General features: G+C 70.7%; 173 protein-coding genes, 1 tRNA gene and 5 pseudogenes. 73 read left to right on the top strand and 106 right to left on the bottom strand.

Annotation, left to right across the window (positions count from 1 at the left end):
* Positions 1-643: 643 nt before the first annotated feature.
* Positions 644-1,663 (bottom strand): GlxA family transcriptional regulator, encoded by a 1,020-nt coding sequence (locus ACGFU6_RS25725; RefSeq protein WP_393614214.1) that lies wholly within the window; start codon positions 1,661-1,663, stop codon positions 644-646.
* A gap of 74 nt (positions 1,664-1,737) precedes the next feature.
* Between ACGFU6_RS25725 and ACGFU6_RS25720 the strand changes: the two genes are divergently transcribed.
* Entirely contained in the window at positions 1,738-2,322 is a 585-nt protein-coding gene (locus ACGFU6_RS25720) for a cysteine hydrolase family protein (RefSeq protein ID WP_393614212.1), read from the top strand.
* 1 nt (position 2,323) lies between these two features.
* On the opposite strand, the gene proC is transcribed toward ACGFU6_RS25720, so the two are convergent.
* The 10 genes from proC to ACGFU6_RS25670 all read right to left on the bottom strand — a co-directional run bounded on the left by proC (position 2,324) and on the right by ACGFU6_RS25670 (position 11,643).
* Entirely contained in the window at positions 2,324-3,133 is an 810-nt protein-coding gene (gene proC, locus ACGFU6_RS25715) for a pyrroline-5-carboxylate reductase (protein WP_393614211.1), read from the bottom strand.
* A 144-nt stretch (positions 3,134-3,277) separates the two neighbouring features.
* The gene (locus tag ACGFU6_RS25710) at positions 3,278-4,063 is read right to left on the bottom strand and encodes an ABC transporter permease (protein WP_393614209.1); all 786 of its coding nucleotides are present in this window, start codon (positions 4,061-4,063) and stop codon (positions 3,278-3,280) included.
* Positions 4,060-4,827 (bottom strand): ABC transporter ATP-binding protein, encoded by a 768-nt coding sequence (locus tag ACGFU6_RS25705; protein ID WP_393614208.1) that lies wholly within the window; start codon positions 4,825-4,827, stop codon positions 4,060-4,062. The genes ACGFU6_RS25710 and ACGFU6_RS25705 overlap by 4 nt, the downstream gene beginning before the upstream one ends.
* Positions 4,828-4,900: 73 nt before the next feature.
* Positions 4,901-5,737, bottom strand: coding sequence for a class I SAM-dependent methyltransferase (locus tag ACGFU6_RS25700; protein ID WP_393614206.1), 837 nt, complete (start codon positions 5,735-5,737; stop codon positions 4,901-4,903).
* 90 nt (positions 5,738-5,827) lie between these two features.
* A complete protein-coding gene (locus tag ACGFU6_RS25695; protein ID WP_393614204.1) occupies positions 5,828-6,400 on the bottom strand; it encodes a hypothetical protein in 573 nt (190 codons plus the stop codon).
* A 69-nt stretch (positions 6,401-6,469) separates the two neighbouring features.
* The gene (locus tag ACGFU6_RS25690) at positions 6,470-6,931 is read right to left on the bottom strand and encodes an acetyltransferase (protein WP_393614202.1); all 462 of its coding nucleotides are present in this window, start codon (positions 6,929-6,931) and stop codon (positions 6,470-6,472) included.
* 163 nt (positions 6,932-7,094) lie between these two features.
* The gene (gene ilvD, locus ACGFU6_RS25685) at positions 7,095-8,945 is read right to left on the bottom strand and encodes a dihydroxy-acid dehydratase (RefSeq protein WP_393614201.1); all 1,851 of its coding nucleotides are present in this window, start codon (positions 8,943-8,945) and stop codon (positions 7,095-7,097) included.
* Positions 8,946-9,144: 199 nt separating this feature from the next.
* Positions 9,145-9,774, bottom strand: coding sequence for a TetR family transcriptional regulator (locus ACGFU6_RS25680; RefSeq protein ID WP_393614200.1), 630 nt, complete (start codon positions 9,772-9,774; stop codon positions 9,145-9,147).
* On the bottom strand, positions 9,771-10,598 hold the full coding sequence (locus ACGFU6_RS25675; protein WP_393614199.1) for a sugar phosphate isomerase/epimerase family protein: 828 nt from the start codon (positions 10,596-10,598) through the stop codon (positions 9,771-9,773). The genes ACGFU6_RS25680 and ACGFU6_RS25675 overlap by 4 nt, the downstream gene beginning before the upstream one ends.
* A 94-nt stretch (positions 10,599-10,692) precedes the next feature.
* Entirely contained in the window at positions 10,693-11,643 is a 951-nt protein-coding gene (locus tag ACGFU6_RS25670; RefSeq protein ID WP_393614197.1) for a Ppx/GppA family phosphatase, read from the bottom strand.
* A 40-nt stretch (positions 11,644-11,683) separates the two neighbouring features.
* Here ACGFU6_RS25670 and ACGFU6_RS25665 point away from each other — a divergent pair, with 40 nt between their 5' ends.
* The gene (locus ACGFU6_RS25665) at positions 11,684-12,523 is read left to right on the top strand and encodes a hypothetical protein (RefSeq protein WP_393614195.1); all 840 of its coding nucleotides are present in this window, start codon (positions 11,684-11,686) and stop codon (positions 12,521-12,523) included.
* A 95-nt stretch (positions 12,524-12,618) separates the two neighbouring features.
* On the opposite strand, the gene ACGFU6_RS25660 is transcribed toward ACGFU6_RS25665, so the two are convergent.
* Complete coding sequence (locus tag ACGFU6_RS25660; protein WP_393614193.1) at positions 12,619-14,481, bottom strand: hypothetical protein; 1,863 nt, start codon at positions 14,479-14,481, stop codon at positions 12,619-12,621.
* A 207-nt stretch (positions 14,482-14,688) separates the two neighbouring features.
* Here ACGFU6_RS25660 and radA point away from each other — a divergent pair, with 207 nt between their 5' ends.
* Both radA and disA read left to right on the top strand, forming a co-directional pair.
* Positions 14,689-16,101 (top strand): DNA repair protein RadA, encoded by a 1,413-nt coding sequence (radA, locus tag ACGFU6_RS25655; RefSeq protein WP_123525272.1) that lies wholly within the window; start codon positions 14,689-14,691, stop codon positions 16,099-16,101.
* 124 nt (positions 16,102-16,225) lie between these two features.
* Positions 16,226-17,350 (top strand): DNA integrity scanning diadenylate cyclase DisA, encoded by a 1,125-nt coding sequence (gene disA / locus ACGFU6_RS25650; protein ID WP_393614191.1) that lies wholly within the window; start codon positions 16,226-16,228, stop codon positions 17,348-17,350.
* Between the two features lie 96 nt (positions 17,351-17,446).
* Here disA and ACGFU6_RS25645 read toward each other — a convergent pair whose 3' ends face one another.
* Entirely contained in the window at positions 17,447-18,292 is an 846-nt protein-coding gene (locus tag ACGFU6_RS25645; protein WP_393614189.1) for a hypothetical protein, read from the bottom strand.
* A 285-nt stretch (positions 18,293-18,577) separates the two neighbouring features.
* On the opposite strand from ACGFU6_RS25645, the gene ACGFU6_RS25640 reads away from it, so the two are divergent.
* From ACGFU6_RS25640 to cseC, 5 genes are all read left to right on the top strand, one after another.
* Positions 18,578-19,480: an A/G-specific adenine glycosylase gene (locus ACGFU6_RS25640; RefSeq protein WP_393614187.1), complete on the top strand. Its 903-nt coding sequence runs from the start codon at positions 18,578-18,580 to the stop codon at positions 19,478-19,480.
* Between the two features lie 226 nt (positions 19,481-19,706).
* Positions 19,707-20,345, top strand: a complete 639-nt coding sequence (locus ACGFU6_RS25635) for a SigE family RNA polymerase sigma factor (protein WP_393614229.1) — start codon at positions 19,707-19,709, stop codon at positions 20,343-20,345.
* A complete protein-coding gene (locus ACGFU6_RS25630; protein ID WP_393614185.1) occupies positions 20,333-21,073 on the top strand; it encodes a hypothetical protein in 741 nt (246 codons plus the stop codon). The genes ACGFU6_RS25635 and ACGFU6_RS25630 overlap by 13 nt, the downstream gene beginning before the upstream one ends.
* A gap of 10 nt (positions 21,074-21,083) precedes the next feature.
* The gene (gene cseB / locus ACGFU6_RS25625; RefSeq protein WP_393614183.1) at positions 21,084-21,791 is read left to right on the top strand and encodes a two-component system response regulator CseB; all 708 of its coding nucleotides are present in this window, start codon (positions 21,084-21,086) and stop codon (positions 21,789-21,791) included.
* Positions 21,788-23,179 (top strand): two-component system sensor histidine kinase CseC, encoded by a 1,392-nt coding sequence (gene cseC / locus ACGFU6_RS25620; protein WP_393614181.1) that lies wholly within the window; start codon positions 21,788-21,790, stop codon positions 23,177-23,179. The genes cseB and cseC overlap by 4 nt, the downstream gene beginning before the upstream one ends.
* 134 nt (positions 23,180-23,313) lie before the next feature.
* Here cseC and ACGFU6_RS25615 read toward each other — a convergent pair whose 3' ends face one another.
* On the bottom strand, positions 23,314-24,885 hold the full coding sequence (locus ACGFU6_RS25615; protein WP_393614179.1) for an MDR family MFS transporter: 1,572 nt from the start codon (positions 24,883-24,885) through the stop codon (positions 23,314-23,316).
* A 122-nt stretch (positions 24,886-25,007) separates the two neighbouring features.
* On the opposite strand from ACGFU6_RS25615, the gene ACGFU6_RS25610 reads away from it, so the two are divergent.
* Positions 25,008-25,592 carry a TetR/AcrR family transcriptional regulator gene (locus ACGFU6_RS25610; RefSeq protein ID WP_393614177.1) on the top strand — a complete coding sequence of 195 codons (585 nt, stop codon included), beginning with the start codon at positions 25,008-25,010 and terminating at the stop codon, positions 25,590-25,592.
* A 20-nt stretch (positions 25,593-25,612) separates the two neighbouring features.
* On the opposite strand, the gene ACGFU6_RS25605 is transcribed toward ACGFU6_RS25610, so the two are convergent.
* Positions 25,613-26,353 (bottom strand): M23 family metallopeptidase, encoded by a 741-nt coding sequence (locus tag ACGFU6_RS25605; protein WP_393614175.1) that lies wholly within the window; start codon positions 26,351-26,353, stop codon positions 25,613-25,615.
* A 461-nt stretch (positions 26,354-26,814) separates the two neighbouring features.
* On the opposite strand from ACGFU6_RS25605, the gene ACGFU6_RS25600 reads away from it, so the two are divergent.
* Together ACGFU6_RS25600 and ACGFU6_RS25595 are read left to right on the top strand one after the other, a co-directional pair.
* Positions 26,815-27,225: a trypco2 family protein gene (locus ACGFU6_RS25600; protein WP_393614173.1), complete on the top strand. Its 411-nt coding sequence runs from the start codon at positions 26,815-26,817 to the stop codon at positions 27,223-27,225.
* A complete protein-coding gene (locus ACGFU6_RS25595) occupies positions 27,222-30,443 on the top strand; it encodes an NACHT domain-containing protein (RefSeq protein WP_393614171.1) in 3,222 nt (1,073 codons plus the stop codon). Before ACGFU6_RS25600 ends, ACGFU6_RS25595 begins: the two co-directional genes overlap by 4 nt.
* Before the next feature lie 84 nt (positions 30,444-30,527).
* Here the strand turns inward: ACGFU6_RS25595 and ACGFU6_RS25590 are convergent, their stop codons facing one another.
* Entirely contained in the window at positions 30,528-33,056 is a 2,529-nt protein-coding gene (locus tag ACGFU6_RS25590) for an ATP-dependent Clp protease ATP-binding subunit (RefSeq protein WP_393614169.1), read from the bottom strand.
* A 441-nt stretch (positions 33,057-33,497) separates the two neighbouring features.
* Here ACGFU6_RS25590 and ACGFU6_RS25585 point away from each other — a divergent pair, with 441 nt between their 5' ends.
* Positions 33,498-34,118, top strand: a complete 621-nt coding sequence (locus ACGFU6_RS25585; RefSeq protein ID WP_393614167.1) for an SCO3374 family protein — start codon at positions 33,498-33,500, stop codon at positions 34,116-34,118.
* Here ACGFU6_RS25585 and ACGFU6_RS25580 read toward each other — a convergent pair.
* The 10 genes from ACGFU6_RS25580 to ACGFU6_RS25535 form a co-directional block, all read right to left on the bottom strand.
* A complete protein-coding gene (locus tag ACGFU6_RS25580) occupies positions 34,097-34,432 on the bottom strand; it encodes an Lsr2 family protein (protein WP_024494064.1) in 336 nt (111 codons plus the stop codon). The two genes, ACGFU6_RS25585 and ACGFU6_RS25580, sit on opposite strands and share 22 nt — an antisense overlap.
* A 144-nt stretch (positions 34,433-34,576) precedes the next feature.
* The gene (locus tag ACGFU6_RS25575; RefSeq protein ID WP_393614165.1) at positions 34,577-35,134 is read right to left on the bottom strand and encodes an amino-acid N-acetyltransferase; all 558 of its coding nucleotides are present in this window, start codon (positions 35,132-35,134) and stop codon (positions 34,577-34,579) included.
* 9 nt (positions 35,135-35,143) lie between these two features.
* On the bottom strand, positions 35,144-35,602 hold the full coding sequence (locus ACGFU6_RS25570) for a BlaI/MecI/CopY family transcriptional regulator (protein WP_393614164.1): 459 nt from the start codon (positions 35,600-35,602) through the stop codon (positions 35,144-35,146).
* Positions 35,603-35,728: 126 nt separating this feature from the next.
* On the bottom strand, positions 35,729-35,908 hold the full coding sequence (locus ACGFU6_RS25565; protein WP_393614162.1) for a hypothetical protein: 180 nt from the start codon (positions 35,906-35,908) through the stop codon (positions 35,729-35,731).
* Positions 35,909-35,951: 43 nt separating this feature from the next.
* Positions 35,952-36,524, bottom strand: a complete 573-nt coding sequence (locus tag ACGFU6_RS25560; protein ID WP_393614227.1) for a hypothetical protein — start codon at positions 36,522-36,524, stop codon at positions 35,952-35,954.
* 138 nt (positions 36,525-36,662) lie between these two features.
* The gene (locus ACGFU6_RS25555; RefSeq protein ID WP_024493731.1) at positions 36,663-37,460 is read right to left on the bottom strand and encodes a type III pantothenate kinase; all 798 of its coding nucleotides are present in this window, start codon (positions 37,458-37,460) and stop codon (positions 36,663-36,665) included.
* On the bottom strand, positions 37,460-38,503 hold the full coding sequence (gene nadC, locus ACGFU6_RS25550) for a carboxylating nicotinate-nucleotide diphosphorylase (protein ID WP_393614160.1): 1,044 nt from the start codon (positions 38,501-38,503) through the stop codon (positions 37,460-37,462). The genes ACGFU6_RS25555 and nadC overlap by 1 nt, the downstream gene beginning before the upstream one ends.
* Before the next feature lie 2 nt (positions 38,504-38,505).
* On the bottom strand, positions 38,506-40,341 hold the full coding sequence (locus tag ACGFU6_RS25545) for an L-aspartate oxidase (protein ID WP_393614158.1): 1,836 nt from the start codon (positions 40,339-40,341) through the stop codon (positions 38,506-38,508).
* The gene (gene panC, locus ACGFU6_RS25540) at positions 40,338-41,363 is read right to left on the bottom strand and encodes a pantoate--beta-alanine ligase (RefSeq protein ID WP_393614156.1); all 1,026 of its coding nucleotides are present in this window, start codon (positions 41,361-41,363) and stop codon (positions 40,338-40,340) included. Before panC ends, ACGFU6_RS25545 begins: the two co-directional genes overlap by 4 nt.
* Entirely contained in the window at positions 41,360-42,322 is a 963-nt protein-coding gene (locus ACGFU6_RS25535) for a Rossmann-like and DUF2520 domain-containing protein (protein WP_393614154.1), read from the bottom strand. Before ACGFU6_RS25535 ends, panC begins: the two co-directional genes overlap by 4 nt.
* Before the next feature lie 193 nt (positions 42,323-42,515).
* On the opposite strand from ACGFU6_RS25535, the gene ACGFU6_RS25530 reads away from it, so the two are divergent.
* Both ACGFU6_RS25530 and ACGFU6_RS25525 read left to right on the top strand, forming a co-directional pair.
* On the top strand, positions 42,516-43,754 hold the full coding sequence (locus ACGFU6_RS25530; RefSeq protein WP_393614152.1) for a threonine aldolase family protein: 1,239 nt from the start codon (positions 42,516-42,518) through the stop codon (positions 43,752-43,754).
* A gap of 80 nt (positions 43,755-43,834) precedes the next feature.
* A complete protein-coding gene (locus ACGFU6_RS25525; RefSeq protein ID WP_393614150.1) occupies positions 43,835-44,947 on the top strand; it encodes a DUF5937 family protein in 1,113 nt (370 codons plus the stop codon).
* Positions 44,948-44,966: 19 nt separating this feature from the next.
* On the opposite strand, the gene ACGFU6_RS25520 is transcribed toward ACGFU6_RS25525, so the two are convergent.
* Together ACGFU6_RS25520 and ACGFU6_RS25515 are read right to left on the bottom strand one after the other, a co-directional pair.
* A complete protein-coding gene (locus ACGFU6_RS25520) occupies positions 44,967-45,644 on the bottom strand; it encodes a response regulator (protein ID WP_393614148.1) in 678 nt (225 codons plus the stop codon).
* A gap of 100 nt (positions 45,645-45,744) precedes the next feature.
* Complete coding sequence (locus ACGFU6_RS25515; RefSeq protein ID WP_393614146.1) at positions 45,745-46,950, bottom strand: sensor histidine kinase; 1,206 nt, start codon at positions 46,948-46,950, stop codon at positions 45,745-45,747.
* 96 nt (positions 46,951-47,046) lie between these two features.
* Between ACGFU6_RS25515 and ACGFU6_RS25510 the strand changes: the two genes are divergently transcribed.
* Both ACGFU6_RS25510 and ACGFU6_RS25505 read left to right on the top strand, forming a co-directional pair.
* Positions 47,047-48,066, top strand: a complete 1,020-nt coding sequence (locus ACGFU6_RS25510; RefSeq protein WP_393614144.1) for an SAM-dependent methyltransferase — start codon at positions 47,047-47,049, stop codon at positions 48,064-48,066.
* Positions 48,067-48,086: 20 nt separating this feature from the next.
* Positions 48,087-49,229, top strand: coding sequence for an NADH-quinone oxidoreductase subunit D (locus tag ACGFU6_RS25505; protein ID WP_393614142.1), 1,143 nt, complete (start codon positions 48,087-48,089; stop codon positions 49,227-49,229).
* 37 nt (positions 49,230-49,266) lie between these two features.
* Here the strand turns inward: ACGFU6_RS25505 and ACGFU6_RS25500 are convergent, their stop codons facing one another.
* The 4 genes from ACGFU6_RS25500 to ACGFU6_RS25485 form a co-directional block, all read right to left on the bottom strand.
* Positions 49,267-50,301: a hypothetical protein gene (locus tag ACGFU6_RS25500; protein WP_393614140.1), complete on the bottom strand. Its 1,035-nt coding sequence runs from the start codon at positions 50,299-50,301 to the stop codon at positions 49,267-49,269.
* A 101-nt stretch (positions 50,302-50,402) separates the two neighbouring features.
* Positions 50,403-51,380: an ABC transporter substrate-binding protein gene (locus ACGFU6_RS25495; protein WP_393614138.1), complete on the bottom strand. Its 978-nt coding sequence runs from the start codon at positions 51,378-51,380 to the stop codon at positions 50,403-50,405.
* Positions 51,381-51,449: 69 nt separating this feature from the next.
* Positions 51,450-52,124, bottom strand: a complete 675-nt coding sequence (locus ACGFU6_RS25490; protein ID WP_393614136.1) for an ABC transporter permease — start codon at positions 52,122-52,124, stop codon at positions 51,450-51,452.
* Between the two features lie 4 nt (positions 52,125-52,128).
* A complete protein-coding gene (locus ACGFU6_RS25485; protein ID WP_123527727.1) occupies positions 52,129-52,842 on the bottom strand; it encodes an ABC transporter permease in 714 nt (237 codons plus the stop codon).
* Positions 52,843-52,974: 132 nt separating this feature from the next.
* Here ACGFU6_RS25485 and ACGFU6_RS25480 point away from each other — a divergent pair.
* Positions 52,975-54,144: pseudogene (locus ACGFU6_RS25480) on the top strand (betaine/proline/choline family ABC transporter ATP-binding protein); the annotation flags it as partial.
* Positions 54,145-54,254: 110 nt separating this feature from the next.
* On the opposite strand, the gene ACGFU6_RS25475 reads toward ACGFU6_RS25480, so the two are convergent.
* Positions 54,255-55,376 (bottom strand): alpha/beta hydrolase, encoded by a 1,122-nt coding sequence (locus ACGFU6_RS25475; RefSeq protein ID WP_393614134.1) that lies wholly within the window; start codon positions 55,374-55,376, stop codon positions 54,255-54,257.
* A gap of 140 nt (positions 55,377-55,516) precedes the next feature.
* On the opposite strand from ACGFU6_RS25475, the gene ACGFU6_RS25470 reads away from it, so the two are divergent.
* The 6 genes from ACGFU6_RS25470 (at position 55,517) to ACGFU6_RS25445 (ending at position 60,464) form a co-directional block, all read left to right on the top strand.
* Entirely contained in the window at positions 55,517-57,358 is a 1,842-nt protein-coding gene (locus tag ACGFU6_RS25470) for a phosphatidylglycerol lysyltransferase domain-containing protein (RefSeq protein WP_393614132.1), read from the top strand.
* Positions 57,359-57,451: 93 nt separating this feature from the next.
* A complete protein-coding gene (gene folP, locus ACGFU6_RS25465; protein ID WP_393614226.1) occupies positions 57,452-58,249 on the top strand; it encodes a dihydropteroate synthase in 798 nt (265 codons plus the stop codon).
* Complete coding sequence (locus ACGFU6_RS25460) at positions 58,246-58,728, top strand: nuclear transport factor 2 family protein (RefSeq protein WP_393614130.1); 483 nt, start codon at positions 58,246-58,248, stop codon at positions 58,726-58,728. The genes folP and ACGFU6_RS25460 overlap by 4 nt, the downstream gene beginning before the upstream one ends.
* A 211-nt stretch (positions 58,729-58,939) precedes the next feature.
* The gene (gene folB / locus ACGFU6_RS25455) at positions 58,940-59,299 is read left to right on the top strand and encodes a dihydroneopterin aldolase (RefSeq protein WP_123525243.1); all 360 of its coding nucleotides are present in this window, start codon (positions 58,940-58,942) and stop codon (positions 59,297-59,299) included.
* On the top strand, positions 59,296-59,907 hold the full coding sequence (gene folK, locus ACGFU6_RS25450) for a 2-amino-4-hydroxy-6-hydroxymethyldihydropteridine diphosphokinase (protein WP_393614128.1): 612 nt from the start codon (positions 59,296-59,298) through the stop codon (positions 59,905-59,907). The genes folB and folK overlap by 4 nt, the downstream gene beginning before the upstream one ends.
* A 74-nt stretch (positions 59,908-59,981) precedes the next feature.
* Positions 59,982-60,464 carry a DUF3180 domain-containing protein gene (locus ACGFU6_RS25445; RefSeq protein WP_393614126.1) on the top strand — a complete coding sequence of 161 codons (483 nt, stop codon included), beginning with the start codon at positions 59,982-59,984 and terminating at the stop codon, positions 60,462-60,464.
* A 48-nt stretch (positions 60,465-60,512) separates the two neighbouring features.
* Here ACGFU6_RS25445 and folE read toward each other — a convergent pair whose 3' ends face one another.
* From folE to dacB, 6 genes are all read right to left on the bottom strand, one after another.
* Complete coding sequence (gene folE / locus ACGFU6_RS25440; protein ID WP_393614224.1) at positions 60,513-61,118, bottom strand: GTP cyclohydrolase I FolE; 606 nt, start codon at positions 61,116-61,118, stop codon at positions 60,513-60,515.
* Positions 61,119-61,266: 148 nt separating this feature from the next.
* The gene (gene ftsH / locus ACGFU6_RS25435; protein WP_393614124.1) at positions 61,267-63,294 is read right to left on the bottom strand and encodes an ATP-dependent zinc metalloprotease FtsH; all 2,028 of its coding nucleotides are present in this window, start codon (positions 63,292-63,294) and stop codon (positions 61,267-61,269) included.
* A 197-nt stretch (positions 63,295-63,491) separates the two neighbouring features.
* Positions 63,492-64,031 carry a hypoxanthine phosphoribosyltransferase gene (gene hpt, locus ACGFU6_RS25430; RefSeq protein ID WP_123462079.1) on the bottom strand — a complete coding sequence of 180 codons (540 nt, stop codon included), beginning with the start codon at positions 64,029-64,031 and terminating at the stop codon, positions 63,492-63,494.
* A gap of 98 nt (positions 64,032-64,129) precedes the next feature.
* On the bottom strand, positions 64,130-65,221 hold the full coding sequence (gene tilS / locus ACGFU6_RS25425; protein WP_393614122.1) for a tRNA lysidine(34) synthetase TilS: 1,092 nt from the start codon (positions 65,219-65,221) through the stop codon (positions 64,130-64,132).
* 201 nt (positions 65,222-65,422) lie between these two features.
* Complete coding sequence (locus tag ACGFU6_RS25420) at positions 65,423-66,556, bottom strand: zinc-dependent metalloprotease (protein WP_393614120.1); 1,134 nt, start codon at positions 66,554-66,556, stop codon at positions 65,423-65,425.
* Between the two features lie 54 nt (positions 66,557-66,610).
* Positions 66,611-68,098 carry a D-alanyl-D-alanine carboxypeptidase/D-alanyl-D-alanine-endopeptidase gene (dacB, locus tag ACGFU6_RS25415; RefSeq protein WP_393614118.1) on the bottom strand — a complete coding sequence of 496 codons (1,488 nt, stop codon included), beginning with the start codon at positions 68,096-68,098 and terminating at the stop codon, positions 66,611-66,613.
* Between the two features lie 86 nt (positions 68,099-68,184).
* Between dacB and ACGFU6_RS25410 the strand changes: the two genes are divergently transcribed.
* Together ACGFU6_RS25410 and ACGFU6_RS25405 are read left to right on the top strand one after the other, a co-directional pair.
* Positions 68,185-68,679, top strand: coding sequence for an inorganic diphosphatase (locus ACGFU6_RS25410; protein ID WP_123525235.1), 495 nt, complete (start codon positions 68,185-68,187; stop codon positions 68,677-68,679).
* A gap of 166 nt (positions 68,680-68,845) precedes the next feature.
* Positions 68,846-70,558, top strand: a complete 1,713-nt coding sequence (locus tag ACGFU6_RS25405; RefSeq protein ID WP_393614116.1) for a threonine/serine exporter ThrE family protein — start codon at positions 68,846-68,848, stop codon at positions 70,556-70,558.
* 51 nt (positions 70,559-70,609) lie between these two features.
* Here the strand turns inward: ACGFU6_RS25405 and ACGFU6_RS25400 are convergent, their stop codons facing one another.
* Entirely contained in the window at positions 70,610-71,320 is a 711-nt protein-coding gene (locus tag ACGFU6_RS25400) for a DedA family protein (RefSeq protein ID WP_393614114.1), read from the bottom strand.
* 149 nt (positions 71,321-71,469) lie between these two features.
* Here ACGFU6_RS25400 and ACGFU6_RS25395 point away from each other — a divergent pair, with 149 nt between their 5' ends.
* Positions 71,470-71,835, top strand: coding sequence for a YbjQ family protein (locus tag ACGFU6_RS25395; protein WP_393614112.1), 366 nt, complete (start codon positions 71,470-71,472; stop codon positions 71,833-71,835).
* A gap of 4 nt (positions 71,836-71,839) precedes the next feature.
* Here the strand turns inward: ACGFU6_RS25395 and ACGFU6_RS25390 are convergent, their stop codons facing one another.
* Positions 71,840-72,640 (bottom strand): MerR family transcriptional regulator, encoded by an 801-nt coding sequence (locus tag ACGFU6_RS25390; protein ID WP_393614110.1) that lies wholly within the window; start codon positions 72,638-72,640, stop codon positions 71,840-71,842.
* Between the two features lie 137 nt (positions 72,641-72,777).
* Between ACGFU6_RS25390 and ACGFU6_RS25385 the strand changes: the two genes are divergently transcribed.
* On the top strand, positions 72,778-74,052 hold the full coding sequence (locus ACGFU6_RS25385) for an ion channel protein (protein WP_393614109.1): 1,275 nt from the start codon (positions 72,778-72,780) through the stop codon (positions 74,050-74,052).
* A gap of 99 nt (positions 74,053-74,151) precedes the next feature.
* A complete protein-coding gene (locus tag ACGFU6_RS25380; protein WP_393614222.1) occupies positions 74,152-75,573 on the top strand; it encodes a glutamate decarboxylase in 1,422 nt (473 codons plus the stop codon).
* A gap of 5 nt (positions 75,574-75,578) precedes the next feature.
* Here ACGFU6_RS25380 and ACGFU6_RS25375 read toward each other — a convergent pair whose 3' ends face one another.
* From ACGFU6_RS25375 to ACGFU6_RS25355, 5 genes are all read right to left on the bottom strand, one after another.
* Positions 75,579-76,364 (bottom strand): ABC transporter permease, encoded by a 786-nt coding sequence (locus tag ACGFU6_RS25375; protein ID WP_393614107.1) that lies wholly within the window; start codon positions 76,362-76,364, stop codon positions 75,579-75,581.
* Complete coding sequence (locus ACGFU6_RS25370) at positions 76,361-77,308, bottom strand: ATP-binding cassette domain-containing protein (RefSeq protein ID WP_393614220.1); 948 nt, start codon at positions 77,306-77,308, stop codon at positions 76,361-76,363. The genes ACGFU6_RS25375 and ACGFU6_RS25370 overlap by 4 nt, the downstream gene beginning before the upstream one ends.
* A 78-nt stretch (positions 77,309-77,386) precedes the next feature.
* Complete coding sequence (locus ACGFU6_RS25365) at positions 77,387-78,028, bottom strand: PadR family transcriptional regulator (RefSeq protein ID WP_393614105.1); 642 nt, start codon at positions 78,026-78,028, stop codon at positions 77,387-77,389.
* A 48-nt stretch (positions 78,029-78,076) separates the two neighbouring features.
* A complete protein-coding gene (locus tag ACGFU6_RS25360) occupies positions 78,077-79,534 on the bottom strand; it encodes an aldehyde dehydrogenase family protein (RefSeq protein WP_393614103.1) in 1,458 nt (485 codons plus the stop codon).
* Between the two features lie 54 nt (positions 79,535-79,588).
* The gene (locus tag ACGFU6_RS25355; RefSeq protein WP_123525225.1) at positions 79,589-80,470 is read right to left on the bottom strand and encodes a helix-turn-helix transcriptional regulator; all 882 of its coding nucleotides are present in this window, start codon (positions 80,468-80,470) and stop codon (positions 79,589-79,591) included.
* Positions 80,471-80,803: 333 nt separating this feature from the next.
* On the opposite strand from ACGFU6_RS25355, the gene ACGFU6_RS25350 reads away from it, so the two are divergent.
* A complete protein-coding gene (locus ACGFU6_RS25350; RefSeq protein WP_393614101.1) occupies positions 80,804-81,295 on the top strand; it encodes an ATP-binding protein in 492 nt (163 codons plus the stop codon).
* A gap of 105 nt (positions 81,296-81,400) precedes the next feature.
* Here ACGFU6_RS25350 and ACGFU6_RS25345 read toward each other — a convergent pair whose 3' ends face one another.
* Positions 81,401-81,643, bottom strand: coding sequence for a DUF397 domain-containing protein (locus ACGFU6_RS25345; RefSeq protein WP_123525223.1), 243 nt, complete (start codon positions 81,641-81,643; stop codon positions 81,401-81,403).
* Positions 81,644-81,892: 249 nt separating this feature from the next.
* On the opposite strand from ACGFU6_RS25345, the gene ACGFU6_RS25340 reads away from it, so the two are divergent.
* Positions 81,893-82,390 carry a hypothetical protein gene (locus ACGFU6_RS25340; RefSeq protein WP_393614099.1) on the top strand — a complete coding sequence of 166 codons (498 nt, stop codon included), beginning with the start codon at positions 81,893-81,895 and terminating at the stop codon, positions 82,388-82,390.
* A 27-nt stretch (positions 82,391-82,417) separates the two neighbouring features.
* Here the strand turns inward: ACGFU6_RS25340 and ACGFU6_RS25335 are convergent, their stop codons facing one another.
* The 3 genes from ACGFU6_RS25335 to ACGFU6_RS25325 all read right to left on the bottom strand — a co-directional run bounded on the left by ACGFU6_RS25335 (position 82,418) and on the right by ACGFU6_RS25325 (position 86,967).
* Positions 82,418-84,577, bottom strand: a complete 2,160-nt coding sequence (locus tag ACGFU6_RS25335; RefSeq protein WP_393614094.1) for an FUSC family protein — start codon at positions 84,575-84,577, stop codon at positions 82,418-82,420.
* Positions 84,578-84,703: 126 nt separating this feature from the next.
* The gene (locus ACGFU6_RS25330) at positions 84,704-85,906 is read right to left on the bottom strand and encodes a DUF2786 domain-containing protein (RefSeq protein ID WP_393614092.1); all 1,203 of its coding nucleotides are present in this window, start codon (positions 85,904-85,906) and stop codon (positions 84,704-84,706) included.
* A 149-nt stretch (positions 85,907-86,055) separates the two neighbouring features.
* Entirely contained in the window at positions 86,056-86,967 is a 912-nt protein-coding gene (locus tag ACGFU6_RS25325; RefSeq protein ID WP_393614090.1) for an NADP-dependent oxidoreductase, read from the bottom strand.
* A 121-nt stretch (positions 86,968-87,088) separates the two neighbouring features.
* Here ACGFU6_RS25325 and ACGFU6_RS25320 point away from each other — a divergent pair, with 121 nt between their 5' ends.
* A complete protein-coding gene (locus ACGFU6_RS25320; protein ID WP_393614088.1) occupies positions 87,089-88,804 on the top strand; it encodes a bifunctional 3'-5' exonuclease/DNA polymerase in 1,716 nt (571 codons plus the stop codon).
* A gap of 85 nt (positions 88,805-88,889) precedes the next feature.
* On the opposite strand, the gene ACGFU6_RS25315 is transcribed toward ACGFU6_RS25320, so the two are convergent.
* Both ACGFU6_RS25315 and ACGFU6_RS25310 read right to left on the bottom strand, forming a co-directional pair.
* On the bottom strand, positions 88,890-89,729 hold the full coding sequence (locus tag ACGFU6_RS25315; RefSeq protein WP_393614086.1) for a carbohydrate-binding protein: 840 nt from the start codon (positions 89,727-89,729) through the stop codon (positions 88,890-88,892).
* Positions 89,730-89,803: 74 nt separating this feature from the next.
* Entirely contained in the window at positions 89,804-91,183 is a 1,380-nt protein-coding gene (locus ACGFU6_RS25310) for an alpha-lytic protease prodomain-containing protein (protein WP_393614084.1), read from the bottom strand.
* A 239-nt stretch (positions 91,184-91,422) separates the two neighbouring features.
* Here ACGFU6_RS25310 and ACGFU6_RS25305 point away from each other — a divergent pair, with 239 nt between their 5' ends.
* Positions 91,423-92,103: a phosphotransferase gene (locus ACGFU6_RS25305; RefSeq protein WP_393614082.1), complete on the top strand. Its 681-nt coding sequence runs from the start codon at positions 91,423-91,425 to the stop codon at positions 92,101-92,103.
* Between the two features lie 72 nt (positions 92,104-92,175).
* Here ACGFU6_RS25305 and ACGFU6_RS25300 read toward each other — a convergent pair whose 3' ends face one another.
* On the bottom strand, positions 92,176-94,689 hold the full coding sequence (locus ACGFU6_RS25300; RefSeq protein ID WP_393614080.1) for an ABC transporter permease: 2,514 nt from the start codon (positions 94,687-94,689) through the stop codon (positions 92,176-92,178).
* Positions 94,683-95,417: an ABC transporter ATP-binding protein gene (locus ACGFU6_RS25295; protein WP_393614078.1), complete on the bottom strand. Its 735-nt coding sequence runs from the start codon at positions 95,415-95,417 to the stop codon at positions 94,683-94,685. The genes ACGFU6_RS25300 and ACGFU6_RS25295 overlap by 7 nt, the downstream gene beginning before the upstream one ends.
* 131 nt (positions 95,418-95,548) lie before the next feature.
* On the opposite strand from ACGFU6_RS25295, the gene ACGFU6_RS25290 reads away from it, so the two are divergent.
* Both ACGFU6_RS25290 and ACGFU6_RS25285 read left to right on the top strand, forming a co-directional pair.
* Positions 95,549-96,853 carry a sensor histidine kinase gene (locus ACGFU6_RS25290; protein WP_393614076.1) on the top strand — a complete coding sequence of 435 codons (1,305 nt, stop codon included), beginning with the start codon at positions 95,549-95,551 and terminating at the stop codon, positions 96,851-96,853.
* Between the two features lie 3 nt (positions 96,854-96,856).
* Positions 96,857-97,498: a response regulator gene (locus ACGFU6_RS25285; protein ID WP_393614074.1), complete on the top strand. Its 642-nt coding sequence runs from the start codon at positions 96,857-96,859 to the stop codon at positions 97,496-97,498.
* 164 nt (positions 97,499-97,662) lie between these two features.
* Here ACGFU6_RS25285 and ACGFU6_RS25280 read toward each other — a convergent pair whose 3' ends face one another.
* Entirely contained in the window at positions 97,663-97,968 is a 306-nt protein-coding gene (locus ACGFU6_RS25280) for a carboxymuconolactone decarboxylase family protein (protein WP_393614072.1), read from the bottom strand.
* Between the two features lie 74 nt (positions 97,969-98,042).
* On the opposite strand from ACGFU6_RS25280, the gene ACGFU6_RS25275 reads away from it, so the two are divergent.
* Positions 98,043-98,579 (top strand): MarR family winged helix-turn-helix transcriptional regulator, encoded by a 537-nt coding sequence (locus tag ACGFU6_RS25275; RefSeq protein ID WP_393614070.1) that lies wholly within the window; start codon positions 98,043-98,045, stop codon positions 98,577-98,579.
* Positions 98,580-98,981: 402 nt separating this feature from the next.
* Here ACGFU6_RS25275 and ACGFU6_RS25270 read toward each other — a convergent pair whose 3' ends face one another.
* Positions 98,982-99,611: a TetR/AcrR family transcriptional regulator gene (locus ACGFU6_RS25270; RefSeq protein WP_393614068.1), complete on the bottom strand. Its 630-nt coding sequence runs from the start codon at positions 99,609-99,611 to the stop codon at positions 98,982-98,984.
* Positions 99,612-99,761: 150 nt separating this feature from the next.
* Here ACGFU6_RS25270 and ACGFU6_RS25265 point away from each other — a divergent pair, with 150 nt between their 5' ends.
* The gene (locus ACGFU6_RS25265; RefSeq protein WP_393614066.1) at positions 99,762-100,034 is read left to right on the top strand and encodes a hypothetical protein; all 273 of its coding nucleotides are present in this window, start codon (positions 99,762-99,764) and stop codon (positions 100,032-100,034) included.
* Positions 100,035-100,063: 29 nt separating this feature from the next.
* On the opposite strand, the gene eno is transcribed toward ACGFU6_RS25265, so the two are convergent.
* Entirely contained in the window at positions 100,064-101,398 is a 1,335-nt protein-coding gene (eno, locus tag ACGFU6_RS25260; RefSeq protein ID WP_393614064.1) for a phosphopyruvate hydratase, read from the bottom strand.
* 170 nt (positions 101,399-101,568) lie between these two features.
* Here eno and ACGFU6_RS25255 point away from each other — a divergent pair, with 170 nt between their 5' ends.
* Both ACGFU6_RS25255 and ACGFU6_RS25250 read left to right on the top strand, forming a co-directional pair.
* Positions 101,569-102,012 carry a MarR family winged helix-turn-helix transcriptional regulator gene (locus tag ACGFU6_RS25255; protein WP_393614062.1) on the top strand — a complete coding sequence of 148 codons (444 nt, stop codon included), beginning with the start codon at positions 101,569-101,571 and terminating at the stop codon, positions 102,010-102,012.
* A complete protein-coding gene (locus ACGFU6_RS25250; protein WP_393614060.1) occupies positions 102,009-102,518 on the top strand; it encodes an NUDIX hydrolase in 510 nt (169 codons plus the stop codon). Before ACGFU6_RS25255 ends, ACGFU6_RS25250 begins: the two co-directional genes overlap by 4 nt.
* A gap of 79 nt (positions 102,519-102,597) precedes the next feature.
* On the opposite strand, the gene ACGFU6_RS25245 is transcribed toward ACGFU6_RS25250, so the two are convergent.
* Both ACGFU6_RS25245 and ACGFU6_RS25240 read right to left on the bottom strand, forming a co-directional pair.
* Positions 102,598-102,978, bottom strand: a complete 381-nt coding sequence (locus ACGFU6_RS25245) for a hypothetical protein (RefSeq protein WP_393614058.1) — start codon at positions 102,976-102,978, stop codon at positions 102,598-102,600.
* 102 nt (positions 102,979-103,080) lie between these two features.
* The gene (locus ACGFU6_RS25240; RefSeq protein WP_393614056.1) at positions 103,081-104,028 is read right to left on the bottom strand and encodes a helix-turn-helix transcriptional regulator; all 948 of its coding nucleotides are present in this window, start codon (positions 104,026-104,028) and stop codon (positions 103,081-103,083) included.
* Positions 104,029-104,168: 140 nt separating this feature from the next.
* Here ACGFU6_RS25240 and ACGFU6_RS25235 point away from each other — a divergent pair, with 140 nt between their 5' ends.
* From ACGFU6_RS25235 to ACGFU6_RS25220, 4 genes are all read left to right on the top strand, one after another.
* A complete protein-coding gene (locus ACGFU6_RS25235; protein WP_393614054.1) occupies positions 104,169-104,768 on the top strand; it encodes a TIGR03086 family metal-binding protein in 600 nt (199 codons plus the stop codon).
* Positions 104,769-104,842: 74 nt separating this feature from the next.
* Positions 104,843-105,697 carry an NAD(P)H-binding protein gene (locus ACGFU6_RS25230; RefSeq protein WP_393614052.1) on the top strand — a complete coding sequence of 285 codons (855 nt, stop codon included), beginning with the start codon at positions 104,843-104,845 and terminating at the stop codon, positions 105,695-105,697.
* 107 nt (positions 105,698-105,804) lie between these two features.
* Positions 105,805-106,221: a hypothetical protein gene (locus ACGFU6_RS25225; protein ID WP_393614050.1), complete on the top strand. Its 417-nt coding sequence runs from the start codon at positions 105,805-105,807 to the stop codon at positions 106,219-106,221.
* Between the two features lie 326 nt (positions 106,222-106,547).
* A complete protein-coding gene (locus ACGFU6_RS25220) occupies positions 106,548-106,859 on the top strand; it encodes a hypothetical protein (protein ID WP_393614049.1) in 312 nt (103 codons plus the stop codon).
* Positions 106,860-107,184: 325 nt separating this feature from the next.
* Here ACGFU6_RS25220 and ACGFU6_RS25215 read toward each other — a convergent pair whose 3' ends face one another.
* Entirely contained in the window at positions 107,185-107,934 is a 750-nt protein-coding gene (locus tag ACGFU6_RS25215) for an SDR family oxidoreductase (RefSeq protein WP_393614048.1), read from the bottom strand.
* 144 nt (positions 107,935-108,078) lie between these two features.
* On the opposite strand from ACGFU6_RS25215, the gene ACGFU6_RS25210 reads away from it, so the two are divergent.
* Positions 108,079-108,732, top strand: coding sequence for a TetR/AcrR family transcriptional regulator (locus ACGFU6_RS25210; RefSeq protein ID WP_393614047.1), 654 nt, complete (start codon positions 108,079-108,081; stop codon positions 108,730-108,732).
* 454 nt (positions 108,733-109,186) lie between these two features.
* Here the strand turns inward: ACGFU6_RS25210 and ACGFU6_RS25205 are convergent, their stop codons facing one another.
* The 3 genes from ACGFU6_RS25205 to ACGFU6_RS25195 all read right to left on the bottom strand — a co-directional run bounded on the left by ACGFU6_RS25205 (position 109,187) and on the right by ACGFU6_RS25195 (position 111,356).
* On the bottom strand, positions 109,187-109,450 hold the full coding sequence (locus ACGFU6_RS25205; RefSeq protein WP_285567482.1) for a hypothetical protein: 264 nt from the start codon (positions 109,448-109,450) through the stop codon (positions 109,187-109,189).
* A 341-nt stretch (positions 109,451-109,791) separates the two neighbouring features.
* Positions 109,792-110,364 (bottom strand): class I SAM-dependent methyltransferase, encoded by a 573-nt coding sequence (locus ACGFU6_RS25200; RefSeq protein WP_393614044.1) that lies wholly within the window; start codon positions 110,362-110,364, stop codon positions 109,792-109,794.
* Positions 110,365-111,161: 797 nt separating this feature from the next.
* Positions 111,162-111,356 carry a hypothetical protein gene (locus ACGFU6_RS25195; RefSeq protein ID WP_356535398.1) on the bottom strand — a complete coding sequence of 65 codons (195 nt, stop codon included), beginning with the start codon at positions 111,354-111,356 and terminating at the stop codon, positions 111,162-111,164.
* Between ACGFU6_RS25195 and ACGFU6_RS25190 the strand changes: the two genes are divergently transcribed.
* The 5 genes and pseudogenes from ACGFU6_RS25190 to ACGFU6_RS25170 all read left to right on the top strand — a co-directional run bounded on the left by ACGFU6_RS25190 (position 111,349) and on the right by ACGFU6_RS25170 (position 117,199).
* Entirely contained in the window at positions 111,349-112,527 is a 1,179-nt protein-coding gene (locus ACGFU6_RS25190) for a molybdopterin-dependent oxidoreductase (RefSeq protein WP_393614042.1), read from the top strand. The two genes, ACGFU6_RS25195 and ACGFU6_RS25190, sit on opposite strands and share 8 nt — an antisense overlap.
* A complete protein-coding gene (locus tag ACGFU6_RS25185; RefSeq protein WP_393614040.1) occupies positions 112,524-113,084 on the top strand; it encodes a hypothetical protein in 561 nt (186 codons plus the stop codon). The genes ACGFU6_RS25190 and ACGFU6_RS25185 overlap by 4 nt, the downstream gene beginning before the upstream one ends.
* Positions 113,085-113,133: 49 nt before the next feature.
* Positions 113,134-114,960, top strand: a complete 1,827-nt coding sequence (locus tag ACGFU6_RS25180) for a glycoside hydrolase family 15 protein (protein ID WP_393614038.1) — start codon at positions 113,134-113,136, stop codon at positions 114,958-114,960.
* 299 nt (positions 114,961-115,259) lie between these two features.
* Positions 115,260-115,640, top strand: a pseudogene (locus ACGFU6_RS25175) (Na+/H+ antiporter NhaA); the annotation flags it as partial.
* 449 nt (positions 115,641-116,089) lie between these two features.
* Positions 116,090-117,199, top strand: a complete 1,110-nt coding sequence (locus ACGFU6_RS25170; protein WP_358379057.1) for a phage tail sheath C-terminal domain-containing protein — start codon at positions 116,090-116,092, stop codon at positions 117,197-117,199.
* A 1,155-nt stretch (positions 117,200-118,354) separates the two neighbouring features.
* Here ACGFU6_RS25170 and ACGFU6_RS25165 read toward each other — a convergent pair.
* The 3 genes from ACGFU6_RS25165 to ACGFU6_RS25155 are packed head-to-tail and all read right to left on the bottom strand — an operon-like array spanning position 118,355 to position 122,090.
* Positions 118,355-119,350 (bottom strand): ATP-binding protein, encoded by a 996-nt coding sequence (locus tag ACGFU6_RS25165; protein ID WP_358379054.1) that lies wholly within the window; start codon positions 119,348-119,350, stop codon positions 118,355-118,357.
* Positions 119,347-121,404, bottom strand: coding sequence for a Mu transposase C-terminal domain-containing protein (locus ACGFU6_RS25160; RefSeq protein WP_393614035.1), 2,058 nt, complete (start codon positions 121,402-121,404; stop codon positions 119,347-119,349). The genes ACGFU6_RS25165 and ACGFU6_RS25160 overlap by 4 nt, the downstream gene beginning before the upstream one ends.
* Positions 121,401-122,090 (bottom strand): TnsA-like heteromeric transposase endonuclease subunit, encoded by a 690-nt coding sequence (locus ACGFU6_RS25155; RefSeq protein ID WP_358379048.1) that lies wholly within the window; start codon positions 122,088-122,090, stop codon positions 121,401-121,403. Before ACGFU6_RS25155 ends, ACGFU6_RS25160 begins: the two co-directional genes overlap by 4 nt.
* Positions 122,091-122,265: 175 nt before the next feature.
* Here ACGFU6_RS25155 and ACGFU6_RS25150 point away from each other — a divergent pair.
* From ACGFU6_RS25150 to ACGFU6_RS25140, 3 genes and pseudogenes are all read left to right on the top strand, one after another.
* A pseudogene (locus ACGFU6_RS25150) lies at positions 122,266-123,201 on the top strand (Na+/H+ antiporter NhaA); the annotation flags it as partial.
* A complete protein-coding gene (locus tag ACGFU6_RS25145) occupies positions 123,198-123,710 on the top strand; it encodes an STAS domain-containing protein (RefSeq protein WP_393614033.1) in 513 nt (170 codons plus the stop codon). The pseudogene ACGFU6_RS25150 and the gene ACGFU6_RS25145, both read left to right, overlap by 4 nt.
* Positions 123,707-124,765 carry a PucR family transcriptional regulator gene (locus tag ACGFU6_RS25140; protein ID WP_393614031.1) on the top strand — a complete coding sequence of 353 codons (1,059 nt, stop codon included), beginning with the start codon at positions 123,707-123,709 and terminating at the stop codon, positions 124,763-124,765. Before ACGFU6_RS25145 ends, ACGFU6_RS25140 begins: the two co-directional genes overlap by 4 nt.
* A gap of 74 nt (positions 124,766-124,839) precedes the next feature.
* On the opposite strand, the gene ACGFU6_RS25135 is transcribed toward ACGFU6_RS25140, so the two are convergent.
* Positions 124,840-125,055: a hypothetical protein gene (locus ACGFU6_RS25135; RefSeq protein WP_362892312.1), complete on the bottom strand. Its 216-nt coding sequence runs from the start codon at positions 125,053-125,055 to the stop codon at positions 124,840-124,842.
* A gap of 269 nt (positions 125,056-125,324) precedes the next feature.
* Positions 125,325-125,588: a hypothetical protein gene (locus ACGFU6_RS25130; protein WP_393614029.1), complete on the bottom strand. Its 264-nt coding sequence runs from the start codon at positions 125,586-125,588 to the stop codon at positions 125,325-125,327.
* A gap of 443 nt (positions 125,589-126,031) precedes the next feature.
* Between ACGFU6_RS25130 and ACGFU6_RS25125 the strand changes: the two genes are divergently transcribed.
* Positions 126,032-126,364: a chaplin gene (locus ACGFU6_RS25125; protein WP_285567507.1), complete on the top strand. Its 333-nt coding sequence runs from the start codon at positions 126,032-126,034 to the stop codon at positions 126,362-126,364.
* Between the two features lie 385 nt (positions 126,365-126,749).
* Here the strand turns inward: ACGFU6_RS25125 and ACGFU6_RS25120 are convergent, their stop codons facing one another.
* Positions 126,750-128,402 (bottom strand): nickel/cobalt transporter, encoded by a 1,653-nt coding sequence (locus ACGFU6_RS25120; protein WP_393614027.1) that lies wholly within the window; start codon positions 128,400-128,402, stop codon positions 126,750-126,752.
* A 434-nt stretch (positions 128,403-128,836) separates the two neighbouring features.
* On the opposite strand from ACGFU6_RS25120, the gene ACGFU6_RS25115 reads away from it, so the two are divergent.
* The 3 genes from ACGFU6_RS25115 to ACGFU6_RS25105 are packed head-to-tail and all read left to right on the top strand — an operon-like array spanning position 128,837 to position 132,575.
* Complete coding sequence (locus ACGFU6_RS25115; protein WP_393614025.1) at positions 128,837-130,510, top strand: DUF4331 domain-containing protein; 1,674 nt, start codon at positions 128,837-128,839, stop codon at positions 130,508-130,510.
* The gene (locus tag ACGFU6_RS25110; RefSeq protein ID WP_362892302.1) at positions 130,507-131,202 is read left to right on the top strand and encodes a class F sortase; all 696 of its coding nucleotides are present in this window, start codon (positions 130,507-130,509) and stop codon (positions 131,200-131,202) included. Before ACGFU6_RS25115 ends, ACGFU6_RS25110 begins: the two co-directional genes overlap by 4 nt.
* Positions 131,203-131,243: 41 nt before the next feature.
* Positions 131,244-132,575 (top strand): tetratricopeptide repeat protein, encoded by a 1,332-nt coding sequence (locus ACGFU6_RS25105; RefSeq protein WP_393614023.1) that lies wholly within the window; start codon positions 131,244-131,246, stop codon positions 132,573-132,575.
* Between the two features lie 83 nt (positions 132,576-132,658).
* Here ACGFU6_RS25105 and ACGFU6_RS25100 read toward each other — a convergent pair whose 3' ends face one another.
* Positions 132,659-133,045: a hypothetical protein gene (locus ACGFU6_RS25100; protein ID WP_362892298.1), complete on the bottom strand. Its 387-nt coding sequence runs from the start codon at positions 133,043-133,045 to the stop codon at positions 132,659-132,661.
* A gap of 121 nt (positions 133,046-133,166) precedes the next feature.
* On the opposite strand from ACGFU6_RS25100, the gene ACGFU6_RS25095 reads away from it, so the two are divergent.
* Both ACGFU6_RS25095 and ACGFU6_RS25090 read left to right on the top strand, forming a co-directional pair.
* The gene (locus tag ACGFU6_RS25095; RefSeq protein ID WP_393614021.1) at positions 133,167-133,364 is read left to right on the top strand and encodes a hypothetical protein; all 198 of its coding nucleotides are present in this window, start codon (positions 133,167-133,169) and stop codon (positions 133,362-133,364) included.
* A 106-nt stretch (positions 133,365-133,470) separates the two neighbouring features.
* Positions 133,471-133,878: a DUF1214 domain-containing protein gene (locus ACGFU6_RS25090; protein WP_393614019.1), complete on the top strand. Its 408-nt coding sequence runs from the start codon at positions 133,471-133,473 to the stop codon at positions 133,876-133,878.
* Positions 133,879-133,894: 16 nt separating this feature from the next.
* On the opposite strand, the gene ACGFU6_RS25085 is transcribed toward ACGFU6_RS25090, so the two are convergent.
* Together ACGFU6_RS25085 and ACGFU6_RS25080 are read right to left on the bottom strand one after the other, a co-directional pair.
* Positions 133,895-134,260 (bottom strand): hypothetical protein, encoded by a 366-nt coding sequence (locus tag ACGFU6_RS25085; RefSeq protein ID WP_362892292.1) that lies wholly within the window; start codon positions 134,258-134,260, stop codon positions 133,895-133,897.
* A gap of 14 nt (positions 134,261-134,274) precedes the next feature.
* Positions 134,275-135,528, bottom strand: coding sequence for a helix-turn-helix transcriptional regulator (locus tag ACGFU6_RS25080; RefSeq protein ID WP_393614017.1), 1,254 nt, complete (start codon positions 135,526-135,528; stop codon positions 134,275-134,277).
* Positions 135,529-136,296: 768 nt separating this feature from the next.
* Between ACGFU6_RS25080 and ACGFU6_RS25075 the strand changes: the two genes are divergently transcribed.
* The 3 genes from ACGFU6_RS25075 to ACGFU6_RS25065 are packed head-to-tail and all read left to right on the top strand — an operon-like array spanning position 136,297 to position 139,224.
* Complete coding sequence (locus ACGFU6_RS25075; RefSeq protein WP_393614015.1) at positions 136,297-137,484, top strand: JmjC domain-containing protein; 1,188 nt, start codon at positions 136,297-136,299, stop codon at positions 137,482-137,484.
* 38 nt (positions 137,485-137,522) lie between these two features.
* The gene (locus ACGFU6_RS25070) at positions 137,523-138,389 is read left to right on the top strand and encodes an aldo/keto reductase (RefSeq protein WP_393614013.1); all 867 of its coding nucleotides are present in this window, start codon (positions 137,523-137,525) and stop codon (positions 138,387-138,389) included.
* A complete protein-coding gene (locus tag ACGFU6_RS25065; RefSeq protein ID WP_393614011.1) occupies positions 138,370-139,224 on the top strand; it encodes a hypothetical protein in 855 nt (284 codons plus the stop codon). Before ACGFU6_RS25070 ends, ACGFU6_RS25065 begins: the two co-directional genes overlap by 20 nt.
* Positions 139,225-139,293: 69 nt before the next feature.
* Here ACGFU6_RS25065 and ACGFU6_RS25060 read toward each other — a convergent pair whose 3' ends face one another.
* From ACGFU6_RS25060 to ACGFU6_RS25040, 5 genes are all read right to left on the bottom strand, one after another.
* Positions 139,294-141,027, bottom strand: a complete 1,734-nt coding sequence (locus ACGFU6_RS25060; RefSeq protein WP_393340201.1) for a relaxase/mobilization nuclease domain-containing protein — start codon at positions 141,025-141,027, stop codon at positions 139,294-139,296.
* A 5-nt stretch (positions 141,028-141,032) separates the two neighbouring features.
* A complete protein-coding gene (mobC, locus tag ACGFU6_RS25055) occupies positions 141,033-141,584 on the bottom strand; it encodes a plasmid mobilization relaxosome protein MobC (RefSeq protein ID WP_362892280.1) in 552 nt (183 codons plus the stop codon).
* Positions 141,585-141,907: 323 nt separating this feature from the next.
* Entirely contained in the window at positions 141,908-142,762 is an 855-nt protein-coding gene (locus tag ACGFU6_RS25050; RefSeq protein WP_393614010.1) for a DUF2637 domain-containing protein, read from the bottom strand.
* Positions 142,763-143,178: 416 nt separating this feature from the next.
* Positions 143,179-144,474, bottom strand: coding sequence for a DUF3631 domain-containing protein (locus tag ACGFU6_RS25045; RefSeq protein WP_393614008.1), 1,296 nt, complete (start codon positions 144,472-144,474; stop codon positions 143,179-143,181).
* A gap of 233 nt (positions 144,475-144,707) precedes the next feature.
* A complete protein-coding gene (locus tag ACGFU6_RS25040) occupies positions 144,708-144,938 on the bottom strand; it encodes a hypothetical protein (protein ID WP_393614006.1) in 231 nt (76 codons plus the stop codon).
* 94 nt (positions 144,939-145,032) lie between these two features.
* Here ACGFU6_RS25040 and ACGFU6_RS25035 point away from each other — a divergent pair, with 94 nt between their 5' ends.
* Positions 145,033-145,734, top strand: a complete 702-nt coding sequence (locus ACGFU6_RS25035; protein WP_393614004.1) for a helix-turn-helix domain-containing protein — start codon at positions 145,033-145,035, stop codon at positions 145,732-145,734.
* Positions 145,731-147,344, top strand: a complete 1,614-nt coding sequence (locus tag ACGFU6_RS25030; RefSeq protein WP_393614002.1) for a tyrosine-type recombinase/integrase — start codon at positions 145,731-145,733, stop codon at positions 147,342-147,344. The genes ACGFU6_RS25035 and ACGFU6_RS25030 overlap by 4 nt, the downstream gene beginning before the upstream one ends.
* Before the next feature lie 128 nt (positions 147,345-147,472).
* On the opposite strand, the gene ACGFU6_RS25025 is transcribed toward ACGFU6_RS25030, so the two are convergent.
* The 17 genes and pseudogenes from ACGFU6_RS25025 to ACGFU6_RS24945 form a co-directional block, all read right to left on the bottom strand.
* Positions 147,473-147,546 (bottom strand) — tRNA-Thr (locus tag ACGFU6_RS25025).
* Positions 147,547-147,665: 119 nt separating this feature from the next.
* Complete coding sequence (locus ACGFU6_RS25020; RefSeq protein WP_393614000.1) at positions 147,666-149,210, bottom strand: alpha/beta hydrolase; 1,545 nt, start codon at positions 149,208-149,210, stop codon at positions 147,666-147,668.
* Positions 149,211-149,318: 108 nt separating this feature from the next.
* Positions 149,319-150,524: a DNA polymerase III subunit delta' gene (locus tag ACGFU6_RS25015; protein ID WP_393613998.1), complete on the bottom strand. Its 1,206-nt coding sequence runs from the start codon at positions 150,522-150,524 to the stop codon at positions 149,319-149,321.
* A gap of 272 nt (positions 150,525-150,796) precedes the next feature.
* On the bottom strand, positions 150,797-154,081 hold the full coding sequence (tmk, locus tag ACGFU6_RS25010; RefSeq protein WP_393613996.1) for a dTMP kinase: 3,285 nt from the start codon (positions 154,079-154,081) through the stop codon (positions 150,797-150,799).
* A 426-nt stretch (positions 154,082-154,507) separates the two neighbouring features.
* Positions 154,508-157,387 carry a type I DNA topoisomerase gene (gene topA, locus ACGFU6_RS25005; RefSeq protein WP_393613995.1) on the bottom strand — a complete coding sequence of 960 codons (2,880 nt, stop codon included), beginning with the start codon at positions 157,385-157,387 and terminating at the stop codon, positions 154,508-154,510.
* Between the two features lie 336 nt (positions 157,388-157,723).
* On the bottom strand, positions 157,724-157,921 hold the full coding sequence (locus tag ACGFU6_RS25000; protein WP_393613993.1) for a hypothetical protein: 198 nt from the start codon (positions 157,919-157,921) through the stop codon (positions 157,724-157,726).
* A 147-nt stretch (positions 157,922-158,068) separates the two neighbouring features.
* Complete coding sequence (locus tag ACGFU6_RS24995) at positions 158,069-158,266, bottom strand: hypothetical protein (RefSeq protein WP_393614231.1); 198 nt, start codon at positions 158,264-158,266, stop codon at positions 158,069-158,071.
* A complete protein-coding gene (locus ACGFU6_RS24990; protein WP_393614230.1) occupies positions 158,211-158,948 on the bottom strand; it encodes a hypothetical protein in 738 nt (245 codons plus the stop codon). The genes ACGFU6_RS24995 and ACGFU6_RS24990 overlap by 56 nt, the downstream gene beginning before the upstream one ends.
* A 253-nt stretch (positions 158,949-159,201) precedes the next feature.
* Positions 159,202-159,720, bottom strand: a pseudogene (locus ACGFU6_RS24985) (ABC transporter permease); the annotation flags it as partial.
* A 188-nt stretch (positions 159,721-159,908) separates the two neighbouring features.
* A complete protein-coding gene (locus ACGFU6_RS24980) occupies positions 159,909-160,922 on the bottom strand; it encodes an ABC transporter ATP-binding protein (protein WP_393613991.1) in 1,014 nt (337 codons plus the stop codon).
* Positions 160,923-161,012: 90 nt separating this feature from the next.
* Positions 161,013-161,657, bottom strand: coding sequence for a winged helix-turn-helix domain-containing protein (locus tag ACGFU6_RS24975; protein WP_393613989.1), 645 nt, complete (start codon positions 161,655-161,657; stop codon positions 161,013-161,015).
* Positions 161,658-161,834: 177 nt separating this feature from the next.
* The gene (locus ACGFU6_RS24970; protein ID WP_393613987.1) at positions 161,835-162,020 is read right to left on the bottom strand and encodes a hypothetical protein; all 186 of its coding nucleotides are present in this window, start codon (positions 162,018-162,020) and stop codon (positions 161,835-161,837) included.
* The gene (locus ACGFU6_RS24965) at positions 162,017-163,552 is read right to left on the bottom strand and encodes a methyltransferase (RefSeq protein ID WP_393613985.1); all 1,536 of its coding nucleotides are present in this window, start codon (positions 163,550-163,552) and stop codon (positions 162,017-162,019) included. The genes ACGFU6_RS24970 and ACGFU6_RS24965 overlap by 4 nt, the downstream gene beginning before the upstream one ends.
* Before the next feature lie 76 nt (positions 163,553-163,628).
* Positions 163,629-164,306 carry a small secreted protein gene (locus ACGFU6_RS24960; protein ID WP_393613983.1) on the bottom strand — a complete coding sequence of 226 codons (678 nt, stop codon included), beginning with the start codon at positions 164,304-164,306 and terminating at the stop codon, positions 163,629-163,631.
* 428 nt (positions 164,307-164,734) lie between these two features.
* Complete coding sequence (locus tag ACGFU6_RS24955; RefSeq protein ID WP_393613981.1) at positions 164,735-167,170, bottom strand: sodium-translocating pyrophosphatase; 2,436 nt, start codon at positions 167,168-167,170, stop codon at positions 164,735-164,737.
* A gap of 281 nt (positions 167,171-167,451) precedes the next feature.
* Positions 167,452-167,925 (bottom strand): ATP-binding protein, encoded by a 474-nt coding sequence (locus ACGFU6_RS24950; RefSeq protein WP_393613979.1) that lies wholly within the window; start codon positions 167,923-167,925, stop codon positions 167,452-167,454.
* Positions 167,926-168,521: 596 nt separating this feature from the next.
* Entirely contained in the window at positions 168,522-168,875 is a 354-nt protein-coding gene (locus tag ACGFU6_RS24945) for an STAS domain-containing protein (protein ID WP_003967428.1), read from the bottom strand.
* Positions 168,876-168,953: 78 nt separating this feature from the next.
* Between ACGFU6_RS24945 and ACGFU6_RS24940 the strand changes: the two genes are divergently transcribed.
* Positions 168,954-171,503, top strand: coding sequence for a DEAD/DEAH box helicase (locus ACGFU6_RS24940; RefSeq protein ID WP_393613977.1), 2,550 nt, complete (start codon positions 168,954-168,956; stop codon positions 171,501-171,503).
* Between the two features lie 31 nt (positions 171,504-171,534).
* Here ACGFU6_RS24940 and ACGFU6_RS24935 read toward each other — a convergent pair.
* The 7 genes and pseudogenes from ACGFU6_RS24935 to ssd form a co-directional block, all read right to left on the bottom strand.
* Positions 171,535-171,825, bottom strand: a pseudogene (locus ACGFU6_RS24935) (Rv3654c family TadE-like protein); the annotation flags it as partial.
* 83 nt (positions 171,826-171,908) lie between these two features.
* Positions 171,909-172,238 (bottom strand): TadE family type IV pilus minor pilin, encoded by a 330-nt coding sequence (locus ACGFU6_RS24930; protein ID WP_393614219.1) that lies wholly within the window; start codon positions 172,236-172,238, stop codon positions 171,909-171,911.
* A 73-nt stretch (positions 172,239-172,311) separates the two neighbouring features.
* On the bottom strand, positions 172,312-172,512 hold the full coding sequence (locus ACGFU6_RS24925; RefSeq protein ID WP_393613975.1) for a DUF4244 domain-containing protein: 201 nt from the start codon (positions 172,510-172,512) through the stop codon (positions 172,312-172,314).
* 81 nt (positions 172,513-172,593) lie between these two features.
* On the bottom strand, positions 172,594-173,439 hold the full coding sequence (locus ACGFU6_RS24920; protein ID WP_393613973.1) for a type II secretion system F family protein: 846 nt from the start codon (positions 173,437-173,439) through the stop codon (positions 172,594-172,596).
* Positions 173,436-174,293 (bottom strand): type II secretion system F family protein, encoded by an 858-nt coding sequence (locus ACGFU6_RS24915; protein WP_393614218.1) that lies wholly within the window; start codon positions 174,291-174,293, stop codon positions 173,436-173,438. Before ACGFU6_RS24915 ends, ACGFU6_RS24920 begins: the two co-directional genes overlap by 4 nt.
* Before the next feature lie 20 nt (positions 174,294-174,313).
* Positions 174,314-175,462, bottom strand: a complete 1,149-nt coding sequence (locus ACGFU6_RS24910; RefSeq protein ID WP_393613971.1) for a TadA family conjugal transfer-associated ATPase — start codon at positions 175,460-175,462, stop codon at positions 174,314-174,316.
* The gene (gene ssd / locus ACGFU6_RS24905; protein WP_393614216.1) at positions 175,459-176,520 is read right to left on the bottom strand and encodes a septum site-determining protein Ssd; all 1,062 of its coding nucleotides are present in this window, start codon (positions 176,518-176,520) and stop codon (positions 175,459-175,461) included. Before ssd ends, ACGFU6_RS24910 begins: the two co-directional genes overlap by 4 nt.
* Positions 176,521-177,084: 564 nt before the next feature.
* Between ssd and ACGFU6_RS24900 the strand changes: the two genes are divergently transcribed.
* Entirely contained in the window at positions 177,085-177,924 is an 840-nt protein-coding gene (locus tag ACGFU6_RS24900; RefSeq protein ID WP_393613969.1) for an HAD family hydrolase, read from the top strand.
* Between the two features lie 598 nt (positions 177,925-178,522).
* Here the strand turns inward: ACGFU6_RS24900 and ACGFU6_RS24895 are convergent.
* Positions 178,523-179,347 (bottom strand): oxidoreductase, encoded by an 825-nt coding sequence (locus ACGFU6_RS24895; protein WP_393613967.1) that lies wholly within the window; start codon positions 179,345-179,347, stop codon positions 178,523-178,525.
* A gap of 102 nt (positions 179,348-179,449) precedes the next feature.
* Here ACGFU6_RS24895 and ACGFU6_RS24890 point away from each other — a divergent pair, with 102 nt between their 5' ends.
* Positions 179,450-180,445 (top strand): ATP-binding protein, encoded by a 996-nt coding sequence (locus ACGFU6_RS24890; RefSeq protein ID WP_393613965.1) that lies wholly within the window; start codon positions 179,450-179,452, stop codon positions 180,443-180,445.
* 102 nt (positions 180,446-180,547) lie between these two features.
* Here ACGFU6_RS24890 and ACGFU6_RS24885 read toward each other — a convergent pair whose 3' ends face one another.
* A complete protein-coding gene (locus ACGFU6_RS24885) occupies positions 180,548-181,894 on the bottom strand; it encodes a hypothetical protein (protein WP_393613963.1) in 1,347 nt (448 codons plus the stop codon).
* 284 nt (positions 181,895-182,178) lie between these two features.
* Between ACGFU6_RS24885 and ACGFU6_RS24880 the strand changes: the two genes are divergently transcribed.
* The 6 genes from ACGFU6_RS24880 (at position 182,179) to ACGFU6_RS24855 (ending at position 191,014) form a co-directional block, all read left to right on the top strand.
* Entirely contained in the window at positions 182,179-185,127 is a 2,949-nt protein-coding gene (locus tag ACGFU6_RS24880; protein WP_393613961.1) for a SulP family inorganic anion transporter, read from the top strand.
* 193 nt (positions 185,128-185,320) lie between these two features.
* On the top strand, positions 185,321-187,318 hold the full coding sequence (acs, locus tag ACGFU6_RS24875; RefSeq protein WP_393613959.1) for an acetate--CoA ligase: 1,998 nt from the start codon (positions 185,321-185,323) through the stop codon (positions 187,316-187,318).
* A 340-nt stretch (positions 187,319-187,658) separates the two neighbouring features.
* Positions 187,659-189,062, top strand: coding sequence for a Na+/H+ antiporter NhaA (gene nhaA / locus ACGFU6_RS24870; RefSeq protein ID WP_393613957.1), 1,404 nt, complete (start codon positions 187,659-187,661; stop codon positions 189,060-189,062).
* Between the two features lie 39 nt (positions 189,063-189,101).
* Positions 189,102-189,632, top strand: a complete 531-nt coding sequence (locus ACGFU6_RS24865; RefSeq protein WP_393613955.1) for a phage holin family protein — start codon at positions 189,102-189,104, stop codon at positions 189,630-189,632.
* Complete coding sequence (locus ACGFU6_RS24860; protein ID WP_393613953.1) at positions 189,629-190,705, top strand: alpha/beta fold hydrolase; 1,077 nt, start codon at positions 189,629-189,631, stop codon at positions 190,703-190,705. Before ACGFU6_RS24865 ends, ACGFU6_RS24860 begins: the two co-directional genes overlap by 4 nt.
* 105 nt (positions 190,706-190,810) lie before the next feature.
* A complete protein-coding gene (locus ACGFU6_RS24855) occupies positions 190,811-191,014 on the top strand; it encodes a hypothetical protein (RefSeq protein ID WP_123525182.1) in 204 nt (67 codons plus the stop codon).
* A 183-nt stretch (positions 191,015-191,197) separates the two neighbouring features.
* On the opposite strand, the gene ACGFU6_RS24850 is transcribed toward ACGFU6_RS24855, so the two are convergent.
* The 3 genes from ACGFU6_RS24850 to nth all read right to left on the bottom strand — a co-directional run bounded on the left by ACGFU6_RS24850 (position 191,198) and on the right by nth (position 194,258).
* Positions 191,198-192,403: a MarP family serine protease gene (locus ACGFU6_RS24850; RefSeq protein ID WP_393613951.1), complete on the bottom strand. Its 1,206-nt coding sequence runs from the start codon at positions 192,401-192,403 to the stop codon at positions 191,198-191,200.
* A gap of 93 nt (positions 192,404-192,496) precedes the next feature.
* Positions 192,497-193,237, bottom strand: coding sequence for an NUDIX hydrolase (locus tag ACGFU6_RS24845; protein ID WP_393613949.1), 741 nt, complete (start codon positions 193,235-193,237; stop codon positions 192,497-192,499).
* Positions 193,238-193,298: 61 nt separating this feature from the next.
* Complete coding sequence (gene nth / locus ACGFU6_RS24840) at positions 193,299-194,258, bottom strand: endonuclease III (RefSeq protein WP_393613947.1); 960 nt, start codon at positions 194,256-194,258, stop codon at positions 193,299-193,301.
* Positions 194,259-194,613: 355 nt separating this feature from the next.
* On the opposite strand from nth, the gene ACGFU6_RS24835 reads away from it, so the two are divergent.
* Complete coding sequence (locus ACGFU6_RS24835; RefSeq protein ID WP_024490688.1) at positions 194,614-195,288, top strand: Crp/Fnr family transcriptional regulator; 675 nt, start codon at positions 194,614-194,616, stop codon at positions 195,286-195,288.
* Positions 195,289-195,420: the final 132 nt, after the last annotated feature.

The raw sequence follows: 195,420 nt of genomic DNA, 5'->3' as shown, positions 1-195,420 counted from the left end.
ATCGGGACCACACCACGAGAGCGGAACAGTCGAGTCGGAATAAGACCGACTGTTCACTGTGTCCTCGCTATGTGCATTGCCTGGTAGAACCACAATGTGGTCTGCCAGGACTTTCAAAGGAACCTCGAACCTACCGAAGTAGGTCGGGGTATCAACGTATCTGGCGTTGACTTTTGGCACGCTGTTGAGTTCTCAAGGAACGGACGCTTCCTTTGTACTCACCGCAGAACATTTTCTGCGACTTTCCTCCGGGCGCTTCCCTTCGGTCTTGCGTTTCCGACTCTATCAGACTCTTTCGTGTCTGATTCCCGGTCGAAGCGGGCCTCGCATTTTCGCTTTCCAGTTCTTCGCTTTCGCGTTTCCCTTTCCGGCGAGTCCGACTCTATCAGATCCTTTCGGGCCCGATTCCCAGTCAGTGGGGCTTGTCTTCCCGGCTGTTGGGCCGTTCCGACGAGTGAGACATTAGCGGAATCCAGGGCCCCGACGCTAATCGGGGTCACGTTCCTTCGAACGTGGATTCCTCATTTCGCGAATGCGCACGCAGAGACGGGCGACAGGTGTCGCTCACTCGTTGTGGTTACTGCGGAATCGCTGTCCGGGGACCGACCGGGGTCGGCGCTCACGTCGGACAACTCGGAGCACATTACGGATGTGGTGCGGGCGTGTCAACCCCGGTCCTCGGTGGGCTGCGGTGGAAGGCCAGCCGGTAGTCGCGGGGGCTGGTGGCCAGGTGGGTCGCGAAGTGCTGGCGCATGGTGATCTCGCTGCCGAAGCCCGTGCGACGGGCCACCTCGGGCAGGGGCAGGTCGGTGCGTTCCAGCAGCTTCTGAGCTGCGGCGACGCGCTGGGTGATCAGCCAGCGCAGCGGTGTCGTGCCGGTGGTCGCCTGGAAGTGGCGCGCGAAGGAGCGCGAGGACATGCCGGCGCGGGCGGCGAGCTCCGCCACCGTGTGCGGTTCGGCCAGATGGGTCAGGGCGAAGGCGCGTACGGCGGCGAGGGTGTCGGCGTCGCGGTCCGTGTGCGGGGTCGGGTGCTCGATGAACTGTGCCTGGGTGCCGGTGCGGAACGGGGCCGTGACCATCGAACGCGCGATCGTCGCCGCGGTCTCGGCGCCGTGGACCGTACGGACCAGGTGGAGGCAGAGGTCGATGCCGGCCGCCGTGCCCGCCGAGGTCCAGAGATTGTCGTCGTGGACGAAGAGGGCGTCGGGAACGACGGTGACGCCTGGGTGGTGGGCGCGCAGGAGGTGGGTGAGGTTCCAGTGGGTGACCGCTCGTCGCCCGTCGAGGAGGCCGGCCTGGGCGAGGGTGAAGGCGCCTCCGCAGAGCGCGGCGATCGGCGTGGAGCGGCTGTGCGCGCGGCGCAGCGCTTCGAGGACCGGTTCCGGCGCCGGCGTCACGTGGTCGTCGAGACCCGGCACGACGATCAGGTCGGCGCGGGCCAGCCAGCTCAGTGTGCGGTCGGGGGTGAGGGAGAGTCCGCCGCGCAGCGGGATGGGCGCGGTGGCGGCCGCGGTGCGGCGCAGCTCGAAGGGCGGGACTCCGCGGTCCGTCCGGTCCACACCCCAGACCTCCGTGATGACGGAGACGTCGAACGCGCGGATGCCCGGGAAAGAGACGAGGGCGATCCGCGTGGTGGCGGCAGGGGCGGGATCAGGAGTCACGGTGGCAGTAAAGCATCGATCGATGGCTTTCCGGCCTCTGGGCCGCCGGGCGGGTGCGCGGCAGGATTTCCGTCATGGAGATCGCGGAGAACGCAGCGCTGGTAGTGGTGGACGTACAGCAGGGCTTCGAGGAGGCGGCGTACTGGGGGCCGAGGAACAATCCCTCGGCGGACGGGAACATCGCCGGGCTGATCGATGCCTGGCAGGCGAGCGGGCGTCCGGTCGCCTTCGTACGGCATGACTCGCCCAAGCCGGATTCGCCGTTGCGGACGGGATATCCGGGAAACGGCTTCAAGCCGTACGTGGCGGAGCGGCGCGGCAAGGGCGGTGGGCCCGAGCTGCTGGTGACGAAGAGCGTGAACTCGGCGTTCTACGGCACGCCGGATCTGGCGGACTGGCTGGGCGAGGGCGGGGTGCGGCAGCTGGTGGTGGCCGGTATCCAGACCAACATGTGCGCGGAGACGACGGCCCGGATGGCGGGGAACCTCGGGTACGAGGTGTTCTTCGCGCTGGATGCGACGTACACCTTCGACGGGGTGGGTCCGTGGGGGTGGACGCTCGGTGCCGAGGAGCTGGCGCGGGCCACCGCCGTGTCGCTGCACGGCGGTGGGTTCGCGAAGGTGGTGCGCAGTGCGGAGCTGATCGCCGCCGCCCAGTAGGTCAGCCGTTGCCGGAGGCGAGCTCACGGCTGCGGTCGCGGGCGGCTTCGAGGGCGGCGATGAGGGCGGCGCGTACGCCGTGGTTCTCCAGTTCGCGGATGGCGCTGATCGTGGTGCCGGCCGGGCTGGTGACGGCCTCGCGGAGCTTGACCGGGTGTTCGCCGCTGTCGCGGAGCATCACGGCGGCGCCGATGGCGGCCTGGACGATCAGGTCGTGGGCCTGGGCGCGGGGCAGGCCGAGCAGGATTCCGGCGTCGGTCATCGCCTCGACGAGGAAGTAGAAGTAGGCGGGGCCCGAGCCGGAGAGCGCGGTGGCCGCGTCCTGCTGGGACTCGGGGACGCGCAGGGTCTTGCCGACCCCGCCGAAGATCGCCTCGGTGGTGGCGAGGTGGGCGCCGGTGGCGTGGCTGCCCGCGGAGATGACGGACATGCCCTCGTCGACCAGGACGGGGGTGTTCGGCATGACGCGGACGACCGGGGTGGACTCGGTGAGGCGGTCCTCGATGAAGGCGGTCGTGATGCCGGCCGCCGCGCTGATGACCAGGCGGTCGGCGGTGACGTGGGCGGAGAGCTCGTCGAGGAGGCGGCCCATGTCCTGGGGCTTGGCCGCGAGGATCAGGATGTCGGCGCGGCCGGCGGCCTCGGCGTTGCTGACGGAGTCGACCCCGTAGCGGTTGCGGAGCTCCTCGGCGCGCTCCGGGCGGCGGGTGGTGACGAGCAGGTTCGCCGGGCGCCACCCGGCCCGGATCATGCCGCTGAGCAGGGCCTCGCCGATCTTGCCGGTGCCGAGGACTGCGACTGTCTGGGTCATGCGGTTTCACCCTCCGGGCGGTGCCGGCGGCCAGGGCGTGTCTTGAAGGCAGCGTCGTACGCCGGGCAGACGGGACTTTCACAACACGCCCTGGCGGTGCCGGCTGTTCTCGGTTCTCGTGCCCGCCATCCTCGCACCGGCCCGTCAGGTGGTGCGGCGGCGGAGGGTGGCCGCACCGAGGGCGAGTACGAGAAGGGCGCAGCCCGCCACGATCGAGACGTCGCGGATGAAGTCGCCGGTGACGTCCGCGTGGTGGAGGACCTCGTTCATGCCGTCCACGGCGTACGACATGGGCAGGACGTTCGAGATCGCTTCGAGGACGGGTGCCATCCGGTCGCGGGCGATGAACAGTCCGCAGAGCAGGAGCTGCGGGAAGATCACGGCCGGCATGAACTGGACGGCCTGGAACTCGGACGCGGCGAAGGCCGAGACGAACAGGCCGAGCGCCGTGCCGAGCAGGGCGTCGAGCACGGCGACCAGGAGCAGCAGCCACGGGGACCCGGTGACGTCCAGGCCGAGCACCCACACCGAGAGGCCGGTGGCCAGGAGCGACTGGACGACGGCGACGGCGCCGAAGGCGAGGGCGTAGCCGGCGATCAGGTCGCCCTTGCCGAGCGGCATGGCGAGGAGCCGTTCGAGGGTGCCCGAGGTGCGCTCGCGCAGGGTGGCGATCGACGTCACCAGGAACATCGTGATCAGCGGGAAGATGCCGAGCAGCGAGGCGCCGATGGAGTCGAAGGTCCGGGGACTGCCGTCGAAGACGTACCGCAGCAGCGTGATCATGACGACCGGGATCAGCAGGAGCAGTCCGATGGTGCGGGGGTCGTGTGCCAGTTGGCGCAGGACGCGGGCCGTGGTGGCCAGGGTGCGGGCGGCGCTGAGGACTGAGGTGCCGGTGGCCGGGGTGGTCCGGGGGGTCGTCGTGCTCATCGGGCGTTCTCCTGACGGGTGGCGGCCGCGTCGACCAGGTGGAGGAAGGCTTCTTCGACGGTCTCGGTGCCGGCGGCGGTGCGCAGTGCCTCGGGGGTGTCGTCGGCGAGGATCTCGCCCTCGCGCATCAGGAGCAGGCGGTGGCAGCGCTCGGCCTCGTCAATGACGTGGGAGGAGACGAGGAGGGTGGTGCCCCGGTCGGCGGCGAGGCTGTGGAAGAGGCTCCACAGATCGCGCCGGAGCACCGGGTCCAGGCCGACGGTGGGCTCGTCCAGGACAAGGAGCTCGGGGGTACCGAGCAGTGCCACGGCGAGGGAGACGCGGGTGCGCTGGCCGCCGGAGAGGGTGCCGGCGAGGGCGGTGGAGTGGCTGGTCAGGTCGACCTCGGTGATCGCCCGGGTGACGGCTTCGCGGCGGGCGTCGCGGTGCCGGCGGCCCGGCTGGAGGATCGCCGCGAAGTAGTCGAGGTTCTGCCGGACGGTGAGGTCCGTGTAGACGGAGGGCGCCTGGGTGACGTAGCCGATCCGCGGCCGGAGTGCGGGGTGGCCGGCCGGGCTGCCCAGGACGTCGAGGGTGCCGGTGACCTTGGCCTGGGTGCCGACGACGGCTCGCATCAGGGTGGATTTGCCGCAGCCGGAGGGGCCGAGGAGCCCGGTGATCCTGCCGGGCTCGACGGTGAAGCCGAGGCCTTTGAGGACGGTGCGGCTGCCTCGTACGACGGTGAGGCCGCGGGCCTCGATGGCGGCGCCCGGAGAATTCATCATGTGATGAATTCTGTCCCCGCGGCATGCCGCCGTCAAGGGAGCCGGGCGTCGCCGTGCGGTGAGGTGCGCCGGGTCAGCGGATGGCCACGCTCAGCTCGACGACATATGCCTCCTCCACGGTGCCGTCCGGGAAGACGCGCGCGAGGTGCTCGCGCTCCTCGTCGAGGAAGCGGCGGGTGGGCTCGTCGCCGAGGACCAGGAAGGCGGAGTGGCTGCCGAGGTTGGCGAGGTGGGTGGCGAGGGGGACGCGCCGGGTCCAGGGCAGCCGGCGGTGTACGAACGTGAGCTCGGGCGGCAGACCTCGGGTGCGGGCGTGCGTGCCGTGGACGCCGGTGTCCCCGGACGCGGGCCCGGTCGCGTCCCCGGCCGCGGCGGCGTCCCGCGATCCGGTCTCCGCAGCGGCGCCTGCGCCGAAGAAGCGGCGTACGCGCGCGTCCTGTCCGGCGAGCCACGGGACGTCGGGGTCGGCGACGTTCCACCACAGGGCCAGCGCGCCGCCCGGCCGCAGGACGCGCATGGCCTCGGGGGCGGAGCGCGCGGGGTCGGTCCAGTGCCAGGACTGGGCGTACGTGATCAGATCGGCCGAGGCCCCGGCGAAGGGGAGGCGGTTGCCGTCGCCCCGTACCAGCGGGACGTCCGGCAGGGTCCTGCGGAGCTCCGCCGCCATCCCGGGGCCCGGTTCGACGGCGACGACGGCGGCGCCCCGGTCGTGGAGGCGGCGGGTCGAGATGCCGGTGCCCGCCCCGACGTCGAGGGTGCGGGCGCCCCGCAGGGGCCGGCCTGCGAGTTCCTCGACGGCGGCCAGGAGGGCGTCCGGGTAGCCGGGGCGGGCCGCGCCGTACTGGGCGGCGGCCCGGTCGAACGACAGGGCGCGCGGGGTCACGGGGTCAGGGGTACTTGTAGTGGCCATGCGGCCATCGTGGCCTCGGCGGCCCTGGCGGGGCGAGGCGTTTGCGGTGTGGCGCCTGCCGCGGTGTGGCGCCTGCCGCGGCCTGGCGGGTTACTTGCGGCGGGCCTTCTTCGCCCTGGCCGTCTTGCGGGCCGCCGGATTGCCGGTCCGGGCCGACCGGCGCTTCGCGTACCGGACCTGCGCCGCCTCGTACTCCGCGCGCCGGAGCTTCTCGCCCGGGGCCTCGGAGAACGTACGGATGAAGTAGGCGAGCAGTCCGCCGATGAAGCCGATGGTCTTGAGGCCGCGCAGGTTGTCCTCGCGGGCGGGGTCGGCCGGACGGCTGCTGAAGCCCTCCCAGGTCTTGCGGAAGGCGATCGCGCTGCAGACGGCGAACATCAGGACGACCAGGATGCCGACGAAGCTGCCGACGTCGGCGATCTCCAGGCCCTGGTAGGCGAACCGGAGCACGAAGCAGGACGCGGCCGCCGCGGCGAGCGAGCCGACGGCTGCCCCGATGCGGCGGAGCCCGTAGTTGCCGTCGTGGGCGACCCAGGTCGTGCCGAAGAAGCGGATGGGCTCGGGCTGCGGACCGGGGGTCGTCGCGGTGGCACCGGCGGGCGCCGTCGCGGGCTCGGTGGTGCCGGGCGCGGTCTCGTCGGGGGTCTCGCTGTTCTCGCTCACGAGGTCGATTGTCCCAGGGCCGGGGCGGTGGCGCTGCGACCGCTCTCACGGACGCAGCGCCGTCGCACGTCAGCCGCAGTGACTCCACGGGCTCGTGTACGTGTACGTACCGGCAGCCGTCTCGATCAGGCCGCCCCACTTCACGCAGTGACTGCCCGCGGCCAGCCGGACCGGACCCGCGTAGGAGGAGTACCTTCCCTGGTCCTTGACCTGCTCCTTGCCGTCCCCGTCCACGTCGAGCCAGGCGCCGGTGGTCAGCGCCCGGCCGCTGGTGGCGGCGGAGTGGAAGGTGACCACGCAGTTGAACCTGGTGCTCGCGTTGTAGAGCAGGTAGACGCGGGCGAGTTCGGTCGACGAGTCCTTGAACACGTGCGAGTCGACCTGGGTGTACCCGGATCCGCAGACGCCGGCCGGAGTGGCGGCGGCCGGTGCGGGTGCGACCGGAGCCGCACCTGCCGGGGCCGCGCCGAGGGCCGCGAGGGCGGTGACGGCTGACGCGATGACTACTGAGCTGCGTACGGAAGTTCGCATACTCCCCCAATCATGGTCATACATGGCAAGGGGGCGAGCTTACTGCGATCGGGCAGTCACACGGAGTCGTTCTCGGGCCACGACGGGACGTCGCGGGGACGCAAACGCGTCCGGCCCCTCGCGGGAGGGGCCGGACGGTGGAGCGGGGGTGTGCGTACGGGCGTCAGCCGAGCTTGGAGACGTCGCGGACGGCGCCTCGGTCCGCGCTCGTCGCCATGGCCGCGTAGGCGCGCAGCGCCGCCGAGACCTTGCGGTCGCGGTCCTTCGGCGCGTACACGCCGTTCAGCGCCTCCCGGCGGGTGGCCAGCTCGGCCTCGGGGACCAGGAGCTCGATCGAACGGTTCGGGATGTCGATCCTGATCCGGTCACCGTCCTCGACCAGTGCGATCGTGCCACCGGACGCGGCCTCCGGGGAGGCGTGGCCGATGGACAGGCCCGACGTACCGCCGGAGAAGCGGCCGTCCGTGACCAGGGCGCAGGTCTTGCCGAGGCCACGGCCCTTGAGGAAGGAGGTGGGGTAGAGCATCTCCTGCATGCCGGGGCCGCCGCGCGGGCCCTCGTAGCGGATGACGACGACGTCGCCGTGCTCGATCTCCTTGCGGAGGATCTTGTCGACGGCCTCCTCCTGCGACTCGCAGACGACCGCCGGGCCCTCGAAGGTCCAGATCGACTCGTCGACGCCGGCCGTCTTGACGACGCAGCCGTCCACGGCGAGGTTGCCCTTGAGGACCGCGAGGCCGCCGTCCTTGGAGTACGCGTGCGCCACGTCCCGGATGCAGCCGCCGGCCGCGTCCAGGTCGAGGGTGTCCCAGCGCTCGGACTGCGAGAAGGCGGTCGCGGAACGGACGCAGCCGGGGGCGGCGTGCCACAGCTCGACGGACTCGGGCAACGGTGAGCCGCCGCGGATGTCCCAGTTCTTGAGCCACTCGGCCAGGGTGTCGGAGTGCACGGAGTGCACGTCCTCGTTCAGCAGTCCGCCTCGGTGGAGCTCACCGAGGATGGCGGGGATGCCGCCGGCCCGGTGGATGTCCTCCATGTAGTACGTGCCGCCGGGGGCGACGTTGGGCGCGACCTTGGACAGGCACGGGACCCGGCGCGAGACCTCGTTGATGTCGTCCAGGTCGTACGCCAGCTGCGCCTCCTCGGCGGCGGCCAGCAGGTGCAGGATCGTGTTGGTCGAGCCGCCCATGGCGATGTCCAGCGCCATCGCGTTGTCGAACGCGGCGCGGGTGCCGATGGCGCGGGGCAGGACCGTCTCGTCGTCCTGCTCGTAGTAGCGCTTGGTGATCTCGACGACCGTGCGGCCGGCCTCCTCGTACAGCGCCTTGCGGGCGGTGTGCGTGGCGAGGACGGAGCCGTTGCCGGGGAGGGAGAGGCCGAGGACCTCGGTCAGGCAGTTCATCGAGTTGGCGGTGAACATGCCCGAACAGCTGCCGCACGTGGGGCAGGCGTTCTCCTCGATGCGGAGCATGTCCTCGTCGGAGATGCTCTCGTCGACCGCGTCGCTGATCGCGTTGACCAGGTCGAGCTTGCGGACCGTGCCGTCCACGAGGGTGGCCTTGCCGGCCTCCATCGGGCCGCCGGAGACGAAGACCGTGGGGATGTTGAGGCGCATCGCGGCCATCAGCATGCCGGGGGTGATCTTGTCGCAGTTCGAGATGCAGATCAGCGCGTCCGCGCAGTGCGCCTCGACCATGTACTCGACGGAGTCGGCGATCAGGTCGCGGGACGGGAGGCTGTAGAGCATCCCGGCGTGGCCCATCGCGATGCCGTCGTCGACCGCGATGGTGTTGAACTCGCGGGGCACGGCGCCTGCGGCCAGGATCGCTTCGGAGACGATCCGGCCTACGGGGGCGAGGTGGGTGTGGCCGGGGACGAACTCCGTGAAGGAGTTGGCGACCGCGATGATCGGCTTGCCGATGTCCTCGCTCGCTACGCCCGAGGCCCGCATAAGGGCGCGGGCGCCCGCCATGTTGCGGCCGTGGGTGACAGTGCGGGACCTCAGCTGGGGCATCGTCTCTCGCTCCTTCGACAGAAAAGACTGATTCCGAGCGTACGCCTCCGGCGCCAGGATCTGGACGGGGTGTCCGGGATCCGGGATCGGGGGCGCCTGCGGCGGGCCTTGTCCCCTGCCCGCCCCTTCCCGTAACCGGGCGCGCCGCCCCGGACCCCGCTCCTCGATCGCCGGAGGGGCTGGATACACGCGGCCGGGGTCAGTCCGTTGTCAGGTAGCGCTGGAGGGTGGGGGCCACCATGGCGATGATCTTTTCCGGGTCCGCCGATGCCAGCGGCTCCGCCTGGATCACGTAGCGCAGTACCGCGATGCCGACCATGTGCGACGCGGCCAGCTCCGCGCGGAAGGTGGCGTCGGGGACGTCCAGCTGGTCCGCGATCCGGTCCAGGAGGCGTCGCAGCAGGAAGACGCGCAGGACCTTCGCCGCCGCCTCGTGGGTCATCGCGGAACGCATGACGGCCAGGAGCGGGGCTCGGGAGACCGGGTTCTCCCACACACCGATGAAATAGCGGGCCAGCCGCTCCCCCAGGCCCTCCGGGCTGCTGCCGAGGATGTCCGGGATCACCAGGGCCGGCTCGAAGGAGACCTCGATCGCGGCGGCGAAGACCTCGTCCTTCGTACCGAAGTAGTGGTGGACCAGCGCCGCGTCCACGCCGGCCGCCTTCGCGATGCCGCGCACCGACGTCTTGTCGTAGCCGCGCTCGGAGAACTCGGTGCGGGCCGCCGCCAGGATGCGGGTGCGGGTGTCGGGGCCGGTGCTCGCCTCGGTGCGGGAGGGGCGGCCGCGGCGTCTGGGGGGCGGGGGCGGGCCCCCGTCGCCCTCGGTCACGGTCGCGGTGTCCGGGCGGCGGGCGACGCGAGGTGCAGCCGGGTGAAGGCCAGCGCCTCGGCCAGGTCGGCCTCGCGTTCCGCGGTGGACATCGCCCGGCGGGTGTTGACCTCGACGACGACGTGGCCGCCGAAGCCGGTCCGGGCCAGCCGCTCCAGGAGCTCCGCGCAGGGCTGGTCGCCCCGGCCGGGCACCAGGTGCTCGTCCTTGCCGGAGCCCTTGCCGTCCGCGAGGTGGACGTGGGCCAGCCGGTCGCCCATCCGGTCCACCATGGCCATCCCGTCCGTGCGGGCGGTCGCGGTGTGCGAGAGGTCCACGGTGAAGTGCCGGTAGTCGTCGTTGGTGACGTCCCAGTCGGGGGCGTACGCGAGCATCTCCCGGTCCCGGTAGCGCCACGGGTACATGTTCTCGACGGCGAACCGCACGTCCGTCTCGTCCGCCATCCGCCAGATCCCGGTGACGAAGTCACGCGCGTACTGCCGCTGCCAGCGGAACGGCGGGTGGACGACCACGGTCGAGGCGCCGAGCTTCTCGGCGGCGGCGCGGGCCCGCTGGAGCTTGACCCAGGGGTCGGTGGACCAGACGCGCTGGGTGATCAGCAGACAGGGGGCGTGAACGGCCAGTATCGGCACCTGGTGGTAGTCCGAGAGCCGGCGCAGCGCCTCGACGTCCTGGCTGACGGGGTCGGTCCAGACCATGACCTCGACGCCGTCGTACCCCAGGCGCGCGGCGATCTCGAAGGCCGTCGCCGTCGACTCCGGATAGACGGACGCCGTCGACAGGGCGACCTTCGCATCCGGGATGCGCACTACTGGTTCAGCCACGCAGACAGCGTACGGGCCCCGGTGCGCGGCGACGGGGGAGCCCGGCTGAAAGTGAGAAGGGCCATGGCCCTCCGGCACCCGAACGCGGCGGCCCTCAGGTCAGGGCCGCCGCGTCCCGCGTCGGGAGGTGGTCCAGGCGGCGCAGGATGACGCCCTCGCGCAGCGCCCAGGGGCAGATCTCCAGCTCCTCGACGCCCAGGAGGTCCATCGCGCCCTCCGCGACCAGTGCCCCGGCCAGCAGCTGTGCGGACCGCCCGTCGGATACGCCGGGGAGCTGGCCGCGCTCCTCGACCGTCATCGCGGCCAGCTTCGGCACCCACTCCTCCAGCGCCTTGCGGCTGAGGGTGCGCTGCACGTACAGCCCCTCGGTGGAGCGGGCGGCGCCGGCGATCCTGGCGAGCTGCTTGAAGGTCTTGGAGGTGGCCACGACATGGTCGGGGCGCCCGAAGCGGGTGAACTCGCCGACGCTGCGGGCGATGCTCGCCCGTACGTGCCGGCGCAGCGCCCGCACCTCCACCGGGTCCGGCGGATCGCCCCGCAGCCAGCCGGCCGTGAGCCGTCCGGCGCCGAGCGGCAGCGACACCGCCGCGTCCGGCTCCTCGTCGATGCCGTACGCGATCTCCAGCGAGCCCCCGCCGATGTCCAGGACCAGCAGCTTGCCCGCCGACCAGCCGAACCAGCGGCGCGCGGCGAGGAAGGTGAGCCGGGCCTCCTCCGCCCCGCTGAGGACGGTGAGGTCGATGCCGGTCTCGTCCCGCACCCGGGCCAGCACGGTGTCGGCGTTGCCCGCCTCCCGTACCGCGGAGGTGGCGAAGGCCAGCACGTCCTCGCAGCCCTTGTCCTCGGCGGCCTGGGCCGCATCCGCGATCGTCGCCACCAGCCGGTCCACGCCGAGCGGGCCGATCGCGCCGTCCTCGTCCAGGAGCTCGGCCAGGCGCAGCTCCGCCTTGTGCGAGTGCGCGGGCAGCGGGCGGGCGCCGGGGTGTGCGTCCACCACCAGCAGATGAACCGTGTTCGACCCCACGTCGAGGACTCCGAGTCTCATACGCAGAACGCTACTGCGGCTGCCGACTTACTCTTGGCGCGTGCCAAAGACGAAAAAGGCGAAGCCGGACAAAGTCACGAAGAAGCAGAAAACGAAGCAGGAGATGCAGCAGCCGCAAGCAAAGGGACCCGAGGGGTCCGACGAGACGGGGATCGACTTCGCGCGGGCCTGGGTGGAGTTTCCGGACCCCGCCGACGACGAACAGGTCTTCCGCTGCGACCTGACCTGGCTGACGTCCAGGTGGAGCTGCATCTTCGGCAGTGGCTGCCAGGGCATCCAGGCCGGTCGCGCGGACGACGGGTGCTGCACGCTGGGCGCCCACTTCTCCGACGAGGACGACGAGAAGCGGGTGGCCGGTCATGTGGCCCGGCTGACCCCCGACCTGTGGCAGTTCCACGACGTGGGTACGGAGTCGGGCTGGGTGCAGACCGACGACGACGGGGAGCGCCAGACGCGGCGCTGGGAGGGTTCGTGCATCTTCCAGAACCGGCCCGGCTTCGCGGCCGGGGCCGGCTGCTCGCTGCACATCCTGGCGCTGCGGGAGGGCAAGGAGCCGCTGGAGACCAAGCCGGACGTGTGCTGGCAGCTGCCGGTGCGGCGGACGTACGACTGGATCGACCGGCCCGACGACACCCGGGTGCTCCAGGTGACGATCGGTGAGTACGACCGCAGGGGCTGGGGGCCCGGGGGCCATGAGCTGCACTGGTGGTGCACCTCGGCGACGTCGGCGCACGGTGCCGGGGAGCCGGTGTACGTGTCCTACCGGCCCGAGCTCACCGAGCTGATGGGCAAGGAGGCGTACGACCGGCTGGTCGTGCTGTGCGAGGAGCGGCTCTCCGCGCTGCTGCCGATGGCGCCGCACCCGGCCGACCCGGTGTAGCCCGCGCGGTTCGCGGGCCGGTCGTTGTCGGGCGCGGGCCGGCCGTTGTCGGGCGCGGGCCGCGGGCCGGCAGGGGCCGTTCCGTCCGTGGTGGTTCAGTTCGCCGGGGGCGGGACGCTCGGGCTCTCTCCCGGGCCGGTCGGGGCCGGCGGACTCGGGGACCCGCTCGGCTCGCCCGGGTCCGTCGGCGTCGTGGTGGGGTCCGTCGGGTCGGGCGTCGGTTCGGTCGGGTCCGGTGTCGGCTCCGTGGGATCCGGTGAGGACGGCGGCGGGTCCGAGGGCACGGGCGGGCGCGGGTGGAGCGAGCCGCTCGGCCGCGGCGGGTGCGAGGGGTGCGGCCGGACGCCCGAGGGGCGCTTCGCGCCGTTGCCGTGAATCGCGACGACCGACCCCGACGGGGTGAGGGCGACCCGTGCCGTCCAGGGCGAAGCCGGCTCGCGCCCGTGGTCGACGAGGACGCGGATCGTGACGCTGCCGCCCGCCGCGAGCTTCCCGGAGGAGCTGCTGAGGCGCAGCCAGGACGCGGCGGTGCGGGCCGACCAGGCGACGGGGCCGGCTTTCGACGCGGTCAGGGTGATCATCGTCGTGGAGCCGGAGGGGCGCGCCTCGACGGTGAGCCCGCCCGTGCGGTGCCGTCCCCTGTCCGGGCCCGCCTGGGTGTCCACGCTGATGACCTCCGCCGAGACGTCCGGGAGGCCCTCGTCGGTGAAACGGGGGCCGGACTCGGGGGTGGCGTTGCCCGCGTTCTCGTAGCGCCCGTACGGGTCGCCGCCGCGGCTGCCGTCCGTCTCGGTCGCGGTGACCGCGGAGCCGTCGTGCCCCTCGCCGGTGAGGGGTGCGCCCCGGTAGGCGGACCACAGGGCGATGACCGGGGCCGCGACGACCGTGGCGACCACCGTGGTCGTCATGACCCTCGACCGCAGCCGGTCCCGGCGCGCGGCGTGGTCCTTGGGGTCCATCGGGAAGCCCGCCCGGTCGAACCGCGGAGTGGCGGACCGATTCTTCTGGGTCTTCTGGGCATGGATCATGGCCACGTACGCGGACGGGCGCGGTGCCTCGACGACCGCCAGCGCGGCGGCCGGGGTGACGGCCGCCCCCGGCCACGGGCCCTCGGCATCGGCCCGCTCGGCGGCGCGACGGCAGCGGGGGCAGTCGTCCACGTGCCGCACGAGCTCGCGGCGCAGGGGGGCGGAGAGCAGCAGGCGCCGGTCTCCGGTGAGCCTGCCCGCCGCGGGGCAGCCGCCCGACTCGACGACGGCGAGCGCGGCCCTGGTCCGCTCGACCTCGCAGGCGGCCGCGGCCAGGAGCTCCCTGGCGGCGGCGGTCTCCAGGCCCAGGACCGCGGCGACCGCGACCGGGGTGAGCCGGTGCCGTACCGCGAGCTCCAGCGCCTCCCGCTGTTCGGGGGTGGTGCCCGCGGCCTCGGGCCAGGCGAGCTGGGCCAGCTCGCGGCGGTGCGCCTCGGCGGCGGCGGGGGTCTCCGGGGCGGGCGCGGAGTGCGGCGGCGCGGACCGGGGCGGCGCGGTGGCGGTCTTCGGTGTGTGGGCGGCCACCGGAGGCGGGGGCGTACGCCGTCCTGCGCGCACCGACTGCACCGGCTTCCCGCGCTGCCCGACCGCCAGTGTCCGGTCGTGCCGGCGGTGGGCCTGGCGGCCCTGCTTCTGTTCGGTGAGCCTGCGCAGGCACGTCCACCTGGCCAGCGCGTACAGCCAGGTCTTGCGTTCCTCCTCGTCCGAGGGACACCGTCCGCCCTGCCGTTCCGCCAGGGCGAGCACACCGCCGAGCGCGTCGGTGGCGGCGTCGTGGTCGCAGAGGACGGAGAGGCAGTAGGTGAACAGGCCGTCCAGATGCGGTTCGTAACGGGCAGGAGGCTTCTTCGGTGAAGAGTGGGGCGCACGGTGCTGCGTCCGGTGTGCGCCGGGGGGGCTCGCGGGTGTCTCCAGCCTGCTGCTCGTCACCTTGCGACCGTAGGCAGGACGGGGCGTGCCCCTGGCGCCCCTTGCGTAGATTTAACCCTTTCGGGTGAACGTATCGCGTAAAAGCGGCCGGGATCGGACGCGGCTGGACGGGACCGGGCCGGACCGGACGGGGCGTGCGGGGGCGTGCGCTCCCCTCGCCGCACCGCGCCGGACGGCACTGTCCGAGGTCACCTATACGGTGGCGCCATGGCCACCCGTACGAAATCCGCGAAGGACCGGCCGTCCTACCGCTGCACCGAGTGCGGCTGGACGACCGCCAAGTGGCTCGGCCGCTGCCCCGAGTGCCAGGCGTGGGGGACGGTCGAGGAGTTCGGCGGCGCCCCCGCGGTCCGCACCACGGCGGCCGGCCGCGTCTCCACCGCCGCGCTGCCGATCGGCCAGGTCGACAGCCGGCAGGCCACCGCCCGCTCGACCGGCGTCGGCGAGCTGGACCGGGTGCTGGGCGGCGGCCTCGTGCCCGGTGCCGTCGTGCTGCTGGCGGGCGAGCCGGGCGTGGGCAAGTCCACCCTGCTGCTGGACGTGGCGGCCAAGGCGGCGAGCGACGAGCACCGCACGCTCTACGTCACCGCGGAGGAGTCCGCGAGCCAGGTCCGGATGCGCGCCGACCGGATCCGGGCGATCAACGACCATCTGTACCTGGCCGCCGAGACCGACCTGTCCGCGGTCCTCGGTCATCTGGACGCGGTCAAGCCGTCCCTGCTCGTCCTGGACTCCGTGCAGACCGTGGCCTCTCCCGAGATCGAGGGCGCGCCCGGCGGCATGGCGCAGGTCCGCGAGGTCGCCGGGGCGCTGATCCGTGCCTCCAAGGAGCGCGGCATGGCGACCCTGCTAGTCGGCCACGTCACCAAGGACGGGGCGATCGCCGGGCCCCGGCTGCTGGAGCACCTCGTCGACGTGGTGCTGTCCTTCGAGGGCGACCGCCATGCCCGGCTCCGGCTCGTCCGCGGCGTGAAGAACCGCTACGGCGCGACCGACGAGGTCGGCTGCTTCGAGCTCCACGACGAGGGCATCACCGGCCTCGCCGATCCCTCCGGCCTCTTCCTCACCCGGCGTGACGAACCCGTGCCCGGCACCTGCCTGACCGTCACCCTCGAAGGCAAGCGCCCCCTGGTCGCGGAGGTGCAGGCGCTCACGGTCGACTCGCAGATCCCCTCGCCCCGGCGCACCACCTCGGGTCTTGAGACGTCAAGGGTGTCGATGATGCTGGCCGTACTGGAGCAGCGCGGCCGGATCAGCGCGCTCGGAAAGCGGGACATCTACAGCGCCACGGTCGGCGGCGTGAAGCTCACCGAGCCCGCCGCGGACCTGGCGATCGCACTGGCCCTGGCCAGCGCGGCGAGTGACACACCGCTGCCCAAGAATCTTGTGGCGATCGGTGAGGTGGGGCTCGCGGGCGAGGTCAGAAGGGTCACCGGGGTCCAGCGCAGACTGGCCGAGGCACACCGTCTGGGCTTCACACACGCGCTGGTGCCGACCGATCCGGGGAAGGTCCCGGCCGGTATGAAGGTCACGGAAGTCGCCAACATGGGCGACGCGCTGAGAGTCCTCCCGCGCCGGTCTCGTACACAGGCCCCGCAGGAGGACGGCGCACGCCGGTAGACTTTGCCCTGGTCTCGCCCGTCCGTACGAACGGTACGAGGGACGTGGGGTGTTTCGTTCGGATCGTGCCCGACCCGGACGAGAGGCCCCGAGGGCACCGCAAACCTGTGACCGGAGGAGTGCAGTGGCAGCCAGCGACCGGGCAGCATCGCCCGGAAAGTCCGGCCAAGGCACCGGTAACGAGGCGCTGATGCGCGCCTCGTTGAGTGCCGTCGCGCCCGGAATGGCCCTGCGGGACGGCCTGGAGCGCATTCTCCGCGGCAACACCGGCGGGCTGATCGTGCTCGGCATGGACAGGATCGTCGAGTCGATGTGCACCGGCGGCTTCGTGCTGGACGTGGAATTCACCGCGACCCGGCTGCGAGAGCTGGCCAAGCTCGACGGGGCGTTGATCCTCGACAAGGACATGACCAAGATCCTGCGTGCCGGCGTGCAGCTGGTCCCGGACGCGTCGATCCCCACCGAGGAGACCGGCACCCGCCACCGCACGGCGGACCGGGTCTCCAGGCAGTGCAATTTCCCGGTGGTCTCGGTCTCGCAGTCGATGCACCTCATCGCGCTGTACGTGCACGGGCAGCGCCGGGTCCTGGAGGAGTCCGCCGCGATCCTCTCGCGCGCCAACCAGGCCCTCGCCACCCTGGAGCGGTACAAGCTCCGGCTGGACGAGGTCGCCGGCACGCTCTCCGCCCTGGAGATCGAGGACCTGGTGACCGTCCGGGACGTGACGGCGGTCGCGCAGCGCCTCGAGATGGTGCGCCGGATCGCGACCGAGATCGCGGAGTACGTGGTCGAGCTCGGGACCGACGGGCGGCTCCTCTCGCTCCAGCTCGACGAGTTGATCGCGGGCGTGGAGCCGGAGCGCGAGCTGGTCGTGCGCGACTACGTGCCGGAGCCGACCGCCAAGCGGTCGCGCACCGTGGCGGAGGCGCTCACCGAGCTGGACGCGCTGTCCCACACCGAGCTGCTCGAACTGCCCGTCGTGGCGAGGGCGCTGGGTTACAGCGGCTCCCCCGAGACGCTGGATTCGGCGGTCTCGCCGCGCGGTTTCCGGCTGCTGGCGAAGGTGCCCCGGCTGCCCGGGGCGATCATCGACCGGCTGGTGGAGCACTTCGGCGGTCTGCAGAAGCTGCTCGCGGCGAGCGTGGACGATCTCCAGACGGTGGACGGGGTCGGCGAGGCGCGGGCGCGCAGTGTGCGCGAGGGCCTGTCGCGGCTGGCCGAGTCGTCGATCCTCGAACGGTACGTGTAGCGGTACGCGGACGGGGCGGGGGCGTACGCCCCCGCCCCGTCCACAAGCCCCCGGCCGAGTCCGTGGGCCCCACGTCAGTCCGTCGTCAGTGCTCCGTCAGTCCTTCGCGAGGACGAACGAGGCGCGCTGCACGGGCTCGCCCGGTGCCTTGGCCTCGACCAGGTACGTGCCGGGCCCGGCGTTCCCCGGGGGCGGCGTCGCACACTTCGGGGCGCTCTTTGCGCGGTTCCACTCCACGGTGTGCACGACGGTCGCGCCCGCCGGGACCTTCAGCAGTACGGCGGCCGCCTCGCGCGGGCAGTCCTTGGAGGACCACACCTCGTTGTCGTCGCCGCCCGCCTCGGTGATGGTGAGCACCGCGCTCTTCGGGCCGAGGTCGGCCTTGCAGGTGGTGGAGGAGGTGTTCTTGGCGATCAGCCGGAACTTCGGCTTCTCGCCGGGTGCGTAGCTCACGTCGCTCTTGAGGGTCAACTGCAGGGAGCCGGCGGTGCAGTCGGGGACGGAGGAGCCGGCCGGCAGCCGCTGCCCCGCACTCCCGCCGCTGCCGCCCGAACCGGAGCCCGAGCCACCGTCCGGACCGCTGCCGGAGTCGCCTTCGGAGCCTGAACCGGCGCTTCCCGAGCTGCCGTTGGCGCCGTTCGAGCCGCCGGAACCGGAGCCGGAGCCGCCGCTGCCGTCGCCTCCGCCGGAGGCGCCCGACTCGTCGCGTCCGCCCGGCTGTTCACTGATGGCGGGGCCGGAGCCCGAGGGCCCCGGCGTGATCGCGTCGGTGGGACCGGAGCCGGGGCCCCTGGAGTCGTCGTGGTTCCCCTTGCCGTCACGGGAGGTGACTGCCCATACGACCAGCAACGCGAGCAGCGCGATCAGCGTCGCCGCTACTGCCCTCCGTCGCCAGTAAATGGTGGAGGGAAGCGGCCCGATCGGATTACGCAAAGATCCCACGGCGCAAACTGTACGAGAGATCCGCCCCAACTCCCGCCCCACCCGCCGCCCTGATCCCCAAGTTTTGCGGATCATCATCCCGGGAGGGCCCGCCCGCAACCCCTGGCACCCTCCGTGCGGCCAGTTGCCGCAACCGGCGCCGGGGTGTGCGGCCAGTTGCCGGACCGGAGGTCAGGCGGCGCGGGGACAGACGGGTGGCACTATCACTCCAAGGGCTCTTATGAGGGGCGACACCCCCGTGCGCGGGTCCGTCGTCTGCCCTTCCGTGCCAGGATCGGACGTGCGATGACTGCCACCACAGCGACACAGACGCCCCCCGCATCCCTCCACACCCCCGTCATCGGGTGGTTCGACCAGCACGCCCGCGATCTGCCCTGGCGCCGCCCCGAAGCGGGCGCCTGGGGTGTGATGGTGAGCGAGTTCATGCTGCAGCAGACCCCCGTCAACCGGGTGCTCCCGGTCTACGAACAGTGGCTGGCCCGCTGGCCGCGCCCCGCCGACCTCGCGGCCGACCCTCCCGGCGAGGCGGTCCGCGCCTGGGGCCGGCTCGGTTACCCCCGGCGAGCGCTGCGGCTGCACGGGGCCGCCCAGGCAATAACGGAACGGCACGGCGGCGACGTACCGAGCGAGCACGCCCAGCTGCTCGCGCTGCCAGGCATCGGTGAGTACACGGCGGCGGCCGTGGCCTCGTTCGCCTACCGGCAGCGGCACGCCGTCCTCGACACCAACGTCCGCCGGGTCTTCGCACGGGCGGCGACCGGCATCCAGTACCCGCCGAACGCGACCACCGCCGCCGAGCGCAAGCTCGCCCGCGCGCTGCTGCCGGAGGAGGACGAGCGGGCGGCGCGGTGGGCCGCCGCGACGATGGAGCTCGGCGCCCTCGTCTGCACCGCGAAGAACGAGGACTGCACGCGCTGCCCGATCGCGGAGCAGTGCGCCTGGCGGCTGGCCGGGAAGCCCGCGCACCAGGGGCCGCCGCGCCGCGGCCAGACGTACGCCGGTACCGACCGGCAGGTGCGCGGACGGCTGCTCGCCGTGCTGCGCGAGGCGGTGACGCCGGTGCCGCAGTCGGCGCTGGACGCCGTGTGGGACGAGCCGGTGCAGCGTGCCCGCGCCCTGGACGGGCTGGTCGCCGACGGCCTCGTGGAACCGCTGGCCGGCGGCCAGTACCGGCTGCCGCTGACCTGACGGCCGGGCGGGGCCCGTCCCCGCCCGGCCCGGGTGAGCCACCGCACCCGGGCCCCCTTGCCCCACTCCTCCTGCGCTGTTACACAACCGATGGGCAGCCGTGCGTCGGCGTATGGCTGCTCCGCACAGCCTCGTGACAACCGCTCCGTAGCGTCACCGACGTCAGCCCGACGACCAGGCGGCTGGCAGCGGTTCACGGGGTTCCACGGGGATGGAGGCGGTTGTAATGGCGCAGGGCGAGGTGCTCGGCTTCGAGGAGTACGTGCGTACCCGGCAGGATGCGCTGCTGCGCAGCGCACGCCGGCTGGTCCCCGATCCCGTGGACGCACAGGACCTGCTGCAGACCGCCCTGGCCCGCACCTACCGCCGCTGGGACGGCATCGCCGACAAGTCCCTCGCCGACGCCTATCTGCGCCGCGTCATGATCAACACCCGGACCGAGTGGTGGCGGGCCCGCCGGCTGGACGAGGTCCCCACCGAGCAGCTCCCCGACGCCAGCATCGAGGACGGCACCGAGCAGCGTGCCGACCGCGCCCTGCTGATGGACGTCCTGGGCGTGCTGGCTCCCAAGCAGCGCAGCGTCGTCGTGCTGCGACACTGGGAGCAGATGAGCACGGAGGAGACGGCCGCGGCGCTGGGTATGTCGGCCGGTACGGTGAAGAGCACGCTGCACCGTGCGCTGGCGCGGCTGCGCCAGGAGCTGGAGAGCAGGGAAGAGGCGGCCAGGGAGGCCCGGATCCGCGAGGACCGGGAGCACCGGCCGGCCGTCCGTGCCGCGTCGGCCACCGCTCCGGTACGGGCCAGGAGCGCGGCGCAGGGGATCGGGCGTCATGACGAGCGGGGGCGGGAGCGGTGCGCGGCCTGACAGGCAGCGGTGGCGGCGGCGGCGCGAGCGGCGACGCGGTCACCGACGGGGGAAGCGGCAACAGAACCGGTGGCGGCGGACGGCACCTGACCCGGTGGGCGGCGAGCAGTACGGCTCTGGCCGGGCTCGCCGTCATCGGGCTGTTCGCCGTCAGCTGCTCGACGGGGGGCACCGGCACCCGCGACGAGGGACCTGCGGGCACCCAGCCGGTCGCGCAGATCACGCCGACCGCCGCGGCGCCGTCCAAGGCGCGGCCCACCCCCCGGGTCGATGCCGTGGCCCTGCTCAAGGCGGACACCAGGGTGAGCGAACGGGTCCGGACGGACCTGAAGCCCTGTACCGGTGACGAGTACCCGGTGGACACCTCGTACGGGAAGCTGACCGGCGGCCCCGGCGCCGACGTGGTCGTGAACGTGATGACCTGCGGCGATTCGGTGGGCGTCGGCACCTACGTGTACCGGCCGCGCGCCAACGGCACGTACGAGAACGTGTTCACCACCGAGCAGCCGGCGGTCTACGGGACCATCGACCGAGGTGACCTGGTGGTGACGACCCAGGTCTACGGGAAGAAGGACTCGGTCGCCTATCCCTCGGGCGAGGAAGTGATCACGTACCACTGGGCGAACACGCGGTTCAGCGAGGAGGACCGGGTGCACAACGACTTCAACCGAGCCGTAGGTGCCGGGGAAGGGGACTTCCCGGAGCCCACGGAACCGACGAAGAACTGAGAGCTTTCCGATGGCCGAGACACATGTCCTGTTCGTCGAGGACGACGACGTCATCCGCGAGGCCACCCAGCTGGCGCTGGAGCGGGACGGCTTCGTGGTCACCGCGATGCCCGACGGGCTCCGGGGCCTGGAGGCGTTCCGGGCCGACCGGCCCGACATCGCCCTGCTCGACGTGATGGTGCCGGGACTGGACGGGGTGAGCCTGTGCCGCCGCATCCGGGACGAGTCGACGGTTCCCGTGATCATGCTGTCGGCCCGTGCCGATTCGATCGATGTGGTGCTCGGCCTGGAGGCCGGCGCCGACGACTACGTCACCAAGCCCTTCGACGGCGCGGTGCTCGTCGCCCGGATCCGCGCGGTGCTGCGCCGTTTCGGCCACGCCTCGGGCGGCGGCCCCGGCGGCGCGGCCGGGGCGGACACCGGGCCGGAGGGCGGGGTGCTGGTCTTCGGTGACCTGGAGGTCGACACCGAGGGCATGGAGGTGCGCAGGGCCGGCGAGCAGGTGGGCCTGACGCCGACCGAGATGCGGCTGCTGCTGGAGTTCTCGTCCGCGCCCGGCACGGTGCTCTCCCGCGACAAGCTGCTGGAGCGGGTCTGGGACTACGGCTGGGGCGGGGACACCCGGGTCGTGGACGTCCATGTGCAGCGGCTGCGCACGAAGATCGGCCAGGACCGGATCGAGACGGTCCGCGGCTTCGGCTACAAGCTCAGGGCATGAGGCGGCCGTCCCTGCGGACGAGTGTCCGCTGGAAGATCAGCATCGCGATCGCCGCGGTCGGCGCGTTGATCGCGGTCGCACTGAGCCTGGTCGTGCACAACGCCGCCAGGGTCTCGATGCTGGAGAACGCCCGCGAGGTCCAGCTGGAGCGGCTGACCTACGCCCAGCTGCTCTACGAGGCGACGAAGACGAAGAAGGCCGACCCACGCTTCGGCGCGAAGATCAACGATCCGACGATGCCGAAGAGCCTGCGGCAGGAGACCCGGAAGAACCGGCGTGCCACACATGTGGAGGACGGCGGCGGGGTGCCGGACGTCTGGGCGGCCGTGCCGCTGCCCGGCGGCGACGTGCTCTCGCTGCACACCCGCTTCGCGGACCGCTCCACCACGATCATGGGCGACCTCGACCGGGCCCTGATCATCGGTTCGGTCTCGGTGGTCTTCGGCGGCTGCGCGCTGGGCGTCCTGATCGGCGGCCAGCTGTCGCGCCGGCTGCGCAAGGCGGCGGCCGCGGCCGGGAAGGTCGCGCAGGGCAATACGGAGGTCCGGGTCCGGGAGGCCGTCGGCGGCGTCGTCCAGGACGAGACCGATGAGCTGGCCGGTGCGGTGGACGCGCTGACGGACGCGCTGAACGAGCGGATCGAGGCCGAACGCCGGGTCACCGCGGACATCGCGCACGAGCTGCGCACCCCGGTGACGGGGCTGCTGACGGCGGCCGAGCTGCTGCCGCCGGGCCGCCCCACGGAGCTCGTACGGGACCGGGCGCAGGCGATGCGCACGCTGGTCGAGGACGTGCTGGAGGTGGCCCGGCTGGACAGCGCCTCGGAGCGGGCCGAGCTGCAGGAGGTCGCGCTGGGGGACTTCGTGAGCCGCCGGATCGCGCTGCTGGATCCGGACGTGCGGGTGCAGGTGGTCCACGAGTCGTGGGTCAGCACCGATCCGCGCCGCCTCGAACGCATCCTGGGCAATCTGCTGGGCAACGCCGCCAAGCACGGGTCCACCCCGGTGGAGGTCACGGTCGAGGGCCGGGTGGTCCGCGTCCGCGATCACGGTGCGGGGTTCCCGGAGGCGCTGCTGCGTGAGGGGCCGAGCCGGTTCCGTACCGGATCGACCGACCGGGCGGGTCACGGCCACGGGCTGGGGCTGACGATCGCGGCCGGTCAGGCGCGGGTGCTCGGCGCCCGGCTGACCTTCCGCAACGCCGCCCCCGAGGGCGCGGCCCCGGGTGTGGGCGGGGCGATCGCCGTGCTGTGGCTGCCCGAGCACGCGCCGACCGACACCGGCAGCTACCCGATGCTCCAGTTCGCCGAGCAGCGCGGCGCCAGGCCGAACGGCAGGACGGCCGCGGGCAGCGGCAAGGACGTCGGCCCCGGCTCCTCGGAGAGCTGAGCGGACCGAGCGGGCGGCACAGCGGGCGGTACGGGGACGGCCGCACGGACCCGGCCACGGGAAGGCCCCCGGGGCGCACGCGGAAATCGCGCGCCCCGGGGGCCTCTGCCGTACGGCTACGGCTACGGCTACGGCTACACCATGCTGTCGGCCGGCTCGGGGGCCGCGCCGCGCAGCGGGACCTCCTTGACGAACAGCGCCGCCACCAGGGCGACCAGTCCGACCGAGGCGCCGACCAGGAAGGCGATGTGCGTGCCGGACGACACCGCGAACTCGTACGCGTCACGCACCGGCACCGGAAGCTTCGCCAGACTCGCCGCGTCCAGCTGGGCGGAGTGCGCGGTGGCTCCGCCGCCACCGCGGGCGGCCATCTCGTCCTGGACCCGGCCGGTGAACAGGGCGCCCATGATGGCGACGCCGAAGGAGCTGCCGAGCGTACGGAACAGGGTGGTGGCGGACGAGGCGACACCCATGTCCTTCAGCTCGACGCTGTTCTGCGCGACGAGCATCGTGATCTGCATCAGGAAGCCCATGCCGGCGCCGAGCACCGCCATGTAGATGCCCGAGGTGAGGCGGGTGGTGCCGGTGTCCATCGTCGAGAGCAGGAAGAGTCCGGCCACCATCAGGATCGAGCCGACGATCGGGAAGATCTTGTACCGGCCGCTGCTGGTGGTGACGCGCCCGGCGATCAGCGAGACGACCATCATCGAGAGCAGCATCGGCAGGAGCAGCAGTCCGGAGTTGGTCGCGGACGCGCCCTGGACGGACTGCTGGAACAGCGGCAGGAACAGCACCGCGCCGAACATGACGAAGCCCGCCATGAAGCCGACCACGGACATCAGCGTGAAGTTCAGGTTGCGGAAGATGTGCAGCGGGATCATCGGCTCGGCGGCCTTCGTCTCGACGAAGACGAAACCGGCCAGCGAGGCGACGCCGATCGCGATGAGCTCCATGATCACGGCGGAGTTCCAGTCGTACTGGGAACCGCCCCACGTGGTCACCAGGACGATCGCGGTGATGCCGACCGTCAGCAGCACGGCTCCGAGGTAGTCGACCTTCGCCTTCCGCTTCTCCCGCTTGGGGAGGTGCAGCACGGCGGTGACCATGGCCAGGGCGACGATGCCCAGCGGCAGGTTGATGTAGAAGGCCCAGCGCCAGCCGAGGTGGTCGGTGATGGTGCCGCCGACCAGCGGTCCGCCGATCATCGCGATCGCCATGACGCCGGCCATCATGCCCTGGTACTTGCCACGCTCGCGGGGCGGCACCAGGTCACCGATGATCGCCATGACGCCGACCATCAGACCGCCGGCGCCGAGCCCCTGGATCGCGCGGAAGCCGATCAGCTGGCTCATGTCCTGGGACATGCCGCTGAGGACCGAGCCGACCAGGAAGATCACGATGGACGTCAGGAACATGCCCTTGCGCCCGTACATGTCACCGAGTTTGCCCCAGATGGGCGTGGAGGCCGCGGTGGCGAGGGTGTACGCGGTCACCACCCAGGACAGATGTTCCAGTCCGCCGAGGTCTCCGACGATCGTGGGCATCGCGGTGCCGACGATCAGGTTGTCGAGCATGGCCAGCAGCATGGCGATCATCAGGGCGCCGATCACCACCCGCACACTGCGCTGCTGCGGCTCACCCTTCGGCGCGCGTTTCGGCTTGCCGCCGGCCGCCTTCCCGTCCGTCGCCGTCTTCAGATCCGACATCTTCCCCAACTCCCCTGATCCCCTGCTCACCGGACCCTTACTTGCCGCCCGGCTAGTTGACTACACTGGGGGAAAGTACCCCCGCAACTAGCCGGGCGTCAAGTAAGTATGGGGAGAGCACCATGAGCAGCACGCCGCAGCCGCGCCGGGGCAACACCCGCCAGCGCATCCAGGACGTCGCTCTGGATCTCTTCGCCGAGCAGGGCTACGAGAAGACCTCCCTGCGGGAGATCTCCGAGAAGCTGGACGTCACCAAAGCCGCCCTCTACTACCACTTCAAAACCAAGGAGGACATCCTCGTCAGCATCTTCGAGGACCTCAACCGGCCCGTCGAGGACCTGATCGTCTGGGGCCGGGGGCAGCCGCACACCCTGGAGACGAAGAAGGAGATCCTGGCGCGCTACAGCGAGGCGCTGACCACCGCCGCCCCGCTCTTCCGCTTCATGCAGGAGAACCAGGCGACCGTGCGCGACCTGAGCATCGGCGTGACGATCAAGGACCGGATCCTGGCACTCGTCGGCCTGATCAAGGATCCCGAGGCGCCGATCATCGACCAGGTGCGGTGCTTCAGCGCGCTCTTCACGATGCACGCCGGCATGTTCGCCCTCAAAGACGTCGACGGCGACCCCGAGGACAAGCGCAAGGCCGTCCTGGAGGTCGCCGTCGATCTGGTGACTCAGGCGCACGACCCGGGTGCCGCGAGGTAGCGGACCGGGTCGCGGGCGGATCAGACCGTGACACCCACCTTGTGCAGGTAGTTGACCGGGTTGATCGCGGAACCGTAGTTCGGGGTGTTACGGATCTCGAAGTGCAGGTGCGGGCCGCTGGAGTTGCCGGTGTTGCCGGAGAGGGCGATCTTCTGCCCCTTCTTCACGTGCTGGCCGACGTGCACGTCGATCTTCGAGAGGTGCGCGTACTGCGAGTAGCGGCCGTCGCTGTGCTTGATCACGACGGCGTTGCCGTACGCGGGGCCGTCACCGGCGCCGTTTCCGCCGGTCTTCACCACGGTGCCCTTGTGCGCGGCCTCGACCTTGGTGCCGATCGGCACGGCGAAGTCCTGGCCGGAGTGCTTGTGGGCCCAGCGGCTGCCGTCGGTGCCGTAGCTCGCGCTCAGCTCGTAGTGGTGGACCGGGGTCTCCCAGCGCAGCTTCTTGGCGGCCTTCTTGGCCGCCTTCTTCTTGGCCTCGGCCTTCTTCTTGGCTGCCGCCGCCTTCTTCTTCGCCGCGTCGGCCTTCTTCTCGGCCGCGTGCTTGGCCGCCTTGCCCTGCGCGGTCGCCTGCTTGGCGACCGAGTCGGCGGTGGTGGTGCTCGTCAGGTTCGCGGTACCGGCGGTTCCGGTCGTGCCGGCCGCGAACGCAGCGCCCGCACCGAGAACCATCGACGTACCGAGACCGGCCGCCACCACGGCGCCGCGCACACGGGAAGCGGACGGGCGGTGGGAGTGCTTGAACGTAACGCGCTTCGACATAAGCGGAAAACCTCCGGGGAAGACTGGACCCGGCGTTCCTGCCGGGCTGGCCATCCCTTGGTAACCCGCCACCCCGCCGGTGCTCAAACCCCCCATCTACGAAGAAAAGCCGTAGGCGGAGCCCCGGGAATTCACTTCTGCGGGTCCCGGGCCGGGCTCCTCCCGGGCGGTCGAATCTCTTCGCCGGGAGACGTTTAACCCCAGTTCCAAACCGCCCTTATCGGACATGACCCCATTATGGGGGCACTTCATCCCGTAGCCCCCAAGGTCCCGCCGGACGCAGGGCCGAAGGTCCCTCCGGCGATCATGACGCCCGCTCCTAAGCCGGCTAGTAGGCCTCGAAAGGGCTGTGCGCCTTGTCACCGCCGGTGGGACCAAAGGCCGTCCGATTCGGGACCTTCGGCGGACAACCTGGCTACGCTGGCACGGCGAAAACCGATCGGCTCCCGGGGGGACGGCACATGACCGGCAACAGCGCAGGTACGGGCGGCGCGGGTACGGGCGGAAACAACGGCAACGGCGCCCGGGGCACGGGACGCCACGACGGCATCGAGCTCGCCGACGCCGTCGAGTCGGTCCGCAACCAGCTCATCGAGGCCGCCACCCGTGGCACGGGCCGCCCGCTGGCCTTCGAGGTCGGTGACATCCAGATGGAGTTCACCCTCGAACTCCGCAAGGAGGTCAAGGGCTCCGCCCGGGTGAAGGCCTGGGTGGTGGAGGCGGGGGCCGACGCGGGCCGCGCCACCGGCCACACCCACAAGGTCGCCTTCACCCTGAAACCACGCGATGTCACGACCGGCGAGGCCTGGCAGATCGGCAACGAGGCCGACGGCAGTACCGAACGGTTCGGCCAGGGGCGGTCCCGGCAGTGACAGTCCTGCTGCCCGCGGACCGCACCGTCGTGGTCCTGGGCGCCGGTTCCGTCCAGGGCAGCGGTGTCCTGCTCACCGACCGGCTGGTGCTGACGTGCGCCCACGTCGTCAAGGGCGGCGGTCGCTGCTCCGTCGCGCACCCGGGCCTCGCCGGACACACGGACTCGGCCGTCGTCTGGATCGACCACGGCCTCGACGCCGCCCTCGTCCGGACGACGGCCCCGCTGCTCCCGGCCGAACCGGTACGGCTCGGCGTCCTGCACAGCAGCCAGGCGCTCACCGGCTGCGAGATCACCGGCTTCCCCGACGCGCAGCGCCACGGCCCCGGCGAGCACCTGGAGGCCGACCAGTACACGGCCACCGTGCTGCCCATGGCGGGCCGGCCGCGCGACGTGCTCGTCCTGGAGCTCGACGGCCCGCCGCCCGCCGGGTCCGACCGCGAGCCGCCCGCGCTGCGCGGGCTCTCCGGCGGACCGGTCTTCGCCGGCAGCGTCCTGCTCGGCATCGCCCGGCAGATCCCGCCCCGGCGCGGGGGCCGCCGGGTGGAATGCGTACCGCTCGGTCCGCTCCTGGCCTCCGAGCCCTTCCGGCTGGTCTACCGCCAGAGCGGCGCCGAGCCCCACCACGAACAGGTCCACGGGCACTTCCCCAAGGACCTGCGCTACGAGGAGGAGTACGCGGCCGCGCTCGGCGCCGCGTACCGGCGCACCAAGATCTTCGGGCTGGACGAGCTCGGCCGGCACGACTCCGAATGGGACCTCGACACCGCCTACCTCAGCCTGGAGGCACAGCCGCGCGACCACTCGGGACCGCCCGACGAGCCCCGCCCAGTGCCCCAACGCGTCGACGCACTGCTCGCCGAGCGCCCACGGGTGCTGCTGCGGGGCGACGCGGGCGCCGGGAAGACCACCCTGGTCTGGTGGCTCGCGGCACACGCCGCCGCCGGCACCCTCGGGCCGAAGCTGACGGCGCTGAACGGACTGGTGCCCTTCGTCGTCCCGCTGCGCACCCTGCGGGCGCGGGGCGGCGCCTTCCCGTCCGTCGGGCAGCTGGCGGCCGCCGCCTCGACGGCAGTCGACGACCCGCCGGAGGGCTGGACCGGGCGCGTCCTGGAGGCCGGGCGCGGGCTGCTGCTCGTGGACGGCCTGGACGAGGTCACGCCGGACGACCGCGAGGCCGCGTACGACTGGCTGTCGCGGCTGCTGCGCCGCTACCCGGCGACCCGCTGCGTGGCGACCGTGCGCCCGCACGCGGTGGAGCCGGACTGGCTGGCTTCCGAGGGCTTCGAGGAGCTGCGGCTGCTGCCGATGCGGAACGAGGACATCGCGGCCTTCGTCGCGGCCTGGCACCGGGCGGCCCGGCTCGACGACCCGGACCACGCGGCCCTGGCCGAGCTGGAACGCGATCTGACCCGGCAGTTCGACACCAACTCCACCCTGAGCAACCTGGCCCGCACCCCGCTGCTGTGCGCCGTGATCTGCGCCCTGCACCGGCGGCGCCAGGGCCTCCTGCCGGAGACCCGCTGGAGCCTGTACGACGCCGCGCTCGCCATGCTGCTCGGCAACCGCGACAGGCGGCGCAGGATCGACGCCCCCGAGGGCATCACGATGAACGTGGACGAGCAGGCCCAGCTCCTCCAGCGCATCGCGATCTGGCTGGTGCGGGGCGGCCAGTCGGAGCTGGACCGCGACCAGGCGCTGCACCAGCTGGAGCAGGCGCTGCGGGGGATGGAGCAGGTCCGGCGCCAGGGCTCGGCGCAGGAGATCCTGACCCATCTGCTCAACCGCAGCGGCGTCCTCCAGGAGCGGGCCGACGGCGTCTACCAGTTCGCCCACCGGACCTTCCAGGACTTCCTCGCGGCGAAGGAGTTCGTCGAGGGCGGTCATCTGCACGAGCTGATCGGCCGGGCGGACTCCCAGCAGTGGCAGGACGTCATCCTGCTGTCCGCCGGGCACTGCGGCCGCCGCGAGCACCCTGTACTGATCAACGGCCTGCTGGACACAGGGGTGCGCGCGGAGGGCGGCGTCAGCCGGGCCGAGCTCCACGTCCTGGCCGCATTGTGCGCACAGCACGCGACCTGGCTCGACGACACGACGCGCGACCGGGTCTCCGATGCCGTGTCCGCACTGTTCCCGCCCGGCTCCTTCGCGGAGATCCACCTTCTCGCCCGGCTGGGTCCGGCCGGGCTGCACCATCTCCCCGATCCGTCGGAGCCCCGGCTCAAGGGCATCCACCGCATCGCGAACCTGATCGCAGAGGTCGGTGGTGCGGATGCCGTCCCGTACGCCCGCCGGTGGGCACTCGCCCACCCCGAGCTCGAAGCAGAGTTCCGGGAAGCCTGGGCAAGGTACCCGGCGGCCCTCTACGCGGAGCAGGTCCTCGCCACGATGGAACTCCGGCACCGGAGGCTGAACGTCGGCTCACTGGACCAGTTGGCGGCGCTGCGCCATCTCCCGGCCGTCACGGAACTGAGGATCACTGGGGAGCTCTCCTCGGCCGAGCTCGGGACCGGCCTGCGCGGCAGGCCGTGGAGCGAGCTCACCATCCAGGGGAACACCGCGCTGACGGAGCTGTCCTTCCTGGCCGACGCTGCCGGAACGCTGACCGAGCTGACGCTCGGGGACTGCCCACAAGTCCGGGACCTCGGCCCGCTCGGCGGGCTTCGGGAGCTGAAACGGCTCCGGCTGGACATGAGTCACCTGCCGCCCGCCGCTCTGTACGCCACGGCCGGGAACGGGCTGTCCCTGCTGTCCCTCGACTGCCTCTCGGCACACAGGCTGAGTGAGGTGCCCGCGCACCCGCAGGTGACCGCGCTGTCGATCAGTGCGTCGCCCCAGGTGACGATCGACTCGCTGCGCGGCTGGGGCCGGCTGAGCTTCCTTGAACTGCTGTCCCCCACTGAGATTCCCACCATGTGCGCCGCGCTCCAGGAGTCCGCTCAGGTGACGGACCTGGTGGTGCAGGCGCCCACCTCGAAGTTCCTGGACGTGGCCGTGGTCCCGTCGGTCACCACCCTCAGCCTCCATCCGCTCGGGCGGCTGAACGACCTGGGTGCGCTCCCCCAGGTCTTTCCCTCGCTGAGAGTGCTGGGGCTCACCCCTCCTCCCCTCGACGCGGCCATCGATCTGACCCCGCTGGAAGTACTGCCGGGCCTCAAGGTCGATGTCACCGGGTTCGCCGAGGTGTCCGGCGGCAAGGGGCTCGACGTACGCCGCTGAGCGCACGGCGAAGGGGCGGCCCCCGACCGGTCGAAACCGGTCGGGAGCCGCCCCTTCTCAACGCTCGGGCGCGCTAGGCGCCTGTCACGCTTCCTTCGTCATGTTCGGGCCGGCGCCGCCTGCCGCCTGCTCGATCGGGGGGACGTCGGGCAGAGCCGACTTCTCCTCGCCGCGGAAGGTGAACGCCTTCTCGTCACCCTCGCCCTCGGTGCCGACGACCACGATGTGACCGGGGCGCAGCTCACCGAAGAGGATCTTCTCGGAGAGGATGTCCTCGATCGAGCGCTGGATCGTCCGGCGCAGCGGCCGGGCGCCCATCACGGGGTCGTAGCCCTTCTTCGCCAGGAGCGACTTCGCGTCCGCGCTGAGCTCGATGCCCATGTCGCGGTCCTTGAGCCGCTCGTCCACCTTGGCGAGCATGAGGTCGACGATCTGGATGATGTCTTCCTCGGTGAGCTGGTGGAAGACGACCGTGTCATCGACACGGTTGAGGAACTCGGGCCGGAAGTGCTGCTTGAGCTCTTCGTTGACCTTGTTCTTCATCCGCTCGTAGTTCGTCTTCACGTCACCCTGGGCGGCGAAGCCCAGGTTGAAGCCCTTGGAGATGTCCCTGGTCCCGAGGTTGGTCGTCATGATGATGACCGTGTTCTTGAAGTCCACGACCCGGCCCTGGGAGTCGGTCAGGCGACCGTCCTCCAGGATCTGGAGCAGGGAATTGAAGATATCGGGGTGGGCCTTCTCGACCTCGTCGAAGAGGACGACGGAGAACGGCTTGCGGCGCACCTTCTCGGTGAGCTGGCCGCCCTCCTCGTATCCCACGTAGCCGGGGGGAGAACCGAAGAGGCGGGAAACCGTGTGCTTCTCGCTGAACTCCGACATGTCGAGGGCGATCAGCGCGTCCTCGTCACCGAAGAGGAATTCCGCGAGCGTCTTGGAGAGCTCGGTCTTACCGACACCGGACGGACCGGCGAAGATGAACGAGCCACCGGGGCGCTTCGGGTCCTTCAGGCCTGCTCGCGTACGGCGGATCGCCTGCGAGAGGGCCTTGATGGCGTCCTTCTGGCCGATGACGCGCTTGTGCAGTTCGTCCTCCATGCGCAGCAGACGGGAGGACTCCTCCTCCGTCAGCTTGAAGACCGGGATGCCGGTGGCGGTGGCGAGGACCTCGGCGATGAGCTCGCCGTCGACCTCGGCCACGACGTCCATGTCGCCAGCCTTCCACTCCTTCTCGCGCTTGGTCTTCGCGGAGAGCAGCTGCTTCTCCTTGTCGCGGAGAGAGGCTGCCTTCTCGAAGTCCTGGGAGTCGATGGCCGACTCCTTGTCCCGGCGGACGCCCGCGATCTTCTCGTCGAACTCGCGGAGGTCCGGCGGCGCGGTCATCCGGCGGATGCGCATCCGGGAGCCGGCCTCGTCGATCAGGTCGATCGCCTTGTCCGGCAGGAAGCGGTCCGAGATGTACCGGTCGGCCAGCGTCGCGGCCTGGACCAGCGCCTCGTCCGTGATGGACACGCGGTGGTGGGCCTCGTAGCGGTCGCGCAGACCCTTGAGGATCTCGATGGTGTGCGGCAGCGAGGGCTCCGCGACCTGGATGGGCTGGAAGCGGCGCTCGAGAGCGGCGTCCTTCTCCAGGTGCTTGCGGTACTCGTCGAGCGTGGTGGCACCGATGGTCTGGAGCTCGCCTCGAGCCAGCATGGGCTTGAGGATGCTCGCGGCGTCGATCGCGCCCTCGGCGGCGCCCGCACCCACCAGGGTGTGGAGCTCGTCGATGAACAGGATGATGTCGCCGCGGGTGCGGATCTCCTTGAGCACCTTCTTCAGGCGCTCCTCGAAGTCACCGCGGTAGCGGGAACCCGCGACCAGCGCACCGAGGTCCAGGGTGTAGAGGTGCTTGTCCTTGAGGGTCTCGGGCACCTCGCCCTTGACGATGGCCTGGGCCAGGCCCTCGACGACCGCCGTCTTGCCGACACCGGGCTCACCGATGAGGACGGGGTTGTTCTTCGTGCGGCGGGACAGCACCTGCATGACCCGCTCGATCTCCTTCTCGCGCCCGATGACCGGGTCGAGCTTGGATTCACGAGCGGCCTGGGTGAGGTTCCGGCCGAACTGGTCCAGCACCAGGGAGGTGGAGGGCGTGCCCTCCGCGGGGCCGCCCGCTGTGGCAGCCTCCTTGCCGCCCGAGTAGCCGGAGAGAAGCTGGATGACCTGCTGGCGGACCCGGTTCAGGTCGGCGCCCAGCTTCACGAGGACCTGGGCTGCGACGCCCTCGCCCTCGCGGATCAGGCCGAGCAGGATGTGCTCGGTGCCGATGTAGTTGTGGCCGAGCTGAAGGGCCTCGCGGAGCGACAGCTCCAGGACCTTCTTGGCTCGGGGAGTGAAGGGGATGTGGCCGGACGGGGCCTGCTGGCCCTGACCGATGATCTCCTCCACCTGCTGGCGGACCGCCTCGAGCGAAATCCCGAGGCTCTCCAGGGCCTTAGCGGCGACACCCTCACCCTCGTGGATCAGGCCCAGGAGGATGTGCTCGGTGCCGATGTAGTTGTGGTTGAGCATCCGGGCTTCTTCCTGAGCCAGGACGACAACCCGCCGCGCGCGGTCGGTGAACCTCTCGAACATCGTTAATCGCTCCTCAGAGCGGTCAGGCAGTAAGGGGTCGGTCCCCTCCCTGTCCTTCCGCAGCTTAGTCCCGCAAGCGGGGACCGCTCATTTCGACTGCCGACACCCGGCCCTGCTTCCCGGGGGATCTCATGCCCCGAACGCCGACAACTGCTCCAACCCGATGGTGCGAGACGATGTTCCCGCAGGCCAGGCAGATACCCCTTTCGCCAGTACGCCGATGGCGAACGTGAGACGTCCGGTGGCCGCGTGTCGCCCCTCCCCACTAGGCATGTCTTACCCGCAATTACAGACAGTCCATGCGGCGTACGTGGGTTCCCTCCGCTACGGGCGAACATCTTCGTACTCCTGAATGCGCCCGTACGCCCCCAACCCGGACACACTAAGCGTTCGACCGGGGACGCTGCGTAACTCCCGGGCCGGATCGGGAGTTCTTCCGGCATGGCCCTCACCGTCCCGCCTCCCCGAACTCCGCTGCCCGCAGGACGGGACGGCCGTGCCGGAGGTGAAGCGCGGGGCAGTTGGTCCCAGTGGTACGAGCAGAGGCTCGGCTGGGCCACCGCGGGCGTCGCCCCGGTGCGGCTGCTGACCGGGCTGCGGTTCGACGCGCTCGTCGTCCCCGCTGCCGCCGGTCACGCGGCACTGCGTCGGGTGGGCCGTACGGGGCCCGTGGCGCTCATGGGTGAGCGGATGAGTCTGCTGGTGGCCGCGGGGAGCGCCGACGAGCTGCCCGGACTGCTGGACTGGCTGGAGTGGGGACAGATCGCCCTCGCGCTGACCGCCCTCGGCACGGACGGCCGGATCACCGCACCGCCACCACCGGGCCGGCCGGGCCCGCCGGGGGCCGCCGTCTGGCTGCGACCCCCCTGGCCACCGCACGGGCAGGAGGCGGGACCGGCGCTCCCGGCCCTCTCCGGCTTCGGGAGCAGGGGTGGGGATGCTCCCGATCTCGTCCGGCTCGTGGACGCCGTGGCGACCGAATGCCACCGGGCCCGGCTGACGCGCGCCCGGAAGAGGCCGGCCTCCGACGATTCGGCTGCTCAGCCGTTGGCCTTCTCGTAAGCCTCACGGATGTCCGCGGGAACACGGCCGCGGTCATTCACATTGTGGCCGTTCTCGCGCGCCCACTTACGGATCTCGGCGGTGTCCTTGTTGCCACCGGGAACCGCTCGGCCCTTGCCACGCCCGGAAGCGGCACGGCCACCGGTGCGTCGGCCGCCCTTCGCGTAAGGCTCGAGCAGCGTGCGCAGCTTGTCCGCGTTGCTCGTGGTGAGGTCGATCTCGTACGTCTTGCCATCCAGCGCGAACGTGACGGTCTCGTCCGCCTCGCCGCCGTCGAGGTCGTCAACAAGAAGGACCTGAACCTTCTGTGCCACCGGATTTCCTTTCATCGAAAATGGAGTACGCGGAAAGGAAACCGCTTTTCCCCGGAAAACACAAACCCTCGGGAGAGGTTCAGGAGCGCAAGAAGACGGGAAACGTGCGCGATTCGGACATAGACCTCGGGCATCTTCCGACGGTCACAGGTGCAGAAGCATCCGGCTGTTACCCAAGGTGTTCGGCTTCACTCGTTCGAGACCCAGGAACTCCGCGACTCCCTCGTCATAGGAACGCAGCAGCTCGCTGTAGACATCTCCGTCGACCGGCGTCTCTCCGATCTCCACGAAGCCGTGCTTCGCGAAGAAGTCGACTTCGAAGGTGAGACAGAAAACCCGTCGCACGCCCAGCCAGCGGGCGGTCTGCAACAACTTGTCCAGCACTTGGTGCCCGACTCCGGCGCCCTTGATGCTGTGATCGACCGCGAGAGTACGCACTTCGGCAAGGTCTTCCCACATCACATGCAGTGCGCCGCAGCCGATGACCTGGGCGTCCTCGTCGCGTTCCGCGATCCAGAACTCCTGGATGTCCTCGTAAAGAGTGACCGTCGCTTTGTCGAGCAGGATGCCTTCACGCACGTAGCCGTCGAGGAGACCCCGGACGGCGGCCACATCGCTCGTCCTCGCACGCCGGACGGTGATGGGTACGTTTATAACCGACGGTTCGGTCCGGAAATCGGTTTGCGGAAGCTCTGAGGACATACCCAGACGCTATCGCCCGGGGTCCGGCTCCGCCCCATCGGCTTCTCGGTCCGCCCCGGCGTCTTCTTCGTCCGCTTCACCGCCCGGCTGTGCGGCGTCCTCGGGAAGGGCGGGCACAACCATCCGCATCGCGTCCCGGAGAGCCTCGCGCTGCTGGGCCGACATCATGCCGAAGAACGCCACCAGCGCGGCGGCCGGGTTGTCACTCGTCGACCAGGCTTCGTTCATCAGTGCGGCCGAGTACGCGGCGCGCGTGGAGACCGCCGTATATCGATATGCGCGGCCGTCCACTTCCCGGCGCACCCAGCCCTTCTGATGGAGATTGTCCATTACCGTCATGACGGTGGTGTAGGCGATGGACCGTTCCTGCGAGAGGTCCTCAAGGACTTCCCGCACGGTTACCGGACGGTTCCATTGCCAGACCCGGGTCATCACGGCGTCTTCCAGCTCTCCCAATTGACGGGGCACAGCGTCACCCTAGTGCCAAATGTCTGGAATGGGCGGTTATTCACACAAGAAAAGGGCGCACGGCTCTCTGGGGAGCCGTACGCCCTTCGTACGGTGCTGTGCGCAATGCGCGCGGACTTACCGGAGTCAGACCGTTTCGGTCCGCGGGGCCTGGTGGGCCGACTCGGCGCGGCTGATCGCCGCGTCCACGGCCGCGTCCTCCTTGGCCTTGTTGGGGCCGCCCTGGCTCTTGACGATCGTCACGACCAGACCGATGAAGAAGGCTGCCATCACCACGGGGGGCACGAGCGCGGATACGTAGTCCATGGCATCCAGACTAGCGAGCCGGGTACGGACTTCCGCGCGCCCCCTACCCCGCGGCGCGCTGCTGCGGCGGCGGCACCGGGCGGCGGCGCGGCGGGAAGACCTCCGAGGGCTTCGGCGCCGGGCGCTCGGACGGAGCCGGACGGGCCGGGGCCGCCGGGACCTTCGGCTTGTCCGGCTCGGCCGCGCGGCCGCCGGGCAGCGCGAGCAGCCGGCTGCGGGGCGCGGGGGCCGCGGCGGACACGGCGCGTCCGGAGAGCCGGGCCCGCACCGACCGTTCCGCGAGCACCTGGCAGCGCTCCAGGAGGGCCGCGGCGACCGGCCCGCCGCGCAGGGCGCGCAGCGCGGCCAGATCCTCGGGGCGGGGGTCGTACCCGGCGGCCAGGGCGTCCTGGAGGAGCTCCAGATAGCCGCTGAGGGAGCCGGGGAGGGCGTTTCGGTAGCGGGCGAGGTCGGCGAGGAGGAAGGCGCGCAGCCGTCCCGCCTCGCTCACCGTCTCGTCCACGGAGCCCGCTAGCCGCAGGCAGTCCTGGACATCCTCGTCGGGCAGGGGCGCGGGGTGGAGGGCGATGGCGAGGGCACGTCGGAGCACTCGCAGCTCGTCCGCGCTGAACGCCATACCGCCGCGTGATCCGTAGGGCGTGGGCATGACGCGACAATACGTGCTAAAGGGACAAAATCCGTTTAACTGGCCGTGGGGCGGCGCGGCGGCCCGGAGAGCCGCCGCGCGGGGAACCCGCCGGTCACAGCGGACTCCCTAGAGGCGCGACACGTTGCGCTCGTACACCAGGCGCAGGCCGATGAGGGTGAGCCAGGGCTCGTGCTCGTCGATGACCGAGGACTCGCCCAGCACCATCGGAGCAAGGCCGCCCGTCGCGATGACGGTGACGTCGTCGGGGTCGGCCGCCAGTTCCTTCTTCATCCGCCCGACGACCCCGTCGACCTGGCCGGCGAAGCCGTAGATGATGCCCGCCTGCATGGCCTCGACGGTGTTCTTGCCGATCACGCTGCGCGGCCTGGCCAGCTCGATCTTGCGGAGCTGGGCGCCCTTGACGCCGAGTGCCTCGACCGAGATCTCGATGCCGGGCGCGATGACGCCGCCGGTGTACTCGCCGCGGGCCGAGACCGCGTCGAAGGTGGTGGCCGTGCCGAAGTCGACGACGATCGCCGGACCGCCGTACAGGTCGACGGCGGCGACCGCGTTGATGATGCGGTCCGCGCCGACCTCCTTCGGGTTGTCCATCAGGATCGGCACGCCGGTCTTGATGCCCGGCTCGACGAGCACGGCGGGGACGTCGCCGTAGTAGCGGCGGGTCACCTCGCGCAGCTCGTGCAGGACGGCCGGGACGGTGGAGCAGATGGCGATGCCCTCGATCCCGTCGCCCAGCTCCATGCCCAGCAGCGGGTGCATGCCCATCAGGCCCTGCAGCAGGACCGCCAGTTCGTCCGCCGTGCGGCGGGCGTCCGTGGAGATCCGCCAGTGCTCGACGATCTCCTCGCCGTCGAACAGGCCGAGGACGGTGTGGGTGTTTCCGACGTCGATGGTGAGCAGCATCAGGCGCCGGCCCCGTCGGTGTCGCGGAAGTCCAGGCCGATGTCGAGGATCGGCGAGGAGTGGGTGAGGGCGCCGACGGCCAGGTAGTCCACCCCGGCCTCGGCGTAGGCGCGGGCGGAGTCCAGCGTCAGCCGGCCGGAGGACTCCAGGACCGCGCGGCCGCCCACCAGCGCGACGGCCTCGGCCGTCTGCGAGGGGGTGAAGTTGTCCAGCAGGATCAGATCGGCACCCGCGTCCAGCACCTCGATGACCTGCTGCATCGTGTCGACCTCGACCTCGATCGGCAGGTCCGGGAACTCGGCCCTGACCCGCTTGAAGGCCTCGGCCACCCCGCCCGCCGCGATGACGTGGTTGTCCTTGACGAGCGCGGCGTCGGACAGCGACATGCGGTGGTTGACCCCGCCGCCGCAGCGCACCGCGTACTTCTCCAGGGCGCGCAGGCCCGGCGTCGTCTTGCGGGTGTCGCGGACCTCGGCCTTCGTGCCTTCCAGGACGTCGGCCCAGGCGCGGGTGGCGGTGGCGATGCCGGAGAGCCGGCAGAGCAGGTTGAGCGCGCCGCGTTCGCCGGTGAGCAGGTCGCGGGTGCGGGTGGTGACGGTCAGCAGCTTCTGGCCGGGGACGACGCGGTCGCCGTCCAGGACGTGCCGCTCGACCTCGAACGCGGAGGTGCAGACGATCGACAGGACGGCCTCGGCCACGTGCAGACCGGCCACCACGCCCGCCTCGCGCGCGGTGAAGTCGCCGGTGGCCACGGCGTCCGCGGGGACGGTGGCCACGGTCGTGACGTCCACCCCGCCGTCGAGGTCCTCCGCGATGGCGACGTGCGCGACGTCCTCGACCTGGACCGGGTCCAGCCCGGCGTCCGCGAGGATCTGGGCGAGCGACGGGTCGAGGCCGCACTCCAGGCCGTCCGGGTCGTAACCGTCTTCCCCGCCGCAGCCGCAGCCGTCGCCGCAGCCGCCGGCGGCAGGTGCGGGCGCGCCGATCTGGATCAGCGGTACGTCCACGGGTGTGGGGCGCGGATTCTCTTCGGGCGTGCTCACGGTTACGGCTCCTCGGGAGTGGGGTGGGTGGGGCTTGCTGCTGCGCAGTCTGCTGCCCCGGACGCGCGTACGGGGCCGAACGCCTCGGTATCCGTCCGACGGAGGACCAGCGCCGCGGGAGGCAGCGGGCGCGACGGGGCGGCCGTCCCCGCACGCGGCGCCGGCTGCCGGCCGGGGGCGAGCCGGACGACGAGGTGGCGGCGCCAGTTCTCGTCGTCGCGCTCGGGCCGGTCCTCGCGCCAGTGGCAGCCCCGGGTCTCCTCGCGCTGCCGGGCGGCGGCGACCAGGACGCGGGAGACCAGGAGCAGGTTGGTGACCTCCCAGGCCTCGACGCCGGGCACCGCGAGCTTCGGCTCGGCCGCGCCGGCCTTCAGGACCGCGCTGCGGTGCAGGTCCTCCAGCTCGTCGGCGGCGGTGGCGAGGGTGCCGGCGGAACGCAGCACTCCGGCTCCGCGGGTCATGATGCGCTGGATCGTGCCCCGCGCCTCCGGGTCGAGCAGCGGCGAGGAGGCCGAGTGAGCGGCGACCGTCTCCGGGTCGAGCGGCTGCGAGACCACCGGGGGCGCGGCGACGGCCCCGTCGCCCGCGCGGAGGCCGTCCCCGACGATGTCCGCCGCGATGCGCTCGGCGAACACGAGGCCTTCGAGGAGCGAGTTGGAGGCCAGTCGGTTGGCGCCGTGCACCCCGGTGCAGGCGACCTCGCCGCAGGCGTACAGGCCGGGCACCGTCGTACGGCCGCTCAGGTCGGTGCGGATGCCGCCGGAGGCGTAGTGCGCGGCCGGGGCGACCGGGATCGGCTCCTGGACCGGGTCGATGCCGTTGGCCCGGCAGGCCGCCAGGATGGTGGGGAAGCGCTGCTCCCACATCTCGGCGCCGAAGTGCCGGGCGTCGAGGTACATGTGCTCGGTGCCGTGCAGCTGCATCTGGCGGGTGATCGCCTTGGCGACGATGTCGCGCGGGGCGAGCTCGGCCATCTCGTGCTGCCCGAGCATGAAGCGCGTGCCGGAGGCGTCGACGAGATGGGCGCCCTCGCCCCGTACCGCCTCCGACACCAGGGGCTGCTGGCCCTCGGCGCCGGTGCCGAGGAAGAGCACGGTGGGGTGGAACTGGACGAATTCGAGGTCCGAGACCTCCGCGCCGGCCCGCAGCGCGAGCGCCACGCCGTCGCCGGTGGAGACCGAGGGGTTGGTGGTGGCGGAGAAGACCTGGCCCATGCCGCCGGTGGCGAGGACCACCGCGGGAGCGTGGACCGCGCCGACGCCGTCGTGCTGGCCCTCGCCCATGACGTGCAGGGTGACGCCCGCCGTGCGGCCTTCGGCATCGGTGAGGAGGTCGAGCACGAGGGCGTTCTCGACGGTGTGCAGGGCGGCCTCGCGGACCGCATCGACCAGGGTGCGGGAGATCTCCGCACCGGTCGCGTCGCCGCCCGCGTGGGCGATGCGGCGGCGGTGGTGGCCGCCCTCGCGGGTCAGCGCGATGGCGCCCTCGGCCGTGGTGTCGAAGTGGGCGCCGGTGCCGATCAGCCGCCGTACCGCGCCGGGGCCCTCGGTCACCAGGGTGCGTACCGCTTCCTCGTCGCACAGGCCGGCGCCCGCGACCAGGGTGTCGTCCAGGTGCTGCTCGGGGGTGTCCCCCTCGCCGAGGGCCGCCGCGATGCCGCCCTGGGCCCAGCGGGTCGAGCCGTCGTCGAGCCGGGCCTTGGTGACGACGACGGTGGCGAGGCCGGCGGCGGCGCAGCGCAGGGCGGTGGTGAGCCCGGCCACGCCGGAGCCGACCACCACGACATCGGCGTCGATGGACCAGCCAGGGGCGGGGGCGGGCAGCCGTATGCCGGTCACGTGGTGGCTCCGAAGGTCAGCGGGATGTTGTCGATGAGGCGGGTGGTGCCCACCCGGGCGGCGACGGCGAGTACCGCGTCGCCCGCCGTGTGGTCGTCGGGGATCTCGGTGAAGTCGGCCGGGTCCACCAGCGCCACGTAGTCCAGCGCGAGCGGGGGCTGTCCGGCCGCCGCGTCGTCCAGGACCGCGCGGGCGGCGGCGCGCACCGCGGCGGGTCCGCCGTCCGGCCTGGCGCGGGCGACCGCCTGCGCGTCGGCGGCCAGCCGGGCCTCGCCGAGCCGGTTGAGCCCGGCGGCCCGGTCCCCGTTGGAGCCGCCGGCCAGCGCGCGGGCGTGCAGCGCCTGCTGGGCGGCGAGCCGGTCGCGGGCGGCGAACAGGGCCCGGGACAGGGCGAGGGCGGTGTGCCGCTCGTGCGCGTCGAGGAAGCGGTTGCGGCTGGAGAGCGCGAGGCCGTCGGCGTCGCGGGCCGTCTCGGCCCCCACGATCTCCACGGGGAAGTTCAGATCGCGCACCATGCGCCGGATCAGCGCCAGCTGCTGGGCGTCCTTCTGCCCGAAGAACGCGAGGTCCGGGCGGGTGAGGTGGAGCAGCTTGGCGACGACGGTGAGCATCCCGTCGAAGTGGCCGGGGCGCGAGGCCCCTTCGAGGCGCTCGCCCATCGGGCCGGCCGAGATCCGGACCTGCGGTTCCCCGCCCGGGTAGACCTCGTCGGCGGACGGGGCGAAGACGGCGTCGCCGCCGGCCGCGCCCGCGAGGGCGAGATCGGCGTCGAGGGTGCGGGGGTAGCGGTCGAGGTCGGCCGCCTCCCCGAACTGGAGCGGGTTGACGAAGACGGTGACGACGACCTGGCCGGCCGGGCCGACGACCGCGCGGGCGGCGCGGATCAGCGAGGCGTGGCCCTCGTGCAGGGCGCCCATCGTCATCACGACGGCACGCTCGGTCCGGGCCGCGCCCGGCGCTCCGGGGGCGTACGCCTCCAGTTCGGCGGCGGTGCCGAGGAGGGTGGCGGCGGGGTCGGTCATCGGGGCTCCTCCGGTCCGGTGCCGCTGGTGCGGCCCCCGTCGGTGCGGTCGCCGTCGGCCAGGACGCCGAGGAGGTCCTCGGCCAGTGCCGGCTTGAGCATGCCGTGGGCGAGGGCGCGGTCGGCGGTGGCGCGGGCCATCGCGACGTATCCGGCCACCGCCTGCGGGGCGTGGGCGCGCAGCTCACCGATGTGCGCGGCGACCGTGCCGGCGTCGCCCCGGGCGACCGGGCCGGTCAGGGCGGCGTCACCGGAGCGCAGGGCGTTGTCGAGCGCGGCGCCGAGCAGCGGGCCGAGCATCCGGTCGGGGGCGGCGACCCCGGCCGTGCGCAGCAGCTCCATCGACTGGGCGACGAGCGTGACCAGGTGGTTCGCGCCGAGGGCGAGAGCGGCGTGGTAGAGCGGGCGGGACTCCTCGGCGATCCACTCCGGCTCGCCGCCCATCTCGATGACCAGCGCCTCGGCCGCGAGCCTGAGCTGTTCGGGGGCGGTGACGCCGAAGGAGCAGCCGGCCAGCCGCTGGACGTCCACGGAGGTGCCGGTGAACGTCATCGCCGGGTGCAGGGCGAGCGGCAGGGCGCCGGCCCGCAGGGCGGGGTCCAGCACCTTGGTGCCGTAGCGCCCGGAGGTGTGCACGATCAGCTGTCCTGGCCGGACCGCGCCGGTCTCGGCCAGGCCCTCGACGAGGCCGGGCAGGGCGTCGTCGGGGACGGTCAGCAGGACGAGCTCGGCGCGCGCCAGGACCTCGGCGGGCGTTACGAGGGGGACGTCGGGGAGCAGGGCGGCGGCGCGGCGCACCGAGGCGTCGGAGACGCCCGAGACGGCGACCGGGCGGTGTCCCGCGAGCCGCAGGGCCGAGGCCAGTGCGGGGCCGACCCGGCCGGCTCCGACGACGCCGACGGTGAGGCGGGCGGGGCGGTCCCTCGCGTCGAGGGGCTCCTTGGGGGCTGTTGCATTCACTCGGCAGTGGCCTTCCGTTCCAGTCCGCGGGGGGTACCGGACGATTTCTCTGCATGCTACGCCAGCGTTTCGTCCGGCTCCCGGCTGTCCACAGGCTGTGGGAAACCCCGTACCCCGATGGTGCCGGCCGGGCCCCGGAGAGGCGCTCGGATATCCCGTGGAGGGGCGTCCGGTTCTGCGTGATGATCGTCCCATGGCAGATACGAACGAGCAGGCCCGCGACGACGCGGCGGACGAGGCGCCCGGACCCGGGCCGGACGGGGCACGGGACGCGGGCGACTACCCGCGCGGCCGCCGGACCGCCGCGTGGCAGCGGGCCGGGCGGACGCTGTGGCGGGCCCCGATGGACCGCTCGATCGGTGAGCAGCTGGCCGCGCTGACCGCCGGAGCCGACAGGCTCACCGACCTCGGGCAGCCCGTGGACATCTACGGCGGCGGCGTCGTCGCCGAGCTGGAGCAGCGGATCGCCGAGGTGCTCGGCAAGGAGGCGGTCGCGTTCTTCCCGACCGGGACGATGGCGCAGCAGGCCGCGCTGCGGTCCTGGGCCGGGCGCACCGGCAATCCGACGGTGGCGCTGCATCCGCTCGCCCACCCCGAGATGTACGAGCGGGGCGCGCTGTCGGTGGTGAGCGGGCTGCGTACCGTCCACCCGACGTCCGAGCCCCGGCTGCCCACGGCGGACGAGGTCCGTGACTTCGAGGAGCCGTTCGGCACCCTGATGCTGGAGCTGCCGCTGCGCGACGCGGGCTTCGTCCTGCCCACCTGGGAGGAGCTGGAGGCGGTGGTTGCGGCCGCCCGCGAGCGCGATGCGGTGGTCCACTTCGACGGGGCACGGCTGTGGGAGTGCGCGACGCACTTCGGGCGGGAGCTGCCGGAGATCGCGGCGCTCGCGGACAGCGTGTACGTGTCGTTCTACAAGACCCTCGGCGGGATATCGGGGGCCGCGCTCGCCGGTCCCGCCTCGCTGATCGAGGAGGCCCGCGCCTGGCGGCACCGGTACGGCGGCCAGCTCTTCCAGCAGTTCCCGGCGGTGCTCTCCGCCCTGAGCGGCCTGGAGCGGGAGCTGCCGAAGCTGCCGTCGTACGTGGCGCAGGCGCGGATGGTGGCCGGGGCACTGGCCGAGGAGTTCGCGCAGGCCGGCGCCGGCTGGTTCCGGGTGCATCCGGAGCCGCCGCACACCCACCAGTTCCAGGTGTGGCTGCCGTACGCGCCCGACGTCCTGACGCAGGCCTCCGTGCGGCTGGCCGAGGAGACGGGCACGGCGCTCTTCCGCATGTGGACGCCGGCCGTCGCCGGGCCGCCCGGGATCTCCTGCACCGAGGTCACGGTGACCGATACGGGGCTGAGCTGGACGGCGGCGGACGTGCAGGCGGCCCTGGGTGCCTTCCTGGAGCGGGTGGAGGAGCAGGAGCGGCTCGCCCGGCAGCGGTGAGGCGCACGGGTCCCGATTGACGCCGGCCGTCAATCGGGGCCCGGCCCGCCCCGCTCACCCCGCACCATGGAGGGGTGAGCGTGAGCATCGACATCACGGGGCTGGACCCCGGACGCATCGTCTTCGAGACCTCCCCCCTCGTCGAGCTGGGGGTGGCTCTGCACGCCCTCTCCGAGCCGGGGCACCACCCGGGGCTGCACGGCTGGGCGACCGCCACCACCACGGCCCTGGAACCCGATCTGGCCGACCGGCTGCACGAGGCCGACTTCCTGTGGCGGAACACCTTCTCGGACATCTTCATGCCGTTCGCCGGGGTCCGCGGCGGCAACGGCAGGACGGGGGCCGGCCTCGCGGAGGACCTGGACATCCTCGACCGCCTGGACGACGAGCGCTTCGTCTCGGCGGCCCTGGAGTTCACCTGCGCCAACCTGTACGGGACCGGCGCGGCCTCGCCCCTGCACGACGCCGGTATGCGGGCCAGGGCCCTGGACATGGCGGCGGCACGCGGCCCGCAGCAGCTGGAGTTCACCCAGCGGCTGCTGGCCGACCCCGCCTCCGTACGCCAATGGATCCGGCGCCTGTTCGAGGACTGCGACCAGGCGTTCTTCGCGGACACCTGGCAGCGGGTGCGGGTCCAGCTGGTGGCCGACGCCCGGCACAAGACCGATCTGCTGCGGCACAAAGGGCTGCACGAAGCGATGGCGGCCGTCTCCCCCGCGCTCTCGGTCGACGAGGACGGGCAGCGGATCAGCGTCGACAAGCTGACCGAGGGCTCGACCGTCGCCACCGACCCCGCCGTCGGCCCCGGACTCACGCTCATCCCGACCAGCTTCGGCTGGCCGCATCTGATGGTGCTGCACGCCCCCGGCTGGCGGCCGGTGCTCCACTACCCCGTGCACCGGCCCGAGCTGCCGTCCCCCGCGTCCGTCGAGCTGCTCCAGCTGAGGATGGAGGCGCTGGCCCACCCGATGCGGATGCGGCTGTGCCGCAACATCGCCCGCTCCCCTTACACGACGGGCGAGCTGGCCGACACGAACGGCATCACAGCCCCCGAGGTCTCCCGCCACCTCACGGTGCTCAAGAAGGCCGGCCTGCTCACGACCCGGCGCCGCGGCCGGTACGTCCTGCACCAGCTGGACCTGACCGTCGTGGCGCGGCTCGGCAGCGACTTCCTGGAGGGCATCCTGCGCTGAGCGGCAGGCACCCCACCGCTCAGCCCGTTCCGCCGCCGCCCGCTCGCACCAGTCCGGTCTCGTAGGCGAGAACGACGACCTGGACCCGGTCGCGCAGGCCCAGCTTGGTCAGGATGCGGCCGACGTGCGTCTTGACGGTGGCCTCGGAGAGCACCAGCCGGGCGGCGATCTCGCCGTTCGACAGGCCCTGCGCCACCAGCAGCATCACCTCGCGCTCCCGTTCGGTGAGCTTGGCGACGTCCTTGTGCCGCGGCTCCGCCTTCCCGCTCGGCAGCATCGGCGAGAAGCGGTCGAGCAGCCGGCGGGTGGTGGACGGGGCGACGACCGCGTCGCCGCTGTGCACGGAACGGATCGCGGCGAGCAGTTCGGCCGGCGGCACGTCCTTGAGCATGAAGCCGCTGGCCCCGGCCTTCAGCCCGGAGAACGCGTACTCGTCGAGGTCGAACGTGGTCAGGATGAGGACCTTGGGCGCGTCCGGCTGTGCGCAGATCCGGCGGGTGGCCTCGACGCCGTCCAGCCGGGGCATCCGCACGTCCATCAGTACGACGTCGACCGCGGTGGCCCGCAGGTTCTCGATCGCCTCGATGCCGTCGCCGGCCTCCGCGACGACCTCCATGTCCGGCTGCGCGGCCAGCACCATCCGGAAGCCGGTGCGCAGCAGCATCTGGTCGTCGACGAGCATCACGCGGATCGCCATGGGGTCCCTGTCTCCTGTTTCGTTCTGCGGTCGGTCGTCCGTGGGTTCCGTGGAGCGGGTCAGCCAGCCGGTCCGAGCGGCAGCAGCTCCGTGGAGCGGGTCAGCTGGCCGGTTTGAGCGGCAGCAGCGCGCTGATCCGGAATCCGCCGCCGGGGCGCGGTCCGGCGTCCAGCGTGCCGCCGACCATGCCGACCCGCTCGCGCATGCCGATCATCCCGTGTCCCGCGCCGTCGGCGCCGCCGTCCTCGTACAGTTCGTGCGCGGCCCCCCGGCCGTCGTCCTCCACCAGCAGGCCGAGCCCGTCGTCGAAGTAGACCAGCCGCACGCTGGCCCCGGCGTTCGGGCCGCCGTGCTTGCGGGTGTTGGTCAGCGCCTCCTGCACGATGCGGTACGCGGTCAGCTCGACGCCGCTGGGCAGCGGGCGCGGGGTGCCCTCGATCTTGAAGTCGACGGCCAGACCGGACTGGACGACCTGGTCGACCAGCTCCTCGATCTGCTCGACGTCGGGCTGCGGGACGTACTCACCGCTCTCCGGCACGTCGCCGGTGCGCAGCACACCGAGCAGCCGCCGCATCTCCGCCAGGGCCTGCCTGCCGGTGCTGGAGATCGTCTCCAGCGCCTGCCGGGCCTGGTCGGGTGCCGCGTCCATCACATAGGCGGCGCCGTCGGCCTGCACCACCATCACCGAGACGTTGTGCGCCACGACGTCGTGGAGCTCACGGGCGATACGGGCCCGCTCGGCGGCCACCGCGACCTTGGACTGCGCCTCGCGCTCCCGCTCAAGACGGGCGGCACGCTCCTCCAGCTGGTCGAAATAGGCCCGCCTGGTCCGCATCGAGTCGCCCAGCACCCAGGCCAGCACGAAGGGCACCGTCATCACGACGACTATGAAGAGCTTCTGCGCCCAGCTGCCCGGGTCCTGGTTGGGCCAGCGGAGCTGGGAGAGGCCCGCCGCGCACAGGCTGCAGGTCAGGGCGAGCCGGGAGGCCCAGCGCTCGCCGACGGTGGCCACGGTGAACGTGATCACCAGCATGGCGAAGTTCGCCGTGGTCGGTCTGACCCCGAAGACCAGCTGGACGACGCCCATCGCGATCGCGAGCAGCAGCATCTTCTCGGGCGCCCTGCGGCGCAGTGCGACGACGATGCTGAGACCGATGACGACCGGCACCACGGCGAAGCGCTCACCGCCTCCGCGCCCGGCACCGCCCACCACAATGGTCATGCCGGAGATCCCGAGGAGGAAGACAGCCCAGAAGCTGTCGACGCCCATCGGGTGTCTGCGGATGAAATCGTAGAGGCGCTGCACGTAACCCAGCGTAGGGACAGCCGACAGGTGTGTGGGTCAGCCAAAGGGCCGATCCGGGTCCGCAGACCGTACTCCCCAAGGTGGAGACTTGGATATGTGACGGATGACTGGCGCGGTTGGCAGGAGGCGGCCGAGGCCGCTTTGTACGGGAACGAGGGGTTCTACCGGAGCCCCGAGGGGCCGGCGGGTCATTTCCGTACCTCGGTGCACGCCTCCGCGCTGTTCGCGACGGCCGTGGCCCGGCTGTTGGTCAGGACGGCCGACGGGCTCGGGACCGGTTCGGTGGACCTGGTGGATCTGGGGGCGGGGCGCGGAGAGCTGTTGACGGGGGTGCTCGCGGCGCTGCCGGCGCAGGGCGGCGGCGCTCTCGCGGTACGGGCGTACGCCGTGGAGCTGGCCGCGCGCCCCGGCGGTCTGGACCCGCGCGTGGAGTGGTGCGCGGAGCCGCCGCAGGGCGTGCGCGGGCTGCTGTTCGCCAACGAGTGGCTGGACAACGTGCCGACGCCGGTCGCCGAGACGGATCAGGACGGCGTGCGCCGCTACGTCCAGGTGCGGACCTCGGACGGCGCGGAGCGGCTGGGCGAGCCGGTGAGCGGGGCCGACGCCCGGTGGCTGGAGCGCTGGTGGCCGCAGGCCGGGCCGGGCAGCCGGGCGGAGATCGGCCGCCCGCGCGACGAGGCGTGGGCGCGTGCGGTGGCCACGCTGTCCGCCGGGCTCGCGGTGGCGGTGGACTACACACACGTACGGGAGGCCCGGCCGCCCTTCGGCACGCTGACCGGCTTCCGGGCGGGGCGCGAGGTGCGGCCCGTGCCGGACGGCAGCTGCGACCTCACCTCGCACGTGGCGCTGGACGCCTGCGCGGCGGCGGGCGGCCCGGCCGCGGAGCTCCGCACCCAGCGCGAGGCGCTGCACGGGCTGGGCATCAGCGGGGAGCGCCCGCCGCTGTCCCTGGCGTCGAGCGATGCGGCCGGATACGTACGGGCGCTGGCCGGGGCGGGTGAGGCGGCGGAGCTGACCACGCGGGGCGGCCTGGGCGACTTCGGCTGGCTGACGCAACGGGTGGCCCCGGGGGCGCTGCCCCCGGGCCCCAGCTCCTCCATCGCCGCAGGGGCCTGAGGCAGGCAATACTGTCCCCCATGACGGAGACCACGGTCGGCATCGGCGGCGCGGCGGAAAGCACCGACATGGTGCTCAACATCGGCCCGCAGCACCCCTCGACACACGGCGTGCTCCGACTGCGGATCGTCCTGGACGGCGAACGCATCCAGCACGCCGAACCGGTCATCGGCTATATGCACCGGGGCGCGGAGAAGCTCTTCGAGGCCCGCGACTACCGGCAGACCGTGATGCTCGCCAACCGCCACGACTGGCTGTCGGCGTTCTCCAACGAGCTGGGTGTCGTGATGGCCGTCGAGCGGATGCTCGGCATGGAGGTCCCGGAGCGCGCGGTCTGGACCCGCACCCTGCTGGCCGAGCTGAACCGGGTCCTCAACCACCTGATGTTCCTCGGCTCCTACCCGCTGGAACTCGGCGGGATCACCCCGGTGTTCTACGCGTTCCGGGAGCGCGAGGAGTTGCAGGCCGTGATGGAGGAGGTCTCCGGCGGCCGGATGCACTACATGTTCAACCGGGTCGGCGGCCTCAAGGAGGACCTCCCGGCGGGCTGGCTCGGCCGGGCCCGGGACGCCGTCGCCTCCGTCCGGTCCCGGATGGACGTCTACGACAAGCTGGTGCTCGGCAACGAGATCTTCCGGGGCCGTACCCGCGGGGTGGGCGTGCTGTCGGCCGGGGCCGTGCACGCGTACGGGGTGTCCGGGCCGATCGCCCGCGCCTCGGGCGTCGACTTCGATCTGCGGCGCGACGAGCCCTACCTCGCCTACCGGGAGCTCCAGGACACCCTGAAGGTCGTCACGCGCGACGAGGGCGACTGCCTGGCCCGGTTCGAATGCCTGCTGGACCAGACGCACAACGCCCTGGACCTCGCGGACGCCTGCCTGGACCGGATGGCGGACCTGGCGCCCGGCCCGATCAACCAGCGGCTGCCCAAGGTGCTCAAGGCGCCCGAGGGCCACACCTACGCCTGGACCGAGAACCCGCTCGGCGTCAACGGCTACTACCTGGTGTCCAAGGGCGAGAAGACCCCGTACCGGCTGAAGCTCCGCTCGGCGTCGTTCAACAACATCCAGGCGCTCACCGAGCTGCTGCCGGGCACCCTGGTCGCGGACATGGTGGCGATCCTGGGCTCGCTGTTCTTCGTCGTCGGGGACATCGACAAGTAGCCCGGCCGCGACGGCGGGACAGCCCCGCTCCCAGCGCCTAGGAGATCGCGCTGCGCAGCTCCGCGACGTCCAGCTGCTCGGTCTCGTCGTGCGCGGTCAGGTCGATGACCTTGCCGACGGCCCGGTTCTCGGCCGCTCCGGTGCGGTGCGCGGCGAGGGCCTCCTCGCCCACCACGTCGGCGAGATCCTCGTTCTGCACGGACTCGATCGCGGCGTGCGCCTTCTGCGTACCGAAGAAGTCGAAGCTGCCCTGCGGCACCAGGTGGCGGCGGGCCGCGGCGTACGGGACGACCGCGCCGGCGGCCGGGACGGCGCGCTGGGCGGGCAGTGCCTGCCGGGCGGCCGGCCGGGGCGGCGCGGGCAGGGCGGCGGCGGGGCGGCGGTGCTGCCCGTCGCCCGTCGGGGCGCCGGAGTGCGCGGCCGCCGCTTGCCTGCCCTGCCGCTCCTGCGCCTCCCGGGCGCGCTCCGCGAGATCGCGCTTCCTGGCCTGCTCGGCGGTGCGCCGCGCCTCCTGGAGCGCGCCGTTGCGCGAGAGGTCCTCCAGCGCCTGGGCGGCGCGCAGGTATCCGGCCGGGGTAGGGGTGCTGCGCGCGGCGGGCAGTTCGCGGGGCGGCGCGGCCGCCTCCAGAGCGAGCTGCCGACGGCTCTCCAGCACGCTGGCGCGCTCGGTTTCGGCGTTGGCGTACCGCCGCAGCAGCGCCGCGTGCTCGCCACGGAGCCCGGCGAGCTCGACGCGCTTGCGGCGCAGCTTCGTCTCCAGCCGGGCGCGCAGTTCGCGCGACTCGTCCAGATCGGCCTCGACCTCGGCGATGCGTTCCTCGGCCCGCCACTCGTCGCCCGCGCGGGCGCGCGTCAGCTCCGCGACGCGACGCCCCGCCTCCCGGTCCCAGCTGCGCATCAGATACGCGCCGGTGAGGGCGGCGGCCGCCGCGGCGGCGACCAGCGCGCGCAGGACCAGGGGCTCGGCGAGCAGCCAGGCCCCCGCGGCACAGAGAACCGAGGCCCCGGCCACGACCGCAGGCGGAAGGATTCTGTGCAGAGGTGGCGAATGGCGATGGCGTCCACGTGGCATGGCCTGAAATTTACCGTGCGTACGGCCTGCTTGGGGGGCCGCCCGGCAATCTGTTCCCCGCCGGTTACCTGACGGCCCCCGAAACACCCTCTCGGGCCTTGCTACTTCTTGATCAGACCTTTGGACTGAAGGTATTCCTTCGCCGCGTCCTCGGGCTTGGCGCGCTCGGCGTCGACCTTGCGGTTCAGTTCCGCGAGGTCCTCGGTGGTGAGTGCGTCGGTGAGCTTGCCGAGTGCCGCCGCGATGTCTTCGCCGCCGGCGTCCTTGGCATTGACGACCGGCAGAACGTTGTCCGCGTTCTGCAGCTTCTTGTCGTCCTCCAGGAAAACCAGGCCGTAGCTGTCCAGCACCGCGTCCGTGGTGGTGGACAGGACCAGCTGGTCCTTGCCGTCCTTGACGGCCTGCTTGGACTGCGGGGTGCCCACTCCCTTGGGGTCGATGCCGGTCACGTCGATGCCGTACGTCTTCTTCAGTCCGGGTGCGCAGAACGCCCGCACCTCGCACTCGTCACCCGCCGCGATCTTCACCTCGACCTTGGAGGCGCCGAGATCCGAAAGGGTCTTCAGCTTGTTCTTCGCGGCGAATTCCTTGGTGACCGCGAAGGCGTTCTGGTCGACCGCCCTGCCGGGCGGCAGGACCTTCAGTCCGCGCGGAGTGGCGAGCTTCTCCAGGGCCTTGACGGTGGCCGCCGTGTCGCCCGACGCGAGCGGCTTCTCCTCGGCCGCCTTGGCCCCGTTCACCTTGGCGTTGAGGAATTCGGTGATCGTCGCCGCGTATTCCGGTACGACGTCGATCTCGCCCTTCTCCAGGGAGGGTTCGTACAGTTCGCGGTTCTTCACCGTGGTGACCGAGGTGCTGTATCCGGCGTCGGCCAGGATCTGCGCGTACAGCTCCGCGAGCACCTTGGACTCGGTGAAGGCGGCGGCCCCGACGACGAGGGAGCCCTTCTTCCCGGAGCCGCCGCCGTCGGCCGGTCCGCTCTTGTCCTTCTCCAGGCTGTCACCGCCGCAGGCGGCGAGCGAGCCCGCCAGCAGGGCGATGCCGATGGCCGCGCCGGCTATGCGCGAGGTCTTGCTCATGTTGTTCTCCGTCCACGGCAACAGGGCCATATGCGATATGCGATGAGGGTGACGAAAGAGGGGGGCGGCTCACGCCGTCCGGCGGCGGCGCAGCGGTGACAGCAGCCGGTCGAGGGCGACCAGCACCGTCTCCACCAGCAGGGCGAGCACGGCGACCAGCAGGGCCCCCGCGACCACCTGCGGGGTGTTGTACGTGTTGAAACCGGCGGTGATGATCCGCCCGAGACCGCCCTGGCCGACCATCGCGGCGATCGTCGCCGTGGCCACCACCTGGACCGCGGCCGAACGCAGCCCGGTCATGATCATCGGGTAGGCCAGCGGAAGCTCGACCCGGAGGAAGAGCTGGCCACCCGACATGCCCATGCCCCGCGCGGCCTCCGTCACCGAGCGGTCCACCCCGGTCATCCCGACGTAGGCGTTGGTCAGCAGCGGCGGCACGGCGAACAGCACCAGGGCGATGACCGTCGGCACGTATCCGCTGTTGCGCAGCGGCGAGACCATGAAGAGGGCCAGCACCGCGAAGACCGGGACCGCCCGCCCCACGTTGGAGATGTTGACGGCCAGCGCGCCGCCCTTGCCGATGTGCCCCAGGCAGAGCGCGACGGGCAGCGCTATGGCGCAGGCCAGCAGGAGCGCCACGCCGCTGACGTACAGATGCTCACCGAGCCGGTGGCTCACCCCGCTCTCCCCCGACCAGTTGGCGCCGGTGGTGAGCCAGGTCCAGGCCTCGCCGAGAACTCCCATGAGGTCAGACCGCCTTCGCCGTGACGGCCGTGTCCACGGCGTCGTGGTTTCCCGATATGCGCGTCCACGGGGTCAGCAGCCGCTGCACGCCGAGCAGCAGCAGGTCCGCGACGACCGCGAGCAGTACGCAGAGCACCGAGGCGGCCAGCACCTGGGCCTTGAAGAAGCTCGGCAGGGCGTCGTCGATGAGGTTGCCCAGGCCGCCCCGGCCGACGATCGAGCCGATGGTCGTCAGCGCGATCGTGGAGACCGTGGCAATCCGTATTCCGGCCATCAGCGCGGGCATCGCGAGCGGCAGCTCCACCTCCCAGAGCAGCCGGGCGGGGCCGTAGCCCATGCCGAGCGCGGCCTCCTTCGCCTCCTCGGGGACCGCTTCCAGACCCGCCAGGATGTTGCGCACGAGGATGGTCAGCGAATACAGCACCAGCCCGGTGACGACCAGCGCCGCGGAGAGCCCGAAAAGGGGCAGCAGCAGCGAGAACATCGCGAGCGAGGGCACGGTGTAGAGCACCGTGGTCAGCCCGAGCACCGGTCCGGCGAAGCGCCGGCTGCGGCGGGCGAGCAGTGCCAGCGGGAAAGCGACGGCGACCCCGATCGCCACCGAGACCGCGGTGATCCAGATGTGCTGGACCGTGGCATCGGTCAACTCCTGGCTGCGGGAACGGAGATACTCCCCGCAGATCCAGTCGTTCGTCACCAGGCAGTTCTGCGCGGCCATCTTGTCCCCCCACCTCCCGATCGCCCACTCGTACTGATGTCCGGCGAGCCTATCCTCGACCACTGACAATCACGGAAGCCGTTGTATTCCAGCAACACGTCCTTCACAAAACACGCGCCACAATGGGGAACCATGATCCGTTTCGAGCACGTCACCAAGCGGTATGCGGGCGGCACCACCGCCGTCGACGACCTTTCCTTCGAGGTCGCCGAGGGTGAACTCGTCACGCTCGTCGGACCGTCGGGGTGCGGCAAGACGACCACGATGAAGATGGTGAACCGGCTGATCGAACCGACCGAGGGCCGGATATTCCTCGACGGGGACGACATATCGGCCATCGACCCCGTCCAGCTTCGCCGGCGCATCGGCTACGTGATCCAGCAGGTCGGGCTGTTCCCGCACCGGACGGTCCTGGAAAACACCGCTACCGTGCCCCATCTCCTGGGCTGGAAACGCGGAAAGGGCCGCGAACGTGCGGCGGAACTCCTCGATCTGGTCGGACTCGATCCTTCCGTTTATGGTGACCGCTATCCGGAACAGCTGTCCGGCGGTCAGCGCCAACGCGTGGGTGTGGCAAGGGCGCTGGCGGCCGACCCGCCCGTACTGCTGATGGATGAGCCTTTCGGCGCGGTCGACCCGGTCGTCCGGGAACGGCTCCAGAACGAATTCCTCAAGCTTCAGGCGCAGGTCCGCAAAACGGTGCTCTTCGTCACGCACGACATCGAGGAGGCGGTCCGCCTCGGGGACCGTATCGCCGTCTACGGGCAGGGCTCGATCGAGCAGTTCGACTCACCGGCCACCGTGCTCGGCGCCCCCGCCACTGGCTATGTCGCGGACTTCGTCGGCGCCGACCGAGGGCTGAAGCGGCTCTCGGTCACCCCCATCGAGGAGAGCGACCTCGACCAGCCGCCGGTCGTCCACCTCGACGACCCGCTGGCCACGGCGACCGAGCGGCTGCGGGCCCAGGGCGCGCGCTGGGCCGTCGTGCTCGACGGTGACGACCATCTGCACGGCTGGATCCCGGCCGGTGACGCGCTCACCGCCACCAGGGGCACAGTCCGCGAGCACGCCCGCCGGATGGAGGCCTGGCTGCCCGTCGGCGCCCCGCTCAAGCAGGCGTTCGCCACCATGCTCCAGCACGACGCCGGCTGGATCGCGGTCATCGACAAGGACAGCGCGGGCCGGTTCCTCGGCGTGCTCACCCCGGCCCGCCTGCACGAGGCGCTGCGCCGGTCGATCGACGCGGACGACCGGGCGGTGCCGCGCGCCGAGGTGGCCGTGGAGAGCGTCGCGAGCGTGTCGGGCGGGACGGCCGGGGCGATCGGGGCGGGCCGGGCCACAGGGGCGGGCGGGGCGACGGAGGCAGGCGGGGCGGGCACCAAGACCGCCTGAGGTGATGTGCCCGCGCCGGTTCAGTTCTCGCTGAGCCGGCTGCTCAGCCACACCAGGGCGGCGGGAATCTCCCGGCGCCAGGTGTTGAAGTTGTGCCCGCCGCTGCCGAGCACGATCGAGGAGGCCTGCGCGGGCGACTTCACCTTGGCCAGGAACTTGCGCGTGTCCGCGTAGTTCGCCTCGCCGTGGCGGGAGGTCGTCACCAGGAACGACGAGTCGGGCATCGGCCGGTGGTCCAGGGTCCACAGCAGATCGGCGTGTTCGCGGGCCTGCTGGTCGCCGTGGAAGAGGTCGCCGGTCGTCGGGTCCTCGGCCGCCTTGTAGTACGCGGACAGCCCCGCGCTGGCCGTGAACCGGTCCGGGTGGTGCAGCCCGATCTTCAGGGCGCAGTAGCCGCCGGTCGAGTTGCCGATGATGCCCCAGTTCCGGGCCCGGTGGCCGACCCGGTAGGCGGCCGACACCGCGCGCGGCAGATCCTTCGCGAAGAACGTCTCGGTCTGCGGCCCGCCCTTTATGTCGACGCACTCGGTGTCCCGGGGCGGTGCCAGCGTGGGCCGCAGCATCACCAGGATCATCGGCTGCGACCGTCCGGCCTTCACCTGATCGAGTGCCGTACGCGGGTAGCGCAGCCCCTTGAGAAGGTTCTCCGACGTGCCCGGGTAGCCCGTGAGCACCACCACCGCGGGGAACTTCCGCCGGGCGTACGCCGCCTGGAAGTACTCCGGCGGCAGGTACACGTACGCCGAGCTCTCGATCCCGGAGTGCGGCCCCGCGATCACCACCTTGTCGATCCGGCCGCCCCTGGTGGCCAGCGAACCGCCCGGCCCGTCGGGCCGCTGCGTCCCCACCCGGACGATGTTCTTCGCGGCCAGGGTCCCGGCCGCGTGGTCGGTGACCACGCCGAGGTCCTGCTTCTGGCCGAACAGGTCCGCCCAGGAGCCGTAGAAGAGGAACGAGTTGTTGGCCATCAGGCCGACCGAGGCGAAGACCGCCACCTGGGTCGCCAGGAGCAGGCCGACCCTGCCGAACACCATGGGGACGCTGCGCCGGGCGAACCTCGGCCAGAGCCAGATCGTGACGGCGAACAGCACGACGGCCAGTGTGATCGCCAGGATCAGCACTGCCTTGCCGGTAAGACCCATGGCGGTTGGACTTTCTTGTCTGGAAATTTCCGGGATACGGGTGAACCCTCCGCCCGGAAGGCTCGTCCTAGAGGTCGCACAGCGTCCGCCGGGCTCCGGCCGACGTACTCCAAAAATCTCTCGCGGAACCACGGGAAGCGATGTCTGTCACGCTAGATGGGGATAAATCGGGATCGGTTCCGAATACTGCACGCAAGTTCGTGCGCGGACCGCGGCCCGAAACCGTACCGGTGCTCGTCGGCACCGCCTGCACCGTAGTCGGCCTGATCGACGTCGCCGCCGGGGTCTTCCCACGCTTCCGCCACAGCCGGATGCACACCCTCGCCGAGGTGCTCCCCGGCGCCCTCGGCCCCTTCGCCGCCGCGCTCTCACTGAGCGCCGGCGTCCTGCTGCTGCTCCTGGCCCACGGCCTCAAGCGGCACAAGCGACGGGCCTGGCGGGCCGCCGTCGTACTGCTGCCGGCCGGTGCGCTGTCCCAGTTCCTCTACCGGCACTCGGTGCTGGGCGCGGTCGTCTCCCTGACGCTGTGCTACCTGCTGGTACGCCACCGGAGTGAATTCGCGGCGCTGCCCGACCCGCGCAGCCGCTGGCGGGCCCTGGCCAACTTCGTCCTGCTCGGCGCGGGTTCGCTCGGCCTCGGGCTGGTCATCGTCAGCGTCCACCCCGGCCGGCTGGTCGGGAACCCCAGCATCGCCGACCGGCTCCAGCACGTGCTGTACGGCCTGTTCGGCTTCGAGGGCCCGGTCGAGTACGCCGGAGTCACCTCCTGGACCGTGGCCTACTCGCTGGGCGCGCTCGGCCTGCTGACCGCCGTCACCACCATCTACTTCGCGTTCCGCCCCGAACATCCCGCCGCCCGCCTCACCGAGGACGACGAGGCCCGGCTGCGCACATTGCTGGAGCGGCACGGCCGCCGCGACTCGCTCGGCCACTTCGCGCTCCGCCGCGACAAGGCCGTGGTGTTCTCCCCCAGCGGCAAGGCCGCCGTCTGCTACCGCGTGGTGTCCGGGGTGATGCTGGCCAGCGGCGACCCGATCGGTGACGTGGAGGCCTGGCCGGGCGCCATCGAACGGTTCATGGACGAGGCCAGGGCCCACTCCTGGACCCCGGCCGTGATGGGCTGCGGCGAGACCGGCGGCGAGGTCTGGACCCGCGAGACCGGACTCGACGCCCTGGAACTCGGCGACGAGGCGGTGGTGGATGTCGCGGATTTCTCCCTCGCCGGACGCGCGATGCGCAACGTGCGCCAGATGGTGAAGCGCATCGAACGTGGTGGATACGTGACCCGGGTCCGGCGGGTGGCCGATATCGGTGAGGCCGAACTGGTCCGGATCCGCCACGCCGCGGCCGACTGGCGCGGCACCGACAACGAACGCGGCTTCTCCATGGCGCTCGGCCGGATCGGTGACGGCGCCGACGGGGACTGCTTCGTCGCCACCGCCCACAAGGCCGACGAACAGAGTGCCGAATCCCCCTACGGCGACCTGAAGGCCGTCCTCCACTTCGTCCCCTGGGGCACCGACGGCATGTCACTGGACCTCATGCGCCGCGACCGCGCCGCCGACCCGGGGATGAACGAGCTGCTGATCGTCGCATCGCTCCAGGCCGCTCCCCGGCTCGGCATCACCCGCGTCTCGCTGAACTTCGCGATGTTCCGCTCCGCGCTGGCCCGCGGCGAGAAGCTGGGCGCCGGGCCGGTGCTGCGGATCTGGCGCGGCCTGCTGATCTTCCTGTCGCGCTGGTTCCAGATCGAGTCGCTGTACAAGTTCAACGCCAAGTTCCGGCCCCGCTGGGAGCCCCGGTTCGTGGTCTACCGCACCGCCCGCGACCTGCCCCGCATCTCGCTGGCCGCGATGCAGGCCGAGGGCTTCGTCAGCTTCGCGCTGCCCCGTGCGCTGGCCCGCCGGCTGCCCTCGCGCGCGCAGCGGCCCTGCGCACACGCCCGGCCCTCTCCACCGGAGCAGGGCGTCCACGCGGCGTGAGGGGGCCCGTCACGGGCCTAGGCTGGTCGTATGAGTACGTTGCGTGGACGCGGCACGGTCCAGGGCCTGCCGGAGTGGGACCGCTGTGCGGTCATGGGAGTCGTCAATGTGACCCCCGACTCCTTCTCCGACGGGGGCCGCTGGTTCGACACCACGACGGCCGTCAAGCACGGCCTCGACCTGGTGGGAGAGGGCGCCGACCTGGTCGACGTCGGCGGTGAGTCGACCCGTCCCGGCGCCAGCCGGGTGGACGAGTCCGAGGAGCTGCGCCGGGTGGTCCCGGTGGTCCGCGGACTCGTCTCGGAAGGCGTCACCGTCTCCGTGGACACCATGCGGGCCCGGGTCGCCGAGCAGGCGGTCGACGCGGGCGCCGTCCTCGTCAACGACGTGAGCGGCGGGCTCGCGGACCCGGACATGGTCCCGGTCGTCGCCGCCGCCGGAGTGCCCTTCGTCGTCATGCACTGGCGCGGCTTCAGCGAGTCGATGAACAGCCGCGCGGTGTACGGGGACGTCGTCGCGGAGGTCGTCGGTGAGCTGCGGACCCGGATGGACGCCGTGGTGGCGGGCGGCGTCGCCGCCGAGCGCATCGTGATAGACCCCGGTCTCGGCTTCGCCAAGGACGCCGGCCACGACCTCTCGCTCATCGCCCGGCTGGACGCGCTGCACGCACTGGGCCGCCCGCTGCTGGTCGCCGCCTCCCGGAAGCGGTTCCTGGGCCACGTACTGGCCGGAGCGGGCGCCGCCCCGCCGCCCGCCCGCGAACGGGACGCGGCCACCGCCGCGATCTCCGCGCTCTCCGCCCACGCCGGCGCCTGGGCCGTCCGCGTCCACGAGGTACGCGCCACCGCCGACGCCGTACGCGTCGCCCGCGCAGTCGAGGGAGCCGCGTGAACGAGTCGCAGGACGAACACGCCGACGCGGCCGCCGACATCGAGGCGGTCGAGCTGGCCAACACCGCCTTCTACGAGGCGATGGAACGCGGCGACCTCGACGAGCTCACCGGGCTCTGGCTGCCCGGCGAGGACCTCACCGTCTCCTGTGTCCACCCCGGCTGGCCGGTCCTCACCGGCCGCGGCGAGGTGCTGCGCAGCTACGCGCTGATCATGGCCAACACCGAGTACATCCAGTTCTTCCTGACCGACGTCGGGGTCTCCATGACGGGCGACACCGCGCTGGTCACCTGCACCGAGAACATCCTCAGCGGCGGTCCGGCCGAGGAGGGCAGCTCGCTGGGGCCGCTGGTGGGCCAGCTCGTGGTCGCCACCAATGTGTTCCGGCGCACTCCCGACGGCTGGAAGCTCTGGTCCCACCACGGCTCGCCCGTACTGGCCGAAACCGATGAGGAAGAGGACGAGGAGTCCCCCTCCTGAATGGGTACAAGCCCGGTGGGGAACCGAATCGCGACTCCCCGGGATTGGAATCGGGCGCTTCGGGGTATCTGCGGCTACCCGGCCCTGTGCGGTGCGCCGTGGCCCCCACGGGCGAGTGCTGTCGGTGCTCGCAGGTAGATTCCCATGAGGGCAGGACGCCGCCCGCACGCGGCGCGTGCCCCTACGACCAACAACAGCAGGAGTGATTCGCGTGGATCGTGTCGCGCTGCGCGGCCTCAAGGCCCGTGGGCACCATGGCGTCTTTCCCCGGGAACGGGAAGAGGGACAGACGTTCATCGTGGACCTGGTGCTCGGCCTCGACACCCGCCCCGCGGCAGCCGCCGACGACCTGACGAAGACCGTGCACTACGGCGTGGTCGCGGAGGAGGTCGTAGACGTCGTCAAGGGCGAACCGGTCGATCTGATCGAGACGCTCGCGGAGCGCATCGCCCAGCAGTGCCTCAAGCACGAAGGCGTCCAGGAGGTGGAGGTCGTGGTGCACAAGCCGGATGCGCCCATCACCGTCCCCTTCGACGACGTCACCATCACCATCACCCGGAGCCGAGCATGACTGCATTTTCTACCGAGGGGCAGAGCGACCCGACCGTACAGCCGGTTCCCGCCTCCGTGGTCGAACAGGTGGACGCCGCGGACATCACCCTCTCCAACCCCAAACGCGCCGTGATCTCCCTGGGCTCCAACCTCGGCAACCGCCTGGAGACCCTCCAGGGCGCGATCGACGCCCTGGAGGACACCCCCGGCCTCCGGGTCAAGGCGGTCTCCCCGGTGTACGAGACGGAGCCGTGGGGCGTCGAGTCCGGCTCCCAGCCGTCGTACTTCAACGCGGTGGTCGTCGTGAAGACGACGCTGCCCCCCTCCTCGCTCCTGGAGCGCGGCCAGGCCATCGAAGAGGCCTTCGACCGGGTCCGCGAGGAACGCTGGGGCCCGCGCACCATCGACGTCGACATCGTGGCCTACGCCGATCTGGTCTCCGACGACCCGGTGCTCACCCTCCCGCACCCCCGGGCCCGCGAGCGCGCCTTCGTCCTCGCCCCGTGGCACGACGTGGATCCGGCGGCCCAGCTGCCCGGCGTCGGCCCGGTCGCCGATCTGCTGGCCGGTGTCGGCCGGAGCGGCGTACTGCCCCGGGCCGACCTGGAACTCCGGCTGCCCGAGTAGTCGTTAGGCTCTCAGGAACAGCAGGAAAGATCACAGGCGGCACGGATCACAGGCGGCGAAGGGCGGCTCACCCGGTGAAGCAACTACGGCTCGGAGTACTGGCGGGCCTCTTCGCCGCAGCCGGGGTGCTGTCCTGGGGCGGCGCCCGCCTCTGGGACGCCCTCGGCACCCTGCCGAGCGTGCCGCTGGCCGCCCCCATCGTGCTCGCGGTCATCGCCGTCGTCCTGCTGGCGACGGCGCTCTCCATCCGCTCCCGGCTGCGCGCCCAGCGCGAGCGCCGGCCGGGCGCGAAGGGCGTCGAACCCATGATGGCGGCCCGGGCCGTGGTCTTCGGCCAGGCCAGCGCCCTGGTCGTCGCCCTGGTCGCCGGGATGTACGGCGGTACGGGCGTCTTCCTGCTCGGCTCCCTCGACATGCCGGCCCGCCGCGACCAGGCGATCTACGCCGGCTTCGCGGTCCTGGCCGGCATCGCCGTGATCGCGGCCGCCCTCTTCCTGGAGCGCGTCTGCAAGCTCCCCGAGGACGAGGACGACAACAAGAACGCGGCGGGGGCCTGAGGGCTGTCCCGCCCCGGCCCACCGCCGCGCTCGTGCCCGCCCGCAGCGTCAGCGGGCCATGATCAGGCTCATCGCCTCGGCCCGCGTCGCGGGGTCGCGGAGCTGGCCACGCACCGCCGAGGTCAGCGTCTTCGCCCCGGGCTTGCGGATACCGCGCATCGACATGCACATGTGCTCGCACTCCACGACGACGACGACGCCGCGCGGCTCCAGGATCTTCATCAGCGACTCCGCGATCTGCGTGGTCAGCCGCTCCTGGACCTGCGGCCGCCGGGCGTAGACGTCCACCAGCCGGGCCAGCTTCGACAGACCGGTGATCTTGCCGCTGGTCGCCGGGATGTAACCGACGTGCGCGACCCCGTGGAACGGCACCAGGTGGTGTTCGCAGGTGCTGAAGACCTCGATGTCCTTGACCAGCACCATCTCGTCGTGGCCGAGGTCGAACGTGGTCGTGAGGACGTCCTCGGGCGTCTGGTACAGGCCCGCGAATATCTCCTTGTACGCCCGCGCCACCCGCGCGGGGGTCTCCAGCAGCCCTTCCCGGTCCGGGTCCTCCCCCACGGCGAAGAGGAGCTCGCGAATGGCCGCGGCGGCCCGCTTCTCGTCGAACCCGCCGATCGGACCCTGGCCCTCCAGCGTCACCGGGTCGGTCATCTGTGCCTCGTTCCTCTGAACTGTCATCTGCGTGGAAATCCGCGCAGATATACGAAAGCCGCGCCCCCACAGGCTAAAACCTGGAGGGCGCGGCTTCCATTCCAGACCCGTCCGAACCCCTGTGACGGGGGTCGCACGGATCCGGCTTCTAGCTCTCGGGACGATCCTCGGGGATCGACTCGGTGGGCGGGACGATGTCCGCGACCGGGGAGCCGTTCGCCGTGGTGGCGCCGTTGGTGAGGGCGAGCTCCTTCGGTGAGAGCACCGGCGGCCGGGTGGACGGCGTGCGCCGGGCGGACCCGGTCCACGCCGGACGGGCCGGACGCTTGACGATCGGAGCGAAGATCTCGGCGATCTCCGCCTTGCCGAGGGTCTCCTTCTCAAGGAGCTGGAGAACCAGTGCGTCCAGAACGTCTCGGTTCTCGACCAGGATCTCCCACGCGTCGTTGTGCGCGCTCTCGATGAGCTTCTTGACCTCTTCGTCGACCAGCGCGGCGACCTCTTCCGAGTAGTCGCGCTGGTGACCCATCTCGCGGCCCACGAAGGGTTCGGAGTTGTCGTTACCGAACTTGATCGCGCCGAGCCGCTCCGTCATGCCGTACTGCGTGACCATCGCGCGGGCCGTTGCGGTGGCCTTCTCGATGTCGTTCGAAGCGCCGGTGGTCGGATCGTGGAAGACCAGCTCCTCGGCCGCGCGCCCGCCCAGCATGTAAGCCAGCTGGTCGAGCATCTCGTTGCGCGTCGTGGAGTACTTGTCCTCCTCCGGGAGCACCATCGTGTAACCGAGGGCGCGACCGCGGGAGAGGATCGTGATCTTGTGGACCGGGTCCGACTGAGGTGAGGCCGCCGCGACCAGGGCGTGTCCGCCCTCGTGGTACGCGGTGATCTTCTTCTCCTTCTCGGACATGATCCGGGTCCGCTTCTGCGGACCCGCCACGACGCGGTCGATGGCCTCGTCGAGCATGTTGTTGTCGATCAGCTTCAGATTGCCGCGCGCCGTGAGGAGCGCCGCTTCGTTCAGCACGTTCGACAGGTCGGCACCGGTGAAGCCGGGCGTACGACGGGCAACGGCGCCGAGATCGACGTCCGGTGCGACCGGCTTGCCCTTCTGGTGGACCTTGAGGATCTCCAGCCGGCCGATCATGTCCGGCCGGTCGACCGCGATCTGCCGGTCGAAGCGGCCCGGACGCAGCAGCGCCGGGTCGAGGATGTCGGGCCGGTTCGTGGCGGCGATAAGGATCACGCCGCCCTTCACGTCGAAGCCGTCCATCTCGACGAGCAGCTGGTTCAGCGTCTGCTCGCGCTCGTCGTGACCGCCGCCCATACCGGCACCGCGGTGCCGGCCGACGGCGTCGATCTCGTCGACGAAGACGATCGCCGGAGCGTTCGCCTTGGCCTGCTCGAAGAGATCGCGCACCCGGGAGGCACCGACACCGACGAACATCTCGACGAAGTCGGAACCGGAGATCGAGTAGAACGGGACGCCCGCCTCGCCTGCGACGGCGCGTGCGAGCAGCGTCTTGCCCGTACCGGGAGGCCCGTAGAGCAGGACACCCTTGGGGATCTTGGCGCCGACGGCCTGGAACTTCGCCGGCTCCTGGAGGAACTCCTTGATCTCGTAGAGCTCCTCGACCGCCTCGTCCGAGCCCGCCACATCGGCGAACGTCGTCTTGGGGGTGTCCTTGGTGATCAGCTTGGCCTTGGACTTGCCGAACTGCATGACCTTGGAGCCGCCACCCTGCATCTGGTTCATCAGAAACAGGAAGACGACCACGATGAGGACGAAGGGCAGCAACGAGAAGAGGATCGAGACGAACGGGGACTGCTTCGACGGCGAGACGGTGTAACCCTTCTCGATGTCACCGCTCTCGAACTTCTTCTGCAGGGTGTCGGCCAGCTCGACGCCCTGGTTGCCGATGTAGCTCGCCTGGAACTTGCTGCCGGACTCGCCGGAGAGTTTCTGGCCGTCCTTCAGCTCAATCTTGAGGATTTGATCGTCACCGGTGGTGAGCTTGGCCTGCTCCACCTGGTTCTTACTGATCGCCTGGATCACCTTGCCGGTGTCCACCGTCTTGTAGCCGCCGGACGAGCCGACGACCTGCATCAGCACGACCACGGCGAGGACGGCCAGCACGATCCACATGACCGGCCCACGGAAGTATCGCTTCACGTCCATCCATACGGAGCGAAGTCGCCCCGTCCCTCCTGCCCGTAGGTAAATGCTGCGTGTGAGTAAAGACTGTTCTTCGGACGGTACCCCAGCATTGTCACCGACGACCGCCGGGGACGTCTGTCAAACCCGCCTTCAAAGGCTCAACGGCGGGAAATCGGTGAGGGTTCCCCGGAGTCGGCACCGGTTCGCGCGGACCCTGCTCAGCCGCCGTAGACGTGCGGGGCGAGCGTGCCGACGAAGGGGAGGTTGCGGTACTTCTCCGCATAGTCCAGCCCATAGCCGACGACGAACTCGTTGGGGATGTCGAAGCCGACCCACTTGCAGTCGAGCGCGACCTTCGCCGCGTCGGGCTTGCGCAGCAGGGTGCAGATCTCCAGCGAGGCGGGCTCGCGCGAACCCAGGTTCGACATCAGCCAGGACAGGGTCAGACCCGAGTCGATGATGTCCTCGACGATCAGGACGTGCTTGCCCTTGATGTCGGTGTCCAGGTCCTTGAGGATCCGGACGACACCGGAGGACTGGGTGCCCGCGCCGTACGAGGAGACCGCCATCCAGTCCATGGTGACGGGGGTGGACAGGGCGCGCGCCAGGTCCGCCATGACCATCACCGCGCCCTTGAGGACACCGACGAGGAGCAGGTCCCTGCCCGCGTACTCCGCGTCGATCTTCGCGGCCAGCTCGACGAGCTTCGCGTCGATCTCTTCCTTGGTGAGGAGCACCGACTGAAGGTCGGTACCCATGTCCTTCTCGTTCACCCGCGTCTCTTTCTTTGCCTGCCGGGTCCGGGTGGTGCCCCGGACCTGCGCGGCCGCTCGCCTGCATGTCAGCCGCTTCTGCGTCAGCTCTGCCGAATCACCAGTCTGCCACCCTGGCGCAGGGCTTCGACGCGGCCGGGGAGGTTGATGGCCTGCTGGCCGCGCCAGCCGGTGATGAGACGGTCGACTTCCTCGATGTGCCGGGCGAACAGGGAACCGGCCGGGGAGCCCGCCTCTATGGCCGCCCGGCGCAGTACCCGGCGGCGGACGGCGGGCGGCAGGGCGCAGAGTTTGGCGCACTCCAGGCGGCCCGCGTCGTCGCGTACGTCACGGTCGGCCTCGGCGGCCCAGGTGTCCAGGGCGTCGGCGTCGTCGCGGGAGAGCTGGGCCGTACGGGCCAGGGCCTCGACGACTCCTTTGCCCAGAGCCTTCTCCAGGGCGGGCAGGCCCTCGTGGCGCAGCCGGGAGCGGGTGTAGGCGGGGTCGATGTTGTGCGGGTCGTCCCAGACCGTCAGGGACTGGACCAGGCAGGCCTTGCGGGCGGTCTGCCGGTCGAGCTGGAGGAAGGGGCGGCGGTAGCGGCCGGCCGGGCCGGACGCGGCGGCCATGCCGGACAGGGAGCGGATGCCGGAGCCGCGGGCGAGGCCGAGGAGCACCGTCTCCGCCTGGTCGTCGCGGGTGTGGCCGAGCAGGACGGCGGCGGCGCCGTGGCGTTCGGCCGCCGCGTCCAGTGCGGCGTAGCGGGCGTCGCGGGCGGCGGCCTCGGGGCCGCCGTCGTGGCCGACGCGCACCGCGACGGCCTCGACCGGGTCGAGGTCCATGGCGGTGAGGCGGCCGACGACCTCGGTGGCCCGGGTGTCGGAGCCGTCCTGGAGGCCGTGGTCGACGGTGATGCCGCCGGCCCGGACGGGGAGTTTGCGGGCCTCGAAGGCGAGGGCGGAGGCGAGCGCCATGGAATCGGCGCCGCCGGAGCATGCCACCAGCACCAGGGGGGTGTCGGGCCGTTCGGGAAGTGCGGCACGCCGCCGGCCGGCTCCGGCCTCGGCGAGCTCGGGGTGCGGGGCGCGTTTGGCGTGCGGAGCGCGTTCGGTCTGTTCGGCGAAGTCGGTGATTACGTCGTGGAGTACGCGGCGGACCGCCAGGCGTATCGCCGCGACCGCAGGATGGGGACCCATGTCCGGTGCCCTTCGTGAAGTTTCGGAGAGGAGCCTCGGAGTGCCGGGACAGGAAAGAGTGCCGTCACTCAGAGTGCGTCGATGGTGACAGAGCAATGCCGTTCATCGAGCATTGCACGCCTTCCCATGCCCCTACGGTCCCTCGGATGGGTGATTACCGGCGCGTTTACCTGTGACCACGAGCCCCTGTTCGCGCCGTGATCATGACTCTGCCTTACGGTGCACCCTCGCGATCCAGTCCGCCGGCTTGGCGATCTCCGCCTTGGTCGGCAGGGTGTTGGGCGAGGTCCAGACCCGGTTGAAGCCGTCCATGCCGACCTCGTCGACCACGGCACGCACGAACCGCTCGCCGTCCCGGTACTGGCGCAGCTTGGCGTCGAGGCCCAGGAGCTTGCGCAGCGCCTGGTCGAGCCGGCCGGCGCCACGCGCCCTGCGCTGCTGGAACTTCTCCCGGATCTCCCCGACGGAGGACACCACCTCGGGCCCCACGCCGTCCATCACGTAGTCCGCGTGCCCCTCCAGCAGGGACATCACCGCGGTGAGCCGGCCGAGGATCTCGCGCTGGGCGGGGGTCTGCACGACCTCGACGAGGCTGCGCCCGCCGTCCTCGCCCTCCTCACCCTCGGGCCGGCCGCCGGCCAGCGACTGGGCGGCCTCGCGGAGCCGTTCGAGCATCGTCATCGGGTCGACGTCGGTCTCGTCCAGGAATGACTGGATCTCGCCCTGCAGGTGGTCGCGGAGCCAGGGCACCGCGGTGAACTGGGTGCGGTGGGTCTCCTCGTGGAGGGCGACCCAGAGCCGGAAGTCGTGCGGGTCGACTTCGAGTTCACGTTCGACGTGGACGATGTTCGGGGCGACGAGCAGCAGCCTGCCGCCGCCTTCGGCGGAGGCGGGGAGGTCACGGGTGGCGGGGGCGAACGTCTCGTACTGGCCGAGGACCCGGGAGGCCAGGAACGACAGCAGCATCCCCACCTCGACCCCGGTGACCTTGGAGCCGACCGCGCCGAGCACGGCGCCGCCCGCCCCGCCGCCGCGGCGTTCCTCCATCTTGTCCAGGAGGGGGCGCAGCAGTTCGCGGAAGCCCGCGACGTTCGCCCTGATCCAGCCGGCCCGGTCGACGACCAGGACCGGGGTGTCCTCCGGTTCGGTCCCCTCCGGGATCATCCGGGTGAAGGCGCGGACGTGTTCCTCCGCGGCCTTGGCGTGCCTGCGCAGCTCCGCGACGACCTCGCGGGCCTCCTCGCGGCTGATCTCCGGTCCAGGCCGCACAAGTCGGGTCGCGGTCGCAACCGCGAGATTCCAGTCGACCATCCCCGCACCACCGATGCTCGTCATGCGTCAACCGTACGTGCTCGGCCCCCGGGCCGAGCGGCAAACGGGTGGCCGCCGTCAGCGCTTGCCCGCGGCCAGGGCGGTGGCGAGCGAGTCGAGGGCGGACTGGGCCGCGGACGGGTCGGTGGTGCCCGATGCCAGGAAGGCGAACGCGAGCAGCCTGCCCTTCGGGTCGACGACCGTGCCGGCAAGGGTGTTGACGCCGGTGAGGGTGCCGGTCTTGGCGCGGATCAGGCCGGTGCCGCCGGACTTCGTGGTGTAGCGGCCGCTCAGCGTGCCGCTGAAGCCGGCCACCGGGAGCCCGGAGAGGACGGAGCGCAGTTCGGGGTGGTCCGGATCGGCCGTACGGGCGAGCAGGCCGGCGAGCAGCGCGGCGGTGACCTTGTCGTGCCGGTCGAGTCCGCTGCCGTCGGCCAGGACCACGCCCTTGAGCGGGAGTTTCAGCTTCTTCAGCTGGGCGGTGACCGCCCGTCGGCCGCCGGCGAAGTCCGCCGGTTCGCCCGCGGCCAGCGCGGTCTGCCGGGCGAGCGCCTCCGCGATGTCGTTGTCGCTGTTGGTCAGGGCCCGCTCGATGAGCCCGGACAGCGGGGCGGAGAGGTGCTTGGCGACGGTACGGGACTTGGCGGCCGCCCGGCCCGCCTCGGGCCCGGACTTGGTGTCGACGCCGGCCTTGTCCAGCAGTTCGCCGAAGGCGTCGGCGGCGTCCCGGGCGGGGTCGGTGCTGCGCTCGGCGGGCCCGCTGGCGGTGTCGTCGAGGCGCCCCTCGTTGACCATCAGGGCGCTCAGCGGGGCGATGTTCTCGTTGGGGCCGATCGGGTGGAGTGCGGGGCCGGAGTAGCCGGACGTGTCGTACCGGAGCCGGACCTCGCGGACGCCGGCGTCCTTGAGGGCGTGCGCGGTGTCGGTGGCCAGGGTGCGCAGCGCCGCCCGGTCGAGGGTGGGGTCGCCGCCGCCGACCAGGGTCACGGTGCGGGAGTCGGCGGAGGCGCGGACGGCGGTGGGGATGCGGTGGTCGGGGCCGAGCGCGGTCAGGGCCGCGACCGTGGTGGCGATCTTGACCGTGGAGGCCGGTGTCATGGGCGCGTCGGCGCCCTTCCCGTACAGCCGCCTGCCGGTGGCGGTGTCGATGACGACGGCGCTGTGCCGGGCGCCGAGCGCGGGGTCCTTCAGCAGCGGCTCCAGCACGGAGCCGAGCCGGTGCGCCGTGCCGTCCGGGGCCCCCTGGTCCGCGGCGGTGCCCAGCGCCGCGAGCACGGCCGGGGCGCTGGGCGCGGGGGCCGGTCCGGCGGGCGCGTCGGGGTCGTGATGTACGCCACCCGTGCCGTCCCGGGCGGCCGCCCAGTCCTGCTCGGCCTTACGCTGACCCGAGTCCCAGGGACCGGCGGCAAGGACGACGCCGGCTGCGAGCGCCAGGCCGAGGGTGGCGGACACGGCCGTGAACTGCCAGTTGCTCAGCCCGTTCCGCAGGCCGAGGCGGTCCGTCAGGGCCGCCCCGCTCAGCTTGCCGAACGGCTTGACCGACGGTCTTTTCACCGGATCGTCCACCGTTGACCAGCCCCTTTCGCGAGCACACATCTCCGTGGGGGACACTTAACCATCAGTCGTATGTGTTGATCATGGAGGAGCCACCCGTGGAGTTCGACGTCGTTATCGAGATTCCGAAGGGTTCGCGGAACAAGTACGAGGTGGACCACGAGACCGGTCGGATCCGTCTGGACCGTCGACTCTTCACCTCGACCAGCTACCCGGCTGACTACGGTTTCGTCGAGAACACCCTCGGCGAGGACGGCGACCCGCTGGACGCGCTGGTCATCCTGGAGGAGCCGACCTTCCCCGGCTGCCTCATCAAGTGCCGCGCCATCGGCATGTTCCGGATGACGGACGAGGCCGGCGGCGACGACAAGCTGCTGTGCGTTCCGGCCTCCGACCCCCGGGTGGAGCACCTGCGCGACATCCACCACGTGTCGGAGTTCGACCGTCTGGAGATCCAGCACTTCTTCGAGGTCTACAAGGACCTGGAGCCCGGCAAGTCCGTCGAGGGCGCCGACTGGGTCGGCCGGGTCGAGGCCGAGGCCGAGATCGAGAACTCGTACAAGCGCCTTGAGGCTCAGGGCGGCGCGCACTGACGTTCCGCTCTCGGTTCCGTTCACGGTTCCGTTTGTGGTTCTGGGCGAGCAACGGGCGGCACACCTTCACCGGTGTGCCGCCCGTTTCGCGTGGTCACCCATCTCCCCGGCCATACTGGGCAGGAGCGCTACCGAAAGACGCGCAGCCCGATGATGAGTGAGGTCAGTGGTGGCGGAGCCGGGCGGTCCCGAGGACCAGAAGCCCCAGTCCGACGAGGCACGCAGCGCCTTCTCCCACCCCGCGGGGGTGGGGAAGCCGGCGTCACCGTCCGAGGAGGACCACCCGACGTCGGAATTCGCCCTTCCGGTGGGTCTGACACCTGAGCCACAGGGTTCGGGAGCCGCCTCGGGTACGGGTTCCGCTTCTGGCTCCGGAACACCCTCCGGCTCGGACACGATCGGCTCGGCCTTCGCCCCGCCGCTCACCTACAGCGCCCGGGACTCCCCCGCCTTCACGCCCGCGCACGGCATCCCGATGATCCGGCTGACCAAGGAAGCGCCCTGGCAGGACCGGATGCGCACGATGCTGCGGATGCCGGTGGCCGAGCGCCCGGCGCCGGAGCCGGTCCAGAAGCACGACGACGCGGGCCCCGCGGTGCCGCGCGTGCTCGACCTGACGCTGCGTATCGGGGAGCTGCTGCTGGCCGGCGGCGAGGGCGCCGAGGACGTCGAGGCGGCGATGTTCGCCGTGACCCGCAGCTACGGCCTCGACCGCTGCGAGCCGACCGTCACCTTCACGCTGCTGTCGATCTCGCACCAGCCCTCGCTGGTCGACGACCCGGTGACGGCGAGCCGTACCGTACGCCGCCGCGGCACCGACTACACCCGGCTGGCCGCGGTCTTCCGGCTCATCGACGACATCACGACCGAGGAGGGCGAGGTCTCCCTGGAGGAGGCCTACCGGCGCCTCGCGGAGATCCGCAGGAACCGGCACCCGTATCCCGGCTGGGTGCTCACGCTGGCCGCCGGCGGGCTGGCGGGCGCGGCATCGGTGCTGGTCGGCGGCGGGTTCGTGGTCTTCCTGATCGCGGCGCTCGGCGCGATGCTCGGAGACCGGCTGGCCTGGCTGTGTGCCGGGCGCGGGCTTCCGGAGTTCTACCAGTTCGTGGTGGCGGCGATGCCGCCCGCCGCGATGGGGGTGGCGCTGACCCTGACCCACTGGTCCGACGTCCGGCCCTCGGCGGTCATCACCGGTGGGCTGTTCGCCCTGCTCCCGGGGCGGGCCCTGGTGGCGGGCGTGCAGGACGGTCTGACCGGCTACTACATCACCGCGGCGGCCCGGCTCCTCGAGGTCATGTACTTCTTCATCGGCATCGTCGCCGGGGTGCTGCTGGCGCTGTACGGGGGCCTTCAGCTGGGGGCGGAGCTCGATCCGGAGGCCCGGCTCATCTCGCACGACCGGCCGGTGATCCAGATCCTGGCGTCGATGTTGCTGAGTCTGGCCTTCGCGATCCTGCTCCAGCAGGAGCGGTCCACGGTCCTCGCGGTGACCCTCAACGGCGGTGTGGCCTGGGTGATCTTCGGTGCGATGGCCCGGACGGGCGAGATCTCGCCGGTGGCGGCCACCGCGGTGGCGGCCGGTCTGGTGGGGCTGTTCGGGCAGTTGTTCTCCCGGTACCGCTACACCTCGTCGCTGCCGTTCATCACGGCCGCGATCGGCCCGCTGCTGCCCGGTTCCGCGACGTACTTCGGTCTGCTGGGCATCGCGCAGAACGAGCTGGACCGGGGTCTCGCCTCGCTGTCGACCGCGGTGGCGACGGCCGGGGCCATCGCCATCGGGGTGAACCTGGGAAGCGAGATCTCCCGGCTGTTCATGCGGGTGCCGGGCGCGGTCGGTGGCGCGAACCGCCGCGCGGCCAAGCGGACGCGCGGCTTCTGAGGCGGCGGAGCGGCTCGCCGGGAGGAGGCGCGGGAGCGCCGGCAGGGGCCGTCAGCGCTTGGCGTGACGGCCGCGGCGACCGGCGCCGCCACCACCGGCGGACGGGTCCTGGCCCTCGTCGTCGCCTGCGGCCGCTTCCTTCTTCGACCTGCTGCGGGCGCGCAGGTACTCGATGCCGATCGGCACCACCGAGATCAGCACGATCAGGACGAGCATCGCCTCGATGTTCTCGTGCACGAAGTCGAACTGCCCCAGGCCCGCGCCCAGGAGCGTCACCCCGACGCCCCACAGGACGCCGCCGATGATGTTGAACGTGATGAACGAGCGGTAGTTCATCCGGCTCACACCGGCGATGATCGGCGTGAACGTCCGCACGACGGGCACGAAGCGCGCCAGGATCAGCGACTTCGGGCCGTACTTCTCGAAGAACTCGTGGGCCTTCTCGACGTTCTCCTGCTTGAAGAGGCGGGAGTCCGGACGGTTGAAGAGCGACGGGCCGACCTTGCGGCCGAAGAGATAGCCCACCTGGTCACCGATGACCGCCGCCAGCGCGACCAGGAGGCAGACCAGCCACAGCGGGGTGCCCAGCTTCCCCGTCGTCACCAGCAGACCCGTGGTGAACAGCAGGGAGTCGCCGGGCAGGAAGAACCCGATCAGCAGACCCGACTCGGCGAAGACGATGACCAGCACACCGATCAGCCCGAACTGCGCGATCAGATGGTCCGGGTCCAGCCAGCTCGGTCCGAGCGCAAGCGTATTCAAGGGTCCGGGCTCCAGGATGTGGTGGATGGCGGCTGCGTGGCCGCCCAAAGCTATCAACGCAACGGAGTGCCTCCGGGTTCCACTGGCCCCCGTGGAGATGCACGCGGGGCGAACCGGGGCAAAACTCGGTCCCAGGAGGTGCCACAACCATGGGCATTGAGGATTACGGCGGCGGCCAGGCGGCACAGGCCGATGTGCTGGTCGTCACCACCAACGACGTACCGGGCCACCAGGTGACCCAGGTCATCGGTGAGGTGTTCGGCCTGACGGTCCGCTCCCGGCATCTGGGCAGCCAGATCGGGGCCGGGCTGAAGTCCATGATCGGCGGCGAGCTGAAGGGGCTGACCAAGACCCTCGTCGAGACCCGCAACCAGGCCATGGAACGACTGGTCGAGCAGGCGAAGGCCAGGGGCGCCAACGCGGTGCTGATGATGCGCTTCGACGTGTCCGAGGCGGCCGACGTGGGCACCGAGGTCTGCGCGTACGGAACGGCCGCGGTGATCAGCAAGCTCTGAAGCCTTACGGGGGCGGGGCGCCCCACCCCCGTAACCGCGCGTCCGGCTGCTCCCGGCGGTCCGCGTTGGCGTTGATCGCGTCGCGCAGGTGCTCGGCCAGGCCCGGCCGCATCGAGTCGTAGAACGCCTTGAACTGCGGGTCGGCGACGTACATCTCGCCGAGCCCCCGGTGGATCTGCGGCGTGCAGTCGTAGAACCAGGTCGTGATGTGGAGCCGGTGCTCCTCCGCGAGGTCCGAGGCGCGCTCCCCGGTGGCCGGCTCACCGGCCGCCATCAGCGCGTCGTACCGCTCGCCCCAGGACGCGACCTCCTCGCGCATCCGCTGCCAGTCCTCCTTGGTGTACCGGGCGGCCCGGCGCTGCGACTCGGCGTAGGTGCCGGTGTGGCCCCAGCGGCGTTCCGCCTCCCGCGCGTGGCGCTCCGGGTCCTTGTCGCCGAAGACCTCGAACTTCTCCTCGGGCGTGAGATTGATGCCCATCCTCCGTGCCTCCATGGCTGTCCCGACCGCTGCGGCCATCCGCTGCAGTGCGGCGATCCGGTCCGACAGCAACACGTGCCGCCGGCGCAGGCTCTCCTTCGGGTCCGCGTCCGGATCGTCGAGCAGGGCCGCTATCTCGTCGAGCGGGAAGCCGAGCTCCCGGTAGAACAGGATCTGCTGGAGCCGGTCGAGGTCGGCGTCGTCGTAACGCCGGTGCCCGGCACGGCTGCGCCCGCCGGGCGCGAGCAGCCCGATGTCGTCGTAGTGGTGCAGGGTGCGCACCGTGACTCCGGCGAAACGGGCGACCTGTCCCACGGAGTGCTCCATGGCTCCGCGCTCCTTTCCGTGTGCTGTGTACGTGTCCGAGCCTGCGCCCTGACGTGACGTGAGGTGCAACTCCGAAATGGGGCCACACTCCGACCCTTTGGCGGCTTATGCGTCTTTTGCCTCGCTATGGTGAGCCGATGTCCACCGATTCCGCTGTCTCCGCCGAACCGGCCCCCGCCCGCAGACTGCTGCCCCTCCTCGTACCGGCACTGGCCGTCGGGGTGGTCTCGGCCCTCGTGCTGCTCGGTGTCAGTCTGCTCGCGGACCGCTTGCAGGACGTGCTCTGGGAGACGCTGCCCGACGCGCTGTCGATCGGCCGGTACTCATCGCTGTGGATGATCGTGATGCTCACCGCGATCGGCCTGGTGGCCGGGCTGGTCATCCGGGCGGTGCCGGGCCGGGCCGGTCCCGATCCGGCGACCACGGGCCTGGTCGATCCACCGCTGCCGCCCGGCGTGGTGCCGGGGCTGCTGCTGGTGACGGTCGTGGCCCTGGCGGGCGGGGTCAGCCTGGGCCCGGAGAACCCGATCACGGCGGCGAACATCGCGCTGGCCTTCTGGGCGGGGCGCCGGTTCGCGCCGGGCGCCCCGGCCGAGCTGTGGGTGGCACTCGCCGCGGCGGGCACCATCGGCGCGCTGTTCGGCACCCCGATCGCCGCCGCGCTGATCCTCACCGAGACGCTGGCCTCGCGGCCCGGTACGGGCGAGCTCTGGGACCGGCTGTTCGGCCCGCTCGCGGCGGGCGCCGCGGGCTCCCTCACCATGACGCTGGCCGCCCACCCCAGCTTCGACCTCTCGCTGCCCGCCTACACCCACACGCACTGGGGCGACCTGCTCTCCGCCGTCGTGATCGCCTCGGCCGGGGCGGTGCTGGGGCTGGCGGCGGTGTACGCGTTCCCGTACGCGCACCGCGCCTTCCGCGCCGTACGGAGTCCGGTCCTGGCGCTGACCCTGGGCGGGCTGCTGCTCGGCCTGCTCGGCGCCCTGGGCGGCCATCTCACCCTGTTCAAGGGGCTGGACGAGGTGAAGGAGCTGGCCGCCGACCCGGACGGCTGGTCGGCCGGCCGGTTCGCGCTCATGGCCGTGGTGAAGACCGCGGCCCTGCTGATCGCGGCGACCTGCGGGTTCCGGGGCGGGCGGATCTTCCCGGCCGTGTTCGTCGGCGTGGCCCTCGGCCTGTGCGCCCACGCCCTGGTCGGCGAGGTGCCGGTGGCAGTCGCGGTGACGTGCGGGGTGCTCGGGGTGCTGCTGGCGGTCACCCGGCAGGGCTGGCTCAGCCTGTTCACGGCCGCGGTACTGGCCTCCGACATGAACCTGCTCCCGCTGCTGTGCGTCGCCACGCTCCCGGCCTGGCTGCTGGTGACGGGGCGTCCGCAGATGCAGCTGAAGGAGGACGGCACACCGCTGCGCTGAACCCGGGCGGACCTTCCCCGCGCGCCGGGTGCCCGGAATCTCCGTATGGTCGGATTCGTACGCACCTTGCGGCCAGGAACCGAGAAGGGCAGGTCGGCGATGCCGCTCCACAAGGGCTCACCCCGCAGCGAACCGTCCGCCGAGCAGCGCAGGCTGGCCCTCAACCCGTTCTTCGGGGAGGCCGACCCGACCGCCGGGATGGAGTCGGCGCCGCCCCGGCACAAGCTGCCGGACAGCGCGCTGCCGCCCGCCACCGCGTACCGCCTGGTCCACGACGAGCTGATGCTCGACGGCAACTCGCGGCTCAACCTCGCCACCTTCGTCACCACCTGGATGGAACCCCAGGCCGGGGTGCTGATGAGCGAGTGCCGCGACAAGAACATGATCGACAAGGACGAGTACCCGCGCACCGCCGAGCTGGAGCGGCGCTGCGTGGCGATGCTCGCGGACCTGTGGAACGCCCCCGACCCCACGACGGCGGTGGGCTGTTCCACGACCGGCTCCAGCGAGGCCTGCATGCTGGCCGCGCTCGCCCTCAAGCGGCGCTGGGCCATCCGCAACGCCGACCGCTATCCGGCGACCGCCCGGCCCAATCTGGTCATGGGCGTCAACGTGCAGGTCTGCTGGGACAAGTTCTGCACGTTCTGGGAGGTGGAGCCGCGCCTGGTCCCGATGGAGGGCGACCGCTTCCATCTCGACCCGCAGGCCGCCGCCGACCTCTGCGACGAGAACACCATCGGCGTGGTCGGCGTCCTGGGTTCCACCTTCGACGGTTCCTACGAGCCCATCGAGGAGCTCTGTGCCGCCCTCGACGCCCTCCAGGAGCGCACCGGCCTGGACATCCCCGTCCATGTGGACGGGGCGTCCGGGGCGATGGTGGCGCCGTTCCTGGACGAGGACCTGGTCTGGGACTTCCGGCTCCCCCGGGTCTCCTCGATCAACACCTCGGGGCACAAGTACGGGCTCGTCTACCCGGGTGTGGGCTGGGCGCTGTGGCGCTCGCCCGCAGAGCTGCCCGAGGAGCTGGTTTTCCGGGTCAACTACCTGGGCGGCGACATGCCGACCTTCGCCCTGAACTTCTCCCGGCCCGGCGCGCAGGTGGTGGCGCAGTACTACACGTTCCTGCGGCTGGGCCGGGAGGGCTACCGGGCCGTGCAACAGGCGTCCCGGGACGTGGCCCGGGGTCTTGCCGAACGGATCGAGGACCTGGGCGACTTCCGCCTCCTCACCCGGGGGAACCAGCTGCCGGTGTTCGCGCTGACCACCGAGCCGGAGGTGACGGCGTACGACGTCTTCGACGTGTCGCGGCGGCTGCGCGAGCGGGGCTGGCTGGTCCCGGCCTACACCTTCCCCGCCAACCGGGAGGATCTGTCGGTGCTGCGCATCGTGTGCCGCAACGGCTTCTCCTCGGACCTCGCGGAGCTGCTGCTGGAGGACCTGCGGCTGCTGCTGCCCGAACTGCGTTCCCAGGACCATCCGTTGAGCCGGGACCACGGACCGGCCACGTCGTTCCACCACTGAACGCCTTACCGGCTGAGCCTCGCGAACCGCCGTACCGCCAGCGGGAAGAAGACCGCGAGCAGTGCCAGGGGCCAGAGCACCGCGAGGAGTCCGGCGTGCCCGGCCGCCCAGGAGTCGCCGCCGCCGCCCGGGTTGCCGAACAGCCCGCGCACCGCTGTGGCCGTCGCCGACATCGGGTTCCACTCGACGACCGCGCCCAGCCACCCCGGCATCGACGCCGGCGCCGCGAACACGTTGGAGAGGAAGCCGACCGGCCAGACCAGGATCTGCACCGCCTGCACCATCTCCGGCCGCCCGGCCACCAGCGCCAGCAGGATGCCGAGCCACAGCATCGCGAACCGCAGCAGCAGGAGCAGCCCCACGGCCCCCAGCGCCGCGGCCGCCCCGTCGTGCCACCGCCAGCCCATCGCGTACCCCACCGAGGTCATCACGGCGAGCGCGGCCACCGACTGGAGCATGTCCGCGACGGACCGGCCGACCAGCACCGCGCCGGAGGCCATCGGCATCGAGCGGAACCGGTCGACCACCCCCTTGTCGAGGTCCCGGGTGACCGCGAGCATCGTCGACTCCAGGCCGAAGGCCATGGTGAGCGCGAGCATGCCGGGCACCAGGTACTCGGCGGTGTCACCCTCGACGCCCCGGCCGCCGCCGACCAGGTAGTTGAACATCAGCAGGAGCATCACGGGGAAGGCCAGCCCCACGACGACCTGCACCGGCTGCCGTGCCCAGTGCGCCAGTTCGCGCCGGGTCATGGTCCAGGAGTCGGATACCGCCCAGCCCGCCGCGCTCATGCCGCCACCCCCACGTCGTCCGCTCCGCGCCCGGTCAGGGACAGGAACACCTCGTCCAGCGTCGGGCGGCGCACCGCGATGTCCTCGGCCTCGATGCCCGCCTCCTCCAGCGCCCGCACGGTCCGGGCGAGCGCCGCCATCCGGTCCGCGGCCGGGGCGCCGGCCAGCCGCCGGTCCCGGTCCACCACCGCCCCGCCGGGCAGCAGCCCGGCCGCCCGGTCGAGCTCCGCCGCGTCGCGGACGACGACGTCGATCCGGTCGCCGCCCACCATCGCCTTCAGCTCGTCGGCGGTGCCCTCGGCGGCCACCCGCCCGCCGTCGACCAGCGAGATCCGGTCGGCGAGCTGGTCGGCCTCCTGCAGGTACTGGGTGGTCAGCAGCACGGTCGTGCCGCCGCCGGCCAGGGAGCGCACGGCCGCCCACACCTCGGCCCGGCCGCGCGGGTCGAGCCCGGTCGTCGGCTCGTCCAGGAAGAGCACCTCCGGGTCCGTGATCAGCGAGGCGGCCAGGTCGAGCCGCCGCCGCATCCCGCCGCTGTACTCCGCGACCGCCTTGCGGCCGGTGTCCGCGAGCCCGAACCGCTCCAGCAGCTCGTCCGCCCGGACACCCGCCCGGCGTGCGCCCAGGTGGTACAGCCGCCCGAACATCTCCAGGTTCTGCCGGCCGCCGAGCTGCTCGTCGACCGCCGCGTGCTGCCCGAGCAGCCCGATCCGGCGCCGGACCTCGCCCGCCCGGCGCCGTACGTCGTACCCCGCCACCTGCGCACGGCCCTCGTCGTGCCGCAGCAGCGTGGCCAGGACGCGGACCGCGGTCGTCTTCCCCGCGCCGTTGGGGCCGAGCACCGCGTGCACGGTGGAGCGGGCCACCGCGAGGTCGAGGCCGTCCAGCGCCCGCTCGGCGCCGTATCGCTTGTGCACTCCTTCGACGACGATCGCGTCGGTCAAAATCGCCACATCCCCCCGTAGTCAAACTTGACTAGCGAGGGAAAGGTAACCGCTCGCACCCGCATTCGTCAAACTTGATTAGTGAGCGTCCCCGGGATCGGCCGTGCCGGTCGCGTAGGGGTTCTCCTCGCCCTCGGCCAGCACGCCGACGAACGGCTCGCCCTCACCCGCGAAGATGTACGCGCCGCCCTCGATCCGGGCGATCAGCCCCCGCGTCCACTCGGCCCCCGCGTCCGCCGAGTGCACCCACATGTTCATGATCTCGCCGATGTGGCCGATCGACTCGGGCCCGGCCTCCGGCGTGTAGTACTCGGTGACCGACGTCCGCCACCTGGCCAGCCCCGCCACCCGCTCCTTGAGCAGGGACACCGCCTCGGACCGCTCCAGGTCGACGATGCCGCCCAGCCCCGCCGACAGCACGTCCAGCTTCTGGTCGTACGACGTGAGGGCCGCGCGCAGCAGCGTGAAGTACTCCGCGTCACCCTGCTCGGTGATCTCGTACTCGGTGCGCGGCGGGCCGCCGGCCGTGCTCGGGGCGACCTCGTGGGCGATCAGCACGCCCTGCTTCGCCATCTGCTTCAGTGCGTGGTAGATCGATCCGGGCTTGGCGCTGGACCACTCGTGGGCGCCCCAGTACTCCAGGTCGTTGCGGATCTGGTAGCCGTGCGCCCGGCCGTGCTGCCGTACGGCGCAGAGGACCAGCAGCCGGATCGCGGACATACCCACACACCTTTCTACTCAATTTTGATTAGAGTAGCGGTGCGTGATTCAGAGCGGGAAAACGCTCCGGCCGTGCTGGATCGATATCCACTTCTGGGTGGTGAAGGCATCCACCGTCGCCTCGCCGTTCAGCCGCCCCGTCCCGGAGTCCTTCTCGCCGCCGAAGGCGACCAGCGGGTCGTCCTGGACGGTGGTGTCATTGACGTGGAACATCCCGCTGCGGATCCGCCGGGCGAACCGCACCCCGCGCTCGACGTCCGCGGTGTGCACGGCGCCGCTGAGCCCGTACGGACCGTCGTCGGCGAGCCGTACGGCCTCCTCCTCGCCGTCGAAGGTGACCAGCAGCGCGACCGGGCCGAAGATCTCCTGGGAGAGCAGCGGGGAGTCGTCCGCGAGCCCGGTGAGCACGGTGGGCTCCACGAGGTTGCCCCGGGTGCGGCCCCGGACCAGTGCCGTGGCGCCCTCGGCGACCGCCTGGTCGACCAGGGCGGTCAGGGCGTCGGCCTGGAAGGTGTTGATGACCGGGCCGATCTGGGTGTCCGGGTCGCGCGGGTCGCCGGTCCGCAGCGCCGCCACCCGGGCGGTGAACTTCTCGGTGAACTCGGGCGCGACCGCCCGGTCCACCAGAATGCGGTTGGCGGCCATGCAGACCTGGCCCTGGTAGACGAAGCGGCTGAAGACCGCGGCGTCGACCGCGTAGTCGATGTCCGCGTCGTCGAGCACCACCAGGGCGCTGTTGCCGCTGAGTTCGAGGATGGTGCGCTTGAAGAGCGCGCCCGCCGTCGCGCCGACATGGCGGCCGACCCGGTCCGATCCGGCGAAGGAGATCACCTTGGGGACGGGGTGCTCTATGAACGCGTCGCCTATCTCGGCCACATCGGTGACCAGGACGTTGAGCAGTCCGGCCGGCAGTCCCGCGTCATGGAAGATCTTGGCGACCAGTCCGCCGCCGACCACCGGGGCGTTCTGGTTGGGCTTGACGACGACCGCGTTGCCGAGCGCCAGGGCCGGCGCGACCGACTTCATCGTCACCAGGAAGGGGAAGTTGAAGGGGCTGATGACGCCGACGACCCCGACCGGCTGCCGCAGCAGCCGGTTCTCCTTGCCGTCCACCGGGGAGGCCAGGATCCGGCCGCCCGGGTGCAGCGCCTGATGGGCGGCCTCGCGCAGGAACTCCTGGGCGGCGCGCAGTTCGTAGCGCGCCTTGGAGCGGGTGCCGCCCAGCTCGTCGATGACCGCCTCGACGATCTCCTCGGCCAGTTCCTCGGTGATCCGCAGGGCCCGTTCCATCACCCGGGCGCGCTCGTACGGGCTCGTGGCGACCCAGGACCGCTGGGCGCGCTCGGCCGCCCGGTAGGCGAGGTCGACCTCTTCGACGGTGGCGATGGTGATCGCGGCGAGCTTTTCCCCGTTGTAGGGATTGAAATCGATGATGTCCCACGAGCCGGTCCCGGTGCGCCATTCACCGTCGATGTACTGGTCGGCCAGCTCGTGGAAGAAGGACATGCGATCCCTTACTGCAGGTGCAGACTCCTGTGGGGATGTCATGGTACTGAAATATCAAGTGAGTTGGAGTAGACCACGGAGCAGATCCCGGCTCTCCTCGGGACCCGGGCTGTCCGCGTGGAGCCGCACCATCGCCTTTTCGTACTGGGCGACTTCTTCGGCCTTGTCCAGATAGAGCGCACTTGTCAGCTGCTCCAAATAGACAATGTCCGACAGATCGGATTCCGGGAATCGCAGCATCGTGAATGAACCGCTCTCTCCCGCGTGCCCGCCAAAACTGAAGGGCATCACCTGGAGAGTCACGTTCGGCTGTTCCGACATTTCGATCAGATGCCGCAATTGATCGCGCATCACCTCGCGCCCGCCGTAGGGACGGCGCAACGCCGCCTCGTCCAGGACGGCGTGGAAGCGCGGGGCCCGCTCGGCGACGAGGGCCTTCTGCCGCTCCAGCCGCAGGGCGACCCGGCGGTCGATCTCGGCGGCGGGGGCGCCGCGCATGCCTCGGGAGACGACCGCGTGGGCGTAGCCCTCGGTCTGCAACAGGCCGTGTACGAACTGGACTTCGTAGATCCGGATGAGCGAGGCCGCCCCCTCCAGACCGATATACGTCTGGAACCAGCCGGGCAGCACATCGCCGAAACTGTGCCACCAGCCCGCCACGTTGGCCTCACGGGCCAGGCCGAGCAGGGAGTCGCGCTCGCCCTCGTCCGTGACGCCGTAGAGCGTGAGCAGGTCCTCGACGTCCCTGGCCTTGAAGCTCACCCGTCCCAACTCCATGCGGCTGATCTTCGATTCGGAAGCCCGGATGGAGTAGCCGGCCGCCTCACGGGTGATACCGCGCGAGTCACGCAGCCGTCTGAGCTGTGAGCCCAGCAGGATGCGCCGCACCACGGATCCACTCGACTCGCCTGCCGCCACTGGTCCAACCCTCCCCATCGCTTCCCTGGCATCGGGGCTCCCCCTGAACCCCAGGGGCCGGATTCTGCCATCAAAACGCTTCAGCCCGTACTCATTCGATTACGGAAATGGCAAGACTTGCCCAGGACTTCAAAACTCCCACAGGGAAGAAATGAGGCAGAACCGGCACGGGATCGGACAGGTCAGGCGCGTGCACGTGCATCTGCCCTTGCATCTGCCCTGCGCATTCGGAACCATGGGCGTCGCGCACCTGCGTGCTCGTTCGTGTTGTGCCGCTGTACCCGAGTACCCGTAGTACCGAGACAGCCGCGAATCCCGGGAGTGCCTCGCATGGGGACGAATGGATCGACGATGCTCGAGCCCTTAAGGCAGGGGCTTCCCCCCATCGATCCCTCCGCCGCCTCCGGGTCAGCCACCTGCACCCTGCCCGCCCGTTACGAGGCCGTCGGCGGGGCCAGACAGTTCACCAGGTCGACCCTGACCGGCTGGGGTCTGAGCGAGCGGTTCGACGATGTCGCCCTCGTGGTCTCCGAGTTGGTCACCAACGCCCTGCGGCACGCGCTGCCCGCCGACCTCCCGCGCGATGCGCAGGACCCGCCCGTGCGGCTGCACCTGATGCGCTGGACCTCGCGGCTGGTGTGCGCGGTACGGGACCCGAGCCAGGCGAGCCCGGTCGCCTCCGAGGCCGCCGACTCCGCGGAGTCGGGCCGCGGTCTGTTCCTCGTGGAGTCCTTCAGCGACTCCTGGGGCTGGCACCCCTCACCCGCGCTCGGTGCGGAGAGCGGCGCGGCCCTGCGCGGGAAAGTCGTCTGGGCGCTGTTCCGGCTGTCCGAACCGGCGTGACACTCCGCCGGACGCGCGGTCCCGGCCCGGCGTGACATCCCGTCGGGCGGACCGGCCGACGCCGCCCGCGACGGCGGGGCACAGTGCCGGGCGGCCGGGCGGAGGTCAGCCCTCGGCTACGAGGTGGTCGAACTCCCCGTCCTTGACGCCGAGCAGCAGCGCCGCTATCTCGGCCGGCGTGTAGACCAGCGCCGGCCCATCGGGGTGGCGCGAATTGCGCATCGCCACATCCCCGCCGGGCAGTTTCGCGAACTCCACGCACGAACCCTGGGAGTTGCTGTGTCTGCTCTTCTGCCAGGCGACTCCGCGAAGCTCTGTCGCCGCCATGCCGTTGTACACGTGGTGCACAGGACGCTCCCCGAGTTGCAAGGTGCAAGTGTCAACTGTCTCGGATCATAGCTGTGTTCAAATTCCAATGCATGAGCGGATGCATGCGCAGATGCACGTGCACGCGGGGTGTTCCCCTGATTACAGCTTCTTGCAGGAGAGACGGACGGCGGGCCGTTTCCGCTCCCGGTTCCCGGAGTTGACCGCCTCAATGCCGTTGCGACTCACTGGTAGCTTGGATGGTCTTTCGTCATCCAGGGGGAATTCCACATGCGCAAACTCGTACGTACCGGTGCAGTTGTCGCCACCGGGCTGCTGACCGCACTCGCGCTCACCGGCTGCGGCAGCGACAACGACAACGACAAGCCGGACGCGGACAAGGGCTCCGGCTCCACCGCGACCCCGGCACCGGACGGCGGCGACGGCTCGTCCACCGGTGGCGGCGACGCCGCGTCGACCGGCGGGCTCGAGGCGCTGGAGGGCGCCTGGGCCGGTCAGACCGACGGCAAGGCCGTGGTGCTGTCCGTCGCCTCGGGCAAGGCAGTCGTCGTCGCCGACTCCCATGTCTGCTCGGGCAACGCGAAGGGCGCGGACAAGGTGACGCTGCAACTGAAGTGCGCCGACGGCGATGCCGACCGGACCTCCGGCACCGTCGAGTCCAACGACGGCAAGACCGTGGTCGTCTCGTGGGACGGCGGGACCAAGGACTCCCTCGGCAAGACCGACGCCGGCTCGCTCGAAGGGCTGCCCGGCCTGCCGACCCCGTAACGCCCGACTCCGCGCCCTGAGCCGCCCTCAGCCGCCCGGCCTGCCGGTGGCGTCGGCGGCCCGGGGCCCCGGGCCGCTGTCCAGGCCCCGGGAGAACTCCTCCAGGGCTTCGAGCAGGAGATCGGCCCCGTTGCGCACGACCGGGTCCGCCTCCCCTTCGCGCAGCAGCTCCTGCTCGTCCCACAGCTCCAGCGCGTCCCGCACCGGCCCCCAGTCCGGCACCCGCCGCTCCCGCACCGCCTTCGCGCCCTGCTCGGTGGCCCGGCGCAACGCCTCGGCCAGCGGCCCGGCCTCCGGTACGGGGGTGGCGCCGCCCTCCGGGAGGTGGGCCTCCATCAGCATCGCGACCCGGCCGAGCTGGGAGAGGGCGTGCTGGGTGTCGCCGGCCGCGGCGTGCGACAGGCCGCGGTGGCGCACCGGTTCGTGCTGGGCGGTGGCCACCGCCTCCTGCCAGGCGACCCGGGCCGCACGGGTGCGCAGCAGCGCGTCGCGCACGTCGTCGTGGCCCCGGTCGGCCGGGTCGGCGTACTGGTCGACGACCGCGGCGGCGTAGCGGCCGTCCTCCTTGAGCCAGTCACCGAGCCGGTTGCGCAGCCTCGGGGTCTCCCACGCCGGGTAGACGGCGTACGAGATCATCGCGAGGAGTCCGCCGGCGAGGGTGAGCACGAGCCGTTCCAGCACGGTCTGCGACCAGTCGTCGCCCGCCATGCCCAGCAGGAAGACCACGTACGCGGCGACGCAGGCCTGTCCGACCGAGTAGCCGGTGCGCATCAGCAGGTACATCAGCAGGGCGCAGACCACGGCGAACGCGGCGGACAGCTCCGCCCCCGGGTGGGCGGTCTGCACGATGACGGTGGCGACGAAGACCCCGACGACGGTGCCGCCGAAGCGGGCCACGGAGCGTTCGTACGTCTTGGAGAACTCGGGCCGCATCACCATCACGGCCGTCATCGGCGCCCAGTAGCCGTGGCCGTAGGGCAGCAGGGTGCCGATGAGGTAGCCGACGCCCGCGACCACGGAGATCCGGATCGCGTGGCGCAGGATCGGGGAGCCTTGGTGCAGTTCGCGGCGCATCGACCTGAGCACGACCGGGACAAGGCGCAGCAGGGTGGGGCGTCGCTGGTGCTCCACCTGCCGCCGGCCCCGGCTCGCGGTGATGGCGTCGGCGGTCTCCTCGGCCGCGGCCCGCTCCTCCTTGGTGCCGTCACCCTCGGCCGCCTCGATCACGTCGGAGAGGAGGTCGGCGAGCCGGTCGGCGGCGCGCAGCGGCGGGCCGGTGAGCAGCGACCCGGTGTCGGGGGTCTTCAGCGCGGCGACGGCGGACGCGGGCAGCCGCACCGGATCGCCGTGCCGGATCGCGCGGGCCGCCGCGTCGAGCAGCGATCCGGCGGCGGCGAGCAGCTCGCGCACCCGGTCGCGCTCAGGGCCCTCGGCCGGTACGCCCATGGCCGGGTCCGCGAGTGAGGCGAGCACCGGCCTGATCCGCTCCGCGACCCCGCGTGAGCCGTGCAGTTCGGCGGGGCGGCGGCGGGCCTGGCGCGGGGTGACGGCGGCGGCGCTGCGGGCCTCCATCAGCGGCACCGGGTCGAAGTGGGCGACCGGGTCGTGGCGCAGCCTGCGGGCGTAGTCCGCCTCGGCGGCGAGCGCGTCGGCCAGGGCGTCGCGCTGGGCCCCCCATCTTCGGACCGGGAACAGCACGATCAGCGCCGCCTGGACCACCCCGCCGAACGCGATCATCGCACCGTGCAGGGCCGCCTCGGCGACGGAGGTGGGCAGCGTGATCGTCACCAGCATGATCGCGACGTTGGACGCGGCGATGATGCCGCCGGTCGGGCCCGCCGCCCAGGCCAGCCCGGCGAGGAAGGTCCAGAGCACCAGCAGCAGTATGAAGAGCGGCAGCCGGGAGCCGGTGACGTAGCCGATGAACGTGGACACCGCGAGGCTGGCGCCGGAGACCAGGGCGAGCACCGGCCGGGGCCGCCAGCTGCGCTGGAAGGTGGCGATGGCCGCCTGGAAGGCGCCGAACGCGGAGCTGGCCGCGACCACGGGCCCGAACAGGGCCAGGCTCACGCCGATCACCAGGGCGAGACCGGCCGCGCCGCGGATGGCGATCAGCGGTTCGAGGCGCCGCCGCTCGATCGTCAGCCCCGAGCGGGCGGTCTCCTTCAGCGCCCGGAGCCAGCTCATGCCGAGAGCCTAACCGGATTTACCGTTATGCCCGAGTTGTTGAGGTTTCTCGGGTTGCTTGTGGCGCTGCCGCCCGCATCGCGTGCGGCGTCGCCTCGGGTCGTACGCGCGGCGGCGCGTGCGGCGTCAGCCTCGTGGTGTCCGCCCGCCCCGGCCGGAGATCTCCGGCGCGTCCGCGCCCATCCTGGCCCGGTCGGCGGCGGCCGTGCCGTGGGTCCAGCCGTCCGGGTCGACGGCGCCCCGCACCCGGGTGGTCGTGGTCTGCGGGAACATCCGCTCCGCGGTGTCCGTGACCGCCATGTCGCGGGCGGCCAGCACGGGCAGCAGCCCGGGGTCCGTCGCGGTGGACGGGCCGGCCGCGACGCCCTCGGCATCGGCCTCGGCGGTCGCGCGGGCGGTTCCGTCGGCCAGCCGGCGGCCCAGCCGCTGGGCGTACGCCATCAGGAAGGACTGCCGGAAGGTCTTGGTCCGCTTGCGCCCGCCGGCCCGCTGGCCCGCCTCGGCCCCGGTCATCGCCACGGTGCCCTGCACCAGCAGCGAGGTGTGCAGCAGTTCGACGGCCTCCAGGTCCGGCTCGAAGCCGACGACCGTCGAGAAGCCGAGATCGCTGTTCCACACGGCCCGGCAGCGGTTCGCGGAGGCGACGGCGTCGAGCAGGATCGCCTTCGCCGTCTCGTAGGGGGCGTCCACCCCGATCCGGCAGGCGCCCGGCGCGCGGTCGCTGTGGGTACGGGCGGCGAGCAGCGCCTCGTCGATGCTGTGCCGGGCCATCAGCTCCTGCGCCTTGGTGGTGAGCGCCTCCGCCTCCTCCGGGAACCCGGTCGCCTCCGCCTTGGCCAGCAGCGCCCGGATGCGGGTCAGCATGCGGGGTTCGTCGTGCGCGGGCGGCCGGAGCAGCCCGTCGCGCGGCGCACCGGGCGGGGGCCCGACGGGTTCGATCGCGGGCAGCCGCAGCAGCACCCGGTAGAGCCCGAGCAGCGCGGAGGCGTACGAGAACCGGTCCGGCCGGCCCGGCCGGGGCGCCGCCGGCAGCTCGTCCAGCTGGGACTGCCAGCGGGGCGGCAGCCCCTCGTAGCGCCGGACCTGCGAGGTGATCAGTCCGGCGGCCAGCGCGGCCCCGGGCTCGTCGAGTTCACGGCGGACGACCCGTACGAGATCGGCGGGCAGCCAGCCGCGCTCCCAGGCCCGCCGGACGAACTCCTCGCCGCGCCGCAGCAGCTCGGCGTCGCTGGCCGGGTCGGCGGCGAGGAGGGAGGCGCCGGTGTCGAGACCGGCGTCGCCGTCCGAGTAGAGGGCGGCCGCGAATGCCTGGTCGATCACCGGTTCCATGAGGTCAGGGTAGGCGTGGCGGGCTCGGCGGATTTAATCCACAGGCTGTGGACGAAATTCGCCGAGCACTGTCCGCAGCCCCCGGTCCGACGGCCGCACCGGGCCGGCCCCGATCCACCGGCCCCGGTCCGCAATGTGTCCCGCACACGTCACGGCAGGAGGACGACCTTGCCCCGGACGTGCCCCGCCTCGCTCAGCCGCTGTGCGTCGGCCGCGTCGACCAGCGGCAGGGCCCGCTCGACCGGCACCCGCAGCTCGCCGTCGGCCGCGCGCCGGGCGAACTCGGCCAGCTGCTCGGCGGAGCCGGGGGAACCCGAGAGGAAGGGGACGCCGTGCTCTGCCGCCGCCGGGTCGGCGATGGTGACGATCCGGTCCGTGGTGCCGCCGCGCAGCTCGATGGAGTCCGGCAGCGCACCGCGCCCCGCCACGTCGAAGACCGCGTCCACACCCTGGGGAGCGGCCTCGCGGACCCGGCCGACCAGCCCGTCCCCGTACTCCACCGGGGTCGCGCCGATCACCCGCAGGTAGTCGTGGTTGGCGGCGGACGCCGTGCCGATCACGGTCGCGCCCCGGGCCACCGCCAGCTGCACCGCCGCCGATCCGACGGCCCCGGCCGCCCCGTGCAGCAGCAGCGTCTCGCCCTCGGCCACCGCGAGCTCGTCCAGGACGCGGTGGGCGGTGTCCGCCGCGATGGTCAGCGCGGCGGCGTCCTGCCAGCTCAGCCCGGCCGGCTTGAGGGCGACGCCGGTGGCGTCGGCCAGCACGTACTCGGCGTAGGAACCCGTGACGCTGCGGCCCAGCACCTCGTCGCCCACCTCGACACCGGTGACCCCCTCCCCGGTCCGGTCGACCACTCCGGCGAACTCGACGCCCGGGATCGCCGGGAGCGAGGTGGGGACCACCTCGCGCATCCAGCCGCGCCGGATCTTGTAGTCCATCGGATTCACCCCGGCGGCCTTGACCTTCACCCGCACCTGGCCCGGACCGGGATGCGGGTCCTCGACCCGGGCGGGATGCAGCACCTCGGGTCCGCCGAACTCCTCGAAAACGATCGCTTCCATCGTGCCTGTCCCCTCGGTCGGTGCTCCGGGCCCCGGAGCAGGTCCGTGTCGATCTTCCCGTCTGCGACCCGCCGGTGCCAGCCGCCTCGCACTGTCAGTGCCGGGTGCCAGACTCGGTCATATGACCGAACGTTGGGCCCTGGCCACCACGGAGAGCGGTGGCGCCCGCCTCGTCCCGCTGGACGGTGCGGGCCTGCCCACCGCCCCGGTCGTGACCGAACCCGACCTGGCCGAGGCCGTCCGCTCCCGCCCCGGAGTCACCCGCTGGGTGTGGCGTTCGACCACCGAGATCTACCCCCGGCTGCTCGCCGCCGGAGTGACCGTCGAGCGCTGCTACGACATCGAGGCCGCGGAGTCCCTGCTGCTGGGACACGAGGGCCGGCTCGGTGAACCCCGCTCGGCGGCCGCCGCCCACGCCCGGCTGCTGCGTGCCCCGGTGCCGCGCGATCCGGCGCCGCGCCATGCGGTGCCCGGCTCCCAGTCCTCCCTGTTCGAACCCCCGTCCGGCACCGACCTGCCCTTCGACGCCCTGCTCCAGGTGTACGCGGAGCAGCTCGCCCGGCACGACGCCACGGACCGGCCGGGCGGGATGCGCCTGCTCACGGCGTCCGAGTCGGCCGGCATGCTGGTCGCCGCCGAGATGCACCGCGCGGGGCTGCCCTGGCGGGCCGACGTCCACCGGGACGTCCTCCAGGAGCTGCTGGGCGAGCGGTACGCGGGCGGCGGTGAGCCCCGCAGGCTGGCCGAGCTGGCCGGCGAGGTGTCGGCCGCCTTCGGCCGCAGGGTCCGCCCGGACCTCCCCGCCGACGTGGTGCGGGCGTTCGCCCAGGCCGGCATCAAGGTGAAGTCGACCCGCCGCTGGGAGCTGGAGGGCCTGGACCATCCGGCGGTGCGGCCGCTCATCCAGTACAAGAAGCTGTACCGGATCTGGACGGCACACGGCTGGAGCTGGCTCCAGGACTGGGTGCGCGACGGCCGCTTCCGCCCCGAGTACCAGCCGGGCGGCACGGTCAGCGGCCGCTGGACGACCAACGGGGGCGGGGCGCTGCAGATCCCCAAGGTGATCCGGCGGGCGGTCGTCGCCGACGAGGGCTGGCGCCTGGTCGTCGCGGACGCCGACCAGATGGAGCCGAGGGTGCTGGCCGCCATCTCCCGCGACCGGGGCCTCATGGAGGTGGCCGGGCACGACGGAGACCTCTACACCGCACTCTCCGACCGCGCCTTCCACGGCGACCGCGAGCACGCCAAGATCGCGCTGCTCGGCGCCGTCTACGGCCAGACCTCGGGGGACGGCCTGAAGAATCTGGCCGCCCTGCGCCGGAGGTTCCCGCACGCCGTCGCCTATGTGGACGACGCCGCGAAGGCCGGCGAGGAGGGCCGTCTCGTACGGACCTGGCTCGGCCGGACCAGCCCGCCGGCGGCCGGCAGCGGGGAGGACGGGGAAGCCGGAATACCGCAGGACGGCGGCGACGAGCTCGCCGGGGACGGCTCCGGGCAGCCGGCGGACGGCGCCTTCACGCCCGGCTACGCCTCGTCCGACGCCCGTGCCCGCGGCCGCTTCACCCGCAACTTCGTGGTGCAGGGCAGCGCCGCCGACTGGGCCCTGCTGCTCCTGGCCGCGCTGCGCCGGTCGATCGCCGCCGCCGGGCTCCGGGCCGAACTGGTCTTCTTCCAGCACGACGAGGTGATCGTGCACTGTCCGCAGGAGGAGGCCGAAACAGTGGTGGAGGCGGTCCGGGCCGCCGGTGAACTGGCCGGGCGGACCGCCTTCGGTGACACACCCGTGCGCTTCCCGTTCACCACGGCGGTGGTGCGGCGGTACTCGGACGCCAAGTGACCGGACCGGTCAGCGGGTACGGCGTGTGCCCCGGGGGAGGAGCCCGGGGCACACGCGCGGCGGTGGTGCCCGCCGGTCCGCTCGTCTACCCGCGTTCCCACAACGCGGGGACGTTCGGCGGCTCCCAGCCGGTCAGGGCGGTGTGCGCCTGCAGACAGCGGTACGCGACCCCGCCGTAGGTGACGCGGTCTCCCGCGTTGTAGAGCGTGCCGGCCGCCCAGCCGCCGCCCGGTTGGGTCGGCGGATCGGTCGGCGGATCCGTGGGGTCGGTCGGGTCCTGCGCGATGTCGAGGACGAAGTCGAAGGTCCCCTCCTTCGCGGAGCCGACGGGCCGGACGTTCATCAGGAGTGCCGGATCGAAGAGGGTGTCGGTGTTGTTGCGCGGCTCGTCCGGGAAGTAGAGCTGCGTGGTGAGGATCCCCGAACCCGGCGCCTGGGCCTTCACGTGGATGTGCCGGGTGCGGCCGGGATACAGCCCCGGCACCACCGTGGAGAGGGTGAAGGCGCCGGTCGCGTCGGTGAACTGGTGCCCGCGGAAGGCGAATCCGCTCATGTCGTAGGCGCCGTTGGTGTCGGCCTGCCAGAAGTCGAGCAGCACCCCGGGCACGGGCTTGCAGGCCCGCCCGAAGACATAGCCGCTGACGGTCAGCCGTACGCCCGGTGTTCCGGCGGTCACCAGGCTGGTGCGGAGCGGGGAGTTCGGCTTGAAGTACGGGCCCTCGATCTGGTCGTGGGTCGGCTCGTCGCCGTCGTCGCAGTCCGGTGTCGGGGCGAGCGGCAAGCCGGTGGCGCGGGTGTCACGTGCCAGCGCCACCCCGGTCCCGGCGAACAACGGGACCGCGGTGGCCACCAGGGCGGCCCTGAGCAGGGTCTTGCGGCTGATCGGCCGGTCCTGGGAGAAGCGGTCGACGGGGTCGGGGGACATGGCGGACTCCTCGGGGTGGGGTGCGGGGTCTGCGGTGCCGGGTCTTGCGGTGCGGGGTCTGCGGTGCCGGGGTACTACAGCGCCTGCCACAGCGCGGGGACGTTCGGGGGCGTCCAGCCGGGCTGGGCCAGGTGTCCCTGGAGGCACCGGTAGCTGCCGGAGCCGTACGTCACCACGTCACCCGCGGCGTACGCCGTGCCGGCCGCCCAGCTGCCACCGGGATCGGTCGGCGGGTCGGTCGGATCGGTGGGCGGGTCGGTCGGGGTGCCACTGGTGACCAGGGTCAGCCCGTACGCCTGCAGCGCCGGGTTGACCGGCTGGAAGTACGTCGTGCCGCCCTGGGTGCAGTTGCCCGTGCCGCCGGAGGTGACGCCCTGGGCCTGACTCCCGGAGACGAACGAGCCGCCCGAGTCGCCCGGTTCGGCGCACACGTTGGTACGGGTCACCCCGGAGACGGTGCCCTCCTGGTAGGTGACGCTGCTGTTGCGCTGCTGGACGGTGCCGCAGTGCCAGCCGGTCGTCGAGCCAGACCGGCAGACGGACGAGCCCTCCAGCGCCTCGGTGGAACCGGTGACCGTCACATCGCCGTTGCCGTAGCCGTTCACCAGCGGACGCGGGGTCCACCCGGTGTTCGCGGCGACCCAGGAGTAGTCGCGGCCGGGGAAGGTGGAGCCCTGGAAGGAGCCCTGCGCCTGCTGGTTGTAGCCGCTGGTGCTGACGCCCGGGGTCCCACAGTGCCCGGCACTGACGAAGCCGCCCTGGGTGCCGCGCTTGACGGGGAAGCCGATGGAGCAGCGCCCCGAGCCGTTCATGTAGTACGCGTCACCGCCCCGCAGGTCGGTGAACGTGCGCGGACGGCCTGACGACTGACTGAGCGTCACCAGTGCGCGGGGCACGCCGGCCGCGGCGAGGAACGTCTCGGCGGCGGCGCCCCGGCCGGCCTGGACGACGACGCGGTTGGTGCGCACATCGACGTACCAGGCGGGTACGTCCTTCGGCGGCCGGTGTCGCGCCACCCGGTCGAGGGCGTCCTTCGCCGAGGTGAGTTCGGCCAGGCTGTGGGCGACGACGACGGCCCGCGCTCCGGCCTCGGTGATCCTGGCGGTGTCCGCCGCGTCGGTGGTGGCGACGGTCAGCCCGGCCGCGTCACCGCTCACCCGGGCGCCGCCGAAACCGGCGCCGAGGGAGTGCCGCAGTCCGGCGGCCACGGCTGCCGCCCGGGTCTCCGCACCGATCCTGGCGCGCACCCCGTCGGCGGTGAGCCCGAGGTCGCGCCGCATCGCCTCGACCAGGCCGGGAGAGAGCCGGTCCGCCCCGGCGACCGGGGACTTGGGGGCAGCAGGGGAAGGGTCGGCGGACGCGGTGCCGGTCAGCCCGGCCAGGCCGAGCGCGCCGACGGCCACGGTGGCGGTGCACGCGGCCAGTGCGCGTCTTCGGAGCATGGAAGTCTCCACGGAACTCTCCTTGTGTCGCGGGGTGTTGCGGGGGAGGTCTTGCGGGGGAGGGCACGGGGGGCGTGCCGCAACGGGCTTGTTGCCGGGGAATTGCCGACAACGTAGCCGCGCGCACCCGGATCGAGGAGATCCCGTCCGCCCCATCGCATCGCGTTATGGGGCGGCCGTGAACGGCGGCGACATGGCGAAACCCGCGCTCCGGCCTCCCCGTTCACGGCCCGCGCGAGTAGGTTCCCCTCATGCGCATAGGCCAACTGCTGGGCACCGGACGCTCCGCCGACGTATACGAGCTGGACGAGCGGTGGGTCCTGCGCCGCTATCGCGTCGGGCTGGACGCCAGGCACGAGATGCCCGTCATGTCCTACCTGTCGGCCTCCGGCTACCCGGTCCCCCGGCTCGGCCCGCTGCCCGTCTCGGCCGGCCCCGGCGATCTGGTGCTGCAGCGCCTGAGCGGACCGACGATGCTGGAGTCCCTGATGTCCGGCGAGCTCGACGGGGCCGAGGGCTCCGCCATGCTGGCCGGCCTGCTCGCGGACCTGCACACCGTCCCGGCGCGGCTCTCGGCGGATCCCGAGGACCGGATCCTCCACCTCGACCTGCATCCGGGCAACGTGATGCTGACGGCCGACGGCCCCGTGGTGATCGACTGGAGCAACACCGAGGAGGGCCTGCCCGCCCTGGACCGGGCCATGACCGCGCTGATCCTGGCCCAGGTCGCGGTCGACCCCCATGACCCGGCCGCGGGCGGGGCGCGTGCGCTGGTGGACATCCTGGTGCCGCTGCTGGCCGCCGGCGACGGCATACCGGGCCGCCACCTCGCCGCGGCGGCGGCCCGCCGCACCGCCAACCCGTCGATGAGCCCGGCCGAACTGGCCCGCATCGGCGAGGCGTCGGACCTGGTCACCGCACTGTCGGCGTAGACCCCGGCCCGTACGGCACGGGCCCGCAGGGCACAGGGTCTTACGGCGCAGGCCCGTACGCACGAACCACGCTCATTCGCGCGCGCCCGCCAGTTCGACCGGCCGGGTGCGCAGCGCCAGCGAGGCGGGCAGCACGGCGAAGACCACGGCCAGGGCCGCGCTCACCGCCACCACGGGGCCGACGGTGCCCCACGGGACGACGACGCCGGACCCGACGCCGAGCAGTCCGAGGGCGGCGCGCACGCCGAGCAGGTTCAGCGCGGCGACGACCGCGCCGAGCACCGCGCCCACCCCGACCACGGCCAGCGCCTCCACCCCGACCAGCCGCAGCACCTGCGCCTTCGTCGCCCCGGCGAGACGGAGCACCGCCAGCTCCCGCACCCGGTCCGAGGTGGCCATCACCTGCGTGTTGGCCAGCGCGATCCCGGTGTACAGCAGGGCGATCGCCAGGATCATCAGCAGTCCGGTCCGGGTGCTGCCGCCGGTCGCCGGGTGGGTGGCCGCCACCCACCGCTGCGTGGTCAGCACGTCGGTGCCGGTCGCCCGCCCGGCCGCGTACAGCCGCTGCGCGACGGCCTGACCGTCCGCACCGGCCCGGACCCCGACGTCGGCACGGTCGATGCCGGCACCGGCGGCGTTGTGCGGGGTGAGGTAGACGCCGTTGCCGCCCGTGCCGGTGGCGAGCACGGCCACCACCCTCAGGGTGACGTGGCGGCCGTCGCCCAGCCAGACGCCGACGCGCTCACCGACCGTCGTGGTCAGCCACTCCTCGTTGACGACGATGCCGTCGTCGTCGAGGTCCGCGAACCGGCCCGCCACCACCGGCAGCGCGGACACGGCGGCCGCGTCCGCGGGATCCACCGCCCTGGCCTCGGAGCCGACGAGTGCCGTGCCCTCCTCCAGTACGGTCACGGAGGTCGAGCGCGAGGCGCTGACCACCGCACCGGGGATGTGCCGGGCCCGCTCGACGAACCGAGGTGAGAGCGAGCCGCCCCCGCCGTCCGCCGTGGCCACGAAGTCCCCGGTCACCTGGGTGCGCGCCTCCGCGGCCTTGGCCGCGTCGATGGTGGCCGTCGTACCCATGAGCGACGCGGCCAGGGCCACGGTGACGAGCACGGGAGCGGCGACGGCGGCCGTCCGGCGCAGCCCGGCTGAGGCGTTCTCCCTCGTCAGTACGCCGGTGGCGCCGCGCAGTTGCGCCGGCAGCCAGGTGAGGAGCCGGGTGGCGGGGCGGACCAGCACGGGTGCGAACAGGGCGCACCCGACGATGAGCAGCATCGGCTGGGTGATGTACGTCTTGCGCTTGAGCATCCCGCCGGGGTCCTGGACGAGCGCGACGGCCACCAGCACGGTCCCGGTCAGCAGTACGGCCGCGCCCAGCAGCAGCCGGCTCAGCGGCATCGAGCCGCTGTCGACGGCGGATTCGCGCAGCGCCTCGACCGGCCCGGTCCGCCCGGCCCGGTGCGCGGCGGCGACCGCTCCGGCCAGCGCCACGGCGAGCCCGGTCCAGAACGCGGTGTGCAGCGGCCAGCTCTGGTCACCGATCGCGAACCAGCGGGGCGCGATCCCCTCGCCGGCCATCCAGGAGGCGAGCCGGGGCGCACCGTACAGGCCCAGCCGGCAGCCCGCGGCCGACGCGAGCACGCCGACGAGGACGGCATCCGCGTACACCAGTCCGCGCACCTGGCCGGGGGTGGCGCCCGCCGTGCGCAGCAGGCCGAACTCGCGGCGGCGCTGGGCCACTCCGTAGGAGAAGGTCGAGGCGATCACGAAGACGCTGACGAAGGCGGTGATGCCCGCGGCCGTGCCGAGCAGGGCGTTGACCGAGACCAGGGCCTCGGCGTCCCGGTCCGGATCGGGATCGGCGCGGCGCCGCTCGTCGCCGGTGAGGACCGCCATGCCGGAGTCCCGGCCCACTGCCGCGCGCACCGCCGCCGGGTCCGCGTGCACCACCACGGCGTCGATGTCCGGCGAGATCCTGGCTGCCTCGGCCTCGGTGAAGAACACGGCGGTCTCGAAGCCGGCTGTCTCCGGGGCGGCGGTTTCAAAGACGGGGGACCGCGTCACCGTCCCGACGACGGTTCTGGTGCCGCTGCCCGCCGGGGTGGTGACGGTGACGCGGTCCCCCGTCTCCGGGCCGGAGCCGTCCCCGTCCGTCACGACGACCTCGCCGGACGCGGCCGGGGCCCGTCCGGAGGCGAGCCGGTAGGGGGTGGCGGACGCGATGGTCCAGGGGTGTCCGACAACGCCGCCGCCGGTGTGGCCGACGGAGACGGGGAACGTGCGGTCCAGTTCGGTACGGCCCAGGCCGGCGAGTTCCGCGGCGAGCGCGGCCGGGACCGGCCGGGGGTCGGTGAGCGGCCGGGTGCGGACGCCGATCGGGGTGTCCACGCGCAGCCGGTCCTCGCCCCTGACCAGGACGGGGGCCGCGGCGAACCGCTCCGGGCCCCGGTGCGGGGCGTCGAACGTCGCCGCGAGCGCCAGACCGGTGGTGGCGACGATCCCCACGCCGAGGGCCAGCGCGACGAAGGAGCCGGCGAAGGTGACCCAGCGGGTCCGGATGCCCCGGAGCACGAGACTCAGCACGGGACCGCCGCCATCCGCGTCATGCGCGCGGCGATCTGCTCGGCGTCCGGTGCGTGGAGCTCGTCCCGTACCCGGCCGTCGGCGAGGAACAGCACCCGGTCGGCGCGGGAGGCCGCGACCGGGTCGTGCGTCACCATGATCACGGTCTGGCCGTCGTCGACCATGGTGCGCATCAGCGCGAGCACCTCCTGTCCGGTGGTGGAGTCCAGCGCCCCGGTGGGTTCGTCGCCGAAGAGCACGTCGGGCCGGGTGACCAGCGCACGGGCCAGGGCGACCCGCTGCTGCTGGCCGCCGGACAGCTCGCCCGGCCGGCGCCCCGCCCGCTCGCGCAGCCCCACCCGCTCCAGTACGCCCAGGACTTCGGCCCGCGCCGGGCGCCGGCCGGCCAGCCGCAGCGGAAGCGCCACGTTCTGCTCGGCGGTGAGGGAGGGCAGCAGGTTGAACGCCTGGAAGACGAAGCCGATACGGCTGCGGCGCAGCAGCGTCAGCCTCCGCTCGCTGAGCCCCGTCAGTTCGGTGTCACCGAGGAACACCTGGCCGCCGGTCGGCCGGTCGAGCCCGGCGGTGCACTGGAGCAGGGTCGACTTGCCGGAGCCGGACGGGCCCATGACCGCGGTGAAGGTGCCGCGCGGGATGTCCAGGCTCACTTTGTCCAGCGCGGTCACCGCGCCGGATTTCCTGCCGTAGGACCGGGTGACCGAGCGGAGTCGGACAGCTGTTTCGTTCATGGGCCCAGCCAACCGCCGCCGCCCTTCCGGCACATCGCAGCGAGTGGGAGTCCCGGTGGTGGAGGTAGCTCCACCACCGGGGTCGACGCTGCTGGGTGGTCCGGCTCCCGGGCGCCGCCTACCGTTCCCCCATGCCCTCATCCCCCGGCCTCCCGCAGGCGTTGCGACAGCGCGGCTACGTACTCGGCGGCTGGCCCTGGCGGGCCGCGCTGTACCTGCTGACCGGCGTGCCGCTGGGCATCGCGACGCTCACCGTGCTGGTCCTGCTGACCGTCGCGGGCGGTGCGCTCTCGGTGGTCCTGATCGGCATCCCGCTGCTGCTCACCCTGGTGCTCGCGGGCATCCCGCTGGCCGCGCTGGAGCGGCGCAGGCTGCGGCTGATCGACCCCCGGCCCCTCGCCCCGGCGCACCGCGAACCGGACGGCACCGGGCTGTCGTCGTGGCTGCGCACCCGCCTTCAGGAGCGGGCCACCTGGCGCGAGTTGGGGTACGCGCTGCTGCTCGCCCTGGTGCTGTGGCCGCTGGAGGCGCTGGCCGCGGGGGCGGCCCTCACGGTCTGCGGCGGGCTGATCGCGGCGCCCGCGGTGCTGGCGGCGAGCGGCGGCGACGAGGTCCGGGTGCTCAAGATCTGGCTCGCCCACTCCTACCCGCCGGCCTTCGCGGCGCTGCTGGCCGGGCTGGTCCTGCTGCCCGTGTTCGCCTACCCGCTGGGGCTGCTCGCGGCCGGCCGGGCGATGCTGACCCGGCAGCTGCTCTCCCCGCCGGAGACGGGACTCGACTCCAGGATCCAGGAGTTGGGCCGCTCCCGGACCCGCCTGGTGGACGCCTTCGAGGCGGAGCGCCGCCGGATCGAACGCGATCTGCACGACGGTGCGCAGCAACGGCTCGTCGCCCTCTCCATGACGCTCGGCCTGGCCAGGCTGGAGAGCCCGGAGCCACCGCTGGCCGGGCTGCTGGCCAAGGCCCACGAGGAGGCCGGGGTCGCCCTGGTGGAGATCAGGGAGCTGATCCGGGGCATTCACCCCCAGGTGCTCACCGACCGCGGGCTGCGGGCCGCCGTGGAGGACGTCGCGGACCGCTCGGTGGTGCCGGTGGACGTGGACCTCGACGTGCCGGACCGGCTGCTCGAAGCGGTCGAGACCGGGGTCTACTTCGCGGTGTGCGAGGCGCTCGCCAATGTGGCCAAGCACAGCGGGGCGCGGCGGGCCCGGGTGACCGGCCGGGCCGAGCGGGGACGGCTCGTGGTGGAGGTCTCGGACGACGGCGTGGGCGGGGCGGTGACCAGCGGCGGAACGGGACTTGAGGGGGTGGCCGACCGTCTCTCGGTGCTCGGCGGCCACCTGCTACTGTCCAGTCCCGCCGGCGGCCCCACGGTGTTCCGCCTGGAGGTCCCCGCCCCGCCCGCGGGCAAGCCGCCCACGAACAGAAGGGCCTGACCCGTGCGGATCGTACTGGCCGAGGACAGCGTGCTCCTGCGGGAGGGACTGGTCGGTCTGCTGGAGCGGTTCGGGCACCAGGTGGTGGCGGGAGCCGGCACCGCCGACGAGCTGATCGCGGCCGTCACCGAGCACCGCCCGGACATCGTGGTGACCGATGTCCGGATGCCGCCGGGCTTCTCGGACGAGGGCCTGCGCGCCGCGATCGAACTGCGCACCCGGCAGCCGGATCTCCCCGTCCTCGTACTCAGCCAGTACGTTCAGCGCGCCTATGCGGAGGATCTGCTCGACTCCGCGGACGGCAGGGGCGTCGGCTATCTGCTCAAGGAACGGATCGGTCACGTCGAGGAGTTCATCGACGCCCTGCAGCGGGTCGGCGCCGGTGACACGGTGGTGGATCCGGAGGTGGTCCGCCAGCTGATCCGGCACCGCAGGGACCCGCTGTCGCGGCTGACCGCCCGCGAGCAGGAGGTGCTCGCGCTGATGGCGGAGGGCAAGTCCAACGCGTCGGTCGCCGCGGCGATGACGGTCAGCGAGGGCACGGTCAGCAAGCACTTCGGCAGCATCCTCGGCAAGCTGGATCTGTCGCTGGACGACACCACGAACCGCCGGGTGCTGGCCGTACTGGCGTACCTGCGCGGTTAGGCCGTGTTTCAGAAGTCGCCGGCCTGCCTGGTTGGCCGTCCGGGGCTGTCGGAGCTCACCCACCACTCACACCAGGCCCGCTGACCTGCAGGAGTCACGATGGCGCCAGCCCGGTGGTCACTCTGAAATGCTCAGTGAGCAGGAATCACCGGCCCCACGCGCCGTCAGTCGTGGAAGAGGTGTGTGGCGTGGGTCACCGCACCACCCGCGCGGATCGCGGCGGCCACGACTGCGGTCTCGGTCAGCTGAGCATCGTCGGCGCCCGCGTCGCGCGCCGCCTTGGTGTGCAGCTCGATGCAGTACGGACACTGGGTCGTCAGCGCCACCCCCACGGCGATCAGCTGCTTCTGCAGCACGCTGAGGCTGCCTTCGGTGAAAGCGGCCTTGTCGAAGGCCCAGAACGCCTTCATGGCCTCCGGAGCGTTGGCATCCAGCTTGTCCAGGCGCTTGAGGTTCTTCATGTCGAACATGGAACACTCCTCACATAAATGTGTGTTTCACGCATATGTCATATAATAGAATCAGAGTTGAGGAAGGGCAATCGATGGACGAAGTCACCGAACGGCTGGCCAACGTCGTCGGCGCCACGGCCCTCGGCCTTGTCGACCGCATTTGGCAGGCGATCGCCGAGGAGTCAGTACCGAACGGCGAGAGCGCCGCGGCCCTCTCAGTCATCGACCACGCGGCCGGCCTGTCCATCGATCAGTTGCGCCACGTACTGGCCCTGTCCCATCCCGCAACGGGACGGCTGGTGGCCCGGCTCGTCACAGAAGGTCTGGTCACACACGCGCAGGCGGCCTGCGACAGGCGTGTCGCGGTCCTGCACCTCACGCCGGAGGGAAAGAGATCACTCAGCGGCTTCCGCCAACGTCGCGCCGAAGTCGTGGCGCAGGTTCTGGGCGCTGTGGCCACAGAGGATCTGCCCGCCCTGCAGCGGGCAATGGATGCGATGGCCGGCGCTCTTCCCCACAACGCGCCCTCGGCCCTGCGCGTGTGCCGCTTGTGCGATCAAGACCGCTGTATTGAATGCCCGATGACCAGCTTCGGGACCCTCAAGGTCGTGGCCGGCCAATCCGGTTGACCATTCGCCGAACGCAGCGATCGGACGGTGCCTTCGAAGCGGACGGTGAGTTTGCCGAACCGGGTGACCACCGCCCGGTTGCGCTCGAGCAGACTGATCCCGCACTCGACCGCGTGCCGAGTCTTGTGGTCCTGGCGGTCGAAGGCCGGAGGCCGCCCGCCGGCTTTCCCCGCCGTCTGCGGTGGGCGACCTGGTCGGCAGGCTCGGGAATCGTGCAGCAGATTCCGCGCTTTCGCACGTAGGCGCGGATGGCGTCCAGGACAGCGGCGAACCGGGGACCGTCACCCCACTGACCGGCGGTGACCAGCATGGACAGAACAGAGCCGACTTTCAGAACACGGCCCAGGCCGCGTCCGGCGCAGTACCGGCGGCCCCGGGTACGGCCCCGGGTTCGGGTAGGTCTCAGGCCCCGGGTTCGGGTACGCATACGCCTTCCGGCCCGGACAGGGCCTGCCGCGCGAACGCCACCACATGGGCGCGCAGATCCAGCACGCCGGCCCCCACCCCCGCTCCCCCCTGCCCTCCCCCTTCCGTACCGATGATCAGCCGCGCGAGCTGCGGTACCGCGTTCGGCCAGGCCGCGAGCCCGATCATGCTCAGCAGGCAGGCCGCGACCTTCGGCGATGCCTCCGTCCCGAAGCTCTCGGCCAGGGCGGCGATCTTCTCCTCGTAGCGGCCGCGGCGGCGATCCTCGTTGGGCAGCACCCCGTCGCGGTAGTGCAGCCCCTCCCAGAAGAAGAGCCTGACCAGGACCGGGTTGTCCCGGTGGAAGTCGTACACCCGCCCCACGTACTCCGCGGGGTCGTCACCGGCCTTGAGCGGGACGGCCTCGGCCAGCTCGTCGAGCGCACGGCCCACGACGGCGTCGAACAGCTTCTGCTTGTTGCCGAAGTAGCCGTAGATCCGTTCCTTGTTCACGCCGGCCAGCTCCGCGATCCGGTCGACGCGGGCTCCGGCGATGCCGTGGGCCGCGAACTCCTCCTTCGCCGCAGCGAGGAGCCGTTCCTTGGTGGGGGGCGCTTCCGAGGTCATGGCACCAGCGTAGAACGAGTTCACCACTGAACCAACCAACTAGATGGTTGACACCCAACCAGTTGGTTGGTTCAGTGGAGCTCGTCACCGAACAGCAGCGGCAGAGCCCCGGCGGCACCGAACGATCCCCGCCCACGGAAGGAACCTCCGATGCCCACCACCACCGCCTCACCGACCGCCCCCAACGCCACCCGGGCCCAGCCCGTCCCGCCGCCCTCCGTGCACACGCGGGTCCTGCTCACCTGGCTGGCGGTCTTCACCACCCTCACTGTCGTCCAGCTCGCGATCGGCCCTTACGTGACGGGGCTCCCGACGCTCCTGCGCACGCTGGTCATCACCGGCATCGTCGTCCCGGCCGTGGTCTACGGCCTGGTGCCGAACCTCCTGAGGATCCGCACCGCGGCGCTGCGCCGGCTGCGCTGAGGACGCCCGGCCCGGGAGGCCGGAACGCCTCACACGGTGGACGCCTTCGATTCGGCGGACGCCGTCGATTCGGCGGGCGGGGCGGCGTATCCGTACACCGCCGACTCCCCCAGCTCCTCCTCGATCCGGATGAGCTGGTTGTACTTGGCCGTGCGGTCCGACCTGGACAGGGACCCGGTCTTGATCTGCCCGCACCCCGTGGCGACGGCCAGATCCGCGATGGTCGTGTCCTCCGTCTCGCCGGAGCGGTGCGAGATGACCGCCGCCCACCCGGCCCGCCGCGCGACGCCCACCGTCCCGAGCGCCTCGCTCAGCGTCCCGATCTGGTTGACCTTGACCAGGACCGCGTTCCCCACGCCCGTACGAATGCCCTCCCGCACCAGCGCCTCGTTGGTGCAGAACACGTCGTCCCCGGTCAGCTGGCACCTGGCCCCGACGCGCGCCGTCAGCTCGCGCCACCCGTCGAGGTCGTCCTCGGCCATCGGGTCCTCCACCGAGACGATCGGGTAGGCGTCGATCAACTCGGCGAAGTAGTCGACCTGTTCGGCCGACGTGCGCCGGACGCCCTCCCCCTCGTACACGTACACGCCGTCCCGGTAGAACTCCGACGCCGCCGGGTCCATGACGAGACCGATGTCCGTACCGGGCCGGTACCCGGTCCGCTCGATCGCCGCCACGACGAAGTCGAGCGCCTCCTCGGCCGTACGCAGGGCGGGTGCGAAGCCGCCCTCGTCGCCGACACCGGTGGAGTGACCGGCGGCCAGCAGGTCGCGGCGGAGTGTATGGAAGACCTCGGAGCCCATCCGGACGGCCTCCGCGAACGACCCCGCGCCCACTGGCGCGATCATGAACTCCTGGAAGTCCAGCGGGTTGTCGGCGTGGGCGCCGCCGTTGACGATGTTCATCATGGGCACCGGGAGCACCCCGGCGTCGGCCCCTCCGAGGTAGCGGTAGAGCGGCTGCCGGTGCGAGGCCGCGGCGGCCTTCGCCGCGGCGAGGGAGACCCCGAGCAGGGCGTTGGCGCCGAGCCGCGCCTTGATGGGCGTGCCGTCGAGCGCGATGAGCGCGGCGTCGAGGCCGGCCTGGTCATCGGCATCGCGCCCGGTGACGGCAGCCTCGATCTCGCCCTTCACGTGGCCGACGGCCCGGTCGACGCCCTTGCCGTGCCAGCGCCGGGCGTCACCGTCGCGGAGCTCCACCGCCTCACGGGCTCCGGTGGAGGCACCGGAAGGGACCGCGGCGCGGCCCAGGGAGCCGTCGGCGAGGACGACATCGACCTCGACGGTGGGGTTGCCGCGGCTGTCGAGGACGGCGCGGGCGGTGACGCCTTGGATGGTGGTCGACTCAACTGTGCGTGCGGGCATAGGAGTTCCTTCCCTGATCACCTGCCGGACCCTGGCTGCGACGACGCTGGCGCTCGGCCCGACACGATGAAACTGTACAGCATTGCTGTTCAGTCGTGCTGTACAGCTCTGCTGTTCAGCAGCACTGCACAGTTATGCTGTACGACGGCGTTCCCGGGTTAAAGTGCCCTATGCCGACCCCGGAAGCCGCCACCGTCGCCGCCGAACTGCGTACCGCGATGGGCAAGCTCAGCCGCCGCGTGAAGCGCGAGGACCTGATCCCGGTCGGGCAGGTCGCCGTGCTCGGCGTTCTGGACCGCGACGGCGCCATGACCACCAGCGATCTCGCGACCGACCAGCGGGTGCGCCCGCAGTCGATGGCCCGCGCGGTCGGCCTCCTCCTCGATCAGGGCCTGGTCTCCCGCAGGGCCCATCCGACGGACGGCCGCAAGTCCCTGGTCGAGCTGTCGGACGCCGGCCGGGCCGCGCTGGAGGCGGAACGCGGCCGCAGGGCCGGCTGGCTGGCGCAGGTCATTGAGGCCGAACTCTCCGAGGAAGAACGCAGGTTGCTGGCGCGCAGCGCGGCCCTGATGGAACGGCTGGCCGGCCGCCAGGGCCTGTCCGGACCGTCATGAGCGCGCCCGGACACCCTGGCGGCACCGGTCCCGAGGTGACCGTGGACGACGGCGTCGAGGTCCCGGTCCCGGCCGACGGCGAGGTGTGGACGGTCGGCGCGGTCATCCTCGACCGGGACGGCAGGGCCTTCGCCCAGAGACGGGGCCCGCACCGGCGCCTCTTCCCCGACTGCTGGGACATCGTCGGCGGCCACGTCGAGCCCGGCGAATCACTGCTGGACGCGCTCGCCCGCGAGGTCGAAGAGGAGACCGGCTGGCGCCTGCGCCGCGTCCGCCGTCTCTTCGGGATCACCACCTGGACCGGCGACGACGGGAACGGGGAGCGGCACGAGGCCGACTACCTCGTCGAGGTCGACGGCGATCTGGCCCACCCCGCGCTGGAATGGGCGAAGCACACCGCCTACGACTGGTTCGGCCCCGACGACCTTCCGCGCCTGACGGAGAACCGGGCCCCCGGCGAGCACCTCATCCACGACCTGATCGCGCGGGCCCTGCTGGATCGCTGACCGACCGGCCCACACACCGATACCGATCCGCTCACATACCGTTCGGCTCACACACCGTTCGACTCACACACCGATCGGCTCACACACCGATCGCCAGCGCCACCAGCGTCAGGGCGATGCCCGCCCCTCCGTACAGGGAGGCCGCTGCCCGGTGTGCGAACAGCGGCATCTGCCCCGGCAGATACATGCGGGCCGGCTCCCGCGGATCGAGCTCCACCGCCACGGCCTGGCCGACCGAGATCCGCAGCTCCTTCCCGTACAGCGATCCGTTCATCACCCGCCCCTCGTGCACGACCGGGCCCAGGTGGTAGCGCGTTTCGTCCGAGGAGAACCGGCCCGCTCCATACCCGGAGCACGGGATCTCCAGGGAGATCCGCCGGCCTCGGCTCCGGATGTCCGACACCAGCAGCGCCACCGCCCACACCACGGCCCCGGCTGCCGGAACGAGAACCACGAGCACGCCTGCCCACCTCATCGCCAGAAACGAATGAAGACACGAATGAAGGAAAGAGATACGGCGTCAGCGTACTGATGGTTCCGGGGCCCCGGCCGTCCGCCCCATTCACGGGTCGCCGTACAACGAGCGCAGTTCCGACGCCAGTTCCGCAAGTCGCGCCCGCGTGCCGGGCGGGCCGAGTACCTCCACCCGGGCTCCCAGGCCTGCCAGCTGGGAGGCCAGTGCCTCCGGCGAGGGGCCGTCCACCTCGATCTCCAGCCGCCCGTCCGCACCCACCGCGCCGATCCGCAGCCGGCCGCCGAACAGGCGCTGCAGGACGGCCTCGGCCCCGGGGTCCGCCAGCCCCCGCGCCGTCACCGCGTGCATGCGGTCCTCCATCGCCCCGGCCAGCGAACGCCAGGTCGTGGCGAGGTCGAACCCGTCGGGCCGCACGACGGGTTCCCCGGTCGGTTCGACGGAGGTGACGCGGCTGAGCCGGAAGGTCCGCAGCCCGCGCTCGGTGCCCGCGACGAGGTACGCGACGCCCGCCTTGGACGCGAGCCCGAGCGGATGCACCGTCCGCTCACCGGCGGGCCTGCCGGGGCCCGCGTACCCTAGCCGGACCTGCACCCCGTCGATCACCGCTCGCTGGAGCGCGTCGAGCCGGGGCGCGTCGGCCGTGACGGCGGTGCGCGACCAGTCGGTGGCATCGGCGACCCCGGCACGTACCGCCGCCTCGGCGTCCGGACGCAGCGGCGTCGGCAGCGCCCGTACCAACTTGCGCAGCACGGTGCGCAGTTCGGGGGTCGCCGAGGACGGCCCGGCCAGCAGGAACAGGGCCCGGCTCTCGTCGGCGGTCAGCCCGGTGAGGTCGGTACGGGCGCCGCCCACGAGCGACCAGCCGCCACCCCGCCCGCGCTGCGAGTAGACCGGAATCCCGGCGGTGGCCAGCGCCTCCAGATCGCGGCGGGCCGTGCGTTCGGCCACTTCGAGTTCAGCGGCGACCTCCGCGACGGTCACCCGCCCACGCGACTGGAGGAACAGCAGCAACGCCACCAGACGATCAGCCCTCACGCAGTCCAGTCCTCACGCAGCTCATCCCTCATGCGATTCAGCCTCATGTGGTTCAGCCTCATGCCGGTCGGTTCCCATGCCGGTCATTCTCTTCCGGAAAGTGGCCAGAAGGTGGCCACTTTCGCTTTCAGGATGAGGTCATGACCGACAACACCACGCACCTCGCCGACACCCGCACCGCCCTCTGGAAGGCCGTCGGCCTGGCCGGATCGACCCTGGCCGCCGTGGCAGCCCTCCCTCCGGAACGGCTGGACGGCCCCACGCCCTGCCCCGACCACACCGTGCGGCAGCTCTCCGACCACCTTCTCGCCGTGCTGCGCAGGGTCGCTCTGATCGGGCGCGGCGGTGACCCGCTGGACCTCCCGGCGGTCGCGGACGACGTCACCGACGCGGACCGGGCGGCGAAGTGGGAGAGCGCCGCCCGCGAGGCCGAGGACGCGTGGTCGGACCCCGGGGTCCTGGGGCGTCCGCTGCGACTGCCGTTCGGCACCCTGCCCGGGGCGGCTGCCGCCACCGCGTACACGACCGAGTTCACGCTGCACACCTGGGACCTGGCGACCGCGACGGGCCTGCGCCCCGCCTGGGACCCGGAGGTGCTGGCGGGATCGCTGGCCGCGATGGGACGCGCCCTGCCGGCCGAACCGCGCGGCGGCCGGGTGCCGTTCGCCGCCGTGGTGGAGGTGGGCGCGGACGCCGAGGACATCGACCGGCTCGTCTCCTGGTACGGCCGGAAGCCATGACCGCGACACCCGCCAAAAGCGTCACCACCAGCACCAGCACGCACCAGCCTCCCGACAACGCAGGAGTTGACCGCATGATCGTGGTAACCGGAGCAACCGGAAACGTAGGACGCCCGCTCGTACACGCACTCGCAGCGACCGGCCTGGACGTGACGGCGGTGTCCCGGAACGCCCCGGCGGACCGGTTCGCCGGGGCCGGGGAATCGGTACGGCACCACAGCGCGGACCTCGCCCGCGCCGGCGGCCTGCGCCCCGCGCTCGACGGCGCCGACGCACTGTTCCTGCACGACACCGGGGCGGGCGCCGGGCTCCTGGACGTACAGGGGATCCTCGGCGCCGCGAAGGCGGCAGGGGTGGGCCGGATCGTGCTGCTGTCCTCGCAAGGTGTGGCCACCCGCCCCGAGTCGGCCTCCCACGGCGGCGCGGGGCTGTCGCTGGAGGACGCCGTACGGCGGTCGGGCGTGCGGTGGACGATCCTGCGCCCCGGCGGTTTCGCCTCCAACGCCTACGCCTGGGCGGACTCGGTCCGCATCCACCGGACCGTCGCCGCGCCCTTCGCGGACGTGGGCCTGCCGGTCATCGATCCGGCCGACATCGCCGGGGTCGCCGCCGCGGCACTGCGCGAGGACGGCCACGCGGGAAACACCTACGAGCTGACCGGACCGGCCCTCAGCACACCCCGGCAGCGCGCGCGGGACCTCGCGGAGGTGATCGGTGAGCCGATCACGTTCGTCGAGCAGAGCCGCGACGAAGCGCGTACGCAGATGCTGCGGTTCATGCCCGAGGCGGTGGTCGAAACCACGCTCGCGATCCTCGGTGGGCCCACGCCCGCCGAGCAGCGGATCAGTCCCGTCGTCGAACAGCTCCTCGGCCGCCCGGCCCGCACCTTCACCGAGTGGGCCGCCCGGAACACCGGGGCCTTCAAGTAGCGGCCACCCGCCCCTCGCACCCTGGTGGGGCCCTGTGGAGAACCGGTCGTGTCCTGTCGCGCGTCCTGTTCTACGGTGCTTTCAGTCACCTACGACGGGGGAGAGACATGGGTGGGGCGGGGACGGTGCTGGCCGAGCGGATCGCGGAGCGCAGGGCGGGGGTCGGGGACCCGAGGGCGCTGGTGGGTGAGATGCGGCGTTCGGTTCTTCTGGTGCCCGTGGCCGACGGGGTGCTGTGGTCGGCGCACTCCGGTGGGGTGCGGTGGATCTGCGGGTTCAGTGACGAGGCGGCGCTGGCCCGGTTCGCGGTGCTGCACGCACCAGGTGATCAGCCGATGGACTACGCGGCGTTGCTGGGTGCGCGGATCGTGGACGAGATCGTGCCGGCGCTGGGCGAGCCCGCGGGTCTGGCGGTCGACATCGCGAACGAGGACGGGTCGATGTTCTTCCCGCCGGTCACCGGGATCGTTCCGGACGCCGTCGCCGTCGATGCCGGTGCGGGTGAAGCGGGGGCCGGGCGGTGAGTGGTGCCGGGGCGGATCTGCATCTCGACAAGGGGTCGGTCACCAAGTTCACCAAGTTCACCAAGGGCCTGAACTCGACGATCGACTAGCTGGGCGATCTCGGCTAGCTGGGCGATCTCGGTGGTGCGACGGGTTCGGTGATGGACAAGGGTTTCTCGTCGTTGGCGATCACGGGGATAGAGGCCGGGCATCACGGGGTGTCGGTGTGGCGTGGCTGGCGGAGATCGGCGAGCGCAACGGCCACAGCATCGCCATCGACCGCGACGAGGCTTCAACGAACTCACGCAGGAACGCAGTTGGGTCAGAATCTTCGGGGGACCGGATTAATGTTCCGCAATCATCAGGAACTCGATGTCACCGTGATCGCGGTCGCTTCGGTGGGCTCGCGGGTCGAGGTGGTGGGCTCGCGGGTCGAGGTGGACGGCGAGACCGGATTCATCGACCAGGTGAAGCACCCCTCCTGGTGGGACGAGAACCGCCCGCCGCCCAAGGCCGGAGACCGGCTGCACGTCGTCGTGCTGGACGCGAGCCGGGAGGAGCCCCGGCTCAGCGCGCTGCAGCGGGACATCGACATGGGTCGTCACCTCCGGGCCACCGAAACGAGACCCCGAAGGCCGGGTGGGTACGCGCCCCAATAAGCAGGCAACGGAGGCTCGCCGTCCGGCCGCTGACGTGACAGGAGATCCGGTGCTCCTGAGTCTCGACTGGATCAAATGCCACGAAAGAACTGTGGACTTCATCCATCCGCCCTGGAGCGCCAGGGTCGGATTGTCGGGGAGTGGTGTGAACTCCCTGACGAGAGGCGTCATCCTCACCGCTCTTACGGATGACGAGCCATGAGGTGGCTGCGGATGAACGTTGCGACGTGGCTGCGGATGAACGTTCCGGCCTCGTCCAGGGCTCGCACGCCCTCGGCGCGGACGGCGGAGAGCCCCGAAGGAGGTCCGGCGCGAGGTCCGGCGCTCAGGCGATGCCGCCATTGGCGAACAAGACCTGGCCGTTGATCCACCGGCCGTCGGGGCCGGCCAGGAAGGCGACGGCGCTCGCGATGTCCTCGCTCGTGCCGAGCCGCTCCAGCGGGGAGGCGGCGGCGATCCGCTCGACCAGCTCGGAGCTCTTGCCCTCCAGGAAGAGCGGGGTGGCGGTCGGCCCCGGAGCCACGGCGTTGACGGTGACGTCCCGGCCGCGCAGTTCGCGGGCGAGGATCAGGGTCATCGCCTCGACCGCTCCCTTGGTCGCCGCGTAGGCGGCGTAGTTGGGCTGCTGAAGCCTGGTGACCGAGGTCGAGAAGTTGATCAGCGCACCGCCGGGACGCAGCCGCCGGGCGGCGAGCTGCGAGACGACGAACGTGCCGCGCACGTTGACCCGGTGCATCCGGTCGAAGGCGTCGAGATCCATCTCGGCCACCGGAGCGAGCAGCATGATCCCCGCGGTGTTGACCACCACGTCCACCCCGCCGAAGCGCTCCTCGGCCACGTCGAACAGGGCCGCCATCGCCGCCTCGTCCGCGACGTCTCCGGGTGCGGCGACGGCAAGGCCGCCCGCCTTCTGGATCGCGTCCGCCACCTCTCCGGCACGCTCGGGGCTGCCGGAGTAGTGCACGAGGACTGCCATGCCCCGCGCGGCCAGTGCGGCGGCGACGGCACCGCCGATCCCGCCCGAACCCCCGGTCACGATCGCCACACGGGTGGCGGACTGCTCAACGGTGGTCATAACGACCTCCCTCTCATCTTTGTGGACAGTGAGTACACTACCTCTATATGGACTCTTGGTCCATATAGATATGGTCGATGAGTCCATATAATCCCTCCAGGCCCGCGCCCACCGGGTCGGCCACGCCGGACAAGGAGCAGACGCATGGAGCGATCAGAGGGATCAGCGGGCGCAACGGGCGCAACGGGCGCAACGACCGATCCGCTCAAACCGGGGCGCGGACGCCGCCGCGCGGAGGACGTCCGCCGCGCGACGCTCACCGCGGCAGCCGAACTGCTGCTCACCGAGGGGGTCCACGCCCTCACCTTCTCGAAGGTCGCCGCCCGCGCGGGCGTCAGCAAAATGACCCTCTACAAGTGGTGGTCCTCGCCCGGAGCCCTGGCCTTCGACGCCTACTTCGACACGCTCAAGGAGACCCTCGCCTTCCCCGACACGGGCGACATCAGGCGCGACCTGACCACGCAACTCCACAGCTTCGTCGACCTCCTGAGCCGCACCGGCCCCGTCACCGCCGGGATCATCGGAGCCGCCCAGGGCGACCCCGACCTGGCGGAGGCGCTCTCGACCCACTACGTCATCCAGCGGCGCGCCCTCGCCGTCGAACGCCTCACCCGCGCACAGGAGGCCGGCCAGATCCGCGCAGAGGTCGACCTCGAGACGATCGTCGACCAGCTCTGGGGCGCCGTCTACCACCGGCTGCTGCTCCCCGCGCAACCACTGAGCACGGAGTTCGCGGACCGGCTGATCGCCAACCTCCTCCAGGGCGTCGCCCCGGTCACCCCCGGCTCGGGAACGTGAGCAGGCATGAAAAAACCCCAGGTCACGGCGAGTGAGTCCTGGGGTTAATCCGAGCCGCCTTCGGGATTCGAACCCGAGACCTACGCATTACGAGGGCCTTCAAGATCATCCCGGGTGGTGCTGGGCAGTGCCTGTGAATCCCGTTTCCGCAGGTAGGAGAACTGAACCGCTCGCCACGCCTACCACCCGATCCATCCGGTGCCGCCCCGTCCGCTCACACAACGCTCACGCACTCCGGGCACGTGATCGTTTTACAGCCAACACGCTTTCCAAATGTCCGCTCGAGATTCGGAGATGTGCGGGGGCGTTCCGACCTGTCTTTGTGGGTGTTGTTGCGGCGAGTGGCGCCGCCGCTCGATACCAGGCGTCCGCAGGGGAGTAGCCGACGGTGCGCGTGTGGACGCGAGCAGGGCCCGCCACCGTGGCGAGCCCTGCCTGTGCGTGCGGTCGCGGATCAGCGGCCCTGGAGGTACTCGGCGTAGTAGTAGCCGGCCTCGCCCTCGAAGTGTGCCTTCTTCGCCTTGGCGTAGGTGATTCCGTACGGGCCGCCCAGGTTCAGGTACTCCGCGCTGGCGCGGTCGCCTTCGACCTTGGAGTAGCCGGCGCCGACCTTGCCGGCCTCATAGCCGTCGTCGGAGTTGTGCGCGGCGGCGGGTCCGGCGGCCAGGAATCCGGCTGCGGCAACGGTGGCAAGGGTGATCGCGATACTACGAAGCATGGGTGTTCCCTCTCGACAATGCGTAGCGGGCAGTGTGCAGATCAAACCCTTACCGCCGCCGGTCGTTCAGGGGCGCAACCGCGCTGCGGTGCTCCCGGACCGCACCTGATCAGCCGAAGCAGCGTCACCGGTCGCCCAGGCCGAGGGAGCTGTAGCCGTGAGAGAGTTTCGTCAGTTGTGCGTGTCGCGGAGCCTTTTGGTTCAGGTGCGCGAGACGGTGTTATCGGCTGCGCCTGGGCCCGACCCCCGTGGCGTGAGCCCGTCGGCGCTCCCGGGCCTGAGCCGTCACGCCGCCCGCCCGGGAGCGTCGGCATTCGTCGCCTGATCGAGGATCTCTGCACTCAATCGCAACTGGGCCTTTGCGCGGATCGTAGTCGGCGGTAATGGCTTGTCCGTAGTGCCCAGGTGCCTGGAGCCGTGGTCCGTAGGGCCACGAAGGTGCGTTGGTGTGCTGCCCATTGCTCGACGTATGTCCAGCCGTTGCCACGTGCTTCGCGAAGGAGAGCGGTGATTCCGGTCCGCGCCCAGGGGAATGTTGTGCCGGCTGGGCCGTCTCCGCCCTCGATCCGGGCGTTGAAGCGTTCGTCGACGTCGGGCTGCGACACCTCTGCGAGGAGCAGCCCGCCGGGCTGGACGATCTCCGCCACTCGCTTGAGTAGTCTGCCTGGGTTTCCGCCGATGCCGATGTTGCCGTCGATGAGCAGGGCGGTGCCCCACTGACCCTCGGAGGGGAGCGGATCGAAGACTGATCCGTGCAGTGCCGACCCGCCCGCGCCCTGGGCCCGTGTGATGGCTGCTGGACTGATGTCGATACCCAGTGCCGTGCTCCCGGTCTTGGAGAGGGCTGCGACCAAACGGCCGGGGCCGCAGCCGATGTCGAGCACGCTCTTCTCGCAACGCTGGAGGACGGTCATGTCTGCGGCGTCCGCGGTGCTGGACCACCGCTCAACGTCCAAAGGGACCCGTGCCCCGTCCGCGCACTGCAGGTAGAGAGGGCCAAGGCCCGAGGTTACGGCGACCGTGTAGGTCTCCTCGTGCCAGGGGCCAGGGCTGGTCTCAAGTGACTCCGCTGTACTCACGACAGTCTGGAATTCCTGAGCTGCAGTCCGGGCGTCAGGTTGTGCCGATCCAGGAATGACAGCGGGCTCCCCGGCGCGGCCGGCTGATCGGCCGGCCATTGAGATTGCGTCACTGCCCGGGGAACGGCCAGGACGATTCTTTGCTCCCGTCACGTCGCCCACGGTCGCACAACGGGGCCCGGGCTTTGCATGCACACACGAACTCGTCACCCATTCATACGGGGAAGTTCGGGTTTTCGGATCTCGCGTTGATAAGTAGAACCGACTGGTGCGAGCTGGTTGGGGAACAAATTATTACGGCCGCCCTCAGGAACGCGGCGGATGCAAATTCCAGGGTTACTGTGCGATGCCATTCGGTGATCTTCCGTCTGATGAAGCACAAGGAATCCCATGGGTGACTCGCAAGACCAGGGCCCGGGGCCCCAGGACCCCGGGCAGGGAAGCGTGGACGGTCCCGATACGTCCGGCATCCACGAGCCGCCGCCTCGGGCCGGGGCCGCACCGGCCGGTGGTCCCGGTCAGGCTCGGAACCCGGCCCCGCCCCCTGATGGAAGCGAAGAGGGCCCGCGCAGCGGTAGCGGCCGCCTCTCCTCAGCCGGCCCGCCGAACGGGGATGGAGATGCCGGCACTGGCTATGCATCCTCCGCTCCGAGGACCGGCTCGTCTGCGCGGCCGGTGGCCGTGGCGAAGAGCTTGCCGCGTGCCCGTCTGGAGGGGCTGTTGCGGGAGGGGCCGCCGTCCGGTCCGACCCGGCCGGGGTTCTGGCGCAGTCCCTTGCGCGGGCCCTGGTTGACGTCGGTGCTCGGCGCGGTGCTGCTGGTGGGCATCACGCTGATGTTCGTCACGGGACTGCTCTCGTACGCGGCGTACAACCCCGACCTCGGTGCCAACGACAAGACTCCGGACCGGGGCTGGCTGGGTTTCTATCTGTTCTCCTGGCCGACACATCCGTACTGGCTCTACCGGCTCACCCAGGGCGTTCACATCACGCTTGGCATCGTGCTGATTCCCGTGCTGCTCGCGAAGCTGTGGTCGGTGGTCCCCAAGCTGTTCTCCTGGCCTCCGGTCAGGTCCGTCAGTCACGCGCTGGAGCGGATTTCGGTGCTCCTGCTCGTGGGCGGGGTGCTGTTCGAATTCGCCACCGGGGTACTCAACATCCAGCTGGACTATATTTTCCCCGGCTCCTTCTACCCGCTGCACTTCTACGGGGCCTGGGTCTTCATCGGCGCGTTCGTCGTCCACATCGCGTTCCGGATTCCGCTCATGGTCCGGATGCTGCGCAGCGGAGGTCTCCGCGAGGAGCTGCGCAGCCGGCCCAGGACCGGCGAGAGCGCTCCTTCGGACCCCACGGGTCTGGTCAGCCCGCGCCCTGCCGCGCCGACCATGTCCCGCCGCGGCGCGCTGGGGATGGTGGGAGGGGGCTCCCTGCTGCTGCTTGCCGTGACAGCGGGGCAGAGCATCGGAGGATGGCTCCGGCCCACCGCGCTGCTCGCGCCGCGCAGCCAGGATCCGGGCCCTGGTCCCAATGGCTTCCAGATCAACAAGACCGCGGCCAGCGTGGGCATCCGCGCCGTCGACACCGGTGCGGCCTGGCGTCTGGTCGTTCGGGGCGGGGGCCGCGAGCGGGTCCTCACCCGTGAAGAGGTCCTGGCGCTGCCGCAGCACAGCGCGGCGCTGCCGATCGCCTGTGTGGAGGGCTGGTCCACCGAGGACCAGGAGTGGAGCGGGGTCCGGCTGGCCGATCTGGCGGCGCTCGTGGGGTTCACCGACGGCCCGCCCGGTGTCTTCGTGCAGTCTGCCCAGCTCAGCGGTTCCTTCCGCTCGACCACGTTGCGCGACAACCAGGTCCGCGACTCCCGCTCACTGCTGGCCCTGCGGGTCAACGGAGCCGATCTGTCGCCGGATCACGGCTACCCGGCGCGGATCATCGTCCCGGCCAATCCGGGTGTCCACAACACCAAGTGGGTCACCCGGCTGACCTTCGGGGAGAACGTATGAACCGCTTCCGCAGTCTCTACGGAGCCTCGCCGCTGCACCTGCTCCTGGTTCTCTGCTCCTTCGCGCTGACCGGCTACGCGGGGATCCGGCTGCTGTCCGGTGCCGAGCCGTGGAAGGTGGTCCTCTGGTTCGTCGGAGCGGCCCTGCTGCACGACCTGGTGCTGCTGCCCCTCTACACCGTGACCGACCGCGCTGCCCAGACCCTGCTGGGCGAGCGCCGGGAACCTGCCGCACCGGGTGCCACCGTCCGCCCGGCAATGCGCTGGATCAACTACGTCCGGGTCCCGGTTTTCCTCTCAGGAGTGCTGTTCCTGACCTACTTTCCCCTGATCCTGCAGCGGGTCAGCCACCGCTTCACCCTGTACACGACGCTCTCCACCGACGTGTACCTCGGCCGCTGGCTGCTCATCACCGCCGCACTGTTCGCGATCTCCGCGCTCACCCTGCTGATCCGTATGGGGCGCTCCCGCCCCACACCGGCGTCGGGTGCGAAACGGCCCGGCACGGCACGGCCGGGACCGGACAACGGCACTGCTGGGCACGAGTCCGCCCCGTGACCCGGCGATCAGGACCGGGCCCCATCCGCGCTCGGCAGGCAGGACTGACGTGAGTACGCGCCCGATCGGTGACTACGCACTGCTGTCGGACTGCCGTTCGGCCGCGCTGGTTTCCACGGCAGGGTCGGTGGACTGGCTGTGCTTGCCGCGCTTCGACAGCCCGGCGGTCTTCGCTCGTCTGCTCGACGAGGAGGCCGGGCACTGGACGATCCGGCCTTGTGAACCGAGTGAGGTCAGCCGCCGCTACGTACCCGAGACCCTGGCGCTGGAGACCACCTTCCGAACCTCCTCCGGCACGGTGGTTCTCCTCGACGCCCTGGCCATGGGACACCGCGAGCGCGGGCACGCGCTGGGGGCGTCCTCCCCCGGCGTGCTGCTGCGCCAGATCACCTGCACCAGTGGATCGGTGACGGTGGAGACCAGCTTCGCGCCCCGCCCGGAGTTCGGCCTCGTTCACCCGGTGATGTCCCTCGTACGTGGCGGACTCAGCGCGTACGGAGGCGCACAGCGTCTCGTGCTGTCCGCACCGCTCCCGCTGCGGATCGAAGGCGCGACCGCGCACGGGGAGACCGTACTGAGGGCGGGCCGGCGGATCGGGTTCGCGCTGTCGTCCCTGCCTGCCTGGGGCGAGGCGCAACCGGAATCCTGGCGAGGCGGGCGCATCCACCGTCGCCTGAACGACACGATCAAGGGGTGGAGGTCTTGGACAGGGATCCATCAGGGCTATCAAGGCCGGTGGAGGGACGAGGTTGCCCATAGCGGGCGCGTGCTGCAAGCACTGACCTTCACTCCCACGGGCGCCATCGTCGCGGCCGCCACCACCTCCCTCCCGGAAAGCATCGGAGCCGACCGTAACTGGGACTACCGCTACACCTGGGTCCGCGACGCCAGCTTCACCCTCCAGGCCCTGTCCACCTCCGCCTGCGACAGGGAGAAGGCCGCCTACTTCGGATTCCTCGCGCAGGCCGCAGCAACCCAGCTGGAACGAGGCGTCGACCTTCAGGTGATGTATGGCATCGGCGGCGAAAGGGACCTCAGCGAACGCACCCTGCCCCACCTCTCGGGATGGCGGGGCAGCACACCGGTCCGCACCGGCAACGACGCCTGGCGCCAGCACCAGCTCGACGTCTACGGCGAACTGCTCGACGCCGCACACCAGACCCACCCCCGCACCGAATGGTTCGACCAGCCCACCCGCGACTTCCTCCTCCAGGCCGCCGAGACCGCTGCTCGACGCTGGAACGAGCCCGACCAGGGGATTTGGGAAGTGCGAGGTCCCAGCCGACACTTCCTCTACTCGAAACTGATGTGCTGGGTCGCCCTGGACCGGGCCATCGACCTCGCGCCCGCGCTCGGAGCGACGGCCGAACGCGTCACCGCCTGGCGGCAAACCCGCCAGACCATTCGAACAGCCATTGAAACCGAAGGGTGGAACCCGCACGTCGGCGCGTTCACCCAAGCGTTCGGATCCAGCGAGCTCGACGCCTCAGCCCTCATGCTTCCCCTCGTCGGATTCCTTCCCGGCCACGACCCCCGAATCCGCTCCACCGTGTCCGCGATCGCGGACCAGCTGTCAGACACACGCGGACAGGTACGCCGCTACCTCCAGGACGACTTCGCATCCGACGAGGGGGCGTTCCTTCTCTGCACCTTCTGGCTCGCCCACGCCCTGGCCCTTACCGGCGAGGTGCAACGCGCCCGCACAGTCTTCGAAACCGCCCTCACCTGCGCCAACGACGTCGGCCTCCTCGCCGAAGAGATCTCCCCCACCTCCGGGGAGGCCCTTGGAAACTATCCCCAGGCATTCAGCCACATCGGCCTCATCAACGCGGCACGAGCCATCCACCACGCCGAACAGGCAGGACAAAGCCATTGACGTCGTGTCACTCAGGTTCGGGAAGGGCGAGCCCTTCAAAGGACCGAGCCGCGCCGGAAGTGTGGCTACGGTGCTCGAAGACCGGCTTCACCAACCTCGACGATGCGGGCTTCTGCTGACAAGCGTTTCCCTGCCAAATCTCCCCGCACCACCCTGATGGGATCCGATGTGGCACGGGCCGGGGCTCGGTAGGGTGTGAGGAACGCGTCAATATTCGCGCTGGTGTGCCGGGAAGTCTGGTCGGCGTTCGAGGGGACAGATGTCTCCGCTCGTCGAGCCATGTCCCGGAGGGATGCGTCGTGTCTGACGCTCAGCGTGATCGTCCGACGCTTCTGGGGTTGCTCCCCTGGGGTGAGCGCAGGGCTGTATCCGACGCACTGCGCACGGAGACGGTGGGTGGCCTGGTGCTGCTCGTTGCCGCGCTTGTGGCACTGGTCTGGGCGAATACTCCGTGGAGCGGGGCTTACGAGGCATTGCGTGACACACGCTTCGGGCCTTCTGCCATGGGCCTGGATCTGAGCGTCGGGCATTGGGCGTCCGACGGTCTGCTGACCATCTTCTTCCTGGTCGCAGGGATCGAGCTGAAGCGTGAACTGGTGGTGGGTGAGTTGCGTACCCCTGCCGCCGCGGCTCTGCCTGTCGTGGCGGCGCTGTGCGGGATGGCGGTACCCGCCGTCCTCTGCTGTCCTCTGTCATCGGATCTTGCTCTTTTGCCATCGGATCGTGACAACTACCGGTTTCCAGACAACGAATCTTGTTTGTGCAGGTCAGGGGATGGTTCAAGGTTTCGTGCGCAGAGCAGATGTCAGCGGGATGCGCAGGGTTATGGCAGCGGGGGCGCCAAGTCCGTGTCAGTAGGAACTGGCGGCTCGGAGAGCATCCGCGTCCCGAAACGGGTTCCGGACACCTCACCCGTTCACCCGTACGAGTGAGCGAGGGGTGATCGGCGGGCAGCCCCTCAGCGCCCGTCCATGCTGGTCAGGGGGCCGGAACCGGCCCCCTTCGGGGTTGGTCGCCGCGGTCGGCGGCCGACGGCTGTTCGTGGACTTCGCGAACAGCCGTACGTACGGCTGCCGCGAGAGGAAAGATCATCTCCGGCATGTGTGTACCTACTGCGGAGGAGAGTCTTATGGCCGGTAACGCGAACAGCTCAGGTGTGTACGTGGAGGAACTGTTCTCGCTGAGCCTGTCGGTTCAGTCCAGCGCGACGGCCGTGGTGGCGTTCGTCGGCGAGGCCGAGGGCCTCCCCGCGGGGGTCACGAGGGTGAACAACTGGCTGGACGCCCAGTCCTTGTTCCCCGAGGCTGACGGCGGCGGCAAGGGTGCTACTGCCGCGTGGAGGGATGCGCTGCGGGGCTACTTCTACAACGGTGGCGGCTACTGCTACCTGGCCAGCACCGCCGGTACGACCTTGGACGGGGCGCTGAAGCAGCTGTCCGCGGCGGCCGACGTCACCATCGTGGTGGCTCCCGGGCTGTGGGACCAGGGTGCCGAGACGGCCGGGGAGTGGGCCCGTGGCCTGACGGGCTGGGCCGCCGGGCACAGGGCGATGGCCGTCCTGCACGCGGACCGCGACCACACCCCGGACCAGGCCGGCGAGGCCGTGGACGCCTGGGCCATCGACGAGGCGCAGAAGCCCTACGCCGCGGTGTACTTCCCCTGGCTGCGGCAGGACGGCCAGGAAGAGCCGGTGCCGCCGTCCGCCCTCGTGGTCGGCGCCTGGGCGACCGTGGACCGGGAGCGGGGAGTGTGGAAGGCGCCGGCCAACATCCCCGTCAAGGGCCCCTACAAGGTGCTGTACAAGGCCAGCGACCAGGAGCAGGGCAGCTTCCGGTCCCTGAACTTCCTGCGCGAGTTCACAGGCTCCGGCACGGTGGTGTGGGGTGCCCGGACCCTCTCCGACAGCGACGAGTGGCGCTACATCCCCATCCGCCGCCTCTTCTCCAGCGTCGAACGAGACCTCGGGCGGGCGCTTCCCTTCGCCGTCTTCGAGCCCAACAGCCAGCCCACCTGGGAGAAGGTCCGCGCGGCTGCCGAGAACTACCTGTACTCCCTGTGGCAGCAGGGCGCCCTCCAGGGAGGGACGCCTGAGGAGGCTTACTTCGTCCAGGTCGGAAAGGGCATCACCATGACCCAGGACGACATCGCCAGTGGCCGGCTCATCCTGAAGATCGGCCTCGCCGCCTTCAGGCCCGCCGAGTTCCAGATCCTCCAGCTCACCCAGCAGCTCGACTCCTGACCTGCCCCACCGCCCAGATCCTTCCATGTGCCCAGGGCGGCACTCCATGATCCGGTCGTAGACCGTAGGGCAGGAGTTCGGCGGGCTACCGTCCCGGAACCGACCGGTTCCGGGACGGTAGCCCGCCGGGGCGGCCGGAGCGCGAGAGCCGTCCCGACAAGGCGTCTCGAACCGGCGGGCACACCGCAGAAAAGGGATGGGTATGCGAGACGCCCGCGCCGGGCTGATCGAGCACGGACACTGCCCGCGGTGCGGGGCGCCACCCGGGTCGGTGTGCCGAGCCAACTCCGGCATGGTCGCCTCCGGATCCCGGCCTCGCGCGCCAGAGAGCACACACTGACGAAACCCTGCGCCGCACTGACATCTACTCTGCGTAGGACACCGGGATCTCGCCGAGCTTGCGGGCTCTGTAGGCGGCCTGTCGGCAGGCGTGTGAGCACCACCGTCGGGCTGCTGAGGCCGAGTCCATGGGGGTTCGGCAGAAGCCGCATGTCGGGCCCGTGGGGACGCTGTGGCCGGCGGGAGGTTGGGCGGGGTTCTGCTGGCGTTGGAGGTAGTCCTGGTCTCGGCATCGCTGGCAGTAGCCCGCCGGACCGCGGCGGCTCACGGGGATGCGGTGGATGATCTCGCCGCACTTCGTGCAGAGCTTCGCCGGGGAGGCGGTCGTGGCCGGCTCGGGGGGCCGCTCGACTCCTTGGCGGTGTGCCATCCGGCGGCAGCGTGGGGAACACCAGGACGGTGTGCTCTTCCCCGGGGTCCGGGGCAGTTCGATTCCGCAGTATCCGCAGGTCGGGGTGCCGATGGTGCGTTGCAGATGGGCGCGTTGGCGGCAGCGGGCGGAGCAGTGGCGTCGGGGGCTTCCGCCGGCGGTGCCCTTCGGGGGGAGGGGGGCGTCGCACTCGGCGCATCGGGTTGCCGGGCCTTCGAGGGCTTCTCGGAGGGCGGCGGGGTGACGGCCGGTTGCTGCGGCGAGCCGGCCCCAGCTCGGTTTCCCGCGGTGGTGGGGCGGCGGGCAGAGGTAGTCCCGCAGGTAGGCGGGCTGGAGGTGGTTGGCTTGGGCGAGCCGGACGATGAAGGCTTCGACGCCTTCGCGGTCCAGGGGCCGCACTTGGCGCGGGAGGCGGGTGACGGTGGGGTCCGGTTCCATGTCGGGGGTCACCGGGTGGTCCGCCTGCGGGGCTTGGGCGAGGCGGCGAGGTCGAGCGGAACGTCCTCCAGGCCGTACTTGGTGAGTTCCTCGGTGCCGGTGAGGATCGCGTCGATCGCGGCGCCGCGGATCTGGTGGGAGAGGGAGCCGATCATGCCGCCGCAGCGTTCGTGGAGGAAGCGGTCGAGGCTGATCAGGCTGAACGGTTCGTGCTTGAGCAGGACCAGCGTGCCTTCCAGGGTCCTGACCAGGCCCTTCCACTCGGGTCCGTAGGGGAAGGGGTGGGTGCGGATGAGGGTGAAGCGGCCGGCGATCTGTTCACCGCGGACGCCGGCCAGGAGTCGCTCGACGTTGATGCCGGCGTAGACGAACGTCGCGGGGATGCGCTCGGAGAAGTACTTGAGGGTGTCGGCGACCTCGGCGCCGTTGCGGCTGGTCAGCGAGATGTTGTGGAGCTCGTCGACGAGGACCAGGCCGGTGCGGGCGTCGGTGCAGACGCCGACGACGGCTTCGATGATGTCGGTGATGTTGAACCGGGGGGTCACCGGCAGGCCGAGGAAGCGGGCGAACTCCGCCGCGATCATGCGGGGTGTGGCGGCGGGTGGGACGGTGATGTAGACGACTGGGATGCGGCCCAGGTCGTCGGGATGGCGTGAGCGGTCCAGGAGTTCGTGGGCCAGGCCGAGCTGGGTGATGGCGATCGTCTTGCCGGTGCCGGCCGGGCCGGAGACGATCAGCCCGCGGCGGGCGCTGATCGCGTGCCGGTTGAGCAGGACGAGGCGTCGGCCGGTGGCGACGGTGTGCTGGACGGTGGAGGTGCGGACCACCAGCAGGCGGGTGTGGTAGTCGAGCCGGTCCTCGTCGTAGGCCGTCCGCTTCGCCGCGGGCAGGGCGGCGTACTGTTCCGGGGAGAGCAACGGCGGAGCCTCGGGAGGGCGGTCGGTGAACCGGAGCCAGCCTTCGAGGGTGGTCAGGTGCTGTCCCGGCTCCTCCGGCTCGCTCACTTCCGCCTCCAGGGGTCTTCGAGCGGGTCGAACAGCCCCAGCGGAATCACTTCGGCCAGGGACTCCCGTTCTTCCGGCTCGGTGACCGGTTCGGCAGGCTCGGCTGCCGGGGCCGGGATGGAAGGGCCGGTGTTCTTGGTGCGGGCCGCCACCCGCTGCTCGCGCCGGCTCGGCTGGCGGCCTGGCTCGCCGGGCGGGCCGCCGTGCGCGCGGGTCAGCAGGGCGGAGACGGCGTCGGCGAGTTCCTCCTCCGTCGCCTCGGGCAGCTGCCGGGCGACGTGGTCCCAGGCCAGGTCCCCGAACGGCACCGGAACCCGCTTCAGGTACTTCCAGGTGGCCGACACCCACCCGCCGTCACCGAGGTGGTCGCGTACCCAGATGCGGGAGACGTCGTAGGGGTCGTGGTGGACCTCCCAGAGCCCGCGCTTGGCCTGGACCCCCGAGTGCTGGCGCCGCATCGGGCCCAACTCCTCGCTGTCGTAGATCCGGTTCTTGATCCGGATGCCGTAGTCGTTGACGACCCGCCAGAGGGCGGGCAGCAGCTCGACGTAGTCGTCGCCGCTCAGCGCGACCGGGACGTAGCCGCATGCCTCGATGAGGGCGGCGTACTTCTCGTTCGGGGTGAATGCCCGGCCGGGGTGCGCGGGATCCCGCAGGCCGTCGTGCGGACGGTTCTGCCACGCGGCGACGATCCACTCGTCCAGCAACTCCTGCAGTTCCAACAGGGACCACAGTCGCTCGCGCTCCAGGTGACGGCCGCGGTGGTCGGTGCTGCGGCCGGTGTAGCCGGCCACGAACTGGGCGAACAAGGTGGCCACCGAGCCGAGCATCTTCTCGATGTGGCCCTTCTCGAAGGGCGAGCCCTTGTGCGTGGGCTGGAACTCGATCTGCAGGAACCGGCAGGAGGACTGGAAGTTGCGGGAGACGAAGACCTTCCCGTGGTCGCAGACGATCGTCTCCGGCACGATCACCGGCCGGGCGGCGGCGTACGCCAGGCGTTCGTCGAGCTGAAGGAGCCGACGGTGCGGCAGCACCGAGCGGGACATCGCCAACGCGTCCGCCCAGCCCGGCCGCATGGGCTCGGGGGTGACCGTGCGGGCCAGCAGCACGCTCGCGTCGACCGACTTCGTGGTCGGCCGCAGCACCGCCGCGGTCAGCGTCCTCGTCGCGACGTCGATCATGCCGGTGAGATCGACCTTCCCGGTCACCCCGCTGTCCAGCAGGACCAGGACGTCGAGCGGGGTGGAGTCGATCTGCATGATCTCGCCCGGCGCGAAGACCGTCCGCTCGCCGAACGGCCCCACCGCCCCGTGGGCGCGCGAACGCCGGGTGACGGCCGAGCCGAAGGTGTGGGTGCCGTCGGTGAGCTTGGCCAGCAGCCGGTAGAGGGTCCGCTCCGAGGGCAGCTTCACCGCCCGGCCCTCGGGCGTCTGCCGCAGCAGCTCGCCGGTCCGCCAGATGATGAACGTGCCCCTGCGGGTGGAGGCGTCGACGGCCTCGACGATCGCCTGCCGCATCGCCGCCACGACTCGGTCGTCCACCGCCCCGAACGCCGGCTTCTTGCGGACCGGCCGGTGATCGGCCAGCCCCATCACGCCCTGGGCCTGGTAGCGGCGCCGCTTGAGGGCGACCGTGCTCGCCGCGGCCGGGTGGCCCGCCGCGGTCAGCTCGGCGGCCTTCGCCCGCTCGCGGACCGTCAACGACCGGCCCGGACCGTACTCGGGCCGGCGCTCGGCGCCCGGGCCCGCGCCCGGCGGCAGGCCGTGCAGCACCTCGAGAATGTGCCCCTCCCACCAAAGAGCCTTCTGCCTCGCCTCCTGCGGCAGCGTCTCCAGCAGCGACGCGGCCGGCAGTGGCATCCGCACCGGGCTGCCGATCACCGCGAAGTCCTCCGCGGCCAGCAGCTCGCCCGTCCCGACCACCAGCAGCTCCGCTTCCCCCTCGCCGGTCAGCGTCACCGACGTCGCCGAGACCGCCACCACCGCCCGGACCTGCCCCGAGGCCCGCACCCAGGCGCCGGCCTCGATCGCGGCCGGCCGCTGCAGATACGTCACCAGCTCGTCCCCCTCGCCCAGATCACGGTCCCGCTGTGCAGCAGTTCCCCGCCCAGGTCCGCCGTCAAGACGCCGGACCACAGCAGATGGAACAGGTGCGGCAGCACCAGCAGCGGATCGCCCACCCGCACCGCCCCGGCCCGCAGCGGGCCCGGCTCGGCGAACAGCTCCAACAGGCCGTCCACGACGTCCGGCCGGCGGGCGGACCGGGCCCGGCGGTAGCGCACCAGCCACCGCACGTTCGCCATCAGCACCGGATCGGGCACCCCCACCCGTACGAACTCCCAGCCCACCGCCCGGCAGGCCCGCTCCGTCGCCGCGAAGGCCTCCGCGGACGCCTCGTCGATCTGGTCGCCAGCCCGGACGTCGACCACACGAGCCCGCCCGTCCGCGAGGCGTACGAAGTAGTCCGGCGCGTGCCGGCGCGCACGCTGTCCGTCGTGCCAGTGCAGCCAGAACGGCTGCGAGGCCACCCCCACGACATCCGGATCCCGGTCCAGCAGGATCAGCCGGTCCCGCTCCAGCCAGGACTCGAACCCGATCAAGTCCGCCGCGGTGACGGCGTAGTACCAGCCCGCGAAGCCCCGGGCACCCTTGTCCCACCGGAAGCCACGAACCGGCTCGGCCTCCTCGAACCGCGCACTCCACCCCTCGGCCAGCGTCACCCGCACCCGCTCACCCGACACAGAAAAGTCCAGCTCGAAGGCCGCTAACGCTGCATCCCCGTACGCACGCTCAGGTGCCCCCACCACGCCCCCAGACCAGCGATCGTTCCGAGTGCTCAAGCTTCGATGACAGAAAAGTACGGTTCGTCAGACTTCGGTGGCAATCGAACAAGATTCGTTGTCGGAGGACATCTGCGCCGTCGTCTCGTCCGCCGGTGGTGGCTCACCGACCGCCTGGGCTGTGCCGATGGCCACCGACATCGCGTTCGCGCTGGCCGTACTCGCGGTGCTGAGCACCAGCCTCCCCTCCGCGCTGCGCGCGTTTCTGCTCACGCTGGCGGTCGTGGACGACCTGGGTGCCATTCTGATCATCGCCGTCTTCTTCACCAGCGACCTGAACCTGCTGGCACTGGGCGGCGCGGTTGCTTGCCTCGTCCTGTTCTGGCTGTTGCAGCGCATGAGGGTGCGAGGCTGGTGGTGGTACGTGGCGCTGGGCGTGGCCGCGTGGGTGCTGATGTACAACGGCGGCATACACGCCACGGTCGCCGGGGTGGCAATGGGCCTGATCCTGCGTACGACTCCGGACGGCGTCCGGGGCCCCGGCCGCCGTTCGGAAAAGGTCTCTCCCGGTGATCGCACCGCTCATCGTCTGCGTCCATTTTCCGCGGGTGTCGCGGTGCCGTTGTTCGCTCTGTTCGCCGCGGGCGTGAGCGTCTCCCCGGAGGCGCTGGGCGCGGTGTTCACCCGGCCGGAGCCCCTTGGCGTGGTGGCCGGCCTGGTGGTGGGCAAGGCGATCGGGATCTTCGCCGGCACCTACTTCACAGCCCGCTTCACCCGGGCACAGCTCAACCCGGACCTGGCATGGGCGGATGTCCTGGGCCTTTCCGTCCTGGCCGGCATCGGATTCACGGTCGCGCTGCTCATCGGCGAACTGTCGTTCCCCGACCCGGCCCAGGCCGACCACATCAAGGCGGCCGTCCTCGTCGCATCCGTCACTGCCGCGACGGTCGCCGCCGTCCTCCTCAAGCGCCGCGACCGCATCTACCGGCGCCTGTGCCAAGAAGAGGACCGCGACGACGACGCGGACGGTGTCCCCGACATCTACCAACGGAACGAGCGAGGTGCCGCATGAACGCCCGACGCGAGCGGGTACTGAACGCAGCTGTCTGGCTCACGGTGACAGGAGCCGCCGTCTGGGCCGGCATTGTCACCGAACCGTACTGGCTGCAGTTCGCCTGCCTGGTCGCCGCCGCCGCTGCGCTGCGCCTGGCCCTGCGTGCGTTGTGGGCCCACGCCAGCCACATCAGCCCGGGCATGCGCTTCGGCGAGGGACGCGCTGTCGTGCGCCTGAGCGATGACCTCACCCCGGCGAGCGCAGACAAGGCGGCCAGACGTCTCACCGAGGCACTCGACGAACTCCCCAGTGTCCTGGAAATCGACCTCTCCAAAGTCAGCACCCTTGGCAAGGACACCACCCAGGTCCTCTTCACCGGCCTGCGAGCAGCCGCCGAACGGGGCGTCCGTGTTCGTGTCACCGGCGCCAACCGGCGTGTCCGGACCACCCTGCACGGCATGGGCCTGGACCGGTTTTTCCGCTACACCCACGCCCCCGACGCAGACACATACCAGGACCGCCGGTGACAGCCCGAAACCCGCACTCCCGGCACCTCGCCGGCTACGCCGCCCTCCTTGCCGATGCCGCGACCACAGGCCGGCGCCTCTCCCGTACCGAGCTGGACACCCTGCGCGGCTTCGGCGAGCAGGCAGCCACAGAGGGAACCACATTGCGCCAACTCGTGGCGCAGCATCTCCAGATCACCCAGTCGTCCTGGCCCGGACCACCCGCCACACCTGCAGACGTCATGGCCGTAGCGGCCCAGGCCATCGACGCGATGGCCGAGGGCTACGACCACGCGCAGCATTTCGCTGTCCGACAGCAGGAAGCCGCTCGCCGCGAGTTCATCGACGACCTTCTCCACGGCCGAAGCAATCTGGGCCGCCTGGCCGAACGCGCCGAGCGTTTCGGGCTCCGGCTTTCGTACGCCCACGCCGTCGCAGCTGCCCAGGGCCCCGATTCGTACGCCGAAGGCGACGATGTTCCGCGACGGGTGGAGCGCGCGGTCATAGGACGGTTCGGGGAGCGACAGATCCTCCTCACCACGAAGGAGGGCAGGCTCATCTGTATCGCCCCAGGTGATCAGCAGGATGTCCTGACGTACTTCGCGAAACAGGCCCATGCCGCGACCGACGGCGGCCAGACCGCCATAGGCCGTAGTCACCGTGGAGCCGGTGGCGTCGTCCACTCCTACGAAGAAGCCCTCAACACTCTCGACATCGCAGTCCGCCTCGCCATGGACGCCCCTGTGCTCCACGCAGCCGACCTCCTCGTCTACCCCGTCCTGACACGAGACCGTCAGGCCATGGCCGACCTCGTACGCACCACCCTCGGCCCTCTCCTCCAGGCTCGAAGCAGCCCCGAATCCTCCCTCACCACCCTCACCACCTACTTCGACACGGGGTGCAACGCCACTGAGACAGCCCGCCAGCTCTCCCTCAGCGTCCGCGCCCTCACTTACCGGCTCGAACGCATCCACCAACTGACCGGATCCGACCCCACGCACCCCCGCAACCGGTACACCCTCCAGACCGCCGTCATCGGAGCCAGACTGCTCAACTGGCCCACGCAGAGCCTCTGACCGCAGACAATCGAAGCAGCAGGCTCGATCGGCAGCGAGGACAGTGGCGCGCACGAATTCCGGTGCCGCTTCCCTCACCGTTCAGCGGTGGGGCCAGCCAATCCGAGCTGTTTCAGCATGCATAGTTCGTAACTGCGGCCCCATTGTTCGGCGTGCTCGCCATACTCGAAGCGACTGATCTCGGCATCGGGGTGGCTGAACGCCTTCCCGGCGAGGGCGTAGCCGCCCGGAGGGTCACGGAGCGTGCCTGGGACGATGCAGGCGAGGGTGATAGCGATACGACGATCCAAGGATCTCCCTCCCGGCCATATGTAGCGACCAGTCCCATTTCAAGCTTGGCGGCCGACCGCCCTAGGCAAGGGCAAATGCGCGGCTGCTCCCCAGGGGGCACCTGATCAGCCGAAGATCGAGTTGGCTGCGCAGTTCGTCTGAAGCCGCGTCGGTGGGGAAACCTGGTCAGTTGTGCGCGTCGACCAGGTGTGCGAGACGGTGTTCATCGGCTACGCCCGGGCACGACCCCTATCGGCGTGTGCCCGTCGGCGCTCCCGGGTCCAAGCCGTCACGTCGCTCGCCCGGGAGCGTCGGCATTGGTCGCCTGATCGAGGACCCATTCCAAACCGCCATGACCCGGTTCATAGGAGGGAGCTCTGCGCCAGATCCGGGCGAAGGCGTCGACCAGCGCGCCGCGGGCGCGTTCCATGGACCCTTCACGGGAGCGGAGCAGCGCGAGGAGGAGCGGTGCGAGCAGGTCGTACAGCTCGGCGAGCGCATTTTTGCTGCCGTGCGCGATCTGCACCAGCAGGTCATCGACGTGCGCCGTCACCCTGCCAGGAACCACACAGCCTGCGTCGGCGGAACCCGTAGGTGGGTTCGGCGCTCCGTCCCGTGCCTTGTCTGTCGCCGCTTTCACACCTCCGAGGCTATCGCCCGGCGCACCATCGCGAGCGCGCTCGTCCTGCCCGGTTCCGCGTTTCTATCGTCGTGTACCACGGCCCCTCAGACCTCACTGAGCACGCCAGGTGCTTCAACCATGCTGTGTCGGCCCAGAGGCTACCGATCAGTCGTGATCCCGGCCTTCGCCTTAGCAGGGCTGAGAGATCCGGGTTGCGGCGCCCTGCATTGATCAACTCTTTCTGGAAGGGGACCCATTCGTGGGATCACGGTCGGCGTGTGGGCGCGCCTGGGATCTGTACGGGGAGGGGCGCGCATGGTGGGACGGAGTTCGTCGTCTTGGTTGCGGCGGCATTCGTTCCTCGTGGAGGTTTCATGTTCAAGCTTGGAAGCGCGGTCGTCCTGACCGTGGCCGCCGGTGCGCTGGCATTTGCCGGTTCCGGTGTGGCCAGTGCCGACGCGGGCGCGCAGGGTCTGGCCTACGGCTCGCCGGGTGTGCTGTCCGGCAACGTGGTGCAGATCCCGATCAGCGTTCCGGTCAACGCGTGCGGCAACTCCGTCAACGTGCTCGGACTGCTCAACCCTAGCTTCGGCAACACCTGCGTCAACGGCGGCTACGGCCGTCAGCAGCACCATGATGGTGGCAAGCAGCACGACGACAAGAAGCACTGGAAGCACGAGAAGCACGGCAAGTACAACCATCGCTGAAACGCTGCTGGTCGTTCGGCTACGGTCGGTCCGCAGTCGAACCTTCGGTGGCAAGCCCCCCAGACAAGCCTTGGGGCACTTGCCGCGCTTGTCTCGCGCTCTCCGCAGGGCTCTGCCACCGGTCGGGTGAGCGAGTGATACCTGCCCGTGTCTCCGGGTCGGCCCGTTCGGTTGAGATCACATGCGTGCATGATTCAGCCCTCGGCATGCGCGCTGCGCATGTCCGGGCACCAGTCGGCCAAGACGCGCGCCCTGACCGCCCCCGCCCAAGCCAGGACGGGGGCGGTCGTCGTGCTTCGTGACTGCCCAGCCGGGTGACGGTGCACGTCGATGCCCTCTGGGAGTCTGCCGGGTCGGGTTGCTGCCGCAGGCGTATAGCCGCTGGTTACAAGACCAGTGGGAGGCTGCGGACGATCAGGCTGAGTCCGACGACGAGGACGAGTGCCGCAGTCAGGAGAGCGGTGTAGGGCGCGACCCTCCGGATGAGTGCGAATGCGGGTCGGGAGGTGAGGGATTCGGCTCGGTTGCCGAGCCTGACGAGGAGGATCCCGACGGCTGTGAGGGTGGCCGCCATCCCGATGCCATAGGCGAGGACGAGTGTCGCCCCGAAGCCGGTACGGCCCAGGGCGATGGCACCGAGAAGCACGACGAGCGCGGAAGGACTGGGCACCAGTCCGCCGGCGACCCCCAGACCGATGAGTCCGCGCGTGGTGAAGGGCTGTGCGCCGCCTACGACGGGTGCGTGGGGGTGCGCGTGGTGGTGGGCGTGTCCGAACAGGCCGTGGCGGTGGGGCTCTTCGTGGTCGTGTTCGTGGCTGTGGGGATTCGCGTGTGGTTCGTGTGTGTGGACCGGGTGGTCGTGCGTGTGGGGCATCTCGGTGGTCGCGGAGACATGGCCATGTGCACCGGCGCCGGCCATTGCGAGGGGTGGCTTTTCAGCCGGGCTTGCAACAGCGGCAGCAGTGTTGTGGCGGGAGCGGCGGGTGGCGTCGGTGAGGAGTGTGGCGCCGACGAGGGTGACGAGTGCGCCGCTGATGACGCCGAGCCAGTTCAGCACCGTGTCGCCGGCCAGGGAGGAGAAGGTGGTGAGGCAGAGGCCGATGATGATGACGCCGGCGGTGTGGGTGACTGTCACGGTTGCTCCGACGGTGACCGCGTCGCGCACGTTGCCGCGGCGCCCTGCGAGATAGGCCGCCATCACGGTCTTTCCGTGCCCCGGCAGCAGCGCGTGACCTGCGCCCAGCACGAGCGAGAGCAGTACTGCCAGCAGGCCGATCGGCAGGGTGAGGTCGCGTGTTCCGGTCATCGAGGTGAGGCGCTGCGACAGTGCCTCGACGCGTCCGGTGAGGCCGCCTCCTTCTCCCGCCTCTGCGACGTTGCTGAGGGGGGTACCGGCGGTCTGGCCACCCGGGCCGGCTGTCACCTGTGCCGTGGTGTCGCCGCGCGGCGTGGCGAGAAGGTCGCGCGGGTAGCTGCGGAGCTCATGGGTGGGGGAGGTCTGGGGAACGGTGGAGTGCTGGAGGCGGGTTCCGATGCCCGTTGCGGTGATCTCGTGCCAGCCGACCCGCTTCTTGTCCGCGCCGGTGTCGACCCGCAAGGTCACCGCCCCGGCTGTCAGGTCCAGCGGTGCGCGCAGCCGGCACTCCAGTCGCCCGGTGCGCAGACCGCCTTGGCCCGGTTGGAGGCGGAAGGTTGCCGACCGTGTCGTCCAGGCCAGGCGCTGCGGGGTAGTGACGGTGAGTTTTGCCGAGGTGGCGGCGCACTGGGTGGTGGCCCAGGTGCTGCGCTCGCTGCTGCTCGTCTGACGGTCGCCGTCGGTGTCGATTGCCGGTGTGGCCTGGAGTGTGGGGATCTCGGCGGTGTCGGTGACCGTCAGCACATCGACGTGGTCGGGGTGGAGGGTGAATCCGGCGTACTCGTTGATCGAGAAATTACCGAGGGGATGCGCCTCGGCTGTGGGTACGGCCACGGCGAACAGCGAGACCACGGCGGTGGCCACCAGGGCCACACGCTGCGCGAAGACACGGTGAGCGGTCACCACAGGACGGCTTCCGAGCAGGGAATTCATCCGTTTCGCCTCCGGCGAGGGGGCGCAGGGGAACGCCTGGATGGCTGGCGCCGCCTGCAGTTTGATGGCTTGGTCCGCCCGAGGGGGCGGACCACAGTGGTACCCGTTCGTTCTCTGTGAGTGCCGGTCCTGGTCGCCTCGTCACCCGCGCGGCTCACAGCGCCCCTCCGCCCGGGGGCAGAGGACACTCCTGCCAAGCCCCCGTTCGGCTCTTCCGCCGCGCGCAGGCTTCCCACGCGTGGTGCTCTTTATGTAGCTCTTAGTCACATTGTGTGGCGTGTGCCGCGTGGTTTTCACCTCCGGGTTGGGCCCGGCTTGCTCCCAGGTGGCTCTTCGAGAGCAGCTCCCAGCCGCCTACCTTCAGCTTCCGGAGGGCCGCGGCTCTCACCGGAAACGGATGGCCCATGCAGTCCTGCCGCTCCTCACGATTGAAACGCCCGGCTCGCAGTCTCGAACGAGCGCTCGCCGCCTCGGGAACCCTCGCCCTGGTCAGCGCCATGGCGCTCACCGGCCTGGCGCCCGGAACCAGCTCCGCCTCCAGCCACCGCGAGGCGCCCCTGACCTCGGGCGACCCGAAGGCCGACAACACCGACGTCTACGCCTTCACCAGCCCCGACAAGCCGGACACGGTGACGTTGGTGGCCAACTGGATTCCTTTCGAGGAGCCCAACGGCGGACCGAACTTCTACCCGTTCGCCAACGACGCCCGCTACAACATCAAGATCGACGCGAACGGTGACGGCAAGCCCGACACCACCTACACCTGGGCGTTCACCGACCACATCCGGGACGACGCCGACCAGTTCCTCTACAACACCGGTGTCGTGAAGAAGCTGGACGACCCGACCCTCAACTTCCGTCAGACGTACACCCTGACGGCGACCGACGCGCACGGCAGCACCAAGACGCTCCTCAAGGACGCCCCGGCGGCACCGTCGAACGTGGGCATCGCGTCGATGCCCGACTACGCCTCGCTGCGCAAGCAGGCCGTACTGGACCTGCCGAACGGCGGTCAGACATTCGCCGGGCAGGCGTCCGACCCGTTCTTCCTGGACCTGCGGATCTTCGACCTCCTGTATGGAGGCAATCTGAAGGAGACCGGGCACAACACGCTCGCCGGCTACAACGTCAACACCATCGCCCTCCAGGTGCCGAAGAAGGATCTGGCCCTCAAGGGCGACGCCACCCGCAACCCCGTGATCGGCGTCTGGTCCACCACTGACCGCAAGGGCGCGGCCGTCGTCGGTGCCGGTGACAAGGGCGGGGAGTCGTCCTCGGCCGGGGACGCCAAGGGACCGGACAAGGACACCGCACCCGACCAGGGCAGCGAGTCGGAGTGGCGCCAGGTCTCACGGCTCGGGAACCCGCTGGTCAACGAGGTGGTTGTCCCGCTGAAGTACAAGGACGCCTTCAACGCGCTGAGCCCTGACAAGGATGCCTCGGTCACGCCGGTGGTGGACAAGGTCAAGGACCCGATCGTGCCCAAGTTGATCCAGAGCATCTACGGGATCCCGGCACCGGCGACGCCGCGCAACGATCTGGTCGAGATCTTCCTCACCGGTATCTGCAAGGCATGTGGCCCGATCAAGGCGGACCTGAACTCCCAGCTGCTGAACGCCGACGTCGACAAGGCCGCGTTCGTGCCGGCCGAGGAACTGCGGCTGAACATGTCCGTGCCCGTCACGGCCAAGCCCAACCGCCTCGGTGTTCTCGCCCAGGACCTGGGCGGCTTCCCCAACGGGCGCCGGCTCAATGACGACGTCGTCGACATCGAGCTCCAGGCCCTCGAAGGCGCCGCGCAGACCGGCAAGATCGTCAAGGGCCTGGCGGCAGGCGACGCGGTCGACACCCCCTACCGTCAGCCCGGGAACTCCTTTCCCTACGTTGCGCTGCCCAACACCGCAGCCGTCAACCAGGCCGACTCCCTGCACCCCGACGGCGGCGTCGGAGCGGGCTTCGGCGGCACCGCCTTCGGCGACGGATTCCCCGTCGCGGCCGTCACCGCAGTTGGCGGCGGAGCACTCCTGGCCTGCGCGGGAGCGCTGGCCCTGCGCCGGCGGCGCGCGAACCAGGCATGACCAGCCCCACCGCCACAGGTCGCCCGCCCTCGGACTCCGAGGGCGGGCGACCGCGGCGCGACCAGGGACACCACCCGAAGCGCCGCCGCCGCATCATCGCAGCGGTCGCCGTCGCCACGGGGATCGGGCTCGGCGGCGCCGGTACCTGGGTCCTGCTCGATCCGACGACCCACGCTGTCAGGGACATCGACATAGGAGAGGTCCCTGTCCAGCCGGGGTCGGACAACACCATGACTGAAACCGCACCCGCGGCGCCGCCCCAGCGGATACGCATAGCCTCGATCGGCCTCGACAAGCCACTTACCGGCCTCCGCGTCCAGCAGGACGGCAGGCTCGCCGCACCGGGGGATCCCGCGGAAGTCGGATGGTGGAGTGACGGCCCGCGGCCCGGTGACCCGGGTGCGGCGGTCTTCGTCGGACACGTCGACTCCGCCACCGGACCAGCAGCCTTCTACGGACTGTCCTCACTGCGGCCGGGCGATCGGATAACCATCCGCAGCGACAACGGCAGGGAACTGGCTTTCACCGTCCGGGCGCTGCGGAGTTACGAGAAGGACGCCTTCCCCGACAGCCAGGTCTACGCCACCACCGGTCCACCGGCACTGAGGCTGATCACCTGCGGCGGCACCTACGACCGGACGCAGGGCGAGTACCTCGACAACCTCGTCGTTTACGCCACCCTTGCCCGCTGACCACCGGGCCCGGCCACACCCTTTAAGAGCGGGAAGAGAACATGCAACTGCGCCAACTGCCCACGCGTCGACGCTTCCTGCTGTCCGCCACGGTGGCCGTCGTTCTCGCCGCGGCTCTGTTCCTCGCCGGCGGACTGGGGCTTTCCCCGTGGTCCGTATCACAGAGCACCCCTGAAGCCAGCGCTGGACGAGGCCCCGCCACCGGTGCCGACCCGCTGGCTGCCGACATCAGCACGCTCCAGGACCGCGCACGGCGCAATCCCCGCGATCCCGTCGCGCTCGGGACGCTCGGCCTGAACTACGTCCAGCAGGCGAAGATCACCGCAGACCCGACGTACTACCCCAAGGCCGAAGAAGTCCTCAAGCGTTCACTCACGCTGGACAGCACGGACAACTTCGCCGCGATGGGCGGCATGGCCGCACTCGAAGCGGCCCGGCACAACTTCGCCCAGGGACTGGACTGGGCCGAGCAAGCCGTCGCCGTCAACCCGTACAACGCCACCCTCTACGGGACGCTCGCCGACGCCTACACACAATTGGGCCGCTACTCCGAAGCTGCCGACGCCGTGCAGAAGATGGTCGACCTCAAACCAGGCACCCCGTCCCTTGCCCGCGCCTCCTACGCCGCGGAACTGCGGGGAGACACCACCACCGCGCGCAGCGACATGCAACGAGCCCTGCAGAGCGCCGGCAGTCCGGCCGACCGGGCATTCGCCCGCTACTACCTCAGCGAGATGGCCTTCAACAACGGCGACGCACACCAGGCACTCACCGACGCCGAACAGGGCCTGCGCGCCGTCCCCAACGACGCCCCACTGCTTCAGATCAAAGCCAGGGCCGAGGCCGCCCTCGGAAAGAACACCGAAGCCCTCACCGACCTCGCCCGGGCAGGACAGCGCCTGCCTCTACCCGAATACGTGCTCCAACTCGGCGAGCTCTACCAGTCACTCGGCCGCACGAAGGAAGCAGACCAGCAGTACGACATCTTCCGCGCCGAACAGAAACTCTTCGCGGCCAACGGCGTCACACTCGACTCCGACGCCGCCCTCTTCGAAGCCGACCACGGAGACCACAAACAAGCGCTCGCCCTCGCCCGAAAAAGCCTGAAGAGCCGGCCCTTCCTCGACTCCCAGGACGCCCTCGCCTGGGCCCTCCACACCAACGGCCAGGACGAAGAAGCCCTCACCGCCTCGGACAAGGCACTCGCACTGGGCACCCGCAACGCCCTCTTCCACTACCACCGCGGCATGATCCAGCAGTCCCTCGGCAACACCCACGCCGCCCGCGACGACCTCACCAAGGCCCTGACGATCAACCCGCACTTCAACCCGCTGCACGCCCCCAAGGCGCAAGCCGCTCTGAAGGCGGGGTGAACCGCCGCACCGCACACCACCATGCCGTCACACAGCCCTGACAACACCTTTGGACCACGGCCGGCATGACAGCTGAACGGCGCTCAGCGCGCCAAGAGGTCCCGGTGAGCGGCCCATTCACGCCTGAGATAGCGAAGGTCACCGTAGATGACCGACCAGTCGTCCTCGGCCGACAGATCCGTGATCTCATGATCAGCCCACGACGGGGCCGAAGGCCCGTGGAAGGCGAGCGCCGTGCCATGCAGCGCATCGTACGAGCGGACGAGCGAGGCCGCGAACTGTGCATCGGCGACCAGATCAGGGCGGACGAATCCGTCTGTACAGGCGAGCTGGGCCACGTCGAGTAACGCAGCAGCAGTGAGTATCGCCGTCCGGCGCTCGATCGACGCCCCTGTCAACGACCGGGCGCTTGCCTTCCCTGCCAGCGTGAGCGCCGCCCCGAACACCAGAGACCACGCCGGCCCCGTCATTTCGGGCCTTCCTCCGGGATAGGTGATCCGTCTCCCACATCCCCCGGGCCCCACGTCTTCCCCGCGTGACAGCACTGGCCTATCGAACCAGGCAGTGACGCAATTTGACCAGACCGGACTAATGACCGAATTCCCCGTCCAACCTGGAACCCACTTCTGGTTGCCCTCGCTGCGGCACCGGCACCTTCTCGGCCCTCGAATCGACACCGGCCAGCGGACGACCGGACTCCTCACCGAGGCCGCCCGCCTGGGCCGGGGCGAGATGCTCGCCTCCGACCGACCCGACCGGATGGTCTGGCCCGATCGCACCTGGGAGTGAGTGGGCGAGCCTGCGGCCCGAGAACGGCACCTTCGAACGCGAGGGCTCACTCGAAGTCGAGGCCAAGAACCGCTGGTTCATCCAGGCCATCGTTGCCTCGCCCGCGATGTTCCGCCGTGCCGTCGGCCAGGGCTCGTTGTACTGGCTCGGCCTCAACGACGCCACCGACGCCAACCTCGACGGAGGCTGGACGTACAAGCTCACCGTCCCACTGCCCGCCCCGGCCAGCCTCTTCTGGTCCGTAACCGCCTGCGACGCACCGACACGCTCCGAAGTCGCCGCCGAGCAGGCGCAAGCTGCTCTTGGCTCGCTCTTCGACAAGCTCGACCCAGAAGGCGGCGGCGACCAGGTCGACCTCTACTTCGGCCCCACTGAACCCACCGGCGCCGAAGGCCGCTGGATCCAGACCGTCCGGGTACGCAGCTGGTTCAGCTACTTCCGGATCTACGGCCCCGAGGAGGCCGCCTTCGACGGCTCATGGAGGCCCGGCGACTTCGAGCGAATCGAGAACTGACCACCGACTGGTGTGGTCAGTTGAGCGCCTTCTCGATCGCCTCGAAGATGTCGGCGTCCGTCTCCTGCTGCCAGGACGGCAGGTCGGTCCAGTCCGCCACGTACCCGGGTTTCGGGTCCTCGAAGTGCTTGAACATCTGGGCCGTCCAGCACGTCGCGACGAACCGGCTCCTCTGTTCGCGGGACAGTCTCGACGTGTGGCCGTTGCTGACCTCGATGAATTGCCGTACCTGGTCGTAGACCGATCCGGCGGCTTCACGCTCCCACTGCGGGGTGTCGTCCCACGGGGTGATGTAGCCGGCCTTCGGCTCTCCGGGGAAGTGCTGGTGCACTCCGGCGATCCAGGTTTCCCGGAACAGTCGTGCACCTTCGGTCTGCGACATGCCTACCCCTCTCGTCACGGCGTGCTCAGCGTGGCGATCTCCGACCCCAGCTCCGCCACGCGGTGGTCGCGGCTCAGTGGACCGAACTCGTCGCACAGGTCTCGGAGTCTACGGGCGACGTACCCGGATGCTGAGGCTCGGGCGAGGCTGATGGCTTCCCTTCCGTAGGCCACCACCTGTTCGGGGTCTTGCCGCTTGGCACCGATGGCGGCCAGGTCGGTAAGCACTGCTCCGCGCCGCCGGTACGACTGTCCGGACGCCAAGGCCGTCTGCTCCAGGGCATCCTTCAAGGCGTCCTCTGCCAGGTCGAGTCGGCCCAGCTGCACGTAGCGGGACCCTCGTTCCTCGGCGAGGCGTGCACCGTCGAAACGGAGCCATCCGCCGTTGACGCTCTCCGCAGTGAGTTCACGGACGGTCTCCGCTTGGTCCATCGCCCGCTCGCACGCGGCCAGATCACCGAGGCCCGCATACGCCTCGGCTTGGACAGAAGCGACCCAATGCCGGGTCGAGAGGTTGCTGTCACCCCGGCTGGCCAGCCTTTCAGCTGCACCCAGCATCTGAGCGGCCTGGCGATAGTGCTGCTCAGACATGTCTACGTAGGCGTGGCGAACGAGTGCGCACGCCCACAGGTCATACGCCTTGGCATCCTTGCTGACGGCAGCCGCTAGCGAATACGAAGCAGCGGCGTCGGAGTAACGGCTTCCGTCGAAGGCCACCTCGCCGGCCAATTGAAAGAGGTCGGCAGCCGCGTTCAGAAGTGGGCGTGTGCTCCCTCGGTTGCCTGCCAGAGCCTCGTTCAATGTGGCCAGTTGGTCGCGGACAACGGGGTAGACGGAGCCCTTTGAGCGCGCCAGTTGGTAGACCTGCCAAAGGTGACTGTTCATTCGTGTGAAGTCGGCTGGCATCCCCCTGCGGACGCCCTCCGTGAGCGCCTCTGCCTCGTCGGTCGGCAGAACGGTCAGCGCACCGCTGACAGTGAGTATACGGAGGAATTCGCGGCGGATCATTTCGTCGGAGTCTCCCGCGTTCGGGGGGTCGCTGGAATGGTGCCCGGCAAGCTCCTGGCCAGCGGCTTGTGGCGGTGTCAGAAGGGCTTCCAGCTCTTGAAGGCTGACTTCCAGGGCGATGGCCAAGCCTCGCCGCTGAGGCGGCTGCGGGTCGATCCTGCCGCTTTCCCAGCGCCCGACCGTTGTGCGGTCCACGCCGAGTAACTGGGCCAGTGTTTCTTGACTGTAGCCCAGGGTCTTGCGTCGTTTTGCCAGTCCCATGACGCCCCCTTCCCGCGGCTTCGGCCCCTTCGGAGCCTGTGCACGGATCTGCGTCAAGAGTGCCGCATCGATGCCGTGGAGACCTCCGACTATGCGCGGTTTCCTGGGTGTTGTCGCAAACGAGGTGGGCCAGGAACTGCGGAAGGGTGCGGACATGGCAAATCGCAGTGATGCTGAGGGGCGCGGATACGAAGGAGCCTCGCGGGCGGCGGACCCGGCGGGCGAGAGCCGCGTTCTGATGACGCTTCGCGTGTCCCGCGACTCCGGACGTTCATGGTCACAGACGACCGCTATGCGGGAGGGCGACCCCTTCGTCATCCTCTCGAACCCGGGCTGCTTCCCTCCGTGCGAGTGTGCGCGTTGCGTGGGCCCGTCCGTGTCGGCTCGCGGGCTTCGCCGGGTGGCGGAGCCGGGGTCGGCTTAGTGGATGCCCTGTCGCGGTGGGTGCAGCGCCGGATCGGCCGGTTTGCAGGGCCGTTGTACGTCGCTTTGATCGTCGGCTCGCTGGGCCTGTTCGCCGCCGGTATCTCCAGCACGTCGTAGCGGCTCTCGGCCTACCCGACTCCAGTCGTCCTGCCGGGCCTCCGGTGGGAGTTCCCCAAGTAGAGAGGGAAGTTCGATGATGGAAGAGAACACTGCTTCAGTGGCCGCTGAGGGGGGCTTGCTCGTGGCGAAGCGGAAGATCGTGGCCGCTCGCACCCGAACCGAGCAGGAGTCCGACGTCAGTGGCGGCCGTTCCGACGGCAACGACTGATCGGGCCGCCCACGATGCTTGATGCTGCCTCGTGGGCGGGGCGTCTGGGCGGGGACACGTTCCTCGCCCAGACGTATAACCGCTCCTACGCTCTCTTCCCCGGTGCCGCCGACACGGCGGGCCTCTTCTCCTGGGACGACCTGAACCTGATCATCGCCACTCAGCGCCTGGAGCCGCCCCGGCTAAGGCTCTCGGTGGACGGCGAGATGGTCCCTGTACACAAATACGCGGCCCCGACGACGACCCGCCGCGCGGTGACCTGGTCCCGCATCCTGCCGGCCGAACTGCACGCCCAGCTCAAGGACGGCGCCTCACTCGTCCTGGACTCGGTAGAGAAAATCCACCCGCCCGTCGGGATGGCTGCTGAGGGCCTGGAACGCTTCCTCGGCACCCCCGTGCAGGTCAATGCCTACGCTTCCTGGACGGAGCGGCAGGGCTTCGGGCTCCACTGGGACGACCACGATGTCGTCGTGGTCCAGGTGCATGGCTCCAAGCGATGGCAACTGTACGGATCCACTCGCGAGGCTCCGACGTTCCGCGATGTCGAGTCGCCGGAGAAGCCCGAGGGCGAGCCGGTTGCAGACCTCGTCCTGGCGCCCGGTGACGTGCTCTACCTGCCACGCGGCTGGTGGCACGCGGTCACCGCCGACCAAGGTACGGATTCGCTGCACCTGACGTTCGGCCTCGTCTCCCACACAGGCGCGGACCTGCTCCACTGGGTCGTGGACCAGCTTCGATCCGTCCTCGCGTTGCGCAAGGACATTCCGAGGTTCGCCTCGCTGCCTGACCAGACGGACTATCTCGCCGCGATGCGCCGGGAACTTCTGAATGAGCTGGCCGACCCCCGGCTCGTCGAACGGTGGGCGGAGTCGATCGATACCACCGACCACGGGCACGCGATCCCCTCCCTGCCCTACGTGGACGGGCTTCCCGCACGGCCGGAGATCTCCGTACGCCTGACTGCTCCGCGGAGCCGTGTGGCTGAGAACGACGGGCACAACACCGTCACGTTCTCGGCGGCAGGCACAGCTTGGGACTTTGCCGAGTCGGCCGCGCCGATCCTGCGCCGATTGCTTCTCGGCCGGTCGGCCACGTTGGGCGATCTCGCTGAATGTGCCGGGCTGGAAGTGAAAGACGTGGCCGCGCTCATTTCGGTCCTCGTCGAGGGACAGGCAGTAGCTGTTGTCGGGACTGCCCTGTGACGGCGGCCCTGTCCCTGGGGACCTATCGGGTCCGGGACGTGAGCGAGGCGGCCCGTATCGCTCTGCGGGCCGGTGCTCCCTGGATCGACACCGCACCGAATTACGCGGACGGTATGGCGCAACAGCGCCTCGGACCAGTCCTGCGGGAGCACCCTGGTTCCACGCAGACGGCCACCAAGACTGGCTTCTTCACAAGGAGTCAGGCTCAGACGGCCATGGCGCTCGGCGTCCTCACTGACGAGGATGCCGCCGTAGGGCACAGCCTCGATCCCCGGTTCGTCTGCCAACAGGTGGAGGAGTCCAGGGAACAGCTCGGCCGCGTGGACCTGGTATTCGTCCATAATCCCGAGCGAGCCGCTCGCAACGGACACCGCGCCGCGTTGCACGGGCGCCTGAGAGAAGCGTTTGCAGTCCTCGAAGGGCTCGTGCAACTCCGCCGGATCGGCGGCTACGGGGTGGCCACCTGGTCAGGTCTCCGGGAAGGCGCCTTCAGCGTCCCCGAGCTGGTCACCCTTGCCCGGGAGGCATCGGGAGCGGAAGGCCACCATCTGATCGGGATCCAGATGCCCGTAAGCCTGATCATGGACGCTCCGATCACCCAAGCACTCAATGGAGGCGGGCCATTGGTCGAGGCACAGGATGCCGGCATGCTCACCTTCGCCTCGGCACCCCTGCACGGCGGCGAACTCCTCGACGCCATGACACCCGAACTGATCGACCTGATACGCCCCGGCCTCTCGCCTGGTGCCGCCGGCCTCTTGGCTGCCGCTTCCTGCCCGGCATTGGACGTCGTGTTGACCTCGGCCAGCAGCCTTGGTCACTGGGACGATGCCGCAAAGGCCCTGGCCGCGCCCCTCACCCGCGAACAGCTCAGGAGAGTGACCGATGAACTTGCCACCGGATGAGGCCACGCGAGCGCTGATGGAAGCCGCTCACCAAACGGCTGCAGAAGCGGTCGGCCTGACCTGCACGGGGCCGTTGGCGTGGGGCTTCGGGGGCTTCACTCTGGGCCGTCAGTCGGGCGCCTACTGGCTGCGTGTCAGCCGGAGTCTGGTGAAGAACGTCGGGCGCAAGCACGGGGAAGGGATCGTCGGAGCGGACCTCTTGGTACCGCGTGACGTGCCGCGTCCAGCCCTCCATGGAACGTATGACTGGGCTGAAGGGGACTACTCCTTCGAGGCTGAGGTACTCGACCTTGTAGAGGATCCAGTCATCTCACCTCGAAGGCCGGACCTCACCAGTAATCCGGCCTTGCCGGAGCAGTGGTGGGGCCTGCTGAGACAGGCTCTTGACCGCCTGGCGGAAGTGGACGGGAGGAAGGAGAGCGTGAGGCAACAGTGGATCGAGCGGGCTTTCCCCCAGTTCCTGGGCATCCCCGCCCCGTCGAAGATTGAGCGCGTCACTGGTCATGGTGACCTTCACTGGGGCAACCTCACCGGAATGCCTCTGACCCTGCTGGACTGGGAGCGCTGGGGCCACGTGCCGGTCGGGTACGACCCGGGCCTTCTCCACGCGTACAGCCTTCGCGTGCCACTCGTGGCCACTCGAATCCGCAGTCAGTTCGCCCACGTCCTCGACTCCCCCGCCGGCCGCATCGGTGAGCTCGCCGCACTCGCAGAAATGCTCCAGGCTGTGGCTCGGGGGTTCTATCCAGAGCTCGCGCCTCTCCTGCTGAGCCGTGCTGAAGAGCTGACTGGGGTTCGTCCACCGGTCTCGGCCCCGGCTGAGGTGACAGCCTGACCGGAAGTCTCCGCGGTTGGGTTTGGTAGAGCCAGGTGGAGCTCTGGGATCGGGCACTCCTCTTCGAGATCAGCCAAGGGGACGCCCCGGCCGGCGGGCGGGAGCGGCTGTCGCCTTGACCGGCCAGGTGTCGGGGGGCGGAGCGCTGACGCCCGTTGCCCTGGTGCTTCGCAGGCGGGCTGCTTCGGCGCGGCGGTTGGGTGCGGGGTTGCGGCTGGTGTGCTGGATGCGGGTGATCAGGACCCGGGCGGGGCTGTGGGCGGTGCCGAGTTCTCGTCGCGCGGCGGCTTCCTTGAGGAGCTGGTGGGGCTGGTGGCCTCCGGCTTCTGCGTCGGCAAGGACGGTGGCGAGGGCGGGCCAGCCGGGATCGGCGAGGATTCGCTCGGCGTGCTCGGGAACGGCCGCGCGTACGTCGCTGGCCAGGGTGTGACGGGCCTCCTCCGTGGGGCGGCGGGCTTCGAGTTCTGTGAGCGTCGGAGCGAGTGCATCGTCGGCGGCTGCCTCGAGGTGCTGCACGGCTTGGCGGGCGGCGTTGGCCTGGTGGGCGTGCCCCTTGGCCTCGTGCCAGCGTCCGGCGAGGATGGCGGCCCAGACGAGTGCGGCGGTCAGGGCTGCGAGGGCGCTGCCGTCGGGGCCGCTGGCTGTGTTGACGATGTCACGGGCTGCGGTCCGTAGAGCGCGGGCGGTGCGGTCTTCGGCCCGGATTTGAGAGCGTTCTGCGCGGGCGAAGGACCGGCTGGCTGAACGCAGTTGGCCACGGAGGTTGGCGTGGGTCTTCTGCGCGGTGGCTTCGATGAGTTCGCCCAGGGCGGTGATGTGCGCCTGAGCCCGCGCGTCCCCGCTGTCCCCGGCGCTCGTGTCGGTGAGCTCTGTGTGGAGCGTGTCGAGGGCGTCGGTGGCCTGATGCCAGGCAGTGGTGTGTCGGTTGCGACGGGCGGTGGGGTGTTCCTCAGGAGTGCTGGTCTCCAGGCGGGCTTCCAGCTTGGGCAGAGAAAGGTCGGGGGCGATCTTCCCGCCGGGGTGGTAGATCTGCTGGCCGTCCTTGTTCAGGTCGCCGGGTCGGCCGACGGCGTAGCCGAGGAGATCTCCAGAGGGGCCGCGGCGTGGTTTGACCAGGATGTCGTCGGCTTCGAGGTAGGCGAGGAGCTGTTCGGCGCTGATGGCGTGTGGGATGGCTGCGCGGATGCGGTCCTGGAGCCACTCACGGCTGGTCTGCTCCCAGCCGAGGCGCTCGGCTTTGTGCATCTCTGCCTGGGTGGGGCGCCGGGTGGCGGTGCGGTCGCCCTTCGTCAAGCGGCGCAGCCCGTAGTCCTTCTCGATCTCCCGGCACGCATCGCCGACCCGGATGCCGCTGTCGTGCAGCTTGGGGCGTCGGCCGTCTTCGCGGACGGTGGTCGCGAGGATGTGGATGTGGTCGTCGGCGTGGCGTACGGCGATCCATCGGCAGGCGAGGTCGTCGCCGTCGGGGGCGATGCCGGCTGCCCGGACGATGCGCTGTGCGATCTCGCCCCACTCGGTGTCGGAGAGGTAGCGGTCTTCGGGTGCGGCGCGGACGGGGCAGTGCCAGACGTGGTCGGTGACGGGCTTGCCGAACTCGCTGTTGCGCAGGAGTACGGGCTCGTCGAGGTAGTGGCCGAGTTGAGTCAGGGTGGTGTTCTCGTCGCGGCCGGGGTCGGGCATGCCGAGCATGGCGAATCCGGTCACGAGGTGTGGGTCGAGGTGTTCATCGTGTCGGCCGGGACCGTAGAGGTAGGCGAGCAGACCGCGGGTGTTGGAGCCGGCGGGCTTGATGGCTGCGATCACGCGGATCAGACCACCCTTGCGTGGGTGGGCTCGCGCAGGGCCGCGGCGATGAGGGTGAGCAGGTCGTGGAGTTCGTCGAGACGCTGCCGGATGTCGGGCGGGGTGTAGTCGCTGTTGAGGGCGCGGGCGATCTGGTTGACGTTGACGCCGGTGCGGTTGAGGGCGCGCAGAACCTGGGCTCGGAAGATGTGGGTGCGGCGTCGGTCCTCGGACAGGGGGAGGTTCGCGGTGAAGCGGCCGTCGAGGAAGGCGAGGACGATGTCGGCGGCGAACCCGGATTCGCCCTTGTAGCCGTGCTCGGCTGCGGCCTCGCGCAGGCTGGTGTGCTCGTCGTCGGTGAAGCGCATGGGGCCGACGCGCTTGGTGCGTTTGTCGCCGGTGAACCGGCGGATCGTTGGCTGGACGCTCTGCACAGCGGGCTCGCTGACGGCGAGGGCGGCGGCGCGTGTTGGGCGGAGGATCGCTTGCTGGCTGGCGTGAAGAGTGTCCGGGTCGGGGCCGTTCTCGGTCACGACCCTCTGGTCCGGCGCCCCCTGGCGCTGGGCCGTCTCCGCCACCCCTGGGGCGGAGACCCCCGAAGACCGGCCTTGAGTCGGACTCGGGGTACTACTGGCTCCGCCAGGGGCAGCCCGTCCGAACGCCCGACGCAAACGCTCCGTCAGCGTAGGTGACTGCGGAAACGCAGACGGCTCGGTGTGGGTGTCGTCGGGCAGGTGCTGGTTGTGCGTCAAGGAAGATGCTCCAAGTACGTCTGGGCTTACGGGGTGGCGATGCCTACGCGGCACGGCCATCGCGTTGGCCACGGCTGTGGAAGTCTGCGAATCGGTTGGCCAATGCTCGGGTGACCGGAAGGGTTCCGGTCACCCGAGCAGGCCAGGCGTCAGCGCCTGGAGACCTCGATACCGACGGCTTCGAGTTCCGGCCGAAGCCGCTCCATCACCTCGGTCTGCCGCTCACTGCCGATCGTCAGGTCTCGGTCCTTCACAGCCGCTCGGAGCAGGCCGCGCGTGAGTTTGCCGTGCTGATGACCGGTGGCCCGGCCGATATCCGTCAGCTCCGCGATGGTCGCCTTCGGCGGTCGGCCACCGCTCGGTTTGCTATCTGACGTCTGGGACGCAGGTTCCGTCCGCTCGTTATTCGAGGCTTGCGCATCATCGGGAGGGGAATCCGTTCGGTGGCTGTGGCTGATGTCGCCGACCGACCGGTCTTGTGCCTGTACGGAACCGGTGTCCGAGCCGTCGTCGGACGGTGCGACGAGCTGGTGGATCTGTCGCATCAGGACGCCGAAGGCGACCATCGCGGCGGCCGGAGGAACAGCTGCGACCACGTAGTCGAGGAACGGGACGCTGCGCGCGTTGTCCGTGCCGCTGACCCCGGCGACGTTCAGCGCGATCGAGCCGACTGATCCGGCAGCTGTCACGGCTATCGCCCAGGGGTCGGTTGTCCGGCGCAGCGCCGCGCGCAGCATGAGCAGTTCGCCCGCGACGATGAACGCGTCCAGAGTGGCGGGCCAGGCCCAGCGGCGGATGCGGGATGCGCCGAGCCCGTGCTGGCCGGCGACGTCGGCGAGGTGCGCGTAGGAGAGCCAGAACGCTCCGGCTGTCAGCGCGACGATGACGAGGCCGGCCGCACCGAGGACGAGTTGCTCGGCGTCAGCCCGCTTCTTCGGCTTCTCGTCGCTGCGGGCGTCGTCTCGTGGTCGTGTTGGTTGCGTGGTGAGGTGCGGGGCGGTCAAGCGGGAAGCTCCTGGGGGTAGTGGCGTGGGGCGTCTTTGCCGTCTTGGCCGTTGCACGTGCAGGTCAGCGCGGGACGGCAGCGCTCCGGACATACCGTTTCGGCAGGCAGCGCCACCGTCTTGTCCTGACTCGCGACAAGGAGGTGGCAGCTTCCTGCCAGGGCGCAGCCTGCCGCTGCCGGGACGGCTGCTTCGCGGCATCCGTCCCGGCGAGCAGGGCGGCGACCGGCGGCGATACGGCAAGGACGCCTGGGACGGGGCAAGACGGATCCGGGCGGTGTCTCCTGACTGGCGCGCTACCTGCGCGGAGACGCCTGCGTTGCCGTCTTGCCCTCGGCTGCCGTCTTGCCGGTATGTGCTCTGACCTGCGAGATCACGGCAGGGACGGCAAGTACGGCAACCAGGGAGGGTGGGGTTCAGTCCTCGCCGCGGGGGGCGAGTACCGGGTGGACGGTGGGGCAGTACCGCCGCCAGGCGTCGAGGAACTTGTTGCGCGTGTAGCCCTTGCGCTGCGACCGGTCGGCCATACGCACGTTGCCGGGACGGATGTCGTAGTCGCGCAGCATCGCTCCGAGTTCCCGGGAGGTCAGGCCGTAGCGCCCCCGCTCTCCCCACGGGGCTTCGTCGTCCGCGTTCAGGTGGTAGAGGAGATCCGCGGTGGAGAGGCTGTCCGCCTCACGCTGGGCGAAGAAGACCCGGCGGATGTCGGCGAGTATGCGTGCCCCGCTGGGATGGTCCTCCTCGGCCGCCACTTCAGCGGCGACCATCCGCGCGCAGGCAATCCGCGCGAGCCGGGGCCAGCTAGCGCCTGCCAGGTCGGCAACGATCACCAGGGGCTCCCATGTGTCGGCAGCACGGTCCTCAACCGGCATGTCCGGTTCCAGGTCTGCGGCGTCCTCCAACAGTGGGCGGGCCCAGGTGTGGATGCGGTCGCGCAGCTCGTGCAGGGCCGGGATGTCGCGCCGTGAGCGGAAAGGCTTGACCTTCTCGCCATCGGCCCGGCGCCGCATGCGGATGACCACCGACCGGTCCATCACCGTGTCCGGCAGGTCCCCGATACCCGCGATGGCCGCCATCGCGAACGTGGCGAACTTGTGCGGGGTGTGGTCGTTGCCGACGACCCGCGTGACATACCGGCCGCGCTGATGACCGGCGTTGAGCAGGCCACGCGTCTCCTCGTTCTTCTCCGCGACCTTGGGGCCGAAGATGGTGTCGGCCTCGTCCACCAGCAGCGTCGGTGGCTCGTCCTCGTTGATCGAGCGGAAGATGGCCGCTGGTGTGGTGTTGATGGTGAGCATCGGCTCGTGAACCGTCTCAGTCAGCACGTCCAGGAGCCGCGACTTGCCGCAGCGCTTCGCCGGCCCCACCACCGCCAGACGTGGGGCGTGCTGCCACGCGGGCTGGAGATGCGTTGCCGCCACCCACAGGGTGATCGCGTCCAACGCCTCCGATGAGGGAGGGATCACGAACTGGGCTATCTGGGAACGCAGTTCGTCAAGCAGCTCCGAGCCCGGCGTCGGCTCCGCGTCGGGGATGGCCTCCAGCCTGCCCGCAGGATCCGCTTCGCTGGCGCTGGCGTCGGCCGTACCGTCGCTCGAGTCCGCCGCGGCACTGTCAACTTGCGAGTGGGCGCTCGGCCGGCCGGGGATGGCTGTGGCGGGCCAGGTCGCTCGGGCGGGGGCGGAATAGGACTCGGGGTCCTCGGGTTGCACTGGGCGACTCCTCGTCTGGCGGCGTTGGGCTTGCACGCCCCTGCCGCCGGGTCGGTTCTCACGGGATTGCTGGGGAGTCTCGGGGCCTCCGGCGTTGCACCGCCGGAGGCTCTCCCCCTTCTCGCGGGGCTTTCGGCACCGCGAGCGACCACGGACAGTACGTCCACGCCGCACCACAGTCCAGCGTTTCTGTGTCAGCTCAGCGCAGAAGCCCCCGACATCCATCTGACGCCTCACGCTGCCAGCCCCAGCAGGGACAGCAGGTCTGCGGTCACCACCCGGTAGGCGTTCCCGAGCCTGAGCACCTTGCACGGGTACTGGCCACGCTTGGCCAGCTCGTACCCCTTGCTCCGCCCAAGCCCCAGAGCCCGGTTGGCCGTCTCCAGGTCAACGGACACAGGAAGCTCCAGAAGCTCCTCGCGGCTCATCCCCTTCGCCCGGCCGGCCTCTTCGTTCTCACGCATGCGCGCTCCATCCATGACTGAGCCCACGGCGAACGCGGCTGCCGCGCTCGTCTCCAGGTCTTGGAATCAACGCTAAGCAAGTTAATGTGTCTACATGACACAACGCCGCAGCCATCATGGATCTAAGAAGGCCGATGACGAGGACGACGTCCTGGAGTGGGTGGATCAGATCATGGCCACCGTGGCCATCGAGGTCCGCAGACGACGGAAGGAACTGGGTTGGAGCGCGCAGGACTTGGCCGACAAGTGCGCGGAGATCGGCCATCCGATCCCCCGCAACGTGATCGCCAACATGGAGTCCGGTCGCCGCTCCAACCTGCCCTTGGTCGACGTCATGGTCCTGGCCCAGGCGCTGAACACCCCGCCCATCTGCCTCATCTATCCCGTCGGCTACGTCGACGACGTACAGCGGCTTCCGCTCCAGGACTCCACCTCCGCACTGGACGCGCTGCGCTGGTTCACCGGGGAGGAGACCGAACTCGGCGCGGACGACGACATGCTCCGCTACTTCCGGGCTCATCACTCGGCCCAAGAGCGACTGCGAAGCGCGCGACGCGACGAGGAGTACGCCCGCTACCACGCCCAGACCGCACCAAATGCCGACCGGAAGGCCGAGGCCCTCCGCTCCCAGGCCCGTGCCGCCGAGGCGGCCGACGACGCCGAAGACCGCCTGCGCAGAGTTCGCGCCTTCATCGAGGAAGAGGGCGTCACGCCCCCGTTTCTGTGGCCGGACGTGGCCGGCGTAACCGACTCCCCCGGGAGCGATCCCGACACCACCGAGGAGAATGATCTTTGAAGGGCTCCACCTACCGCCGCTGCTCCTGCCGCGACCCCAATTCCGGCAAGGAACTCGGCACCTCCTGCCCCAAGCGCAACAGCAGGAACCACTGCACCTACTCCGTACGGCAAGAGCTCTCCTCCCGCGAGGACGGCAGCCGACGCTCCTTCGCCCGTGGCGGGTACGGCAGCCTCAAGGCGACCCAGGCCGATCTCGACCACGTACGGGCCCTCCTCGGACTCGCCGAGTCGGACGACCCCGAGGGCACCGAACTCATCGCCGAGATGCTGGCCGAGGTCAGCCGCGAACGGTCACCCCTGCCGGAGGTCGAGGAGACGAGGCGGCGGCTCAACGCCGGCCAGGACCTCATCGGCAGCCTCACCGTCGCCGAATGGCTCGACCGCTGGCTGGCCGGCAAGCGCATACGCAAGTCCGGCCTCAACCGCTACGAGACCGACCTCCGCATCCACCTGAAGCCGCACATCGGCGGCCGGCGCCTCGACCGGCTGCGCGTCAGCCACCTCAGCGAGATGTTCACCGACATCCGCGACGCCAACGCCCAGATCCTGGAGGACAACACCCAGCGCCGAGCCGCGATCGACGAACTGGCGGCCATCCCGTGGAAGGGCGCGGAGAACCGAGCCCGCCGCAAGGCGATGAAGGCCGCCATCGACGAGATGCCGCCCTACCGTCGCATCACCGGACCCGCCACGCGCCAGCACGTCAAGGCCACCCTCCGAGCCGCTCTGAACGACGCGATCGGGCAGCAGATCATCACTTTCAACCCCGCCGCCCACGTCGAGATCGACCCCGTACGCAAGCCGAAGGCGCTCGTATGGACCGACGAGCGGGTCGCCAAGTGGGAGCAGACGGGCGAGAAGCCGTCCCCGGTCATGGTCTGGACACCCCAGCAGACCGGCGCCTTCCTCGACTTCGTCGCCAAAGACCGGCTGTACGCCATGTGGCACCTGATCGCCTTCCGTGGCCTGCGTCGGGGCGAAGCGTGTGGGCAGCCCTGGTCGGAGACCAACCTCGCCACCCACTCCCTCACCGTCTCCGCCCAGCTCGTCCAGGACGGATGGGACGTCGAGACCTCCGAACCCAAGACCGACAGCGGCTTCCGCGTCGTCGCGCTCGACGACGACACCATCGAGGTCCTGGAACACCACCGCGCACAGCAGAACGCGGACCGCTCAGAGTGGGCCACAGCCTGGGTCGACACCGGCCTCGTCTTCACCCAGGCCGACGGCTCCTGGCTCCACCCCGGCAAAGTCACCGACCTCTTCGAGAGGCTCGTCGCCGCATCCGGCCTCCCACCCATCCGCCTCCACGACCTCCGGCACGGCGCGGCCACGCTCATGCTCGCCGCCGGCATCGACGTCAAGATCGTCTCCGACACCCTCGGACACAGCGACACCCGGATCACGCGGGACATCTACCAGAGCGTCCTGCCTCACGTCGGAAAGAGCGCGGCCGAGGCCACGGCCAAGCTGGTCCCCCTCCAGCGGCGGACCGAGGCCGAGCAGGCCGCCCGCAAGGCCGCGAAGGCCGCCAAGAAGGCGAAGACCAAGGAGAAAGCCCAGGCCATGAGCAAGAGGAAGGGCAAGGCCAAGAGGCCCAAGAAGTAGATCGCTGAGCCGCTCCGCTCACGCATCGCTCACGCAAGCACTTCCACGGCATCCCCGTCGTGCGGCTCGGCATGCCCCGGGCATGAAAAAACCCCAGGTCACGGCGAGTGAGTCCTGAGGTTTCTCCGAGCCGCCTTCGGGATTCGAACCCGAGACCTACGCATTACGAGTGCGTTGCTCTGGCCAACTGAGCTAAGGCGGCACGCCCTGCCACACCATGGTGCGATCAGCAGCGGGCCCAAGTCTACACAGTTTCCGAGGGTGCTCCGTACCGCCCTGTCTCCGGGGCGTAATCGCAGGTCAGCAGCGGGGTGGGTGGGGTCAGGAGCACTTCTTGCCGTCGCTCGGCGGGGTGCCCTCCAGGAGGTAGGTGTTGATCGCCGTGTCGATGCAGTCGCTGCCTCGGCCGTACGCCGTGTGGCCGTCGCCCTCGTAGGTGAGGAGCGTCCCGGAGCTGAGCTGGCCGGCCAGGGACTTGGCCCACTTGTAAGGGGTCGCCGGGTCCCGGGTGGTGCCGACCACCACGATCGGGGCCGCGCCCTCGGCCTTGATGCGGTGCGGGGCGCCGGTGGGGCGGACCGGCCAGTAGGCGCAGTTCAGGGAGGCCCAGGCGAAGCCCTTGCCGAAGACCGGGGAGGCCTTCTCGAAGGCGGGGAGCGACCGGGTGACCGCTGCGGAGGTGGTGAAGGCGGGCGGCAGGTCGATACAGTTCACGGCCGCGTTCGCGTACATCAGGTTCGCGTACGTGCCGTTGGGCTCCCGCTCGTAGTAGCTGTCCGCCAGCGAGAGCAGGCCCGAGCCGTCGCCCTTCTTGGCAGCCGTGAGCGCGTCACGGAGCTGCGGCCAGGCCGCCTCGTCGTACATGGCGGCGATGACCCCCGTGGTGGCCAGGGACTCCCCGAGCTTGCGCGAGTCACCCGTGTCGATCGGCTTGGCGTCGAGGTCGGCGAAGAGCTGCTTCAGCCTGTCCGCGGCGTCCGGGGCGGACGTGGTGCCGAGCGGGCAGCCCGCCTTCTTCACGCAGTCACCGGCGAAGGACTGGAACGCCGTCTCGAACCCCGCGGTCTGGTCGCGGTTCATCTCGGCCGAGGGCAGCGACGGGTCCATCGCACCGTCCAGGACGAGCCTGCCCACCCGCGCCGGGAAGAGCTCGGCGTACGTCGCGCCGAGGAAGGTGCCGTACGAGGCCCCCACGTAGTTCAGCCGGTCGTCGCCGAGCAGCGCGCGCAGGACGTCCATGTCACGCGCCGTCTCGACGGTGGAGACATGCGGCAGGATCTCCGCGGAGCGCTGCTCGCAGCCCGCGGCGAACTTCTTGAACGCACCGCTCAGCGCGGTGACCTCACCGGCGTCGTCCGGCGTCTGGTCGACCTGCGTATAGGCGTCCATCTGCGGACCGGTGAGGCACTTGACGGGTTCGCTGCGCGCCACCCCGCGCGGATCGATGGCCACCATGTCGTACCGGGCCCGCACCTGGGCGGGGTAGCCGATCGCGGCGTAGCCCTGGAGGTAGTCGATGGCCGATCCGCCGGGCCCGCCCGGATTGACCAGCAGCGAGCCGATCCGCTCGCCGGGCCCGGTGGCCTTCTTGCGGGAGACCGCCAGCTTGATCTCACCGGCGTCCGGCTTCGCGTAGTCGAGCGGCGCCTTCATCGTCGTGCACTGGAACCCGGTGACTCCGCAGTCCCGCCAGCTGAGGTGCTGTGCGTAGTACGTCTTCAGCGCCGCCGGGACGGGCGATGCGGTGGCCGCCGGTGCGGACGACGAGGCGCTCGTCGTCGAACTTCCGCTGCTGCAACCGGAGATGAGCAGGCCGGCAGTGCCGAGCGCGATGGCGAGGGTGCGGAGCGGGCGCCTGGTGTCCATGTCCGGAGCGTAGCCGCCGGGTGACGACTCGCCCGATTCCCTACTCATACGGGTGATTCGGTGTTGCCCGGACACCGGCAGGGAGCCGTGGTGGCGCCCGTCCTGGGCTCAGCCCGCCCGCAGCGCCATCGTCATGGCCTCCACCGCGAGCAGCGGAGCCACGTTGCGGTCCAGCGCCCGGCGGCAGGCGGTCACCGCCTCGATCCGGCGCAGGGTCCGCTCGGGTGTGGACGAGCGGACGACGCTGTCGAGGGAGTCCTGCGCGTCGGCATTGGCGATGGCGATCCGCGAGCCCAGCTGGAGCGCGAGCACATCGCGGTAGAAGCCGGTCAGCTCGGTGAGCGCGAGATCGAGGCTGTCGCGCTGCGTACGGGTCCTGCGGCGCTTCTGCCTGTCCTCCAGCTCCTTCATCACCCCGGCCGTGCCGCGCGGCATCCGGCCCCCGGCGGAGGCCCCGAGCGCGGCCTTCATGTCCTCGGTCTCCTTGACGTCCACGTCCTCCGCGACCTGTTTCGCGTCGTCGGTGGCGGTGTCGATCAGCTCCTGCGCGGCCTTGAGGCAGCCGCCGATGTCCTCGACGCGCAGCGGCAGTCTGAGGACCGCCGCACGGCGGGAACGTGCCCGCTCGTCCGTGGCGAGGCGGCGGGCCCTGCCGATGTGGCCCTGGGTGGCGCGGGCGGCGGACGCGGCCCGCTCCGGGTCGATGCCGTCCCGCCGGATCAGGACATCGGCGACCGCTTCGACCGACGGGGTACGCAGCGTCAGGTGGCGGCAGCGGGAGCGGATCGTGGGCAGCACGTCTTCGAGCGAGGGCGCGCAGAGGAGCCACACGGTGCGCGGCGCCGGCTCCTCGATCGCCTTCAGCAGGACGTTGCCCGCGCCCTCGGTGAGGCGGTCGGCGTCCTCCATGACGATGACCTGCCAGCGTCCGACGGCCGGCGAGAGCTGGGCGCGGCGGACCAGCTCCCGGGTCTCCTTCACACCGATGGAGAGCAGGTCGGTGCGGATCACGTCGACATCGGCGTGCGTACCGATGAGGCTGGTGTGACAGCCGTCGCAGAATCCGCAGCCCGGCGCCCCGCCCATCGCGCGGTCCGGACTGGTGCACTGCAGAGCCGCCGCGAAGGCCCTGGCGGCGGTGGACCGCCCGGAGCCCGGCGGGCCGGTGAACAGCCAGGCATGGGTCATCTTCGAGCCGGACGGCACCGGCTTTCCCGCGGAGATGGCGGAGACCAGCACGTCGGCGTCCCGGGCGGCGGCACCGAGCTGTTCCTGTACCCGGTCCTGGCCGACCAGGTCGTCCCATACGGACATGGGGCACCGCCCTTCCGGTGGTGTGCGGCCGGGCTGCCGCTCCGTGGAACAGCGCCCGGCCCTGCGTGGGCTCTCACCACGGCAGTAGCCATGGCTCTCGTCGATCCGGCTTCCCATTGTGAGGGACGGGTCTGACAATCGCGGCAGGCCCCGGGACGTGAAGAGCCCGGGAGCAGGAGAGCAGGAGAGCAGGAGAGCAGGAGAGCAGGAATGCACGGGAACACGGGAGCAGGGGAGCCCCGGAGGTACCGGGGCTCCCCTGCGTACCGGGTTCAGCCGCGCGGGCGACGTCCCCGGCCCCGGGAATCGGGGCTCTCGTCGTCGTGGTCGCCGAGCAGTTCGTCGGCCAGCGTCGGCAGGTCGTCCAGCGGGGTCTCCTCCGCCCAGTCCGGGCGGGGCCGCCGGGACTGCCGGCCGGAGCGCTCCTGCTGGTCCGGGGCCGGCCGGGGCGCGTTCGGGTCGGTGATCTGCGGGAGCTCGCGGGTGCGCTCGTTCTCGCGCTCCGGTACGGAGCCCGCCGGGTGCTCGTCCCGGAATATGCCCCTCGGCACCCGGCCGGCCGGATCGGTGTCCCGCTCGGAGCCACGGCCCGCCTCCCGTACCGGCGGAAGGACCGTGGTCTCGTCCATCGCGCCCGCCGCGTCGCGACCGCCGGAGCGCTCGTCCGGGTCGGTGAACTTCGGGATCATCGTCGTCTCGGCCTCGTCGGACGGCCAGGTGGCAGACGAGGACCGGGAGTCGGAACGGGTGGCTCCGGCCGGCGGCTCCGCCGGGGAGGGAACCGGCTGAGTGATCTCGTTCGGGTTGACGATCGGGGTCGGCACGGTCAGCTCGTTGTCCGGCACGGACGGGCCGGAGTCCCGGGACTCCCGGCGCTCCTCCCGCTCCCGTGAAGCCCGGGCGGCGGCATCCCTGGCGGCGGCCTCGGCCGCTTCCGCCTCGGCCGCGGCGGCCTCCGCACGCGCGGTCTCGGCCGCGGCGGCCGACTCGGCCTCGGCCTGGCGGCGTGCCGCCTCGGCCCTCAGCAGCGACTCCTCGGCCTTGCGCTGCTTCTCAAGGCGCAGCGCCTCGGCCTCCTTGCGCAGCCGCGCCTCCTCCTCGGCCTGCTGGCGCAGCCGCGCCTGCTCGACCTCGCGGGCCGCTTCCTCGGCCTCCAGCCGGGCCCGCTCCTCCTCGGCGACCCGGCGGGCCTCCTCGGCGCGCTGCCGGGCCTCCTCGGCCTGGCGTTCGGCCTCGCGGCGGCGCGCCTCCTCCAGCTCCTGGCGCTTGCGCTCCTCCTCCTCGGCACGGAGCCTGGCGAGCTGTTCCTGCCGCTCGCGCTCCAGGCGCTCCTCCTCGGCCTTGCGCGCGGCCTCTTCCTCGGCGAGGCGCCTGGCCTCCTCCTCGGCGGCCTTGCGGGCCTCTTCCATGGCCTTGATCTCGGCCTCGGAGAGCGGGAGGAGCTGGTCGAGCCGGTGCCGTACGACGGTGGTGATCGACTCCGGGTCCTGGCCGGCGTCCACCACCAGGTAGCGCGTCGGGTCGGCTGCGGCCAGCGTCAGGAAGCCGGAGCGCACGCGGGCGTGGAACTCGGGCGGCTCGGACTCCAGCCGGTCGGGCGCCTCGGTGAACCGTTCCCGCGCGGTCTCCGGGTCGACGTCCAGGAGCACCGTCAGATGCGGTACGAGCCCGCTCGTCGCCCACCGGGAGATCCGGGCGATCTCGGTCGGCGCGAGATCGCGGCCCGCGCCCTGGTAGGCGACGGACGAGTCGATGTAGCGGTCGGAGATGACGATCGCGCCGCGATCGAGGGCCGGGCGTACGACCGAGTCGACGTGCTCGGCACGGTCGGCCGCGTACAGCAGGGCCTCGGCACGGTTGGAGAGCCCGGCCGACGACACGTCGAGCAGGATCGACCGCAGCCGCTTGCCGACGGGCGTGGCACCGGGTTCCCGGGTGACGACGACCTCGTGGCCCTTGGCCCGGATCCACTCGGCGAGCGCCTCGACCTGGGTGGATTTGCCGGCTCCGTCGCCGCCCTCCAGAGCGAGGAAGAAACCGGTCGTGGCGGGTGCGACGGCCGGGTCGCCGCCGCGCAGCGCCTCGCGCAGATCGCGGCGCAGCGGCACCCCGGAACGGTCGTCCGTCTTCGCGAGGACGATCGCGGCGACCGGCAGCAGCAGGGCGCCGATCAGCATCAGGGTGAAGGCGGCGCCGCCGTGCGCGAAGACGAAGTCCCCGGCGGTCAGCCGGTGCGTGCCTATGGCTGCGGCCACCAGCGGGCCACCGACCGCGCCGAGCGCGATCAGGACCCGGACGACGGCCTGGAGGTGTTCGGTGGTGCGGACCCGGCGGGACTCCTCGGTCTCCTGGTCGACGAGGACATGGCCGGTGTTCGCGGCGACGCCCGCCGCGTATCCGGCGAGCACGGCAATCAGCACGACGGTCGCCGTGTCCGGGACCAGGCCCATGACCAGCAGCGCGACGCCGGTGACGGCGGTGGCCAGAGAGAGCAGCCGGCGCCGCGACAGCGTCGGCAGCACCTTGCCCGCGGTGCGGATACCCACGCCCGCACCACCGGTGAGGGCGAGGATCAGCAGCGCGAGGGTGGCGGGACCGCCACCCAGGTCGGTGGCGTGCAGCACGGCGACGGCGCCCGCTGCCGCGATCGCTCCGGCGACGGCGGCGCAGGTCCCGACGATCAGCGGGAGGGCACCGGTGCGGCCCTTGTCCGCTCCGTGGCCGGCGGACGGCCGGCGCAGCCCCTCGAGCGGGGAGCGCGGCCGGGGCGTGGCCGTACCGGGCAGTTCCAGGAAGTACAGGATGGAGATGGAGGCGGAGAACAGCCCGGCCGCGACGTACGAGCCGAGGGCCGCCTGGTGGAAGGAGAACCAGTCCAGGCCCGAGCCCAGCAGGTTTCCGATCAGCGTGGCCACCAGCAGCACGGCCGCGGCGGCGGGGACGGCGGCGAAGTCGGTGCGCAGGAAGAGCCGGCGCAGCGGGTCGAGGTGGTCGGGCAGCGGGCGCACCGCGGCGCCCTCGATGGGCGGGGCGGGCAGCAGCGCGGGAGCGGCGCTCTCCTTGGCGACCCGCCACAGGCGTTCGCCGACGCCGGTGACGAAGACGGTGATCAGGATCATCATGAGCGCCCTGTCGGGCGTCCAGTCGATCCACAGCGGCGCGACGACCAGCAGCGCGAGCCGCAGCCCGTCCGCCCCGATCATCAGCCATCGCCGGTCGATCGGCCCGCCGGGTGCCGTCAGGGTCGTCAAAGGCCCCAGGAGTACGGCTCCGAAGAGCAAGGTGGAAATAATCCGGGCACCGAACACGGCGGCGACGGCAAAGGCCGCCCCGCGGTATCCGGATCCGAATGAGCCCTCAAGGACCGCCGCTTGCAGCGACAGCAACACCAGCACGAGAAGGGCGAGTGCATCGCCGATACCACCGACGAGCTGGGCGCTCCACAACCGCTTCAGCGGGGGAATGCGCAACAGGGCTCGTACGGCGCGCTCGCGTGAGTCTGCGGCAAGTGTGTCGGAGGTGGGGCTCACGACCGTTGGCTGCTCGGCTCGCGTCATCCGCCCAGCCTATCGGGAGCGGACCGGTGCCCGGGGGCCGCGTCCGAACATACGACCACCAGAACCTCTCCCGCCCCCGTATCAGCACCTCCGACCGGCCCCCTCCCAGCCCTCGGCCATCCCCCGCCACCTCCGGACGGCACCCTTCCAGCCCCCGCCACCTCGGCCCGCCCCATTCCAGCCTCGGCCATCCCGCGGCACTTCCACCCGCCCCCATTCCAGCCCCTCCGGCGTTTGAGGAGCGGGGTCCGGGGCGGAGCCCCGGTTACGGGAAGGGGCGGGTAGGGGACAAGGCCCGCCGCAGGCGCAACCCACCCGCAGCCAAAGCGCACAGGTGAGACAGACAGGCTCAGAACAACGCGCCGGGCGGGCCGGAGAAACAACTCCGGCCCGCCCGAGGTGCGGAAACTCATCGACTCCGCGAGGTCACTCCTCCGTAGGAGCCGTAGAAGCAGAAGCGGCGGAGGCGGACGACTTCTTCGCCGTGGTCTTCTTGGCCGCCGTAGCGGTCGCCTTCTTCGCGGTCGTCTTCTTGGCCACCGTCTTCTTGGCCGCGGTCGCCTTCTTCGCCGCCGCCTTCTTCGCGGTGGCCTTCTTGGCCGGAGCCTTCTTCGCCGTCTTCTTCTTGGCCGGCCCCTTGGCCCGCTTCTCCGCGAGCAGCTCGTAGCCGCGCTCCGGCGTGATCTCCTCGACGCTGTCGTCGGACCGCAGCGTCGCGTTCGTCTCGCCGTCGGTGACGTACGCGCCGAAGCGGCCGTCCTTCACGACGACCGGAGCACCGCTCACCGGGTCGGTGCCCAGTTCCTTCAGCGGCGGCTTGGCGGCGGCCCGCCCGCGCTGCTTCGGCTGGGCGTAGATGGCGAGGGCCTCTTCGAGGGTGATGTCGAAGAGCTGGTCCTCGGAGGTCAGCGACCGGGAGTCCGTGCCCTTCTTCAGGTACGGGCCGTAGCGGCCGTTCTGCGCGGTGATCTCGACGCCCTCGGCGTCCTCACCGACGACGCGCGGCAGCGACATCAGCTTCAGCGCGTCTGCCAGCGTCACCGTGTCCAGCGACATCGACTTGAACAACGAAGCCGTCCGCGGCTTCACCGCGTTCTTGCCGGTCTTCGGGGTGCCCTCGGGCAGCACCTCGGTGACGTACGGGCCGTAGCGCCCGTCCTTGGCGATGATCTGGTTCCCGCTGACCGGGTCGGCGCCGAGCTCGAAGTCGCCGCTCGGCTTGGCCAGCAGCTCCTCCGCGTACTCGACGGACAGCTCGTCGGGCGCCAGTTCCTCGGGGACGTCCGCGCGCTGGTGGCCCTCGGAGTCCTTCTCGCCGCGCTCGATGTACGGGCCGTAGCGGCCGACCCGGAGCTTGATGTCGTTGCCGACGGGGAACGAGGAGATCTCCCGGGCGTCGATCGCACCGAGGTCGGTGACGAGCTCCTTGAGCCCGCCGAGGTGGTCGCCGTCGCCGTTGCCCGCGTCGGAGGCCTTTCCGGCACCGGCCGTGTCGTCGCCGTCCGTCGCGCCGAAGTAGAAACGCTTCAGCCACGGCACGGACTGGGCCTCGCCGCGTGCGATGCGGTCGAGGTCATCCTCCATGCGGGCGGTGAAGTCGTAGTCGACGAGCCGGCCGAAGTGCTTCTCCAGCAGGTTGACCACGGCGAACGAGAGGAACGACGGCACGAGGGCCGTGCCCTTCTTGAAGACGTAGCCGCGGTCGAGGATCGTCCCGATGATCGAGGCGTACGTCGACGGGCGGCCGATCTCGCGCTCTTCGAGCTCCTTGACCAGCGAGGCCTCGGTGTAGCGGGCCGGCGGCTTCGTTGCGTGGCCGTCGACCGAGACCTCGTCGGCGGACAGCGCGTCGCCCTCGGCGACCTGCGGCAGCCGGCGCTCACGGTCGTCCAGCTCGGCGTTCGGGTCATCGGCGCCTTCGACGTACGCCTTCATGAAGCCGTGGAAGGTGATCGTCTTGCCGGAGGCGGAGAACTCGGCGTCGCGGCCGTCGCTCGCCCGGCCGCCGATCTTGACGGTGACGGAGTTACCGACCGCGTCCTTCATCTGGGAGGCGACGGTCCGCTTCCAGATCAGCTCGTAGAGCCGGAACTGGTCGCCGGTGAGGCCGGTCTCGGCAGGGGTGCGGAAGCGGTCGCCGGAGGGGCGGATCGCCTCGTGCGCCTCCTGCGCGTTCTTGACCTTGCCGGCGTACGTGCGCGGCTTGTCCGGCAGGTAATTGGCACCGTAGAGCTGCGTGACCTGGGCGCGGGCCGCGGAGATCGCGGTGTCCGAGAGGGTCGTGGAGTCGGTACGCATATAGGTGATGAAGCCGTTCTCGTACAGCTTCTGCGCGACCTGCATGGTGGCCTTGGCCCCGAAGCCCAGCTTCCGGCTCGCCTCCTGCTGGAGGGTCGTCGTACGGAAGGGCGCGTACGGGGAACGGCGGTACGGCTTCGACTCGACGGAACGCACGGCGAACGAGGAGTCGGCGAGCGCGGCGGCCAGGGCGCGGGCGTTCGTCTCGTCCAGGTGCAGCGTCTGACCGGAGGCGGCCTTGAGCTGACCGTCCGGACCGAAGTCGCGGCCCTGGGCGATGCGGCGCCCGTCGACCGCGCTGAGGCGGGCGGTGAGCGTCGAGGGGTCGGAGGCGTCACCGCTGCGGCCGGTGGCGAAGGTGCCGGTCAGGTCCCAGTACTCGGCGGAGCGGAAGGCGATGCGCTCGCGCTCCCGCTCGACGACGAGGCGGGTGGCGACGGACTGGACGCGGCCCGCCGACAGACGGGGCATGACCTTCTTCCACAGGACCGGCGAGACCTCGTAGCCGTAGAGGCGGTCGAGGATTCGGCGGGTCTCCTGGGCGTCGACCATGCGCTGGTTCAGCTCGCGCGGGTTGGCGACGGCAGCCCGGATCGCGTCCTTGGTGATCTCGTGGAAGACCATCCGGTGGACCGGGACCTTGGGCTTGAGCACTTCCTGCAGGTGCCACGCGATGGCTTCGCCCTCGCGGTCCTCATCGGTGGCGAGGAAGAGTTCGTCCGACTCGGCCAGCAGCTGCTTGAGCTTCCTGACCTGGGCCTTCTTATCGGCATTGACGACGTAGATGGGCTGGAAGTCGTTCTCGACGTCCACCCCGAGCCGCCGGACCTCGCCGGTGTACTCGTCCGGCACCTCCGCGGCACCGTTCGGGAGGTCGCGGATGTGCCCGACGCTCGCCTCGACGACGTATCCGGGGCCGAGATAGCCCTTGATCGTCTTCGCCTTGGCAGGCGACTCGACGATGACGAGTCGGCGGCCGCCCTGTGCGGTCTCGCTGGTCGGGGACAACTTCGCTCTTCTCTCCGGTCGACACTCGGTGGGCATCCGGGCAGCGCGATCGCGCTGCCGACAGTGCTGTCGCTGCGGAGTGTGACGGTACAACCCGCCCCCGTGTCAAACGGCAAAAGCCCGCAACGGCCACTCGAACGGTAACCCGACTTCCGCCTTTCCTGCCGCCCGGCCCGCTCGGTCCGCCGTGCGCGGGGCCGCTGCCTGCATGTTTCGGCGGCGCTGTGGCGGCCCTGCGGGTGCCGGGTGCGAGGTGCGGGCGGTCCGGGCGTGTTCCGGGCGGGCCCCGGGCCGCGAGTGCCCGCGAGGGGTTCGGACGCGCACTCGGACGCGTGCTCAGACGCGTGTGAAGCACCACACCCCGAGGACGAGGAAAACTACGCCGAACACAGTCGCGAGTACGGTCGAAGCGACGGGACTCACCCGGTACGCCACCGGCGCGCGCTGCAGCACGCACGCCCCCGTCCACAGCAGCAGCGCGGCACCGAACAGTGCGAACGCCGTACCGGCGAAGATCGCAGGTCCGCTCTCCATACCCGTACGCCTCTCTGTCCCCCGGCGCGGACCGCGCCGTACGGCTTCGTGTCACGCCGTTCCGGGGAGGCTCGCACCACCGGGCGTCGGCGACGCGAACCCCGGGTGAACAGCGGTACCGGCCGTGCTCACGGGACCGCACCGTGCTCACATGACGTCGAGGGTCGCCCGCCGCCGGCTTCCGCGTTCGAACACCGTCAGCAGCACGACGGCGAGCAGCGCGTACCCGGCCCCCGTCCCGAGCTCGGCGGCGAGATCCCGGACGTCGAGACCGGCGCCGGCGGACAACTCACTTGCCGCTTCGGCCGCGTGGGTCAGCGGCAGTACGGCGCCGACGGCGCGCATCCACTCCGGCAGACTCTCCCTCGGCACGTTCGCGCCGGTCAGCAGCAGGAGCACCGAACTCGCCACGTTTCAGGAAGACATCCCGGAGGCGCAGCCCCAGCGCCCCGAGCGCGAGGCCGAACGCGGAACACCCCGCCGCGGCGGCGAGCAGCACCGCCGCCAGCCCGGGAACAGCGCCAACCGGAATCCGCAGACCGAGCAGCAGGCATGCGGCGGAGAGCGTGAAGGCGCTGATGAAGAGTCCGTTCAGCACATACGGCAGCGCACGGCCGAACCAGAGCGGAGCCCAGTACCGGGGACTCAGCAGCACCGCGCCGAGCGTCCCGTAACGGCGTTCGTTGGCGATGGCCATCGTGCCGCCGTAGACACAGGCGGTGGAGGCGGCGACGACGGCGTTGCCGAGGAGGTAGAAGCGGTCGTCGGCGACCTGGAGCTGACGCCCCAGGAAGACGAAGAAGAGCAGCTGCAGCAGCGGGCCCACCAGCAGGGTGCCGACGAACATCGGGGGCGTCGTCCAGTTGAAGAGCGCCCGGTAGGACAGGGCGCCGCCGATCACGACGAGCCGCAGCGCGGCGAAGGGGCTTCGATGCGTGTGGCTCCGGTTCGTGGGACTTCGGTTCGTGCGTGTTCGGTTCGTGGGTGTTCGGTTCGTGGCGGCCGGGTCCGGTGCGCTGACGGGCATACGGGACAACTCCTGGTTCAGGCGCTCGGGCGCTCAGGTATTCAGGTGAGGGAGAGGGTGGCGGCGGCCCGTACGCGCTGTTCGACGCGCCCCAGGACCAGGACGGCGGCCAAGGCGTACAGCGTGCCGAGGGCGAGGGCCGCGGCCATCGGGACCAGCACCTCACCGGCCCCGTGCCTCCCGAGGTCGCGGCGTGCACCGCCCGCGAGCCCCATGTGGTGGGCAGCGCCCAGGAAACCGGACGGGTCCAGTCCGGCAGGACGGTGACGGGCACGAGCATCCCGGACAGCATCCACACGGGCGCGTCCAGCGGGTTGGCGAGTGCGTTGGCGTTGCGCAGCAGTACGAACGTGGCGGCGAGCAGCAGGCCCATCATCCCGAGCGACGCGACGCACACGGGTATGGCGACCAGGAAGAGCAGCGGATGAGCGAAGTCCAGCGGCACGTCGAACAGCACCGCGCCCCAGATCACCGTCGCCCCCATGGCGTACGTGCCGATGACGGCGGTGGCCAGGGTGATCGGCAGCAGCACGAGGGAGAGCGGCGTGGGCGAGGCCACCAAGGTCTCCAGCGTGCCGAGCCAGCGCTGGTTCTGCACGGCCCCGCCCGACCCGAAGAGCACCGACGACCAGATGCCCATGAGCCCCGCCCCGACGGCCGCGGTGAGCAGTCGGTCGGGGTCGTCGGACGCGCGGAAGAGGTAGACGGCGAGGGTCGCGTACACCAGCGGTACGAGGACGGCGAAGGTGATCTCGATCGGCGAGCGGCTCATGTACGAGACGTGCGTGCGCACTCCGACGGCCACCAGACGCAGCACCCTGGCGGGGGCCGTGCCACCGCGGCTCATGCCGGGGCCCCGTCGGCGAAACGGCCGGCCTCGACGGACTGATCCGCCTCGTACCCGGCCCCGTGCTCGGCTTCGTGCTCTGCCTCGCCCTCCGCCTCGTCCTCCGCCTTGCCTTACGCCTCGTCCTCCGCCTTGCTCCCGGGTTCCGTCGACTCTTCGCTCTCCGCCTCCTCGACGATCGCGATGTAGGCGTCCTCCAGGGTCGGTTCACGTGTGACGACCCGTCCGACCCGGACACCGTGGAGCGCAGCGAGCACCTGCGCGTGCAGCTGGACTCCGCGCTCCGTCTGCACGATGACGGCCTGCCGGCTGCCCCGGTCCTCGGCGGCCACGCCGTGCCCGCCCGCGAGGTCCCGGATGCGGTCGAGGTGTTCCTCACCCGCTCCGTGGGCCTCGATCTCCAGGATGCCGCGCTCCTGGACCCGGGACTTGAGCCGGTCCGGGGTGCCCAGCGCCCGGATGGTGCCGCCCGCGATCACCGCGATCCGGTCGCACAGCTCATCGGCCTCGGCCATGTGCGTGGTCAGCAGTACGGTCGTGCCGCCGGCCCGCAGATCAGCGATCGTGCGGCGCAGATCCCTCGCCGCCACCGGGTCGACGCCGATGGACGGCTCGTCCAGGAACAGCACGTCCGGCCGGTGCAACAGGCCCCGTGCGATGTGCAGTCGCTGCCGCATCCCGCGCGAGTAGCCCTCGACGCGTTCCTTCTCCCGGCCGGTGAGGCCGACCAGGTCGAGCAGTTCAGCGATCCGCCGTTTCTGGTCACGCGGTTCCACGGCGTACAGCTCGGCGAAATAGCGCAGGTTGTCGAGGGCGGACAGCCGGTCGTAGAGACCCCGGTCGCCACCGAAGACGTATCCGATCCTGCGCCGTACGGCGACCGGGTCGGACGCCACGTCGTGCCCGAGCACCCGGGCGGTGCCCGAGGTGGGCAGCAGCGGGGTGTTGAGCATCTTGATGGTGGTGGTCTTGCCCGCGCCGTTGGGGCCGAGGAGACCGAAGAGCTCGCCGCGTGTCACCTCGAAGGTGACCCCCCGCACAGCCCGGGTCTCGGTACGGCGCGGACGCAGGAAGCCGGTCCGGCTGGTGTAGGTGCGGCAAAGGCTCTCCGCCTCGATGGCAAGCATGGCGGGCACGCTAGGGCGGGCCGTGCCGCCCCCGCCATCAATTCGGGAGCCACCGAATCGTCGTTCCGGGCGCCACTCCGCCCGCCGCGCTCAGGAGACCGCGCGCAGCACTTCCTCCCCGGACAGCAGCGCGAGCAGGGCCCGGCCGGTGTCCGTGAGCTGGTAGTACACGCTGCGGCCGATCCGGTGCCGGGTGACGACGTCCGCGTCCGCGAGCGCGGACAGGTGCTCCGAGACCGTGCTCGGCGCGAGCCCCAGCCGGTCGGATATCCCGGCCGTGGTGAGCGGCCCGCCGAGCTGCCGCAGGACCGAGGCGCGGCCCCGGCCGAGCAGCAGCCCGAGCCGGTCACCGGTGTCGGGGTGATCCGCCCGCCGCTCCCGCAGCGCACCCGCGCCACGGGCCTGGAAGGAGACGGCCAGGACCTCGGGGTCATCGGTGGAGTAGAGCCGGCAGCCCTCGGCGAAGACGAGCGGCACGAGCAGGAGCCGGCGTTCGCCCGCACGGTATTCCACGTCGATGTGCTTGGTCAGCTCCAGGACGGGAGGCGTCCATCTGGCCCGGCTCTCCAGACCGGCGAAGAGCGCGTCGACTCCCTCGGTGGCGAAGGCCCTCGCACGGATGAGTACTTCGTCCTCGACGAGCCGGCGCATCGTGGGCCAGTGCGCCGCCGGCGCACCGTCCCAGTAGGCCGCGTACGCATCGGCGAGGGCCGCGCAGGACGGCTTCGGGTCCACCAGGTACGGGCGGATGCGTGGGTGGTCCTCAAGCCCCGCGTAGTGCTCGGCGACCCCGGCCCGTACGACGTCGGCCGGGGTGGCCCGGACCGTCTCCAGCTCCGCCTCGATGGACGTGGCCCCGACCGGCCGGGGCAGCAGGAAGTCCGGGAAGCTCAGCGGGCCCTCGGTCAGCAGTCACAGCGCATGCGTACGGTCGTCCTCCCTCAGCACCTCCCGGGCGCGCACCACCCACTCCTGGTACGGCAGGGAGGGGGCGCGGCGCGGCATCGCGAGATACAGGCTGCAGAACGCGTCCCACAGCGGGCTGATCGCGATCCGCGTCGCACCGAGCGATGGCGCGTCCAGCTCGATCCGGATCATCCGGCCGTCCCCTCCGCCGGGGGCACCGGCTCCAGGAAGCCCTCCTCGACCAGCAGCCGGATGGCCTGCGGAGTGCGGTCGCGCAGCAGCACCGGGTCCTCGTTCATCAGCTGGGCGATGGCGTCGAGGATCCGGCCCGCGGGCAGCGATCCGTCGCACACGCCGGCGAATCCGGCACCCACCGCGTCGACCTTCGTCGCACGCCGCATACCCCGGTTCTGACGGAGCACCACATGTTCGGGATCCTCGGCACCCGGCAGCCCGACCTGCTCCTGCACGACCTCGGCGGCCAGGGTGAAGTGACCGGTCAGCAGAGCCGCGTCGTCCTGGTCCCGCAGGTAGTCCTGGCGGGCGAAGTGCGTCTCGATGGCCGGTCCGAGCGGCTGCTCCACCGCGTGCGGCCACTCCTCGATCACGATCGACGGGTCCCCGGCGGCCGCCGCGGCGGACTTCCGCAGCGTGATCCAGCCGAATCCGACGCCCTTGGTCCCACTGGCCTCGAACTCGTCCAGCCAGGCGCCGTACCGAGCCGCGTAATCCCCGGGCTCCGTGCGGTGGTCGCCGCTGTCGCGCAGCCACAGCTCCGCGTACTGCGTGACGTCCTGGACCTCGCGCTGCACCACCCAGGCGTCACAGCCCTGCGGCACCCAGGAGCGAAGCCGGTCCTGCCACTCCTCGTCCTCGGTGTGCTGCCAGTTGGCCAGGAAGTGGGCGTACCCGCCCTCGTTCAGCCGCTCGCCGGTCTGCTGCACCAGGGTCCGGCACAGGTCGTCGCCCGCCATACCGCCGTCGCGGTAGGTGAGCCGGGCGCCGGGCGAGATGACGAAGGGCGGGTTGGAGACGATCAGGTCGTACGTCTCTCCCGCGACCGGTTCGTAGAGGGAACCCTCGCGCAGATCGGCCGGGGCGGCGCCGGACAGGGCGAGGGTGAGCCGGGTGAAGCCGAGGGCGCGCGGATTGAGGTCGGTGGCGGTGACCCTGGTGGCGTGCTGCGAGGCGTGCAGCGCCTGGATGCCGGAGCCCGTACCGATGTCGAGGGCGGAGGCGACAGGTCTGCGGACGGTGATACCGGCGAGGGTGGTGGAGGCGCCGCCGATACCGAGGACGACGCCCTCCTCGTGCGAGCCGATGCCGCCCGCGCCGCCGACGGCACAGCCCAGGTCGGACACGATGAACCAGTCCTGGCCGTCCGGTCCGCCGTAGGGGCGCACGTCGACGGACGCGCGCACCTCGCCGTCCGTCTCGGTCAGCCAGCCGTCCGCCACGCACTCCGGCAGCGGCAGCACGGCGGCCGCCCGCCCGGAGAGGACCGGGCGCTGGAGGAGGAAGAGCCGTACGAGCGTGTCGAGCGGCGCGTCGCCCCGGGTGGCGCGCAGCGCCGGGACGGTCTCGCTGCGGGCGAGCGCGGCGTAGGCGGGAGCACCGAGCTGGTCGAGGAGCCCGTCGGCGGTGAAGGCGGCGGCGAGCAGGGCTTCGCGAAGCCGGGTCGCATGGTCGGGTGCGGGAAGGCTGGTCTTACTCACGTGACCCATTGTGACGGCTCCCACTGACAACGGCAGCGGCCCGCCGGCCTCCAGGGCCGCCGGGCCGCTTCCAGGAACCGGCCGGCTACGACTTCTCGCTGGGCGAGGCGGAGGAAGACGCCTCCTTCGAGCCCTTCGCGTCCTTCGGGTCCTCGGAGTTCTTCGAGTCCTTCGAGGGAGACGCCGACTTGGAGGAGTCGGCGGACGGCGATGCGGGGGCCGTCGGCTTCTGGCAGCCCTTCTGCTTGGCCATGGCGTTGCCGACCTCGCCGGACTGGAGCTTCTTCAGCGCCTGGTCACCGTTGGTGCTGATCTTGTTCAGCTCGTCAGCGATGCCCTTGAGGCCGTCCGCGAACTTCGCCTGGTCCTTCGTGTCGAGGTCATCGACCTTCTTCTGCAGGTCCGCGTAGGCCACGGAGGAGGCGTTGAGCTCCTTCACGGCCTCCTTCTGCGTGGTCTCGCCGTCGTCGACCGGCGGCGGGCCCGCCGAGTCGACGGCTGAGCCGAGCGCCTTGTACGCCTGCGAGATCTGCTTGAAGGCGGCCGAGTCGGTCTTCTGGACGTCGGCGGGCTTGCTGTTGTCCGCGGTCTGCTGCTGGATGGAGGCGTTGGCGTTCGCGATCTTCTGCAGCTGGGGCTGGACCTGGTCACAGACCTTCTTGGCCCAGTCGTTCACCTTGTTGTCGCTGTCGTCGCTGCAGCCCGACAGCGTAAGTACCAGTACCGCACCGCCGGACAGCGCGGCCGCAAGCTTCTTGTTCACCGGATTGGTCCCTTCCAAGGCTCTCGGCCCCGGAACTTACACGCCGAGCGCCCTTCATCCGGGCGCCCGGCGTCCGATGGGTAGGCTTTTGCAGCCATTTGCACCAAGCGAAATGAGGGAGATACAACTCACCCACACGACCCCCGCGCACGGGAACGTCCGTCCGAACAAGCACTCGTTCGGGTAGGTCATTCAGGTAAGCCCTTCGGGTGATGCACCCGGACAAGCCATGCGGATGAGCCAACGACCGTCTGGGGCAGCCCCTCTGACGGCCGGACGACCCATCGGACGCGCGGTGGAGAAGTGGCCGAAGAAGCGGACGGGCGGACGAGGCATCGGAATGCCCCGCCCACCCGGTTGCCGACCCCGCGTCGCCTAACGGCGCCGACCAGGAACGCCGTTGACACGGCCTCCCTCCGCCGCCGGGCTCACTGGACGGCCGCCGGGTCGCTCGGCCGGGCCGGGCTGCCCCCGCCCTCGCCGCCGGGATCGCCCTCGTCGCCGACGGCGATCCCGCGCCGCTTGGAGACGTAGACCGCACCGACGATGACCACGATGGCGAGCGCCGCCACCACCGCGCGCACCGCGGCGTTCGCGTCCTCGCCGTAGCTGAACTTCACCACCGCGGGCGCGATGAGCAGTGCCACCAGGTTCATCACCTTGAGCAAGGGGTTGATCGCCGGCCCGGCCGTGTCCTTGAAGGGGTCACCGACCGTGTCGCCGATGACGGTCGCGGCGTGGGCGTCGCTCCCCTTGCCGCCGTGGTGACCGTCCTCGACGAGCTTCTTGGCGTTGTCCCACGCCCCGCCGGAGTTGGCGAGGAAGACCGCCATCAGCGTCCCGGTGCCGATCGCACCGGCGAGATACGAGCCGAGCGCCCCCACCCCGAAGCTGAAGCCGACCGCGATCGGCGCCAGCACCGCCAGCAGACCGGGCGTGGCCAGCTCGCGCAGCGCGTCCTTGGTGCAGATGTCGACGACGCGCCCGTACTCCGGCTTCTCGGTGTAGTCCATGATCCCGGGGTGATCGCGGAACTGCCTCCGCACCTCGTAGACCACGGCCCCGGCGGACCGGGACACCGCGTTGATGGCCAGGCCGGAGAAGAGGAACACGACCGCGGCACCGAGGATAAGACCCACCAGGTTGTTGGGCTGCGAGATGTCCAGGCTCAGCCCCATCTCCCCCGCCGAGGCGCCCACGTCGTCGACCGCGGTGGCGATCGCGTCTCGGTAGGAACCGAAGAGCGCCGCCGCCGCCAGAACGGCGGTCGCGATGGCGATGCCCTTGGTGATGGCCTTGGTGGTGTTGCCGACGGCATCCAGGTCGGTGAGGACCTGCGCACCGGCGCCACTGACATCGCCGGACATCTCGGCGATGCCCTGCGCGTTGTCGGAGACCGGGCCGAAGGTGTCCATGGCGACGATGACCCCGACGGTGGTGAGCAGACCGGTACCGGCCAGCGCCACCGCGAAGAGGGCCAGCATGATCGACGTACCGCCGAGCAGGAACGCCCCGTAGACACCGAGCCCGATCAGCAGCGCGGTGTAGGCGGCGGACTCCAGACCGATGGAGATACCCGCGAGTACGACGGTGGCCGGTCCGGTGAGCGAGGACTTGCCGATGTCCCTGACCGGGCGGCGGTTGGTCTCGGTGAAATAGCCCGTCAGCTGCTGGATCAGGGCCGCCAGCACGATGCCGATGGCAACGGCGACCAGCGCGAACACCCGCGGATCCCCACCGTGCGAGGTGATGGACTCATCGGTGACCCCGTCCAGGTCCGCGTACGTGGACGGCAGGTAGACGAAGACCGCCACGGCCACCAGAACGAGCGAGATGACCGCAGAGATGAAGAAGCCGCGGTTGATGGCGGTCATCCCGCTGCGGTCGCTGCGGCGCGGCGCGACCGCGAAGACGCCGATCATCGCGGTGATCACACCGATCGCCGGAACGATCAGCGGAAACGCGAGTCCCGCGTCACCGAAGGCGGCCTTGCCGAGGATGAGCGCGGCGACCAGCGTCACGGCGTACGACTCGAAGAGGTCGGCCGCCATGCCCGCGCAGTCCCCGACGTTGTCGCCCACATTGTCGGCGATGGTGGCGGCATTGCGCGGATCGTCCTCCGGAATGCCCTGCTCCACCTTGCCGACCAGGTCCGCACCGACATCGGCGGCCTTGGTGAAGATGCCGCCGCCGACCCTCATGAACATCGCGATCAGCGCCGCCCCGAGCCCGAAGCCCTCCAGCACCTTGGGCGCGTCCGCGGCATAGCCGAGCACCACGCAGGAGGCGCCCAGGAGCCCGAGGCCCACGGTGATCATGCCGACCACACCCCCGGTACGGAATGCGATCTTCGTTGCTTTGTGCGAAACAACGGTGAGATCCTTTTCCGGTTCGCCTTCTGCGGGAGTCGCCTCACGCGCAGCGGCGGCCACCCGCACATTGCTCCGTACGGCGAGCCGCATCCCGATGTAACCGGTGGCCGCCGAGAAAAGCGCACCCACCAGGAAGAACACCGAACGGCCTGCGCGTTGTGACCAGTTGTCGGCCGGAAGCAGGAGAAGCAGGAAGAAGACGACAACGGCGAAGATGCCTACCGTTCGCAACTGCCGGGCCAGATAGGCATTCGCGCCTTCCTGGACGGCGGCCGCGATCTCCTTCATGCGTTCGGTGCCCTCACCGGCCGCCAGCACCTGACGTGCCAGCAGCTGGGCGACCAGCAGGGCCGCGACGGCGACGACCGCGACGACGATCACGATGACACGGTTGTCATCGGTGAGCACCGCTGCCGCGAGAGTGGTGGGTGGGTCGGAAAGTGCGGAAAACTGCGTCAGTTCTGCCAGTGGTGTGGTGCCGAACCCCGCCATACGTCCTCCTTGACGCTCAGCGCTCAAGACGTGGACGGATTGTAGGTAGCGAGACACGATCAAAACAGTGCGCGGTAAATGTAATTGACCTTCATCCACCGAACGACAATTGATCACCTTCGCGGACTGGGCCGAATGCAGTAATGGGGCAGACGCATTTTCGGTAGATCACTGATCAAGGGGAAAGGAAAAAGGCCCTGCTCAGCAGGGCCTCGAAAAACTGATCAGGGGTGACCGTCCACGCCACCGGGCCGGCCGAACCGCCCCGGGACGCGACGCACTCAGCGCAGTACGGTCGCCGGCGTCTTCGGCCAGCTCATCCGGATGACTCCGCCGTCCGCGCCGGATCTGACTTCCACGTCGTCGACCAGGCCGCTGATGACCGCGAGGCCCATCTCGTCCTCGCCGTCGCCGTCCGGATCGGGTTCCGGCTCGTCCGGCCCCACGGCGGACGTGTCGCCGGAGCCTCCGGACATGCCGGGTACGGACCCGTCGCTGCGCGGGCCCGGCACCTCGTCGCCGACCTCGATGGAGAAGGACTTCTCCTCCTCCGTCAGGACGACCGTGACCGGGGCGGTGATGCCATGGCTGCGATGCAGCCCGACAGCGCGGCTGCAGGCCTCTCCCACGGCGAGCCTGACCTCGTCGAGCACTGCCTCGTCGACCCCGGCCCGGCGCGCCACGGCAGCCGCCACGAGGCGGGCCGTCCTGACGTGTTCGGGCTGGGCGCTGAAGCGGAGTTCAACGGTGGCCATGCGATCCCCCTCGAACGTACGTGTGTGCACCCAGGAACCGGACCGATGGCCCGGCACTCCTGGCTCTTCCAGTCCGGTCACCGCCGACCGACCGGAAACCGCCGGCCGACGCATCTGCCCGGCATCCACCGGACGACCGCCCGACGGATGTTGTACAGCCGAAGTTCAACCGCCGACCCGACCTCCGCCAGCCGATCCTGAAGGCTGACGACTGACGGCTGATCCGACAGCCAACGGCCGCTTCGGCATCTGCCGACTGACAGCTGATGGCTCACAGCTGATCCAGCGGCCGATGACTGATCCAGCAGCCGATGACTCAGACAACCGGCGGCTGATCCGATCGCGTGAGCGACCGACCAGCAACCGAGCCGACGAGCAGACCGGCAAAATAGATCAGCCGACGACCACCGAACGGGTGACGGGTCGACGTCGGGATTGACGCCGCACCGATGCCGGACAGCCGAATCATCGGCCGCCGACAGGCCTCCGTCACACCCTCGGCCGTCTTCCTCCGAAGCTGTCGACGGCACCCGCCGGTCCGGCTGCGCCGCTACCGCCGGACCGGCCCTTGGGCCGGTCCGACCGCGAGCCGACCGTCAGTCGGTTGCCGCGACGGCCTCATCGACCGTGGTGTGAATCGGGAACACCTTGGTGAGACCGGTGATCCTGAAAATCTTGAGAATGCGCTCCTGGTTGCAGACCAGGCGCAACGAGCCCTCATGGGCCCGCACACGCTTCAAACCGCCCACGAGCACGCCGAGGCCGGTGGAGTCGAGAAAGTCGACGCCTTCCATGTCGACAACCAAGTGGTAGCTGCCGTCATTCACCAACTCGACCAACTGCTCGCGCAGCTTGGGCGCGGTATACACATCAATCTCGCCACCGACCTCGACGACCGTACGGTCGCCACCAGGGCCGGACACATTGCGAGTCGACAAGGACAGGTCCACGGATCCTCCAGCACCTTGCTATCGAGCGGTCGCCCCTCGGTCTCCCCGGCGGAGCCAGGGGACGGATCGCCAGCCGCGATGGCATTCAATCACTTACCAGCTGCCATGCACGACGCCTTGGGACCATTGTCCGCCTCGCCAGTGACACACTCGGTGCCGATGGCCAAGAAACACCGCCCCAGTCGACCGCCCGAGAGCGGGGGCTCCCGCCCCTCTCCGGACATGGTCCTCGACCGGCTCGCCGCAAGGGCGGGCCGGGCCGCGCGCATCACTCATACGGAGCACCTGCCCCCGCGTACGGGAACTCATGCGGTCTGGCCCGATCGCATCCGCCCAGAAGTGATCGCGGCCATCCAGCGCGCCGGAATCGATCATCCCTGGGCCCATCAGGCGGCAGCTGCGGAGCACGCGCTGGACGGCGAGTCGGTCGTCATCGCCACCGGCACCGCCTCCGGCAAGTCGCTGGCCTACCTCGCCCCGGTCCTCAGCTCCCTCCTGGACGGCTCCGAGGCACCCAACGGCCGTGGCGCGACCGCCCTCTACCTCGCCCCCACCAAGGCCCTGGCCGCCGACCAGAGGCGCTCGGTGAAGGAACTCGCGGCCCCGCTGGGCAACGCGATCCGTCCTGCGGTCTACGACGGCGACACCCCCGTCGAGGAACGCGAATGGGTACGCCAGTACGCCAACTACGTCCTCACCAACCCGGACATGCTGCACCGCGGGATACTCCCGTCCCACCCCCGCTGGTCCTCCTTCCTGCGCGCGCTGCGCTATGTCGTCATCGATGAGTGCCACACCTACCGGGGTGTCTTCGGCTCCCACGTCGCCCAGGTGGTGCGCCGGCTCCGCCGCCTGTGCGCCCGTTACGGCGCCGATCCCGTGTTCCTCCTGGCCTCCGCCACGGCGGCCGAGCCCTCGGCCGCGGCGGGGCGCCTCACCGGCCTCCCGGTCGTCGAGGTCGCCGATGACGCCTCCCCGCGCGGCGAACTGGTCTTCGCCCTGTGGGAGCCGCCCCTGACCGAGCTGCACGGCGAAAAGGGAGCTCCCGTGCGCCGCACCGCCACGGCGGAGACCGCGGACCTGCTCACCGACCTCACCGTGCAGGGTGTGCGCTCGGTCGCCTTCGTACGCTCCCGGCGGGGCGCCGAGCTCATCTCCGTCATCGCCAAGGAACGCCTCGCGGAGGTCGACCGCTCCTTGCCCGCCCGCGTGGCCGCCTACCGCGGGGGCTATCTCCCCGAGGAGCGCCGCGCCCTGGAACGCGCCCTGCACTCCGGTCAGCTGCTCGGCCTGGCCGCCACGACCGCCCTCGAACTCGGCATCGACGTCTCCGGTCTGGACGCCGTCGTCATAGCGGGCTACCCCGGCACGAGGGCTTCGCTGTGGCAGCAGGCCGGCCGTGCGGGACGCGCGGGACAGGGTGCCCTCGCCATCCTGGTGGCCCGCGACGACCCGCTGGACACCTTCCTCGTCCACCACCCCGAGGCGCTGTTCCAGCAGCCTGTGGAGTCGACCGTCCTCGATCCGGACAACCCGTACGTCCTGGCCCCCCACCTGTGCGCCGCCGCGGCGGAGCTGCCGCTCACCGAACCCGATCTGGCCCTCTTCGGCCCCGCCGCCACCGGCCTGCTGCCGCAGCTGGAATCCGCGAAGCTGCTCCGCAAACGCGCCTCGGGCTGGCACTGGACCCGGCGCGAACGGGCCGCCGACCTCACCGACATCCGGGGCGAGGGCGGCCGCCCCGTCCAGATCGTCGAGGAGGGCACCGGGAGGCTGCTGGGCACCGTCGACGAGTCCGCCGCACACGCCGCAGTCCATGAAGGCGCCGTCCACCTCCATCAGGGCCGCACCTACCTGGTCCGCAAGCTGGACCTCGACGACTCGGCGGCACTGGTCGAGGAGGCGAGCCCGCCGTACTCGACGACGGCGCGCGACACCACCGCCATCGCCGTCCTGGAGACCGACACCGAGATCCCGTGGGGCGACGGGCGGCTCTGCTACGGCTCCGTGGAGGTCACCAACCAGGTCGTCTCCTTCCTCCGTCGCAAACTGATCAGCGGTGAGGTTCTGGGCGAGACCAAACTGGACCTTCCGCCCCGCACCCTGCGCACCCGCGCCGTGTGGTGGACGGTCACCCAGGACCAGCTCGACTCCGCCCGGATCAACCCGGAGATCCTGGGCGGCGCGCTGCATGCCGCCGAGCACGCGTCGATCGGGATGCTGCCGCTCTTCGCCACCTGCGACCGCTGGGACATCGGCGGCGTGTCCGTACCGCTGCATCCGGACACCCTGCTGCCGACGGTCTTCGTGTACGACGGCCACCCCGGCGGTGCCGGGTTCTCCGAACGCGCCTTCCACACCGCGCGCGGCTGGCTGACCGCCACGCGTCAGGCCATCGCCTCATGTGAGTGCGATGCGGGGTGCCCGTCCTGCATCCAGTCCCCGAAGTGCGGCAACGGCAACGAACCGCTGCACAAACGCGGCGCCGTGCGTCTGCTCACCGAGCTCCTCCGATCGGCACCTCCCGAGCCATCCGAGCACCCGGAGCAATCCGAACCTCACTGCCCTCCGGGCTCCCCGGACTCCCCGAGCTCTCCGCGCCCTCCGGGCTCCCCGACGGCCCCGTAGCCACAGGGGCCGCCGTCGCCGGCCCTGCCCGGGACCTGACCTCCGGGGCGTAGGGACCCACACGTACCCGGGCCACCACATCGGCGATCTCCCCCTGCACGGCGCACCGCACCACTTCCGCCCCTTGCGCCCCAGCAACCTGCTGGGCGGCCCGGCAGGCAGCGGTTGCTCCGTCCAAGGCCCGGTCAGCCGCTGCCAGGGCCGCCAGGTCGGCCGCACCTCCGGCCCGGTGCCGGGCCACCACCACCTGCCCGAGCGCCAGCACCACGGCAAACACCGTGCACAGCGTCACCGTGGCCACCGCAGCCCACACAGTGGCCATCCCCCGGTCCCGCCTCTCGCAGCCCCTGTAGCGCGCACAGAGGCCCTGCAGCCACACGTCCGGCACTCGCCGCCCCGCCCGCATCACGGCGTCGCCCCCACCGTGTCCTCGGCAGACGCCACGGCCTCCGCTCTCAGCGTGACGCCCAGGCCCCCGGGGCCCGGGGTCGGCGCGGTCACCCGGACCCGCCACAGCGCCCCGTCACGTCGCACATCGACCGCCGCCCGGTCCGGCGCCGCCGAAAGGGCGGCCTCCCGCACCTGGGCCTCCGGCTCGGATCGGGCCGCCGCTCGCGCACCGGCCCTGGCCGCGTCCACGCACCGGATCTGGGCCGACGAGGCCATCAGGGCCCACACCAGGGCGAGGGTGAACACCACCAGCACCGGAATCGCCATGGCTGCCTCCGCCGTCACCGCGCCGCTGTCGCTCCCCGGCCGCACCCGCCCCGTTCGTCCCCCGAGACCAGGCGCCACCGCTGCGCCGCTCTCAGAACTTCGCATCGAGGGCGTCCTTCAGCAGTGATTGCAACTGCGCCATGACCGGTGCACTGGTGACCACCTTGTAAAGCACCGCAGCGAACGCGCAGGCAGCGATCGTCCCCACCGCGTATTCGGACGTCGTCATTCCGCTGTCCGCCCGAGCCGCGCGTACGAGATTCCGCACCCAAACCATTACTTTCTGCTTCATTTCAAACCCCCATGAGACAGTTTTCTGCCGAAATCGAGCTACTAATTGAGGTACTCATCGCATTTGGGCTCTTTTGGTGCGTCAGTGGTTCAGCAGCCCCGTCGCCAGACCGATCACCACGGGCGCCACCCCAACCGTGAGAAACGCGGGAAGGAAGCAGAGCCCGACGGGCGCGGTGATCAGGACGCCGGCCCGCTGCGCCCGCGCCACCGCCGCGCTCGACCGCTCGGCCCGCATCGCTTCGGCCAGCCGGGAAACCGGCTCCGCCGCCGGAGCGCCGGTCGCGGCGGCCCGATCCAGGCAGCGGGCAAGCTCGGCAGCGCCTGGTATCTCCCCGAACCTCCCCCAGGCGACGGCGGGGTCCCCGCCGAGCCGGATCTCCGCCGCCGTCCGCGCCAGTTGCTCACCGACCGGCCCGCCCAGCGACTCACCCACCGCCTCGGCCGCCTCTCGCGGACCGGCCCCGACGGAGATGCAGGCCGCCAACAGATCGGCGGCCAGCGGAAGCCGACGTACGGCCTCCGCGGCATTCGCCGCCTCCTGAGCCGCTGCACGCGGCGCCTTCCCCGGTCGAGCCCGCTGCCACCGCCAGGCGACGTACCCCGCCACCAGGCCAACCGCCCAGCCCATGAGGCCGCCCACCAAGACCCAACCCGTCGACACGGCACCCAGCGCCGCCGCCCACTGCCCGGCAGGGACACCCGCCACCAGTCGGCCGACCCGACGCGTTACCCGGCCGACAGCCCTGACCCCGCCGCGAGAACCCACCGGCCCCCGCTCGTCCACCGCCAGAAAAACCGCTCCCCTGCGCCGCACCCGCCGCCCGGTCCGTCGACGGCTCAGGGCGAGCACCAACTGGGTGCACACCCAAGCCGCCGAAGCGACGGCCCCCACCCGCTGGACGACGTCACCGAACCCCGCGCTCACAGGGCTTCTCCCGCCCGGACGATCCGACCGGCCCAGAGCAGGCCCGCCGCCTCCAGCGCTCCGCCCGTCACCAGGCAGACCAACCCGGCCGTACTGTGCAGCAGCACCCTCAACGGCTCTGCGCCGAGCGCGGCACCAAGCCCCATGCCCAGCACAGGCAACAGAGCCAGCACCGCGACAGTCGACCACGCTCCGGCCAGTTGCGCCCGCAGGTCCTCCCGACGACGGCGCTCGGCCCGCAACGCGCCCTCCAGCCGGTCCAGACCGGCCGCGAGCCCGGCCCCGCCGTCCACCGCCACCCGCCAGCAGGCGGCCATTCCCGCGAGCCCGTCCAAGCCGGGTTCGCCCGCCGCCTGCCTCAGTGCTCCGGGGACATCGCCCCCGAACTGCGCCGCCGCCGAAACCCCCGCCTCGGCCGCTCCCATCACCCCCGTCCCCCGCACCGCGACGAGCAGCGCCTGCCCCGGTTCACGGCCGGCCCTCAACTCACCCACCACCGAACCGCACAGAGTCACCACCGCGTCGGCCCGCCGCTCCCGGCCCTTGCGTAACTCCCTTCTCCGCAGCCATCGCCGCATCAGTGGCACCGCCGCCGCCCCCGCAGCCATCGGCAGCAACGACTCACCGAGGACCCCCAGAACCAGAGCCACCGGCAGGCACAGCAACTCACGGCGTCCCATCAGCCACGCCTTGAGCCGCCTCAGGCCGCTCTCCCAGCGCTCCCCCAGGGGCGATTGCGCAGCCTCCACCGCCGGCAACACCCTTGCTCTCCGCTTCCCTTGGTCCCGGCCGGCCACCATCAGCCAGGCCGCTGCCCCCGCGCACAACATCGCCGCGTGCACCGCCTCCGGCATCCCCACTTCCGCGCCGCCGGTCACAGCTCACCCCCGATCAGCGACCGCAGCCGCCCCCAGCCCCGCTCCCGTTCGAATCCGGCCGCACTCCACCGCAGTGCCGGCACGGTCACCACGAGCCCCGCCGCATCCCGTTCCAGCACCTGGATCTCGGCGATCCGGCGCCGCCCGGCCCGGTCCCGTACGAGATGAACCACGACGGACAGGGCCGCCGCCAACTGGCTGTGAAGTGCCGTCCGGTCCAGCCCAGCCGCTGTCCCCAACGCCTCCAGCCGAGCCGGGACATGCTCGGCCGCGTTCGCGTGAACCGTCCCTGAGCCGCCCTCATGACCGGTATTCAGAGCAGCCAGCAGCTCCGTGACTTCCGCCCCTCGCACCTCCCCGACCACCAGCCGGTCGGGCCGCATGCGCAGGGCCTGCCGCACCAGGTCCCGGAGCGTCACCCGCCCGGCACCCTCCTGGTTGGCGGGACGCGATTCCAGCCGTACGACGTGCGGATGGTCCGGACGCAACTCGGCGGAGTCCTCGGCGAGCACGATCCGCTCCCGCTCCCCCACCACGCCCAGCAGGCTCGCGAGGAGCGTCGTCTTCCCCGCGCCCGTTCCCCCGCTGATGAGGTAGGAGACCCGGGCCTCCACCAGCGCCCGCAGCACCCGGTCGCCGCCCGGTGGCACCGTCCCCGCCGCGACCAGTTCGCCCAGCGAGAAGGCCTTGGGCCGGACCACCCGCAACGACAGACAGGTCGATCCGACCGACACCGGCGGCAGCACCGCGTGCATCCGGGTCCCGTCCGGAAGCCGCGCGTCCACCCAGGGCCTGGCATCGTCCAGCCGCCGTCCCGCGACGGCGGCGAGCCGCTGCGCGAGCCTGCGCACCGCCGCCGCGTCGGCGAAGGTCACCCCGGTGAGCTCGAGTCCGCGGCCCCGGTCCACCCACACCCGGTCGGGCGCGGACACGAGCACATCGGTGACCGCCGGATCCGCGAGCAGCGGCTCCAGTACCCCGGCCCCGATCAGCTCTCCGCGCAACTCATCCGCCGCACGCAGGACTTCGGCGTCTCCGAGCAGTCGGCCCTGCGCCCGCAGTGCGGCCGCGACCCCGGCCGGGGTCGGCGCCGCTCCGCTCTGCGCCAGCCGCTGCCGAACGGCGTCGAGCAGGGCCTCGGTCATGAGGCACCTCCGGCAGCCGGACCTGCGACACCCTCGCCTGCGAACGCCCGGTCCCAGAAGGCCGAACAGAACCTGGCAAGCGGTCCGCGGGCACTCCCGCCGGGCGGCTCCCCCGCGTCCTGCTCAGCCAGCAAACCCTGTTCCAAAGGGAGTTCACCGGCCAGCGGCAGCCCCATAGCGTGCGCCACCCACTGTTCGTCGAGGCCTGACGCGTACGGCCCGCGCGCCACCACCCGGATGTCGTCGAGCACCATTCCCGCCACCGACGCCACGCGTTTCGCTGCTGCGACCGCCCGCAGCTCCCCGGGCACCACCACGAGCCCGAGATCCAGTTGGGCAAGGGCCTCGGCCACCGCCTCGTCGACACGGCGCGGCAGATCGACGACCACCACCCCACCGAGCCTCCGCGCCGCGGCCAGGACCGCCTGCATCGCCTGCGGCGGGATGACCACCCAGTCGTCGCGGCCCCAGCTGAGCACCCGCAGCCCGTGCAGCGCGGGCAGCGACTCCTCCAGGGCGCCGCCGCCGACCCGCCCCTTGGAATGGGCGAAATCAGGCCACCTCATGCCCTCCGCACGTTCTCCTCCGAGCAGCACATCGATGCCGCCGCCCAACGGGTCACCGTCGATCAGCATGGTCCGCCGCCCGCTCCTCGCCGCGGTCACCGCGAGCGCGCAGGCCAGCGTGGACGCGCCGGCGCCACCCCGGCCGCCGATCACCCCGACGGTGAGCGCCGGCCTGCCGACACCTTCCGTCGCGTTGGCGATCTGATCGACCAGCCAGTTCTCCGAATCGGGCAGCCGCAGCACGTATTCGGCCCCGATCTCCACGGCTCGGCGCCAGACATCGGGCGCGTCCTGGTCCCGCCCGACGAGCATCACACCCCGCCGGCGGACCGCTCCACGGCAGCGTTGCGCCGCATCGTCCCCGACGAGAACCATGGGAGCCCGCTCCCAGCCACCTCGCCGGTCCGGCAGCGTGTGATGGACCTCGGGCTCCGCGCCGGCGGCCGCACACAGCCTCAGCAGGTCGTCGAGCAGATCCACATCCTCGGTCACGATCAACGGTCCGCCCCGCTTCGGCCCGACGGCCTGCAAACGATCCCGTGCGCTGGATTCAGCCACGATCTCAGCCCCCTTCTTCACTCACCTTCACCGCGGTTCGCGGCGATCTCGGAGCGTTCCGAGAACGGTGATTCCGGAACCCGTGGACTTCACGGGTGGAATCACGGTGCAGCGCTTCAGGAAATCGTGTGGATCTTGCTCAAAAACTGTGGACAACTCTGTCGTTGTGAATATCCTCGTCCCTCGAACCGGCGACTTCCGAGAGCAGCCCTTCCATCACGCACTGTGACGGCACATGCTGATGGGAGTTCATCGAGAGGCCGGCCGCAGCGGCCGAGAAAGAGGAGAAATGCTTGATTCCGAGCGACAGAAACGCGTCCGGACATGCGACGACCCCCGCCGGGGGGGAGAGCGGGGGTCGTCCCCACGGCCGACTCGGGGGGGGAGGAGCCGGACCGGGTTAGCACGGTCGCGAACGATCCGTGACTTCCATGGTGTACCCGAGCACCTTCTCAGGCAAACCCACGCGCCGGAGTTTACGCCGAATGGTGGGCCCCTATGCTCTGCCTTGTGGAAAACTGCTTCTTGCCGCGCACAGCAGCCTTCTTTGACCTGGACAAGACGGTCATTGCGAAGTCTTCGACACTGACCTTCAGCAAGTCCTTCTACCAAGGCGGGCTGATCAACCGCCGTGCCGTACTGCGCACTGCGTACGCGCAGTTCGTGTTCCTTGCCGGGGGTGCAGATCACGACCAGATGGAGCGGATGCGCGAGTATCTGTCAGCGCTCTGCAAAGGCTGGAACGTTCAGCAGGTGAAGGAAATTGTCGCCGAGACCCTGCACGATCTGATCGACCCGATCATCTACGACGAAGCGGCGACGCTCATCGAGGAACATCACACCGCGGGACGCGATGTGGTCATCGTCTCGACCTCCGGCGCCGAAGTCGTCGAACCGATCGGTGAACTGCTCGGGGCAGACCGCGTCGTCGCCACGCGCATGGTCGTCGGTGACGACGGCTGCTTCACCGGCGAGGTGGAGTACTACGCGTACGGGCCGACCAAGGCAGAGGCCGTCAAGGCCCTCGCCGTGTCCGAGGGATACGACCTCGCTCGCTGCTACGCCTACAGCGACTCCGCGACCGATGTGCCGATGCTGGAGTCCGTCGGCCATCCGCACGCGGTGAATCCGGACCGCGCCCTACGCCGCGAGGCGACTCTCCGGGAGTGGCCGATTCTCGTCTTCGACCGCCCGGTCCGGCTCAAGCAGCGGCTGCCCACCTTCTCGCTGCCGCCGCGCCCCGCGCTCTTGGCCGCGGCAGCAGTGGGCGCGGCCGCCCTCACCGCCGGCCTCGTCTGGTACACCGCACGCCGGCGCACCGCTGCGGCCTCGGCATGACCGAGCCCACGCCCTACGCCACCAGCGGCCGCTCGGACGCCGGACACCCCGCCCCGGCAAACCGGGCAGCCGATCACCTCGTACACATCGGACGCCCCGGACGCCCCGGACGCCCCGGGAGTCAGCCACACACTGCCATCACCCGCTCCGCGAATTCCCGTCATAACCGATTGAACCGACTCGTCCGTAATTGAACACAAAAGTAAAGAAGTGCCGCCACCACTACCGCTCATCCGACCCCTGGAGTACAAAGGACTCAACGGCCCGCGAGACCAAGGACATCCGTGAGGATGACCTGTTGACGCAGACAAGGCCCCACGGACCGCGCATGAAAACCGGGCACCCACGCGACGTCGACCCGTCGATTACGGGCCAGCCGCACCAGGGACGGGCAAAGCACTCGACCTGATGGGCATATATCGAGGACGCTTGGTAACTGGGTGGACATGCCAGCGGCGGTACCGAGGACGGTACCGCCGCAACCCATTTCGCGAAGTGCTTGCCGGGCGCGAACCCACCCAGGCTTCTGGACCGCCCGGGCTGCCCGTAGAGCCCTGACCCGGCGCCCGACTGCTCGCACAGCCAGCCCCGCGGTTACTTACGCGGCGCCACGCTGGAGCGCTTCGCAGACCGCCGTCGACTCCCGGACGCCGAGCTCCGCCGCACGCCCGCAGTGCGCGATCCAGGCCGCCATACCGTCCGGTGTTCCCGACAGGTATCCCTCGAAGGCCGCTACGTACGCCGCACGCCCCTGCTCGGCATGGCCCACCTCTGCCGGGCAGATCGACTTGGGGTCGAGCCCGCTCCCGATCAGCACGATCCGTTCGGCGGTCCGCGCGACCAGACCGTTGTACGAACCGAAGGGACGCAGAGCCAGCAGCTCGCCGTGCACGACCGCGGCCGTCACCAGTGCCGGCGCCTCACTCCCCGAAAGAATAAGCCCGCTGAGCCCTTCCAGCCGACCCGCCACCTCACCGGCATCGGGCAAGGACGCTTCGATCAGCGGCTCGTCCACCGGCTCACCCGCCAGTCGGGGCCGCCCGACGGCGTCCTCGGGCGTCGCACCCCCTGCCGCCACAAGATGCAGCCTCGCCAGCACGCGCAACGGCGACTGCCGCCAGATGGAGAGCAGCTGGCCAGCCTCGGCGGTCAACCGCAGAGCGGCTCCGACCACACGCGCTTCACTGTCTCCGGTGAAGTCGGTGCGCCGGCGCACCTCTTCCAGGTTCCAGTCGGCGCCGGAGAGCGCGGCCGACCCGCGGGCGCCCCGCAGGGCCGCCTCCGAGGTGACCTCGTTGCTGCGGCGGCGCATGACGCGGTGACCGTAAACGCGGTCGACAGCCTTGCGTACGGAGTCCACCGCGTCCGTCACGCCCGGCAGCGTGCCCAGGGTGGCGAGCGGGTCCGAGGAAGTCGTACTCATAAGTAGCGAGGCTACGCGCCCCCCGCACGCCTACCGCCCCGGAGTGGCCTTCTTCACGAAGTTAGACAACGGATAGCGATCGACCCACTACGCTAGGTGAACATGAAGATCGCTTTCGTAGGGAAGGGCGGCAGCGGCAAGACCACGTTGTCCTCGCTCTTCATCCGCCACCTTGCCGCCAATGAGGCCCATGTCGTCGCGGTGGACGCCGACATCAACCAGCATCTCGGGGCCGCGCTCGGCCTCGACGAGGAGGAGGCCGCAGCGCTGCCCGCCATGGGAGCGCAGCTTCCTCTCATCAAGGAGTATCTGCGCGGCAGCAATCCCCGCATCGCCTCCGTCGAAACGATGATCAAGACCACCCCGCCCGGCGAGGGTTCACGACTGCTCCGCGTGAACGAGGACAACCCGATCTACGACGCGTGCGCTCGCACGGTCGGCCTCGACGACGGGGACATCCGGCTGATGGCCACCGGGCCGTTCACCGAATCGGATCTGGGGGTGGCCTGTTACCACTCCAAGGTCGGCGCGGTAGAGCTCTGTCTCAACCATCTCGTCGACGGCCCGGAGGAATACGTCGTTGTCGACATGACTGCCGGCTCGGACTCCTTCGCCTCGGGAATGTTCACCCGCTTCGACATGACGTTCCTGGTCGCGGAGCCGACCCGCAAGGGAGTCTCGGTCTACCGGCAGTACAAGGAGTACGCCCGCGACTTCGGAGTCGCACTGAAGGTCGTCGGAAACAAGGTGCAGGGCGAGGACGACCTGGAGTTCCTGCGGGCCGAGGTGGGCGACGACCTGCTGGTCACGGTCGGCCACTCCGACTGGGTTCGGTCCATGGAGAAGGGCCGCCCAGCCCGCTTCGAGCTGCTGGAGGCCGACAACCGGATGGCGCTGCAGGCCCTGCAGAACGCCGCCGAGGACTCGTACGGACAGCGCGACTGGGAGCGCTACACACGGCAGATGGTGCATTTCCATCTGAAGAACGCGGAGAGCTGGGGCAACGAGAAGACGGGGGCCGATCTGGCCGCCCAGGTGGACCCCGCATTCGTGCTCGACGAGCACCGCGCCCGGACCGGGGCGGCCCAGCCGGTCTGATCGGACGACGCCCCGGCCGATGCCGGTCGGGCGCTCCGCGCATGACCTGCCGGCGCCGGACGGACCGGCCCCGGTCCGTCCGGCACCGGCAGGCCTCCGTCATCAGTGCCCGGCGGACGCCTTCTCGGCAGCCTTGCCCTGCTCCTGGGCCTTGCCCTTGTCCTTGCCCCTGACGGAGCTCGCGGCCCCTCCGAGGAAAGCTGCCCAGCTCTTCGTGGGCCCCTCGCCGACCTTCAGCGTGCCGAGCTTCGCGAGGGTCGCCGGATCCTGTGCGTCCAGCCAGTCAGCCAACTGCTTGAAGGACACGCAGCGCACGCCCTCCTTGGTGCAGACCGTCTTGATCGTCTCCTCGATGGCGCGCATGTACGTGCCGCCGTTCCAGGATTCGAAGTGGTTGCCGATGATCAGCGGGGCACGGTTTCCGTCGTACGAGCGGTCGAAGGCCTGGAGCAGGCCGTCCCGCATCTGGTTGCCCCAGTACTCGTGCTGGTCCGGGTCGCCCTGCGTCGTGCCGGACTGGTTGAACATGAAGTTGTAGTCCATCGAAAGGGTCTCGAACTCGCGCCCCGGCACCGGGACGAGCTGCATCGAGAGGTCCCAGATGCCGCTCTTCTTCTTCGGCCAGACCTGGTCGTTGACGCCGCTGGAGTCGTAGCGGAAGCCCATCGAGCGGGCAGCCGTCACCATGTTCTTCTGCCCCTCCAGGCAGGGGGTGCGACCGCCGACGAGTTCCTTGTCGTAGTCGAAGGGCAGCGGCTTCATGCCCTTGAGCTCGGGGTCATTCGACTTCCAGCCCTTCACGAAGGACTTCGCCTGGCTGATCTCGCTCTTCCACTCGGCGACGGACCAGGTCCCGACTCCGCCGTCCTTGCCGCAGAAGTGGCCGTTGAAGTGGGTGCCGATCTCGTTGCCGTCCATCCAGGCGCCGCGGACCTGGGTGAGGGTGTCCCGGATTCCCTTGGTGTCGTTGAAGCCGATGTCGGAACTGCCGGCGTTGTGCTTGGGCGGGTCGTAGAGCCCCCGCTTGGCCTCCGGCAGCAGGTACACACCGCTCAGGAAGTACGACATGGTCGCGTCGTACTTCTTGCCCACCTCACGGAAGTGCGAGAAGAGCTGCTGACTGTCCTCCCCCGCACCGTCCCACGAGAACACCACGAACTGCGGGGGCTTCTGCCCCGGGGCCAAGCGTTGCACGACGGGCTGCTTCGGCTGGGCGCCGGTGAAGGCCGTGGAACCGTCACCGATGAGCCGGAACGCACTCTTGGGGGCCGCACCGGCGGCCTTCTTCTCGGTCCCGGCCGCGCCATTCTCGGCGCCGCCGGCCGCACCGTTCGCTGCAACAGGCCCGGATGTACCCGATCCGTGGGTCGATCCGGAGCAGCCGGCCACTCCCGCGACCAGCGCGACGGCCATCACGCCCACGGCGATCCTCTTCGTGGCGGCCAACATCCGCCCACCCTCTTCCTTGCAGGTCTGATTGCGCTGAAGTGCCGACACGGCGCGGTCAAAGTCGCACGCACAGCACACAAATCCGCGCGACAGGCCGAATGAAAAGCTGCTTATTCACTGGAATGGGTGGTTAGATAGACCATTTGCCCTCAATCGTGGACACAGATCTTTACTCTCCATTACGATCTGTTTACTGAGAGTTGAGATATCCCGCCGCTGCACGCCGTGACCCACGGCCGCGTCCCACGTTCCGCGACCGCGCTGCCCCGGAGGAGACGGGAAACATGTCTGCCTGCGTCCCCACTCGTCATGACCACTCATCCCGCAGCTCGCGACCTCCCCGTTCATCGGGGATCAAGCGACCTCACAGCCCGCCACCGCCGCACCGCGGCGGACGATTCCGTATCGCGGGCGCCGACGTGTCCGCATCGATCACTGTCTTCCTTCTAGCCATCCCCATGTCGCTCGGCCTGGCCGTCGCCATGGACGCCCCACTTGAAGCAGGCCTCATCTCCGCCGCAGTCGGCGGAATCGTCGCCGGTCTGCTCGGGGGCACCCCGCTCCAGGTCTCCGGGCCTTCCGCCGGACTGACCGTGGTGACAGCCGAGTTGATCCAGGTCTACGGCTGGCGCACGACCTGCGCGATCACCATCGGCGCGGGCCTGCTGCAGATCCTGCTCGGTTCGCTACGGGCCGCCCGTAGCGCGCTCGCCGTCAGCCCAGCCATCGTGCACGGCACGCTCGCCGGCATCGGCGTGGCCATCGCGCTCGCCCAGCTGCACATCGTGCTGGGCGGTTCACCGGAGAGCTCAGCCGTCTCCAACGCACTCACGCTGCCGGCCCGATTGGCTGAAGTGAGCCCCGCCGCACCGCTGATCGGCGGTCTGACCATCGTGATTCTGGTGCTGTGGCCCCGGATTCCGGGGCGGCCCGGCCGCATGATGCGGCGGGTCCCGGCGGCCCTGGTGTCCGTGGCCGTCGCCACTGCCGTGGCAGCCTTCGCGGCACCGTCGATCGCGCGCGTCGATCTGCCGTCCTGGCGTTCGCACGCCCTGCCGGAGCTGCCGCAAGGCCCCGTACTCGGCCTGGGCACAGCCGTGTTCACCATGATGCTGGTGGCAAGCCTGGAATCCCTGCTCGCCGCCGTCGCCGTGGACAAGCTGGCCGCCGATCGAAGCAGCGAAAGGTCGACCGGACCGGCCGTCGAACGGAGCAGCGGGCACGCGAGCGATCCTCCCGAGCCCGGCTCGGCCCCGGCGACCTCACTCCCCGTCAAACGCTCCGACCTCGACCGGGAACTACGCGCGCAGGGCATCGCCAACACAGTGTCGGGGCTGCTGGGCGGACTGGCTGTCTCCGGCGGCGCGGTGCGCAGTTCGGCGAATGTGCGAGCCGGGGCGACCAGCCGCGCCTCCACCGTGCTGCACGGCGTCTGGGTGCTGCTCGCCACCGGTCTGCTGGTCACCGCGCTGGAGTGGATCCCACTGGCCGCCCTCGGCGCGCTCGTCATGGTGGTCGGCATCCAGATGGTGAACTTCGCGCACATCCGTAACGTCCACAGGCACCGGGAATTCCTGGTGTACGGGGCGACGATCACCGGAGTGCTGCTCTTCGGCGTCCTGAAGGGCGTAACCATCGGGATCGCGGTGGCGGTGGCGGTCGCCCTGCACCGACTGGCGCGGACCAGGATCACCGTGACCCAAGAGGATGGTCGGCATCTGGTAGCCGTACGCGGCCAGTTGACGTTCCTGGCGGTGCCACGGCTCAACCGGACCCTGGGCCAACTGCCCCAGGACGCGGACGTACTCGTCGAGCTGGACGGCTTCTTCATCGATCACGCCGCTTACGAGATGATCCAGGACTGGAGCAATGCCCATGCCGCTCACGGCGGCCGGGTCGTCTTCACCGACAGGTCCGGCGGCCGGATCGCCGAGCCGGCCTCCGCGGCGCACTCCTGCTGCCGCCCCTGGACACCCTGGCGCAACCACCACTGCCATGACCGGCCCGAGCATGTGCCCTTCACCGACTTCGGCCATGCCCGCCGGATCCCCGGCACCACCACCGAACGCGCCACATCCACCGAGCCCGCCACGTGCGCCGAGACCACCCCGAGCACCGAGGCCGTCGAAGCCGCAGGCCTCACCGGAGCCACCGAGCCTGCTGGACACCCCGACCCCGGCCCCGCCCCCGCCGCTGCCACCCCCGCTGCCGGCACGATCACCTTCGCCGCCACGAGCGCGACGGGCAGCTCCGCCCCGCTTCACTCCGCACCGCTCCAGCATCCGCCGCACCACCTCGCACCACTCCACCTGGCGCCCACTCCCGCCCCACCCCCGACGGACGACATGGACAGCACGAACAGCACACACAGCTCGGGCGGCACGAGCCACACGAGCGGCGCCGATCCCACCGGCATCGCCCCCGATGAAGTCCCCCGCACGGGCCCCCAGCAGCCCACCGCCCGTTCAACCGACTACACGCCAGATCACGATGCAGCCCCACCACGCAAGACGGGCGGGCAGCGCCTGGTCAGCGGCCTCAGCTCGTTCCAGCGCAATACGGCGCCCCTGGTTCGTGAGGAGCTGGCACGACTGGCCAGGGAGGGTCAGCGCCCCTCGCAGCTGTTCATCACCTGCGCGGACTCCCGCTTGGTGACGAGCATGATCACGGCAAGTGGTCCAGGTGACCTGTTCACCGTACGGAACATCGGAAATCTGGTGCCGCCACCGCATTCCGAGAGAGCTGACGACTCGGTGGGTGCGGCGATCGAGTACGCGGTGGATGTGCTGGGCGTGGAGTCCATCACCATCTGCGGACACTCTGGCTGCGGCGCCATGAACGCCCTGCTCGGCGCGGGGCCCGACACCCCGGACACCCCGCTGTGGCGCTGGCTACGGCACGGTGTGCCCAGCCTGAGGCGGATGGCCTCCAAACGGCACGCCTGGGCCCGGATCTCCGGCCGGCTGCCCGCCGACGAGGTGGAGCAGCTCTGTCTCACCAATGTCGTCCAGCAACTGGACCATCTCCGGGCCCATGGATCGGTGGCGCGACGCCTCGCAGAAGGGACACTCCAGCTGCACGGCATGTACTTCCACGTGGCCGAGGCCCAGTCGTATCTGCTGACCGAGGGCATCGGCGAGGGCCATGGGCTCGATGAGGTCTTCGACCGGGTCGGCCCCACTGCCCCGTACGATCCCTATGAACCGGCCGAGTTGGCGCGTACCGGCGCCTGAACCGGGTACACCTCGGGTCCGTGAGACCGTGTGGGTCCCGCCTCCGCAGCGCCATGCACCCTGGGCCACCGCATGGCACCCCGGCATTCTGCTCCACCCGCCGCGGAGGCGGGATCGTGCCTCCATACACGAAACACAGGTCTAAACCAATTCCCGGCAGACACTTGTCACCCGGCCTTTGGCCTGATGAGCTATGCCCCGGGACACAACGGACACCCTGGGAATGGGAGAAGTCGTGAGCAACGAAAGCCTGGCCAACCTGCTCAAAGAGGAGCGGCGGTTCACACCGCCTGCCGATCTGGCCGCGAACGCCAACGTCACAGCCGAGGCGTACGAGCAGGCCGATGCGGACCGGCTGGGCTTCTGGGCCGAGCAGGCCCGCCGCCTGACTTGGGCCACGGAGCCGACCGAGACGCTCGACTGGAGCAATCCGCCCTTCGCGAAGTGGTTCGCGGACGGCAAGCTCAACGTCGCGTACAACTGCGTGGACCGCCACGTCGAGGCGGGCAACGGCGACCGGGTCGCCATCCACTTCGAGGGTGAGCCCGGCGACAGCCGTGCCATCACCTACGCGGAGCTGAAGGACGAGGTCTCCCGCGCCGCCAACGCGCTGACCGAACTCGGTGTCGGCAAGGGCGACCGGGTAGCCGTCTACCTGCCGATGATCCCCGAGGCCGCCGTCGCGATGCTGGCCTGCGCCCGGATCGGCGCCGCCCACTCGGTGGTCTTCGGCGGCTTCTCCGCCGACGCCATCGCCACCCGCATCCAGGACGCGGACGCGAAGGTCGTCATCACCTCCGACGGCGGATACCGCCGCGGCAAGCCCTCCGCGCTCAAGCCCGCGGTCGACGACGCCGTGTCCCGCATCGAGAGCGTCAAGCACGTCCTCGTCGTCCGGCGCACCGGCCAGGACACCGCGTGGACCGAGGGCCGGGACGTGTGGTGGCACGAGATCACCGCGCGCCAGTCCACCGAGCACACCCCCGAGGCGTTCGAGGCCGAGCAGCCGCTGTTCATCCTCTACACCTCGGGCACGACCGGGAAGCCGAAGGGCATCCTGCACACCTCCGGCGGGTACCTCACGCAGGCGGCCTACACCCACCACGCGGTCTTCGACCTCAAGCCGGAGACGGATGTCTACTGGTGCACGGCCGACATCGGCTGGGTGACCGGACACTCCTACATCGTCTACGGCCCGCTGGCCAACGGTGCGACGCAGGTCATGTACGAGGGCACGCCCGACACCCCGCACCAGGGGCGCTTCTGGGAGATCGTCCAGAAGTACGGCGTGAGCATCCTCTACACCGCGCCGACCGCGATCCGGACGTTCATGAAGTGGGGAGACGACATCCCCGCGAAGTTCGACCTGTCGTCCCTGCGGGTCCTCGGTTCGGTCGGTGAGCCGATCAACCCCGAGGCCTGGATGTGGTACCGCAAGCACATCGGCGCCGACACCTGCCCCATCGTGGACACCTGGTGGCAGACCGAGACCGGCGCGATGATGATCTCACCGCTGCCCGGAGTCACGGCCACCAAGCCGGGCAGCGCCCAGCGTGCGCTGCCGGGCATCTCCGCGACAGTCGTCGACGACGAGGCCCGCGAGGTCCCGGACGGCGGGGGCGGCTACCTCGTCCTCACCGAGCCGTGGCCCTCCATGCTCCGCACCATCTGGGGCGACGACCAGCGGTTCCTCGACACCTACTGGTCGCGCTTCCAGGGCAAGTACTTCGCGGGTGACGGCGCCAAGAAGGACGAGGACGGCGACATCTGGCTCCTCGGCCGGGTCGACGACGTCATGCTCGTATCGGGGCACAACATCTCGACCACCGAGGTCGAATCGGCACTCGTGTCGCACCCCGCAGTCGCCGAGGCCGCCGTGGTCGGTGCGGCCGACGAGACGACCGGACAGTCCATCGTCGCGTTCGTCATCCTGCGCGGCACAGCGACTGCCTCCGAGGAGCTGGTCGCGGAGCTGCGCAACCACGTCGGCACCACGCTCGGCCCGATCGCCAAGCCGAAGCGCGTCCTGCCGGTGGCGGAACTGCCCAAGACCCGCTCCGGCAAGATCATGCGACGCCTGCTGCGTGACGTCGCCGAGAACAGGGAGCTCGGAGACGTCACGACGCTCACCGACTCATCGGTCATGGATCTCATCCAGACCCAGCTCCCCTCGTCCTCCTCCGAGGGCTGAGCGGCTGAACGGCTGAGCGGCTGAGCGGCTGAGCGGCTGAGCGGCTGAGCGGCTGAGGACTCAGCGACTCAGGGCTACTGAGTACTGACGACTGAGCGACTCGGGACTGACGTTCCTCGAAGGGCATCCGGCAGCGCGCCGGATGCCCTTCGGGCATTTAGGGTGAAGATCACCACGGGTGAGAGTCACCGCTCACGACCCCGCACACCCCGCCCCGGGTAGAGTGGCAGCTGGTCAAACAACATGACAGGAACAATCTCCAAAGGGTGTGCCGGGAAGTCTGGTCGGCAAGTGAATTTGCCATGCCGTCGCTGCCGTACCGACCCGGAGGTCCTCTCTCGTGGCCGCGCCCAACCCCGCACCCCCCTCCCCCCGCCGCACCTTCCTGGGACGCCAGTCGCTCCCGGAGCGGAACTTCCTCACCGAAGCACTGCGCACCGAGACCGTCGGCGGAATCATCCTGCTGGTCGCCGCGGTGGCCGCCCTGATCTGGGCGAACACCTTCGGATCGAGCTACACGACGGTCAGCCACTTCCACTTCGGGCCCGAGGCGCTCGGTCTGCACCTGTCCGTGGCGCACTGGGCAGCCGACGGACTGCTCGCAATCTTCTTCTTCGTCGCCGGAGTCGAGCTCAAGCGCGAACTCGTCGCGGGTGAACTGCGCGACCCGAAGGCCGCGGCCCTCCCGGTCGTCGCCGCGCTCTGCGGCATGGCTGTGCCCGCGGTCGTCTACACCCTGGTGACGGTGTTCGGCTCCGGCTCCACCAGCGGCTGGGCCGTCCCCACGGCGACCGACATCGCCTTCGCGCTCGCCGTCCTCGCGGTCATCGGCACCTCGCTGCCGTCGGCACTCCGTGCGTTCCTGCTGACCCTCGCCGTTGTCGACGACCTGTTCGCGATCCTGATCATCGCCGTCTTCTTCACCGAGAACATCAACTTCATCGCGCTCATCGGTGCCTTCGTCGGCCTGGCCGTCTTCTACCTGCTGCTGCGCCTGAACGTGCGGGGCTGGTACGTCTACGTACCCCTCGCCCTGGTCATCTGGGGGCTGATGTACAACAGCGGCGTCCACGCCACCATCGCCGGTGTCACGATGGGGCTGATGCTGCGCTGCACCAGGCGCGAAGGGGAGGAGCGCTCCCCCGGTGAACGCATCGAGCACCTGATCCGCCCGCTGTCGGCAGGTTTCGCCGTACCGCTGTTCGCGCTCTTCTCGGCCGGGGTATCGCTCTCCGGCGGCGCGGTGGCCGGCGTGTTCACCCGGCCCGAGGCGCTTGGTGTCGTACTGGGACTGGTCGTCGGCAAGACGATCGGGATCTTCGGCGGTACGTGGCTCGCCACCCGGTTCACCAGGGCGGAGCTGAACAAGGAGCTGGCCTGGGCCGATGTCTTCGCGGTCGCCTCGCTCGCCGGAATCGGCTTCACCGTCTCGCTGCTGATCGGCGAGCTCGCCTTCACCGACGAGGACATGATCAACGAGATCAAGGCGTCGGTTCTGCTCGGCTCCCTGATCGCCGCCGTACTCTCCGGTGTACTGCTCAAACTCCGGGTACGCAGATACCGGGCGCTCACGGACGCGGAGGAGCTCGACGAGGACGAATCCGGGGTACCGGACGTCTATGAACAGGACGATCCGGAGTACCACCTGCGGATGGCCGCGATCCACGAGAGGAAGGCCGCGGAGCACCGCCGCCTTGCCCAACTGGCGGGGGCAGCGAGCAACAAGCCGGACAGTCCGGCATGATCTGACATCGGATGTGTTGAAGAGGAGAGGGAGTCAGGCATGAGCGACCCCGGCAATTACGCGGGCAGTGCCGATCGCAGTCTCGGCCAGCTGGTCGCCTCGGCGACGACCGAACTGTCGGCGCTGGTACACGACGAGATTGCCCTGGCCAAGGCCGAGGTGCGACAGGACGTCAAGCGCGGCGTCATCGGCAGTGTGGCGTTCATCATCACGGGTGTGCTGATCCTGTTCGCGATCCCGGTGCTGAGCTTCGCGGCCGCGTACGGAATCCACAACCTGGGGCTGGGCCTCGCCTGGTCGTTCCTGATCGTGGGCGGCGCGTTCATCCTGCTCGGGATCCTGCTCGCGCTCTTCGGCTACGCCAAGTTCAAGAAGGTCAAGCCGCCGGAGAAGTCCATCGCCTCGGCCAAGCAGACCGCCGCCGTCCTCCAGGGCGTCAAGCCGCACCCCCGTCCGGGCATCGCCGCGGACGCGATCCTTCCGGCGGGCGGCAGCACACTTGCGGACAAGGCCATCGAGAACAGTCCGGTCCAGGACAAGGTGCCGGCTGTGACACGCTCATCCACATGACGGTCCCCGATTCCAGCGCATTCGGCTCAGTGGGCCCGGACGACCGGGCGGGCCACGAAGGGCCGGCCGGCCCCCCGGCAGGCCCTTCCGCCACACCGCCACCACCGTCCCCGGCGTCAGCGCCCTCCACCGGCCCGCTGGGCCCCGTGGCCGGCTCCGGTGGCCCCGTCCGTCTGGACGGCCCCTGGACGCACCGGGACGTCGCGGCGAACGGCGCCCGCTTCCACATCGCCGAAATGGGCGAAGGGCCCCTCGTCCTGCTCCTGCACGGCTTCCCACAGTTCTGGTGGACCTGGCGCCACCAGTTGCCCGCCCTCGCGGACGCGGGGTACCGGGCGGTGGCGATGGACCTGCGCGGAGTGGGCGGCAGCGACCGTACGCCCCGGGGATACGACCCGGCCAATCTGGCGCTGGACATCACCGGCGTGATCCGTTCGCTCGGTGAGCCGGACGCGGCGCTGGTCGGTCACGACATGGGCGGCTACCTCGCCTGGACGGCCGCGGTGATGCGGCCGAAGCTGGTGCGCCGGCTCGTGGTCTCCTCGATGCCGCATCCGAGGCGGTGGCGCTCCTCGATGCTCTCCGACTTCACGCAGTCCCGCGCGGGCTCGTACATCTGGGGCTTCCAGCGGCCGTGGGTTCCTGAGCGTCAGCTCGTGGCGGAGGAGGCGGCGTTGGTGGGGCGGCTGATCCATGACTGGGCGGGTCCGCGGACCGCGGACTTCCCCGACGACCCGACGGTGGACGTCTATCGGCGTGCCATGTCCATCCCGTCGACGGCACACTGCTCGGTCGAGCCGTACCGCTGGATGGTGCGCTCGCTGGCCCGCCCCGACGGCATCCAGTTCTACCGGCGCATGAAGAGGCCGGTTCGGGTGCCCACGCTGCACCTGCACGGTTCACTCGATCCGGCGGTACGCACCAGGAGTTCGGCGGGGTCCGGCGAGTACGTCGAGGCACCGTACCGTTGGCGACTTTTCGACGGTCTGGGGCACTTCCCGCACGAGGAGGATCCGGACGGTTTCTCGGCCGAACTCATCAGCTGGCTCAAGGATTCCGAGCCCGACCGCTAGCCGGCGCGCACACCCGTCCTACAAACAGCCACTTGCCTGGCGCATACGCCAATTGGCTGACGGATGGGCGGTTACCGACCATGTGCCACGGGCAGACGTCGAGGTATGGGCTGGACGCACGACTTCAGTGACGCAGCACGCAATCGCCGCTCGACCGCCACGGCGGGTCCGGGCATTCATGAGGGGGGCGGCCACCAGGGCCGGGTGCACGCTATGCATGTCCTGCATGATCCCCGGCTCGGCATTCCGCGCATCCTCCGCCGCAGGGCCCGCTGGGTCTCGGCGCGGCTGCGCCACCCGCGCGGATGACCTGGCAACCTCCCCGGACCGCATCGCGGCCGCCGCGGACGACCTGCCGGTCCCCCACCACCACACCCTGACGCCACGATCTCCGAGCCCTAGACTGTGGTCCCTGGTGCCCGGACTCCGGTCCTGGGCCCCGGGCCTGGGCTTCGGAGGGCGTTCACTCTTTCGGCCTGGACCTAGAGCGACCTAGAGCGCGCACGCCTGGCTGTCGACCTGCTGGTTGGCGGTTCGCCCCTGCTGGATGTCCTGACGGATCTCGTCGGCCGTCAGCGCGTAGCCGGTGTTCGGGTCGTCGAGCGACTTGGCGAAGACGACGCCGTACACCTTGCCTTCTGGGGTCAGCAGCGGTCCGCCTGAGTTCCCCTGGCGGACCGTCGTGAAGAGTGAGTACACGTCGCGCTGGACGGTGCCCCGGTGGTAGATGTCCGGGCCGTTGGCGTCGATACGGGCACGGACCCGCGCGGACCGTACGTCGTACGAGCCGTTCTCCGGGAAGCCCGCGACGATCGCGCTGTTGCCGGTCGCCGCGTCGTGGTCGGTGTCGGTGAAGCCGAGCGGCTTCGCGTCGAGGTCCGGGACGTCGAGCACGGCGATGTCGCGCCGCCAGTCGTACAGGACGACCTTCGCGTCGTACAGCCGTCCCTGACCGCCGATCTGGACGGTCGGTTCGTCGACGCCGCCGACGACGTGGGCGTTGGTCATCACCCGGCGGTCGGAGAAGACGAAGCCGGTGCCTTCGAGGACCTTGCCGCAGCTCGGAGCCGTACCGACGACCTTGACGATGGACTTCTTGGCACGGGCGGCGACCGGACTGCCGGCCAGCGCCGGGTCAGGCGCCTTGACTTCGGTGATCGGCTCATTGGCGAACGGGCTGAAGACCTGGGGGAAGCCGTTCTGCGCGAGCACCGAGGAGAAGTCCGTGAACCAGGTGGAGGCCTGGGGCGGCATCACCCGGGAGACGCCGAGCAGCACCGAGGAACTGCGCACCTCCTTGCCCAGCGTCGGCAGTGAGGTACCGGCCAGCGCGGAGCCGATCAGCCACGACACCAGCAGCATCGCCACGACGTTCACCAGTGCGCCGCCCGTCGCGTCGACGGCACGCGCGGGCGACCATGTGATGTACCTGCGGAGCTTGTTCCCCAGGTGCGTGGTGAAGGCCTGGCCCACCGAGGCGCACACGATCACGATGACGACCGCGACGACGGCTGCCGTCGACGAGACCTCGGAGCCGTCCGTCACCTGGCCCCACAGGACCGGCAGCAGATAGACGGCGACGAGACCACCGCCCAGAAACCCGATCACCGACAGAATGCCGACGACGAACCCCTGGCGGTATCCGATGACCGCGAACCACACGGCGCCGGCCAGCAGCAGGATGTCCAGCACGTTCACCGTCTATAGCCTCACAGATTCGTCACCGGGCCCGTACGTCTCTCCGGGTCCGGGCGGGAGGCCCGGAGCAGTGGAGCACGGGGAGTCAGCCTGTCATGCGCGCCAGTCGAGCGGCACCTGCTTGGCTCTGTCCCAGGGGCGCTCCCAGCCCGCGAAGTGCAGGATCCGGTCGATCACGCCGGCCGTGAACCCCCATACGAGTGCGGATTCGACCAGAAATGCCGGGCCTCGGTGGCCGCTGGGATGGACGGCCGTGGCCCGGTTGGCCGGGTCCGTGAGATCTGCCACGGGGACCGTGAAGACCCGCGCGGTCTCACCGGGGTCGACGACTCCGACCGGGCTGGGAGTACGCCACCAGCCGAGGACCGGCGTCACCACGAAGCTGCTCACCGGGATGTAGAGCCGGGGCAGCACGCCGAACAGCTGCACGCCGTGCGGATCGAGGCCGGTCTCCTCCTGAGCCTCCCGCAGCGCGGCCCTGAGCGGTCCCGTCGTCGCCTGGTCGCCGTCCTCCGGGTCGAGGGAGCCGCCGGGGAACGAGGGCTGCCCGGGGTGCGCGCGCAGGCTCCCGGCGCGCTCCATCAGGAGCAGTTCGGGCCCGCGCGCACCCTCGCCGAACAGGACGAGAACGGCCGACTGCCGTCCCGCCCCGCTCTTGGGCGGCAGGAAGCGGCTGAGCTGTCGCGGCTCGACGGTGCGCGCGGCGTGGGCGACGGGGGCCAGCCACGCGGGCAGGCCGTCGGTGGTGACGGTGACCGAGGCTTCCGGACCGGCCCCCGGCGCGGGCGGCGCGCCGGTGGCCGCCGCGTCCGTGCTGTGTTGATGCGTCTTCATTGGCACCCCTCGTCTCACAACGCCTGTCGTCACGCATTTCGTTCCGCAGCGGCGCCTGTGGTCAGCCGGCGCCCAGGGCGGGGGCCGGTGCGCCCGGGTAGTCCGGCGGCGGACTCAGCCGCTGCCCCGGCCGGCCCCCCATCTCGTACTTCAGAAGCTTCCGGGCCTTCTCGGGATCCGTCTCGCCCTCTCCGTACGAAGGGCAGAGCGGGGCGATCGGGCAGGCACCGCAGGCGGGCTTGCGGGCGTGGCAGATACGGCGCCCGTGGAAGACGACGCGGTGCGAGAGCATCGTCCACTCGCTCTTGGGGAAGATCTCCGCGACCTCCGCCTCGACCTTCACCGGATCCTCCTGATCGGTCCACTTCCAGCGGCGCACCAGCCGCCCGAAGTGGGTGTCGACAGTGATCCCGGGTACGCCGAAAGCGTTCCCCAATACGACGTTGGCGGTCTTGCGGCCGACCCCCGGCAACGTCACGAGGTCCTCAAGGCGTCCAGGCACCTCGCCGTCGAAGTTGTCCCGGAGGGCCGCGGAGAGGCCCAGCAGCGACTTGGTCTTGGCGCGGAAGAAGCCGGTCGGCCGAATGATCTCTTCCATTTCCTCCGGGACAGCCGCGGCCATGTCCTCGGGGGTGGGATAGGCGGCGAAGAGCGCGGGGGTGGTCTGGTTGACCCTCAGATCGGTGGTCTGCGCCGACAGGACCGTGGCGACCAGGAGCTCGAAGGCGTTCCGGAAGTCCAGCTCGGGGTGGGCGTAGGGGTACAGCTCGGCGAGCTCACGGTTGATCCGGCGGGCCCTGCGGACCATGGCCAGGTGGGATTCCGGCTTGGCGCCGGCCTTGGGCTTGGCCTTGGGCTTGTTGGTATTGGGCTTGGCGCTGGTGTTCGGCTTGGGCCGGGAGTTGGAGTCCGGCTTGGGCTTGGCCCCGGGCTTGACCTTCGGTTGGGGGCTCGCCTCCGACTTCGGCTTCGGCTTCGACTTCGGCTTGGCCGCCGAGTCAGTGCCGTCCTTGGAACCCACCCGTTTCGCCGCTCCCGCCCGTTCCGTCATTCCCACCCGTTTCATCCGCCCCGCCGGGCTTTTTGTCGCATTTTTCGCTTCCCCTGTACCATGTTCGCCCACAGCGGAATCGCGGCCTTCCGACACCCCATCAACCCCCTTGGCCTGCACTCTCACCGGCGTTCCGGACACTCGACCAGCCTAGAGCCAGCCGCTGACATCCGCCCCGGTCACCGATGATCCACCCCCAATCGGCCCCCTGCCGTACGTCCCGGCACGCGCGTGCGTCAAACTGGTTTGTGATTGATCGCACTGTTTTACCGTCCGGCATGATGGGGACCACGGTTCCCTGAACAGGCCGACAAGGAGAGAACTCGTGGACGACGTTCTGCGGCGCGCCCCGCTTTTCGCGGCGCTCGATGACGAGCAGGCCGCGGAGCTCCGCGCCTCGATGAGTGAGGTGACCCTCGCACGCGGCGACGCGCTGTTCCACGAGGGTGACCCGGGCGACCGCCTCTATGTGGTCACCGACGGCAAGGTGAAGCTGCACCGCACCTCGCCCGACGGCCGCGAGAACATGCTGGCCGTCCTCGGCCCCGGCGAGCTGATCGGTGAGCTGTCGCTCTTCGACCCGGGCCCGCGTACCGCCACCGCCACCGCGCTGACCGAGGTCAAGCTCCTCGGCCTCGGCCACGGCGACCTGCAGCCCTGGCTGAACGTACGCCCCGAGGTGGCCACCGCCCTGCTGCGCGCCGTCGCGCGGCGCCTGCGCAAGACCAACGACCAGATGTCCGACCTGGTCTTCTCGGACGTACCGGGCCGTGTCGCCCGTGCGCTCCTCGACCTGTCGCGCCGCTTCGGCGTCCAGTCCGAGGAAGGCATCCACGTGGTGCACGACCTGACGCAGGAGGAGCTGGCCCAGCTGGTCGGCGCCTCCCGCGAGACGGTCAACAAGGCCCTCGCCGACTTCGCCGGCCGCGGCTGGCTGCGGCTGGAGGCCCGTGCGGTGATCCTGCTCGACGTGGAGCGGCTGGCCAAGCGGTCACGCTGACCCGTCGAACCACAGCGCACGAGGGGCCCCGCCGGACCGGATGCTGTTGGCGAATGCCCCTTCGTTCCGCCCCATCGGATTTATCCGGTGGGGCGGAGTGCTGCGAAGTGTGAGGTGCGTGTTGGGGCGAGT

It is taken from the genome of Streptomyces sp. NPDC048462 (assembly GCF_043200175.1).
Taxonomy (GTDB): Bacteria; Actinomycetota; Actinomycetes; order Streptomycetales; family Streptomycetaceae; genus Streptomyces.
The sequence above is the reverse complement of the archived record's forward strand: the minus strand, read 5'-3'. Positions and strand labels throughout refer to the sequence as shown.

Excerpts from the sequence above, each read along its gene's own strand:
- ACGFU6_RS25720 (WP_393614212.1), top strand. The coding sequence starts at position 1,738 with ATGGAGATCGCGGAGAACGCAGCGCTGGTAGTGGTGGACGTACAGCAG.
- proC (WP_393614211.1), bottom strand. The coding sequence starts at position 3,133 with ATGACCCAGACAGTCGCAGTCCTCGGCACCGGCAAGATCGGCGAGGCC.
- ACGFU6_RS25710 (WP_393614209.1), bottom strand. The coding sequence starts at position 4,063 with ATGAGCACGACGACCCCCCGGACCACCCCGGCCACCGGCACCTCAGTC.
- ACGFU6_RS25705 (WP_393614208.1), bottom strand. The coding sequence starts at position 4,827 with ATGATGAATTCTCCGGGCGCCGCCATCGAGGCCCGCGGCCTCACCGTC.
- ACGFU6_RS25700 (WP_393614206.1), bottom strand. The coding sequence starts at position 5,737 with ATGGCCACTACAAGTACCCCTGACCCCGTGACCCCGCGCGCCCTGTCG.
- ACGFU6_RS25690 (WP_393614202.1), bottom strand. The coding sequence starts at position 6,931 with ATGCGAACTTCCGTACGCAGCTCAGTAGTCATCGCGTCAGCCGTCACC.
- ilvD (WP_393614201.1), bottom strand. The coding sequence starts at position 8,945 with ATGCCCCAGCTGAGGTCCCGCACTGTCACCCACGGCCGCAACATGGCG.
- ACGFU6_RS25670 (WP_393614197.1), bottom strand. The coding sequence starts at position 11,643 with ATGAGACTCGGAGTCCTCGACGTGGGGTCGAACACGGTTCATCTGCTG.
- radA (WP_123525272.1), top strand. The coding sequence starts at position 14,689 with ATGGCCACCCGTACGAAATCCGCGAAGGACCGGCCGTCCTACCGCTGC.
- ACGFU6_RS25640 (WP_393614187.1), top strand. The coding sequence starts at position 18,578 with ATGACTGCCACCACAGCGACACAGACGCCCCCCGCATCCCTCCACACC.
- ACGFU6_RS25635 (WP_393614229.1), top strand. The coding sequence starts at position 19,707 with ATGGCGCAGGGCGAGGTGCTCGGCTTCGAGGAGTACGTGCGTACCCGG.
- cseB (WP_393614183.1), top strand. The coding sequence starts at position 21,084 with ATGGCCGAGACACATGTCCTGTTCGTCGAGGACGACGACGTCATCCGC.
- cseC (WP_393614181.1), top strand. The coding sequence starts at position 21,788 with ATGAGGCGGCCGTCCCTGCGGACGAGTGTCCGCTGGAAGATCAGCATC.
- ACGFU6_RS25615 (WP_393614179.1), bottom strand. The coding sequence starts at position 24,885 with ATGTCGGATCTGAAGACGGCGACGGACGGGAAGGCGGCCGGCGGCAAG.
- ACGFU6_RS25610 (WP_393614177.1), top strand. The coding sequence starts at position 25,008 with ATGAGCAGCACGCCGCAGCCGCGCCGGGGCAACACCCGCCAGCGCATC.
- ACGFU6_RS25605 (WP_393614175.1), bottom strand. The coding sequence starts at position 26,353 with ATGTCGAAGCGCGTTACGTTCAAGCACTCCCACCGCCCGTCCGCTTCC.
- ACGFU6_RS25600 (WP_393614173.1), top strand. The coding sequence starts at position 26,815 with ATGACCGGCAACAGCGCAGGTACGGGCGGCGCGGGTACGGGCGGAAAC.
- ACGFU6_RS25590 (WP_393614169.1), bottom strand. The coding sequence starts at position 33,056 with ATGTTCGAGAGGTTCACCGACCGCGCGCGGCGGGTTGTCGTCCTGGCT.
- ACGFU6_RS25585 (WP_393614167.1), top strand. The coding sequence starts at position 33,498 with ATGGCCCTCACCGTCCCGCCTCCCCGAACTCCGCTGCCCGCAGGACGG.
- ACGFU6_RS25575 (WP_393614165.1), bottom strand. The coding sequence starts at position 35,134 with ATGTCCTCAGAGCTTCCGCAAACCGATTTCCGGACCGAACCGTCGGTT.
- ACGFU6_RS25565 (WP_393614162.1), bottom strand. The coding sequence starts at position 35,908 with ATGGACTACGTATCCGCGCTCGTGCCCCCCGTGGTGATGGCAGCCTTC.
- ACGFU6_RS25560 (WP_393614227.1), bottom strand. The coding sequence starts at position 36,524 with ATGGCGTTCAGCGCGGACGAGCTGCGAGTGCTCCGACGTGCCCTCGCC.
- ACGFU6_RS25555 (WP_024493731.1), bottom strand. The coding sequence starts at position 37,460 with ATGCTGCTCACCATCGACGTCGGAAACACCCACACCGTCCTCGGCCTG.
- panC (WP_393614156.1), bottom strand. The coding sequence starts at position 41,363 with ATGACCGACCCCGCCGCCACCCTCCTCGGCACCGCCGCCGAACTGGAG.
- ACGFU6_RS25530 (WP_393614152.1), top strand. The coding sequence starts at position 42,516 with ATGGCAGATACGAACGAGCAGGCCCGCGACGACGCGGCGGACGAGGCG.
- ACGFU6_RS25520 (WP_393614148.1), bottom strand. The coding sequence starts at position 45,644 with ATGGCGATCCGCGTGATGCTCGTCGACGACCAGATGCTGCTGCGCACC.
- ACGFU6_RS25505 (WP_393614142.1), top strand. The coding sequence starts at position 48,087 with ATGACGGAGACCACGGTCGGCATCGGCGGCGCGGCGGAAAGCACCGAC.
- ACGFU6_RS25500 (WP_393614140.1), bottom strand. The coding sequence starts at position 50,301 with ATGCCACGTGGACGCCATCGCCATTCGCCACCTCTGCACAGAATCCTT.
- ACGFU6_RS25495 (WP_393614138.1), bottom strand. The coding sequence starts at position 51,380 with ATGAGCAAGACCTCGCGCATAGCCGGCGCGGCCATCGGCATCGCCCTG.
- ACGFU6_RS25490 (WP_393614136.1), bottom strand. The coding sequence starts at position 52,124 with ATGGGAGTTCTCGGCGAGGCCTGGACCTGGCTCACCACCGGCGCCAAC.
- ACGFU6_RS25485 (WP_123527727.1), bottom strand. The coding sequence starts at position 52,842 with ATGGCCGCGCAGAACTGCCTGGTGACGAACGACTGGATCTGCGGGGAG.
- ACGFU6_RS25475 (WP_393614134.1), bottom strand. The coding sequence starts at position 55,376 with ATGGGTCTTACCGGCAAGGCAGTGCTGATCCTGGCGATCACACTGGCC.
- ACGFU6_RS25470 (WP_393614132.1), top strand. The coding sequence starts at position 55,517 with ATGTCTGTCACGCTAGATGGGGATAAATCGGGATCGGTTCCGAATACT.
- folP (WP_393614226.1), top strand. The coding sequence starts at position 57,452 with ATGGGAGTCGTCAATGTGACCCCCGACTCCTTCTCCGACGGGGGCCGC.
- folK (WP_393614128.1), top strand. The coding sequence starts at position 59,296 with ATGACTGCATTTTCTACCGAGGGGCAGAGCGACCCGACCGTACAGCCG.
- folE (WP_393614224.1), bottom strand. The coding sequence starts at position 61,118 with ATGACCGACCCGGTGACGCTGGAGGGCCAGGGTCCGATCGGCGGGTTC.
- ftsH (WP_393614124.1), bottom strand. The coding sequence starts at position 63,294 with ATGGACGTGAAGCGATACTTCCGTGGGCCGGTCATGTGGATCGTGCTG.
- hpt (WP_123462079.1), bottom strand. The coding sequence starts at position 64,031 with ATGGGTACCGACCTTCAGTCGGTGCTCCTCACCAAGGAAGAGATCGAC.
- tilS (WP_393614122.1), bottom strand. The coding sequence starts at position 65,221 with ATGGGTCCCCATCCTGCGGTCGCGGCGATACGCCTGGCGGTCCGCCGC.
- ACGFU6_RS25420 (WP_393614120.1), bottom strand. The coding sequence starts at position 66,556 with ATGACGAGCATCGGTGGTGCGGGGATGGTCGACTGGAATCTCGCGGTT.
- ACGFU6_RS25395 (WP_393614112.1), top strand. The coding sequence starts at position 71,470 with ATGGGCATTGAGGATTACGGCGGCGGCCAGGCGGCACAGGCCGATGTG.
- ACGFU6_RS25390 (WP_393614110.1), bottom strand. The coding sequence starts at position 72,640 with ATGGAGCACTCCGTGGGACAGGTCGCCCGTTTCGCCGGAGTCACGGTG.
- ACGFU6_RS25385 (WP_393614109.1), top strand. The coding sequence starts at position 72,778 with ATGTCCACCGATTCCGCTGTCTCCGCCGAACCGGCCCCCGCCCGCAGA.
- ACGFU6_RS25380 (WP_393614222.1), top strand. The coding sequence starts at position 74,152 with ATGCCGCTCCACAAGGGCTCACCCCGCAGCGAACCGTCCGCCGAGCAG.
- ACGFU6_RS25375 (WP_393614107.1), bottom strand. The coding sequence starts at position 76,364 with ATGAGCGCGGCGGGCTGGGCGGTATCCGACTCCTGGACCATGACCCGG.
- ACGFU6_RS25365 (WP_393614105.1), bottom strand. The coding sequence starts at position 78,028 with ATGTCCGCGATCCGGCTGCTGGTCCTCTGCGCCGTACGGCAGCACGGC.
- ACGFU6_RS25360 (WP_393614103.1), bottom strand. The coding sequence starts at position 79,534 with ATGTCCTTCTTCCACGAGCTGGCCGACCAGTACATCGACGGTGAATGG.
- ACGFU6_RS25355 (WP_123525225.1), bottom strand. The coding sequence starts at position 80,470 with ATGGGGAGGGTTGGACCAGTGGCGGCAGGCGAGTCGAGTGGATCCGTG.
- ACGFU6_RS25350 (WP_393614101.1), top strand. The coding sequence starts at position 80,804 with ATGCTCGAGCCCTTAAGGCAGGGGCTTCCCCCCATCGATCCCTCCGCC.
- ACGFU6_RS25340 (WP_393614099.1), top strand. The coding sequence starts at position 81,893 with ATGCGCAAACTCGTACGTACCGGTGCAGTTGTCGCCACCGGGCTGCTG.
- ACGFU6_RS25335 (WP_393614094.1), bottom strand. The coding sequence starts at position 84,577 with ATGAGCTGGCTCCGGGCGCTGAAGGAGACCGCCCGCTCGGGGCTGACG.
- ACGFU6_RS25330 (WP_393614092.1), bottom strand. The coding sequence starts at position 85,906 with ATGGAACCGGTGATCGACCAGGCATTCGCGGCCGCCCTCTACTCGGAC.
- ACGFU6_RS25325 (WP_393614090.1), bottom strand. The coding sequence starts at position 86,967 with ATGGAAGCGATCGTTTTCGAGGAGTTCGGCGGACCCGAGGTGCTGCAT.
- ACGFU6_RS25320 (WP_393614088.1), top strand. The coding sequence starts at position 87,089 with ATGACCGAACGTTGGGCCCTGGCCACCACGGAGAGCGGTGGCGCCCGC.
- ACGFU6_RS25315 (WP_393614086.1), bottom strand. The coding sequence starts at position 89,729 with ATGTCCCCCGACCCCGTCGACCGCTTCTCCCAGGACCGGCCGATCAGC.
- ACGFU6_RS25305 (WP_393614082.1), top strand. The coding sequence starts at position 91,423 with ATGCGCATAGGCCAACTGCTGGGCACCGGACGCTCCGCCGACGTATAC.
- ACGFU6_RS25295 (WP_393614078.1), bottom strand. The coding sequence starts at position 95,417 with ATGAACGAAACAGCTGTCCGACTCCGCTCGGTCACCCGGTCCTACGGC.
- ACGFU6_RS25290 (WP_393614076.1), top strand. The coding sequence starts at position 95,549 with ATGCCCTCATCCCCCGGCCTCCCGCAGGCGTTGCGACAGCGCGGCTAC.
- ACGFU6_RS25280 (WP_393614072.1), bottom strand. The coding sequence starts at position 97,968 with ATGTTCGACATGAAGAACCTCAAGCGCCTGGACAAGCTGGATGCCAAC.
- ACGFU6_RS25275 (WP_393614070.1), top strand. The coding sequence starts at position 98,043 with ATGGACGAAGTCACCGAACGGCTGGCCAACGTCGTCGGCGCCACGGCC.
- ACGFU6_RS25270 (WP_393614068.1), bottom strand. The coding sequence starts at position 99,611 with ATGACCTCGGAAGCGCCCCCCACCAAGGAACGGCTCCTCGCTGCGGCG.
- ACGFU6_RS25265 (WP_393614066.1), top strand. The coding sequence starts at position 99,762 with ATGCCCACCACCACCGCCTCACCGACCGCCCCCAACGCCACCCGGGCC.
- eno (WP_393614064.1), bottom strand. The coding sequence starts at position 101,398 with ATGCCCGCACGCACAGTTGAGTCGACCACCATCCAAGGCGTCACCGCC.
- ACGFU6_RS25255 (WP_393614062.1), top strand. The coding sequence starts at position 101,569 with ATGCCGACCCCGGAAGCCGCCACCGTCGCCGCCGAACTGCGTACCGCG.
- ACGFU6_RS25250 (WP_393614060.1), top strand. The coding sequence starts at position 102,009 with ATGAGCGCGCCCGGACACCCTGGCGGCACCGGTCCCGAGGTGACCGTG.
- ACGFU6_RS25235 (WP_393614054.1), top strand. The coding sequence starts at position 104,169 with ATGACCGACAACACCACGCACCTCGCCGACACCCGCACCGCCCTCTGG.
- ACGFU6_RS25230 (WP_393614052.1), top strand. The coding sequence starts at position 104,843 with ATGATCGTGGTAACCGGAGCAACCGGAAACGTAGGACGCCCGCTCGTA.
- ACGFU6_RS25225 (WP_393614050.1), top strand. The coding sequence starts at position 105,805 with ATGGGTGGGGCGGGGACGGTGCTGGCCGAGCGGATCGCGGAGCGCAGG.
- ACGFU6_RS25220 (WP_393614049.1), top strand. The coding sequence starts at position 106,548 with ATGTTCCGCAATCATCAGGAACTCGATGTCACCGTGATCGCGGTCGCT.
- ACGFU6_RS25215 (WP_393614048.1), bottom strand. The coding sequence starts at position 107,934 with ATGACCACCGTTGAGCAGTCCGCCACCCGTGTGGCGATCGTGACCGGG.
- ACGFU6_RS25210 (WP_393614047.1), top strand. The coding sequence starts at position 108,079 with ATGGAGCGATCAGAGGGATCAGCGGGCGCAACGGGCGCAACGGGCGCA.
- ACGFU6_RS25205 (WP_285567482.1), bottom strand. The coding sequence starts at position 109,450 with ATGCTTCGTAGTATCGCGATCACCCTTGCCACCGTTGCCGCAGCCGGA.
- ACGFU6_RS25200 (WP_393614044.1), bottom strand. The coding sequence starts at position 110,364 with ATGACCGTCCTCCAGCGTTGCGAGAAGAGCGTGCTCGACATCGGCTGC.
- ACGFU6_RS25195 (WP_356535398.1), bottom strand. The coding sequence starts at position 111,356 with ATGCCCACCAGCAGCACCGCGCCGAGCACCGACGTCAACCAGGGCCCG.
- ACGFU6_RS25185 (WP_393614040.1), top strand. The coding sequence starts at position 112,524 with ATGAACCGCTTCCGCAGTCTCTACGGAGCCTCGCCGCTGCACCTGCTC.
- ACGFU6_RS25170 (WP_358379057.1), top strand. The coding sequence starts at position 116,090 with ATGGCCGGTAACGCGAACAGCTCAGGTGTGTACGTGGAGGAACTGTTC.
- ACGFU6_RS25145 (WP_393614033.1), top strand. The coding sequence starts at position 123,198 with ATGAACGCCCGACGCGAGCGGGTACTGAACGCAGCTGTCTGGCTCACG.
- ACGFU6_RS25125 (WP_285567507.1), top strand. The coding sequence starts at position 126,032 with ATGTTCAAGCTTGGAAGCGCGGTCGTCCTGACCGTGGCCGCCGGTGCG.
- ACGFU6_RS25115 (WP_393614025.1), top strand. The coding sequence starts at position 128,837 with ATGCAGTCCTGCCGCTCCTCACGATTGAAACGCCCGGCTCGCAGTCTC.
- ACGFU6_RS25110 (WP_362892302.1), top strand. The coding sequence starts at position 130,507 with ATGACCAGCCCCACCGCCACAGGTCGCCCGCCCTCGGACTCCGAGGGC.
- ACGFU6_RS25105 (WP_393614023.1), top strand. The coding sequence starts at position 131,244 with ATGCAACTGCGCCAACTGCCCACGCGTCGACGCTTCCTGCTGTCCGCC.
- ACGFU6_RS25100 (WP_362892298.1), bottom strand. The coding sequence starts at position 133,045 with ATGACGGGGCCGGCGTGGTCTCTGGTGTTCGGGGCGGCGCTCACGCTG.
- ACGFU6_RS25095 (WP_393614021.1), top strand. The coding sequence starts at position 133,167 with ATGACCGAATTCCCCGTCCAACCTGGAACCCACTTCTGGTTGCCCTCG.
- ACGFU6_RS25090 (WP_393614019.1), top strand. The coding sequence starts at position 133,471 with ATGTTCCGCCGTGCCGTCGGCCAGGGCTCGTTGTACTGGCTCGGCCTC.
- ACGFU6_RS25085 (WP_362892292.1), bottom strand. The coding sequence starts at position 134,260 with ATGTCGCAGACCGAAGGTGCACGACTGTTCCGGGAAACCTGGATCGCC.
- ACGFU6_RS25080 (WP_393614017.1), bottom strand. The coding sequence starts at position 135,528 with ATGGGACTGGCAAAACGACGCAAGACCCTGGGCTACAGTCAAGAAACA.
- ACGFU6_RS25075 (WP_393614015.1), top strand. The coding sequence starts at position 136,297 with ATGCTTGATGCTGCCTCGTGGGCGGGGCGTCTGGGCGGGGACACGTTC.
- ACGFU6_RS25065 (WP_393614011.1), top strand. The coding sequence starts at position 138,370 with ATGAACTTGCCACCGGATGAGGCCACGCGAGCGCTGATGGAAGCCGCT.
- ACGFU6_RS25040 (WP_393614006.1), bottom strand. The coding sequence starts at position 144,938 with ATGCGTGAGAACGAAGAGGCCGGCCGGGCGAAGGGGATGAGCCGCGAG.
- ACGFU6_RS25035 (WP_393614004.1), top strand. The coding sequence starts at position 145,033 with ATGACACAACGCCGCAGCCATCATGGATCTAAGAAGGCCGATGACGAG.
- ACGFU6_RS25020 (WP_393614000.1), bottom strand. The coding sequence starts at position 149,210 with ATGGACACCAGGCGCCCGCTCCGCACCCTCGCCATCGCGCTCGGCACT.
- ACGFU6_RS25015 (WP_393613998.1), bottom strand. The coding sequence starts at position 150,524 with ATGTCCGTATGGGACGACCTGGTCGGCCAGGACCGGGTACAGGAACAG.
- tmk (WP_393613996.1), bottom strand. The coding sequence starts at position 154,081 with ATGACGCGAGCCGAGCAGCCAACGGTCGTGAGCCCCACCTCCGACACA.
- ACGFU6_RS25000 (WP_393613993.1), bottom strand. The coding sequence starts at position 157,921 with ATGGAGAGCGGACCTGCGATCTTCGCCGGTACGGCGTTCGCACTGTTC.
- ACGFU6_RS24995 (WP_393614231.1), bottom strand. The coding sequence starts at position 158,266 with ATGCGCGCCGTCGGCGCCGTACTGCCGCTGACCCACGCGGCCGAAGCG.
- ACGFU6_RS24990 (WP_393614230.1), bottom strand. The coding sequence starts at position 158,948 with ATGCCCGTCAGCGCACCGGACCCGGCCGCCACGAACCGAACACCCACG.
- ACGFU6_RS24980 (WP_393613991.1), bottom strand. The coding sequence starts at position 160,922 with ATGCTTGCCATCGAGGCGGAGAGCCTTTGCCGCACCTACACCAGCCGG.
- ACGFU6_RS24970 (WP_393613987.1), bottom strand. The coding sequence starts at position 162,020 with ATGATCCGGATCGAGCTGGACGCGCCATCGCTCGGTGCGACGCGGATC.
- ACGFU6_RS24965 (WP_393613985.1), bottom strand. The coding sequence starts at position 163,552 with ATGGGTCACGTGAGTAAGACCAGCCTTCCCGCACCCGACCATGCGACC.
- ACGFU6_RS24955 (WP_393613981.1), bottom strand. The coding sequence starts at position 167,170 with ATGGCGGGGTTCGGCACCACACCACTGGCAGAACTGACGCAGTTTTCC.
- ACGFU6_RS24950 (WP_393613979.1), bottom strand. The coding sequence starts at position 167,925 with ATGGCCACCGTTGAACTCCGCTTCAGCGCCCAGCCCGAACACGTCAGG.
- ACGFU6_RS24940 (WP_393613977.1), top strand. The coding sequence starts at position 168,954 with ATGGCATTCAATCACTTACCAGCTGCCATGCACGACGCCTTGGGACCA.
- ACGFU6_RS24925 (WP_393613975.1), bottom strand. The coding sequence starts at position 172,512 with ATGAAGCAGAAAGTAATGGTTTGGGTGCGGAATCTCGTACGCGCGGCT.
- ACGFU6_RS24915 (WP_393614218.1), bottom strand. The coding sequence starts at position 174,293 with ATGCCGGAGGCGGTGCACGCGGCGATGTTGTGCGCGGGGGCAGCGGCC.
- ACGFU6_RS24910 (WP_393613971.1), bottom strand. The coding sequence starts at position 175,462 with ATGACCGAGGCCCTGCTCGACGCCGTTCGGCAGCGGCTGGCGCAGAGC.
- ACGFU6_RS24900 (WP_393613969.1), top strand. The coding sequence starts at position 177,085 with ATGCTCTGCCTTGTGGAAAACTGCTTCTTGCCGCGCACAGCAGCCTTC.
- ACGFU6_RS24895 (WP_393613967.1), bottom strand. The coding sequence starts at position 179,347 with ATGAGTACGACTTCCTCGGACCCGCTCGCCACCCTGGGCACGCTGCCG.
- ACGFU6_RS24890 (WP_393613965.1), top strand. The coding sequence starts at position 179,450 with ATGAAGATCGCTTTCGTAGGGAAGGGCGGCAGCGGCAAGACCACGTTG.
- ACGFU6_RS24885 (WP_393613963.1), bottom strand. The coding sequence starts at position 181,894 with ATGTTGGCCGCCACGAAGAGGATCGCCGTGGGCGTGATGGCCGTCGCG.
- ACGFU6_RS24880 (WP_393613961.1), top strand. The coding sequence starts at position 182,179 with ATGTCTGCCTGCGTCCCCACTCGTCATGACCACTCATCCCGCAGCTCG.
- acs (WP_393613959.1), top strand. The coding sequence starts at position 185,321 with ATGCCCCGGGACACAACGGACACCCTGGGAATGGGAGAAGTCGTGAGC.
- ACGFU6_RS24865 (WP_393613955.1), top strand. The coding sequence starts at position 189,102 with ATGAGCGACCCCGGCAATTACGCGGGCAGTGCCGATCGCAGTCTCGGC.
- ACGFU6_RS24860 (WP_393613953.1), top strand. The coding sequence starts at position 189,629 with ATGACGGTCCCCGATTCCAGCGCATTCGGCTCAGTGGGCCCGGACGAC.
- ACGFU6_RS24855 (WP_123525182.1), top strand. The coding sequence starts at position 190,811 with ATGGGCTGGACGCACGACTTCAGTGACGCAGCACGCAATCGCCGCTCG.
- ACGFU6_RS24845 (WP_393613949.1), bottom strand. The coding sequence starts at position 193,237 with ATGAAGACGCATCAACACAGCACGGACGCGGCGGCCACCGGCGCGCCG.